Consider the following 230,686-nt stretch of genomic DNA (forward strand, 5'->3'; position numbering starts at 1 on the left):
GCTTTTTGCTCAATCTCTTGTTGTACCTTGTCTGCTTGTATGAACTCCATTTGTTCCCGTTGCCAAAACCTAATAAAAATCTATAAAGTTTGTTTATTTCCCTGTTCCTCGTGCCCGATTTTGCCGAAGCTACTTTCGTTTGATATAACACTCCGAGGGCGTAAATTCGGATACAACGAATCCTACATATTAGCAAGTAACGTTTTGGTGTTAATTTGCTAATTGATAATGTGATAAGTTGATAGAAGCGTTCAAATCCCTATCCACTATAAGACCACAATCACATTGATATACTCGGTCAGATAGCTTTAGATTCTTTTTAACCGTTCCACAACATGAACACATTTTAGAAGATGGATACCATTTATCAGCCTCCACAAATTCAATCCCATGCTTCTCACACTTATACTGGATTTGCCGTTTGAATTCGTATAATCCTTGTTTGGCAATCGCTTCTGACAAATGCTTATTCTTCATCATTCCTTTGATGTTTAAGGTTTCCATTACAATTCGATATGGTTTGGTTTTCACAATATCGTTTGTCGTTTGATGAAGATAATTGGTTCTGATATTCGATAATCTTCTATATAGGTTCCGCACTTTCCTTTCGATTTTTATAATGTTGCTGGTTTTGACAAAACGGTCTCCCTCCTTATTCATCTCATATTTCCGAGAAACTTGACGCTGCAACCTGCGAAGGCGTTTCACTGCCTTTTTTACTGCTTTTGTTTTGTTCATGTTTTTAAACTTTCTACCATCTGAACATACTGCTAGTTCTTTCACGCCAACATCAATTCCAAGCGAAACATCTGTTAATTCCGTTGATTGTACTCCTTCTTCCATTCCAACAGACAAATACCAGTACTTACCATCAAAACTGATTCTTGGATTGAAGTACTTTACACCCATTGGCAAAAGTTCAAATGTTTTAATCAAGCCAACTTTTTCAATTAATACTTTATTCTTTTTGACTTTTAACTTGATAGGGTCATTATAAAAAGATGGTTTTGATTTCTTCCTGCTTTTGAAACGTGGTTTATTTGCTTGATTATTAAAGAATTTCTTATACGCATCACAAGCATCTTTAATTGCTTGTTTTGTAATATTATTTGATACATCATACAACCAAGAATATTCTTCCGTTTGTTTTAAAACAGTCAATTCTTTACGCAGGAATTCATCAGATATAAATTTACCACCGTTCTTATAATTTTCTTCTTGTTTCCCTAATGTCCAGTTATATGCCCAGCGAGCTGTTCCTACTGATTTCCAAAGCTGATGTTCCTGCTTTTTAGTTGGTTTTATCCTTATTTTCTTTGCAAGGATCACTTTCCATCAACTTCTTTTTTTGAACTAATTGTACAATCCCCTTCAATTACATGATGTGGTTTAAAAGTATTTTGTTTATCCCCTTTACTTAATGTTTGTGTTGTTTTTCCTATCCATTTAGTAAATCTATCTATTGAATAGTATCTCATTTATATCACCTCTTAGTTTTATTATAAAAATAAAGATTATAATAAAATAAGAAGTTTTTATGAACTTTTACAAAATATTTTTAACTGTTATTAACCTCCGTCTATTCTAGTATATTCCATTATTTATTTAATGGTTTCTTAGTTTGCACTGATCGTTTCTTTTTGTTCAAAGATAAGAAAGAATAGGTTCTTTAAAGTTAGACTGGTGTCTAGCTCCAGCGCCTATCGCCTATCGTACTTCAGGTCTTCTCCCTACGATAAGTCAACATCGAATCGCTAACGCTCTTCGTGTTTCCTTTATCTCAGTCGAAGCCCCTTCAGTCCGTACGGCGATTAACAAGGCGCTTCCGCTTTTCTTAATTTTCGATATGCACCATGCATCGTTGGTCCAACATATTCATTTAGTTTAAAGCCGTTGCTGATGGCTGCTGTGATGAAATCCTTTGCTATTTGTATCGCTTCTAATACTGTTTTACCTTTTGCTAATTCTGCCGTAATCGCAGCAGAGTAAGTGCAGCCTGCTCCATGTGTATACGTAGTATCTACAATGTCACTTTCATAAAAAGTAAAGTCTTTTCCATCGTAAAGAAGGTCGATTGCCTTTTCGTGCTTTAATTTGCTGCCGCCTTTAATAAGTACGTATTTAGGACCTAAAGCATGAATTTTAACAGCAGCTTCTTTTAAATCATCCACTGTTTTAATTGGTTTATCTGTTTTTGAAAGCTGCCATGCTTCAAATAAATTAGGTGTGACAACCGTTGCTTTTGGTACAAGCAATTCCCTTAGTGCATCAGCAGTTTCAGGATGCAATACTTCATCCTCCCCCTTGCAAACCATAACAGGGTCGATAACAACATTATCTAGTTTATTTTCAACGATTAACTTGCTTGCCAGTTCAATAATTTCCACAGAACCTAACATGCCTGTTTTCATCGCATCAATACCTACAGAAAGAACGGTTTCTAATTGTGACTCAACTGTTTTTATATCTTGAGGAAAGACATTATGATGCCAACCGTTTTTAGGATCCATTGTTACAATCGTTGTTAGTGCAGTCATTCCATATACGCCTAATTCTTGAAATGTTTTTAAATCTGCTTGAATACCAGCACCGCCGCTTGTATCCGAACCAGCTAATGTTAAAACTTTTTTCATTATGCATGCCTCCTATAGTTGTTTACAAAATGTGAAACTCCATCATTGGAAAAGTATTTTAAACTAATCATACAACTATTCAAGCTTTTTTTCATTAGTTAACCAACGAAATCAACATTCTTCATTTATATGTACATACTTTAATGGTTGTTAACGAACAATAGTTTCCACTAAAAACGCCAAATCTATTCTTTTCCTTCCAATAGACAGCAATCCTAGTAAAATTAACACGATAAACGATGAAAATAACAATTTTATTAAGTTCGTTGATAGATTGAAGGAGGAAGCAGCCAGAATATACGAAGACTCCTATGGGGGTTGCGGGAAAGGAAAAGCCCCACAATGCAGCGAGGAGGCTCGTAGCCCGCCCACAGGAAAGCGAAGTGTATGCAAGGTTGCCAAATCCCCTTTTCATGGTGGCCTTTTAATAAATAGGATACTTCTATCCTATAACATGGATTTTTAGTAGAATAGTAGTATAAGTTTGAGGTAAAAGAGATGCAACCCACTTTATAAGCTGAAGGAGTTTAAAATGAATATTGAAATTACAAATAAGCCAATTTCTGTACAAGAAGTAATCGATAAAGTGGTAAGAAGAGATGCAGGAGCAATTACTACCTTTATTGGTACAGTTAGGGAATTGACACATGGAAGAAAAACGCTACACTTAATATATGAAGCATATGAGTCGATGGCATTAAAAAAATTACAACAAATCGGGGAAGAAATAACTGAAAAATGGAAACATTCAGAAGTATCCATTTCCCATAGAATTGGCAGGCTGGAAATAACAGATATTGCGGTTGTCATTGCTGTTTCCACCCCCCATCGAAACGATGCGTACGAAGCAAATAGGTATGCAATTGAACGAATAAAAGAAATAGTCCCTATTTGGAAAAAAGAGTATTGGGAAGATGGTGAAGAATGGATAGGAAATCAACAAGGAACTAATTCTTATCCATCGGGAAAGCCAAAAAAGGAGGATAAATAATGAATAAAGTACTTTTTTTTGCAGCACTGAAAGATATTGTCGGACAAGAATCACTTCTAGTAGAAGCAAGTGGAAAAACGGTAAGCGAAATAAAAAATTTGTTAAAGAACGACTATCCTGCATTGCCATTGGATGTCGCGATGACCGCGATCAATGAGGAGTTTGCATTAGATGGAGATGTTATTTCAAAAGAAGATATTATTGCGTTTATTCCTCCTGTAAGTGGAGGATGATAATTATTTACGGGGGGAATAAAAGATGAATAATGACCGGTATTCCCGTCAAATACTTTTCCCACCAATAGGAAAAACAGGTCAAAAAAAACTAGCGGAAAAGCATGTATTGCTTATTGGAGCAGGTGCGTTAGGATCAAGTATTGGAGAAATGTTGACAAGAGCGGGAATAGGGAAGTTAACCATTATTGATAGGGATTATATTGAATTAAGTAATTTGCAGCGACAGACATTGTATACAGAAGAAGATGTATGTAATAAAATGCCAAAAGCTGTTGCTGCCCAAAAACGATTACAAGCAGTCAATTCAATGTGTGATATTCAAGGGATTGTTAGTGAAGCAACCATTGATTTACTGGAACAGAAGATTTCAAGTGTCGATGTGATCATGGATGCAACGGATAATTTTGAAACACGAATGCTTCTCAATGATTTAGCCCAAAAATATAACAAGCCTTGGATATATGGTGCATGTGTAGGAAGTGTCGGCATGAGCTATACAATCATTCCTGGTGTAACGCCTTGCTTACATTGCCTATTACAGAAAATTCCACTTCAAGGAATGACATGTGATACTGGTGGAATCATAGCGCCGGCTGTACAAATGGTGGTAACACATCAAGTGACAGAGGCCATGAAGTTATTAGTAGAAGATAATGAAGCGTTAAGAGGGACGTTTTTAAGCTTTGATTTATGGAACAATCATTATCAGTCGATAAAAGTAAATCGTATAAAAAAATCAACCTGTACTTCTTGTGGGACAGAACCGACATATCCATTTTTAGATAAAAAAAACCAAACCAAAACAGCGATTTTATGTGGAAGAGATACGGTGCAAATTCGCCCATCAAAAGAAAAGCAGGTATCTTTGAACAGCTTAGCAAAAAGTTTGCAAAACAATGGATATGCTGTAAAATCAAATCCTTTTTTATTATCGGTGCAAATGGAAAAAGCGAGAGTTGTATTATTTTCGGATGGAAGAGCACTTATTCATAATACAAAGGATCCTGTTTACGCAAAATCTGTTTATGATAAATTACTAGGCTAGTAAAACAAGACTGCAGGAATGGGTGGAATAAGATTCTACCCTTCATACAGTCTTGCACTTTATAGAGATTGTTCAAAAAGTCTGGTAAGATGGACACATCGAATTTCTGCAAGGGCTTACTTTTCTACTTTCCAAAGTGAAGCCGCCTCGAACTTCTTGGTCCTTTTTATCCCCCTTCTTGAACATACTCTTATATGATAATTGTGAGAGAAGAGAAATTGATGTGAACGAATAAGATGGTGTTATTCAATATATTTTAGTAATGATTATTGATGGGATCCGACAATAACAAGTTTCCCTGTATCTAATACTTCTTCATATTTTTCTGCTTCCAGTTCTGTTAAACCGACAGATTGCATTTTAGAACGCAGCTCGTCTCCTCTTTTTTTGAAAACATTGCTGAGAGAATCAAATAATCCTTGTTCCTGCAAGCTAACTTCAGCAGTATCTGTCGCCTCCGTTAAATCATCAGAGCGATCTTTGTCATGAGCAAAAATATAAATATGATCTTTTTCATACCCTTGGTTTTCCAACGCATTAATTACATTGCTTGCTTGAACTCCGTTTTCTACTACTTCTACTTTATACATCATGTATTCCTCCTTTAGATTTAAGAAGAGCTGATTGTCTGCTCTGTATATGCTTTATTTATCCGTTTTCAAAAAGAATAAACATAAAAGCTATTGGTAAAATATTCTTATTTTCGAAACAACCTTGTAAAATAGTCATTTTTTTGCTAGAAACGATATAGGAAGAAACGATATTGATAGAGAAATATCATGATAGATAGAACTATTTTTGATAAGATGCGTATAGTAATTAGTTAAGCTGAAGGGTAATGCATACTAATCTCGAGATTATGGAGAAAAACGAGAACTGATTTCGTTTATCTATTTAGTAAATAAGTGTGTAAAAGGAGAGAAGAAATGGTCAGTAAAAAAGAAAAAGAGAGCATTAAAAAAGAGCTAGATGCAGCAAAAAAAGAGCAAGCATCCGCTTCATTAGATATGAGTACATCAAGGGAATTTCGTTTTCCTAAATTCCGCTTATATAGTAAAAAAAAGCGGCAATTTAAATTATTATTTTTTCTAGTTGTTTTTATTATGGTATTGCTTGCAGTCATTGCAGGACTATTAAAAATGTCCTTTACAGATAAAGCTTCTGTAAGAACGAGCAGTTATTTAGAACAAATGAAGGACTTATCTTCGTTGGCGACTTCTCAGGCTTTTGTAAAAGTAATTCTCGAAAAAGAGGATAATGAATTGTTTGGGAAAGAGATTGAAACAAATATACCTGGAACAAAAAGAAAGCTATTACTAGTCGTTCCAGGTGCTGTTACAGCAGGTGTTAATCTAGAAAACCTAACTTCTGATCAGCTAAAGATAGATGAAGATAAAAAACAAATAACGTTAAATTTGCCCCATGCGCAACTATTACAGGATCCCTCTATTGATTTTGAAAAGGTTGAGACATATTCATTAGCAGGTATATTCAGAGGAGAAGTAGATTGGAACGAGGGATATTCTTTAGCGAATGAGGCAAAAGAAGAAATACAAAAGGAAGCAATAAATCAAGGGGTATTAACTGTTGCTGAAACAAATGCCAAAAAAACATTAAAACAGTTCTATGAACAATTAGGGTATTCTGTACAAGTAACATTTATTGAAAACTAAGGGAGCGGCATATATATGGCAGATATAGTAGTACAGAGTGACTGGGAGTCTCTTTTAAATAGAGAAAAAAACAAAGACTATTTTATAGAGCTGGAGGAATTTTTACTGCAAGAATACCAACAGTATACAATCTATCCAGCCAAAAAGGACTTATTTAATAGTTTGCTATTTACTTCCTATTATCAAGTGAAAGTAGTAATACTAGGACAAGATCCTTATCACGGTCCCAATCAGGCACATGGACTAAGTTTTTCCGTTAAACCATCTGTTCGTATTCCTCCTTCTTTAAAAAACATTTATAAGGAATTAAAGGAAGATATTGGCTGTACTATTCCGGATCATGGCTATTTAAAAAGCTGGGCAGATCAAGGAGTCCTTTTATTAAACACTGTTTTGTCTGTAAGAGCAGGACAGGCTCATTCTCATCAAGGGAAAGGGTGGGAGATTTTCACGAACGAGATAATAAAAGAGCTTAACAGGAGGGAAGATCCAGTTATATTTGTATTATGGGGAAAACCAGCACAGGGGAAGTTAGCATTAATTGATACAGATAAACATGAAGTGATTCTGTCCAGTCATCCAAGTCCGTTGTCTGCTTATCGAGGTTTCTTTGGAAGTAAACCTTTTTCGAAAATAAATACAATTTTAGCAAAATGGAAAAAACGGCCAATCGATTGGTGTGTAGATGATTTTTTGGATAAGGAATAATATAATAAAAGTACGTGTTCAAAAAGGAGGATAAAAAGGACCGAGAAGTTCGAGGCGGCTTGCTCCTGAGCATCGCCCTTTCACAGGATGTGATGACTTCCACGTTGCTCATAGGACGTGAGCGTTTTTAGTGGAAGATCCTCTAGTTGATACGTGAGAAGCGGAAAAGTGAAGCCAACGAAGAAATTCGATGTGTCATTTTTACCGGACTTTTTGAACAACCTCTAAAAGAATGAACTAATGGCGGTTTGCATCGATTACAACGTTGCTACACTTTAAATCGAAGTTGAAGCCTGTCATGGACTCAGTCCAGTGAACGATAAGAAAAGGAGAGAGAAATGAACATATCTGTCCAACAATTATTAACAAAAATGGAAGATCAATTAAAAGAAGCAAAGACAAGTGAATCGGAGTCTCGAATAAGAGAATGTGTACATGCAATGAAATCTTTATGTGAATTGATTTTGGAGAAAGATGAAAAAGGGGCAAACTTGGGTTATCAAGTAATACAGCCATCTGCAAATATCCCGCAAGCATCATTTAGTCCTAGTCCTACAACACAAACAGTGCAAACAAAAAAGATACATACAGAAGAGGGAAATGGCGATTCTTTATTTGATTTTTAAGAGAAGGTAGGAGGAAATGATGAAGGCTTTTATTATAATTGGAGCAATTAATGCCTTTTTAGCAGTGGCGCTAGGAGCATTTGGTGCGCATGGGTTAGAAGGAAAAATAAGCGCAAAATACTTAGAAATTTGGAAAACGGCAGTTACGTATCAAATGTTTCACAGCACCGGTATTTTAATTATCGGAGCATTAATGATGAAATTTCCACAAAGCAACTTATTAAGCTGGTCAGGCTGGCTAATGCTAGCTGGCATTATTCTATTTGCAGGAAGTTTATATGTATTGGCTGTTACGCAAATCAGCGTTTTAGGCGCAATCACGCCTCTTGGCGGAGTTGCCTTTTTAACAGCATGGCTATTATTAATTATTGCAGCCGTAAAGTATTTATAAGAGGAGACTTCCATTAGAAGGGAAGTTACTGCCCGTTAAGAGTCGGGTAAAAAGGAAAAAATCTATCCGCAAATGTGGGATAGATTTTTTTAAAAGGCTGGTGATGAAGTAAAGAAACAACGGTATCGTTGTAAACCTTGTACTGCCACTTTCACTGGTTTAACAAACACTGCATTTTTAGAACCCGCTACCTGAATAAATGGCTTTTTTTAACGGCGTGGCAACGAAATATCTTGATAAGTATCTCGTTTGGTTCCAAGTGCTTGAAAGCCTCCAACATCAATTAAATGAAGCCACAATAAACGATATAAAAGGGAATTTAATACCAATTATTAAAACATATGATAAACTAAGATTTGATGTATTATTGTCTAATAAAAAAGTAATGCAAAAAATTGAAATGATGCACATTAGTATTATTACACGACATAAATAAGAATATATGGAGGTAAGTTATGTGGATAATATTTGGGGTTATTGCAATAGTAGCAACTTTTATAAATCTTTATATGTATATAGCAGGCAAGGATTATAAGCTTACTATGGCGATAGGATTATCATTTACAGCCTTAACACTTTGTTCAGAATACAGTCTTGTATCTGGGTGGGTAAAAGCAGAAGATTGGGCAGCTTTATCAGATGTGGTACCTGGTATGAAAAGGGCATTATGGTTTTTGACCATTGTTTCTATCTTACTAAATATAGCACCTATACTTTTAGAACGAAAAGGTAAAAAGTAATTTCTTATTCTTTAGATAATATGCAATTATTGTGTAAGTCTTTATATATATCTAACGGGGCGTTAGTTCAATAAGACAATAAATTAAACAGAACTCCTAATTTTATAGAAGTTCTGTTTTTTCTATAAACATTAACATGAAATTTTAACAGAGCCTTTTATAAAAAAGAGGACTGGCATCTATAATGTGCCGAGTCCCAGTAAATATTACCTTGGTGGGTAAGTAGAAAGATTTGGTGCTGCTGCTCCATATGGATATTCATATTCAATTTCTTCATCAAATGTAATGTAATCGAGATAAACCATTGGAATTAAGTAGCGTACACCTGATTGAGGGTCGCTTAAAATCAGATGATCTCGGCCAGCTGCTTCAATAATCCCCTTAAAGATCTTTGCATTCCATTCCTTATTGTTCTCAAATGTTGTATAAACAGTTGCTAGTTTTCCTTTATTTAGTCGTAAAATATTTTCGATATACGAGGCTTCAATAGGCAGTTGCCCAGGTAAAGAAGGACTGCTTGCTGGTGGCGTGCTTTGTTGAACAGGTGGTGCTTGCTGTGGTACATATTGCTGTCCAGTACTATAACCAGGAGCAGCTCCATAACCTTGTTGATAACCGTAATTAGAATAATTGCGGAATTCAGGATTTTGATTGTAATTCTGACTCATTTTCATCCCTCCATTTAATCAAAAAGAAAGTAAACTCTTGTACATTCATGTGAAAAAAAGGTGTGATTTAAGGAGCTGTTCAACAAATGTTGAAGTTGCCCTTGCTTATTTCTTTTATGGTAAATCTCACTATTTTATTCTATGAGCCCACTGCTTCACTTATGCCTATGTTAATTAAATGTTCGTAAAACAAATCATTGGTCAGATTATAGGGATTGTGATTATCTTGTAAACTTTCTTTTGTGCTAAAAGGAAAAAACGGAGGAACGCGGAATTAACAAGAGAAACGCGGAATTAACGGGAGAAACGCGGAATTAACGAGAGGAACGCGGAATAAACGGAAGAAACGCGGAATTAACGAGAGGAACGCGGAATTAACGAGAGGAACGCGGAATAAACGAGAGAAACGCGGAATAAACGGGAGAAACGCGGAATTATCAGGAGGAAAGCGGAATAAACGAGAGAAACGCGGAATAATCGGGAGAAGCGCGGAATTATCAGGAGAAACGCGGAATAAACGAGAGAAACGCGGAATAATCGGGAGGAACGCGGAATTAACAAGAGAAACCCGGAATTAACGGGAGAAACGCGGAATTAACGAGAGGAACGCGGAATAATCGGGAGGAACGCGGAATTAACAAGAGAAACGCGGAATTAACGGGAGAAACGCGGAATTAACGAGAGGAACGCGGAATAAACGAGAGAAACGCGGAATAATCGGGAGAAGCGCGGAATAAACGAGAGAAACGCGGAATTATCAGGAGGAACGCGGAATTAATGGGAGGAAAGCGGAATTAATGAGAGAAGCGCGGAATAAACGAGAGAAACGCGGAATTATCAGGAGGAACGCGGAATTATCATGAGAAATGCATAAAAAAGGGGACAATGAAATTAGAATAATCCATTTCATTGTTCCCACAGAAGAATCTTTAGCTAGTTTACATGTAAAAAGGATGGTACGGATTCAGCTTGTAAGATATTTCCTACGAAGAAGGATCCGAATTCTCCATATCGGGCACTAACTTCATCAAAACGCATTTCATATACTAGTTTTTTAAACTGAAGAACATCATCTGAAAAGAGGGTAACTCCCCACTCGTAATCATCAAAGCCGACTGATCCTGTAATAATTTGTTTCACTTTTCCTGCATATTGGCGACCAATCATGCCGTGGCTGCGCATCAGATTTTTTCGATCATCCATCGGCAGCATATACCAATTATCGTTTCCTTGACGGCGCTTGTCCATCGGATAGAAGCAAACATATTTTGCTGTTGGAAGAATTGGGTATAGTCTTGCTTTAATATGTGGATTTTCGTATGGATCCTCATCTGAATCAGATGGGAGATAGTTGCTTAATTCTACTACTGAAACGTATGAATGAGCAGGTAATGTAAACTCTGCTAATTTTGTTTTATTAAATTCTGTTTCTATTTCGTTTAGTTCTTCCATTGTCGGACGTAATATCATCATCATAAAATCTGCTTTTTGTCCAACAACCGTATATAATGCATGGCTTCCTTTGTGATTGTTTTGCACTGTATTCCATTTTTCTAATAAACCGAGGAATTCATGTATAGCTTCTTGTCGTTCTTCATTTGGTAGCATTTTCCACGTTGTCCAATCCATGGTTCGGAAATCATGTAGGCAATACCAACCATCCAATGTTTTTGCTGCTTCGCTCATTCTATCACTCCTAAACGTTAAACATATAATCCTACTATATCATAGTTTGCCCGTAAATCTGCTATATAACACTTGGCAGAATGGAAAGACAGTCTTCCTAATTTATGCAGGCAAATAAGCATAAATATCCAAAATACGGGTAATATTATGTCAGACATATTAATAATGAAAGAGATTACAGAATTATGACTATATATTCTTTGATATTTTATCATGGTAGAGTATTCTATAAAAAGGCACCAAATAGATTAGCGTTGAATCTCTTCGTTGGCTTGGCTTTTTACGCTGTTCAAAGCAAACTGCCTTGACCATCTTACTTCTAATTTGTTGTCTTAATGAACATAGATTATTATAAATGTATAAGAAAAAGGAGGAATATAAAAAAGTATGAGTGATTTATTTGCAGGTTTGAAAGAGAGAGTAGCCAATCAGAATTTAAGAATAGTTTTTCCAGAGGGGTTAGACGAAAGAATTCTAAAAGCAGCTGGACGTTTAGCAGAAGAAAATGTGTTAACACCTATTCTTATTGGGGATATTGCAGAAATCCAAGGAAAAGCAAAAAATTTAGGTATTTCTTTAGAAAAAGCAGAAATCTATGATCCTAAAAAATATGCTCAATTTGATGCACTTGTAGCTGCTTTTGTAGAAAGACGCAAAGGCAAAGTTACGGAAGAAGATGCTAGAAGCATTCTATTAGATGAGAACTATTTCGGAACAATGCTTGTTTATGCAAACGAAGCTGAGGGCTTGGTAAGCGGTGCAATTCATTCTACGGCAGATACGGTGCGACCTGCTTTACAAATCATTAAAACAAAACAAGGTGTGAAAAAAACATCCGGTGTATTTATTATGGTACGTGAAGAGGAGAAATACGTATTTGCAGACTGTGCCATCAATATTGCTCCAGACAGTTTAGATCTTGCTGAAATTGCAGTAGAAAGTGCAAAAACAGCAAGAATGTTTGATGTAGACCCACGTGTTGCATTATTAAGCTTCTCTACAAAAGGCTCTGCCAAGTCTCCTGAAACAGAAAAAGTAGAAGCAGCTCTTGCAGAAGCAAAATTAAGAGATCCATTATTAGTTATTGATGGAGAATTTCAATTTGATGCAGCGTTTGTTCCATCTGTTGCAAAACAAAAAGCTCCAGATTCTCCACTTCAAGGTGATGCAAACGTATTCGTATTCCCAAGCTTAGAGGCTGGAAATATCGGCTATAAAATTGCTCAAAGATTAGGGAACTTCGAAGCTGTGGGACCAATTTTACAAGGTTTAAACCGCCCGGTAAATGATCTTTCTCGTGGCTGTAATGATGAAGATGTATATAAATTAGCATTAATTACGGCAGCTCAAAGCTTAAGCAACTAAAATTAGTACATGACACTACTTTGGCTGAAGCTCCTGTAATACTTAGTGTTTGAGATCTGCTGCTATCAGCAGGTCTTTTTATATGTTTTTTTTCCGTTATAATAGGATATTATTTGTTCCCTCAAAAAGGAGAAGATAATAGTGAATAAAAACATAAACAAAAGTGATGATATGTAATAAAATATACACATGAAACAATTTAAACCTAAAGATTTCGCAGAATTATTGAATGTATCCGTAAAAACATTACAAAGATGGGATAATCAAGGTGTATTAACAGCTTACCGAAACTCAAAAGGAAGAAGATATTATACGGAAAATCAGTATAAAGAATAGATGGGAATCCAAGAGGATAATAAAGTAGGTAAAATAGTTATATACACTAGAGTCTTCAATCAAGGACAGAGGGATGACCTTGAAAACCAAATAGAGTTTCTAAAAACATTCGCGAATGCAAGAGGAATGATTGTAAATAATATTGTCACAGATATTGCAAGCGGTCTTAATTACAAAAGGAAGAATTGGAATAAACTAATAGACGATTGTGTTAGTGGTGAGATTTCTACGATTATTATTGCACACAAAGATAGGTTTGTTCGATTTGGTTATGATTGGTTTGAAGGATTTCTTCAAAAAAGAGGGGTAGAAATGATTGTTGTAAATAATGAAAAACTATCTCCACAGGAAGAAATGATTCAAGATTTAATCTCTATTATTCATGTTTTTAGCTGGAGGATAAATGGATTAAGAAAATATAAGAAAAAAATATCAGAGGAAGACACAGAATGAAGGAGGCTTATTTGGTTGAAATCAAACCTACAGCCGAACAAATAGAGAAAATACATCAGACCATTGGCGTATGCAGATACGTTTATAACTTATACCTTAGCAAAAACAAAGAAATGTACGAAAAAGAAGGTGAATTTATAAGTGGGTATGACTTTTCTAAATGGTTGAATAATACTTATACAAAAGAACAAGACCAATGGATAAAGGAAGTTTCCAGTAAGGCAGTGAAGCAAGCCATTATGAATGGAGATAAAGCTTTTAAGAGATTTTTCAAAGGTTTATCTAAGTTTCCTAGATTCAAAAAGAAAAAGAACCAAGATGTAAAATGTTACTTTCCTAAAAATAATAAAACAGACTGGGCAATAGAAAGACATAAAATTAAGGTTCCTACGATTGGTTGGATGAGGCTAAAAGAATTTGATTATATATCAAAGGATGCTGTTGTTAAGAGTGGAACGATATCTCGTAAAGCAGGAAGGTATTATATTTCTGTTTTATGTGAAGTGCCAGAAAAAATACAATCACAGTCAATGAATCAAGGTGGTATAGGCATTGATTTGGGAATAAAAGAATTTGCTATATGTAGTAATGGCAATATTCACAAAAATATCAACAAAACAATAAAAGTAAAAAAGATACAAAAGAAACTAAGACGTGAGCAACGCTCTTTATCACGTAAATATGAAAATATAAAAAAGAAAAGAGGTGAATCTGCTACTAAAAGGAGAGCGAATATAAACAAGAATATCCTTAGAGTGCAAAAGCTACATGTTCGATTAGCTAATATAAGAATTGAACATGTAAAATCTATTGTGAACGATGTGGTGAAAACCAAACCGCAATATATTACAGTAGAAGATTTGAATGTAAAGGGAATGATGAAAAATAGACATCTATCTAAAGCAGTGGCTAGTCAGTGTTTCCATGTCTTTCAAACATGGTTAAAGGCTAAATGCAACGAACAGGGCATTGAATTACGTCAAGTAGACAGATTTTATCCTTCTTCTAAGTTATGTTCCTGTTGTGGGCATAAGAAAATGGATTTAAAATTATCTGACCGAGTATATGAATGTAACTGTGGTCATGTAATGGAAAGAGATTTAAATGCATCCATCAACCTTTTACAAGCAAAACAATATACAATATTAACTTAACTAATATGTATATATGTACGGTGGGCTACATCGGAATTTACGCTTGTGGAGAGCGATACAAACCAGAGTAGCGAGCAATTGGCTAAATGGCGTTCGTAGAAGCAGGAATACTCTAAAGATGTGCGTTTGGTTATATTTTTAGTAGCAGATTTAGCATGAAAGAGAATGATTTATTATACCAAGATAAATGGAGAATTATTGATCAGTCCGTTACTGGATTGCATGTATCAGCTCTTCACTCGTTTGGCATGGATGATACATTATGTGCTTCGGTAGGCAGCGGTAGTACACCTGCAACCGTAAGAACATGGGTGCATGACCGTACCGTTGTGCTAGGTATTCAAGATACTAGGCTGCCCAAGCTTAAGGAGGCACTTGCGTTTTTAGAAGAGCAAGGCTATCGATATATCGTGCGGAATTCAGGTGGATTAGCAGTAGTATTAGATCAAGATGTATTAAATATTTCGATTATTTTGCCAGAGCAGGAAAAAGGAATTGATATAAATAGCGGATATGATGTGATGTGGGCATTAATTAAGAGGATGTTTGCTGAATTTCAGCAAGAGATTGAGGCAAAGGAAATTGTTGGATCCTATTGTCCAGGCAGCTATGATCTCAGTATCAACGGGAAAAAATTTGCAGGCATATCACAAAGAAGAATTCGAAATGGTGTAGCTGTACAAATTTATCTCTGTGTAAATGGAAGCGGTAAAAAACGTGGGAAACTAATTAAGGACTTCTATTCCTTAGGAGTTGGTGAAGAACAAACAAAATTTGTTTATCCTGTTATTCAGCCGGAAGTAATGGCATCTTTGGCTGAATTGTTTGGTGTAGAGTTAACGGTAGATCAAGTGATGACAAGGTTGTTGTTGACGTTAAAGGATGAGGCGGGCTTTCTTTACGCTGATCAACTGCAGGGAGAAGAAATCGCTTTATTTGAGGGATATTATCAGCGTGTCACAGAAAGAAATGAGAGGTTTTTGCAGGAATTTATTTAACTAAAAAGGCTATCCTGAAAAAATGAGTCCGTAGCCAGTATACATCGCTTGCCTGATTGTTAACATGGTAAGCTCATCAAAAAGAGGATTTACCCTAAAGTTCTTTACCATTAAAAAGCTTGGTAGAGTAGTTCTTTAGGGGAAATCCTCTTTGTTAAATCGAGAATGGCTGCCAAATCCTCCTATTTATTTCTATATCTATTTTATAGAGCCTGTTCAAAAAGCCCGATAAAATGGGCACGTCGAATTCTTTCGTTGGCATATCTTTCGCTTCTTACATATTCAATAGATGATCTTCAACTAAAAACGCTCATGTTCTTTGAGCAACGTTGAAGTCACCACACCCTGTGGAAGGCAGGTGCTAAAAGGTAAGCTGCCTCGAAGTTCTTGGTCCTTTTTATCCCCTTTTTGAATCGCACTAATATACTCATTATGCTCGGTGCGCCTTTCAATGATTATTCGGCTACTTTTTCTAAATTACCGTTTCTATCCATTTTGAACTTGGTGGCAGAACGATCATCTTCATCCAATAAAACTAGCTTTCTTGCCCTATTCATGATTTTCATTAATGTTTCATAGTCCTCTTGAATCGTTTCTGAATTGCTCTCTAAATTATTTAACTTACCATCTAACTCTTTGTTTTTGCTTCTTAGTGCACTGATTTCTCTTTTTAATCTTTCATTCTCACTTTTTAAAATTTCGACTTGTATTTGTGAGTTTTTAAAGTTCTGTAAATAAGATATAACAGTATCAAAGTCTAAGTTATTTGTATTGTAAGAAAGGGTGGAGCTTATACTAGGCTCTGGTTGTTCGTACATATTATTTTGCATGGAATTACTTGGTTGGTAGCTTGCTATAACTTCTTCTTCTGGACTGATAGTATCTTCTTCAAAGGAACTCATTTCCACATTGGTAGATACAGATATTGCTTCAAAATCATCTACAGTCGGAACAGGTGGCGAGTATAATAGCTTTTTCTTTCCACTTTGATCTTTTCCTAAAATTCTTTGTCGCTGTTTCCGTTGCTTTTTAGCGAGCTGCAGCGCTTTCTCATATTGATGGCGTACAACAGCATTCCATCTAAATCCACAAGCTGCAGAAGTCCGATTTAACTTATCTCCAACTTCTTCAAATGCATTTAATTGTGTACTGCCTTCGCGTACATGACGTAATACGGTTTCCGCTAATAATAAATCATTTTCCTCTGACCAAGCATCTTGGCGTAATTTCATATTCTCAACTCCCAAATCTGACGATAAATAAATAGTTCTAGTTACATCATTTCCAACTATTTTTTTATTTATACAAGGAATTGCAAGGATAGTAGAGTTTTATGCGTAAAAAAAGAGCTTATCCATCATTTGGTGGACAAGCTTCCTTAAAAGAATTAATTATTTTCTAGTGAACTTTCATTCTGAATGAAAAAGGCAGAAAGAAAGGCGAAGATACTGATAATAAAGCCAAACATAAACAGATGATGAATACCATCCATATTTGTTGCACCGCGTGTGAGAAGAGCGCCCATAATCGTAACCCCAATAGCAGTTCCCATATTTCTGCAAAACATAAAGAAAGAAGTAGAGATGCCTTTTTCCTGTGCGCCGACCAGCTGTTGTGAACCAATAACACCAACTGTGCTAAGTAGTCCGAAAGCTAATCCTTGAATGAACATAATAATGAAAGTATAGACAAAACCATGAGAATCATTTAAGCAGGCTAATAATATTCCAGAGATAACTAATAATGTATTTCCGATTATTAATAGAATACGATAGCCGTATTTTACTATCCATTTGCCCGCTGGTACTGACACAAGCATCCATCCCATTGCAACACCTAATAAAGCAATTCCGCTTATAAAAGTGGATAATCCAGCGACATCTTGCAGAAACAAAGGAATAAAGCTTGCAGTTCCAAACAATGCTAATGTGCCAATAAAGCCATTAATAAATATCCAAGTGATTGTTTTATTCTTAAAAATAGAAAATGGAACAATTGGTGAAGTTTGTTTTTTTTCAAAGAAATAGAAAATAATTAATAATGCAATTCCAATCATGGCGTAAAAAATAATATTTTCTTCTACTATTGTCACTAGAAGAAGGAAGGTGATGCCGAAAGCAAATAAGATGGCTCCAACATAATCAACAGTTGCTTTTTTAGACTGATAGTCTTCCTTATAAGGAAGAAGTGTAAGAAATGCTAAAAGACAAACAGGCAAATTAATAAAGAATATCCATCTCCAGGAAAGAAGTTCTACAAACAAAGAACCAAGCGATGGTGCAAGAATAGCAGATAATCCCCACATCGCTGTAAAAAATGCCTGTATTTTTCCACGTTTTTCGATTGGGAATAAATCACCAGCGATAATAGCTGGGAATGGCATCATAAATCCTGCTCCCAGTCCTTGAATACCACGAAAAATAATAAGCTGTACCATGTCTTTGGATAATCCGCATAATAAGCTGCCAAATAAAAATAGAATAATTCCAAAACCAAATATCTTTTTTCGGCCAAATAAATCAGATAATCTTCCGGCAACAGGAGAAAGAATGGTGCTCATTATCATATAAGTTGCAAAGGACCAGGCGTATAAATCCATCCTTCCTAATTCTTCCGCAATGATAGGCATCGTAGTATTCATGATCGTTGAATCAATGGATGCAACAAGCATGGCAAGTACGATACTAATCATCACGAGTAATCTACTATTTTTCATTTATAAATCCTCCTTCAATTCAGAAGAAATTATACAATAATAATAGCCATTAGGATAGAAAGACAACTTAGGGATAAATTGGTGTTAAGTAAGTTTATCCTACTTAACACAGTCTCATAGAAAAAAGACTGTGTTAAAGGTAATTGTTGATAATCTTCAATGATTGATTAGAGCCGATAAACGAGACTCCTGCTTAAAGAGCAAAAAAGACACCAAGATAGCAGGAGCATACTCCGAGGAGGCGCAGCACCCTTCCCACGGAAAACGAAGTGTATACCGACTGCGGACCCTAAAAAAATATGTTGAATATTAGGTGAAAAGTGAAGAAAAAGGGCAATTATCCCTTCTTTTCAACCAATTTTGACAAAAGTTTGCATCTTGCATTGAAATGGAAGAAGGGGTAAAATACCTTATAATGCGAGTTCAAAAGAAAACGATAAAAGAGAGAGTTTAGCTTTTTTTGCGAAGATTTTGAACAAGCTTTAACTAGACAAAAGTATACTTTATAAAAGAATGTTTGATATAGAAAGGATTGTCCCGATGGCAAACGAATTCCGCGTTTGTGACGATTGTCAGGCAGTTAATTTAAAAACATTGATTCCACGCCTTAAGCAAATAGATCCTGATGCTAAAATTGAAGTGGGTTGTCAATCTTATTGCGGTCCAGGCCGAAAAAAATCATTTGCCTTTGTTAATAATCGTCCACTTGCAGCATTATCTGAAGATGAACTGATGGTTAAAATAAATAACAAGCTAAAGAAATAACCTGCTCTCTTAAAATGAGGAAAAGAGCCAAGAACTTGTTATATGCATAAATAAAAACTCATGAAATAGAGGAGTTTCCGCAGGAAGTGTTAGTATTCGTAAGGAGAGAATGTACAAGTATTCTTATGAGTGTTAATCCTTTTCAGTTGGAATCACCTCTTTTTATATTTAGACACTGTTATATTTATATAGATTGTTATTTAGAAATTATTTGATATTTTCGAAAATCATAACAATCCTGTGAAAAAACTTAGCGAAGTGTATTCCACTTACGGAACCCTTACGCAGGGAATACATCAATCTAATAAAATTGGCATATAAAACATTTTTTATGGTCTAAGTTTGAAGCAGGGAGCAGCAGGAATACACGAAGACTCCTATGGGATTAGCGGAACAGGCGAGACCCCGCAGGAGCAAAGCTCCGAGGAGGCTCGGCGCCCGCCCCATGGAAAGCGAAGTGTATTCCGGCTGCGGACTAATAGAGCGCACATTCCTCTTTTCAGGGTAGTTCTATATTTATATAGCATTTGAAAAAATACGTTCTTGATGTTTAATGCTTCTGATAGAGGCAGGAACCGGAGAACTTAAGAGATGTAAGCTAATAGAAAGAAGGTAAAACAATGCCCTATTCTACGGATGTGTTAAGCGAAGAGAAGGTATTTAAAGATCCCGTGCATCGCTACATTCATGTACGAGACCGAGTAATATGGGATTTAATTGGAACAAAAGAGTTTCAGCGCTTGCGAAGAATTAAGCAGCTTGGAACAACCTATTTAACATTTCATGGAGCAGAACATAGCAGATTTAATCATTCTCTAGGCGTATATGAAATTGTCAGGCGAATTATTGATGATGTTTTTAAAGAAAGAAAAGAATGGAATAATAATCAAAGGCTACTTTCTCTCTGTGCTGCTTTGCTGCATGATCTTGGCCATGGTCCATTCTCTCACTCCTTTGAAAAAGTATTTGATTTAGATCATGAACACTTTACTCAAAAGATTATTTTAGGAAATACAGAAGTAAATCATATATTGAAGAAAGTAGAAAAGGACTTTCCGAAAAAGGTTGCAGAAGTTATAGGAAAAACCTCCAATGAAAAGCTGGTAGTAAGTTTAATTTCCAGTCAAATTGATGCAGACAGGATGGATTATTTATTACGAGATGCTTATTTTACTGGGGTTAGTTACGGAAACTTTGATATGGAACGAATAATGCGTGTCATGCTTCCGCGAGAAGACCAGGCAGTAATCAAACAAAGTGGCATGCATGCAGTCGAAGATTATATTATGAGCCGCTATCAAATGTACTGGCAAGTGTATTTTCATCCTGTAACGAGAAGTGCAGAAGTAATACTGACCAAAATATTACATAGAGCAAAACACTTACATGAGCAGTTCTACTCCTTCAAACATCTGCCTATTCATTTTTTCTCACTTTTTGAAGAAGAAACAACATTAGAAGACTACTTAAAATTGGATGAAGCGATTATTCTTTATTATTTTCAAATGTGGCAAGAGGAAGAAGATGCAGTATTAAGTGATCTTTGTCGCAGGTTTATGAATAGAAATTTATTTAAATACGTAGAGTTTGATCCAGCGAAAGAATATAAAAAGCTTGCCGAGTTATCTGTACTATTTCAAAAGGCGGGAATCAATCCAGACTATTATCTTGTTGTTGATTCTTCGTCAGACCTGCCATATGATTTTTACCGCCCTGGTGAAGAGGAAGAACGATTGCCTATTCATTTATTGATGAAAAATAACGAGATAAGGGAACTTTCTAGAGAATCAGAAATTGTTGATAGTATTTCTGGGAAAAGAAGAACCGACCACAAACTATACTTTCCTAAAGATATCTTAAAAGATGACAGTACAAAAGAGAGAATAAAAAAACAAATTCGTCAATTGTTAGACATAAAGTAAAGCAATTATTCTGAAAAAAGTGATGCTTTTTTAGGATTAAACGGAGTAGGAGATGACAAGTTTTGTTAAAAGACCATGCTAAAATAATAAAAGCTATTGCTACTTCAGGTGAGATTATTGGAAGAAAAAAACTGCAAAAAATGATTTATATTGCGAAAAAGCTGGATTTTCCTTTTCAAGAGAAATATCAGTTTCATTTCTTTGGACCCTATTCAGAAGAGTTAACTTTAAGAGTAGAAGAGTTGTGCAATATGGGGTTTTTAAATGAGGTAAAGGAAAAAAAGGGCGGTTATTTTCAGTATCGTTATACATTGACAGATGATGGAAAAGAATTTTTGGAACTAAATGAAGTGGATATGCCGTCTTTGCCATCTTGTCTTACAGATATGAATGAACAAAACTCTAGATTTCTTGAGCTAGTTTCCACCGTGCTGTATTTTGATAATTTAGCAAAAGAAGAAGTGAAAGAAAAAGTATTTACAATAAAAAGTAAACAAAAATACACCGATGAAGAAGTAGAGAAAGCTTATGTATATATTGAAAGTCTTAAAGAGAAAACGAAGCATTGATTTTTAGAAAAAGCCAGCCGTTTAATAAAACGACTGGCTTTTTCTAAAATCAAGATTCATTACAACTTACTTATTGATCACTTACACGCTTACCAGCGATGCCGTAATTATTTTTAGTCATTTCTTCTATAAATACGACTACTTTTTCTTTTGGAGCTCCTGTTGTTTCAGATACAGCATCTGTTACTTTTTCTACAAGATTCTTTTTTTGATCCTCTGTACGGCCTTCTAGCATTTTTACAGTAATGTATGGCATGTAGTTTCCCTCCTAAAGATAAATTTAGGCTTTATACTCAGCCTGAAAAGTTTTCAATTAGTAAACTGTGTCTACACTCAGCTCGTAAGTAGTTTTTCATATTTTCAGAAAAATTGCAAGTCCAAAAAAGGTACAAATAAAAGGATTTTTTCTTCAACATAGGCAGGGAACGAATGGCAGGACATGATTACAGGTATTCTACTATTAGTGCGTGTTTAAATAAGGAGGATAAAAAGGACCAAAAAATTTGAAGCGGCTTCACTTTGGCATCTGCCTTCCACAGGATGTGGTGACTTCACAGGACGTGGCATATTTAGCTAACCAGCGCTTTTCTTAACATAAAATACATGTTTTTATGGAGTAGAAACGATTTGTCGATAGTCTGTAATAGAAAATTTTCCTTTCTAATTTATAATCATGTATAATTTTATTGGAGATAAAAATTCCAGAACTACTTGATTAAACAATACATAAAGATATCAGAGGGGAGTTTACCATTTGCTATTTTCACAATCATGGGCAGATTTGCCGTATATTATTATTACCGTTATTATAGGATTCACTCTGCATGAATTTGCACATGCGTATGTTGCTTATAAATTTGGAGATCCAACAGCAGAAAAACAAGGTCGGTTAACCTTAAATCCTATTGCACATATTGATCCACTTGGCGCCATTTTTATTATATTGGTTGGATTTGGCTGGGCACGTCCAGTACCTGTGAATCGTTATTATTTTAAACGTCCTAAATTGGCAGGAGTGCTCGTTTCCTTTGCAGGTCCATTCAGTAATTTAGTATTGGCATTTGTCGGGTTTGCTTTATATTCTATGTTGATTAAAACGGGAATAACGGATGGAATGCCGTTTGATTTTTATCCTTTTTTAACTATTTTTGTGTATATGAATTTATTGCTATTTGCTTTTAATCTAATTCCTTTGCCTCCCTTGGATGGCTACCGAATAATCGAGGATTTAGTATCATCGCGGATAAGAGCAAAAATGTCCCAATATGAAGTGTATGGCTCCATCTTATTTATTGTGCTAGTAGTGACAGGATTATCTGATAGTACAATTTTTCCTTATATAAGAATGGTGCAAGGATTTTTTATTCATCTATTTAACAGTATATTATAATATGAATTGCGGAAGGCGCTGGTTTAGCGCCGTATCTCTGCTGCTGAAAATTGGTTTAGGTTAGTCTATTTAAAAACTTTTTATATATTCATTTTTTAGAAAAGGAGCGTTTAATAGTGGAGGGAAAAAAGAAAAAAACGATTGGGTTTAATATTATTAAAAATGATCCTACAGATGGGCATGGCGGTTTTGGCGTCGGCAGTTTAAGTCTGGAAAATGTATCACCTGTTATTATTGATGTAGAAGCAGGGGAAGCGACAGTAGATGTCGGAGCGATGCATGCAAGAAGTGTCGTGGAAAAAGGAATAAAATTTTTAAAAGAAAAAGAAGAAGTTCCAAATGGGAAGCCGTACTGGTTAATATGGGTAACGATAGACCGTAAATTGGATGGACCTTACTATGCGGGTGTAACAGCTTGTGAAATGACAGTAGATCGTTCGATTCGCAGAGGGTATAAATCATTGCCAGATCATGTTAATAAAATGGATAAGTCGATGAAACGCCATATTATGGTGGACCATATGGATAATAAATCAAAACAAATCTTGGCTGCGTTTTTGCAAAATCATGATCAGACTTTATGGGAGAATTCCAACGAAAAATTAAAAGAAGATTTAATAGGATAAGAAAAAAGGAACACATACCATTCACAGGTTTGTGTTCCTTTTTTGTATTGCCTTAGTTTTTGTTAGTATTGCCCCCTGCCTCTAAAAGTAAAAAACACTTTTTGAGTCAGGAGAACATATTTCTTCGGGGCTAAACAAGGCGCATGCGCTTTTCTAGTTACCACTGAAAGATTTTTTTATACCATGGTATTCTTTCTTCTGCTTTCTCTCCGTTTTTATTGGAAGAGGAAGAGTCTTCTTTTGTTAGGTCGGAACAATATTCGGTTGGCACTGTTTCTTTTGTGAAATACATAAGCCTTTTAGTAGAACAGCTATTAGTGGCCAGTTTGCCGCTTTTTGGATCAATATAAACTCCTACTGTTCCTTTAGTAGGTTGAAATCCTTTAATTGGCTCTTTTTTTAAGCTTTCTTCCATAAACTGAATCCACACTTTTTTAGCATACGTTTTATCAGCAGTTAAAGTGATAGGCTCTCCTTGATCATACCCAGTCCATACGGCAGAGACAAGCTGCGGCGTATAGCCAATCATCCAGCTGTCTGACTCGGTAGACCCAGATTTACCTGCATAAATTCTATGAATATCTTTGCTGATGGTTGTACCTGTTACGCTTGCATAACCATCTAAGTTTTTATCAAACATACCTGTCATCAATTCGTTCATAACAAAGGTCAAATCTTTATCTAACATTCGTTCTTGAACCTGTTTATGCTGATATAATACTTTGCCATCGGCTGTTTCAATTTTTGTGATAAACACTGGGTCTACCTTTTTTCCACCATTTGCAAAGATGCTATAGGCATTTGCCATTTCTAGTACTTTCACATTCGACGTGCCTAATGCTAACGATGGTACTTGATGTAATGGAGTAGAAATACCGAATCTTTTTGCGGTATCAACCAATACATTTTGGCCAAGAAATAGATGCGTTTTCACCGCATACACATTATCTGATACAGCAAGTGCTTGAGCTAATGTAATATTTCCCTCGGCATATCTATTATTAAAATTATGTGGTGTATAAGCATCACTACCGTCATCAAAACGAAAGGTCGTTTTTTCACTGCTCATCATGGTTGTGGGAGTAAACCCATGCTCCAGGGCGGCATAATACAGTAATGGCTTCATAGTGGATCCGGGTTGTCTGTTCGCTTGGATAGCACGATTAAACGAACTTTTGTCATAATCCCTGCCGCCGACCATTGCTTTAATATAACCTGTTTCAGGTTCCATAGAGACAAAGCCAACCTGGATATTGCTTGTTGGATTGATGGTAGATTGAATCGTTTTTTCTGCTATTTTCTGCTGATTAGTATTTAACGTTGTAAACACTCGCAATCCTCCAAGTGCAATTGTCCGATCATCTATATGGAGTTGGTTTTTTAGAATGTTTTTAACAGCATCTTGGAAATAAGGAGCTGTCTTTACATTTGAAATAGGGAATTTACCAATATAAGTTAAGTGTTCATTTAGAGCAAGTTTATATTGGTTTTTACTTATATATCCATTTTTAATTAAGGATTGTAAAATAATTTGTTGTCTTTTTTTTGCATTTTCTAATGAAACGAATGGAGAATAAGAGCTTGGTCCTTTTGGAATTCCTGCAAGCATCGTTGCTTCTCCTAGAGTAAGTTCAGATGCGTCTTTTCCAAAATAGTATTGACTGGCGGCTTCTGCACCATAAGCACCATTTCCATAATAAATGGTATTTAAGTATCCTTCTAAAATTTCTTCTTTGCTATAAAACATTTCTAGGCGAACTGTATAAAAGGCTTCGGAAATCTTTCTTTTCCATGTTTTATCATGCTCTAAAAATAAGTTGCGTGCATATTGTTGCGTAATAGTGCTTGCTCCCTGTACTTTTGCCATTGCTTTTATATCAGCAAGAATTGCTCCTGCCATTCGTTTATAATCAAATCCATGATGGTCAAAAAAGTTTTTATCTTCAATAGAGACCGTTGCATCTACAAGGGATGGATTGATTTGTTCAATGGGCACCCAATATCGCTTTTGACCATTATTGCTTTCTCCAATAATGCTGCCATCATCCGAGTAATAAAAAGTAGATTGTGAAACGGCAAGTGGTGGTGGTCCTAAAATTTTTGCATAAATAAGAATAGCAGCAACGGCTATGCTGATAGCAAGCATGGATAATAATCCTAAAATAACAAATAAGCGAAAATATTTTGATGAATTTTTCAGACGGTTTTTCGCAATGACCTCCATGTACCTGCACCTCCATTACCAAAAGTTCTTTGTAAATTGCTATTAATAAATCATTATTTATATACAGTTAAAGGCTGTGAAAATTGTTAGCAGCAATCCTTATTTTAAGCGGCAAATAAATAGATACGTATAGTATGGAGTTATGATGTGAGTTTTAAACGTTTTTATACCAATACCACCAAATTTTTCTTGTGTTTTTTTAAAACGGCTCCATACTTGTTTGTTATTTTGTTGTTTGGGAACTATAAAGAATAAGCATGTTCGAATTTACCACTATAAGAGGTTGTTCAAAAAGTCCGGTAAAAATGACACATCGAATTTCTTCGTTGTCTTCCTTTTCCGCTTCTCACGTATTAATACCATACGTTCCGATGCTCAAAGTGAAGACGCCTCGAACTTCTCGGTCCTTTTTATCCTCCTTTTTGAACACGCACTATAAAGAAATGGAGGATATAAAATGGGATTATGGTTCACAGAAAAGCAGACAGATCACTTTGGCATAACAATGAAAATCAAACAAACTTTACATACAGAACAAACAGAATTTCAAAAGCTTGATATGGTAGAAACAGAAGAATGGGGCAATATGCTGCTGCTGGACGATATGGTCATGACGTCTGTTAAGGACGAATTTGTTTATCATGAAATGGTTGCACATATTCCTTTATTTACACACCCAAATCCAGAAAAAGTCTTGGTCGTTGGTGGTGGAGACGGCGGTGTTATTAGAGAAATCTTAAAACATCCGAGTGTAAAAAGAGCTACTTTAGTAGATATCGATGGCAAGGTTATCGAATACAGTAAAAAATATCTTCCGGAGATTGCTGGCATGCTTGATGATCCTAGAGTGGACGTAAAAGTAGACGATGGATTTATGCATATAGCTGAAAGCGACAACGAATATGATGTTATTATGGTGGACTCAACAGAGCCGGTTGGTCCGGCGGTAAACTTATTTACGAAGGGGTTTTATGCAGGAATAGCAAAGGCGCTGAAAGAAGATGGCTTATTTGTTGCTCAATCAGACAATCCTTGGTTTAAAGCGGATTTAATACGTTCGGTACAAAAAGATGTAAAAGAAATATTTGCCATTACTAGATTATATGTGGCAAACATTCCAACATATCCAAGCGGAATATGGGCATTTACTATCGGATCGAAAAAATTTGATCCAATAGAGGTGCCAGAAAGCCGTTTTCACGATATTGAAACAAAATACTATACAAAAGAATTGCATAAAGCAGCATTTGTACTGCCGAAATTTGTGAAAGATCTATTGTGATTACCATTCATAGAAGGCAGGTTTTAAGGTGGCATAAATGAAATATATCTGATCGGAATAGAAAAAGTAATGAACAAATAAGAAAGTGCGAAAAAGGCACTTTCTTGTTTGTTTATCTATTTTTTAGCTGGCATTTTCAATAGAATTTAAATCCACATGGCAAACCATGCTACATAATAGGCAGCAGGAATTAATAATATTTGTGCAAGAACCGTACCAATAAACTTGGAGCTGACCATTGTTAAAGAATAGCTTTTTAAGTAAATATAAGCACCATTATCTTTTACAACCCGATCGGCAAGAACGGAAGCCTTTGGATCAATAAATAATGTCAATAAAATGGTGGCAACACCATTTATAATTCCGGAAGACATGGCTGCTGCAGATACATATTTAGGCGGAACAAGCATGGAAGCATAAATAACAGAAAGCACCCCCACTGTAAAGACAGCTGAAACAATAATATTTATAATAAAAATTCGTTTCGGAATCGTTTTCAGAGTAATTCCTTTAAAGTAAGAAAGTTTTGGTGTTCGGAAACAGCCAAGAATTTTTTTAGCTCCAGCCCGATTGCAATTTTTAAAAAAAAGAGCAGCAACGGATCCTTTTTCATTATTTAATTGAACAATTGCACGTGAAAATAGATTAATAAAAGTAGGAAAAAGCAATATGCCTATTACAACCCCTACGGAAGTAATCGTAAGTAGAATACGCAATTGTCCTTCTATAAAGGCAAGCTTGTCCGTATCTGGCGCTTCTGCAATAAGCTTAGCCGTGAGGGGCTGTTGAAAAAGCGTGGAAAATCGAGAAATAATCACTAACGTACTGAATAAGGAAATGGCGGTGGCGACTAGTTTGACTCTAGCTCCTGAAATTCTAGTAGCGTAGGCAAGTGTTTCGATCGTTGTAATAATTAAAAGAAAAATAGAAATCTCTATAACTTTCATTGTTATCAAGTGCATAAAAGAAAATCTCCTTTAAAATATAGTTCTTTAAGTATAAACGATGATGAAAATAATGGTATTTTTTAAAGAAAAAGTTAGAAAAAATTCATTTCTATAACCTCTTGTATATTGATCCCACTATCTTGCACTTCCCTATTAAAAAATTTATACTTATAAAGTTATAAAGAAAAATGTTCTGATATTATATAGAAAAGGATGTGTTGCCGTTGTCAGCTCGTCCGGCGGAACAGGTGCCTATAAAAATAAATGTGACAACCCATATTTATAATGGGAAAAATAAAGAAAGTATTGAGTGGATTGGATTAGGACAATACTTAGAAAAAGATAATAGCAAATATATCAAGTACGAAGAAACAATAGAAGAAGGCACCATTAAAACAATTATTAAAGTTTCAGAGAAGGAAGGATTAATCCTTCGCAGTGGCGCAGTAAAAATGAGGCTTTCTTTTTTAATAAATAAGCTGCGTATTGGAAGCTATAAGAGTCCATATGGAGTTTTTCAGCTTGTAACTGATACAAAAAGAATGGTGATGGAGAAGTCTTTTGATTCTGCATCTGGCACCTTTGATTTATTATATGATTTGAAAATGCAAGGCAATCATAATGGAACATACCATATGTCTATAACTTTTAAGGAGGAGTAAAAAAGCGAATGAACATAGTTGAACAAATACAAGAAAAATTAAAACAAGAAATAAAAGCAAGTGTATTAAAAGCAGGGTTAGCAAGTGAAGAGCAAATTCCAGAAGTTATTTTAGAAATCCCAAAAGAAAAAGCACATGGTGATTATTCCACAAATATGGCGATGCAATTAGCAAGAGTAGCAAAAAAAGCGCCTCGTATGATTGCAGATGCAATTATTGAAAACTTTGATGTCAGCAAAGCATCAATTGAAAAATTAGAAATTGCTGGTCCTGGATTTATCAATTTTTATATGAACAATAGCTATTTAACAGACCTAATCCCAACCATTTTAAAAGCAGACGAAGGATATGGTCAAACAAATGTAGGAAATAACGAAAAGGTACAAGTAGAGTTTGTTTCTGCAAACCCAACTGGTGATCTTCATTTAGGACATGCACGCGGTGCAGCAGTTGGTGATTCGTTATGCAATATTTTAGATAAAGCAGGCTATGATGTATCTAGAGAATATTATATTAATGATGCTGGCAACCAGATTAATAACCTGGCATTATCGGTGGAAGCACGTTATTTTCAAGCATTAGGCCTTGAAAAAGAAATGCCGGAAGACGGTTACCGTGGAGAAGATATTATTGGAATCGGCAAAAAACTGGCTGAAGAATTTGGGGATAAATTTGTAAATGTTTCAGAGCAAGAACGCTTTGATTTTTTCCGTTCGTATGGTCTGAAATATGAGATGGCAAAATTAAAACAAGATTTAGAAGACTTCCGAGTTCCATTTGATGTTTGGTATTCAGAAACTTCTTTATATGAGAATGGAAAAATTGATGTTGCGTTAAACTCGCTTAAAGAAAACGGTTATATTTTTGAGCAAGATGGTGCAACTTGGCTGCGTTCAACAGATTTTGGCGATGATAAAGATCGTGTATTAATTAAAAATGATGGTTCTTATACGTATTTAACTCCAGATATCGCCTACCATAAAGACAAGCTGGAAAGAGGTTTTGAAAAGTTGATCAATATTTGGGGAGCAGACCATCATGGCTATATCCCACGTATGAAGGCAGCTATTCAAGCTCTTGGCTATAATAAAGAGGCATTAGAAGTTGAAATTATTCAACTTGTTCATCTATATAAAGATGGCGAAAAAATGAAAATGAGTAAGCGTACAGGGAAAGCAGTGACAATGAGAGACCTAGTGGAAGAGGTTGGTCTTGATGCAACACGTTATTTCTTTGCGATGAGAAGTGCGGATACACATTTAGATTTTGACCTAGATTTAGCGGTATCACAATCAAATGAAAATCCTGTTTATTATGCACAATATGCTCATGCCCGTATCTCTAGTATTTTAAGACAAGGAAAAGAGCAAGGCATTGAGTTATCCGACAACTTAGATGCTGCACAAATCACTGCTGAAAAGGAATTTGATTTATTGAAAAAAATAGGAGAATTCCCGCAAGCAGTTGGAGAAGCCGCAGTCAAAAGAATGCCGCATAGAATCACTAATTACATTTATGATGTAGCAGCAACATTCCACAGTTTCTACAATGCGGAAAAAGTATTAGATGCAGACAATTTAGAAAGAACAAAAGCAAGATTAGCATTAATTAAAGCAACACAAATTACGTTGAAAAATGCATTGCGTTTAATTGGAGTTTCAGCACCAGAGAAAATGTAATTTCATCATAAGGTTGAAAAAGCAATAGTGCAGAATGTTTACACTAACCAGTTTGATTTAGAAGATTTATCAATAAACAAGTAGATGCCCAAGGGATTTCTGAATGGAACTCCCTTGGGCATTTTTTAATAGCAGAAGGTATTTTTATATTACGCAAATAAGTTTATGTAAAACAGAACAGTACTAGGAGAAAAAAGTCTATTAAATCAAGTATTGCTTCCTGAATTTTTCTTAACTTTATTTCCACTCAAGTGCTGCTCCGCCTACCCGTTTCACCCCGCGAATTTTGCTTAAGTCATCCACTAGCTGTAAACAGGCGAGGTCTTTCTTTTTGGCCTCAATCATAAAATCGATATCTGTCTGTAGTGGACGCAGCATGTCAAATAACGGTTTTACGTAGTCGGCATCTACAAAATCAGCATGAGAACGATATGCCTTTTCTGATTTTGGAGAAGACAAGTGGATTTTAGGTTTTATCCCTCTTGCTTTCCATGTCTCCATAATTGCATGTAGCATGTCTTCTAAAGGCATGTTGCTTTGATTAGCTTTATGATGATGATAATCAAAAACAAGGGGGATTTTTTCTTTTTGACAAACGATTAACGTCTCTTCTGCTGTATATGTTTTATCATCATTTTCTAGTGTCATAATCTCTTTTACATGGGAAGGAAGAGTTTTTAAATTTTCATAAAAACGAATAAGTGTTTGTTCTTTATCCCCATAGGAACCGCCTATATGAATATTAATTAAACTCGTTTCTGCTATTCCCATTGCTTCTAGCGTTTTATAGTGGTATTCCATATCAATAACAGCGCTTTTTGTTACCTCTTCTCTAGGCGATGTAAAAAGTGTAAATTGATTAGGGTGAAAGCTGACCCGTAGCTTATGCTTTTTGACTAGTGCCCCTATTTCCGCAAATGTTTCTTGAAATGGGGAAACAAAATCCCACATCACATCAGGATGGGTGGCTAATGGAACAATAGAGCTTGACATTCGATAAAGCTCTATATGATGGCCGATATTATAATGAAGTGTTCTTAATGTGTGATTCAGGTTAGCTGCTGTAATCTCAATTAGCTTTTCAAGCCGTTCTGCTGGCTGCATATCTTTGTAACGGGCATATGTTAATGTTTTGGCAGGGGATGCATCCCATAAGCTTAATGCATGGGAAACAAATCCGAATCGGTATAGCATTTTTTTATCTCCTACTCCTGATTGTTCTAGCAACTTTATAAAAGAGGGGAAATGAATTGTGCTAGTTTCTCTTTTATGAATTGCCAAAATGTTCTTTTTGCAATATCTTCATAATATATTTCGTTTGAAGCATCCATATCGCTTGCTACAATTTCCTGCATGCGGTTAATAAAATCTTGGTCGTAAATGCTGCAGTTTATTTCATGATTAAGAAAAATGCTTCGTTTATCAAAGTTGGAAGAACCAATGAAGCAAATTTCCCCATCTACCAATATGAATTTACCATGAAAAAAACCATGCTTATACTGGAAAACACGTGCATCATGAGAAAGTAAAATTCTTAAATCTGGAAAGGAAGCTTCTTTAACAAGGATATGATCAGCGTTATTAGGCAAAAGAAACGTAATAGAAACATTGCGTTTTAAAGCAAAAAGCAGTTCATTCAATAACCGTTTGCTGGGAATAAAATAAGGAGTTCCGATAATTAAACTGCTTTTTGCATTACGTATTAAATCTGATAAAACTTCTTCTAAATATTTTCCATGGGAAGGAATGGTTTGATGTCTTGATTTCCCTCTTTTTTGGTTTGGAAAATAGAGGTTATTTTGAAGTAAATTGATTTTGGATGCTTCTAACCAGTCCATAAGGAATTCTCTTTGTAAATCTTCTATCCCTTCTCCGGCCATTTTCATATGATAATCTCTCCATGGGCTTAAATTCAGATTAGCATGAATATAGTCTTTTCCTATATTAAATCCTCCCATAAATCCTATGTTCCCGTCAATTATCGCTATTTTTCGATGATTTCGTACCTGCAGAGAATAAAAGAAAAATGGAAATTTAGGGATCTGACAGAAATAAAATTGAACACCAGCAGCTTTGAGTTCTTTGACTGTTTTTTTTCTTACTTTAAAACTGCCAAGCCGATCAAGCAGGAGACGAACTTCTACCCCTTCTTTTGCTTTATCCATTAAAAGATTTAAAAATTCATTGCTGATGCTATCTGCTTTAACTGTATAAAATAGAATATGGATATGCTTTTTTGCTCTTTTAATTGTAGAAAATAGATCAGGAAATAGCTCTGTACCATCTTTGTATATATGAAAGTCAGTAAAACGAAATGAGTGATTTTGTCTTTGCATAGATTTTTGCTGAAATTTTCTTCCTAAGTAAAAATCAAGAATGAATAATACTATCAGTGCTATTATAATAACGATAATAAGAAATAGTGGTTTCATGTTGGTCCCCCTTAAGTTTTTAGTATGACCAAAAATGAAAATTCTATCAGCTAAAATCACAGTGGGAATTAAGAGATGATATATAAAAAGTTTTGCCTGTATGTAGACATCCGATATAATAAAAAGATGTCTTGAAGCTGGAGGGGATGACAAAATGCAGAATCTACTAGTATTATCTGGAATTATTGTCCTTACTATTATATTGTATAAATATCAACTAGGTGCCATTGGCTTTTTTCTGCTATCTATTTATTTTTTCACCCTTGCTAAAAGACAAAATAAAAGGCTCGAATCCTATCGGGAAAAAATTATTAGAAGAAAAGTCAAATAATCCTTAACTGAAGCTAGCATATTCACCAAGATTTTGTTTATAATGGAGAATATGTATTTTTGCTCTTTACTGTAAACCTTTACTTGTATAAAGGTGAAACCCGCTGTATGTTTATTGATGCAGAGGATAGTTAGGGATTTTATAGGTTTAAGTTATTCTCCTTCACTTCTACATAGGTTTTAAAATCGAGTGAAGGTTTACTGATTGATGCTGGTAGAAGAGTCTAGATAGAGAAAGGAAGTGCAAGAAATGAGTGTAGAAAAATATACAAAACAAGAATTACGAGAAATGTCTTTAATCGAAGTTGCATATGAAGTATTAAATGGTGCAAAAACACCTTATTCCTTTAATGAAATTATGAGTGAAGTGACGAAATTATTAGATTTAACGGAAGAGGAAGTAAATACAAAAATTGCACAATTTTATACAGATATAAATATTGATGGACGTTTTCTTTCTTTAGGAGATAATCGTTGGGGACTAAGAACATGGTACCCTGTAGAGAAGTCAGAAGAAGAGATTGTAACTGTAACGAAACCGAAAAAGAAAAAATCGAAAAAAGCAGTGGAAGAAGATTTTGACGATTTTGATGTTCTTGAAGAAGAATACGATGACTTTGAAGAAGACGTCGAGGATGATGAACTATTAGACGAAGATGATGATGAAGACGAAGATGATGATGATTTATTAGATGATGATCTTGTCGAAGAAGAAGACTTTGAAGAGGATATAGACGAAGACTTTGAAAGCGATGACGATGAAGAGGACGAAGATGAGTTTGAGGAAGAAGAAGACAAGGACAATAAATAAGTCCCTTGACTTTTTAAGTCTATGCTTGTAAAATCATTTTTGGGCTCCTTTAAAAAGGAACGATCTTATATTCGCTAAATAGCGCTCCCTTACTTTTTTTAAAGTAAGTGGGGCTTTTTTGTTTTTATAAAGGGAAGAAAGTATAAATTTTTTGAAATGTGAAGGCTGTCTAGCTCCGGCTCCTAGCCCCAGTGAGTATTGCCTCTTGCCTCTAAAAGTAAAAAACACTTTTTGAGTCAAGAGAACATTTTTTTTCGGGGCTGAGCAAGGCGCCAGCGCTTTTTCTGTGAAAATAAAACGGGCGAGTGGCTATTCTGGGTATCTGTATAATACAGTAACGTGTTCTATTTGATAGGGCGGGTACAGGATTTTGGTGTAAAGAAAATCTTGAAGCGTGGACTTCTAGAAAAAAGACAATAGTAAAGAAAGGGTGTGACCTCAATTTTTTAAAAAAATCACAACCTTAATAGAGTATTGTAATGGAAGGTCGTCTAACCAGCTAGACGTGGTTCAGAGAAGTGTTGCTTATTAATAAATAGGGTATATATAATTCTTAAAACTTTATGTGCAATAGCCTGTAAAGCTTTTTTCTTTCCTCTTCTTGCAGATAGAGACCAAAAAACATTTGACATTGAGGTATTTTTCGACCTTGATATAGCCCAAGCAACCTCACAAAGAGCAGCTTTTATATGTGGGTTTCCTTGAACGCTTTTGGAACTTTTCTTTTTACCAGCACTTTCATTATTGCCAGGTGATACACCAGCCCAAGAAGCTAAATGTCTTGATGAAGGGAATTGGCTCATATCTGTTCCGATTTCCGCAATAATAACAGCAGCTGTGTGTTCCTTTATACCTGGGATAGATAAAAGTATTTCTTTTTCTTCTTGATAGGAATGAAGCAGGGTATCTATCCTATTTTCAAGTTCTTGAATGGAAGTTTCCAAATACATGATATGATTCCAAGAGCTTTTAATCATAAACATTTGATGTTCATTTAATGTTCCGAAAAGAGAATCGGAAATGGTATCAGCCTTCTTGCGGAGAGAATGATGGATATTGGCATCAACATCAGCCTTATCAAGGTATCCATTATCGACTAACTGTTTCAAAAGTTTACGTCCAGAAACCCCAAAGATATCAGAAATAACTGAACCAAGCTTTATGTTTGAACATTCGAGGACCTTTGAAATTCTATTTTTTTCAGCTGTTAAGTTACCAACCCATTTCTTGCGTAAACGGTTCAAATCTCTTAATTCCCGAAGATCTTGGGAAGGGACAAAGCTTTTTTCAATCAATCCATGACGAAGAAGCTTGGCAATCCATTCTGCATCTGAAACATCGGTCTTACGACCAGGAACGTTTTTAATACGTTGGGCATTGGCCACAGTAATATCGAAATATCCTTCAAGGATGTTGTATACCGGCTTCCAATAGATTCCGGTACTTTCCAGAGCAATGTGTGTAATTTGTTTTTCTTCTAACCACTTTAATAAATCAAATAAACTTTTGGTTAAAGTGGAAAAAGTCTTGGTTTCTTTTTGAATGGATTCATTATTAGTGCCAGTTAGGGCACAAACTACAATCTCTTTTTGATGAACATCCATTCCGGCACAATGGGTTAATAAAATGTCCAAATAAAACAACCTCCAAAGTAGTGTCTATGGAAAGTGGAATAAGCTTGGTCAAACAGCATTTTTCTGTACGTGATCATCCTCAAAAATTGAAGAGTCAACAAAGGGGTGTACACAAGGCAAATTCCAAACAGTTTCTTATACAGGGTCGAACCACCACAAAAGCGCACGTAAAGATTACTTCCCATAGCATTAATCAGTATGGAAAAATGGACAAAAAAGTAAAACCCCGGCTTAGAAAAAATTTTCATGCCGGGGTGTGAGTGTGAAATCATGTGTGTTTCTTATAATAGTGTATAACTATTTTATCACGTGTTAATAAAGCAGTAAGGCTCCTTCCATTATGCTTGGCAATGGCAAGAAAGTGAAGGCAGGGGAGACAACTGCTTAGGAAAACCTGATTGGTCCAACTAATCAACAGGAGGAAGGAAAAGCCTCCTGCTGGAGTTTCGTTTTATAAATGCGTGTTGTGCCAGTCGTTTCGCTCCCCTGTGAAAAATATAGGGTTATTCGTCTTTAAAAAAGAAGAATATGTACAAACTGATAAATAAGGGGGATTTTATAATGACAAAATATATTTTTGTAACAGGTGGTGTTGTATCATCACTTGGAAAAGGGATTACAGCAGCATGTTTAGGCCGTTTATTAAAAAATCGTGGAGTGAGCGTTACGATTCAAAAGTTTGATCCATATATAAATGTGGATCCAGGAACAATGAGTCCATATCAGCATGGGGAAGTTTTTGTTACAGATGACGGTGCAGAAACTGATCTTGATTTAGGACATTATGAACGTTTTATCGACATTAACTTAACAAAGTACAACAATGTAACGACAGGGAAAATTTATTCTACCGTTTTAAAGAAAGAGCGCCGCGGGGATTATCTTGGCGGAACAGTTCAAGTTATTCCTCATATTACAAATGAAATTAAAGAGAGAGTTTTCAGAGCTGGCCGCGAAACAAACGCAGATGTTGTAATAACAGAGATTGGCGGAACAGTTGGAGACATAGAATCATTGCCATTCTTAGAAGCAATTCGTCAAATCAAAAATGATATTGGCAGAGAGAATGTTATGTACATTCACTGTACTTTAGTACCATATATTAAAGCAGCAGGAGAAATGAAGACAAAACCAACACAGCATAGTGTAAAAGAACTTCGCAGTTTAGGGATACAACCAAATGTTATTGTGGTAAGAACGGAAAAACCAATTTCACAAGATATGAAAGACAAAATTGCTTTATTCTGTGATATTGATACAGATGCAGTCATTGAATGTCGTGATGCAGATACACTATATACCATTCCATTAGCATTGCAAGACCAAAAGCTAGATCAAATTGTCTGTGATCATTTAAAGCTTAGCTGTGATGAAGCAGATATGAATGAATGGATTAAATTAGTAGATGTAGTCCGCAATTTATCGAAAACAACAAAAATTGCTTTGGTTGGTAAGTATGTAGAATTGCAGGATGCATATATTTCTGTTGTAGAGGCGTTAAAGCATGCAGGATACGCTTTTGATTCAGATATTGATATAGATTGGATTAATGCAGAAGAAGTAACAGCTGAAAACGCAGCAGAACTATTAAAAGACGCTGATGGAATTTTAGTTCCTGGCGGATTTGGTGATCGTGGAATTGAAGGGAAAGTTTTTGCTGCACAATATGCACGTGAACAACAAGTTCCATTCTTTGGGATATGTTTAGGCATGCAAGTAGCTTCCATTGAATTTGCACGAAATGTATTAGGTTGGGAAGGGGCACACTCTTCTGAAATAGATGAAGAAACACCGTATCCAATTATTGATTTACTTCCAGAACAAAAAGATATAGAAGATTTAGGCGGAACACTTCGTTTAGGATTATATCCTTGTAAATTAAAGGAAAATACGAAAGCTTACGAAGCATATCAAGATGAAGTTATTTATGAAAGACATCGTCACCGTTATGAATTTAATAATCAATACCGTCAAGAAATGGAAAAATCAGGATTTATCTTCTCTGGGACGAGCCCTGATGGCCGTTTAGTAGAGATAGTAGAATTAAAAGATCATCCATGGTTTTTAGCATCACAGTTCCATCCTGAATTTATCTCAAGACCAACAAAACCACAGCCGTTATTCCGCGAATTTATCGGCGCAAGCATAAAAAAAGCAGAGAAGTAAGAAAAGCGGAGACGTCTTGTTTATTGCCGAAATGCAAATGTTCTGTCCGATAAAAAGTGTATTTTACTTTTAATCGGGCAGGTTATTTGACACGAGGCAATAGACGTCGCAGCTAGACAGAAGAAAAGCGGAAGCGCCTTGTTCAGACCTGAAGGAAAATGTTCCATTGACTCAGAAAGTGCTTTTCAACTTTCAGAGTCAAAGGGTTATTTTACACAAGGTCTAGGCGCTGTAGCTGGACAGAAGAAAAGCGGAGACGTCTTGTTTATTGCCGAAATGCAAATGTTCTGTCCGATAAAAAGTGTATTTTACTTTTAATCGGGCAGGTTATTTGACACGAGGCAATAGACGTCGCAGCTAGACAGAAGAAAAGCGGAAGCGCCTTGTTCAGACCTGAAGGAAAATGTTCCATTGACTCAGAAAGTGCTTTTCAACTTTCAGAGTCAAAGGGTTATTTTACACAAGGTCTAGGCGCTGTAGCTGGACAGTAGAAAAGCGGAGACGTCTTGTTTATTGCCGAAATGCAAATGTTCTGTCCGATAAAAAGTGTATTTTACTTTTAATCGGGCAGGTTATTTGACACGAGGCAATAGACGTCGGAGCTGGACAGTAGAAAAGCGGAAGCGCCTTGAGCGTCGCTGGCAATTAAAGTGAAAAATCCGCATAAAAGAAGCTAACGTGAATGAGTAGTGTAAACATTCATTCAACGTTAGCTTTTTTACATTAAAACAAATCAATCATATTCACTTAGTATTTCATCTATTGTGAATTTAATACCATAATAAGCATACAGAGCGCCCATTAACGCGGGGTATCCGTATCGATTGCCATTATCATCAGGAAGTAGTGCTTTTTTTAAAGCAAGGTCAATATGCACGTCTGCTAAATCTTGTATCCCTTTTTCTTCCGCTGATAGAATCGTGGAAATTGAGATAAAAGGAATTTGGCGATCATGAAGCTGTTTGGCAAAATCAACTATATTAGCGTCATCAGAAGTTCTCGAAATCAGTAAGAAACGATCATTAGGTGCGATATTATGCAGCCCCTGTTCTTTCCATTCCTTAGCATGCTGTAAAGGTTCCGTGCTCTTAATAGCTTCGTCAATGACTCCGGCCATTTCATCCGTTGCAAATAAATAAATATTCCCTTCGCCTACTATTGCCTGGGCTAGTAGACGTGCACTATCTTCTATCGATTCTTCCTTTTCTTGAATTCTTTTAAATAACCCGCTTAACTGGGTTGAGAACATTTTAAGCAATTTTTAACCCTCCGTATTTTAAGTTTTATAAAATAAATTATAAATAAGGTTTAGTGAGCATTATTTAGTAATTTTTGAAAGCGGTGGTCCGCTATGGATTTAAGAAGCGGTATAAAATATAGTTGCATTTACGAAAAAAAAGCAGAAAAATTACATTTATACAACTTTTATTATAAAGAACGGAATAGAAAAGGTAAAATTTATTGAAAATGGCAGGAAAATATGACCTATAGGTAGAAAGGTATCTAAATGAAAATAAAAAAGGTTGAAAAATAATGGGGAATGTTAGATAAGAGAGGTAGGTTCATTATGAAAGGTAAAATTTTGATTGTAGATGATCAGTTTGGAATTCGTATACTTCTCAATGAAGTTTTTCAAAAAGAAGGATACAATACATTTCAGGCTGCAAATGGTGTACAAGCATTAGAGATTTTAACTAAAGAAACACCAGATTTAGTATTGTTAGATATGAAAATACCTGGAATGGATGGTATTGAGATATTAAAGAGAATGAAAAAACTAAATCAAGAAATCCGCGTCATCATTATGACAGCCTATGGTGAACTTGATATGATTCAAGAGGCAAAAGATTTAGGAGCTTTAACCCATTTTGCTAAACCTTTTGATATTGATGATCTTAGAGATGCCGTGAAAAAATATATTCAACAATAAAGAAAGAGTTCATACGATTAACAAATACATATTCCTATATAAAAGTAAAATTATGGTAATAATTACATACTTATTTGTGACAATTTAGAAAAAGTTGAAGGATTCATAGCATTTCTTCGCTTATTTTGGTATGATACAAATGAATTTAAAAGGATATGATTCGTTTTAGTTTACTTTGGGTAATAAGTACATATTCCACTTCTCTTTGGGAAATTTAATAAAGATTACCTTGTAAATAAGGACGATCATAAATAAGGAGGAAACAAAAATGGCTTTAGTTTCAATGACAGAAATGTTGAAAAAAGCAAAAGCAGAAGGATATGCTGTTGGACAATTTAACTTAAACAACCTTGAGTTTACTCAAGCAATCCTTCAAGCTGCACAAGAAGAAAAATCTCCGGTGATTTTAGGGGTTTCTGAAGGCGCAGCACGTTATATGGGTGGTTTCAAAACAGTTGTAAAAATGGTAGAAGGATTAATCGAAGACTATAGTGTAACTGTACCAGTTGCAATTCACTTAGATCATGGTTCAAGCTTTGATAATTGTAAAGCAGCAATTGATGCAGGATTCACTTCTGTTATGATCGATGCTTCTCATCATCCGTTTGAAGAAAATATTGAAACTACTTCAAAAGTAGTGGATTATGCTCATTCAAAAGGAGTTTCAGTTGAAGCTGAATTAGGTACTGTAGGCGGACAAGAAGATGACGTTATTGCAGAAGGTGTTATTTATGCTGACCCACAAGAATGTGCTGAGTTAGTAAAACGCACTGGCATTGACTGTTTAGCTCCAGCTCTTGGTTCTGTTCACGGTCCTTACAAAGGTGAACCAAACCTAGGTTTCAAAGAAATGGAAGAAATCGGAAATGCTACTGGCATGCCGTTAGTATTACATGGTGGAACTGGAATTCCAACTAAAGATATTCAACAATCTATCTCTTTAGGAACTGCTAAAATTAACGTTAATACAGAAAACCAAATCTCTTCTGCTAAAGCAGTTCGTGAAGCTCTAGCTGCAAAACCTGAAGAATACGATCCACGTAAATATTTAGGCCCAGCTCGTGAAGCAATTAAAACTACTGTTGTTGGTAAAATCAAAGAATTTGGTTCTTCTAACAAAGCATAATTTTAAAAGAAACCGCCTGTTTAGGCGGTTTCTTTAAAGATAAGAAAGAAAAAATTATAAAAATTAAACTATCAATTGAAATTTCCTTCCATAAGAAAGTATTTAAGAAGTCGTGAAGGGAAATAATAATCACTATAACTAAGTTGGGTAAATGGATAGTTGTTTTTTTCTGTTTCTGTGTTTAACTTAGGAAGGTAATACAAAAGATGTTAAAATAATAATAATTTCTAAAAAAGTTCCTCAACTATTTTTTCGTTGCGAAAAATATTACTACGTACTCTTCAACTTTTGTCACGGTTCATGTTCTTTTATGCTTTTTCAAAGATTAGAAAAGTAAACCTTTATCATGTTAGGCAATAAATAGCAGGCTTTATGGTCTAGTCATTTTTGTTAAAGGTGAAAGAATCCCCCTTTAACACATGTTAGCAAATACATATTATTTGCTCTTTTCCTATCAAGATTACTTTTTGGTATAATAATTGGATTAGTATAAAACAAAGATTTTACGTCCAAGCCTTGATTCAATTTTTATATTTTATGTTCGTACAACTGCTATATATTTATTTTTGAATAGATCACTCATCAATCGCATTATTCAGAGTTGGTGATGTACACTTATTCTCTGCTGTCATAAGACTTTGTCAGCAGTCATAATTAATTATATGTATAGTTTGTACGTGTTTTGCATGGCTTAGAAGGGAGTTAGAAATGGAAAAACTTATGATTGCAGGTGGGTCTCCATTAAAAGGAACTGTTCGAATAAGCGGAGCAAAAAATAGTGCTGTTGCTCTTATACCAGCAACCATTTTAGCTGATTCTCCAGTTACAATTGAGGGATTGCCTGACATTTCTGATGTACAAATTTTAAAGGAAATCATGGAAGAGCTTGGTGGGTCTGTTGTGCTTTCTGATTCTGACATGACGGTCGATCCAACCTCTATGATTTCAATGCCTATGCCGAATGGGAAAGTTAAAAAATTACGTGCTTCTTATTATTTAATGGGAGCGATGTTAGGCAGGTTTAAAAAGGCGGTTATAGGGCTGCCTGGTGGATGCCATCTTGGGCCACGTCCAATTGATCAGCATATTAAAGGGTTTGAAGCACTTGGCGCACAAGTAACAAATGAGCAAGGAGCTATCTATCTTCGTGCAGATGAATTAAGAGGTGCTCGAATTTATTTAGATGTTGTAAGTGTGGGAGCTACCATAAACATTATGCTCGCAGCAGTACGGGCAAAAGGGCGAACCATTATTGAAAATGCAGCAAAAGAACCTGAAATTATTGATGTTGCTACACTATTAACGAATATGGGAGCAAAAATTAAAGGTGCAGGCACAGATGTTATTCGTATTGAGGGTGTAGATCAGCTGCATGGATGCCGTCATACGATTATACCTGATCGTATTGAAGCCGGAACGTATATTATTATTGGCGCTGCTGTTGGAGAAGGGATTTTAGTTGATAATGTTATCCCCCAACATTTAGAATCGTTAATTGCGAAACTTAGAGAAATGAATGTACATATTGAATCAAGTGATGATCAGATATATGTAAGTTCTAATCCGGATTTGAAAGCAGTAGATATCAAAACGTTGGTCTATCCAGGTTTTCCAACAGACTTACAGCAGCCATTTACATCTCTTTTAACAAAAACAACAGGGACAAGCATGGTTACAGATACAATTTATGGTGCTAGATTTAAACATATTGATGAATTGCGGAGAATGAATGCTACAATCAAAGTAGAAGGGCGCTCAGCCATTATCAATGGACCTGTTCATTTGCAGGGGGCAAAGGTGAAAGCTAGTGATTTGCGTGCAGGAGCGGCACTAGTAATTGCAGGCCTTATAGCGGAAGGTGTTACTGAAGTTACTGGTCTTGAACATATAGATAGAGGGTACAGTAATTTAGTTGAAAAACTTAATGGCCTTGGTGCAACTATTTGGAGAGAAAATATGTCTAAAGAAGAATATGAACAAATAAAAAATGTATGAATTCACTACTAATGCTTGAAACAAATGGACAATCAAGAGGAATATATGCCTTCGATACGGAGGCATATTAGCATAAACTCTGATGAATTTGAGAAAATGTTTTGTTAGGGATTTCTGACAGTGAAATAGGAAAGAAAACTATTGCTGCTAAAAGGCAATGAACAAAGATATTATTTAATGGCATTAGTAGTAATAGAATTCTTTACTTAAAAGGAAAAATCAAAAATGATGATGCCATTAATAATAAAGTTTGATGATAGAATTCTATAGAAGAGCAAAAGGGATGTTATTTATTTGCTCATTCTGTAGTAATGATAGCGATTTCTAAATGAATTATTCTTCTTTTAACTAATAGTGAATTTCTGGTTTATTTGCAGTCTTTTTGCCTGGTTGACCATTATCTTTGCTAATTAACATATTACTTTTGGTTTTTCAAAGCGGTTTATTCATTAAATAAAGGGGATAAATTTGAGAATGCCCCAACCCCCTTCCTAGAAACATTTATTCCCTAAATATGTAAGAAGTGTAATGGAAGAAAAGCAGTTGTTTCTGATATGGATTTGATGTTTTTTATGTTTTGGTAAAAAAATTATAGTTGCGCATTTTTTATGGGAAGAGTTAAAATAGAAATTGCTTTTGATAGATTTTTCTAGCCTGAATAAAGGTAACAGAAATCATTCTCTTAGTATGTATACTTGTTTTTGTATCATAAGGTATAAAGAAATGTAAGTGGGTAAAGTGAAAGAACATTTCTTCTATATTATTACTTCAACTTATTTATTCTCGCATCAATATGGAATTTCTTCACACAGTCAATTGCCTCAAAAATGATTTAAACATTCCTTTCCAAATTATTATATATTGCTTGAAGCATGGTAGGAATAACTGAAAACTTAAAAGAGTGGTGTCATTATGGGATTAAACATATCTAGTTTAGAAAATATGAAATTAAAAGAGTTATATGAATTAGCACGGGAATATAAGGTGTCATATTATAGTAAGTTAACGAAAAAAGAATTAATTTTTTCCATTTTAAAAGCAAGAGCAGAGCAAGAAGGTTATTTCTTTATGGAAGGTGTTCTTGAAATTATCCAGTCAGAGGGTTTTGGTTTTTTACGACCAATAAACTATTCTCCAAGTTCTCAAGATATCTATATATCTGCCTCGCAAATTAGAAAATTTGATTTAAGAAATGGTGATAAAGTTTCTGGTAAAGTACGACCTCCAAAAGAGAATGAACGTTATTTTGGATTGCTGCAAGTAGAGGCAGTAAATGGCGATGATCCGATTGCTGCCAAAGAAAGAGTGCACTTTCCAGGATTAACTCCATTGTATCCAGATCGCCAAATGAAATTGGAGACAACTCAAAAATATGTTTCTACTCGAATAATGGACGTATTAGCGCCTGTTGGGTTTGGGCAAAGGGGTCTTATTGTTGCACCACCTAAAGCAGGGAAGACCATGTTGATTAAGGAAATTGCCAACAGTATCACTACCAATCATCCAGATGCAGAATTAATTGTGCTATTAATCGATGAGCGTCCAGAAGAAGTAACAGATATTGAAAGATCTGTTATGGGGGATGTTGTAAGTTCAACATTTGATGAAGTTCCTGAAAACCATATCAAAGTGGCAGAGCTTGTGTTAGAAAGAGCGATGCGTTTGGTAGAGCATAAAAGGGATGTTGTCATCTTGATGGATAGTATTACAAGACTAGCACGGGCATACAACTTGGTGATTCCTCCAAGCGGAAGAACACTATCTGGTGGTATTGATCCAGCGGCTTTTCACCGTCCAAAACGTTTCTTTGGAGCTGCGCGAAATATAGAAGAAGGCGGTTCTTTGACTATTTTAGCAACTGCTTTAGTTGATACTGGTTCACGCATGGACGATGTTATCTATGAAGAGTTTAAAGGAACGGGTAATATGGAGCTTCATTTAGACCGTTCTCTTGCAGAAAGAAGAATATTCCCAGCAATTGATATTCGTCGCTCTGGAACAAGAAAAGAAGAACTTCTTATTCCGAAAGAACATTTAGATAAATTATGGGCTATTCGTAAATCTATGTCTGATTCTGCTGATTTCTCAGAGCGCTTCTTGCGTAAATTAAAACAAACGAAATCAAACGAAGAATTTTTTGCTGTATTATCAGACCAAATGAAGGCTGGGACTGCTAAACGTTCTTAAGCGTTATATGTATAATTATATGGTAAATAGTGGATGGTAGTATGAGTTGTATAGGAAATAATGAATTAATTATTCCTACTTAAAGCTTTAAATAAAGGGAAATCAGGCGTGATAGCTATTTTTCTTTTTAGAAAAATTATTTAACATTCTAAATGTGGGTGAAGGAATCAAGTTGCAAAATAGAAATGACCTTGCTATAATGAACACAGTATGTTTTTAATAATTAACAATGTTAAAGCATTGTTTTATAACTCTGTTTCGAAAGTTGCAGGGCGGAAGGAGATGAAAAGGAATGAAAGCAGGAATTCATCCTAATTACAATCAAATTACGGTGAAATGTGCATGTGGAAATGAGTTCACAACAGGTTCTATCAAAAAAGAATTAAAAGTTGAAACTTGTTCTGAGTGCCACCCGTTCTATACTGGACGTCAAAAATTCGCTGAAGCTGGCGGACGTGTTGATCGTTTCAACAAAAAATACGGTCTTAAGTAATATGAAATGTCAAGAACAGGCAAGAAGTTATTATTCCTTGCCTGTTCTTTCTTTTATGAAAAAAAGGCTGCTATACCTATTGGAGGCCGAATTTCTCCTGGTTTAATGCAGGAACTTTAGTAAGAGATTGCTGATTTTGGTGAGCGAAGAGTTACTGTTAATAAACATTAGCTTCTTTTTCTAAGTGATAAGCTGTTTAAGAATGGAAGGAATTTCTCTATTTTTGCTTTCTATTCTTAAGCGTCTTATGCTTATGTTGATGTTGTTGCAACCTTTGAGGAGCATGATAGGTGTATATGCTGAATTGGAGCTTTTCAGTTCTTCATTTTTTTGCACATTTTATATTTGGTATATGTTAAGTAGAAGAGTTAAATTGTTGGGAAGAAAGGGGCGGTTTCATGTATGTAATGAAACAGCATGGATGGGTAGAGGTTATTTGTGGAAGTATGTTTTCTGGTAAATCAGAGGAACTTATCCGTCGTGTAAGAAGGGCAGAATTCGCCAAACAAAAGATTATCGTGTTTAAACCGAAAATAGATAATCGCTATAGTGAAGAAGCGGTTGTTTCTCATAATGGTACGTCAACGCTTGCTGTTCCTATCAGCAAATCTACAGACATTTTTGAATATGTTCCAGCGGATATGGAAGTTGTAGCTATTGATGAGGTGCAGTTTTTTGATGAGGAAATAGTGAGTGTTGTCCAACATTTAGCAAATAGTGGTTATCAAGTGATCTGTGCGGGTCTTGATCAAGATTTTCGCGGTGAGCCATTTGGGAAAATGCCAGAGTTGATGGCTGTTGCTGAAATGGTTACAAAACTTCAGGCGGTTTGTGCTGTTTGTGGTTCCCCTGCAAGTCGTACGCAGCGTTTAATTAATGGGGCTCCAGCGTCTTATGATGATCCCATAATTTTAGTTGGCGCATCAGAATCATATGAACCACGCTGTCGTCATCATCATGAAGTGCCTAAATCACCTCCAGCGCTAAAAAAGCAGGACAGCACTACTTCGCTATTATAAATCCTTTATTTTCAATATAAGCCCCTTCCAACGAGATGGAAGGGGCTTATTTTATTATTTAATGATTATCCAACTCTTCAAGACCAGTAAGTCCTGGGAAACCTAACACTTATTTTGCTTTTAATCGATTTCCGATATTTTATATAGTTACGCTTAATGACTATGGATGATTTATGCTTTTAAAAAATCCATTTATAAAATATGGTCATTTATTTCTAAGTTTACTTTAGAGAAAGCTTGTCTTAGTGTTGCATAGGTGGTAACTTCACCCAAATTGATTCCTAGTCGCTCCACCATTTGTGCCACTTCTGGACGCATGCCAGATAAAGTCGGTTTTATTCCGATAAAACGAAGGACTTTTATCAGTTTTATTAATTCATGCAATACACTTGTATCAATAACTGTTATACCGGATAAATCAATGAATAAGTGACTGATTTGCTCTTGTAAGCAGCGCTCAGGTACTTTCTCCAAAATTAATTTCGCCCGGGTTGTATCAATATCTCCGATTAATGGCATTACACCGATATAATCAATAATTGGAATGACCGGAATACTAAGCACATTTATCAGTTTTTGCTGAGCAGAAAAACGACTTCGAGTAAAGTCGTGATACATACTGCCAAATTGGTTGTTTAATTGATCAAAAGTACTGTGAAAAATAGAACTCCAATTCAAAATAGTTTTAGTGGAAATCTTGGTATCATCCTTAATGAATTGTTCTATTTGATCCCAGATGACTTGGCGAGTAATGCTTAATGCTTGCAAAACCTCATGCGCAGGGGTTCCTAAATCTACTCTGCTTTGTGCAACATTTTTAGCCCAGTTTGATAGATTGATAGTAAATACTTGCGGATCTTCTAAAAATGCGCTCATAACAGTTTTAATGGTGGATGCATGCTGTTTCTCCAATAAACCTTTAACAGAGGAAGAAGATTTTTTTGAATAAATGGATCCAATTTCTCCGTCTTTTAAAGTAAACCACTTTTCCGTAATTTTGGCAGAGTTTTTAACAATATAATCGTATAGAGATTTATTCGTTAAAGACATGGACATATATCCTCACTTTCCATTAATACTTCTATTATAAAGGAAAAAATAAAAGAGAGGGAAAAAAACGGACCCGTTTCCCTGTTTCATTCAAGAAGAGACGCTTAATTTGGTTTTGACGATGGTTATCGCCTATAATATAATGAATACGTTATGGAAAAAAATGAGGTGAAGTTCATGTTTGATCGTCTACAAGCTGTAGAGGATCGCTATGATAAGCTTAATGAGTTATTGAGTGATCCTGAAATTGTTAATGATACAAAGAAATTACGTGATTATTCGAAAGAGCAATCAGATATCCAAGAAACGGTCGAGGCATACCGGGAATATAAAGAAGTGAAAGAACAGCATAAAGAAGCAAAATCAATGTTAGAAGAAAAATTAGATTCCGAAATGCGTGAAATGGTAAAAGAAGAATTAGATGAAACGTCAGAACGCATTGAGGAACTAGAAGCTCGTTTGAAAATTCTATTGATCCCTAAAGACCCAAATGATGAGAAGAACGTTATTATGGAAGTCCGTGGGGCTGCAGGTGGAGATGAAGCAGCTTTATTTGCTGGTGACTTATACCGTATGTACAGCCGATTTGCAGAAGCACAAGGATGGAAAATTGAAATTATCGATGCAAGCACAACAGGAGTCGGTGGCTATAAAGAAATTATCTTTATGATCAATGGGAAAGGTGCTTATTCCAAAATGAAATTTGAGAATGGAGCACATCGCGTGCAGCGTGTTCCGGAAACAGAATCAGGCGGTCGTATTCATACGTCAACAGCAACAGTCGCTTGTTTGCCTGAAGCAGAAGAGGTAGAGATTGAAATTCATGATAAAGATGTTCGGGTTGATACATTTACGTCAAGCGGCCCAGGAGGACAAAGTGTTAACACGACTATGTCTGCGGTGCGTTTAACTCACTTGCCAACTGGTACAGTAGTATCTTGTCAAGATGAAAAGTCTCAGATTAAAAACAAAGAAAAAGCAATGAAAGTATTACGTGCTCGTGTTTATGATAAATTCCAACAGGAAGCGCAGGCAGAATACGATCAACAGCGTAAATCTGCAGTTGGCACGGGTGATCGTTCGGAGCGTATCAGAACATATAACTTCCCGCAAAATCGTGTAACAGATCATCGTATTGGTCTGACTATTCAAAAATTGGATCAGATCCTGCAAGGGAAAATGGACGACATTATTGATTCATTGATTTTTGAGGAACAATCAAGCCGTCTAGAAAGTGCATCTGATGTGTAAAGATAATCAAATGAAAGTTTTTGAGGCCCTGAAATGGGCTTCTTCTTATTTATCTAAGCAAAATCGGGAAGAATACGCAGCAGAATTATTGTTAAGGCATGTACTTCAAATTAGTCGTTCCGAACTGTTAATGAAGTTCAGAGAGGATATGCCCCAAGAGGAAATGACTATTTTCCAAAAATACGTGTATCTCCATGCAGACGGAAAACCGATTCAATATATTGTTGGTTTTGAAGAATTTTATGGGAGAAAATTCAAAGTAAATGAAGAAGTTCTAATCCCTAGACCCGAAACAGAAGAATTGGTAGAAGGTACATTAAAAAGGGTTGGGAAGCTGTTCGAAGGAAAAACCGATGTAAAGCTGGCTGACATAGGAACTGGCAGTGGGGCAATCGCTATTACGATGCAACTGGAAGCTCCTTCTCTTGAAGTAACTGCTACGGATCTTTTTCCTGCTTCTTTGCGTATAGCAAAAGAAAATGCAGATAATTTAGGAGCACATCAAATTAACTTTGTAGTAGGAGATTTGCTTGCTCCTTTTATAGAAAAAAACCAAACATATGATATTGTTCTATCCAATCCGCCATATATACCGGAAAAAGATCAGGCAAGTATGTCGGATATAGTAACAGAGCATGAGCCGCATCGTGCTTTATTTGCAGGAGATGATGGACTAATAATCTACAGAAGGTTATGTAAGGAACTCCCTTTTGTATTAAAAAAACAAGGATTGGTCGGTTTTGAGGTCGGTGCAGGTCAAAGTAAAGCAGTATCTGCCTTATTGCAGGAAATATTTCCAGAGGCAAATGTCGATGTGGTTTTTGATATAAACGGAAAAGATCGAATGGTTTTTGCAGAAATAGGATTTTAAAGTGTATATAAAAAATGTCGTTGACTTATCAAGTCAGCGGCATTTTTTTTAAATTTTGCTAGTTTAAGATTCTTGCAGTTTGTCCACACTATTGATAGTGAAGGGGCGGTGCTTAATATGAGAAAAAAACCGATGGCAACCATGTATTTATTTGTACTTATTCTATCTACTGTTTTTAGTTTATATATACCAAAAAATGAAGTGACTGCTAATGATGAAGTTGTTATACCTAGTGATGCGATTCGTTTAAGAATATTAGCGAATAGTGACAGTGAAGAAGATCAAGCCTTAAAAAGAAAAGTCAGAGATGCTGTAAATAAAGAAATAACCACTTGGGTGTCCGAATTAACTTCTAAAGAAGAAGCAAAAAAATTATTACAATCAAAATTGCCAGAAATTCAGAAAATAGCAGAAAAAGTAGTGGAAGAAGAAAGTGAAAATCAAACGGTAAAAGTTAAATTTGGAAAAGTAGACTTTCCTACAAAGTTATATGGAGAATTTCTTTATCCAGCAGGAGAATATGAAGCGATACTTATCACGTTAGGCAATGGCGAAGGAGCGAATTGGTGGTGTGTGTTATTTCCTCCATTATGTTTTCTTGATTTCTCTAATGGGGTCGCCGTAAGTGATGGATTTGATGATAAAGATGGGAAAAAACAAGAGGTGAAAAAAGAAGCAAAAGAAGTGAAGCAGGATAAGCAAGAAAAGCAAGAGAAGAAGAAAGAAAGCCCAGCAAAAGCAGAAAAAGAGAATACAAAGAAGGTAAAAGAGAAAAAAGATCCTGTATATGTGGAGGAAACAAAAGAAGATAAAGTGAAAGTGAAATTTTTTATCGTAGAAGTATGGGATAAAATATTTGGATAAATTTTAAGAGGCTGCTTTTTATCAGAATCACTGATGAAAAGCAGTTTTAATTTTGTTGTTCTGGCTGCTGGCTTATCGAAAATTTAGCTAAAACGATTTTTTAAAAAAATATGTCAGAATTTTTAACAAATTGCTATATTTTTCATGAAGCATTGTTGTATAATTTGATTAATAAATAAACATTTGTGTTTAAAATATAAAGATTGAACAAAAGTGTTTAACATCATATTGGTAATGCGAATGTTAATAAGGGGAGGATATCATTGGAAGTTGTGATGAGAAATATGTTTCAATCACTGGCAAAAAATACTTCTGCAAATAAATTGGCAAAAAAATATGGGCTGCGCTTTGGTGCAGGAAGATTTGTGGCAGGTGATTCTATTGCAAAAGCAATCGAAAGTGTCAATAAATTAAATCAAGAAGGAAAACTAGCTACACTTGATCATCTAGGTGAATTTGTTTTTACAGAAGCTGAGGCCAATGAAGCAGCTGAAATGTGCCTGCAAACATTGGACGCCATTCACGCATCTAGAGCCAAATCCAATTTATCCCTTAAAATGACCTCGCTTGGATTAGATATTAATAAAGACCTATGTATGAAAAACATGAAAAAAATTCTGGAAAGAGCAAAAGAATACGGGAATTTTGTGCGAATTGATATGGAAGATTTTTCGCATTGTCAGATAACAATCGATATATTTGAAGAGCTGCGCAGAGATTATGACAATGTTGGTATAGTTATTCAAGCATATTTATATCGGACAGAAGAAGATTTAAGACTTTTAAACACCTTAAATGCAAATCTTCGCTTAGTGAAGGGTGCTTATAAGGAATCTCCGAATGTAGCATTTCCAGATAAAAAAGATGTGGATGAAAATTTCAAAAAAAGCATTAAAGCACATCTATTAAATGGCAATTATACGGCTGTGGCAAGTCACGATGAAAAGATAATTGATTTCACTAAAAAATTCGTGGCAGAACATCAAGTGGATAGCAGTCAGTTTGAATTCCAAATGTTATATGGCATATGTGTAGATTTGCAAAATAAGCTAATGAAAGAAGGATATAAAGTAAGAGTCTATGTACCATATGGCGTCGATTGGTTTGGCTACTTTATGCGAAGATTGGCCGAAAGACCAGCGAATGTGTGGTTTGTCCTGAAAAACTTTTTTAAATAGCAAGACGTGTCCTTTTTATCAGCCTTTTTGAACAGCCTATAAGTTTTCAATAAAAATAGTATATAAGAATAGGAGAATGATAATGACAAATTTAACGACAATCCCAGCTTATAAAAATGAAGCTTTAACAGACTTTACAAAAACAGAAAATAAAGTTGCATTTGAACAGGCATTAGCGAAAGTAAAAGGCGAATTAGGAAAAACTTTTCCGTTAGTAATTGGCAAAAATAAAATAATTACAGAAGAAAAAACGGTTTCTATTAATCCTGGAAATATAGACGAAGTAATTGGAGAAGTCAGTAAAGGATCAAAAGAATATGCAGAAAAGGCAATGCAAGAAGCATTGCTTGCATTTGAGACGTGGAAAAAAGTAGAACCTGTGCAGCGTGCGGAATATTTATTAAAAGCCTCCGCATTAATGCGTCAACGAAAACATGAGTTTTCTGCTTATTTAGTATATGAAGCAGGGAAAAACTGGGTGGAAGCGGATGCTGATACGGCAGAAGCAATTGATTTCTTAGAATTTTACGCTAGAGAAATGATTCGTCTAAGTGAAACAACCACTAATCAGCCATTAATCCCCACTGAAGGTGAGGTAGATAATAAAATTACGTATATTCCATTAGGGGTGGGAATTGTTATTTCTCCTTTTAATTTTCCATTAGCTATTATGGCAGGAACAACAGTAGCAGCAGTAGTTTCAGGGAATACAGTTATCCTAAAACCATCTGATACAACGCCAGTAGTTGCAGCGAAGTTTGTGGAGTTAATGGAAGAAGTAGGACTTCCAGCAGGAGTTATTAATTTTGTTCCTGGAGACGGAATAGATGTCGGAGAATATTTAGTGGAGCATCCAAAAACAAGATTTATTTCGTTTACTGGCTCAAGAGCGGTTGGCTGTAGAATTTATGAACGTGCATCGGTTGTTCAGTCTGGACAAATTTGGCTAAAACGTGTGATTGCAGAAATGGGAGGAAAAGATGGAATTGTAGTGGACGAAACGGCAGATATCGATGCAGCTGCCCAAGCAATTGTTGCATCCGCTTTTGGTTTCCAAGGGCAAAAATGTTCGGCAGGGTCCCGAGCGATTATTGTCGATGCGGTTTATGATCAGGTAGTAGAAAAAGTCGCTGCACTAACAAAAAAACTAAGAGTGGGATTACCAGAAGAGAATGTTCCTGTAGGGCCAGTAATTGATCAAAAAGCATTCGATAAAATTCTTGGTTATATAGAAGTTGGTAAAAAAGAAGGAAAGCTATTGTCAGGAGGATTCCGGGCAGAAGGAAATGGTTATTATATAGAGCCTACTGTTTTTGCTGATGTGGAGCCGGACGCAAGGATTATGCAAGAGGAAATATTTGGCCCAGTACTAGCGATTTCAAAAGTATCGGACTGGAAAAAAGGAATAGATGTGTACAATAATACAGACTATGGATTAACAGGTTCTTTCTTTTCCGCAAGAGAAGAACGTGTGGATTATGCACTAAATAATATGCACTGTGGGAATCTTTATATTAATAAAAAATGCACCGGTGCGTTAGTAGGTGTTCATCCATTTGGAGGCTTTAATATGTCGGGAACAGATTCTAAAGCAGGCGGTTTTGATTATTTATTATTATTTACACAAGCAAAGCTAAGTTCTAGAAAGATTTAACAAAGAAAAATAAAAACATAAAAGTGCGTGTTCAAAAATGGAAGAACCTCTATTGAATACGTGAGAAGCGGAAAAGCAAACCAACGAAGAAATTCGACGTGTCCTTTTTACCGGACTTTTTGAACAACCTCTAAAAAAATAAAAATAAGCTGATAATCAATTTTACTCTAAATACAGTCTAGACAAAAAGGGAAGCTAATTATTTCAACCTGTTAACGATCATTTGTTAGGATAGGAGCGGGGTGGATAGTAATGGTTTTGTCTTAGTATAGTCTGAATTTAGGAGGAAAGAATGAATTATCGGCTTATTTTTTGATTGTGGAAAAAAATAAGCCATTACTAGGCAATACCTTTCTCTGTAGCGAAGACTAACAAACATATGGTAAATTAATAAATATTATTGTATGAAAGGAATTTGTTATGTTCACCCATTCACATGTTGAATTAGAGAAATCTTTTTTTATGGTTTCTATTCATGACGACAAACACTCTCTTTTAGATAAATTTGCTACCTATGATTATATTGTTACAAAAGCAGATCGTTGGTATTGTATGGAAAAGAAAGATGTGCTTCTATTGCAGGTAGGAAAGGAGCAGCAAACAGTTGAAGAGTGGTTAAATTTCCTCCAGTTAAAGCCCTCCTCTGTTACCACAATCAATGCTATCCATCAAAGTGATATAGATTGGGAACGTCCTGTGTTAATTATGGATGAAAGGAAGCAGGAAGTCACCTCCGTTATTACTGCCTCTGATCAAGTTCAGTATTTAAAACAAGAAAACAACCAGTTATCTACATTTTTTACAACACTGGCAGAGACGATTAATGATGCTGTAACAGCGGTAGATAAAGGAGGAACGGTTGTTTATTGGAATAACGTTGCAGAAATTGTTTATAACATAAAAAAAGAAGAAATTATTGGAAAGAAAATTGGAGAACATTTTGATGCGGATTCGATCATTTTACATGAAATTTTAAAAGAGGGAAATCCGGTTCGGGGAACCTATCATCGTCCCAATGAACATACGCATGTGCTAATAAATGCATCACCAATTGTTGAAAATAATCAAATTATTGGTGGTGTGGCAACAGAGCGTGATATAACAAAAATGATTCATTTAAATCAAGAATTAGACTCTAACCTACCATTACACGTCCAAAAGGATGCACCGTTTTCATCAATCGTTACAGAGAGCGAAGAAGTAAATGAAGCTGTAGAGATTGCACAAAAAATGACCCATGCCGACATACCTATATTAATAACTGGAGAAAGAGGAACAGGAAAAGAGTTGTTGGCTCAAGCGATTCATTATGGAGGGGCAAAAAATAACCAGCCGTTTATTTCGTTAAATTGTGCTGTTATTCCAGCAGAGGTATTAGAAATAGAGTTGTTTGGCTATCAAAAAATGTCCTTTCAATCTGGTGAAGAGGATGAAAAGATTGGGAAAATAGAACAAGCAAAAGACGGATCCCTATTTATTGAAGATGTGGATAAGATGCCATTAGCCGCTCAACAAAAACTAGTAGAGTATATGACAAATGGAACTTTTACCCGTGTTGGTGGCAAAAAAGAGATTGAAATAAAAACAAGAGTTATTATTTCTTCCGCGCAAAGTTTAATAAAGCTGGTAAAAAGCGGGGAATTTAATGAGAAGCTCTATTTTCAATTAAGTGTCATGCATATTGAGATTCCAGCCCTTCGTAATAGAAAAGAAGATATTCCAGGCTTAATCAATCAATTTATAAAGGAATATGGAAAAAAACATCAAAAAAATGAAATGACAATCGGAGAAGAAGCATTAAGTAAGCTAATACATTATCAGTGGCCAGGAAATGTAAAGGAGTTAAGAAATGTGATAGAACGGTGTGTCCTTCTAACGGAAAGTAATAAATCGGAAGTGTTAGTAGAGCATTTACCAGCTGAAATAAAAGAAATATCCTCATCAAATAGGGAAAAAAGGGGGGAGGCAGAGGGGGAAGCAACAAGAATTGAAGAAGCCCTTCGCAAAACATACGGAAATAAAAGTGCAGCAGCTAATCTGTTAGGAATATCAAGAGGAACGCTGTATAACAAAATAAAAGAATATGAACTATAATCTTTAGGCTGCTGCGATAAGTGCTGTTCTTTTTACCGGACTTTTTGACCAATCTCTAGAACGGATAAAAAGAGAATATAAAGTGGCAAGGTTTGTCAACAGCCTGAAAAAAATCTAGTATTTTTTCCAATCCCTCTTCATATTAATAGACTAACGCATGTGGACAAAGAGTAATCTATTAATTTAGGAGGAGAATGTATGGAGAAAACGATTCGATTAGCAGAAGGAAAAGATTTAGATAAAATTCAAGCTTTTTTAGGAGATTTAGATAAGAGTGGCATCGAAAAGGGGGTAGAGTATTATCTTATAGTTGAAGATAACAAAGGAGAGATCATTGGAACCAGTGGTATTCAGACGTTTGAAAAAATCGGTCTTCTCCGCTCCCTTGTTTTAACGAATGCCAGTGCGGAGGAAATTCTCTATTTGCTGCAACAAACGATACAATTAGCAAAAGACAAGGAGCTTGAACGATTGTATTGTATGATAAATAACAAAAATGCTATTCAGCTATTTACGCTATTAGGATTTAAAGAAATTGTTAAAGCAGAGTTGCCTGTTGTGCTGAAAACGTCGGATGTGGTAAAAAACATATCAACTGTTAATAACCCAATATTTATGTATTATTCGATAGGAAACGTGGATAACTAAATATACTTATCCACATTATAAGGTCTTTTATACACAATTTGGGGATAAGTGGTATGTTTATCCACGTTATGAACTGTTTTTTAAAATATTTTAAGCATGGGCTTCTGTCGAATAATGTGGAAATTAAGCCATTTTGTTAAAAATAAAATAGATATTTGTAAAGGTGGATAAAAATGAAGACAATTTATTGGTCAGTGGATAAATATGTGGATAATAGAGTTGGTTATCCACATATCCAACAAGCTGCTGATCTTTTAAAACAAAATGAGGTAGTTGCTTTTCCTACAGAAACGGTTTATGGGCTAGGAGGGAATGCAAAAGATGATGAGGCGATAAAGAAGATTTTTGCTGCAAAAGGAAGGCCGTCCGATAATCCGCTTATTATCCATATTGCGAAACAAGAGCAATTAACGGAAATAGTGGAAGAGATACCGGAACTTGCAAAAAAACTAATGACGTCCTTTTGGCCAGGAGCTTTGACGATTATTTTCCGTGCAAAAAAAGGTGCTTTATCAACCTATGCAACAGCTGGTCTAAAAACAGTTGCGGTACGCATGCCTAATCATCCTGTCGCTCTAAAGCTATTAGAAGAATCTAACTTGCCAATAGCCGCTCCAAGCGCTAATCGATCTGGCAGACCAAGTCCTACTACTGCGTTGCATGTTAAAGAGGATTTGGATGGCATGATTGCTGGGATTGTCGATGGAGGAGCTACTGGTGTAGGTGTTGAGTCAACTGTAATTGATTGCACCGAAGCGAGACCAGTGATCCTTCGTCCTGGAGGGGTCACAAAGGAACAAATTGAACAAGTTATAGGGGAAGTAGGAATGGATCCTGCACTTGTTAACAAAGAATCCACACCGAAGGCACCTGGTATGAAATATAGCCATTATGCTCCAAATGCTCCAATGATTTTAGTGAAAGGGTCAAAAGAAAAGATCCAGATGCTAATTAAGGGAGAACAATCAAAAGGAAAAAAAGTAGGCGTGTTAACAACGGAAGAAAATGCAGGTTTCTTTCATGCAGATTACATTTTTGTTTGTGGAAAAAGAGAAGAATTACAAACGGTTGCTTCTTCTTTATATGAAGGATTAAGAAGTTTTAACCATGAGAATGTGGATATTATTTTTAGTGAAATGTTTCCTCTTGAAGGAGTAGGACAAGCCATTATGAATCGATTAATGAAAGCAGCTGGCCATCAAGTCATTGAATAAGGCTGTTTTCCTATTAATTGATGCTTTTTAACTCCAAATATTTAACTAAACTCTTCTGAAAAAAACTTCTAAAAGAACTTGGACGTGCATAATCTCTAATTAGCAAGTCCAAGGAGGCGGAGAAATGGCTGCATTTAGAGGAGAGATAGTTACACTAATATTAATGGCATTTGCATTAGGAATGGATGCCTTTTCTGTTGCATTAGGAATGGGAATGTATAAGCTCCGACTAAAACAAATAGCTAAAATCGGTATTACAATTGGTGTTTTTCATGTAATTATGCCTCTAATTGGCATTGTTGCTGGCAGATTTTTATCAGAAAACTTTGGCGCTATTGCCGTGTACATAGGTGGAGGACTGCTTGTAATTTTGGGGATTCAAATGATTTGGTCGGTTTTTAAGGAAGAAGAGACTTATCGAATAACCCCGGTTGGTTTTGGTTTATTCCTATTTTCCCTTAGCGTTAGCTTGGATAGTTTTTCCGTCGGTTTAAGCTTAGGTATTTATCAGGCAAGAACGGTTGTTGTGCTAGCTTGTTTTGGTATAGCAGCTACCATTTTAACATGGGCTGGATTAATTATTGGCAGAAAAGTTCAAGGTTGGTTAGGAATATATGGAGAAGTGCTTGGCGGCGGGATACTGTTAACCTTCGGGATAAAATTATTGCTTAACTTTTAATGGTTAGTTAGTGTATAATGAGCAATTGATCGAGAGCTAAAGAAATCTGGTTCGTTTCCAGATTTTTTTAGCTCTTTTTTTTAGATAAGGTAAGAAAGTATAACCCCATGCCACTAAAAATAAAAAGCACTTTTTGAGTCATGTGAACATTTTTCTTCAGAACTGTTCAAGGCGCTTGCGCTTTTCTATTGTCTAGCTTCAGCGCCTAGTTCTTGTGAAAAATAACCCCATGCCACTAAAAGTAAAAAGCACTTTTTGAGTCATGTGAACATTTTTCTTCAGAACTGTTCAAGGTGCTTGCGCTTTTCTAATAAAAGGTTTGACTGAAGAAAAGAAATAGGATTTTTAGGAAATTTGGTCTATAATTAAAGGGGATTATTAGAAGGAGGCTGGAAAATGTATCGTGTTTTATTTGTGTGTACCGGAAATACTTGTAGAAGTCCGATGGCAGAGGCGATTTTAAAACATAAAAAAATGGAAAATGTCGAAGTTAAATCAGCAGGGGTATATGCAATAGATGGTGAAGAAGCATCTTATCAGGCTCAAGAGGTTCTAGCTGAAAAAGGAATGAATCATAACCATACATCTTCCGCGCTTACAAAGGAATTATTAGATTGGGCAACACATATCGTTACGATGACATCAGGGCATAAAAACGCCATCATAACGCAATTTCCAGCTTCTATCGAGAAAGCGTTTACTTTAAAAGAATTTGCGATAGAAGAAAAATATGGCGATGTAATCGACCCTTTTGGCGGTTCAGTCGAGCATTATCGGAAAACATTTCAAGAATTAGATTATTTAATCGAAAGTATGATGAATAAATTAGATTAATGGTTAGTGGGGGAAAGGCATGGAGAATACGCACTATAAATTTAGTTTAAGGAAAAAAATGGTGCTGTTTATTACGGTACTGGCAATAATTACTTATTCGACAAGTGCATTTTTTATATATGGTTTATATCCAATACTCCAAGATAAAATGGAAATCAGTTCATTTAATTTCACTCTTGCTACATTGCTATTGGGGATTTTTTGGTCAGGAATCTTAGCATTTACAGCAGCTGGTGTTATTATTAAACCACTGCAAAAATTGGAAAAAACCGCAATGAAAGCTGCCCATGGAAATATGAAAGAAGAGGCGGAAATCTCTAAATCAGATGATGAAATTAAATCGTTGGGAATAGCCTTTAATCATATGCTTTTTAACTTGCGTGAAATGGTAAAAAGCATCGAATGTAACTTTCATCAAACCAATGCTAAAGTAAACGCATTATCTTTAGAAGCAGAGCAAGCTTCTGAGCAAACGGTCGCAATTTCTTTGGCTGTTGGTGAGATAGCAGCGGGTGCTGAGGTTTCAGCGAAATCTGTACAGGATACTGCCATTTCCGTGGATGAAGCGATGGAAATAGCAAAAAAAGTTCAAGAAAAATCATCAGCATCTTTGTTAATATCTGATCAAATGATGGAACATTTACAGAAAACAAATGATGTAGTCTTATCCTTAATTAATGGTTTGAAATCAATAGTAAGTGATAATCACACGTCCATGCAATCTGTTCAGAAATTAGAAACAAATGCAGAGAAAGTAGAAGGCATTATTAAATTGGTAGGCAATATCGCCTCCCAAACAAATTTACTCGCATTAAATGCCACTATAGAAGCGGCTCGAGCAGGAGAACACGGAGCTGGATTTGCAGTAGTCGCAGAAGAAGTTAGACATTTGGCGGATGAAAGTGGAAAGGCAGTAGAAGGAATTGCCTATCTTATTAAAAATATGCAAGAAGAAGTAAAAAATGTTGTGAAACAAATGGAAAAACAAGCAAATAATGCAGAAAAAGAAGCGGAGAGAGGCGAACAGGCTACTATAATTTTTAAAGATATGAACCAAACGATAAAAGAGATGGCAAATGGGGTAGCGTGTATAACAGAACTTGTTCGCCGACAAATGGAACAAATTTATCAGACTTCACAACAATCTCAAGAAGTTGCAGCAATAGCAGAGGAAACATCTGCGGGTGCCCAGCAAGTTACGTCTATTACAGAAAAGCAAACGAAAATAATGAGTAAAGTAGATCAATTAGCATTAGAATTACAAGCTCATGCAGAAGAGTTAAAAACAACTATTTTTCGATTTAAAATATAGTCATGTCAGCATTTTTGTGAAAAATGAGGTTTGTGTAATTGCAGGTTCTTCTCTTTTGAGTGGATAGAATTAGGAGTAAAAAGGAAATTAAGACTAGCAGTCGTTTATCCCAAATCTATAAAAAATGTTTTTCTGAGTCTTTTTATTTCGACTTTTTTATGTGAGAATATAGTTTGTGAAAACGGGGAGGATGGTAATGATGAAAGTTGCGATAGCATCAGATCATGGCGGGTTAATCATGCGTGGTGAAGTGATAAAGTTAATAGAACAATTAGGAATAGAATATGTTGATTTCGGTTGTGACTGTGAAGTATCTGTAGATTATCCTGATTATGCATTGCCAGTTGCTGAAAAGGTAGCAAATGGGGAATTTGATCGAGGGATACTGATTTGCGGAACTGGAATTGGAATGAGTATAGCTGCTAATAAAGTAAAGGGAGCTCGCTGCGCTCTAGTTCATGATGTTTATAGTGCGAAATTAACCCGTGAACATAATGATAGTAATATAATAGCAATGGGGGAGCGAGTGATTGGACCCGGTTTAGCATGTGAAATTGTAAAGGCATGGATTCAGACTGAATTTAGTGGTCAAAGGCATGAAGTTAGATTAAAGAAAATCGCTCAATATGAAAAGAGTCATTCAAGTAAATAATATCGTTCGAAAGGCCGTGTTTTTATGGAAAATGAAAAAGTAGCTTTAGAACAACAACTAGAAATGATTATTTCAGAATATCAAGCACAGGCAAAGTTAATGAATCGGCATTTGTTTGTAATTGGATGCAGTACAAGTGAAGTCATTGGGCAAAAAATTGGAACGTCTGGAACGATTGATGTGGCAGGGATTATTTTTGAAAAGTTTCAAAACTTTAAAAAGCAAACAGGAATATCCTTAGCTTTTCAATGCTGTGAACATTTAAATAGAGCACTAGTAGTGGAACGGAATGTGTTGGAAGAAAGAGGATTAACAGAGGTTTCTGTAATACCTGTCCGCCATGCTGGTGGTGCGATGGCAACATTCGCCTATCAGCATATGGATGATCCAGTTGTCGTTGAATTTATAGAAGCAGACGGTGGTATTGATATAGGAGATACCTTTATTGGTATGCATATGAAGCATGTAGCAGTACCAATAAGAGTTTCCCTCAGTCAATTAGGAGAAGCACATGTGACAATGGCCAAATCACGACCAAAATTAATTGGAGGTCAAAGGGCTGTTTACGAAAATACAAAAGCGAATGAGTCCTGTTCCTAGAATCGGCTTGCTTATTTTAGAGTCAATAAGCAATAAAAATTCATGAAACAAAGACTATATTTAAACAAATCCCTACATTTTATAAAAAGAAAAAACCAAAAGGGGAAAATAGACTCCATTCCTCAGACTATATAAAGGATATGTATAACAATGGACATTATGCCCCCAGTTATACATATCCTTTTTTGCTCTTGTCCTATAGATAGTTGATATGCATTGCACTATGAAGAATGAAAATAGGCGAGTGTGATGGAGTTTCTTGTTATGTTGAAGCAGAGCAGGTGTATTCCACCTGCGGAACCCTTTTTTCAGAGCATCCTAAATTACTTTTTAAAAAAGACCTCTTCAGCAAACACAAAAATAATCAAAAAATAGATACCCTATTTCTGTATAATGTTCTCCTGCCTATCAAATGCCGAATAATTATATTTCTCCTGCCTCTACTAACCAAATATCCAGAAAAATATTTTTTGAATATAACAGATATTAGCAAAAAACCAGAAAAATAGTATAATACTTCGTAATTCTTTTTAGAAAAACATTAAAATACGAACGATAAAATAAAAAATAAAATTTATAATTCGTGTTTTTCTGTCTTTCTTTTTAAAATACATACATGTTAGAATATAAACTAGGGTTTACGGTTAAATAGAGAAAAATATATGAACATGTTATAGGGAGGATTACAAATGAAGCATTTAGCACAACAAGATGAGCAAGTATATAAAGCGATTCAACAAGAATTAGGTCGTCAAAGATCCAAAATTGAATTAATTGCATCTGAGAACTTTGTCAGTGAAGCAGTGATGGAAGCACAAGGTTCTGTGTTGACAAATAAATATGCAGAAGGCTACCCTGGCAAACGTTATTATGGGGGCTGTGAATACGTAGACATCGTAGAAGATATTGCTAGAGATCGAGCGAAAGAAATTTTCGGTGGAGAATATGTAAATGTTCAGCCACATTCAGGGGCACAAGCAAACATGGCTGTTTATTTTACTGTGCTAGAACCAGGAGATACGGTGTTGGGAATGAATCTATCTCATGGTGGACATTTAACACATGGAAGTCCTGTTAATTTCAGCGGTGTTCTTTATAATTTTGTGGAATATGGTGTAGATAAAGAAACCCAATATATTAATTATGAAGATGTAAGAGAAAAAGCTTTAGCTCATAAACCCAAACTAATCGTTGCTGGTGCAAGTGCTTATCCTCGTGAAATAGATTTTAAAAAATTCCGCGAGATTGCTGATGAAGTTGGGGCTCTATTAATGGTGGACATGGCTCATATTGCTGGACTTGTTGCTGCAGGACTGCATCAAAGCCCAGTTCCATATGCTGATTTTGTAACGACTACAACTCATAAAACATTACGCGGACCACGTGGTGGAATGATTATTTGTAAAGAAGAATATGGTAAAAAAATCGATAAATCTATTTTCCCTGGAATCCAAGGCGGCCCGCTAATGCATGTTATTTCCGCTAAAGCTATCTCATTTGGCGAAGCATTACAAGATGACTTTAAAGTATATGCACAAAATGTTATCGATAATGCGAAAAGACTAGCAGAAGGCTTGCAAAAGGAAGGGTTAAACCTAGTATCTGGTGGCACAGACAATCATTTATTATTAGTAGATCTTCAATCCCTTGGCTTGACAGGAAAAGTGGCAGAGCATGTGCTAGATGAAGTAGGGATAACAGTAAATAAAAATGCTATACCGTTTGATCCGGCAAGTCCATTTGTAACAAGTGGGATCCGTATCGGTACAGCAGCCGTATCATCACGCGGTTTTGGTTTAGAAGATATGGATGAAATTGCTTCTATCATCGGTTTTACACTTAAAAACCATGATAACGAAGAAAAGTTAGCTGAGGCAGCAAAACGAGTAGAAGCTTTAACAAGTAAATTCGTTTTATATAAAGAGTTATAAGAAGTAAAAACAAACCTTGAGATTATACTTAAGGTTTGTTTTTTTTATGCTAGTAATATTGTAAGCGAACACATAAAAAAGAAGATTGTTATTTGTAGGTTAGGATATTATATAGAAGTAGATGATAATATGAATAAAAGGAAAGTATTATCAGTTGCTTCACTAGTATTTTTTCTGTAAAATAAGAAGAAGTGTGTTTTGGAAAAAAAGAAGGAAACGGAGTGAATGTTGTGGCTAAAGTATATGTATTTGATCACCCACTTATTCAGCATAAACTTACATACATTAGAGAAGTTCAAACAGGTACAAAGGAATTTAGAGAACTAGTAGATGAAGTGGCTACATTAATGGCTTTTGAAATCACTCGTGATATGCCTTTAGAAGAAATAGAAATTGAAACACCTGTAAGTATAACAAAATCGAAAGTCCTATCTGGAAAAAAATTAGGAATTATCCCTATTTTACGTGCGGGTATTGGAATGGTTGATGGTATTTTGAAATTAATCCCAGCGGCTAAAGTTGGCCATATCGGTTTATATCGTGATCCTAAAACGCTAAAACCAGTAGAGTATTATGTTAAACTTCCATCTGATGTGGAAGAAAGAGACTTTATCGTAGTAGACCCAATGCTTGCGACTGGAGGATCTGCTATAGAAGCAATTAACTCTTTAAAAAACCGCGGTGGAAAAAATATTAAATTTATGTGTTTAATCGCTGCTCCAGAGGGAGTAGAAGCTCTAAAAGAGGCACATCCAGATGTGGATATTTATATTGCAGCACTAGATGAAAAATTGAACGAAAAAGGTTATATTGTTCCAGGTCTTGGAGATGCAGGAGACCGTTTGTTTGGTACAAAATAATTAATAGCAACATTTTAAGCCAGTCACTTATCTAAAGTGACGGCTTTTTTTTCGTTTTAGGAAATTATAAACGAAAACATCTTTTTTCATCCCATGAATACTTCTTTCTAGAAAGAGAAATACTCGCAAATCTTTTCTTCCGTTTAAATTTTCTCCTCACACATAATTTTCTCTCGAAGTGAAACGATAAGCAATACTATACCTATTTAACAATATATTCTTCCATTTATTTCATAATCCAAAAGGAGTCGCATCATGAAAAAACTTATCATACTACTAATAGCTTTATCGATTCTCCCTTGGACCAATGATATACATGCTGTCTCAATAAATCTCCCTTCTATTCCGAAAGAAAGCCTTAATGAACGGACAATTGCGATCATCCAAACAGGTGATAATCTCACTAGTAAAGAAATAGACCATCTGTTATCTACATTTAAAACGATAAAAAAACGAAATATGTTTCATGAGGTTTTTAATGGATTTTCAGTAGAAGGATCGAAAGAGGAATTAAACAAATTAGCTCAAAACCATGCAGTTGAGTGGGTTGCTCCTATACAAACTTATACTGTTGAAAATGAAAATCCAGTGCAGTTGATTGGAGCAGAAGCAATTACAGAGAAAATCAATCAATCATTCAAACATTTAACGGGAAAAGGTATTAAAGTAGGGGTAATAGATACTGGTATAGATTATACGCATCCTGATTTACGAAGAAACTATAAAAAAGGCTGGGATTTTGTAGATCAAGATCGAGATCCGATGGAAACAAAAGGGAAAGGGCAAAGGAATACATTGCATGGAACCCATGTTGCCGGCATTATTGCTGCGGATGGAAAAATAAAAGGAGTTGCTCCGAAAGCAGAAATTATCGCATATCGAGCACTTGGCCCAGGAGGATCTGGAACAACAGAACAGATTTTGGCCGCAATTGAACAAGCAATAAAAGATCATGTCGATATAGTAAATCTCTCATTAGGAAGTGAAATAAATGGTCCTGATCTTCCTATTAGCCTTGCTTTAAATAAAGTTGTTGAAAAAGGAATTATTGCAGTTGCAGCAGCGGGAAATTCAGGACCATCAGAATGGACAGTAGGTTCTCCTGGAACAGCTAGTAAAGCTATATCCGTTGGAGCTTCCACTCCTAATATGCAAATTTCCTTTTTCAAAATAAATAATAAACCATTCCTTTTAAATAGCATGAAAAAAAGCGAAGGATGGAAAAAATCAACACAGTTGAATATAGTAAATGGTGGACTAGGGGAAAAAGAAAATTTACACAATGTAAAGGGCAAGATAGTTTTATTAGAAAGAGGGAAATTGACGTTTACAGAAAAGGTGATAAACGCTTATCAGGCAGGAGCAAAAGCAGTATTAATTTCTAATAATATAGAAGGACCTCTTATCGGAAGCTTAGAAAGGGAAATGCCTATTCCTGTTGCAGGAATAACAAAAATAGAAGGAACCATGATAAAAGAAAAAATGAAAAGTGGTCCTCTGTACATCCGTGTTGAAACAAGATGGGAAAAAGATGTATTAGCAGATTTCAGTTCAAGAGGCCCTGTTACGAGTACCTGGGATATAAAACCAGATGTACTTGCCCCTGGTGTTGTGATAAATAGCACAGTGCCAGGCGGATACATGCCACTCCAAGGAACAAGTATGGCAGCGCCCCATGTAGCGGGAGCATGTGCATTAATAGTAGAGGCGCACCCTAATTGGACACCGGAAGAAGTAAAGGCAGCGCTGATGAATACTGCAATGCCTATGATGGATCGAGAAGAAAATGTATATAAAGTATATGAACAAGGGGCGGGAAGAATTCAAGTGGACGAAGCGATTCAGGCAAATGTCCTTTTGATGCCAGGTTCAATTCGTTTTGGCAAGTTTCAGCTGGTGGACCACCTTCATGAGCATACTGCTTATATAAAGGTGAAAAATGTTAGTAAGACAGCTGAGCGCATTTCCTTTTCTATACCAAAAAAGAAAGAAGGAATAAGCTGGGTTCTTCCCTTTTCCTTCAATTTACAGCCAGGTGAAACAAAAAAATTGCCCATTAGGATGATGGTAAACAGCGAAGTTTTTAAAGGAAAGCTTCATGATGGCACAATAGAGGTAAGAGCAGGAAAACAACAAATGCATATTCCGTATTTATATGTGTTAGAAGAACCTGACTACCCGAGAATAATGGGGTTTGAACTCATTAAAGACAAAAAGAAAAATAAGTATGAGTATGAAGTTTATCTTCCAGGCGGAGCGGAAGAATTTGGCATTGCATTATTTGAGAAAGAAAATCTGCAGTTTATACAATTTCTCGATTGGAAAAAGGATGTTAGAAGAGGGATGCTGAAATCGCAAATAAAGGAATCGAACATACCGAAGGATGGGGCATATATCGTAAAAATATTTGCAAAAAAATCAGGAAAAGAGGATGTAATCACTTCTGATTTGTCTATTGAACAGAAAAAGTAAAATAATTTGTATTATATTATAGAAGAAACACAGTTTTATAAAGCTGAAAAAAGCAAAGTTGAACCGTTAAGGAAAAGTAACGAAGCATACTTTATCATAATCAATAGAACGTTACAATATAAAGAAGAAACACACACTCTTTAAGAACTGTTTCTTCTTTATATCGATTAAATTAAGTGGAAATCTTAAAAGTGTGTGAATTAATTCTTGAACTTATAGAAAAAAAGTTATTTCATGTTAAAATAAAAAAGGTAGAAAGCTTGAACGGATTTTTTTTCAATATCCACCTATTTGTAACATTTAGTGTGTTTTTTTGATAGAATCCGTTTACAATAATAGTATCATGAATATATTGTGAAATATATGATTGTAGCGTTTTCACGTTGTTAATACTAATTGACATTGACTTTAGCTTATTGTATGCTTACAAAAGGGAGAATGACAGGGTTTTCAGCGTGTTTTCGCATCTGGATTCAGGCGTTTTTTTAAAGAAATTGCCTTATTTTCTTGATTCGTCTACTAGTTTCTAGCGTGTTTATTTTCTAGTAATTCGTGCTGCATACATACTGATATTCAACTGAAGATTTTTCAGAAAGAAAGTAGTGATCAGGAAATTGGCTAATATGCTTGAAATTAGGCTGATGCTATCAAGACAAAAGAAATACATATCCGTTTTATTGTCTTTATATTTAATAGGGTGGGCTTTGACTCCGTTCCAGCCGGTGTTTCTAGGGCTAATTATTGGAACTGGTTTAAGCTTTTTTAACATGTTTTTGCTAGTAAGAAGAATGGGGAAATTTAGTAAAGCTATTGATGAAGGAAAAAAATCAGCTTCATTAGGCATGTTGTCAAGAATGGCAACAGCGATACTTGGAGTGGCGATAGCTATGGAGTACCCTGAACATGTTCATCTTATTAGTGTGGTTATTGGATTAATGACTTCCTATGTAGTCATTATGATAGATTTCTTATTAAATACTATTCAAATAGGTAGTAACAAAAAAGAGAGGTGAACATGATTGGAACATAAAGAACCGATGATATACCATTTGTTTGGCATCGATTTTTTGCAGTTTAATTTAGCGAATGTATTGATGATTACTATCGCAAGTGCAATTGTATTTTTGATAGCTGTTCTTGCGACACGTAAACTGGCGCTAAAGCCTACAGGCCTACAGAACTTTATGGAGTGGGTAATGGACTTCGTAAAAAACATCATCAACAGTACAATGGACTGGAAAGATGGTGGTAAATTCCATGTTTTGGGCATTACCGTTATATTTTATATTTTTGTATCAAATATGTTAGGACTTCCTTTTTCAATTGTTATACATGGAGAGCTTTGGTGGAAATCACCGACTGCTGATCCTACCATCACATTAACGCTAGCGGTAATGATTATTGCGCTAACTCATTATTATGGTATTAAACAAAAAGGATTTAAAGAATATTCTAAAGGTTTTATAAGTCCAATGAAGTTTTTATTTCCTTTGAAAATCATAGAAGAGTTTGCAAATACTCTTACTCTTGGTTTGCGTCTCTACGGTAACATATACGCAGGTGAATTGTTACTATCCCTTTTAGTAGGATCGTTAGCCGGTACAGGCATAGCAGGATTTATTGCGGCGATTCCTTTAACATTTGTATGGCAAGGCTTCTCAATCTTTGTCGGTACAATCCAGGCTTATATCTTTACAATGTTAACAATGGTTTACATGTCTCATAAAGTTAGTCATGACCATTAATATATACCCTTTTGCAATAAAAGGAGAAAATAAAAAATACAGGATTTTTATAAATTAGGAGGAAGTAAAATGAATCTTATAGCAGCAGCAATAGCAATCGGTTTAGCAGCAGTAGGTGCAGGGATTGGTAACGGATTAATCGTAGGTCGTACAGTAGAAGGAATTGCTCGTCAACCAGAAGCACGCGGCTTACTTCAAACAACAATGTTCATCGGTGTTGCATTAGTAGAAGCACTTCCAATTATCGGTGTAGTAATCGCATTTATGGTATTAAACCGTTAATTAATAATCTTATCTGAATGTGGCGAAGACAATCTTCTATAAGAACTTCGCCTTTCCTTTATGTCTTAAAAGTAGTAATGGTTGAGTTTTGAAGGGAGTGAACCAAGTGTTAACTAACAGTTTAGTTTTGGGAGCTGCAGAGGCTGCAACTCATAAATTAATAAATGGTGGAGATATTTTATTTCAGCTAGTTATTTTTATCGTTCTTCTCGCTTTATTGAAAAAATTTGCTTGGGGTCCATTAATGGGAATCATGAAGCAACGGGAAGAATTTGTTACGAATGAAATCGAAGCAGCAGAAAAAAGCCGTAAAGACGCGGCTGCCGTTTTAGAAGAACAACGAGCATTATTAAAAGAAGCGCGAGTAGATGCACAAAACTTAATGGAAAAAGCAAAAGCTCAAGGTGATGCACAAAGAGAAATCATTATTGCAGATGCAAAAAAAGACGCAGAACGTTTAAAGAATTCTGCCTTGCTTGAAATTGATCAGCAAAAAGAAAAGGCTGTTGCAGCTATTCGTGATCAAGTAGCTTCATTATCTGTATTAATCGCTTCTAAAGTAATGGAAAAAGAATTAAACGAACAAGATCAAGAGAAGCTTATTAATGATTACATACAAGAGGTAGGCGAAAAACGATGATGGATATAGGAGTTTCAAAGCGTTATGCTTTAGCCCTTTTCCAAATCGCAAAAGAGGTCGGCAGCGTCGATCAATTGGAAGAGGAAGTTCGTGTTGTAAAAACATTATTTACTACTTCATCTGAGCTGCATCTTGTCTTTAAATCTCCTAATATTTCATTAGAGAAAAAGAAAGAGTTAGTAAAGAATGCTTTTGCTTCTACAAGCAGTCATTTACAAAACTTATTGATGTTGTTGATAGATCGTCATCGTGAAGACTATATTGCAGAAATATGTGATCAATTTTTATATTTAATAAATGAAGAAAAAGGGATTGCAGATGCAAAAGTCTATTCTGTGCGACCATTATCAGATGATGAAAAGAGAGCAATATCTGCTACTTTTGCAGCAAAAGTAGGCAAAGTATCGCTTAATATAGAAAATATAGTAGAGTCCAACCTTTTAGGTGGAATAATTGTTCGAATTGGGAACCAGATTTTTGACGGAAGTCTACAAGGCAAATTAGATCGTCTACAACGAAAATTACTAGGATAGTATTACTAGATAGGGGTGAAACGCATGAGCATCAAAGCGGAAGAAATTAGTGCTCTTATAAAAAAGCAAATTGAAAATTATCAATCAGAAGTTCAAGTGAGTGAAGTCGGTACGGTTATTAGTATTGGTGATGGTATCGCACGTGTTCATGGGCTGGACAATTGTATGGCTGGTGAACTGGTTGAGTTTTCAAATGGCGTAATGGGCTTAGCGCAAAACTTAGAAGAAAGCAATGTTGGTATCATTATTCTTGGACCCTTCACAGATATTCGTGAAGGAGATGAAGTTCGTCGTACAGGAAGAATTATGGAAGTTCCTGTGGGAGATGAATTAGTTGGTCGTGTTGTAAATCCACTTGGTCAACCAGTTGATGGACTTGGTCCTATTAGCTCAAGCAAAACAAGACCAATCGAATTCTTAGCACCTGGTGTTATGGATCGTAAATCTGTTAGTGAACCGCTTCAAACAGGTATTAAAGCGATTGACGCACTTGTTCCAATTGGTCGTGGACAGCGTGAACTTATAATCGGTGACCGCCAAACAGGTAAAACTTCTGTAGCAATCGATACAATCTTAAATCAAAAAGACCAAGACATGATTTGTATTTACGTTGCAATCGGTCAAAAAGAGTCAACAGTTCGTAATGCGGTAGAAACGCTTCGCAAGCATGGTGCACTAGATTATTCAATCGTAGTAACAGCATCTGCGTCTCAACCAGCACCATTATTATACTTAGCTCCATATGCAGGTGTAGCAATGGGAGAAGAATTTATGTACAATGGCAAACACGTTTTAATTGTGTATGATGACTTGTCAAAACAAGCTTCTGCATATCGTGAACTGTCGTTGCTGTTGCGTCGTCCTCCAGGTCGTGAAGCATATCCAGGGGATGTATTCTATTTGCATTCTCGTTTACTAGAACGTGCTGCGAAGTTAAGTGATGCAAAAGGTGGAGGATCTATTACAGCACTTCCATTTATTGAAACACAAGCAGGAGACGTATCTGCATATATTCCAACAAACGTTATTTCCATCACAGATGGGCAGATTTTCTTGCAGTCTGATTTGTTCTTCTCTGGTGTTCGTCCAGCTATTAACGCAGGTTTATCTGTATCTCGTGTAGGTGGCTCAGCACAGATTAAAGCGATGAAAAAGGTTGCAGGTACTTTGCGTCTTGATCTTGCATCATATCGTGAGTTAGAGTCATTTGCTCAGTTTGGATCTGACTTAGATAAAGCGACACAAGCTAAATTAAATCGTGGTGCACGTACAGTAGAAGTATTAAAGCAGGATTTAAATAAACCATTAAAAGTCGAAAAACAAGTTGCTATTCTTTATGCATTAACACGTGGATTCCTTGATGATATTCCAGTTCATGATATTAGTCGTTTTGAAGAGGAGTATTTTAATTGGTTAGATCACAACCGCAAAGATTTGTTAGACACAATCGTATCAACAAAGGAACTTCCAGCTGACGATGATATGGGTGCAGCTATTAACGAGTTTAAAAAATCATTTGTAGTTTCTGAATAAGAAGACAAATTCAGAGTGTAGACAAAGTTAATTTTGCAATCCTTCAGGCTGATCGAAAACATTTGTTGAAAGCCTGAAACTTATGAATGGTGGTGAGAATAATTGGCATCATTACGTGATATAAAATCTCGTATTAATTCTACAAAAAAAACGAGCCAAATAACAAAAGCCATGCAAATGGTATATTCAGCTAAAATGAACCGGGCCGTATTAAATGTAAAATCATTTGCCCCATATATGACAAAGATGGAAGAAGTAACCCATTCTGTTGCATTAGGAAGTTCTTCGGCAGCACATCCTATGCTTCAGAATCGTCCAGTTAAAAAAACAGGATACATTATTATTTCTTCAGAACGTGGACTTGCGGGTGCTTATAATAGTAATGTTTTGAGAAAACTTAGCCAAACAATTAGGGAACGTCATCAGTCAAAAGATGAATATGCCATTATTGTTATAGGAAGATTAGGTCGGGATTTCTTAGTTAAACAGGGATTTAACGTAGTATTAGACGTTATTGGTATTCCAGATTTGCCTGATTTTTTAGATATCAAAGATGTAGCTAGTAAATCTGTGGGAATGTTTGCGGATGGGACATACGACGAACTAAATATTTATTACAGTCATTATGTGAGTGCCATACAACAAGATGTTGTCGAGAAGAAAATTCTTCCACTAACAGATTTGGATAGTACGGCAACTACCCTTACTTCCTATGAGTTTGAGCCATCAGCAGAAGAAATATTGGATGCACTGCTGCCTCAGTATGCCGAGAGTTTAATCTATGGCGCATTGCTTGATAGTAAGGCAAGTGAGCATTCTGCAAGGATGACGGCAATGAAAAATTCAACAGATAACGCAAAAGAAATTATCGATAACTTAAGTTTAGTCTATAACCGTGCACGACAAGCAGCGATTACACAAGAAATTACCGAAATTGTCGGTGGAGCTGCAGCTTTAGAATAGTTCCTATTTAGGAAAAAGGTTGTATCATCATAAAGACTTTGTATCCCATTATTTATTTGAACCAAAAGTATATAATGGGAGGCAAGTCATTTGTTTGGACACCTTTGTTTTAAGAGAAGGTTTAGGAGGGAATATAATGAGCTTAGGACGAGTTCTTCAAGTAATGGGACCAGTTGTTGACGTTAAGTTCGACGGAGGATATTTACCGGATATTAACAACTCATTAAAAGTAATTCAAAATGCTGGTAATGATGCTACTGTCGAATTAACACTTGAAGTGGCCCTTCATTTAGGCGATAACACAGTTCGGACTATTGCAATGTCTTCAACAGATGGAATTACCAGAGGTACGCAAGTGGAGGATTCTGGTAAACCAATTTCAGTTCCAGTCGGGGATGTTACACTAGGACGTGTATTTAATGTTTTAGGAGAAACAATTGATTTAGATCCAGCGATTCCTGCAGAAGCAAGACGTGATTCTATTCATAGAGAAGCTCCTAAGTTTGAACAGCTTTCTACACAAGTTGAAATTTTAGAAACTGGTATTAAAGTTGTCGATTTACTTGCCCCTTATATTAAAGGTGGGAAAATTGGATTGTTCGGTGGAGCAGGAGTTGGTAAAACGGTCCTAATCCAAGAATTGATCAACAACATCGCACAAGAACACGGTGGTATCTCTGTGTTTGCTGGGGTTGGAGAACGTACTCGTGAAGGTAATGACCTTTACTTTGAAATGACTGATTCAGGAGTTATCAAAAAAACAGCGATGGTATTTGGACAAATGAATGAACCACCTGGTGCACGTATGCGCGTTGCATTAACAGGATTGACGATGGCGGAATATTTCCGTGATGAACAAGGTCAGGACGTTCTATTCTTTATCGATAATATTTTCCGTTTCACTCAAGCGGGTTCTGAAGTATCAGCACTTCTTGGCCGTATGCCTTCAGCGGTTGGTTACCAGCCAACACTTGCTACTGAAATGGGTAGATTGCAAGAACGTATCACATCAACAAGTGTTGGTTCTGTAACATCTATCCAGGCAATTTATGTGCCAGCGGATGACTACACAGATCCAGCGCCAGCTACAACATTTGCTCACTTGGATGCAACAACAAACCTTGAGCGTAAGCTAACAGAAATGGGTATTTATCCTGCTGTTGATCCGTTGGCTTCTACTTCTCGTGCGTTATCTGCAGAAATTGTAGGGGAAGAGCATTATAATATCGCACGTCAAGTACAGTCAACATTACAACGTTATAAAGAACTACAAGATATCATCAGTATCCTAGGTATGGATGAGTTAAGTGATGAAGATAAACTTATTGTACACCGTGCAAGAAGAGTTCAATTCTTCTTATCACAAAACTTCCATGTTGCTGAACAGTTTACAGGCCAACCAGGATCTTATGTACCTGTAAAAGAGACAGTAAAAGGATTTAAAGATATCTTAGAGGGTAAATATGACCATCTTCCAGAAGATGCATTCCGTCTTGTAGGACGTATCGAGGAAGCTGTTGAGAGTGCAAAAAAAATGGGTGTTGAAGTTTAAACATAATCAGGAGGGGTAGAAATGAAGACGATTAAAGTCAATGTAGTAACTCCTGATGGCCCGGTGCATGAATCAGACGTTGAGATGGTTATCGCAAAAGCAGAAAGTGGAGAATTAGGGATATTGGCAGGCCATATTCCAATGGTTGCTCCTTTAAAAATTGGAGCGATTCACTTGAAAAATGGTAAGTCTTCTGAATATATTGCTGTAAACGGTGGTATATTGGAAGTGCGTCCAGAACAAGTAACCGTTCTTGCTCAATCTGCTGAAAGTGCGGAAAAAATTGATTATGATCGTGCCGTGCGGGCTAAGGAGCGTGCCGAAAGCAGAATACATGAACAGAAACAAGAACATGTAGATTTCAATCGTGCAGAACTTGCTCTTAAACGTGCAATGAATCGTATATCCATTGTTGAAAAAAAATATTAATTGCTATAAAAACCTCTCCATTGTTCAAAGTAACAATGGAGAGGTTTTTTGTCTTCATAAAATATAATCATGCTTTTTTAATGAATGTATTTTTAATACAAGGTTTATTCATCCTCAGTATACGTCCAATTTTTTAGCTAGCAGGGAGTATTCTGAATAGACAAAGATTCCTATGGGAATTGCGGGACAGGTGAGGCCACGCAGGAGCAAAGCTCCGAGGAGGGTCAGGCGTAGCCCCATGGAAAGCGAAGTGTATTCTGACTGCGGACCCCATTGAGAGAACCAAAGCCTATATTCAGGGTAGCCAAGAAATAAAAAAAATGAAACCTTTTTGGAGGCAAACTCGTCAAATAAGAGTTAGTGATTTTAGGAAGAGTTTTGGATTGGAGGAAGAGTCTATTTGATTTCAAATTTCGGACAACAAGCATTACTTAGCATCACCTCCCATGTTATCTTTATTGCATTAGCATGGTGGGCATTACAATCCTTAAATTTTGATAAATTCCTTCGGGCAAACAAAGTTTTTCAAGCAAGAGTATTATATGTTTTATTGTCCATCATTATTGGTTCACTTGTAAGCAATTTCTTTTTAGATTATTTAACATGGTCGCAACAACTTCCATTAATTATGCAGTGAAAATCAATTATGAATAATTTACCAATAAATATAGGTCTTCGTACATGTTTTCTTTTATGATTTTTTTCAGTACAATTCAAATTGCGTGTGCACAAAAAAACAATCAGAAGAGACTTCTTTTCATCACCATTTAGTTCGGGAGTCCTCTGTCCTAATAGATAGTATGTTTCATGATAGAAAATATATTCTTGTCAAAAAGTGACGACAATTCCTCTGTATGCAATCCCTCACCATGGACAGAATGGTAGTATGGGGGAGGAATTAATAATGAAGCATAATATATTTTATATCACTTTAACTATCTTAATGGGTTTTGCTGTTTGGACATTTGGGAATAACACCATTAGTGCGCAAAAACAGCTTGATTTGTTTACTATAAATGATTTACTGAAAAACGAAAAGAATATTACCATCAATGAATGGTCTCTAAATGCAAGAGAAAAATTGGAGAATGTTAAATCATTCGAAGATGCAAAAAAATATCAAACATTAATAAGCAAAAAATTCCCGAAAGCAAAATGGGTGGAAGTAAAGAATCGACAAAGCTGGCAAATGAAAGCTTTTTTACATGCTAATCAAAACATGGAAGAAACTTTTACCATTACTATGTCTTTAACAACCGAAACCCCGCAATCATATATTATGTATGAGGCAAAAGGGAAGGAGTTAAATGACAAAATAGATAAAAAGCTTCAGTTGGAAATGAAAGAAAATATTTCTGCCATATTTCGGGGTAAACCAACAATTTTCTCTTGTATAAAAGGCGAATTCAATGATAAGATTAATGAGACTTTGCCTTATTATGTAAACCATTTGCTAAGTGTTTTTCAAGCAAAACAAATGGAGGCGTTAAAAGAGGCTGAATTTATTTCAACTTCTGCATATACACCAATATTTGATGAGACAATTCAAAACAAAGAAAAGGCAATGAATTTACAATTAGGAATAAGAACACAAGGAATGGGCGGCAAAACTACCATTGTAGTTGGCACACCCATCATAACGATTGAATATTAATATAGAGATATTGGACGCGGAGGGGAATACACTTTGGATAAAATCATCGTCCGCGGCGGAAAAAGGTTAAATGGAACGGTTAAAGTAGAAGGCGCAAAGAATGCCGTTTTGCCTGTAATCGCCGCTACATTATTAGCAAGTGATGGAAAAAGTATTATTAAATCAGTTCCAACTCTTTCTGATGTATATACAATTAATGAAGTACTTCGCTTTTTAAATGCGGAAGTACAATTTAATAATAATGAAGTTGTTGTAGATGCATCAAAAGAATTAAAAGTGGAAGCACCTTTTGAATATGTTCGTAAAATGCGTGCTTCAGTTTTGGTTATGGGTTCACTGCTTGCTAGAAACGGAAGAGCAAGAGTGGCATTGCCAGGTGGCTGTGCAATTGGTTCAAGACCAATTGATCAGCATCTTAAAGGCTTTGAGGCAATGGGAGCAAAAGTGCAGGTTGGTAATGGCTTTATCGAAGCATCTGTTGAAGATCGCCTGCAAGGTGCAAAAATTTATTTAGATTTCCCAAGTGTTGGTGCTACAGAAAATATTATGATGGCAGCAACTTTGGCAAAAGGAACAACTATCATTGAAAATGTTGCAAAAGAACCTGAGATTGTAGACTTAGCTAATTTCTTAAATAAGATGGGAGCTAAAGTTAGAGGAGCAGGTACTGGTACGATTCGTATTGAAGGAGTGGATGTTTTATTCGGTGCAGAACATGCAATAATTCCGGATAGAATTGAGGCAGGAACATTTTTAGTTGCCGCTGCTATTACAGGCGGAGATGTCCTTGTTCAAGGTGCTGTTCCTGAACATTTATCTTCCTTAATTGCTAAGATGGAAGAGATGGGTGTTGTGTTTAAGGAAGAAGAAGACGGCATCCGTGTGATTAGTGCAAATAATTTAAAGGCAGTAGATATTAAAACAATGCCGCACCCTGGATTTCCAACAGATATGCAGTCACAAATGATGGCGTTGTTACTACGAGCTAAAGGAACAAGCATGATTACTGAAACTGTTTTTGAAAACCGTTTTATGCATGTGGAAGAATTTAGACGTATGAATGGTGATGTGAAAATTGAAGGCCGTTCTGTCATTATGAATGGACCTACAAACCTGCAAGGTGCTGAAGTAGCAGCAACGGATCTTCGTGCTGCGGCTGCATTAATTTTATCTGGCCTTGTGGCAGAAGGAATTACTCGTGTAACAGAACTTAAGCATCTAGACCGTGGATATGTTAATTTTCATCAAAAACTGGCTGCAATAGGCGCTGATATTGAAAGGGTAACAGAAGAAGAGGAAGTAACATTAACAGCATCATTTGTTGCTGATTTAAATGCATAATAGTTTTTAACTGCAAATCCTATTTATCCGAACTTGTGATAAATAAGATTTGCAGTTTTTTTGTTGCTTTACTTTATATCGAAGTTGGATTAATGGATTGTTTTGCCTGCATTAATACGGCTGAATGGTTTAGAGGGCTTCTTCCTGCTTCTAAATAGAAATTACTCAACCCCAAGTACTCCAATCTTTAAAAATAGTGGCAGCATGGCTGTAATGCGTTTAAGAAGGGATTGTACGAGGGAGCTTGCATAAATAGTAAGAAGGAAAAGGGTATTAATGAAATAATATGCAAAAATAATAGGGATAGAACCATTCCTTACTTTTTGAAAAAGCGATATTAATCCTATTTTCCTGTCATAAAAGCATGTCCCATTCCATATGAATGTTTAAGAAGACACAGTTTTAAATTTCATATGGAGGCTTACACATGATTAAAATCAAACCTTTCATCGTACTAGGGGTAATTCTTTTTGCCATCACATTATTAATTCCTTCCATATTAGTTCTTCCATTTATGGAGGCGAAGATAAGTGGAAAGTTAGGAGAAAATGTGCAAGAAGCAGATAATAGCAAAAAAACATCAGAGCCTGCTGTAGAAGTAGCAGTTTATAGGGAAGAGAAAAAAACAATAGAACAATTAGATTTGGATGAATATGTTCTTGGTGTTGTTGCGAGTGAAATGCCTGCAGATTTTAAGCCAGAGGCATTAAAGGCACAAGCGTTGACGGCGAGAACGTATATTGTAAAAAAGATGGAAAACGGAGGCTCAATTGACCTCCCAGATGGAGCAGTAGTTGGAGATTCTATAAAGTATCAAGTATATAAAAACAGAAATGAATTAAAAAAAATATGGAAAGCATCAGATTATAACTGGAAGATTAGAAAAATTGAAGAAGCTGTGGCAGCTACATCTGGGAAAATACTTACATATGATGGGCAGCCAATTGATGCTACTTTCTTTTCCACAAGCAATGGCTATACAGAAAACTCCAGTGCCATTTGGTCAAATGATATTCCTTATTTAACTAGTGTAGAGAGCCCTTGGGATACAAAGTCCCCAAAATATGAAGGAAAAGAAGTGCTTTCTGTTCCAGCATTTGAACAAAAGTTGGGAGTTAATCTAACAAACAGCCAAGAAGTTGGGCAAATTATAGAACGGACAGCAGGAAAACGAGTTGCAAAAGTAAAAATAAATGGAAAAGTGTTAACTGGTATAGAGATAAGAGAAAAGCTGAATCTAAAGTCTACTGATTTTGAATGGGTTAGGAAAGGCGACAGTATAATTATTACGACGCAAGGTTATGGTCATGGTGTTGGCATGAGTCAATATGGAGCAAATGGAATGGCTTTAGAAGGAAAGACGTATAAAGATATTGTGAAGCATTATTACAAAGGGGTTCAGGTGACAGATGCCAATAAATTATTAACTAAATATACGGCAAAAAAATAAGTTAGGCTACGCTGAAAAGAGGCTTCCTTACGCTCTCAATAAGTCCGCAGTCAGAATACACTTCGCTTTCCATAGGGCTCATCTACGAGCCTCCTTGGAGCTTCTGAGGGGTCTCGTCTTTCCCGCAAATCCCATAGGAGTCTTCGTGTATTCTGCCTGCTCCCTGTCCAACCTATCAACGAACTTAATCAAACGGTATATTTTTCATCGTTTAGGGTGTAAATTTATTTGTTGGATGTTTATTAAAAATATATGGTTAGAAAGAAGCTGACTTCAAAAATCGTTAAATTGATTTTTAAAGTCAGCTTTTGTTTTGTGGAAAAAATAAAAATAGTAAAAGGTGAATAACATAATCAATTTTGTCGAATAATAACTTTTTTAAATTTTTTTAGAAAAATGTATATTATTCTCATTATCTGTTCAGAATGATTGCTGAGGTGATGATAATGAGAGAGGAAGAAAACAAACGTACTTCTCCAAATTCAAAAGTAAAACGTTTCTTTAAAAAGCGTTGGGCATTCCCAGCCGTTTATATTGCTAGTGCAGCCATTATTTTAACAGGGGTTCTTTGGTATCAAAACAGTGCATCTAACAGTGATGATTTTAAATATGATGCAGGTGAATCGCCAACGAAACAATTTAATGATCCTGGGTTGCCGGTGAGTAAAAACTTAGAAAATTTTTCATGGCCAGTTGCTGATCAAGATGCTGTCGTGACACAGAAAGAATTTTATGATAATGCAGAAAACAAAGAAAAACAAGTAAATGCATTAGTATTCTACGATAATATGTATCAGCCGAATACAGGCATTGATTTAAAAATGAAAGATGATAGTGAATTTGATGTAGTCGCATCCTTAAGTGGAACCGTTACAAACGTAACTACTGATCCTGTTCTAGGTAATACTATTGAATTGGATCACGGCAATGGCATTAAAACAGTCTATCAATCAGTAAAAGATTTTAAAGTGGAAAAGGGAGATCAAGTAGAGAAGGGACAATCACTTGCAACAGCAGGTAAAAGTTCTTTTAATAAAGAAGCTGGTGTTCATGTCCATTTTGAAATTCGTAAAAATAATGTTGCTGTAAATCCAATTGATTTTTTTGATAAATCATTAAGCGCTTTAGAAAAAGATGAGACAATTGGTGCAAGCACTGCTGCAGAAGAGAATGCGTCATTAGAAAAAAAGGCAAGTGATGATGAGTCTACATTAGATGAGAGCGGCACAGTTCCAGAAGGTGCGTCATTAGAAGATAGTGACTCTAAATCTAGTGATGAAGATGCTTTGCAAGAAGACAACTCTAGTGATTCTACTAAATCAACAACAGATGATTCGGAAAGCAGTGTAACAACAGATCCAAACGCATAAAAAACATAAGTCCAGTAATCTCATTTGCCAAAAAGAGCAAATAAGCTTGCTGGACTATATTTTTTGTATAATTATTTCCCGAGAAATTTGTCATTTTTTATCTATAATTGAGGTTATAACAAAAAAGATAGATTGTAGAAAACAGAATGAATGCAAATATTTTCCTCTTTATATACGTAGACGTATCCATTCAATTCCTTTTTATTATTCCTGTTAAACAGAATAAACCAACAGTGAAAAATCTGCGACTATTAGAGTTTTTAACTTGGTCGATTCACAGGTCAGCCTTTTCTTATTTAATGAGCAAGTATGTCCGAGCTATTTCTATTGATGGTTGCTTTCTACGACAACTTTCTTTTTTCGTGATTGATATTCATAAATTACTCGGAAAATGGTTAGCAACGTTACTGTACAGCCTGTGAAAACATACATAAAAACCATAACCGAATTCTTGCTATCGGAGCCTATTAAAATTCCATGCAGTAAAGCAGAGAAAAAGGCGGGGAATGAAACAAAATGAATAAGTCTCCATAGCTTTTTCCCGATTTTTTTGAGGAAATCTGTAGATACGATCAGTAATAACATGCCGTAAAAGGAAAAAATCCCTAAACTAAGTGCCAACGCATCGTGCTTTACAGTAAATGGAACAAGAATATTTAGTAAAGTATAGGAGGTATACTCTTTTTCTAATAAAAGCACCAACCCATGCACCATGCCGAACAATAAAGCAAACCAGCCAGTAGTTTCATGGGTAGAGCGCGTGATTGTTTGGTAACGTTTTGGAACAATTGGAAGGTTAAATGTTATGCCAGTGACCATTGATATAAAAAGCAGCAGATAAGCAGTTATGGCAGCAGCACGTGTTACATTCCAAATGCTGAAAAATTCGCTTAATTCATTCATACAATAATACCTCCTCTTAAATAAGTAGTTAAATCTCCATCATATAATAATTCTCCAGTAGTGGTTATGCCGATCGATATAATCGGTTTATGGAATGAATGTAGCAATGCTAGCCCATCTTTCCAGCCTAGTACAAGCAAACATTTAGCAAAAACCTCCGCGTCTGTTAGCGTTGGAGCAATTACAGATGCTTGCATAAGATCTGAATCGCTTGGAAGGGATGTCCTAGGATCGAGAATATGATGCAAAACATCTCCAGAAGATGCTAGCCATTTTCTTTTTTTTATAGAACTTGTCGCAATACCTGCATCATTTTGTAAAACAAAAGAGCAAACAGGTGAGTGTTCATAAACAGGATGTTCGATCCGTATCGTTTTTTCTTGTTTTTTTGCTCCCCAGACAGTGATATCTCCACCTGCAACAAGAACTCCGTTAGAATATCCCTCTTCTTGCAATAGTTCGGAAATACATTGCGCTGTCCAGCCTTTTGCTATGCCGCCTAAATCTATCTGTACTCTTTTTTGCAGTGTTATACTTCTCATTCCATTATTTATGCTGATAGAATCATCTATCTTTGTGTTCAGTCTCTGAATGGGAAGAACAATTTCAGTTTGTTGGATATTTTCGAAACTACAGTGATACCCAAGTTCTGTTATTTGCTTCCCTAGGTAAGGATTAAAGATCCCTTTCGTACATCTATAATATTTTTCAGCTGTTTTTATTGCTGCAAAAAGAATAGAACTGCAGAGAAAAGGGATATGAAAAGACCTGTTAAGCTGTGAAAGTTCGCTACTTGAATCAAATCTTGATAATGTCTGTTCAGATTTTTTAAAAAGAGCTTGTACTTTATGTCTTGTTTTCTCAGGAACATCAAATGCTTTAATACTTGTATTCATACATGGAAATTCATACATAACACATAACTCCTTGGCAATGAAATTCTAGGAAGTACTGTAATGTCTTAAATACGTTAAGAGGCATGGCCGTTGACTTCATTATTATTATTGTATTGTCCATTTCCTCTGTTATAGAAGCCATCACTAGGAGCTTCACTGGAGTAATTGCTGTCTTCTGTCTTCTGAAGCATCCCCATCGTAGTCACCACTCCAAGTGTTGGAAGAGCCATTATTTTGATTATCCTCTGAAAAAGGATTTTGATTATTTGGCATTATTTGAGTTGATTCGTTTTCATAGGCAGCAGCATTATTGCTGCTAGCAGAATCTGTTTTGTTTAATAAACCAACAAAGCCAGTAAAAGCAGCGACACTTGATAATCCAATTATCCATTTCGTTCTTTTTTTCTTAGCCATTTATATTCCTCCATTCTGTTCCTTATCGTTAACGGCGTTTTCTTATTTTTCATGTTAATAAAGAATTCTTAAAAAAGCCTTAATTTAAGAACGGAGGAAGGAGAGAAAAGTTGGCTTTTGAGGGAAGAAATTTAAGGAAAATGAAAAAAAATAGACAAAACCTTGTCCCTATTCACGGTTTTCTGCATAAAGTCCCGCCCAAGCTAATAAAATGTTACAAACCTTACAAAGATGAAGTTTGGAGTGAGGAGTCGTTTATAAATATGGATATACAGCTGAGGACATGTTTAATCATAATAAGTTCAGAAAGCGCTATATGCTTTCTGCCGCATGAGAAACAAGGATATTTTACCTGAAAGGAAACGTGCGGGATGAAGAATTTCTATGAAGCGAAAAGCGAGTCTCATTTCACACTTCTCACATCCAATTTAAGGAGGGCGAGTGGTGTGCACGATTACATCAAAGAGAGAACTATCAAGATTGGAAAGTATATCGTGGAGACGAGAAAAACAGTTCGCGTTATTGCGAAAGAGTTTGGCGTATCCAAAAGTACAGTCCATAAGGATTTAACAGAAAGGCTTCCTGAAATTAATCCAGACCTTGCAAATGAAGTGAAAGAAATTCTAGATTACCATAAATCAATAAGACATCTGCGTGGTGGGGAAGCAACAAAAATGAAGTATAAAAAAGAAGAAGAGCTTGAAGGGGAGACAGTGTAATTATTAGCGGAAAAAAAGAGATTAGAAAAAGAAATAATTTGTCCAAAAAAACCTCTATCGATGGGGATATCTCCGTCGATAGAACAAAAAATTATACATAAAATGATCTTAATTCATCTTTTTTAAATAGAAAAAATTACTTAATCTCTATTTATGTAAACGGATAAAAGGAATGGGTGTAGTTCCGTTCTCTTTTTTTAAATAGATAGAAACTATTTACGAACATTTTTCGTTATTAATTAGGTAATAGTATATAAACTAGAAAAAAACTGCTGAAATACCGCTAATTTTTTACAAAAAGTTATTTCTTTTAGCACGGTTATGATAAAATAGAAAATTAGAGTGGGATAATATTCATACCATAAAATAAGCAGTAGGAACGCATGTTCACAACTTGAATAATACGAGAAAAAATGAGAAAAAACGATACGTTGTATTTTATATAGAACGATTGTGATTATTTAAAAAATATTTTTTCATGTTACAAATGAATGGAATACAAATAATAGGTGAATGAGAAATGAATGAAGGTTGTAAAAATAATGTTTCATTGTTGTTCAATACATAAATAAACTTCCATTTATTCGTTTTCTTTTATCATTAGAAAGAAATTATTTTATCTATTCTAAAAGTGTCGAATGATGTCAGGGAATATTTCCAATACAAGGATGTTTTTCTAGTTCAAAAAAACAGGAAGCAGTGGAAGAGTCGTTTAATCAGAAAAAATAATGACAGGAGGAAAACTAATGTTTGCTAGAGATATCGGCATTGATTTAGGAACAGCAAATGTATTAATTCATGTAAAAGGTCGAGGGATTGTATTAAATGAGCCTTCAGTAGTAGCGCTTGATAAAAACACAGGAAGAGTACTTGCTGTAGGAGAAGAAGCGCGCCGCATGGTAGGACGAACACCAGGCAATATTGTAGCTATTCGTCCATTAAAAGATGGTGTTATAGCTGATTTTGATGTCACAGAAGCAATGTTAAAACATTTCATCAATAAACTAAATGTAAAAGGGTTCTTATCTAAGCCTAAAATTCTTATTTGCTGTCCTACAAATATCACAAGTGTGGAACAGAAAGCAATTAAAGAAGCAGCAGAAAAAAGCGGTGGGAAAAAAATCTACTTGGAAGAAGAACCAAAAGTTGCAGCAATTGGTGCAGGAATGGATATTTTCCAGCCAAGTGGAAATATGGTCGTAGATATAGGCGGCGGAACGACAGATGTTGCCGTTTTATCAATGGGAGACATTGTAACGTCCTCTAGCATTAAAATGGCAGGGGATAAGTTTGACAATGAGATTCTGCAGTATATTAAAAGACATTATAAGCTTTTGATCGGAGAACGTACAGCAGAAAATATTAAAATTAATATCGGCACCGTTTTCCCTGGTGCAAGAAAAGAAGAGATGGATATTCGCGGCCGTGATATGGTTTCAGGTCTTCCAAGAACGATTAAAGTATACTCAGAAGAAATTGAGCGGGCATTAAAAGAGTCTGTAGCAGTTATTGTACAAGCTGCAAAAAGCGTATTGGAGAGAACTCCTCCAGAACTGTCAGCAGATATTATTGACAGAGGGGTTATTTTAACAGGCGGCGGTGCGCTGCTTCACGGCATTGATCAATTATTAGCAGAAGAATTAAAAGTGCCTGTATTAGTTGCAGAAAATCCAATGGACTGCGTAGCGATAGGAACAGGGATTATGCTGGATAACATTGACCGTTTACCGAAGAAAAAACTAGGCTAATAATGGTTTAGCAGGGTTCATTCTATCTAATGAAGAGAAACCATTTGAAAAGCACTATTTAATGGATTGTTTTGTTTTTTATCTACCCTTAACTTAAATAGTTTAATCATAAAAATCGGCTATTTAGGAATTTTTCCGAATAGCCGATTTTTTATCGTTTTTCTTCAGAGCTGTTCAATGCGCTTGCGCTTTTCTTACTAAATATGCCATTTATGAATGCCAGGTGAAATTAATTGGCATTTTTGCTTACTTTCTGCAAATTACTGCTGTTTTCTCTATCTTTTTTTTTTATAATAGAAAGTATATAGATAAGTTCGACATATTTCGAAATGAATAATATCAATAAAAAGAATGGAGATCATTATGTTTAAAGGTTTTTATACCGCAGCATCTGGAATGTTAACACAACAGAGAAAAACTGAAATGTTAACAAATAATATGGCGAACAGCAATACTCCAGGCTATAAATCAGATTCTTCAAGCATTCGTACCTTTCCAGAACTTTTGCAACAAAGTGTAGAAGCGAATTCTTTTACCGGTAATACAAAGAAAACACCTATAGGCTCATTGGCGACAGGAGTATATATGCAAGAGGCTATACCGAATTTTGTGCAAGGAGATTTGCAGCAAACAGATATGAATACAGACTTGGCACTTGTGAATAATATTGTTCCTGGTGATGAGAAGAATAAAAACGGATCTATTTTCTTTACTATTCAAAATGCAGATGGGGAAGTCCGTTATTCGAGAAATGGTAATTTTACAGTGGATGGACAAGGTAACTTAACAACCTCTAATGGTTATTATGTATTGGATGAAAATAATAACCCTATTCAGCTGGCAAATGATGATTTTACGGTTTCAAATGAAGGGGTAGTCCAAGGCAGCAACGGGGAAGCGTATCGATTAGGTATAAATTATACGGATAATCCGCAAGCTCTTGTAAAAGAAGGAGATGGCCTCTACCGACAACAAGATGGTGAAAATCTTGAAAATGCCTATACAGCTGATGGTGTTTCTTTTCAGTTGAAACAAGGTTTCTTAGAAAATTCAAATGTAGATACATCAAAAACAATGACGGAAATGATGGCAGCTTACAGATCTTTTGAAGCAAATCAGAAGATATTACAAGCTTATGATAAAAGTATGGACAAGGCAGCAAATGAAATTGGGAAAGTATAACACCAAATTTACTGCTTATTATACCCAGCTAGGGGGCATTTATGAATAGAACGATGATAACAGCAACCAACACACTAACACAATTACAAAAGCAAATGGATACAATAAGTAATAATATGGCAAATGTAGATACAACTGGTTATAAAAAGAAAAATGCAACATTTACTGATTTGCTTTTTCAACAGTTCAATAACCAAAAAAATACAAACTTAGAAGAAAATCGTTTAACTGCCAACGGAATTCGTCAAGGTGTTGGTGCGAAATTAGCGCAGACTCAAACGGTTATGACACAGGGATCTTTAAAAAATACGGAGCGCCAATTGGATACAGCATTTACAAAAGAAGGGCAGCTATACCGTGTTCTCGTAAATAATGGACAAGACTCTGAAGTACAATATACAAGAGATGGATCCTTTTATTTAACACCAGCTTCTGAAAATGAAAATATGCTTGTAACAAAACAGGGGTACTCCGTTTTAGATGAAAATAATAATCCCATTTTATTAAATAATAATGTAACAGAATATAAAGTATCTGCGACTGGAACGATTACGGCGGTATTACCGGACGGAAGCGAGCAAAATGTAGATATAGGTGTATCTTATGTTAATTACTCCCAATTTTTAGAGAAAAAAGGAGATAATTTATATGGATTGCCAGAAAATGTTGAAAATAATGAGGCGCTGACAGATTTAGACGGAGCGCAAAGAGAGCAAATTGCCGTTCAGCAAAAAGCACTAGAAAATTCAAATGTTGATATGAGCAAAGAGATGGTAAATCTTCTCTCCACACAACGTGCTTACCAATTTCAGTCAAAATCTATAACAATGGCAGATCAAATGATGGGATTAGTAAATGGAATACGCTAAAGTGTGTATAAAAAGGGGATAACTAGGGCGGAGAAGGTCGACGCATGGAAATCATGAAGTTCGAAGCATAAATTTGCTTTGTAAACTAAAGAGACGACATAACGAAGAGATCCTAGCAATGGATACTGGATTTACCTTTAAAGGAGAGAAGAAGAATGCCAGCAAACAGCAGCCAAGCACTAACGAGAGAACAACATCAACAACAACAAGACGAAAGCAATACTGCCTCTACAAGAAAAAAAATCAGAGTACGTCTTATTCCCATTTGGCTACGAATCCTTTTAATTGTTGTTTTAATGGCTTGCAGCGTAAGTGCAGGGACAGTAATAGGTTATAGCGTGATGGGGAATGGCAAAGCAAGTGAGACATTTCATAAAGAAACTTGGACGCATATTAATGATTTAATAAATAAAAAATAAAAAACATAACTGCAGCTCAAGCATAGTCCTATAGAAAGCGAAGCGTATTCTGACTGCGGACTTATTGAGAGCATAAGGAAACCTATTTTCAGGGTAGCCTTTAGGGAGGATATCCCTTCTTTTTTATGCCTTATTCAAGTACAATGAAATAGAACCACATATTAGTAGGAGGTCTTAATATGTTAGATATAAACCAGATAAAGGATATTATTCCACATCGATATCCATTTTTATTAGTAGATAGAATTTTGGAAGTAGAAGAAGGAAAACGTGCAGTAGGAATCAAAAATGTTTCCGCAAACGAAGAATACTTCAATGGACATTTTCCAGATTTTCCTGTTATGCCAGGAGTTCTTATTGTTGAAGCACTTGCACAGGTTGGGGCAGTAGCAATGCTGATAAAAGAAGAAAATAAAGGAAGACTTGCATTTTTTGCCGGAGTAGACAATTGCCGCTTTAAGAAACAAGTATATCCTGGTGATCAGCTACGTTTAGAAGTAGAAATGACACGTGTTCGCGGAAGCTTTGGAAAAGGAAAATGTGTAGCTACAGTAGACGGAGAAATTGCATGTGAAGCAGAGATTATTTTCGCATTAGGAGATAAAAAAGAAGAAGCTGGGACATAAGTATTTCAGCCGAAGATAAACCCGAACCATGATACGACGATGTAAAAAATATTTCGTATTATTGTTTGGGTTTTTATTCATGTAAAAAAGAAGTTTGTGGTAATCACCCGCAGCCTGCATACACTTCGCTTACCGTGGGGCTCTGCTTTAGCCGCTTCGGCCCTTGGCCTGCAGGGTCTCAGCTGTCTCGCTAATCCCACAGGAGTCTACGTGTATTCAGGACCGCTTCATTTTCTTATCTATTTTATTTTTTTCTTTTCATGGTAAAAGAATTAGGTTTTAGAAAATATCCTTTAAAAACGAAGTGGAATGGAGCGGAAGACACTCGACTCCTGCGGGAAGTAGAGGAAAGGCTGAGACCCCGCAAGTGCAACGAGGAGGCTCAGCTTCCTCCCCGCGGAAAGCGAGTGTCTGTAGCGCAATGGAACAACCTAGTTATACTGACTGCGGATTATACGAGACAGCCAGCCAGCTCCTTCTTAGGAGGTTGTTGGAAAAAAAGTATTCCATGCAACTCCTTCTTTTCTTTGGACATGATAGTAGAGACCAATCACAACAGGTCCATAAATATCACACAAGAAAAGGGGTTTAACAATGAGTAATAAATGGCTAAAAGTCCTTGGATGTTCATTGTTATCTGCAATGTTTCTAACTGGCTGTGGGAATAATGATAACGATCAAAGCCCTGCTCCAGAAGATGATACAACCATTGAAGATAAAAATATAGACGATAATGAGGTAGTGCCTGATACAGATTTAAATAATGACAATGTACCAGACACACAAGATCAAAACACAGATAACGATGGGGACGTTACAACAGATGATAACAATCCTGGGGAAGATATGATAGAAGATAAAAATGATATGAATGATAAAGATGATGTAGACGAATAACAAACAAAAAAACATTCGATCAGTGCCTTAAAAGGCATTGGTAGAATGTTTTTTTAATAAAATCCACTTTTATTTAAGTTTTTTATCTAAAAAAGCTTGTGGCTTACTTTGCATTAATTCTTTAAATTTAGCAGACAATTCCGTTCCTGTGAAACCATTTTCTAACAAATAATCAAGGAGCATTTCTGCATAATCTTTGCGATTGCGCTTTAATGTTCCTTCTAAAAGAATACTTGCCATTTGATCAAAAATTTGAATTGTACGAACCTCTACTTCAAAGGGGGCTGGATCATTTTCTTTTTTGGTGATTACGGCATGAACCAATAACTCCTTTTTCTCCTCTTGCACCCTTTGAAATAAATTAATATGGGTGTGATTAGTATACATATCAAGAAGCCAGTGATTATGTTCATCCTCTTTATTTATAATAAGCCCATCGGCTAATTCAATGGGGATAATTTTATCATCGATTAACACTTGAATGGAAATTAGTTTAAATGTTTTCACAAAAGTCCTCCCAGTTTATTGCTGACGAATACCACCAATTATACAGCAAAAAATAATAAACAAAAACAGAAGTAATCTGGGGGAAAGTTATTTTCTTATATAAAAGTAATCTACAGCCTGAAGCCACTTAAACTACCCTCAGCATGTGATAATCACTCCTGCTTGTTCTAGACTGTCTCACAAAAATATAGTCAGGATAAAAGAGGAATTGCCTTTCATATGTGCTGTATTTTATCCAATAATTATTATTTTCCACAATCATTTCTTTTTAAATTTAAATAACAGAGTTTATAAAAATGTTTTTTAAATTATTATATTAATAAACTTACTGAGACAAATGTTATTGAAATAATCCAACATACTTAACGACAAAAATTCTGCGGCTGTTGTCAGAAAAAATCTAATTATATCGAAAAGTGTCGGAATTTGATTCGTTTTGCGAAATAACTAGACTAAATTACTAGAATACTAATAATAGGAAGAGGTCTTTCTCCCCTTAATAAATAGAAAACTATTATGGTACTTTTAAATGGTGCAGTATATTCAGAAAATATTGAACTATTTGAGGGGAGCTTTGTGATGAACAAGGGGAAAGTTTTTATTTTAGTAGTAATGCTATTTATGTTATTTTCCAATAGTGTTTCGGCAGTAACATTGCCAACCAAAGCGGAAAATACAAAAGAACAAAGAAACCAACCATCCTTAACTTCTATTAAAGGAAGTGACGTAAAAGCGAGATATAAAGACTCAGATACTGTTCGTGTTGTGGTAGAAATGGCAGCGGAACCAACTGTATCTTATGCGCAAAGGATGGATAAGCAGGTAAAAGAATTGCCAAAAGCAACAAAAGAGAAATTAAAGAAGGAAAAATTGGCGGAGCAAAAGCAAGTGAAAGAAAAAGTAAAGAATCAAAAAGTGAAATTTAAGGAATTAGAGAATTTCACTACTATATTTAATGGATTCAGTGGAGAAATGAAATACGGGGACATAGTAAAAATAGAAAAACTTGCTGAAGTATCAAAAGTACATATTGTAAATAAGTACGATAGACCAGCAGAGAAACCAGAAATGATTTATAGTAAAGAACTTGTACAAGCCCAAGAGGCATGGCGTGATTATGGATATAAAGGGGAAGGAATGATAGTTGGGGTAATTGATACAGGGATTGATCCAAAACATAAGGATATGATTCTATCGGATGATACAGAAGGAGAATTAACAGAAGAAGAAGTAAATCAATTTACAGACGGGAATATTCTTCCGGGTAAATACTATACAGAAAAGGTACCTTATGGATACAACTATATGGATGAAAATACTATCATCCAAGATAATGCGGAAGGCGCGAGTATGCATGGAATGCACGTTTCTGGAACGATTGGTGCAAATGGAAATGAGGAAGCGGCGGGAATAAAAGGGATTGCTCCAGAGGCACAATTATTAGCATTAAAGGTATTTGGAAACGATCCGAATATGCAATCCACTTGGGGAGATATTTATATTAAAGCAATTGATGATGCGATTATATTGGGAGCAGATGTTATCAACATGAGCTTAGGATCTACAGCTGGATTTGTTTCGGAAGATTCACCAGAGCAGCAAGCTGTTACAAGAGCGGTTGATAATGGCATCTTAATGTCTATTTCTGCTGGGAATTCTGCTCATTTTGGAAATGGATTTGCTAATCCTTTAAGCTCTAACCCAGATATTGGTGTTTCAGGGGCGCCTGGTGTCGCATACGATAGCATGCAGGTAGCATCAGTTGAAAATAGTTTTATGAATTTAGATGCATTCACTTATCGATTTGGCTCTGAAAATGGCCAAGCACCGTTTCTGTCTGCAAGTGCTGTTCATCCAAAAGATGTTGCTGAAAAAACATATGATATTGCATTTGCTGGACTTGGAACACCGGAAGAGTTAGCAAAAGCAGATGTCAAAGGAAAATATACACTAATTCAAAGAGGATCTATTGCCTTTGTAGATAAAGCGCTAAATGCTCAAAATGCAGGTGCAGCAGGGGTAATTATTTTTAATAATACAGATGGATTTATTAGTATGGCAACAGATGCAAAGATTGTGATCCCGCAGTTGTTTTTACAAAAAGCGGATGGGGACAAGCTAGCAGCAGCGATAAACAAAGGAGAAAAGGTTTCTTTAACTTTTGACGGGTCAAGTCTAAAAGCAGCAAATCCAGAGGCTGGGAAAATGAGTAGCTTTTCTTCATGGGGATTAACACCTAACCTTGACTTTAAGCCAGAAATTACTGCTCCAGGCGGACAGATTTATTCTACATTAGAAAATAATGAATATGGAATGATGAGCGGAACCTCAATGGCGGCTCCACATGTATCCGGTGGATCTGCACTTGTGTTAGAAAGGGTAAATAATGAATTTGGTGCAACAGGTTTTGAGCGCGTTAATATTGCCAAAAATTTATTAATGAATACTGCAAAACCAGTAACAGATCTTGGTACAGTTAATAGTGCTTTTGAATGGAATATTCCTTATTCTCCCCGTAGACAGGGTGCAGGGCTTATGCAGCTACATTCAGCTCTTCAAACACCTGTTATCGTGACAGAAAATAAAACAAATGAAGGCAAAGTTGCATTAAGAGAAGTTGGCAATACATTCAGTTTTACGTTAAAAGCACAAAATTATAGCGATAAAGAAGTAAGCTACAATCTCGCTGCCAATATACAAACAGACTTCTCTATTAGTGGGCAGTTAGGTTATACGGCAAATGAGTTAGAAGCTCAAAAAATTCTGGACGCAAGTTTATTAGTAAATGGAAAAGAAACATCATCCGTTACTATTCCTGCGAAAAAGAGCAAAAAAATAAAAGTGACAGTTGATGTGAGTAAAGCAAAAGTAGTTGATCCGTCGAAAACAAACAGCTGGGAAACACCAGTTGTAATTGATCAAGTATTTCCAAATGGATACTTTGTAGAAGGCTATGTAACGTTAACAGATCCTGCAGAAACAAATGCGACATTAAGTGTTCCATATGTTGGCTTTAAAGGGGATTGGAATAAAGCGCCTATTATAGATGGAATGAACTATGAGGATGTTTCTTTCTACGGAATGAGTGGTGCGTTAGCAAAAGATGGAGAAGATTATGCCTATTTAGGATATAACCCAGTAAAAGATGTGTTTACCAAAGATACCATTTCCATCTCTCCAAATAATGATGGAGTACAAGATGAGATTATTCCGATTCTTTCCTTTTTAAGAAACGCGAAAAAGGTAGGTTTTTCGATTGTAAATGAAAAAGGAAAAGTGGTCAGAAAATTACTGGAGGAAGAAGAAGTCACAAAAGATTATTATGATGGAGGAACAGGAACTACTTATAAACTAGATGATAATTGGGCATGGGACGGTAAGGTAAATGATCAATTAAAAGACGGTCAGTATTATTATCGTATTAGTTCTACAATTGATTATCCAGGAGCGAAAGCGCAAAAGGTGGAAATACCAGTAAAAGTAGACACGGTATCTCCAACTTTGGCAATAAAATTAACAAATGATAATAAAGTGTTGCAGTTAACCGCAACTGATAATTTTAAAGGATCTGGGATCTCTTATTTTGATGTATTAGTAGATGATCAATCCATTCTGGAGAAACCATTAAACGGAGATGCGACAGCTTATACGCTTTCAAAAGAAGTAGAGGTTGGAAAAGATGTTACTGTAGTAGCGTACGATTATGCGGGAAATGCAACAGAATCAACGGTAACGGCAGAAGAAATTTCTAAAGATAAAAAAATTCCAACTGTTTCTTTAGTAAATCCAGAGGCATTAGCTGTATTCAATAAAAAAAATATACCCATCTCTGGAACCATTATTGAAGAATCAGCCATAAAAGAGTTCAGCATTGCTGGAAAAACGATTCCTTTTACTTATAATCAAGCTAAAAAGCAATATGAATTTAACACAGCACTTCCTTTTGAAAATGGAGTTCATTCATTTGAAGTAAAAGCAGTAGATGCTGCCAATAATACAGCACAATTTAAAAGAACGATTATAGTGGATGCGGCAGTGCCAACCCTTGAGTTAAGTGGTTTATCCACCAATCGTGTAATAGGGTATAAAGACAAAAATCCAACTGTAAATATAAAGGTGAAAGATAATTTTGATGAAATGAAACTAACTTTAAATGGCAGTCAACTTTACTATCATAAATTTAAAGAACCATACGCAATGAGAAGTTTAAGTGCATCCGTGAAAAAAGTATCATTAAAATTAAAACCAGGATTAAATAAATTTGTATTTTCAGCAGTTGATCTAGGTGGCAATAAAACAAGCAAAACGATTTATTATTATAAATTAAATAAAAAGGAAAAAACATTAAAAAATAAATCCATCATCCCAGCAGATAAAAAATAAGCTGAAAAAAACTTGGATTAAGAAAAAGAATCTGCAAAACACCTATCATGGCACTTGAAAAGAAGCAGGATTTCTTAGATTTATAAGCAGGGAGCATTCAGAATACACGAAGACTCCTATGGGAATTGCGGGACAGGCGAGATCCCGCAGGAGTTTACTCCGAGGAGGCTTGCCGCCCGCCCCATGGAAAGCGAAGTGTATTCTGACTGCGGACTCATTGAGAGTGCGTTGTCTTTTTTAGGAAAGCCAAAATAAATCCACCCTCCAAGAAAATAATAGTTATTCTTGGAGTTTTTTTGCGCATATAGGAATAAGCGATAAATACCAATTATAAAAATCAACAGCCAGTAGCAAAAGCACAATTCAATCATAAATATCCCCCTCTTGGTTATATTAAGAAAACAAAACTAGGAGGGGTGAACTATGCCGACAAACCAAGCACCAATTACATCATCAGAATTGGCCAATTTATGGATGGCATATCAAGAAAAAACAATGATCCAAAGAATACTGGAACATTTTATAGAGCATGCTGATGGAAAAGAAAAGCAACTGCTACATGCACATTATAATGGTGCAGCAAAGAACATTGTTATGATTACAAAAATTTTACAAAAAGAAGGAGCAGTCATCCCGCTTGGTTTTACAGAAAGTGATGTGCATAAAGGGATTCCAAAGCTGTATGATTTTATGTACGATATCATGTATTTACATATGATGACAAAAGTAGAAATGAATCTTTATGCACTGTTTACAGGGATGTCCTACCGAAAAGATATTGAGGACTTATTTATAGAGATCACAGCAGACGCTCAGAAGATGAACAGTCAGTCAACCCAGCTGTTATTAGAAAAAGGAGTGCTTGTTCGTCCTCCTTTTGTATCAATGCCAGAAGAAATTCGTTTTGTAAAAGATAACAAGTATATGGGTGGACTTAATGTGTTTAGTGAAACAAGATCCCTGAACACAGTGGAAGTGTCCCTTATTCACCATGCCATTGAAACAAATCTTATTGGGATGCAGCTCATGACAGGGTTTGCTCAATCTACTACAAATAAAGAAGTGCAGACTTATTTTGCTAAAGGCATGCGATTATCAAAAAAAATTGAGATAGAATTAGGTGAATTTTTACGACAAAGTTATATTGAACCGCCAGCTACACATGCGGGGAAAGCAACTACTTCTAAAACAGCACCATTTTCTGATAAGCTGATGATGTACAACACCAGTTTATTAACTTCATTTGGACTTGGAAGTAACGCACTAGGTGGGGCATTCAGCTTGCGAAGCGATCTACCTGCAAAAATGTCCTTGCTTGCAAAAGATATTTTCACATTCGCTCAGGATGGCGGAAAGATTATGATTAAAAATGGCTGGATGGAAGAACCACCTCAAATGGAGGATCGAAACCAATTGACGAAATAACACCCTCCGATCTTGTAGAAAACAAAAGCGAGTGCCAAAGCGGTTACTTGCCTTTTCAGATTTAATACGAAAAAGAGGCAATGGTTAGAAATAGAAGAAGAGAGCGGAATCCTATTTCCAAGGTAGATCTCTGCTAATAAAATTCGTATCATGGGACATGAAAAGAAGCAGTATTCTTAAATTTATTGTTGTAGTTGAAGTAGGGAGCAGTCAGAATACACGAAGAATCCCGCGGGAATGCGAGAAAGACGAGACTCCGCAGTGCAGCGAGGACCGCTCGACGCTCGTCAGCAGGAAAGCGAAGTGTATTCTGACTGCGGGCTATTCGAGCGTGTGCATTACCTATTTTCATGCTAGTTTACCTCTATTATCACCACTGTCTATATCTATCCGAATTAAATTACAATAGCCCCAGCACTCACTTAGCAGATAGCGAGGGCTGGGGCCTATACAACAGCAACCAATATGCGAAGAAACTTTGCTCTATTAAGACAAAGAAACTAAATCTTTTAAATCATCTGTTGATAATTCTGTTACCCAGTTCTCATTCTGAATAATTTGCTCATTTAAAGATTGTTTCTTTTCAAGCATCGCATCAATTTTCTCTTCTAATGTGCCAGTACAAATCATTTTATGTACATGCACAAATTTAGTTTGGCCGATGCGGTATGCACGATCAGTAGCTTGGTTTTCTACAGCCGGATTCCACCAGCGGTCATAATGAATAACATGATTGGCAGCCGTTAAATTCAAACCAGTTCCTCCTGCTTTTAAGGAAAGAAGAAAGATAGGAAATTCATTGTCCTGAAATTGCTGTATAAGCTTATCTCTTGTTTGTTTAGGCACACTGCCATTTAAAAACGGGACATCAATGTGGAATTTTTTCTTCATCATTTGCTGTATCATGGCACCCATATCAATATATTGGGTGAAGATTAGGCAGCTTTCTTTTCGCTCCATAATGGCTTCCATTAATTCAGCTAGTTTTTCCATTTTAACAGAGCGTTCTAACAGATTGGTTGGCTTTTCCTCTTTTAGATAGAGAGCCGGATGGTTGCATAATTGCTTTAATCGAGTCAGCATTTGCAAGACAAGCCCTTTTCTTTCAAAGCCGCTTAATTGCTCAATCTTGGCGAAGGTGTCATGAATTAATTGTTCATACAAAGCCGCTTGCTCAGCAGTTAAAGGACAGTACTCCTTTTGTTCCAATTTGTCCGGCAGATTTAAAGCTACCTCTTCATCTTTTTTTGTTCTTCTTAATAAAAATGGACGAATCATATTTTGCAGATGCTGGATTTGTTCCACTTTATCATCTTTTTCGATAGGAATAACAAAACGTTTTTGAAACTGGCCAAGACTCCCTAAGTAACCGTGATTCGTAAAGTCAAAAATAGACCAAAGTTCATTTAAACGATTCTCCATAGGTGTCCCAGATAATGCAATATAATGGTTTCCCTTCAGCTTACGAACGGCACGGGATTGTTTTGTTTGCGAATTTTTAATATTTTGAGCTTCATCGATAGAAACAGAACTCCAATTGATTTGTGAAAATTGCTCTAAATCAATATGGGTTAAACCATAGGAAGTCAGAACGATATCACTATTCATTGTCTTTTGCACAAACTCTTCATTTTTTAACCTACTGGAGCCGTAATGTAGATAAAGAGACAAGTTAGGAGCAAATCGTTCTATTTCTTTTTGCCAGTTGCCTAAAACAGATGTTGGACAAATAATAAGAGCTGGAGTTTGCTTGTTTTTTTCTCCTTCTTTTACCTTTAGCAAATAAGAAATCAGCTGAACGGTTTTGCCAAGTCCCATATCATCAGCAAGCACTGCACCAAAACCGTACTTTCTCAAAAATAACAGCCAGCTCATGCCAAGCGCTTGATAAGGTCTTAGTTCCCCTAAAAAGCTTTTTGGTACTTCTTCTAATGGCAGATTTTTTATTTCTTTTAATTGGTGAATCATCGTTCGCCACTGTCTGTTTAGTTCTATTTGAATTTTCGCAAATGTTTTTGGATTTTCTAAATCATCTTCCTGCTGTTCCTTTGTTTGCAAAAGTTCTTGCTCAATTAAATCTCGGACATGAAGTCCTTCTTTTTCCGCTTTTTTCATTAAATCTTGAATCTGGCGGATAAAGGAAGGATCTAATTTAATCCAGCGTCCCCTAATATATACAAGACGTCGTTTTTCCTCGACCATTTTATTAAATTCATCTTCTGATAAATTTATTCCATTCATAGAAAACCGCCAATTATAATCCAACATAGCCTGGAGGCCGACGAAGGAAGGGCGGTGGTTCGTATTGGAAACTTTCGCTTTTACTTTCATGCTTGCCGTTTTCATTGCCTGCCACCAAGAAGGAAGCAGGATATCGACACCAAGTGCTAGTAATATTTCACTTGCGTCCGTTAAAAACATCCATGCCTCTTCTTCTGTCAGCTGATTTGTTATCCCGTTTTTTCCTTGCAGCCAAGGGAAAAGTTCTATCCAACGAGCTTGCTCTTCTGCGATGGATGGCTCAAATGCTTGCCATTTTTTTGGAAGGTTGCCAGGATCATGTGTATCTATCACAAAATCAGGATTATCCTTTCCTTTTAGAAAAAGATCAAGATTCCATGTTGTATCCATTTCTATAGGCTCTTCCAGCTTGATGCCAAGTGTAAAAGGGCAAGGATTTTCTGTTAAGCCCATCCATTCTTGCCATGTTGATTCTGTAAAATAGGCAGTTAGTTTAGATGAAGGAATATTTGTATTGCGCAAATCAGTGATTTTTTTCTGAAACTGTTGTTTGGCCTCTTCATTCTCGTCTAGATAATAATCTAATGATTGATGAAACCATTCTTCAATAAAGTCTTGATTACTTGTATTTTCTAGTTCATCCTGTAGCATTTCTTTCCAAAAAGATGAATTAAATTCCTCTGTTACTCTTTTGGGCAAAGCCCAACGGAATCGGTCTTTTTCCCATTCTTTAAAATCTGGAATCCATTCTTTTTTTACGATTGCTTCATAAAGGGTAGGAGCAGCCGCCAAACAAACTTGTGCCGTTTCATTCCAATCCCATTCTATATAACGATTAAATCGTTCATTTGCAAATAATGTAGCAAGCTGCCAACCGTTTAAAAGAATCCCTTCTATTTCATTAATAGAAGTCTCTTGTAAAATCGTTCCGTAATAACTTTCTTGATGATATTGAAATAATATGTTTTTCCAATAATTCGGATATAAATAAACATTATCCACCATAGCAGTTAGAAAAAACCCTTTTTCTTCATAATAATGGACATTTATTTTTAAATAATTAGTTTTCAGCATGTATCAACTTACCTTTCCTACATTCTTCATGAAAGGCTCTTAATCGTTTTGTCCGTTCAAGTGTAAGTGTTAAGAAACGATCAAATTCTTTTTGCATTTTTCTTTTTTTATATAAAGTGCGCAGTTTTTTTATTTGGCGAACTGCGATGCGGTAATGTTCCCTTGATTTTAAATTAATATGTTCTTGAATAGAGCGGTGATAAAGGGATAAAAGCAGGCTTTGATCGTATTGCTGAATCGTTTTAATTTGAAATTTATCAAGCATATCAATGCCAATTCCCATATACGTAAAAAGGTCAATCCATTTGTCTAAATAGCCGTTTTCATATAAATAACTTTCGTAGTGTTGAAAACTAAATGGAAGTGTCTGCATAAATATTCTTTCTAATAAATCATTTCGATTTTTCGTTTCGCAAAATGGTGTGATAGACTTAATTGCCATAATGCTAAATTCATGACAATAATCAAAATCGTCATTCTCAGATGATAAATATGGTTTTAATAGCTGAATATATGCATGAATATATGGTTCCAAACGATTCCATGCTTTACGGCTGTTAAAGTAATCAATCCAATAGATCATATAGGGGACAATTTCTATTTGTAATAATCGAATCGTTTCAAGTGCTTGTTTATCTTCCCGCAATATAATCTGCAAATGGATGGATGCAACCTTTTCGGTAAAGAATGTCGTTTTTTTAGTCATTAACCTAGCTAGTTCTTCTTGGTGCCATTGCTTTTTAGTAAAAATGTTTGTCCACAGCATCCGGAATAGATGAATGGATTCAAATTTAATGTTTGCATTGATGGTAAGGATATCTACCACTTCATCTTTTAAGCTTTCTAAAAAAGCATCAAAAGCAAACGGCAAGGTAAAGTTAGCCAATTTATTTATATTTTCTTCGACATGGTTTAATAAATCATGATAAATATGACGATAGTAGCGGTTTATCGTTTCGGACGAATGCTCTAATGTTCTGCTTAATAACAGCATTTTTTTAAATGTATAAACATGGCCAATCAATAAGTACAACAGTTTCCATTCATTTTGGAAGGGAGTCCCACTTTTTAGCTTGCGGATATAGATATAGTACATTTCTGTAATTGTATAGGTTTTATGACTGTTTTCACCAATCAGTACATCAAAGCTTTCATTGAAACCTTTCACCCAATCTTTATACTCAGGTTCTTTTGCGTCAGAATCTTGCAATAAATCACTTGCCTTCATTAGTTGAAGATTCTTCAAATCCATTGGTTTTTTAATGGGTTCACGCCATTCTGTCATCCAGGTTGATACTTTTCCGGTCTGGCCAAGTAAAAAGAAAAAAAGAGCCAGCTGATGACGGCAGAATCCATTGGCGAAACAAGTGCATGAGCTCATTTGGATAAAGGTGAGATCAAGGGAAACCTTTGCAGGTGTAACATCTTGAACAATACCAGTTATTGCGTTATTATCTATTTTTACTTGTGATACAAATCCTTGTCTATAAAGAAGCAGGCCTTTTTCTACTATTTTTTGAATAGTAGGATTTTCTGCATCAAGTAGTATTTTGAAGTTTTCTGCACAAGTATTTAATGGCTCTAAATATTTTTCTAGAAACATCGTTCTTATCCCTCCTGAAAATCACCAGAACCTTTTACAGAGGTACTACTGATCCAAATTAAAGTACAGAGCAGCTTCGAAAGATCGATTTAAATAGTACAGAAAATAAAGTCTAGAGTATCAGTTATTACCTAATAACTAATGAATAGACATTATATTATAACGTGTAAAAAAAACCATTCTTTAATTATAACGTTTTTTTTATTGGGATGGTAGGGTCAGAAGGAATAAGGAAATGGTGAGCAAAAATATATTAGGTGAAAATTCTATCAGTGGGGAGATATTATCTGAAAATGGAAATGGATATTTCTTCACTCAGGGTGTAGGTCCGCAGCCGAAATACACTTCGCTTTCCGTGGGGCTCATCTACGAGCCTCCACGGAGCATGCTCCTGCGGGATCTCACCTGTCCCGCAAATCCCACAGGAGTCTTCGTGTATGCCGTCTGCTCCCTGCTTTAACATAACAACAAACTTAATCAAACTGCTGCCTATTTTCATCTTTTATGGTGTAAATTTGTTGTATGGTGGCCTACCATAAAAAATGGCTTTGGTTCTCTTAATTAGTCCGCAGCCGGTATATACTCCACTTTCCTATGGCAACGTCAATTTGGCTTTGCATCCTTTAATCCTGAGAGTTTGCAGTCTTACTTTTTCGACGCTCTGGAATTGTTTGTTTTTTCCTTATAGTAAGGGAGTATCTATTTGGTTATTAATATAATCTTTTAAAGCTTTCGAAATGATTTTTATAATATGTATTATCTAAACTTGTAATACGGACGCCCGATGAATCGGCATGAATGAAGGAGTTGTTTCCAACATAGATGCCCAAATGGGAAATGCCTTCCTTATAAGTATTGCTAAAAAATACAAGGTCGCCAACTTGAGGGAAATCAACATAATAGCTGCGATCATAAAAACCTGAAGCAGATAAACGATTAAGAGGGTGCCCAGCTTTATTAAACACATAATAAATAAAGCCACTGCAATCAAACCCATCAGGAGTTGTGCCGGACCAGCTATATGGTGTCCCAATCAATTTTTGTGCTTCTGTAACAACTGCTACTTCAGAAGAGACCGCAGGAGCATTGTTTGCTGGATTGGAAATAAAGGTAGGTTCATTTTCTTTTTCCGGTTCTTTACTCTCTACGTTTTCTGTTGGGGTACTGCCTGACGCTGTTACTTTCAATTGTTGACCAGGAAAAATCAAATCCGATTTAAGATTATTTAATTGTTTTAATTGAGTTACGGTAGTCTGAAAGGCTGCTGCAATTTTCCCTAAAGTATCGCCGCTTTTAATTTTATAAGTGGATACACTCGCTTGTGAAATAGAAGGATGTGTAGTTTCGCTTGCACTTGTTTGATGAGAAGACTCCGTATTTTCACTAGAAGAGTTTGCAGCAGAATGAGAAACTATTAACTCTTTTCCAGGAAAAATAAGATCAGAATGTAAGTTATTCCACTGTTTTAATTCTGCTAATGAGATAGAAAATTTATTGGCAATCTTAAGCAGTGTATCTCCAGACACAATTTTATATGTTTTTGTTGACGAAGAGGTGCTACTAGAATTATTAGCTGCTATAGAAGATTGTTTAATTGTTTTGTTAGAGTTTTTCCCAATTGTTAATTTTTGATTAATAAAAATAGTATCAGATGATAGTTTATTATTGGATTTTAAAATAGGGACAGTAGTGTTATATTTTTTTGCAATATGACTTAAGGTATCTCCCTTTTTTACGACATAAGTACTAGCAGATGCAGTTGAAGTGAAAGCGGTTGAAATAAGAGCCGCAGTCGCCAAGGTTGTGACTTTTTTCTTCATGTTTAACACTCACTCCCAATAATTAGTATTCTATGAAACTATACTATCATATAGGGAAAGTCTATAGCACTGGTTTATAGAATAAAAAAGAGCGGAAACAACAAAAATAGGACTATAATCACACTTTTGGTAGTTTTTTACCTTAAAATAAAAAATGTGTTGGATAGTAGAAAAGATAGAGGAGGTAAATAGGTATTTAGCTATAATAAGGCGAAACTACCATTAATGGGGAAGTTTCACCTTATCGGTCAGAACATTTGTATTCAGGCGATGGTAAAGGGAGCACAACGCATTTATTTTTATACATTCCAACGATTAATTTTATCTTGGATATAATCTTTGTATCGATTATCTTTCACTAGTTGAAAAATAAGAAGTGCCTCTTTCATATATGTTGTTGCAAGCTGAAACTTCTCTTGAAGCTCATAGTTGTAACCTATATGGTAGTGAAAATGTGCAAGAAGATAGAGATTATCTTTCTTGATTGCCCAATTAATAGCTTCCTTGCAATAAGTAATAGAAGTATCATATTGCTTTAAGTCGGTAAGTGATTTAGCAATATTAAAATAAAGCCTGCTTTTTATCGTATCGTCCTGTAAATGAGGAATATGACTTAAATGATCAAATGCCTTATAATAAATTTGCAAACTTTCCTCTATTAAACCTTCTTCATAATGAAAAATTCCTTTACTAATGAATATCTCAATTTCTTTTTCAGAATATACTTTATCAAAAGTCAGCTGGATAGCTTCATCAATAAGCTGCAAGGCTTTTTGAAATTCACGGTCTACTTCATATTCATAAATTGCTTTATGCCAAAGTAAAATTTGAAAATGTTTTTTGTTGCGAGTGAAAAGCGGATTCTTTTCTTCGGCTTCGACAATTTGTTTAATTGTGTTATAATCAGTACTTCTACGGGCAGCCTTTAATTGTCTGCTTGTTTCCAACACATAATCAAGCCTAGGGGTTAAACCTATATCAAAAAAATAATTAACATCTATTCCTAAACGTTGGGAAATTAAATATAAAGTAGAGGATAGTGGCAAGACTTCTCCTTTTTCAATTTTACTTATTTGTGCCTGGGTACAAATATTATGAGCTAAGTCCTTCTGAGATAATCCCATTTCTTTACGCAATTCTTTTATTTTTTCACCAACAGCTGAAAAATCCAATGTATCACTTCCTATAAAATATTCCTAAAGTTATAATTTTAAGTATTTTCAAGAAAAAAAGGGAGATTAATAAGTAAAACCGGCTGAAAATTCGTTGAAACCACGAATACATCTATTTATATAATATGGTTTAATAGATTTTACCGCAATATATTAAGAATATTTTTGCTATTTCTATACTTGTTTAAAGAAGAGCCCACCTACGCCTTCTTTTTATGGATAGCATCATAAAACTTAATTGAGCAATTTAATAGAAATAATTATTTCTATTAAGCCCCATTTTATCTGTTTTACGAGTAGTCCTTTTATCTCCAATTTTCTGCCGTTTTCTCAAGAAGAGAGCGGTCTTTTTTTTATTATCAGAAATTATTACCCAAGGTAGATAAGCACCTATCCTCAGTGAATATGGCTTAAAGTAAAAGTGTAAAAAGGGCTGCCATTTAAAAGTAAAAATCCATACGAAAATAACTTGAGATAATATTATTCAAAGATGTTTTACTTATTGATATAGATTAGGTTACTATTTCAATAGAAGAGTAGTCTTATAATCGCGGCTTTTGATAACAACAATTGAAAAAAATTCCTTTTTTTATAAAAAAAGTAGAATCTTAAAGGGATAAGCGTACAGGATAGCGAATAGTTAAGTATACCTATACAGTATGCAATATTTTAGACTATTAGATGAATTCAATAGGAGTGCAAGATTTCATTATGATACGTGTATTCAGCCGAAAATGGTCAAAAAGAAAAAAGAAAATCAAAGAGAAAGCAAATTCGACATATATTCCAGAACATCAACAGTTATCTAGTGACAAATTTGACTCAGAAATAGGAAAGATGGCGGCTTTTTTTGCTCATGAAATTAGAAATCCTCTCACTACTATTATTGGTTTCACTCAATATTTAGAAAAGGAAGCTAAGGCAAAATCAGAAACAAATATCGCCCATTATTCTTCTATTATTCGTGAGGAAGCAAATAGAATTGAATTGCTTATACAAGAGTTGCTTACATTATCCAAATCTCATTTACATTATGATAATTTAACTATTATTGATGTGAAGCACAGTATTGAAAAAATTGTTACTATTTATTCTCTTCAATTCGAAAAGAAAAATATTACAATTCATACAAACGTTGGTAGTTCCCTTTATATATCAGGGAATGCAAACCGTTTTGAACGATTATTAATTAATTTAATAAAAAATGCTGGAGAAGCTATTGAAGAAAATGGAACCATTTCAATTGAAGCGGCTAAAGAGAATAAAAAAATAGTCATTTCCATTAAAGATAATGGTCCAGGCATTTCTCCAAAGCAACTGGAAGATATTTTCTATCCCTTTTATACAACAAAAGATGAAGGGACCGGTTTAGGCCTGCCAATATGTAAAACCATTGTAGAAACATTAAATGGCCAATTGGAAATCAGCAGTGAATTAAACGAAGGAGTAAATATAACGATATCTATTCCTGAAAGTCGGCATACTTCTTTCGACACATAAAACTTCATGTCCACCTCACTTAGTTGCCATCATACAAAATGGAAAATCTGCATTTTAAACCTAATGATGCTAGTGCAGTTTCCATATAAAAGTAATTGTTTTAAAGCAGTTAGGAGATCGATTGTTTATGAGCTATATAATAACTTTTGTAGTATCTCTAATAGAATGGGCTGGATTAATTTCTTTTCCCCTTATTCTCCTAGGTTATAAATATAAAAATTATATGAAAAATATAATAATTCAATCTGCATTAATGAGCATTATTTCTATCGTACTACATGCTACTTCTTTTCCAGTTCCAGTAATAGTAGGTCTGCAAATAATCATTTTAATTGTTCTAATTAAATTTGGAATGAAAACCAGAAATCTAGAAGCTATTGCATTAACAAGTATCGGATACGGCTTTTATCTATTCCTGCAGCTGCTCATTATAGAACTGTTTACCAGTATTCTGCAAGGAAGTTATTTACGGCTTTTTCAGATGACTAATTTCGCAGTAATTATTCCGATGATTACAATTTCTTTATTATTGTTCTTTTGTTATCTCTTATATCACAATAAGCTGCAAATCTCAGAATTGAGGTATCAATTAAAGGCAGATAATCTTGACAAAAAGATAAAAAGAATTATCCAACTATTGTTTATTCTAACTTATTTATTCATATGTATTGGTGCAGCAGTACTAATGGTGGATGAACAAGTGAAGTATTCATTTGTGTTGCTGAGTATCATTGTTTTATTTGGAATGATGCTATGCTATCTAATTTTGCATTCCCGACTTCAAATGAATCAAATACTAACTGCAAAGAAGTTCTACTTGGATCAAGAACAACAAGTAGCCACCTTTGTGGAAAAATTAAAGCAGGAATATGTGATGCATTTTAGAGCAATTGAAAAATTAAACAAATCGGGCTCTGCTTCTATTATTACAGAGTATATTGATACACATCAGCTGCAGCAGATAAATATTAATTGGAAGAAGAAGGATTTCAGAGAAGGAATGGAAGGACTTGATCCACTTTTATTTTCTTTTTTGATTAATAAAAGAAAACTAGCAGATTTATTAGGGATAGAGCTGTTGATTGATACAAAAATAAGCTCAGAAGAGTTCACTAGTCTAAGCCATATCAGAAACTTAAGTTTAATAATAGATGATTTAATTATCTCGTTATTTCATTCCCAATTTGATGAACAGAAGTTAATTAAATTCAACTTAGAAATAACAGAAAAAAAATTCGTTTATTCCATCTCAGCAAATCTTTCTATTGATCCAAGTAATAATGAGCTAGGTCTATTCGATGCCATTATAAAATTAAAACAAAATAAAGCAACTGTAAATATTGTTTTAGAGCCAGTTAGTGTTAAGATTCTAATTCCTATCCTATAAGGGGTTGAAACAATGATAGAGCGGTATGCGGTAGTTCTTGCGGGTAAAATAAAAAAATGGAATCCTGAAGAAACAGCACCACAGGATGTGTTGATTTTTGGCTTCACGATTATGCTTAATTTATTTAGTACGATGCTATTACTATTTGTTGCTGGTTTTATCATAGGAAAACCATTTGAAGTAGTTGCTATTGCTGTTTCTTTTATGGTTATGCGATTGCTTACAGGCGGACCACATTTCAATAATGCAATTGTCTGCTCATTATGTAGTACACTGTTAATGATAGTTGGCGATTATTTGCCTATTACCTATAAAACCCTTATTTTTTATACAATAGCTGCTGTTTTTTTATTCGTAAGATATGCGCCATTTTACGAACCAGATCAAGTAGTTCATACAAAAAGTTGGGAGCGGAAGAAAAAAAATCTTGCTTTCTGTTTATTAGGTTTTAGTAGTTTGCTTGCGTTTGTTTTTCATTTCCATGTCTTTTTAATCGGAGTGTTTTTACAAAGCGTTACAATCATTCCTTTTGTGATTAAATGTATTCACCGCTTAAACGATGGATTGAAAGGGGGTGAGAAGTATGAAAAAAGCGACTGCTAAATATGTATCGAATCTAACATCTTCTATGTCAAAAATGTTTGTTCAAGCATCAAGCCCATTGATTCATTTGCCGAAGATTCCAACTAGTTTAAAAAAAGTGAAATAAAAGGAAAAGAGAATATGAATAATATGTAATAGACGAACCTTTATTAAGAAAGAGGGTTCGTTTTTTTTTGCAAGAGGATGCTCTCGAATAGTCCGCAGCCAAAATACACTTCGCTTTCCGCGGGGCGGGCGGCGAGCCTCCTCGGAGTAAACTCCTGCGGGGTCTCGCCTGTCCCGCAAATCCCGCAGGAGTCTTCGTGTATTCTGGCTACTCCCTGCTTATAAATTTAAGGAATCTGCTTCTTTTCATGTAACATGGTACAAATTTGTTTTTAGGGGTGTCTATTCTGAAAATGGTTTTGGTTCTCTCGAATAGTCCGCAGCCAAAATACACTTCGCTTTCCATGGGGCGAGCGGTGAGCCTACTCGGAGTAAACTCCTGCGGGGTCTCGCCTGTCCCGCAAATCCCATAGGAGTCTTCGTGTATTCTGGCTACTCCCTGCTTATAAATTTTAGAAATCTGCTTCTTTTCATGTTCTGTGGTTGGCTACCCTGAAAAAAGCAATGCCTTTTTAGAATAGAATATGGATTTATGCATAGAAATAGCACTTATAAAAAAGCTTTCTCAGCTAGATATTTTATTTTGCTAGAGAAAGCGTTTTTTATTTTCTTTTGTGGGAAGCATACAGCTATCTTTTTTTCCAAACCATTTGTAGCGGTTACGAGCAATATAATCGTAGATAGGATCACGAAAATAACAAGGAATGAAGTGAAACAAATAGAAGAGTTTCCACCCTCCTTTTAGATGCCGGCAGATTCGGAGTGCAGCTTCTGATTTTTTATAACATGTTCCGTCTTCTATTAATAAAATGCTGTCTAAATGCTCGGTTATTTTATATTCTTTTAACAGTTTTTGTCCTTTTTCGCCCTGAAGAGATGAAAAGACAAAAACTCCAGCAGGGTCGCGTTTTATAATAAATCGAACAGACCCATTACATAAATTACAAACTCCATCAAAAAGAATAATCTTTTTCAACATAATCACCTGTTACAAGTGTAGCAAAAAAGCAGCCAGCAAAACAAATGAAGATGTAATGCTGGCTGCTTTTATTTTCAAAAAAATAGGAGAATAGTTCAATAAAAGAACATGAATCTACTATTATTGATATAATATTAGTGGGAAGAAAAGTCGGGGAAAACTAATATTAATTATATTGTATCAGTTTGCCACTGCCTGAATAGCCCATGTTTTCTATAGGGCTAGAACCCGTCTGGAGTTTAATAGTTAGACCGGTCATGTTGCCAGTACCAATTAAATCAATACTAAAGGAACCGTTCCCTGATCTAGTTGCAGCACTCCAAACAGTATCACCGTACCAATGTTTCTGAACTACTTGATAGGTAATTTTAACAGCTAGATCTTGTGAAACATACTTATGTGTTTGTGTGCCCGTTAAAGTTGCATTTTTACCGGTAATATTAAATATATTTCCTAAATAGAAAGTAGTATCACTTGCTTTATTTGAAAAGCTCCAAGTGGTTAAGGTAGTGCTTGGAACTCCGCGTGTACCTTTTAGCGGTGCTTTGGATGTAGGTGGAGCAATAGGAGTACCTTCTTCTATCAATTCATAGTCTTCTTGTTTTTTTAAGGAATCCAAAGGAATATGTACTTTCCAAACATTATTATAACGAACCATGGTGAAGGAGACTTTTGAAATCTCTCCATTATCAAAAGTTAATAAAACGTCATATTGCTTATTAGAAGCGTCTATGAATTGTGATTGTACAATTTCATAATTAACTAATTGTTGCATATGGACTTTTTCTGAATACTCCGTTAATTGGGGATCTTTACTTTCCGTATAGCGTTCATCTTGTACATAATCAATCATTTTTTCAGCATCTTGATTTTTAACAGCTTGAAGATAGTCTGTAAGGATGAATGAAGCATCTGTTTCCATTATACTTGCTGATGATAGAGAAGGGAAAATAATCACTCCAATTAAAAACACAAAGCCTAAAAAAATACGTTTCATACTTGTTTCCTCCTTAAATTCCTATTATTGGTATTTGTATTACAATATAACTATACCAAATTTACTAATAAATTAATAATTATTTCCATGGATTTTTCTGTATTTTTTACTATTATATTTTTATAGATTGTGAGGAGTGTATCAAATGGATTTTGAAGAAGAAATTTTACGAGGATATATGGATGTGATTTTATTATCATTGCTTGATCAACAATCCATGTATATAGTGGAAATATCAAAGGAAATACAAAATTATAGTGATGGAAAGTTTGATATAAAAGAATCGACGTTATTTAGTTCACTTAAAGGTCTTGGGAAAAAAGAGTATATTCGCTCTTTTTGGATAGAGAATAAAGAAGTAGGCCGAAGAAAAATATATGAAATTACTGATCTAGGAATTATGTACTATCAAAATAAGAAAAAAGAATGGGGAGTTTTTAAAATAATAATAGATCGATTTTTGGGAGGAAAACTCCATGACAAGAAATATTTATAGAGCAGATAAAAAAATCCGCCATTTTTGCAAACAAGTAAAAAATAATTTAAAAGAGCCATATAGTGTAAAATTAGAGGTGGAAGAAGAGTTATATGAAAGTATAAAAGACAAAATGAATGTATATATAGAAAAAGATTTTTCACCGGAAATTGCAGTCGAGCTGGCAATTAGGGAATATGAGTCTCCGCAAAGTGTTTTAACGGAATTAGCAAATGAATACAAGATAAAAAAATATACGAAAAACACTTTTTTAACAATAAGTATTTTACTATTTTTGATTGGAAGCTTCATTCTTGGAAGTGTATATTGTTGGAATAAAGTTGTTGCAGAAAAGGAAATAAATAGGATTACGCAAGCTATGGATATACTTGCATTAAAAGGAATGAAGAATCAATCTATTATTCCGACTATCGTAGATGAAAATCAAACGATAGAAGCTATCTGGATATCGATTAAAAGCAGCGAAAAACAAAGTAGCCTTACGTATGTGTATCCAGAATACCTACCACTGGAATATAAACATTTTAAAAGGGAAAATAATATTTTCTATCAAACCACTTTAAAAAAATATTCCTATGATAATAAAAGTGGGAAACTTTTGATAAAAGTAACTGTAGCACAATTGCATGCAAATCCATCCTTTTCCATTATCGGAATAACACTAATCCTTTTATCTCTAAGTTTAGCAATTTTATGGGTAGGAGAAAACTATCGTTATCGAAATCCACGAGTTCAGAAAACGAAAAAAGAAGGACGTCCAGAAAATAGAGTGATGTAAACAAAAAGCTTTTTCAGAAGCTAGTAGAAAAAAACTTTCTAAGATCCTGAAGGTAGACACCCAGTGGACAAAATGCATCATGAAAGATGAAAATAAGCCGTTAGATAAGTTGGTAATTATTTGAAGAAAAAGAGCAGTCAGAATACACGAAGACGCCAATAGGAACTGCGGGACAGACGAAATCCCGCGGAGCAAAACTCTGAGGAGGCTCGCTGCCCGCCCCATGGAAAGAGAAGTGTATACTGACTGCGGACCAAATTAAGAGCACAACTTTTCAGGGTAGCCTTACAGAAAGGATCTGTTTTTTGAAGTTTAGCTTGATAAACAGTGGATGCTACACTGCGCCCTTTGATATACAGAAAAATATGCACACCAGAAGTTCCGTTTAATAGTCAATTAATCATACCCTATAAATTAGGAGGGAAAGGTAATGAAAAAACTTGTAGTGTTTTTACTTATATTTTTACTAATAGGAGTGGTTGGCTGCAGTAAAAATGAACCAACTCCTGATGAACGGCTTTCACAATATATCAAGTTATGGAATGATCAAAAGTTTGAGGATATGTATGGATTTCTATCAAAAGAAGCAAAAAAATCCATTTCGAAAAAAGATTTTGTTTCTCGTTATGAAAAATTATACAGCGATTTAGAAATAAAGGATGTAAACACAACCTACACAAAACCTTCAAAAGACGAAGATTTTGATAAAGCAGAGACTGCCTCTATTCCTTTTTCCGTGAAAATGAATAGCGCAGCCGGCGAGATTAGCTTTGACCAAGATGCTACGCTAGTAAAAGAGGAAAAAGAGAAAGAAGAAAACTGGTATATTGATTGGGATACGACCTATATATTTGCCGATTTAGGTGCAGATGATAAAGTATCATTACAAACAATGGAAGCAGAACGCGGCTCTATTGTCGATAAAAACGAGAATCCTTTGGCAATGAATGGTGTAATTTATGAAGTGGGACTTGTCCCAGAGCAGATTGGTGACAATAAAGATATGGTCATTGAACAACTTGCAAAATTGCTCGATATTAAAAAGGAGACGATTGAAAAGGCGTTAAATGCTAATTGGGTTCAGCCAAGTTATTTTGTACCAATTAAAAAGGTCGCAACTGGTGATCAAGCCTATTTAGAGAAGCTCTTCGCATTGCCTGGTGTACAAAAACAAAATTCAAAAGGCAGAATATATCCTTATGGCGAAGCTGCCGCTCATCTGATTGGATATATTGGTAATATAACAGCAGAAGAATTAGAGAAACAAAAGGAAAAAGGGTATGCCAGTACGGATGTTATTGGAAAAAGAGGCTTAGAGCAAGTGTTTGAAGAGCAGTTAAAAGGGACAAATGGACTCAAAATATCCATTAACAAGGCAGATGGATCGAATGTGGTTTTAGCCGAAAAAGAAGTAAAAAATGGTGAAAGTGTAAAATTAACAATAGATGCAGATTTGCAAAAAAAAATATACGATGAAATGGATGGTGACGCTGGAGCTGCTGCAGCGATTAATCCGACAACTGGAGAAACTTTAGCGTTAGTAAGCAGTCCAGCATATGATCCAAACAAAATGGTTGTTGGATTAACTTCTACAGATCGAGAAAAGTATAACAACAATAAATTAGATCCATTTACGAATCGTTTTAAATTAACATATGCACCTGGTTCTGTATTAAAACCAATTGTGGCTGCAGCTGCATTAACCGAGAAAGTTATCACCCCAGAACAGCAGCGGAAGATTACAACAAAACAATGGCAGAAAAATAAATCATGGGGTAGCTATTATGTAACAAGAGTACATAGCAGTACAGCACCTGTTAATCTAGCAAACGCTTTGTTATATAGCGATAATATTTACTTTGCACAAACAGCACTTGATTTAGGAAAAGATAAGTATACAGCTGAATTAAAAAAATTCGGATTTGAAGAAGATTTTTCCTATCCATATCCAATAGAAAAACCAACAATAGGCAAGCTGGATACAGAAATTCAATTGGCGGATTCTGGATATGGTCAAGGACAAGTAGAAACAAGTGTCCTTCATTTAGCAACAGCTTATTCTTCTTTTGTAAATAGTGGAAATGTTATAAAACCGATATTGCTTTCAAGTGAAAAAGCAGGACAGATCGGGAAAGAAAATAGTATGAGCAGTAAAACGGCTGATATTATTTCAAATGATCTTCAACAAGTGATTGACAGTCCGAGTGGAACAGCTCATTCTGGAAAAATTAATGGCTTAACATTGGCAGGGAAAACAGGAACGGCAGAATTAAAAGCAAAACAAGGTGAAAAAGGTACGGAGAATGGCTGGTATGTTGCTTATAACAAAAAAGACAAAGATCTTCTGATTTCCATGATGATAGAAGGTGTGCAAGGAAGAGGCGGCTCCTCACTTGTTGTTAAAAAAGTGAAAAACATTTTGGAATAAAACTATTGTGATTAAATGAGGATTGTTGAGATAAACAGATAATCTCTTTGCCTGATAACTGAGAAGCTAGAGGTGGTTCCTTTCTATTAGACTTCGTCCTAAAATAAAATAGGATTTAATTCATCATTCTTGTTTTTCCTTCATACATTAATTTAAGACGGTGAAGGGAGAGAAAGGAATGAATGCAGTAGAACAAAAAGAACTTCAAAAAGCTATCTCAGAAATTACAGAAATCGCCACAGGTTTTGGGCTGGATTTTTATCCGATGAGATATGAAATTTGTCCTGCCGATATCATTTATACATTCGGTGCATACGGAATGCCGACTCGCTTTTCCCATTGGAGTTTCGGAAAACAATTCCACAAAATGAAGCTGCACTACGATTTAGGATTATCCAAAATATATGAACTAGTTATTAACTCTAATCCTTGTTATGCCTTTTTATTAGACAGTAATTCTCTTATAAATAATAAACTAATCGTGGCCCATGTTTTGGCACACTGTGACTTTTTTAAAAACAACACTCGCTTTGGAAATACAAAGCGGGAAATGGTGGAAAGCATGGCAGCGACTGCTGATCGTATACGTCAATATGAAATACAATATGGAAAACACGAAGTCGAAACATTTTTAGATGCTGTACTTGCGATTGAAGAGCATATTGATCCATCTTTAATGCGGCCAAAACTTGCCTGGAGCATGTCCGATGTAGAATATGAAGAAGTAGAAGAGACATCAAGTTCTCCCTATGATGATTTATGGGGTTTAGATGATCGCAATAAACCGAAAAAATCAAAAACAAGGGTAGTCAAAAAATTTCCGCCGCAACCTGAAAAGGACATTATGCTTTTTATTGAAAGCTTTAGTAGAGAGCTGACAGAGTGGCAAAGGGATATTCTAACGATGATGCGCGAAGAAATGCTCTATTTTTGGCCGCAGCTAGAAACAAAAATTATGAATGAAGGCTGGGCATCCTACTGGCATCAAAGAATAATACGGGAGTTAGATTTAACAAGCGGAGAAGCAATTGAATTTGCAAAATTAAATGCTGGAGTGGTACAGCCCTCGAAAACAGGCATTAACCCTTACTATCTAGGATTGAAAGTATTTGAAGATATTGAGGATCGTTATAATAATCCAACAGAAGAAATGAAGCGAAGAGGCGTACAACCTAATTCAGGCAGAGAAAAGATCTTTGAAGTACGTGAAATCGAATCAGATATATCCTTTTTACGCAATTATTTAACGAAAGATTTAGTGATGCGGGAAGATATGTACCTTTTCCAAAAACAGGGAAGAGATTACAAAATAGTTGATAAAGGCTGGGAGCAAGTGAGAGATCAGCTTGTCAGCATGAGGGTAAATGGAGGTTTCCCATATATCACAGTAAATGATGGAGATTATATGAAAAACGGTGAACTTTATTTAAAACATGGCTTTGAAGGGATAGAGCTTGATTTAAAATATTTAGAAAAAGTACTTCCATATATTCATCAATTATGGGGACGAAATGTCCATATGGAAACAATTGTGGAAGATAAAAATATGCTGTACACGTATGACGGGAAAGCACTGCACCGCAAGTATTTATAAGAAAAAAGGAACGATAGCATATTCTGTTTGTCGAAATATATAGAAAACAGATATAGTTATTTGTCCGTTGAAAAAGGTCTTCTAAATAGGAGGCCTTTTTTCTGTTGCCAGACACTCGCCTTTTCTGTTTATTTTTCACGGTAGTGTTTTCCTTGTAAAGCCCTTTTTTCCAAACATAATTTATACTAGGAAAAAATTTTTATTTACATTAAGAAAAAGAGGGAAAGGAAAATAGGCTAGTGATACAGAATTAGTATAATAGCAGATAAACGATAACATAATGGAAGAAAGGATAGACAAATGCATAAAGATATAGTCGAAAAAAAAGTGATCATTACCGGGTATGGTACGGTTGCAAGAGAATTAGTAAACTTACTTGAACAACAAAAAGACCGATTAGTAAAAGAATATCAAACGTATTATAACGTAGTCGGAATAGTTGGTCTAAATGGCATGATTTATGAGGAGCAAGGCATTGATTTAGCCCTTTTGCTGACTCTTGGAAAAGGATCAGAGGCAGTAGAACAATACGCCAAACGTAAAAGTATCTTAATTCAACAGCCTGTTTACAAAGGGGATGTTTTGATTGAATGCACTCCAACAGACTTAGAAACGGGAGAACCGGCACTTTCTTATATAACCAATGCATTATCAGCAAAAATGCATATTGTGTCTGTCAGTAAAGGTGCACTTATACATGCTTTGCCGCTATTTAAAAAAATGGCAAAAAAGAATAATTGTGAAATAAAATATAGCGGAGCAACTGCAGCCGCTCTTCCAACAATGGATATTGGCGATTTCAGTTTAGCTGGCTGTCAGATTACTAGTATTGAAGGAATATTAAATGGCACATCCAATTTTATATTAACAAGTATGTCAGAAGAAAACTTATCTTTTGAACATGCCCTAAAGATGGCACAAGAACGGGGGATAGCCGAAGCGAATCCAGCACTTGATATACAAGGATTGGATAGTGCCTGCAAAATCTTATTGCTCGCAAATGGACTTCTTCATACCCAATTAACGTTACAGGATATTTCAATCGAAGGAATAGAAAAGGTGACAAAAGCTGATATGCAGTACGCAAAAATCAAAGGAAATGAAATAAAATTGATTGCAAGCGCAGTGGTCAAAAATGATGAAGTAGTAGTGAAAGTGGCACCAAAAGTAATACAACCAGAAAATCCACTGATCCATGTCAAAGGAACAAATAAAGGGATTCTATTTCATACAGAGGAAATGGGAACGATTTGCTGCTTAGGTGGTGCATCCCATCCTAAGGGCGCGGCTGCTGCAGCATTAAAGGATATGATTAACTTGTTTCGTTAACAAAAGTGCTTAGTGTAGTGATAGGTAGATATTATAAATGCAAAGTGAAACGTATATAGCAAATTGCAAGTGTTAACAATTTGCAAACCGGAGGCGAGAAATTTGTCACCTTGTAACAATCAATTCAAAAGAATGGATGTATGATTAACAGGTGACGAAAGGCTTACTTAGTATAATGATTTCTTAGTAATTGGATTTCTTGGAGACTAATTTCTGATACCTAATAATATAGATATCCAGCTGTTCACTTATTTGCAAAGTTTGAGGATCGTTCAACCCTTTAGTGATACCTGACTTCATTAACTTTGTTTTTAAGTTTTCTATGATCTGTAGTAGTTCGCTTACTTTTTCCTCGCTTTTCCTATTAAGTATCATAATATTGGCTCCTAGGTATCAATCTTAATACTTATTTTACCAAAAGATTATGGAAAAAATAAGCTTTTTTACAATAATTTTGGTATAAAAGTTGCACAAAAATCTTGGCGGATCATCGATTTAAACAGAGAACAGTGCGAAAATGATACGAAGGAAGGAGGAAAAGATGCATCTTGAGGATGTAAGCGTTTTATCGTATAATGAAATTATGAGTCAGTGAAAAAATAAAGTGTATTTTTTATACAACAAAATGTAAGCGCTACCTTTTTTGTGAATGCCTCTAACTAAGGTAAATAGAAAGGCTGATAATAATGGTAGAAATGGAAGAAGTAATTTATCATATTATATTGCATGGGGGAAACGGAAAAAGCTGTGCGATGGAAGCAATTTCTGCTGCGAAAGATGGAGATTTTACTTTAGCTGAACAAAAGATGAAAGAAGCAGGCGAGGCTTTAAAGGAAGCACATCATCTTCAAACAGCCCTTATTCAAAACGAAGTAAGAGGTAATCAGATGGATCTATCTTTATTAATGGTGCATGCACAGGATCATCTGATGAATGCTATTATGCTTAAAGATATGGCACAAGAAATTATTGATTTATTTCAATTGGTAAAAATCCGTGAAGGAGAAGAAAATTAATGAGTGGGATGGCTAAAAAAGGGAGGGGAATATCCAAAAAATGACTCCCTTGGTGTGGAAAAAGAGATCAGGCTGTTGAGAGATGTCTACTTTCCGATTTTTAATGCTCGTTACCCAAAGTCGGCAACTCTTTTCCTACGAGGGAGTTCGTTTTTTGATAGATAAATGTATTCATTCAGCATGCATATTTTTAACCGTTAATTTTTCTGTATGTAATAATAAATAAGTAAGATAAGAATGAAGTTCAAAATGTTCCTTGTTAAAAAAATCTTTAATATTTTTATTTGTTGATATGTTCATTAGTTATTCCTCCTTTTAAAAAAAGTATTTCCAATCTACTAATCTTTTATACCTTTATTTTAGAAAAATAAAACTATATTAATAAAATTTATAATGAAATTTTAATGGAGTTACAGTAAAGATGATAAAAATACCGCAAGCAAATAGCAGACAGGCACCGTGAATCTAACAAAAAAAGGCACCCAATTAATGGATGCCGATTTATTATTTTTGCACTGCTTCATTCTTTAATAGTTTTAAAAACGTTTCTTCCTGCACAATTTCAATATCGAGTCCTTTTTGTTTTAATTCGTAAGCTTTTTTCTCCTTGGAACTGATTCCTGTTGATCCGACAAGTTTTGGGTCTTGTTTGCCGACGACCAGATAATTGGTTTTACTGCTGACACCACTTTTCATAATCCCGCCAATATCTACTACTTTTTGCATGGCTTCTTTGCGGTCCATTGACAAAAGATCACCTGTAAAAACAATATTTTTTCCATAAAGCAAGTGATTTTCATTAAAAGAATCAGTTGTTGCGGCAATTTCTGAAATCGCAACACGATTAAAGGTGGGTTTACGGATGCTTTTGCTTTTTTTTCCAAAAGTAGTTTGCGGTTTCAAATCAGCAAATTGTTTAATCGGAATGGTGCTGAATGTTTGGCAATAGGTTTGAAGAGATTTTCTGTTCTTGGCATTTACACAAGCAATCACTAGCTCAGCACATGCTCGTGCATCTGCTCCTGCATGGTGATGATCCTCGATGGAAATTCCAAAACGGGCTGTTCTTTCCTTTAAGGATTGACCAACCTTTTCTCCCCTGCACGCTCTTGTACTAACAGGAATACTGCAAACATATTCAAAATTTGGAGCCTTAATGCCATACGTCTTTAAACTGCAGTATAGTACACTCATATCAAATTGAGCATTATGTGCAACAATAAGAGAAGAGGAAAAATCCTCTTTGATTTGCTCCCATACCTCTTCAAAGTTTTTCTTCCCAATCACATCTTCTTGCTTTATTCCATGTACAGCAGTAAATCTAGCATCAAACTTCAAATTGGGAGGTTTAATAAGAAAATACTGTTCTTTTACTACTTCATTGTTTTCAACATATGCAAGTCCAATGGAACAGGCACTGTCCATATTTTCGTTGGCTATTTCAAAATCAATTGCAATAAAATCCACTCTTTTTATTCCTCCAATCTAGTTTCGTCCAGTCTTTATTGTTTATTATAGTATACTATTTATTTCAATTTCATAGAAAGGGAATTATTTTAAATGATAGAAGAGATGAAAGGATATTTTGAGAGGATAAGGAAAAAAATAATAACTATTATTGGATAGTATTGTAATCTAGCTGTAATAAAAATAGAACAACCCTGTAACCCATTTAATAGAAAATTATGAGAAACTATCTCTAGATGATAGATGTGAGCCACGGAAACGTATTACTAAATTAAGAAAACGTATACTTTCTTAATCTTTACAAAAAGGAAACGCAACGGAGGTTACTTGCATGAAAAAGGTTTTTATCATGAGCATATTGTCATTTGGGCTATTATTTACTGGAATATTTGGGGGACATGAAGCAAGCGCAGCATCCTCTAAATCGATTACAAGCATTGCAACGAAATACATAGGAACACCATATAAATTTGGTGGAACAACACCAAAAGGATTCGACTGTTCCGGTTTTGTAGGATACAGTTATAAAAAGACAGGAAAAAAACTTCCGCGTACCGCAGCAGATATGTATAAAAAAGGAAAAAAAGTGACGAAAAAGAAATTGAAAAAAGGTGATTTGGTTTTCTTTTCCACTTATAAAAAAGGTGCATCACATGTAGGAATATATATGGGTGATAATAAATTTATACATAGCTCTTCACAAGGTGTTAAAATAGACAAGTTGTCTAATACATATTGGAAAGCAAATTATTATGGTGCAAAAAGATTGTAAGAGGTTGTTCTAAAAAGTACGGTAAAAATGACATGTTAAACCTTTTTATCTTCCTTTTTGGACAAGCAATGTAAGAATTTATTTAAAACTAATGTTATCTATAATTATATATACCCTATAGAATAATCTGTTAAACAGATTTTCTATAGGGTTTTTTATGTGGAAAAAGGTAATTAACTTAGACTATTGTTTCTTCTAAAAGTCTCTCAATATCTTGCTCCAAATCAATCGGATCTGTTGTACATTCAAAACGTTTAGTAACATTGCCATTAGCGTCTATTAAAAATTTCGTAAAGTTCCACTTGATAGAATAGTCATCTGTTAAATATTCTGGATGCTTCTTTTCGATTAACGGCAGTAAAATTTTAGAAGCAGGATGAAATTTATTAAATCCTTTAAAAGGCATTGCTTCAGAAAGATAGGTAAACAAGGGATGTGCTTGTTCATCACGGACATTAACTTTTCGGAATAACGGGAAATTCACTCCATAATTAATCATACAGCTCGCTTGAATTTGTTCATTGCTATCAGGCTCTTGGTGATCAAATTGATTACAAGGAAATCCTAGTAGAACGAAATTCTTATGCTTATAGCGATCATATAATTTTTGTAAATCCTTGTACTGATACGTGAACCCACATCTTCCTGCCGTATTAACAATAAGAACTACTTTCCCTTTGTATTCAGCTAGTGATCTGTCTTGTCCGTTCATAGCAGTAGCAGAGAAATTGTAAATGCTCATCATGTTCCTCCAAATGATAAATTTTAATTAGAACTATTCAGAGTGTCTAAAAAGTTGGATAGTGGAGTAAAGTCGCTTGTCAATCAACGAAAAATATAAAGTTATGGCATATTTAGTTGATTTTCCATATTTTCACTTACGTCGATGTCTTCTGGATGTTCCTCTCTTTTTAGATGATAAACATCGAGAGCGAACACTTTTTAATGACCTGAATAGTTAATTAGAACTATTTCTTTTTTAATGAATAGTATACTGCTTCAATAGAGATTAGAAAAATGATTTGTTTTAAAAACAAAGGATGATAATGGATATTTTTTGGAAAGTAGCTAATAATACAATAAAATACTTTCTGTTGAGGTAGAATTTTATGGCAACTAACAAAACTGTTCGCAGACCAATTGCAAATGTTAGTATATGGGGAACTACTTTTATTCATAAAAGAGATCCTACTATTATTGCATGTTGGTCGCTCGCATTTCCTGGATTTGGACATATCTTATTACATAAGTATACTCGTGGTTTTGCACTTATCATATGGGAAGTATTTATTAATCAATCGACACGATTAAATGAAGCGATGGTATATTCCTTTTTAGGAAATATTGAAATGGCAAAAGCGGTTCTAAACCCAAATACTGTTTTTATGTATATTCCTATTTATTTCTTTTCCATATGGGACAGTCATAGAACAACGATTGGAATGAATAATCTGCAAATCTTAGCAGAGGCAGAAAAAGGAAATCCGGAAATCCCTGCATTAATCATTAAACCGTTTGAAATTAATTACTTAGATAAAAGGAGACCATTAGTTGCGCTTGCATGGTCCATGGCTTTACCAAGTTTAGGGCAATTATATCTTCACCAAATTTTTTCCGCTATTTTTACACTTGTCATGATTATCGTCTTTAATTATTATTCTCATTTTGTTGAAGGCATTTATTATTTATTTCAAGGGAATATCGATAAATCTACAGAAGTATTGGATAAACAGTGGCTAATGTATATGCCATCATTATATCTTTTTAGCATGTTTGAATCCTACATGAATACCGTTGAATACAATAAACTGCATCAAGTGGAGCAGCGTCACTTTTTAATAGAGAATTTCCAGCCAAAGCGTTTTAAAGTGAAGAAAGGTATTAAGGTGAAATGAATGCAAATATATGCCACATTTGACCATTCTATTCATGTAGAACTTGTAATAACAAAACTGCAAAAAATAGGTGTATCCAATCTTTTTGCTGTACCATTGGATAATTCACCACAAGAACTGAAGCTCTTTGATACGATTCATCGTTCGGATGGAGATTCGTTAATAAATAAAGGTATGATTCTTGCTGTTATTTTTTCTGTTATTACGGCAAGTCGTGGATTTAACTTGAAATGGGGACCAATTTATTGGGGATTAATTGGTGCGATTGCTGGTTTTATCTTTGGGGTGTTGATTGATGTTTTTCTGCATCGTAGAAAAAATAAAACCAGAAGGAAGCGGAAGAACAAGCAGGCGGAGGTTATTTTAATTATAGAATGTAAAGAAGAGGAAGCGAAACAAGTAGAAAAAATTATTTGGGAACATTTTGCTTTCGGATTTGCCAAGATTAAAACCTTTGAATAATCCCATAGTATATGAAAAGAGAAAAGCTTGTAGGAAGCAGAGACTTCATACAGGCTTTTTTCTGGTTATTATAAATTAGGATAATGAAAACCGTATTTCGGATCGGTGTAGTATGGTGGTCTTTGTGCTATTTTGGGCATTTGCCATTTATGCTGCAAATACCTCATGTCTACTTTTTTATTAGATTGTTTTTTTATTAAAAGATTTACTTTTGGATTGTATTCAAATCGCATTATTGAACCCCCTTTAAATGTTTCCTCTATAGCGTATTCATTATTGTATAGGAGAGAGCAAGTACGAGTTTTTTCATACAGGCACTCGCATCTTTTTTTTACATAGAATGTGTCATTATGATTATTAAAAGGGCGGAGGAATTATTATGTATTATTATCAAAGAAACCCTCAGCATTATCCTTATCATCCCCAGATGCAGGAACAGCAACGAGTGCAGATGCAGCGTAATCAACAGTCTGAGCTATTAAAGCAAATAAAAGAGGCGCAGCAAATGTTTGAGGCAAATAAGAAGGAACATCCATACCCTTTGTATGCAAACTATGGGAAAATAACGAAATATGAAGAAATCCCCATCAATTTTCCGGAAAATCGTCAATTACAGCAGCCGGGTTTAGAAAGTTTAATGGTGCCACGCCCCATTATTGAGAACAAAAATTACAAAGGAAGTGAGAAGCTAAAAGGAAAGGTCGCACTTATTACGGGTGGTGACAGCGGAATTGGAGCGGCAGTAGCGATTGCTTTTGCAAAAGAAGGGGCAGATGTGGCAATTGCTTATTTAGATGAGCATGAAGATGCCAATCGCACGAAACAGCGAATTGAACAGTTAGGACAGCGCTGTTTATTAATGCCGGGAGATTTGCGCAAGAAAAAACAATGTGTTGCTATTGTAGAAAAAACGATGCAAACATTCGGACGTTTGGATATTCTATGTAATCATGTAGGCATTCAATTTCAGCAGGCGAATTTAACAGATATAACGGATGAGCAGTTTGATGATACCTTTAAAGTAAATATTTATTCTCATTTTTATACTACAAGAGCAGCACTTCCGTATATGAAGCCAAGCAGCTCCATTATCAATACCTCTTCAGTTGTGACCTATGCAGGGGAACCACAACTGATTGATTATACAGCAACAAAAGCTGCTAATGTTGGTTTTACAAGAGCACTAGCCAATAATGTGGTAAAGCAAGGGATCCGCGTAAATGCCGTCGCTCCAGGAAGAATTTGGACACCGCTTATTCCCGCAAGTTTTTCATCCGATCAAGTCGCTGTCTATGGATCATCCAATCCAATGCAGCGGGCAGCACAACCATTTGAGCTCGCTCCAACTTACGTATACTTAGCCTCAGACGATTCTCGCTTCGTAACAGGGCAAGTACTACATGTAAATGGTGGAGAAACAACAAGTTCATAATCCTAATTAGATGAAGCGTTTTCAAATGGGGGGAGCGCGGAATAACAGAAATGCTTGCGGGAAAATCTCCTTTTTCGCAGGCATTTTTTTGATAATGGTGGATGGCTGACTGAAAATAATGAAATAGTTGATTGGGGTGGAAGGGAGTTTGTTAAGCGTGAGGAAGTGGGTGAATTGTCTCTGATGTCTTTTTGCTTGGGAGATGGGATCAAGAAAGTTCCTCCTGATTGTTAATAAGACGGCGATGTAAAGAAGTGTCAAAGGTTAAAATGCATAGGTAATTTTTGCACCCGAGGATTCATACGAAGGTTGGAGTTAAGATCAAATAGTCTATTTAATAATACTTCCGTCTTACAAAGTCTAGTATCTTTGACAATTTCATTTAAAACCAACTAAAATCACATCCTTTCTTACATAAACCTTTTCTACATATTTTTAAAATTTCCTTTAATAAACTATTAATATAGATTCTTTTGCGCAGAAAGGCATAAATAATAAAGATAAAAATAGGGGATAAAAGCAGATTCTCGCTGCTTTTATCCCCTATTTCACAAGGTTACGAATACTTTGCCAAATAATGTTCAAGGAAAAAATCAATTTGATCTTCTGCAGGGATAGGATTCCAAACGATTGCAATGTTTTTTTTGCAGCTCATTAAGGTTGGGAGAAAGGTGGCTGCAGTCATTTGCAATATCATCATTGTAAGCATATCTGAATTCTTCTCCCCAGTAATCTCTTCTAAAGTCGCTTTAATTTTATTTAATCCCATTGTTTTCATATAATTTTTATATTCATATTGTGAATCAAAGGAGATGTTGCCTTTTCCAAGTAACTCTTTCATCAATTCAGGGTAACTTTTGATGGAGTTCATATATTGGATTAAAAAGGTCTTTAAACGTTCTTTCGGAGATATAGAAAAATTATCTAAAATGATAAAGGCTTCTTGAAAGGAAGCGAGCATTACTTTCAAAGCTTCATTAATCAATTTATCCTTTGATCCAAAATAATAATTAATAAGTGCAAGATTTACATCTGCAGCAGCGGCGATTCTGCGCAATGTTACTGTTTCGAGTCCGTCCATTTTAATTAATTGTACTGTGGCATTTAGGATGTTGTCTTTTGTTGTTCTATCTTTTTCGGAGCTTTTATTCATCTTATGACTCCCCTATCAACTAGTTCATGTATGGTAAAAAGCAACAGAAGCTGCAATGCAAATGTTTATGAAAGAAAGTATTATCCACTAAACGATAATACTTTTCGATATAATGTGTCAAGATGGTGGTCTGTTATTTCCATTCTATTATCAGTAAGAAAAAAATATTGACAGTTGGGAAGAAAAAGGATAAATTTTATTTAAACATTGTTTTAAACGTTGTTTAATTCTATGAGGAAGAAACTTTTTTCTTATAATATAAACACGTATATTCGGAAAGAATGAGATTAAGAATATAGAAAACAGAAAGTTGGTTAGGAAAATATGTCTAATTCAAAAGTGGAGAATGTCTCCAGCAGTTCAGAGGAATTCTCCATTAAAGCAATTATCGCGCCACTCCTTGCTGTTATTGTTGGAATGATTATGGTTATTTTAGACAGTACAGTTGTGAATGTTGCGATTCCAAAATTAGTTGATTTTTTCAAAACAGATCTTAAACTAATTCAGTGGACAGTTACGGGTTATACATTAGCTCTATCTGCCGTTATTCCTCTTGCTGGATGGATGACAGATAAATTTGGTGCAAAGAAAATCTTTCTTTTTACGATTACTTTTTTTACACTAGGTTCTGTATTATGTGCGTTTGCACAATCACCGATGCAGTTGATTGTTTTCCGAGTGATTCAAGGACTGGGCGGCGGTATGGTTGCTCCAATTGGAATGGCTATGGTGTTTAAGCTTGCTCCACCTGAAAAAAGAGGAGCAATTATGGGGGTTCTTGGAGTCCCGATGCTGTTAGCTCCAGCACTAGGTCCTGTATTATCCGGTTGGTTAGTAGAGTATGTTAGCTGGCATTGGATATTCTTAATTAACCTGCCTATTGGAATTGTTGCGTTAATCGTGGGAATTAAATTTCTTCCACCTTCAGAAAAACAGGAAACACCGCATCTTGATATTATTGGCATGATTATTGCTCCAATCGCTTTTTCCATGCTTGCTTATGGTGTAAGTGAAGGTGGGTCAGACTGGACTTCAACTTCTGCGATAACAGGTTTAACGGTTGGTGGAATAGCATTGATCGCCTTTATATTTGTTGAACTGCGCCAAAAACAGCCACTTCTTGAGCTGAGAGTATTCCGTTCAACGGACTTTACTCGTGGAATCATTCTTGCATGGCTGGCACAAGTAGCATTATTCGGTTCGATGATACTTGTTCCATTGTATTTGCAGCAGCTTAGAGGTTATACAGCACTTGAAACGGGTATTATCCTGCTTCCACAGGCACTCGCATCGGGTATTTTTATGCCGATTAGCGGACGATTATTTGACAAAGTTGGAGCACGTCCTCTTGCGTTTACAGGACTTGGTGTGATTTCAGCAGGATTATTTCTACTGTCACGAGTGGATGTTGATACGAGTCTTGCTATGATTATTGTTTGTTTATTTATGATGGGGGCTGGAATGGGTCTAACGATGATGCCTGTAAACACGCATGTGCTAAATGCAGCACCGCGTCAATTAGTTAGCAGGGTCACACCGTTGACAACAGCAGCACAGCAAGTAGTCGTATCCTTTGCTGTAGCAGGATTAACAGGATATTTGACATCCCATATTAATACACATATGAAAGACGTTGCACATGGAACGAGTCAAATTGCAGCTGCGAACGCTGGATTTAACGATACATTCTTTTTAGCTGCATGTTTGGCAATAGCTGGATTTGTTTTCAGTATGTTCCTTCGCAAGCCGAAAGTACAACCGAGAGAAGAAACTGGTTCAGAAGAAAAACGTACTGTCAGTTTTGATGTTCATTAATAGATGGGAGCCGCCTTTACCATATAGGCGGCTCTTTTTAATAGAGATATGCCAAAATCTTTTTTTGAAGAGGTTGTTCAAAAAGCCTGGTAAAAAGGATACGTCGAATTTCTTCTTTCGCTTCTTCCGTATTACGTTGCTCAAAGTTAAGTCTCCTCAAGCTTTGTGTTCCATTTTATCCATCTTTTTGAACTTGCACTTATATGGTTATTTTTACAAATTTTCGTTTTCCAACTTGAATAATAAGACCAGCTGTGATGGCAACCTGTAATGAAATATCCTCGATTTTCTCTCCGTTTATTCGAACACCGCCATTTTGAATCATTCGTTTTGCCTCACTTTTTGATGGTTGCAATTGTAAGGAGACAAGCAGATTTACAATACTTTCTTCCTTTTTTCCTGCCCATTCTACAACAGGAATATTGTCAGGGAGTGCCTTTTGCTGAAAAACTTTTTTAAAATGTTGTTCTGCCAATTCGGCTGCAGCATTTCCATGAAATATACGGACAATTGTTTTCCCTAGGAGCATTTTTGCATCTCTTGGGTGCAAGCATCCTGACTGTAAATTTGTGTGGATTTCGGCAACTTTTTCTGGAGGTAAATCGGTAGCCAGTTCAAAATATTTTTCCATTAAAGAATCCGGAATGGACATTGCTTTACCAAACATATCATTTGGTTTGTCATCTACACCAATATAGTTATGTTTTGATTTCGACATTTTTTCCACACCATCTAATCCTTCTAATAAAGGCATTAGCATAGCAATTTGTTTTTCTTTTCCAAATTTCTCTTGGAAATGTCGTCCCATTAAAATGTTAAAATACTGATCCGTGCCTCCAAGCTCTATATCAGAATCTAATGCAACAGAATCATAGCCTTGCATTAATGGGTAGAAAAACTCATGAAGAGAAATGGGTCTGCCCGCTGCAAGTCTTGCTTCGAAATCATCCCGTTCTAAAAGTCTGGCAACCGTAATTTTCCCAGCGAGCTGAATGACATCTTCAAAATGAAGAGAAGATAACCATTTTGAATTGTAATGAAGCTCTACTTGTTTCATATCCAAAATTTTGCCGAATTGATCAAAATAAGTTTGTGCATTATGCTTTACTTCTTCATCTGTTAATTGTTTTCTAGCAGCAGATTTTCCAGTTGGGTCTCCGATTTTTCCTGTGAAATCACCAATAATTAGTTGAATAATATGTCCATTTTCCTGAAATTGCTTTAGTTTATTCAGAACAACAGTATGACCAAGATGTACATCAGGAGCAGAAGGATCAAGCCCTAATTTAATTTTAAGAGGATAACCGGAAAGAACCGACTTTGCAATTTTTTCCGCTAACTCATCTGCTGGAACGATTTCTTGAACGCCTTGGCGATAAAGAGTTAATTGCCTATTTACTTCTTGTAATTGTGTTTCCGTTAATTGTTCCATAAAGGTACTCATTCATTTCTCCTCCTGTTGTTTTTTTGGGTAAGGGCACAAATAGGTGTTCATAGGTGCTTAGTCTACTTTTAGACCTGGGTCCGCTCCACTTAATGGCATAAAAAAACCACGCCCCTATAAAAAGGGACGTGGTTGCATAATGCACGTGGTACCACCCTAATTGAAGAATAAACATCATTCTTCCACTCATTAAAGATAACGGTTTTTTCCGTTCTTTGCTACTAAAATTTAAGGAGTTTTGTACTCAAATTAGGTGAGTGTCTAGCTCCAGCGCCTAGCCCTTGTGTGTCTTGTCGCTTGCCTCCAAAAGTAGAAGGAAGCGAACATTTTTCTTAGGGGCACTTACACTTTTTTATAAATAGTTCACAAAGAAAGCTCTAGAAGGTAATTCATCTTTATCTTTGTGTCGATTTGCACCGTTCATCGACTCTCTATAAACAGGGAGATATAGACTACTGTGTTTCTGTCATCGCTTTATATAATTTTATATGATGGTATCAGAATTCACTATATTATGCAATGTTATTTTAATTGATTGATGAAAAAAATAGTGTTCTTAGAAAGAATAGTTTTAGCTATATAAGTGGCTGCCTTTTTCTACGAATTCTTTTGCTTTTTCCTTTAAACCTTCTTCAATAATATCTGTTTTACACAAAGTATTTTCTTTTGCCCGGTTGCGGATATCTTGAGAAATCCTCATGCTGCAGAATTTAGGTCCGCACATGGAACAGAAGTGGGCTGTTTTTGCGCCTTCTGCTGGCAGTGTTTCATCATGGTAAGCCAATGCTTTTTCTGGATCAAGTGAAAGATTAAACTGGTCTCTCCAGCGGAACTCAAAGCGTGCTTTTGATAAGGCGTCATCGCGCTTTTGTGCTCCAGGGTGGCCTTTTGCAAGGTCGGCAGCATGCGCAGCAATTTTATAGGTAATAACCCCTTCGCGAACGTCGTCTCGATTTGGTAATCCTAAATGCTCTTTCGGTGTTACATAGCAAAGCATCGCTGTTCCAAACCAGCCAATCATCGCAGCACCGATAGCGGACGTAATATGGTCATAGCCAGGTGCGATATCGGTTGTGAGCGGGCCAAGTGTATAAAATGGCGCTTCTTGGCAAATTTTTTGCTGAAGATCAACATTTTCTTTGATTTTATGCATTGGAACATGTCCTGGACCTTCAATCATCACTTGTACATCATGTTGCCAAGCGATTTTTGTCAATTCACCAAGTGTTTCAAGCTCTGCAAACTGTGCTTCATCATTCGCATCGGCAATGGAACCGGGACGAAGCCCATCTCCAAGGGAAAAGGCAATATCATATTTTTTCATAATTTCACAAATATCTTCAAAATGAGTGTAAAGGAAACTTTCTTTGTGGTGGGCTAAGCACCATTGTGCCATAATAGAACCACCTCGTGACACAATCCCTGTAACGCGTTTTGCTGTTAATGGAATATAACGAAGCAGTACACCAGCATGAATGGTAAAGTAATCAACTCCCTGTTCAGCTTGTTCAATTAATGTATCGCGATAAACCTCCCAAGTTAGATCTTCTGCAACGCCATTAACTTTTTCTAACGCTTGATATATCGGTACCGTACCAAGAGGAACTGGACAATTGCGAATAATCCATTCTCGTGTTGTGTGAATATCTTTTCCAGTAGATAAATCCATTAAGTTATCGGCACCCCAGCGAATGGCCCAAGTCATTTTTTCCACTTCTTGCTCTATGGAAGATGTAACAGAAGAATTTCCAATATTTGCATTAATCTTCACATGAAAGTTTTTTCCGATAATCATTGGTTCGCTTTCAGGATGGTTAATATTGCTTGGAATGATTGCTCGGCCTCTTGCTACTTCTTGTCGAACGAATTCTGGATCAACCTGTTCTCTTATAGCAATAAATTCCATTTCGGAAGTGATGATCCCTTGACGTGCATAGTACAGCTGTGTAACATTTTTTCCTTCTTTAGCACGTTTTGGTTTCCTGGATAAATGAAAGGTTTCTTCTGTTGTATGCTGTGTTCTATGACCATCATCTTCTGGTTTAATGGCACGACCTTCATAACCTTCGACATCCTGTCTTTCATCAATCCACGTTGATCGAATGGCGGGCAATCCTTCACGGATATTTACCGTGGCATTTTGGTCTGTATAAAGACCGCTTGTATCATATACTCGAACTGGTGTATTTTCCTCTGCACCAAAGGAGCCAGTTGTTGGGCTTAGTTCGATTTCTCTCATTGGTACTTGGATATCGCTTCTGGAACCCTTCACATAAACCTTTTTGCTTCCAGAAAAACTAGACATAATGGAAATGTTTTCTTGTTGAATCGTTTTGTTCTTCACTTTTTATTCTCTCTCCCTTGTTAAGTAATGGGACAAGATCAATAAACAAGCCAACACAAAAAAACTAGATTCATAATATGAACCTAGTTGGAAGTTAACACAAAGAATTTCATTTATATCATGCATAGCAAAATGAGTGTACATTCTTTACTTCCCCACGCTGGTACGAGCCAGATCAGGTCCAAAGGGTTAGAAACATAGTCGAATGTTTCCTCTCAGCCTAACTTGGCACCCCTAGTATAAATATTCTTTTCATAAGAATGGTAGCATATGTAAATAAAAAAAGAAAGAAGATTTAGATTATAATTTTGCTAGTCTTTATGAAAAATTATTTAGTAATAGTTTTGGAGTGTGGAAATCTGTTGGCAGCTGTTCCGAGTCGGAAAAGCTGAAAATATGTATAGATATCAGTTGAAGGCTTGAATTGGGCTAACGTGAAAAGAGGTGATCCCTCTTAATGAGTCCGTAGTCAGAATACACTTCGCTTTCCATGGTGCGAGAGGTGAGCCTCCTCGGAGCTCAGCTCTGAGGGGGCTCACTTATCTCGCAAATCCCAGAGGAGTCTTTGTGTATTCTGACTGCTTCCTGCTTAAAAATTAGACCATGAAAATGGAATACTGCTTCTTTTCATGCAGATTGGTGCGAATTTTGTTGAGTGGATGTCTATGCAATCTAAAAAAATATGGGAATAATAGGTTATTGTACAAGCGTTCAGCGGAACATTTAATATACTTTATTGTAACTAACTATAAGGAGGTTCATACCGTTGAAAAAAGCAATAATTACAGGGGTTAATGGACAAGATGGTTCTTATCTTGCTGAATTTTTACTAAAGAAGGGCTATGAGGTTCATGGAATAGTAAGACGAAGCAGCATCGTAAATACAGAAAGAATCGATAATCTTATGGAACAACAAAAGAAAGATGCACCGCAAACACTTTTTTTACATTATGGAGATTTAAATGACGGAGGAAGCTTCCATTCCTTAATAAGAAAAATTCAACCAGATGAAATATATAATTTAGGCGCACAAAGTCATGTACAAGTTTCTTTTGATATTCCGGAATTTACATCGGATGTAAATGCGATAGGAACTTTGCGGATTTTAGAAGCAATTCGTGAGGTAAATCCAAAAATTAAATTTTATCAAGCATCCTCAAGTGAACTTTATGGAAGGGTTCAAGAAGTTCCCCAAAGTGAAAAAACACCTTTTTATCCACGAAGTCCATATGCTGTAGCAAAACTTTATGCTTATTGGATCACGGTGAATTATCGAGAAGCATATGGATTATTTGCATGTAATGGAATTTTATTTAATCATGAGTCACCACGAAGAGGAAGAAATTTCGTAACAAGAAAAATTACAACTGGAATTGCAGATATCTTAAAGGGAAAACAGGAAAAACTTGTTTTAGGAAATCTAAATGCGAAAAGAGACTGGGGATTTGCCGGTGATTATGTAGAGGCAATGTGGTTGATGCTTCAGCAGGATAAAGCGGAGGACTATGTGATTGCAACAGGTGAAACCCATACGGTTAGAGAGTTTTGTGAAATTGCTTTTCAGAAGGCAGGCATCTCCATTACTTGGATAGGTGAAGGGTTAGATGAGAAAGGCATTGATCAAAAAACCGGGAAAGAATTGATTGTTGTTAGCAAAAAGTATTTCCGGCCAAGTGAGGTTGATTTGCTTTTAGGAGATCCAACTAAAGCGAAAAAAAATCTCGGCTGGGCTCAAAAAGTCAGCTTCGAGCAGCTAGTTGAAATGATGGTGGAGAGCGATAAAAAATAACGATCTATGACAATCAGTTAGAAAGGAGTGTATGAGTAATGGAGAAGGGCAGCAAGATTTATGTTGCAGGGCATAGGGGGCTTGTCGGCTCAGCTATTGTAAGAAATCTTAAAAATAAAGGCTACAAAAATATTGTCGGAAAAACACATCAAGAACTTGATTTAACCAATCAAGCAGCAGTCGAACAATTTTTTAAAAACGAGAAGATTGATTATGTGTTTATGGCAGCTGCCAAGGTTGGTGGAATTGGTTCAAACAATGCATATCCGGCAGATTATATAATAGAAAATTTAATTATGGAATGTAATGTGATTAAAAGTGCTTATCAATATAAAGTGAAAAAGCTTATGTTTTTAGGGAGCTCATGTATTTATCCCAAGTTTTGTCCGCAGCCAATAAAGGAAGACTATTTATTAACAGGACCATTAGAACCGACGAATGAAGCGTATGCATTAGCAAAAATAGCTGGTTTAAAGATGTGTCAGTTTTTTAACAGTCAATATGGAACAAAATTTATAAGCGTCATGCCTACAAACTTATATGGACCTCATGACCGTTTTGATCCTATCCACTCCCATGTTATTCCCGCGATAATGACAAAAATGAACACCGCGAAGGATTTAAATAAACCCGTTGTAAATCTATGGGGGACAGGCACTCCGCGCAGAGAATTTTTATTTGTGGATGATATGGCAGAAGCTTGTGTCTTTTTAATGAAGAATTATAATGGCAATGAACATATTAATATCGGCACAGGTACGGATATTGAAATTAAAGAGCTAGCAGAGTTACTAAAGAAAGTGATTGATTATAAAGGCGAAATTATATTTGATCCGACGAAACCGGACGGTACACCAAAGAAGCTATTGGATGTAACGAAATTAACCAGTCTTGGCTGGAAACCTAAAGTGGAACTAGAAGAAGGATTAAGGTTAACCTACGAATTTTATAAAAAAGAGCATAAAAGCTAATGAAGAGAAATGGAGGAAGTGATGGGATAGACAAAAAAGAGGGAGTCTGACTATATGGAAAGATATGCAGTCATTATGGCAGGTGGAGCGGGTACAAGATTATGGCCACTGTCAAAAGAAGATAAGCCGAAGCAGTTTATTAATATGGATGGCACAGAACCATTGCTTATTCAAACAGTGAAACGAATAGGTACACTTATACCACCAGAGAATTGCTTTGTGATTACAAATGAAAGATATCTAGAGCTAACTCGAGAAACATTAAAAAATGTTATACCAGAAAATAATATTATCTATGAACCATTAAGAAAAAATACAGCTGCATGTATCTCTTATGCCTCCTTGTATTTAGAAGGGAAATTAGGAAATGGAATAGTATGCTTCCTTCCTGCTGACAGCTATGTGAAGAACCATGTCGAGTATCTCCAGGCAATACAAAATGCATACGATGCTGCAGAACGTAATCAGAAATTGGTTATTATCGGTGTAGAACCTTCCTATCCAGCAACAGGCTTTGGATATATCCAAATAAATCCTGAGGAATTTAGGGATGGAAAAGGAGTATCAAAAGTTGTGCAGTTTAAGGAAAAGCCAGACGTAGAGACAGCAGCAAAATATTTGAAATCGGAAAGTTATTTATGGAATAGCGGAATGGTAGTTGGTGAATTAACTGCCTTAAAGTTGGGGATAAAGAATTTTTTGCCTATCCATTTCCAAAGTCTCTCCTCTGTACTTGTGCATAGTAAAGAAAAGGATTTTCAAACTCTTTTAGAAAAAGCGTATACAAAATTGCAAGATACTTCCTTTGACTATGGGGTTCTTGAGAAGACAAAAGATCTTCTTGCTGTAAAAGGTACTTTTGATTGGTATGATATTGGAAGTTTGGACAGCCTTTCTATTGCAATAGATAAAGATGAAAATAATAATGCTGTATATGGAAAACATGTGGGCATTGATACAACAAACTCCATCATATACAGTTTGGATAATCTTGTTACAACAATTGGGCTTACAGATATTATTATCATTGATGTTGGCGATTCTATTATTGTGTGTCCAAAAGAAAGAGCGCAAGATGTGAAAAAATTGGTAGAGCTAATGAAAAAAAAGGGATTTGAAAAAAATAGTTAATTTGCCAAATGAAAAGTTGAAGAGGGGAGTTTATATAAAAGCCCTTATAAAAACTTAATGCTTATTAAAAAAAGGAGAGGAAAATGAAAAAATGTCCATTATAAGGCTTTTAGATAAAGCTGTTGCGGGAGTAGTGAGAGAAGTTCTAAGAATTGTATTAGAACTGCATAGACATTGGGAATCAAATAAGGAAAGTGAGAATCATCAGCTTAATATTTCTATCAGTACACCGTTATTTAAAAAGCAGATTAGTCTGCCAACACCCATTCCAAACAGAATTTTTTCGGTTAATCGTAACACAAGAACAATACGCAAAAGAATCGTACCAGCAGTAGCTGCTAATAACACAACTATCCCTCAAACTAAACCATCTATTGCCGCAACAACACCCTCAATCCAAAATTCGCGGCCAATCCCGAAAGCGGTAAGACCAGTATCCGCACCAAAACCAGCAGCCAAAGCAGTAAAGGCAACTCCAGTACTGAAAGCGAAAGCGGCCGCAAAAGCAGTAAAGACAACGCCAGTACCGAAAGCGGCTGCCAAAGTAGTGAAGGCAACGCCAGTACCGAAAGCGGCTGCCAAAGTAGTAAAGGCAACGCCAGCAGCGAAACCAGTAGCCAAAGCAGTAAAGGCAACGCCAGCAGCGAAACCAGTAGCCAAAGCAGTAAAGGCAACGCCAGCAGCGAAACCAGTAGCCAAAGCAGTAAAGGCAACGCCAGCAGCGAAACCAGTAGCCAAAGCAGTAAAGGCAACGCCAGCAGCGAAACCAGTAGCCAAAGCAGTGAAGTCAACGCCAGCAGCGAAACCAGCAGCTAAAGCAGTGAAGGCAACGCCAGTATCGGAACCAGCAGTCCAAGCAGTGAAGGCAACGCCAGCAGCGAAACCAGTAATACCAACAAATAATAATGCTGCTGAGACATTGAATAAAAAGAAAACAAACGAAGTTATTATTACAACATCGATTGGTCCAGGTAAAGTGGAAGTTCAACAAAATGCAATAAAAACATGGGTAGACGCAGGATTTAGAGTAGTTTCTCTTAATTCAGCAGAAGAAATTAATACACTGAAACCATATTTTCCTACGATAGAATTTCAAGAAATCAGCAGAAATGCACAAGAAAAATTCGGAAAGCCATATATCTATATTTATGATTTTATGCAGTATTTAAGCAGCACGGATTATAAAGTATGTGGTATTGTGAACTCAGATATCCACTTCTTAGAAATTAAAGACAATTTTATGGATTTTATCTATAAAGAATCAATTGGCAGTCTAGTTTACGGTCATAGAATGGATGTAGATAACTTAAACAATCTAAATGGAAGAGTAAGCAATGGAGTCGATTATTTCTTTTTTGACAGAGATTTAATCACCATTTATGAAGATGATGGTCTTTGTATGGGACAGCCAGCATGGGATTGGTGGATGGTATGTGTGGCAGCAGCGGCACATAAACCAAATAAACGAGTATTAAACACAGTTGCTTATCATATAGATCACCCTCAAACTTGGATGGAATCACTTAATCTTTATTTGATTGAAAGTGTTGTGATTGATAAATATTTGAGAAAACTATATCCAGAAGCACTTTACTATGAATTAAACTTAAAAATGTGGGATATTGTTATTTCTAAAGACGGTATTACCTATCAAGGGTGAATGAAATAGTACAGGCGCATTACTTCTATAAGAGGTAATGCGTGTTTTGTTTAGGAGAAAGAAATTACCTTCTTAACTTGAATATGAAATATGTGTAAATGTAGATGGAAGACTAATGAAAAATAGTTGTTGTAATATTATAGAAGGAAAGACTCGAATTTCCTTTGAAAACTTTCTCTTATTTATAGTGAAGCGGAGCCGCTTCTCGAATAGCACATCTCTCAAATGTTTTTCACACTCGATTTTTTATAAAAAGAATCAAGATAATTCTATTCTTACATACGATCCGTTTTTTAAAGTGACATCTACAAGCGGATCAGTCCATTTGTCTTTTTTTATTTCTTTAACCAAGTTTTTTAGCATTTCTTTTATAATAGGTGTATGTGTATAAATGGCATGAACTGTTTTATCTTTTGCCTGACTATTAATAAGCTTCCAAATAAGATTAGAAAAAGCAATATTGATTAGTGTTTCAAGTAAAAAAGCAGGAATTGGGATAGTATAATGTTTCTTTTTGTCTGTACATAGATACACTTTTACCATAATTAATTCTCCTCATTATTCTACATATACTTGAACAGTATCACCATTAGTTAATTTAACATCCACAATTTGTCCCACCAATTCGTTATCTATTGCGCTAATAAGCAAATCGATATCGATATTTTCTGCATACTGCTGTGCCTGAGGGATTTTTGATGCAACGCTGTGACCCGTTTAATAATGCTTTTACTAAACGCAATGGCACATTTGTTTCTAAATTAACACGAACACGAAAAAAACGTATACCAAGGATTCATAAGACAACGTTTTTGAGATAGGTGAATAAAAACTAGAAGGAGTGTTGGATTCAATTTGGAATTTCACTTGAAGAAGATGGATAGAAAATGTGCAGAACATGTTCTTAACTGGAAATATGAATATCCTTATGACTTTTATAATGATGAAGACAAAAAGGAATCCATTGCAGAGCTGCTTGGAAATCCATACTTTGTTGTCTTAAATACGACAAGAGAAATAATTGGATTTTTTTGTATAGGGTATGCTGCGCAAGTGCCAAATGGGTATTTATTTGGAGCATACGAGGATGGCTACATTGATATTGGATTCGGTCTGAAGCCTGAATTAACAGGAAGAGGAAATGGTTTTTTCTACTTATCTTTTATTCTTCAATATATAGAAGAAAAGTATAAAGGGATGCCAATCAGATTAACGGTTGCGAAATTTAATAGAAGAGCAATCCATCTTTATGAGAAAGTTGGATTTGTAAAAAGGATAGAGTTTGATAATCTTATAACAGAGTTTCAAACAATGGTAAAAGAGCAGTGTGGACTCCCAGTCTAATTAAATTTGCACCAAAAGAAGTAATTTTTTTAAAGTTTTATAAGCAGGGAGCAGTCAGAATACACGAAGACTCCTATGGGAAGACCCCACAGAAAAGCGAAGTGTATAACAGTAGTGGAAGGGAGAGTGATAAAATGAAAAGAATATTTATTGCTAGTATTGGAACAGTTTTTTTGGCGGGTATTATTTGTTTTAATTTTTTTGGTCCGTATAATGTGTTAACTGCTTTGACTGCAAATAACCTTGCTGAATACGAAGAAATTCAGCAGCAATTAGAAGGACGAATTTTACATATAAAATATATTGGAAATAAAACATATCAAATAAAAACAGATAAGAAGAATTATATCCTTGTGGAAAATGAAGATTATTCACATGTGAGATTTGAAGTATTTGAAATGAAGAGAAAGATAGAGATTTTTAAGAACTCAATGTGAGTAAGTTGTTGATTTTGAATGAGGTGGTGCTTTAAAAACAACTTGCTGTTCAAATATTTCTGTTGCTAGGTTGAACCTTTATTCGATTTTCATTAAAAGAAAAATAAATGTTTAAGAAGTCAGATGAAAGACCAATCGTTAAAATGAACAATTTCCATTTCTCTTCTATATTGGTGGTTCAGAGACAACATCAATACGAATACATGTTGTATGCTGGAGCATCTAAATTCAAATTATGTATGTTCCTTCTATTAGATTGTTTTGTTGGAAAGTTAATTATCTTCAGCTTTTAAAAATACGTTTTGTTTACACTTTGAGGTAGAGTTTTCTCTTATTAATAAAATCATTATTTTTTTTATAAAAAGGTATTGACCAATCTATTTATCCTTGTTATTATATAAAAGTTGCTTCTGACAGCAACGAAAAATAAAAAAATAGCTTCATTTACTTTTTCATAATAAGTGAAAAAAACGTTGAAAACTTTTTAAAAAAAGTTGTTGACGAAGTGAAAGAAGATATGGTATATTAGTTGAGTCGCTTCTGAAGCGGATGAAACAAATTGCTCTTTGAAAACTGAACAAACAAAACGTCAACAATAAACGTTTATAACTAAGTTATAAACTAAAACAAGCAACAAAAAAGCTAGAGTTTAGCAATGAGCTAATCTTACTCTTATATGGAGAGTTTGATCCTGGCTCAGGACGAACGCTGGCGGCGTGCCTAATACATGCAAGTCGAGCGGACTTAAAAAGCTTGCTTTTTAAGTTAGCGGCGGACGGGTGAGTAACACGTGGGCAACCTGCCTGTAAGACTGGGATAACTTCGGGAAACCGGAGCTAATACCGGATAATCCTTTTCTACTCATGTAGGAAAGCTGAAAGACGGTTTACGCTGTCACTTACAGATGGGCCCGCGGCGCATTAGCTAGTTGGTGAGGTAACGGCTCACCAAGGCAACGATGCGTAGCCGACCTGAGAGGGTGATCGGCCACACTGGGACTGAGACACGGCCCAGACTCCTACGGGAGGCAGCAGTAGGGAATCTTCCGCAATGGACGAAAGTCTGACGGAGCAACGCCGCGTGAGTGATGAAGGTTTTCGGATCGTAAAACTCTGTTGTTAGGGAAGAACAAGTACGAGAGTAACTGCTCGTACCTTGACGGTACCTAACCAGAAAGCCACGGCTAACTACGTGCCAGCAGCCGCGGTAATACGTAGGTGGCAAGCGTTGTCCGGAATTATTGGGCGTAAAGCGCGCGCAGGCGGTCCTTTAAGTCTGATGTGAAAGCCCACGGCTCAACCGTGGAGGGTCATTGGAAACTGGGGGACTTGAGTGCAGAAGAGAAGAGTGGAATTCCACGTGTAGCGGTGAAATGCGTAGAGATGTGGAGGAACACCAGTGGCGAAGGCGACTCTTTGGTCTGTAACTGACGCTGAGGCGCGAAAGCGTGGGGAGCAAACAGGATTAGATACCCTGGTAGTCCACGCCGTAAACGATGAGTGCTAAGTGTTAGAGGGTTTCCGCCCTTTAGTGCTGCAGCAAACGCATTAAGCACTCCGCCTGGGGAGTACGGCCGCAAGGCTGAAACTCAAAGGAATTGACGGGGGCCCGCACAAGCGGTGGAGCATGTGGTTTAATTCGAAGCAACGCGAAGAACCTTACCAGGTCTTGACATCCTCTGACACTCCTAGAGATAGGACGTTCCCCTTCGGGGGACAGAGTGACAGGTGGTGCATGGTTGTCGTCAGCTCGTGTCGTGAGATGTTGGGTTAAGTCCCGCAACGAGCGCAACCCTTGATCTTAGTTGCCAGCATTTAGTTGGGCACTCTAAGGTGACTGCCGGTGACAAACCGGAGGAAGGTGGGGATGACGTCAAATCATCATGCCCCTTATGACCTGGGCTACACACGTGCTACAATGGATGGTACAAAGGGCAGCAAAACCGCGAGGTCAAGCCAATCCCATAAAACCATTCTCAGTTCGGATTGTAGGCTGCAACTCGCCTACATGAAGCTGGAATCGCTAGTAATCGCGGATCAGCATGCCGCGGTGAATACGTTCCCGGGCCTTGTACACACCGCCCGTCACACCACGAGAGTTTGTAACACCCGAAGTCGGTGGGGTAACACTTTATGTGAGCCAGCCGCCTAAGGTGGGATAGATGATTGGGGTGAAGTCGTAACAAGGTAGCCGTATCGGAAGGTGCGGCTGGATCACCTCCTTTCTAAGGAAAATGGAATTTACATTCCATCACAGATTGTTGACGCGTTTGTTGTTCAGTTTTGAGGGAGCAATTCCTCAAGAATAAAGAAAAAACTTCTTTATTCACTATATTAGGGTAAAAAGAAACGAACAGATTGAGGAAGCGCCAGAGCGAGCACCGGAACGTACTTTGTACGTGAGGAGCAGAGCAAAGAAGCTGACGAAGAGATGTGAAGTTTATTTTTAGCCGTAAATTGTTCCTTGAAAACTAGATTATGTATAGTAAGAACCAAGAAAGAAACCGAGTAATCGCCATCTTAGATTCTCTATTTATAGAGTATCAAATTGAGATATAGTGAATCTGTTAAAAGTGAAACTATTATCAAAAACTTGAGGGTAAAGAGAAACGAACAGGTCAAGGAAGCGCCAGAGCGAGCACCGGAACGTACTTTGTACGTGAGGAGCAGAGCGAAGAAGCTGACGAAGAGATGTGAAGTTTATCTTTAGCCGAAATCAAAGTTAAGTTAGAAAGGGCGCACGGTGAATGCCTTGGCACTAGGAGCCGATGAAGGACGGGACTAACACCGATATGCTTCGGGGAGCTGTAAGTAAGCTTTGATCCGGAGATTTCCGAATGGGGAAACCCTCTATCCGTAATGGGATAGAATCTTTACCTGAATACATAGGGTACTGAAGGCAGACCCGGGGAACTGAAACATCTAAGTACCCGGAGGAAGAGAAAGCAAACGCGATTCCCTGAGTAGCGGCGAGCGAAACGGGATTAGCCCAAACCAAGAGGCTTGCCTCTTGGGGTTGTAGGACACTCAACATGGAGTTACAAAGGAACGGGGTAGATGAATAGGTCTGGAAAGGCCAGTCATAGAAGGTAAAAACCCTGTAGTTGAAACTTCGTTCCCTCCTGAGTGGATCCTGAGTACGGCGGGACACGAGAAATCCCGTCGGAAGCAGGGAGGACCATCTCCCAAGGCTAAATACTCCCTAGTGACCGATAGTGAACCAGTACCGTGAGGGAAAGGTGAAAAGCACCCCGGAAGGGGAGTGAAATAGATCCTGAAACCGTGTGCCTACAAGTAGTTAGAGCCCATTAATGGGTGATAGCGTGCCTTTTGTAGAATGAACCGGCGAGTTACGATTACATGCGAGGTTAAGTTGAGAAGACGGAGCCGCAGCGAAAGCGAGTCTGAATAGGGCGAATAAGTATGTGGTCGTAGACCCGAAACCAGGTGATCTACCCATGTCCAGGGTGAAGTCCAGGTAACACTGGATGGAGGCCCGAACCCACGCACGTTGAAAAGTGCGGGGATGAGGTGTGGGTAGCGGAGAAATTCCAATCGAACTTGGAGATAGCTGGTTCTCTCCGAAATAGCTTTAGGGCTAGCCTCAAGGTAAGAGTATTGGAGGTAGAGCACTGTTTGGACTAGGGGCCCCCATCGGGTTACCGAATTCAGACAAACTCCGAATGCCAAATACTTATCCTTGGGAGTCAGACTGCGAGTGATAAGATCCGTAGTCAAGAGGGAAACAGCCCAGACCACCAGCTAAGGTCCCAAAGTATACGTTAAGTGGAAAAGGATGTGGAGTTGCTTAGACAACCAGGATGTTGGCTTAGAAGCAGCCACCATTTAAAGAGTGCGTAATAGCTCACTGGTCGAGTGACTCTGCGCCGAAAATGTACCGGGGCTAAACGTATCACCGAAGCTGTGGATTGACATCAATAGATGTCAGTGGTAGGAGAGCGTTCTAAGGGCGTTGAAGCTAGACCGTAAGGACTGGTGGAGCGCTTAGAAGTGAGAATGCCGGTATGAGTAGCGAAAGATGAGTGAGAATCTCATCCACCGAATGCCTAAGGTTTCCTGAGGAAGGCTCGTCCACTCAGGGTTAGTCGGGACCTAAGCCGAGGCTGAAGAGCGTAGGCGATGGACAACAGGTTGATATTCCTGTACCACCTTATGAACCGTTTGAGTAATGGGGGGACGCAGGAGGATAGGGTAAGCGTGCTGTTGGATTAGCACGTCCAAGCAGTTAGGCTGGTAATGAGGAAAATCCCGTTACCATAAAGGCTGAGCTGTGACGGCGAGGGAAATATAGTACCGAAGTTCCTGATTCCACACTGCCAAGAAAAGCCTCTAGCGAGGTTCAAGGTGCCCGTACCGCAAACCGACACAGGTAGGCGAGGAGAGAATCCTAAGGTGAGCGAGAGAACTCTCGTTAAGGAACTCGGCAAAATGACCCCGTAACTTCGGGAGAAGGGGTGCTCTTTTGGGTGTTAAAGCCCGAGAGAGCCGCAGTGAATAGGCCCAGGCGACTGTTTAGCAAAAACACAGGTCTCTGCGAAGCCGTAAGGCGAAGTATAGGGGCTGACACCTGCCCGGTGCTGGAAGGTTAAGAGGAGGGGTTAGCAGCAATGCGAAGCTCTGAATTGAAGCCCCAGTAAACGGCGGCCGTAACTATAACGGTCCTAAGGTAGCGAAATTCCTTGTCGGGTAAGTTCCGACCCGCACGAAAGGTGTAACGATCTGGGCACTGTCTCAACGAGAGACTCGGTGAAATTATAGTACCTGTGAAGATGCAGGTTACCCGCGACAGGACGGAAAGACCCCGTGGAGCTTTACTGTAGCCTGATATTGAATTTTGGTACAGCTTGTACAGGATAGGTAGGAGCCTTGGAAGCCGGAGCGCTAGCTTCGGTGGAGGCATTGGTGGGATACTACCCTGGCTGTATTGACATTCTAACCCGCACCCCTTATCGGGGTGGGAGACAGTGTCAGGTGGGCAGTTTGACTGGGGCGGTCGCCTCCTAAAAAGTAACGGAGGCGCCCAAAGGTTCCCTCAGAATGGTTGGAAATCATTCGTAGAGTGTAAAGGCACAAGGGAGCTTGACTGCGAGACCTACAAGTCGAGCAGGGACGAAAGTCGGGCTTAGTGATCCGGTGGTTCCGCATGGAAGGGCCATCGCTCAACGGATAAAAGCTACCCCGGGGATAACAGGCTTATCTCCCCCAAGAGTCCACATCGACGGGGAGGTTTGGCACCTCGATGTCGGCTCATCGCATCCTGGGGCTGTAGTCGGTCCCAAGGGTTGGGCTGTTCGCCCATTAAAGCGGTACGCGAGCTGGGTTCAGAACGTCGTGAGACAGTTCGGTCCCTATCCGTCGTGGGCGTAGGAAATTTGAGAGGAGCTGTCCTTAGTACGAGAGGACCGGGATGGACGCACCGCTGGTGTACCAGTTGTCTTGCCAAAGGCATAGCTGGGTAGCTATGTGCGGAAGGGATAAGTGCTGAAAGCATCTAAGCATGAAGCCCCCCTCGAGATGAGATTTCCCATAGCGCAAGCTAGTAAGATCCCTGAAAGATGATCAGGTTGATAGGTTTGAGGTGGAAGCATGGCGACATGTGGAGCTGACAAATACTAATAGATCGAGGACTTAACTAAAAATGAAAAGCGAAAAACGCCTGTTTATCGGTGTTGTAGCTGGACAAAAACGATTAATTCGGTTCTTTTTTCTTACACATAATCTAGTTTTGAGGGAACAACTCTCAAAAACAAAATAGTCTGGTGGCGATAGCGAGAAGGTCACACCCGTTCCCATACCGAACACGGAAGTTAAGCTTCTCAGCGCCGATGGTAGTTGGGGGCTCTCCCCCTGTGAGAGTAGGACGTCGCCAGGCATTAAAAAGAACTATTCCTTTTAGGATTAGTTCTTTTTTTGTTGTACTATTTATCTATTCAGGACAGCTAATAGGAAGTGATGAATGCACCATTGAAAAGTTAGAGCAGAGATACCATTATTAATTTGTTCTTAGTCGCCAGTATAGTGGCTAGAGTTGAAAATAGCTGGTCAAACTTCTTCCCAAATGAAGCATTAATATCCTTGAACTTCTTAGTCTTCCGCACGACGCCGATGTTTTACTTGCGTCAATCTCTTCATGCCCTGATTTCACCATAGGTAACCCAAAACACTGTAAACAAATCCATAAATGCAATTGTTCCCCATGCTCCAATTGGAATGTTTGGTAAAGAAATAGGGGTGAAAGTAAATAAGTAAATAAGTAAATAAGTAAATAAGTAAACTACTATTAAACTAACAGCACCGATAACCATCGTATAAGTTGTTATAGATAGCGGAGTGCCATCCTTTATAAACCGACGTCCAAGCACACCATAAAGTGCCCAACAAACATTACCTGCAAAGATAGTTATATCTCCACCTGAAATTGATAGGAAACTCTGTATCCGTATAAAAAGGCCTTCCATTATTTTGATGTTTTGGTGGGGGAAGTAATTCGATTTTTCGTAATACCTTAAATGTATACATACTAATACCAGACTTCTCAGCACCTTTATTAATGGAATACATCAACATCATTCCTCTCTTTTGATTAGAGGTAGTTTACAACTTAGAGTTAACTCTAAGTCAAGTAAATAAAAAACTGTTACCACATGGTTACGCATCACAGGTTATAAAAATCGAATCTAAAAGGTAAACGGTTAGTTACATATAAATAGCATAATAGAGTTGAATTGCTTTTTTTTATTCTTTTAATAGAGTGTCTACACGGTACTCCACATTCCAAAAATTTAGAAACGGATTACTTTTTCATAAATAACTATAACCGTTTGGTATTACCTTTTCGTTAAATTATTTAGTTAGTAATTAAATACTGTAAAAATAAATGTAAAATTGGTTGACAAATTATCATTAGGTTTTATATAATATATCTTGTCGCCAAATTAGTAAATGCTAGTATGAAATGCATTTGGCGTAAGGATTATAAATATAAACTTTATAATTGGCCCATTGGTCAAGCGGTTAAGACACCGCCCTTTCACGGCGGTAACACGGGTTCGAATCCCGTATGGGTCACCAAATGGAGGATTAGCTCAGCTGGGAGAGCATCTGCCTTACAAGCAGAGGGTCGGCGGTTCGATCCCGTCATCCTCCACCATATTTTAATTGTCAAAAAGACAATCTATTTTACGCTGCCGGGGTAGCTCAATTGGTAGAGCAACTGACTTGTAATCAGTAGGTTGGGGGTTCAAGTCCTCTCGCCGGCACCATTCTATGTTGAGCCATTAGCTCAGTTGGTAGAGCATCTGACTTTTAATCAGAGGGTCGGAGGTTCGAATCCTCCATGGCTCATCATGTTAAAATTTTAATAAATGCGGAAGTAGTTCAGTGGTAGAACATCACCTTGCCAAGGTGGGGGTCGCGGGTTCGAATCCCGTCTTCCGCTCCAAAAGACAATGCCGGGGTGGCGGAACTGGCAGACGCACAGGACTTAAAATCCTGCGGTAGGTGACTACCGTACCGGTTCGATTCCGGTCCTCGGCACCATTGTTTTTTAAAAATATGCGCCCGTAGCTCAATTGGATAGAGCGTCTGACTACGGATCAGAAGGTTATGGGTTCGACTCCTTTCGGGCGCGCCATATTTACGGGAAGTAGCTCAGCTTGGTAGAGCACTTGGTTTGGGACCAAGGGGTCGCAGGTTCGAATCCTGTCTTCCCGATCATTATAATGGGGCCTTAGCTCAGCTGGGAGAGCGCCTGCCTTGCACGCAGGAGGTCAGCGGTTCGATCCCGCTAGGCTCCACCAATAATCAAATATTTATTATGGCGGCGTAGCTCAGCTGGCTAGAGCGTACGGTTCATACCCGTGAGGTCGGGGGTTCGATCCCCTCTGCCGCTACTAATGTAAATAAAGTTTTCTCGGTCCTTTAGCTTAGTTGGTTAGAGCAATGAGGAAGTACATCCTGAGTATTCTGTGAGCTGTACTTATCGAGTAGCTTCTTGAACCATCTTACTGAGATGAGGATAGACGTTTTTAGTTAAATTTTGTTAAAGCTATTACTATATTTGGACCTTTAGCTCAGTTGGTTAGAGCAGACGGCTCATAACCGTCCGGTCGTAGGTTCGAGTCCTACAAGGTCCACGTGTATATAATCATGGAGGAATACCCAAGTCCGGCTGAAGGGATCGGTCTTGAAAACCGACAGGCGGGTCAAACCGCGCGGGGGTTCGAATCCCCCTTCCTCCTCCATTTACATTTAATACTATTATCGTCGCGGGGTGGAGCAGTCTGGTAGCTCGTCGGGCTCATAACCCGAAGGTCGCAGGTTCAAATCCTGTCCCCGCAATCTGGTCCGGTAGTTCAGTTGGTTAGAATGCCTGCCTGTCACGCAGGAGGTCGCGGGTTCGAGTCCCGTCCGGACCGCCATAAAAATAATAGTATGGCTAATTGGATATAATAAGATACCAATGTATGTAAAATACAGGGGTATAGTTTAAAGGTAGAACAGAGGTCTCCAAAACCTCCGGTGTGGGTTCAATTCCTACTACCCCTGCCAAGAACAATAACAATATGGCGGTTGTGGCGAAGTGGTTAACGCATCGGATTGTGGCTCCGACACTCGTGGGTTCGATTCCCATCAGTCGCCCCATTATATTTTTCATTGGGCTATAGCCAAGTGGTAAGGCAACGGACTTTGACTCCGTCATTCGTTGGTTCGAATCCAGCTAGCCCAGTCTTTAGCTAAGGATAGTTGAGGGGTGTATAAACTTCTTGATTGTCATTTATCAATCTATAATAACGCATGCGGGTGTAGTTTAATGGTAAAACCTCAGCCTTCCAAGCTGATGTCGTGGGTTCGATTCCCATCACCCGCTCCATCGTTCCGCAGTAGCTCAGTGGTAGAGCATTCGGCTGTTAACCGAACGGTCGTAGGTTCGAGTCCTACCTGCGGAGCCATTTTTATAACATGCGCCTTTAGCTCAGCTGGATAGAGCAACGGCCTTCTAAGCCGTGTGTCAGAGGTTCGAATCCTCTAAGGCGCGTAGATTAATGTGAACTAGAAAGCAGTGTTGCTTAAACAAAGCGATACTGTTTTTTTTTATTCTATTAAACGAGAATGTTGATAAATGATAGATGGATCTATTCTCGTCCTTTTTAAACTTCCTCTTTAACTCGTTATTATAGCGAGAATTCTCGTCTTATTAACGTATTCATTATAATACTCTTTTTTTAGAGTGCCCGCATAGTACATACAAACTTTCAATGCTACTTCTATTTCAGTATAAACTTGCTTTAATCTCATAATATATTAATTCTATTATTTACTCCGATTCAGGAAATGGTTTTAAAAAACGAAAATCATATTTCTTTCCTGGTGGCAATTCACTTATGTTTGAAGGTCGCAATAAAATAGAGAGAGCAGTTATAATTTTGTAAGAGAGGTGGGAAAATATTGAAAAATAATTTTACGGTACTGTTTTTATTTTTATTTATAGCAGCGATTGTCGGCGGATTAGCTTTAAAAAATACTTTTGAAAATTTAATGATTGTTGCTGTTGGTGTAGGAACTATTTTCTTATTGTGCTCCGCCTTTTTTGCAGGACAAGGACAAAAGAATACAAAGGTACAGTGAGTTATATTGCTGTACCTTTTATTTTTGAAGGGATATACTTTGAAAATTTTGATTAGTAGTGAATTCTATTTTTATATGCTGAGTGTTTATAAAATATTGATCTTTTAAGTTAATAGAATAAAAATAGAAAAGAATACAATCTAAGCGTTTTGAAGGTGCTTGGAAGGACAGCATCAAGTGGAGCTACTACTGGAGTTGTTTTTGGTGTAGCAGGTTGGATAGGTTGAATAGGGTGTATTTATAAAAAAATTGACAATAACACGTCATGCTGCTTAAAGTAGTGCAAATCCTACTAGGAAGTCAACTAGGTTCAAAGCGACATAGTGTCATATATAGGATACTTCTCTACAAGGCAAGGAAAAGCACCCAAGCGTTGAAAACGACAGATTGCATTTTCAAGAAAGCACCTATTAAAATGCCGAATTCTATTTTTACAATTTAACAAACCTTATTAAAAATATAATTAGGATGTTGAATTTATGGTGTTTGTATCTTCCTTCAATCTTGTTACTTAACTTCGTTTAAATAAAAGAAACTATTTTTAAAAAAAGTGTTGACGGTATTATACTAATGATGCTATTATATAAAAGTTGCTTCTAACAGCAACGGAAAATAAAAAATAGCTTCATTTACTTTTTCATAATAAGTGAAAAAAACGTTGAAAACTTTTTAAAAAAAGTTGTTGACGAAGTAAAAGAAGATATGGTATATTAGTTGAGTCGCTTCTGAAGCGGATGAAACAAATTGCTCTTTGAAAACTGAACAAACAAAACGTCAACAATAAACGTTTATAACTAAGTTATAAACACAACAAGTAACAAAAAGCTAGAGTTTAGCTTCGGAGCTAATCTTACTCTTATATGGAGAGTTTGATCCTGGCTCAGGACGAACGCTGGCGGCGTGCCTAATACATGCAAGTCGAGCGGACTTAAAAAGCTTGCTTTTTAAGTTAGCGGCGGACGGGTGAGTAACACGTGGGCAACCTGCCTGTAAGACTGGGATAACTTCGGGAAACCGGAGCTAATACCGGATAATCCTTTTCTACTCATGTAGGAAAGCTGAAAGACGGTTTACGCTGTCACTTACAGATGGGCCCGCGGCGCATTAGCTAGTTGGTGAGGTAACGGCTCACCAAGGCAACGATGCGTAGCCGACCTGAGAGGGTGATCGGCCACACTGGGACTGAGACACGGCCCAGACTCCTACGGGAGGCAGCAGTAGGGAATCTTCCGCAATGGACGAAAGTCTGACGGAGCAACGCCGCGTGAGTGATGAAGGTTTTCGGATCGTAAAACTCTGTTGTTAGGGAAGAACAAGTACGAGAGTAACTGCTCGTACCTTGACGGTACCTAACCAGAAAGCCACGGCTAACTACGTGCCAGCAGCCGCGGTAATACGTAGGTGGCAAGCGTTGTCCGGAATTATTGGGCGTAAAGCGCGCGCAGGCGGTCCTTTAAGTCTGATGTGAAAGCCCACGGCTCAACCGTGGAGGGTCATTGGAAACTGGGGGACTTGAGTGCAGAAGAGAAGAGTGGAATTCCACGTGTAGCGGTGAAATGCGTAGAGATGTGGAGGAACACCAGTGGCGAAGGCGACTCTTTGGTCTGTAACTGACGCTGAGGCGCGAAAGCGTGGGGAGCAAACAGGATTAGATACCCTGGTAGTCCACGCCGTAAACGATGAGTGCTAAGTGTTAGAGGGTTTCCGCCCTTTAGTGCTGCAGCAAACGCATTAAGCACTCCGCCTGGGGAGTACGGCCGCAAGGCTGAAACTCAAAGGAATTGACGGGGGCCCGCACAAGCGGTGGAGCATGTGGTTTAATTCGAAGCAACGCGAAGAACCTTACCAGGTCTTGACATCCTCTGACACTCCTAGAGATAGGACGTTCCCCTTCGGGGGACAGAGTGACAGGTGGTGCATGGTTGTCGTCAGCTCGTGTCGTGAGATGTTGGGTTAAGTCCCGCAACGAGCGCAACCCTTGATCTTAGTTGCCAGCATTTAGTTGGGCACTCTAAGGTGACTGCCGGTGACAAACCGGAGGAAGGTGGGGATGACGTCAAATCATCATGCCCCTTATGACCTGGGCTACACACGTGCTACAATGGATGGTACAAAGGGCAGCAAAACCGCGAGGTCAAGCCAATCCCATAAAACCATTCTCAGTTCGGATTGTAGGCTGCAACTCGCCTACATGAAGCTGGAATCGCTAGTAATCGCGGATCAGCATGCCGCGGTGAATACGTTCCCGGGCCTTGTACACACCGCCCGTCACACCACGAGAGTTTGTAACACCCGAAGTCGGTGGGGTAACACTTTATGTGAGCCAGCCGCCTAAGGTGGGATAGATGATTGGGGTGAAGTCGTAACAAGGTAGCCGTATCGGAAGGTGCGGCTGGATCACCTCCTTTCTAAGGAAAATGGAATTTACATTCCATCACAGATTGTTGACGCGTTTGTTGTTCAGTTTTGAGGGAGCAATTCCTCAAGAATAAAGAAAAAACTTCTTTATTCACTATATTAGGGTAAAAAGAAACGAACAGATTGAGGAAGCGCCAGAGCGAGCACCGGAACGTACTTTGTACGTGAGGAGCAGAGCAAAGAAGCTGACGAAGAGATGTGAAGTTTATTTTTAGCCGTAAATTGTTCCTTGAAAACTAGATTATGTATAGTAAGAACCAAGAAAGAAACCGAGTAATCGCCATCTTAGATTCTCTATTTATAGAGTATCAAATTGAGATATAGTGAATCTGTTAAAAGTGAAACTATTATCAAAAACTTGAGGGTAAAGAGAAACGAACAGGTCAAGGAAGCGCCAGAGCGAGCACCGGAACGTACTTTGTACGTGAGGAGCAGAGCGAAGAAGCTGACGAAGAGATGTGAAGTTTATCTTTAGCCGAAATCAAAGTTAAGTTAGAAAGGGCGCACGGTGAATGCCTTGGCACTAGGAGCCGATGAAGGACGGGACTAACACCGATATGCTTCGGGGAGCTGTAAGTAAGCTTTGATCCGGAGATTTCCGAATGGGGAAACCCTCTATCCGTAATGGGATAGAATCTTTACCTGAATACATAGGGTACTGAAGGCAGACCCGGGGAACTGAAACATCTAAGTACCCGGAGGAAGAGAAAGCAAACGCGATTCCCTGAGTAGCGGCGAGCGAAACGGGATTAGCCCAAACCAAGAGGCTTGCCTCTTGGGGTTGTAGGACACTCAACATGGAGTTACAAAGGAACGGGGTAGATGAATAGGTCTGGAAAGGCCAGTCATAGAAGGTAAAAACCCTGTAGTTGAAACTTCGTTCCCTCCTGAGTGGATCCTGAGTACGGCGGGACACGAGAAATCCCGTCGGAAGCAGGGAGGACCATCTCCCAAGGCTAAATACTCCCTAGTGACCGATAGTGAACCAGTACCGTGAGGGAAAGGTGAAAAGCACCCCGGAAGGGGAGTGAAATAGATCCTGAAACCGTGTGCCTACAAGTAGTTAGAGCCCATTAATGGGTGATAGCGTGCCTTTTGTAGAATGAACCGGCGAGTTACGATTACATGCGAGGTTAAGTTGAGAAGACGGAGCCGCAGCGAAAGCGAGTCTGAATAGGGCGAATAAGTATGTGGTCGTAGACCCGAAACCAGGTGATCTACCCATGTCCAGGGTGAAGTCCAGGTAACACTGGATGGAGGCCCGAACCCACGCACGTTGAAAAGTGCGGGGATGAGGTGTGGGTAGCGGAGAAATTCCAATCGAACTTGGAGATAGCTGGTTCTCTCCGAAATAGCTTTAGGGCTAGCCTCAAGGTAAGAGTATTGGAGGTAGAGCACTGTTTGGACTAGGGGCCCCCATCGGGTTACCGAATTCAGACAAACTCCGAATGCCAAATACTTATCCTTGGGAGTCAGACTGCGAGTGATAAGATCCGTAGTCAAGAGGGAAACAGCCCAGACCACCAGCTAAGGTCCCAAAGTATACGTTAAGTGGAAAAGGATGTGGAGTTGCTTAGACAACCAGGATGTTGGCTTAGAAGCAGCCACCATTTAAAGAGTGCGTAATAGCTCACTGGTCGAGTGACTCTGCGCCGAAAATGTACCGGGGCTAAACGTATCACCGAAGCTGTGGATTGACATCAATAGATGTCAGTGGTAGGAGAGCGTTCTAAGGGCGTTGAAGCTAGACCGTAAGGACTGGTGGAGCGCTTAGAAGTGAGAATGCCGGTATGAGTAGCGAAAGATGAGTGAGAATCTCATCCACCGAATGCCTAAGGTTTCCTGAGGAAGGCTCGTCCACTCAGGGTTAGTCGGGACCTAAGCCGAGGCTGAAGAGCGTAGGCGATGGACAACAGGTTGATATTCCTGTACCACCTTATGAACCGTTTGAGTAATGGGGGGACGCAGGAGGATAGGGTAAGCGTGCTGTTGGATTAGCACGTCCAAGCAGTTAGGCTGGTAATGAGGAAAATCCCGTTACCATAAAGGCTGAGCTGTGACGGCGAGGGAAATATAGTACCGAAGTTCCTGATTCCACACTGCCAAGAAAAGCCTCTAGCGAGGTTCAAGGTGCCCGTACCGCAAACCGACACAGGTAGGCGAGGAGAGAATCCTAAGGTGAGCGAGAGAACTCTCGTTAAGGAACTCGGCAAAATGACCCCGTAACTTCGGGAGAAGGGGTGCTCTTTTGGGTGTTAAAGCCCGAGAGAGCCGCAGTGAATAGGCCCAGGCGACTGTTTAGCAAAAACACAGGTCTCTGCGAAGCCGTAAGGCGAAGTATAGGGGCTGACACCTGCCCGGTGCTGGAAGGTTAAGAGGAGGGGTTAGCAGCAATGCGAAGCTCTGAATTGAAGCCCCAGTAAACGGCGGCCGTAACTATAACGGTCCTAAGGTAGCGAAATTCCTTGTCGGGTAAGTTCCGACCCGCACGAAAGGTGTAACGATCTGGGCACTGTCTCAACGAGAGACTCGGTGAAATTATAGTACCTGTGAAGATGCAGGTTACCCGCGACAGGACGGAAAGACCCCGTGGAGCTTTACTGTAGCCTGATATTGAATTTTGGTACAGCTTGTACAGGATAGGTAGGAGCCTTGGAAGCCGGAGCGCTAGCTTCGGTGGAGGCATTGGTGGGATACTACCCTGGCTGTATTGACATTCTAACCCGCACCCCTTATCGGGGTGGGAGACAGTGTCAGGTGGGCAGTTTGACTGGGGCGGTCGCCTCCTAAAAAGTAACGGAGGCGCCCAAAGGTTCCCTCAGAATGGTTGGAAATCATTCGTAGAGTGTAAAGGCACAAGGGAGCTTGACTGCGAGACCTACAAGTCGAGCAGGGACGAAAGTCGGGCTTAGTGATCCGGTGGTTCCGCATGGAAGGGCCATCGCTCAACGGATAAAAGCTACCCCGGGGATAACAGGCTTATCTCCCCCAAGAGTCCACATCGACGGGGAGGTTTGGCACCTCGATGTCGGCTCATCGCATCCTGGGGCTGTAGTCGGTCCCAAGGGTTGGGCTGTTCGCCCATTAAAGCGGTACGCGAGCTGGGTTCAGAACGTCGTGAGACAGTTCGGTCCCTATCCGTCGTGGGCGTAGGAAATTTGAGAGGAGCTGTCCTTAGTACGAGAGGACCGGGATGGACGCACCGCTGGTGTACCAGTTGTCTTGCCAAAGGCATAGCTGGGTAGCTATGTGCGGAAGGGATAAGTGCTGAAAGCATCTAAGCATGAAGCCCCCCTCGAGATGAGATTTCCCATAGCGCAAGCTAGTAAGATCCCTGAAAGATGATCAGGTTGATAGGTTTGAGGTGGAAGCATGGCGACATGTGGAGCTGACAAATACTAATAGATCGAGGACTTAACTAAAATAAAATGATTAATTCGGTTCTTTTTTCTTACACATAATCTAGTTTTGAGGGAACAACTCTCAAAAACAAAATAGTCTGGTGGCGATAGCGAGAAGGTCACACCCGTTCCCATACCGAACACGGAAGTTAAGCTTCTCAGCGCCGATGGTAGTTGGGGGCTCTCCCCCTGTGAGAGTAGGACGTCGCCAGGCGAACCAAAAAGATACATATTATATGTATCTTTTTTTTATTTGATAAGAAAATATAAAATTTTTGAACTTAGATTAGTGTCTAGCTTCAGCGCCTAGCCCCTGTGAAAGATAACCTCCAGACTCTAAAAGTAAAAAGCACTTTTAGAGTCATGTGCACATTTTTCTTCTGAGCTGTTCAATTTCCTGCGCTTTTGTTGCGTAAAAAATATATAATGAATGAAATATAGTATTCTTTAAGTCCCTTTTGAAATATGAAGAATTTCATAAATAGAAGCATCATTATTATTTTCAAATTCTTGCGGATAATTTTCGAAAAAATAAAAAATACTGTACCCCCATTTGTCGGGATTATATATAGTGACTTTGCTAGTTGAGTTTTCCAAAATGTCTAGGTTATTTAGAGATTGTTTTACATTTATCAAAGTAGGTTTCTCTTCAATTATTCCCGTGCATTCCAATACATAATTGCTGTTAGAGAAGTTAGATGTCAAATCTATTTCTAGTGGTATGCCTATATTAACAGTCTGCCATCCAAAAGAATCTATTATATTATCGTAAAAGCCTTCAAAAAGAAAATGATTCAAGCCTTCTGATTGATTCCAAATATAAAGAGGAGCATAAGCATTATAGTGATTTCCGTGCTTATCTTTTTCTGAAATAAGATAGACTTTAAAATGAAGTCCCTCGAATCCATCCATTTTATCGCCATTATTTTTTACTCGGTCTCGAATAGTTGTCATAGTATAATCTGAAGGTAACTTTACCTTATACTGCATTCCTATCATCATATTCACTCTCTTTCCTTATTAGATAATATAAGTATACAAATATCCTAGCTTGTCGTAAAAAAGGTATTACTTATGTTTGTTATCACTTAAAATGATAAGAAGGAGGCTTCGGTATGGAAATTAATGATTTAATTATTTTTCAAAGGGCAGCTGAATTAGGTTCATTATCAAAAGCAGCTGAATCACTTGGATATGTGCAGCCAAATGTATCCGAAAGAATAAAGAAATTAGAAATGGAATTAGGTGCTCCGCTATTTCAGCGAACCAATAAAGGGGTCGCCCTTCTATCTGCAGGAGAGACACTCTTACGTTATACGAGCGAAATTATTGGACTTATGGAAGAAGCAAAATCAGCAATAAAACAACAGAGTTCGTCCTATAAATTAGGAGCGACACAGACCATAGTGAAAAATTATTTGGAGACATTGTTAATTGAAAGCGATTATCCTTATACATTGTATACGAAATCAAATTTGGAATTAGAATATTTGTTGAAATCTTCGCAAATAGATATGATCCTAACAAATAAAAAGATAGATGACAGCAATTTTAAACTTAATTTTTCATTTCCAGAAACTCTTTTCCTATTAAAATCAAAGGAAAAGGTAGTAAAAGAACTCCATCAGGAAAAATTTTTCGTTAGTAGAGATAAAAGTTGTCCATACAGACAACTTACGATTCAGTTTGCCCATCTAAATAATTTTCACTGCGAATTAGTAGAATTAGATTCTTATGATTTTATTATTTCCATGGTTTCAGCTGGAAAGGGATTATCATTTTTGCCGTATAATCGAAAGCTGAAAAACATGGAACGCTATAATTTCGAGGAAAATACTACTCATACAATAGAAATCTATTCCTATTCTTTAAAGAGATGTGTTAAACCTATTCCCGCTTTCCTGTATAATGCTTTTTGTGAAGAGAAATACGATTCTTCTCAAAATAATACATAAAAAAAATGCCTTGCTCTGTACAGAAGCTAGGCATTTTTTTGCCAAACCTTTAAACTCATCATAATGTTTATATTAATTATCTCGCCTGATTAGATTTGCTTTCTAAACAAGTGAAGCTAATGGTGTTGGAGAGTAAGAATCGTTTTAAAAAAATCTTGGAATTTTTCATAAAACAGCAGAAAGCTTTATGATTTTTGGAACTAGTATAGTCTATTTTACGTTAGTATTTAAAAGAAAGGTTTATAAGGTAGATAGAAAGAGGGGCAGCATGAAATTTTTGAAAAAGAAGAAGTGGATGGTTTGTATTGCAGTTATTTTTATAATGGCTTTCTTTTCTTATTATCAAAATAATTCGATTACAACGACAAAAATAACAATAAAATCTATTAACATTCCGGCTAGCTTTCATTTATTTAAAATCGTGCAATTATCTGATTTGCATAGTAAGGAGTTTGGTGATAATTAGAGTCGTCTTGTGGAAAAAGTGCGACAATTAAAGCCAGATATCATTGTTTTTACAGGAGATTTAGTCGATTCAGAAAAATATAATGAAAAAACGAGTCTAGCATTAATGAAGGAGCTTCTGTCTATTGCTTCAGTATATTATGTAACGGGTAATCATGAATGGTGGTCAGGAAACTTTGAAACGCTAGAGAAAAAGCTGCAAGATACAGGAGTAGTAGTGATGAGAAATTTACATGCTGTGATTCAAAAGGGGGATGACAAGATTCAACTACTTGGGGTGGATGATCCGGCGATTGCTGATGGAGATTCAAAAGAGGAATTGGTTGAGCGCGAAATCCAATCGGCTATGAAAGGGGTGGAGAAAAAAGAAAAGTTCACTGTCTTATTATCTCATCGACCTGAATTATTATCTTTATACGAAAGATATAAGATGGACCTTGTTCTCTCTGGACATGCACACGGTGGACAAGTCAGATTTCCTTTTATAGGCGGATTAGTGGCGCCGGACCAAGGCTTTTTGCCAAAATATACAGCAGGAAAATATAAAAAAGGCGATACTACTATGATTGTCAATAGAGGATTAGGCAACAGCATCATCCCGCAACGACTATTTGATCGACCAGAGATAGTGGAAGTTACATTGGCGGCAGGAGAGTAAGGATGTTTTAGAGGAATGAAGTGGTTAATTTCATCCTCTAAAACATTAGAATAATTGGACTGACACCTAGGGAGAGCACTTAATAAAAAAGCTGGGACTTGTCCAGAATCATGTTATAGAAAACGGTCTAGTGATTAAGAAATATTTCTTCCAAGAAGACTAGATTTATTCGAAATGTTCTTGTTGCAAGCTACAATAAATTTTTAACTTCATAATAAAAGAATGGAGAAAGATGAAACTATAAAAATGAATTGAACATTTTATTTTACTTGTCTAAAGTCCTTATTTTTTTAAATAATTGATCCTCTTTATTCCCTAGTAGCTTTTTATGAAAAGTTGCTTATAAGATTGCTAACCTCTTTATAAATAATCCCCATTCGTTATAACCTTCTTTGTCTCTTTTCAATCCAGAAGAAAACTAATTTATCATTTTGAATGACCATTTCTATGATAGCTTTAAAGCGCTGTTCGGAAAATATGCTTCGTGAAGACACTGGTTTATTTTACTATTTAAGGAAGTTAAAGAAATGATTCCGCAAATATGAATGAAGTCTCCAGAAAATAACTTGATTTTTTAAAGAAATATAAAACAAAATGAAACGCTCGTGCGTCTATTCTTTGTAAAGCTTAAGTGATACGGAATTATATAATTAAAGGAGCTTCTTTATGTTTAGGAACAAATCGTTAGAGGGAGAATTAACTACACTTATTATGCAGAATAAGGACAGCTTTTACCGCTTAGCTTATTCTTATGTTCGAAATCAGGAGGATGCATTGGATATCGTGCAGGATTCCATTCATAAAGCATTAAAAAAACAGCATCAATTAAAGGATGCCTACACAATCAAGAGCTGGTTTTATCGAATCGTTGTGACCACTTCCTTAGATTTTTTGAGAAAAAGGAAAAGATGGAGTGTGACAGATGATCAGAATTTGGAGCTGCTTCTTGAAGGCTCGGAGGATCAGTATAAAGATTTGGATTTAGAGCAGGCAATGGAAAAGCTGCCATTACCATATAAAACGATTATCATTTTACGCTTTTTTGAAGATTTAAAGCTGGATGAAATCGCCTCTGTTTTAGATGAGAATATTAATACTGTAAAAACAAAGCTGTATAAAGCATTAAAGCTATTGCGAATTGAAATGGATGAATAAGAGAAAGTTGGAGGAATAACCATGGTAAAGAAATTAGAAAAATTAAAGAAAAATTATATGAATACATCGATACCTTCAGAACTGGAAGAAAAAATGATGGACACGTTTGGAAAATATAAAAAGAAAAAACGAATTTCTTACAGTATGCTATCATTTGCTGCAGCATTATTGTTATTCGCTGCAACAGTTAATGTCAGTCCAGCAGCGGCCAGCGCATTAGCAGATATCCCAGTTGTTGGGAAAGTGGTGCAAGTAATCACAATAAAAGAGTGGAATGAACAAGATGGGAATGCGAATATAGCCATCAAAACACCAGGAGTAAAAGATTTAGAAAATCAATCATTGGCAAACAGCTTAAATGAGAAATATTTAGAAGAAAATGAAGCATTATATAAAAAGTTTAAAGAAGAAACAGCAAAAGACAACGGGCATTATTCAGTGGAAAGCGGCTATGAAGTGAAAACAGATGATGCGCAGCTATTATCTCTTGGCCGCTATACAGTAGAAACGCAAGCATCTGCTGCGGAAAGCATTAAATATGACACGATTGATAAAAAAAATGAAACATTCATTACCTTGCCAAGCCTCTTTAAAAATAATGCTTATGTGGATGTGATTAGCACCTATATTACAAGTGAAATGAAAGAAAAAATGAAAGACGAATCGGTTAGCTATTTTATAAAAGATCAAGAAAACCCAGATGGATTTGAAAAAATAAATGCCAGTCAAAATTTCTATATTAATAAAGAACACAAGCTCGTTATTTCCTTTAATGAATACGAAGTAGCAGCAGGTTATATGGGAGTAGTTGAATTCGAAATCCCAACCGCTGTCATTAAAGACCAATTAGTAAGTGATGCGTATATTAAATAATGTGCAAAGAGAATGCTTTTAAAGGGCATTCTCTTTTCTTAAGATTGATGGATAGTTTCCTTTTTGAACATGCGCTTATATGATAATTCGTGCTAGTAGATTTTCATTTCTAAAATGCAGGTTTTCATTATCAGCTAACGTGTAGCTTGGCCGAATTGATTTTGTAGTTTGCCAGTTATCATAGGCTTTCCTACGAATTTCTTCGTTATAATGAGGGCAAAATGCCCCTTTTAAGAAACCTAATCCTTCAAATTCTTCAAATGCTCCATCATGACGTTCACTGAAACAAGTTTCAAACCAACACATTGCACCTGCACTTATGCCGGCCAATAGCGTTCCTTTTTCATAGGCTTCCTTTAAAACCTTATCAAAATTTGTCTCACGCCATTTAGATAGCATAAATTGGGTATTTCCACCTCCTACATAAATAACATCTTGTTGTGTTGCGAAGTCCTTAGCATTCTCTTTTAGAAAATCCCTTTGAGTTAAGTGACTTGCCTTAGAATGAGAAAAGCGCAAGTGCCTTGAACAGCTCTGAAGAAAAATGTTCACATGCCTCAAAAAGTGCTTTTTACTTTTAGAGACATGGGGTTATTTTTCACAAGAGCTAGGCGCTAGAGCTAGACAATGAGAAAAAGCTTGATAAAAATTATGAATGTAATCTCGAGAATCGTTACTTGCTGTCGCAATAAAACATATTTTTAATAAGCTGGCAGATTTTATTTGATTAACGATATATTCATCAATAAAGGATGGTATTATGTTAGAAAATCCACCTCCAGAGATAGCAATTATATTACGTTGCATCTAGCAATCACCTCTCCTGACATGATAGTCGCTTTATATTCCAACAGATAACAATAGAACTAATGAAAAACCGCACCAATTACATATCCAAGATAAGCAAGGAGAATCCCGAGACTATACGTGATTATAGTATAAAATAGGAATTTTCTTTGCTCCTTATTTATATAAAATTTTGTCATCTCTAGCTTCAAAGTAGAGAAGGTGGTGAAGGCTCCCATAAATCCAGTTCCAATTAAAAGAATGATCATGGGATCTGCTTTTGCTCCATTAATAATTCCTAAAAGAAAAGCCCCTGCCAAATTGACGGTTAATGTTCCCCATGGGGTTGCCGACGGGGATTTCTTATTTAGTTTTTTGCTAATAGAATAACGGGCAATTGACCCAAAAAATCCACCAATTCCAACGAGGAAAATATGCCATATACTTATCATGGTTGCTTCCCCCCTGCAACTCTAGCAAATCCTAATTTGCTCATAAATAATCCTCCACAAATGCTCACAAAAACATAAATAAGTCCTAATAGTAGGTGCCCATTTTGAAATAACCTAATCGTTTCAATACTCAATGTCGAGAACGTAGTAAAAGCGCCAATAAATCCGGTTCCAATTGCAGTTGCAAACTCTGGTGAAAAAGAAGTTCTCTTAAACAAGCCATTTGTTAACCAAGACAATAAAAAGCTGCCAATGAGATTAATACATAAAGTAGCAAAAGGGAACGCACTATCGGTAAAAAAGGTGACGCCAATTACATATCTTAAAATGGCTCCAAGTGTTCCTGCAATGCCGACAAAAAAATAAATCATATTATTTTTCCTCCTGTGAAAACGAAAATGACTCCTCTCAGATACATACCTGCAAAGAGTCGATAAAGATGAACTCCTATTTTAGTATGCAGCGAATAATGTCATATAGTTGGTTGTTCAAGCATTTCCTGCTAACGTTTATCCTGTTACCCAAACATCGTACATCCTATCAAAATAACAAATGGAAGACAGAAGGCGAAACCTGTTTGTGACCATTTATAGTCCTTTTTTCGAGATAGTAAAATACGATCTGTTATAAAAAATAAAAGAGCTGCACCAAGACTGAGAAAGAATAATACGAAACCAAAAGTAAGATGCAACAGACCGGAGATAATAATCCCGACCATTCTGTTATCTGTTTTCCGTGCTAGAAATTCTCCAATCTTATCACTAATAATCGATGTAATAATACCATATGTAAAAATGGCAGGAATAGTATACAACATATAAAGAGATATGGCTGTGATAATTTCAAAAAAATAATTTCTTTGCTCCGTTCCAAATGAATTAGGAAAAATGCAGCTGAATAAAATCGTAAATAATGTAGTAGAAATAGAGGCGCTAATTAGTTTTCTTTGTAGAATAAGAACCCCTCCTCCTTACGTCTTATTTTAATTATAGCAAAAAAACACACTTTATTGATATTAAACAAATTTTTATAATGTTTATGAAGATACCGACAAAAAGTAAAAATGTTTGGTTATTCATTGACCATGACGCATAAATAGAATAGTATATACTGTGTGGAACGACATTAATTGAAAACGTTTGTTTATATATAAACGAAAGCTTGGAGTGTTTAGGAAATGGAACTTTCGGAATTTTTTTGGAATGCGACAATCGATGAATTAAAACGAGGTTATATAGAACAAGAACATCAATACGTTTGCCTGCTTTGTGGAAAAACGGTGGAGAAAGGAATTATCTATCCACATAATAATGTGCTGTATGAAGCAGAACGATATATGCAGATTTATATACAAGAAACACATCATTCTGTTTTTGCCTATTTAATTGGTTTAGATAAAAAGCTTACTGGTTTAACGGAGCACCAGAATAATCTGCTTCAGCTTTTTTATCAAGGGAAAAGTGATGCGGAGGTAAAACAGGAGCTGAATATAGGAAGTGCCTCGACCATTCGCCATCATCGATTTGTGTTAAAAGAAAAAGAGCGGCAGGCAAAAACTTTTTTAGCATTAATGGAACTGTTAAAAGAAAAGGATCAGCATGCACCTGCATTTATCCCTGTTCATAAACAGGCAAAAATGGTCGATGAGCGGTACAACATAACAGAAGAAGAACAGCAAAAGGCTGCGGATAAATATTTTTCAAAAGGAAAGCTGACGAAATTTCCATTAAAGGAAAAACAAAAGCTCATCGTGCTTCGAGAAATAACGAACCGGTTGAAATCGGATAAAGAATATACGGAAAACGAACTAAATGAAGTATTAAATGCCATTTATGTTGATCATGTATTAATCCGAAGATATTTAATTGAATATGGATTTGTAGATCGCAAAGCAGATGGCAGCAGCTATTGGCTAAAAAAATAACAGAAGCAGGTGAGGAAAAATGGATCGTAAAAAAGAACTGAAACAGCTTTATAAGGAAACACCGATTGAAGCAGGGATATACAAAATTCAAAACCAAAAAAACGGGAAAATTTTTATTGGAAGCACAAGAAATACGAAAACATTAAATGGCGTCAAATTTATGCTGAATAATGGTGGTCATACAAATAGAGAACTTGCCAACGAATGGAAACAATTTGGAGAACAAGCCTTTACAATAGAAATAATCGAAATCCTGAAGAAGAAAAATGACCCATATTTTAACGAAAAAGAAGAACTGCAGAAATTAGAAGAAAAGTGGCTAGAAGAATTTCAACCATTTGGGGATAAAGGGTATAACTGAAGCATTCATAGCAAAAACAGCGTTGTAACTTTCTTTCGCTTTGTTTTGAAATATAAATAAAAGAAAGCTGTTTGCTGGTTAGACATCAAACAGCTTTTTTTAATAGATAGTAGCATCTATTACATATCTTGTTTCTTTCTGCCTTTTTTTCTCTTGTTCTATTCAACTAATTTCGTCAGTTCAAAGTAATCAGTATGGAGTTCTAAATAGATTTGATTTTCATTTTTTTGAAAAACAATTGCTTTCCCTTCAAATTTCTTTTCTTCCTTCCATCCTTCCTCTGCGATTTTCTCAAAATAGGCAGTAGGATGAATTTCTCCATTATCTGTAGTTTCCTTTCCGATTCCAATAAGTTCGTATTTTTGATAGACGGACTTATCTTTTTTGGCATCTCCTCGTTGTTCCTTCGCATTGGCAGGAATAGGGAAGTCTGATTGGAGACGGGAATAAGTGAAATCTTCTTTTTCATTATATGTATTCGCACAGCCAACGAGTAAAAGGAATAAAACAACTAGACAAACAAACTTTTTCTTCAAATCTCAACCTCCATTTATGTTAATAGAGATAATATTGGATACTTACGAGTAGAATACCTTTGTTTTGGGTATAAAAGGAATTTTTGTGGGGAGGAGCGGTGTCGATTTCTGTAGAAAAATCGATAAACTAGTTAAAAAAGAAGATAAATCTCAAAAAAAGAAGATAAACTGATAGAAAAAGAAGAAAAGCCAAGTAATATGTTATTTTCTCTACTATTTTACTAACTAATCAATCCAAAGCAGGATAGCACGAAGAAATGGAGAATAGATTTAGTAGAGAATAGAGGAAAAAGGGGAGATATACATGTTTACAACACCAAAAAAAGAAGAATACCCAGTTTATTATGAAAACTATATAAATCTAGTAAAAGAGGGCTGTGTGATGGATCAGCTTGTGAAGCAGATGGACGAAACGGCTTCTCTTTTTCTAAATATAACGGATGCACAAGCCGATTATCGATATGCTGAAGGAAAATGGTCGGTAAAAGAAGTGATTGGGCATATTACCGAAACAGAGCGGGTTATGCAATACCGGGCATTACGAATAGCAAGGGGCGATCAAACCTCGCTTGCTGGGTACGATGATGAAGAATACGTAAAGGAAGCCATATTTTCCGCTCGCTCGATGGAAGATTTAATAGAGGAATATAAAGCTGTCAGACTATCGACGATCGCTCTCCTAAAAGGGTTGCCAGAAGGGACTCCAGCACGAATAGGCTACGCCAATAACGGCGAAGTATCTGCAAACGCTATTGCCTATATTATTGCAGGACATGAATTGCATCATTTGAAAATTTTGAAAGAACGTTATTTTCTTTTACAATAATAGAGGTGTTCTCTTATGAAAATCGAAGAAATCTACGGTGATTTGCCTACTTTAGAAACAGAGCGGCTTATTCTCCGCAAATTAACACCAGCCGATTTAGAAGATATGTATGTATATGGCTCCAATCCAGATGTAACCAAATATGTTACATGGGATACCCACCAAACAGTATCCGATACCAATGGATTTTTGCAATTCATCTTAAGTCAATACGAAAAAAAGCAGATCGCTCCATGGGGAATGGAGTATAAAGAGAACAGCCGAATAATTGGCACCATCGACTTTGTTTGGTGGCATCCGGACCAGTATAGAGCAGAAATCGGCTATGCCCTTTCTCAAGAATACTGGGGAAAAGGCATTATGACCGAAGCGGCAAAAGAAGTAGTGCAATTCGGCTTCGAAAAAATGGGTTTAACCCGTATTCAAGCGAAGTGTTTTACAGAAAATACCGGTTCAGCGCGAGTGATGGAAAAGGCAGGAATGACATTCGAAGGAATCATGCGAAAAGGCATATTTGTAAAAGGGGAGTCTCTTGATTTAAAAGTGTATTCTGTTTTGAAGGAAGAATTTTTAGCAAAATAGGTGAGAGCTTAGGTGAACAATAATGATTAAAGAAGTCTGTGTAGAGAATTTTACAGTGGTTCCTGAAGCGATTGCACGAGGGGCAGACCGTATTGAGCTTTGTGATAACCTTTTGTTAGGTGGTACAACCGTGAGCCATGGGGTCGCTTTGAAAACAATCAACTATTGTAAAATCAAACAAGTAAAGATCATGACGATAATTAGGCCAAGAGGTGGAAATTTTATCTATACGCAGGATGAGTTGGAAATTATGCAGCATGATATTATCCATTTCAAAAAGCTGGGGACAGACGGAGTGGTGCTTGGCTGCTTAACAGAGGAAGGGTGGATAGATGAAGATGCTATGCTTTTTCTTCTAGAGGCAGGAAAAGGATTGGATTTTACATTCCATATGGCATTTGATGAAATTCATCCTAACGATCAGTTAAAAGCGATTGATTGGCTGGTCCAGCATGGGGTGAAGCGAATCTTAACACATGGAGGGCAGATGCATTCTCTTATTGAAGACAACTTGATACGGCTGCAGGAATATATCGATTATGCGGCAGACAGAATCATCATTCTCCCTGGCGGTGGAATCACAGATAAGAATGTGAATAAAATAGCAGCGGAATTAGCGGTTAGCGAAGCTCATGGCACAAAAATAGTAGGGGATCTCTAGAGATGTCCTACTATTTTTTTAAAATGTTTATTCATCCAACTCTCGAAATGTCTTCCTGCTAAGTTCAATAAAGAATTGCAAGTGAGGAGAAATCTTTTTATCTTTATGCCAGGAAATACTCGTATAAATAGAAGACAGGGTATCCTCCCAGTTTAATTCTTTTAAAAGGCCAAGCTGCATTTCTTTTTCTACGGTCATCGAAGGGAGGATGGCAATCCCAAGTCCCGCTATCACACATTGCTTAATCGCCTCAATGCTGACAAACTCCAATTTAGCTGGTGGGAAGCAGCCTGAGCGAAGGAGGGTATCTTCAAATACAGTCCGATAAGAACAGCCAGATTCGGTAAGCAGCAATGTTTCCATTTTTAGGTCCTTGGAGGAAACACTGGCTTGAGCAACTAATGGATGATCAGCAGAAGCAACAAGCTTCATTTTTTCCTGAATAAGTATGTCCGTATGTATCTGTATGTTTGGTTTTAAGCTATCCGTAATAAAAGCGATATCCAATTCCCCTTTGGTCAACTGCTCCCTTGCTGTCGCATCGGAATTGGCTGGTTTGAAAATAAGTTTTATGTGAGGATACTCTTGTTTAAATGCTTTTAAAATAGCAGGCAGTCGATATGTGCATTGGCTTTCCTGTGCACCAATAATAAGTGTTCCTGTTTCTTCGTTGTTGCCGGCAATTTGGCTATGTGCTGCCTCTGTTAACCGCAGCATTTCATCTACATATTTTTTATATTGACGGCCGGCTTCAGTTAACGCCAAACGTTTGCCAAGGCGCTCAAATAAAGGCATCCCTAATTCTGTTTCAAGATTTTTAATTTGTGCAGTTACACTTGATTGAGCAAAGTTTAGCTGCTTGGCAGTAATCGTGAAATTTAATGTTTCCGCCGCTATTTTAAACGTTTTTAATTGTTTAATTTCCATTCAGTTCAGCTCCTAAATCGCCTATATCGATTGATTCGATAGAAATATTCATCTTTTTTGATCGATAAAATGATTATATGATAAAAAGGTGAAAAGAATAGAGGCTAGTTTTATAGGGGAATTATGGGGTGGACGGACGATGAACGGATGAGGAAATTTTTATAAGAAAGTTTGGAGAAACGCGGAAATACCGGGGAGGAACGTGGAATTAAAGGGAGGAACGCGGAATTATCAGGAGAAGCGCGGAATTATTGGGAGAAGCGCGGAATTATTGGGAGGAGCGCGGAATTATCAGGAGGAACGCGGAATTAAAGGGAGGAACGCGGAATTATTGGGAGAAGCGCGGAATTACCGGGAGGAACGCGGAATTATGTGGAGGAACGCGGAATTACCGGGAGGAACGCGGAATTACCGGGAGAAACGCGGAATTACCGGGAGGAACGCGGAATTACCGGGAGAAGCGCGGAATTATGTGGAGGAACGCGGAATTACCGGGAGGAACGCGGAATTATGTGGAGGAACGCGGAATTACCGGGAGAAACGCGGAATTATTGTGAGGAACGCGGAATTACCGGGAGAAGCGCGGAATTACCGGGAGAAACGCGGAAATACCGGGGAGGAACGCGGAATTACCGGGAGGAACGCGGAATTATCGAGAGAAGCGCGGAATTACCGGGAGGAGCGCGGAATTATCGAGAGAAGCGCGGAATTATCGGGAGGAACGCGGAATTATGTGGAGGAACGCGGAATTACGGGGAGAAGCGCGGAATTATCAGGAGGAACGCGGAATTATCGGGAGAAGCGCGGAATTACCGGGAGGAACGCGGAATTACCGGGATTTGAGAACATAAAATGACAAAAGCAAAGGAGCATCTGCAATGAAGGCACTTGTATTTGATGAATTTGGCAGTAAAGATGTTTTATATAGTAAAGAAGTGGCAGATCCGGTATTAAAACCGGATGTAATACTTCTGCGCATGAAAGCAATCGGTCTTAATTTTGCTGATATTTATAGGAGAAATGGAAACTATCATTTAGAAGGGAATCCGCCGTTTATTTTAGGATATGAAGGGGCTGGTATCGTAGAAAAGGTCGGTGAAAAGGTGATCGGCATAAAAGTAGGTGACAGAATAGCATTTGCTGATGTGCCATATGCCAATGCCGAACTGGTGGCGGTGCCCAGTGAAAAATCTATTCCGATTCCAAATGAACTATCATATGAACAGGCCGCCTCCCTTTTGCTGCAGGGATTAACCGCACAGTATCTTGCAGCAGACAGCTATTCCATTAAACCAGGAGATACCGTTCTTGTTCATTCTGCTGCAGGAGGCGTCGGTCAACTGCTTATACAAATCGCTAAGCTAAAAGGAGCGGAAGTGATCGCCATTACTTCAACAGATGAAAAGGCGCAAGCAGCAAAAAAGGCAGGAGCAGATACCGTTCTTTTTTATAAAAATAATTGGGTAGAACAAGTCAAAGAAGCAACAGATGGCATGGGGGCAGATGTTGCCTATGATGCTGTTGGAAGTACGTTAAATCAAAGTTTTGCCTCAGTTAAAACGGGGGGAAGCGTCGTATTTTACGGGATGGCAGGAGGAGAACCACCGCTAATCGACCCACGGATGTTAATGGATACGTCCAAAACATTAACAGGAGGAGATCTTTGGAATGTGCTGCAAACGAAAGAGGATCGCTTAGAACGATCGAAACAATTATTCGATTGGGTAAAACAAGGACAGCTTCGGATCCAAGCACCGACAATCTTCCCTTTAAGCAAAGGGGCAGATGCTCACGAATTATTGGAGAGCAGAAAAAGCATGGGGAAAATCCTGTTGATTCCTTGAAACGATGTATACGCTGCAATCCAAACACCGGATTGCAGCATTTTTCACTATATTAACATTCCACATAAAATGGCTGAAATTTCTCTTCCAAGCAATATTCAATGCGCTGCCGGAAATTTTTCCATGTTACCATTTTAAGCGCCTTGTCTAATGGAAAGTAGCCAACTTCGAGGCTTTCTGAACTTGTTGTTGGTGTTCCTCCAATCGGTTTTCCAAAAAATAAAGTATTGCATACAGACTTCTCCACGTTTTGAAACACACCGCAAAAGCGAATAACTTCAATATCTATGCCCGATTCTTCTTTTGTTTCTCTAATGGCGGCGTCCCTTAATGATTCGCCTTCTTCCACCTGACCACCAGGCATTTCCCATCCCCGCCTCGGTCCTTTAATTAATAATAATTCCTTCTTCTCATTTAAAATAATCGTTGCTGCTGAGATAATATGTTTTGGCGGCTGCATATTCCTTCTCCTTTTTCTAATTTGTCTTTATATAAACTATTCACTTGTAAAAGGAAAAATCCTTCCAATATGAAGGGGCTGCAAACTTATTTGAAAAAATGGATTTTTTATGAGAAAAAGGCTGATTTCTTCATGTAAAATAGAATATGAAAGAATCTTTTTCCATTATTACACGTATGAATAAACAGCAGATAAGGGAGGTGAGAAATTTGGGGAAAACAACAAAAGTGATGACAGGAATTATTTCGACTGCATTTATGATTAATTTGGCAGCCTGCAATTCCAATTCAGATGATGAGTATACAAGCAGCCAATCACAAAATATTCCCGATCCACCAAAAGATTCTAATTGTTCACAATGGGAATGGGATGAAGATGATGGCGGCTGGGAGTGTGAGGATCGCTCTTCTCATTATTATGGACATTATTTTTATGGAGGACGTTATTATAATTCTAAATCAGCACTGTATAAAAGCAGCAATTATACAAAGCCTTCCTCTTCTAATAAAAATTCTTCCGTAAATTCGGGAAGTTCAAGCGAACCGAATAAATCAGTAAAAAGAAGCTCCGGTTTTGGCAGCGGCTCAAAAAGTTATGGAGGATAATCCCTCTTAATTATAGAAAGGAAAGGGAGAATAAACATGAACTTATATATAAATTTTGCATCCTATTTAGGTGTAGCGTTGCTGTTGCTGATTGTTGGCATACTGTTATTTATGTTTAGCACACCAAAATTGAAAGAAATGAAACTGATTGCCGAAAAAAATGTCAGTGCCGCATTAGTGCTTGGCGGAAAAGTAATCGGACTTGCGATTGTGCTCGGTTCGGCAGCAGAATATTCCGTATCCTTATTGGATATGGCCATATGGGGATTCATTGGCATTATCGCTCAAATCATTGTGTTTATTTTAGCAGAATTGATTACGATTCGTTTTAGCATTCATCAAGCAATTGAAGAAGATAATCGGGCAGTTGGCACGATCCTATTATCACTTTCACTTGCGATTGGTTTAATAGTAGCAAAATGTTTATCATATTAGTAAGCGCATGGCGTCTTGCCATCGACGTACGGACTTTAAGGGCTTCGACTGAAATAATGAGTAATAGCGAAATTGATGTTAACTTATCGCAGGGAGAAGACCCAGAGCCAGACACTCAACTAAGTTGAAAATGTTATCTTTCTTATTTTATTAAAAGGGGAGAATAATGAAAAAACTAACCTATTTTATCGATAAAGGAAATGAAGATTATCAGCCGTTTTACGAATATGAAATCCCGGCAGTAGGCATTGATGAATTGTATGCCCGCCAGCTTTGCACCTATTTTATTATGAGAGGCCAGCAGTATGAATTGATTTCCAATGAAATGGCAGAAGACGAAGATATTCTTGTGCTGAAGGATATCGGCAGAAATTCAGCTGTATTAGATGAAAAGAACTATCGTGGCAAAGGATTAAATATAGAAATTCGCAGGCATAGTGAAGCGGAGAATTACCGGCTTGTTTCAGTTATTCCATGCCATGCCCATTTTGATATTATCCGTTACCTGCTTAAAGACATTGTTGATATCCCGAAAATGGGGCAAAAAGTGGTCATGTCTTCTGAAATCGATGAAGATCGAAGTGTATATGTCCTGTATGTGAAGGATATTGGGGAGGATGCATAGTGTTGTCTAATTATCATCATAAAAGAAAAGCATTCTACAGCCAATTTGATTCATTCTGGGCAGATCTTTATAACGAAGAATACGCCCTTTATGACACGGCATTAATAAATAAGCAGAACTTACAAAAACTGCAGATTGCCAGCACAAGAATTGGCAGTATTTTTTTCAAGGTAAGCAAGCTGCTGCGGGAGGTACCTGATCAGACGTTGGTGGAAATGGGATTCCCGAAAGAAACAATCGCTTTTCTTCGTTTAAAAAAGATGGCTACTGAAAGTGTTATTTCCCGCCTTGATTTGATTCCTGCCGGCACTGGGTATAAATGCATTGAAATAAACAGCGATACGCCAACATTTATTAAAGAACTTTTTTATATGAATGGCAAGGTGTGCAAAGCGTTTGCAGTTAAAAATCCGAATGAAAATAGTGATCTATTATTAAGCAGAGAAATTCGCATGGTGATGAATGAGCTTAGCCAAAAACACGCCAATCAAGATCCTTATATTGTTTTTACCGCTCATGAAGATAATATCGAGGACAGGGAAACAGTCCTTTATTTGCAAAAATTAGCTGGCGGAAATTCGAAGTTTATTCCCCTTCACAAGCTGCAAATCGAAAAAGGGGTCGGTCTTTTTGATGAAGAGGGAGAACGAATACATATTTTGTACCGACAAACCTTTCCAATTGAAAATTTAATAAGCGATGAAGACGGAGCTGGCAATAAAATTGGCTTATGGCTTTTAGAATTAGTAGAAAAGGGAAAACTGGATATCATCAATCCCCCATCTGCTTTTTTATTGCAGAACAAAGCGGTACAGGCAGTAATTTGGGGATTGCATATCGAAAATCATGCTTTTTTTACAAAAGAAGAGCATGAATGGATTGAAGCCTACTTCCTGCCAACCTTTTTAGAACCGGATTATTTTCTTCAATTAGGCTTGCCATTTGTGAAAAAACCGGCATTCGGCAGAGAAGGAGATACCGTGGAAATTTATAATAAGCACGGAAAGCTGGCATATGCGGACAAGGAAAAATCATATACGAACTACCTTCCCGTATATCAGTTATATATGAAGCATCCTCATGCGACCTTTTCCAGTGAAAAAGGAACACAAGAAGGCAAGCTGCTGATTGGGAGTTTTCTTGTGAATGGAAAAGCGGCTGCTGTAGGCTATCGCATTGGCGGCACGATAACGAATAATCTTTCCTATTATTTGCCGATGGGGTTGGAAGAATAAATGAATGGAGGAATATTGCGATGGAACTTGCAGAATTAACGAGTCCGACTGTTGCTTGGCAAGAACGAATGGAAGAAGGCGATGATCTTTTCACAGAGGAGAATGTGGAAGCAGCCACTGAAGTGCTGGATGCATTTATCCAAGATCTGCAACAAGCAGGAGAAAATGCAACAGATAAAAGCATTATAGCTTGTGTAAAAAAAGTAGTGCTTCGGTTAAATGAAATTAATGAAACATTTGAATACTTCATCGAAACAATGGAAAGAGAAGAATTATGTGAGTTTATTATCGAAGCCGCAAGCATTATGGGGTTGGAGTGGGAAGAAGATATAACCGAAGAATGGCGCGAATGGTAAAGCTTGACCATCGCGGCTTTTTTTTGTAAAAAGATGCGCGTAAAAAAACGAGCAATATTTGTAGGGAAAGCCTTATCATAAGAGAGTCAAACGCTAATTGTTCTAAATGAAAAGGCTACCAATTTCGTATTCGCTTATTTTGAAGGGTATATCCCTTATTTTTCTATGGTTATCTTCTTTTTTTTCGATTTATCTTTTATTTTCCCATGTTTATCTTCTTTTTTTCCTAGTTTCTCGATTATTCGACAAAAATCGATCTTTTTCCCCCGTAAAATCTTATGTATGCTTCAAACGCTCAATCAGTTCTGCAAGCTTCACTAATCCAATTTCCAGCTGCTTTTCTGTTGCATAAGAATAAGAGATTCGCAGATGCTGTTTGCTGTTTCGATTATACATATGACCAGGATTCAGCAAAATGCCCTCTTGTCTTGCCACTTCGAATAAGGCACTCATGGAAATAGTGGGGAGAATGGAAAGCCAGATATAAAAACCTCCCTTTGGAATGGTCCAAATTGCCTTTTCTTTAAAATGCTTCTCCAATAAATCTAAGGTTATATCTCTTCGTCTTTTTAACTCTCGTCGTAAATTTTCGGTGTATTTTTCATAAAAACCATTGGACAACCATTCCGCCACGATAAATTGAGATAAGGTACTCGAACCATAATCTGTTTGCATTTTAATATCGGCAAGTCTTTCGATGACAGATTCGGGACCTGTAATAAAACCGATTCGTAATCCTGGTCCAAGTACTTTGGACATGCTGCCAATGTATAAAACCGTGCCGCATTTATCCAGTTCCTTTAAAGTTGGCGGAGGAGGTGCATCAAACCATAAATCGCCATATACATCATCTTCTATGATTGGAATTCCCTCTTTTGCAGCAATCGCCAACAACTCATGCCGCCGCTCCAAAGGTAGAATAGAGCCAGTTGGATTTTGAAAAGTAGGATTTGTATATAATAAGTCGGTCTGATGAAGTCTCTTTAAACGAGTAATGGAGTCAATCAGCATTCCATCCTTATCCATTGGAATATCTAATAGATTTATGCCAGCAGATTGAAAAACCTGAATTGAATGCAAATACGAAGCTGTATCATGCAATACAGTCGATCCTGTCGGCAATAATCCTATCGAAATAAGCTGCAATGCTTGGATTCCGCCTGAAACAACAAGAATGGAAGAAGGCGAAACGCGAATCCCCTTCTTTTCTAAATAGTGGCACAAGACTTTTCTTAAGCGTAGATCTCCTTTTGGTTCAGGGTAGCTTAAAGAAAGTCTAGCTTCTGTTTGCTGCTGAAAAGTAGTCTGTACCATTTTAGAAGGAAGCAATTCTGATGCTAGCTCTCCAGTGCCAAGACGAATAATATTTGGTATAAATTCGTCTCTATTAATCTCTTGAATAGTTGGGAGATTAGGCTGATGGATCCCTGACTGTACATATGTTTTCCAATCAGGGGGCTGCTCGGCAGATAGTAGACTCCATGAGTTATTAAGCACAATTGTGCCCCTCCCCACCTTTGATTGAAGAAAACCGTCTGCTGTCAATTCATCCAATGCAGAAACAATCGTGCTTCTGTTCACTTGAAACATGGCTGCCAGTTTCCTTTGTGCCGGTAATTTAAAGCCAACTGTCCATTCGCCATAAATAATTTTATTTTTTATATAATTATAGATTTGTTGATAAAGGGGAGTGGAAGATTGTTTATCCAGCATCCATTCTTCTGTATGCTTCATCTTGTTTTTCCCTCCGCTTTTTTTTCATTATAACGTATTGGTTGGGAAGGATGCCATCCAATTGGCTGGAGACAAAAAGCTTCCTTATCTTTACACTGTTTTTAGAAGAGGAGGACAAAGGATGCTGCAAACAGGCATTCATGCATTTATTCTAGCGTTAGGGCTGATTTTGCCCTTAGGTGTACAGAACTTATTTATCTTTAATCAAGGAGTAACACAGCATAAATTTAAACGAGCATTGCCTGCTATCATTACCGCGTCCATTTGCGATACAATCTTAATCACGTTGGCTGTGCTTGGGGTATCTGTTTTTTTAGTAAAAATAGTTTGGGTGAAAACGATATTACTGTTGCTTGGCATTTGTTTTTTACTGTATATGGGGTATGGAATATGGAATAGTAAGCCAACAATCAGTAAAGAAAGAGCAGAAACTGCTACGCCGAAAAAACAGATAGTATTTGCTATATCCGTTTCCTTGTTAAATCCACACGCCATTTTGGATACGATTGGTGTAATCGGAACAAGCTCCTTGCTTTATGAAGGGATGGAAAAATACATATTTACAGCAGTCTGTATTTTCGTATCATGGCTTTGGTTCCTTAGCCTTGCTATTATGGGAAAAATAACAGGAATCGCAGATAAAAGCGGGAAACTGCTCGTAATTTTGAATAAAGCCTCCGCAATCATGATGTGGGGAATGGCGATAATGATGGCCAAATCTCTTTAAAAAGAAGAACCTGCTCACTTCTCCTTTTCCCCCTAATGTACCAATTTTTCGACAAATTTGACTCTCTTTCCCTATGTTTAAACTTCACCCATTTGTGATAAAACGATAAATAGAGGAAAAAGGAGGACGTAGATGAAAAAATTAACAGCGGTTATTATTTTCATTCTTTTATTTGTGGGCATAACAGCTTGCACTACAACGAATAAAACCAAATCAGACTCTTCAAAAGAGCATATTCATACAAGTACAGAGGATGTTCCAGATGGTTTAATGGAAGCGGCAAATCCAAAGTATATGGATGGCAGTAGTGTCAGCATTAAAGCAAATCATATGAAAGGCATGAAGGGAGCCAAAGGAACCGTCTTGAGCTCATACAATACGACCGTATATATGGTATCCTATACTCCAACAACTGGTGGAGAAAAGGTTAGAAACCATAAATGGGTTGTCCAAGAGGAAATGAAAAATGCTGGAAAGACCGAACTGGCATCTGGAACAAAAGTAACGCTTGAAGCGGATCATATGGCAGGCATGAAAGGTGCAACTGCAAAAATAGAATCAGCGGAAAAGGCGACGGTTTATATGGTTGATTACACACCAACAACTGGCGGGAAAAAAGTCACCAATCATAAATGGCTGACAGAAAACGAATTAAAAGCAGAATAAGCGTGGGAAAATGCTGCAAAAGCGGTGACAACTTAAGGTCTAAATTTGTCACCGTTTTGCAGTTATTTTTATAAAACGACTAGTCTATTTTTCAAAATAAGGACATATAGATAAAAATAATGATGGTCTGTTTAGAGCAAGGCTAAGGAGATAAACTTCTTTTTATTTCCTTTTATAAATCGTAATTGTTACAATTTAGATAAAGCTGTAACGATTTTTTTTGAAAGATAAGAAAGTATAAAATTTTTCAACTTAGATTAATGTCTAGCTCCAGCGCCTAGCCCCTGTGAAAGATAACCTCCTGCCTCTAAAAGTAAAAAGCACTTTTGGAGTCAGGAGAACATTTTTCTTCGGGGCTTACCAAGGCGCTTGCGCTTTTCTTATTAGAAATATACCATTCGAAACAGTTATTAGAAGGGAGAGTATTATTGTATGAAAGTTCCAGTATATGTTATCAGCGGTTTTTTAGGAAGTGGAAAAACAACGATTCTATTAAATTTATTAAAAGAATGCGAAAAAAATAACCAGCGCCCAGGTATTATTTTAAATGAATTAGGGGAAATAAATGTCGAGAGTCATATGTTTAAAGACCAAAATATTCAAGAACTGTTAAATGGCTGTATCTGCTGCTCTATTCAAGATGATTTGAAGGAGACATTAGATTATTTCGCCAATGAAGCGAAAGAAAATAACATAGATGTATTATTTATTGAAGGCACTGGTGTGGCAAACCCTATTGAAATAGAAGAAGTATTATTAAACAACAAATACTTAGAGATTTTTCAATTACAATCGATGATCAGCTTAGTGGATGCGAGTAATTACTTAGAATATCAAAGCATCTTTTCCAGTACAGCAGAGGTAAGGAAACTGCTGCAAGAGCAAATTTCAAGTGCTACCTTTGTGCTATTAAATAAAGCGGATCTAGTAAAAGAAAAAACATTGAGTAAAATAGAAAATAAAGTAAAAGACCAGGTAAGACCATTAGTACCAGTTATTCAGACAACATTCGGCGAAGTTTCGATGCAGGAGCTTCTCAAAAAAAGGTATACGGTCGTCCAGCTTGAAACCGCAGAAAATTCTACTGATGGGAAAGGCAATGGGCATTCGCATGACCACCATCACGAACATAAGCATAACCATAACCATTCTACTATTAATGCACTAAAAATAGACAATCCGCCCGAAGTTAATCGGGGAAAACTAGAAAAATGGCTAAAAAAAATGCCAGCAAATGTACTATTAAGAGGAAAGGGGATTATTTCATTAGAGAATAACAAAGGACTATACACCTTTCAATTTTCATCAGGAAAATTAGCGATGAAAAAACTGTTGGAAGAAGAAGCTAGTAATCAGCCAACTATTATCTTAATTGGTAATTCTCTGAATAGGGATGAAATTCTGGAAAGCTTTAATCGCAACTTTGTGAAAACAAAACGATTATTAAATAGAAGATAGGCTTCTAAGAACAGGGGGAAACTTCCTCCTGTTCTTTTTTATAGAGATAGATTTCTCCATTGGTGAATAATCCTCCCTCCTTAAGGGAATAGAACAGCAAAACATTAAAAAGGGGGGACTACTAATTTGGTATATGGAATGATTATTTTAAAGCTTGTTATTGGATTGATTGCGCTTATCATTGTAATGCGTTTGCTTGGAAAGAAGGAAATGTCAGAAGTTACACCATTTGATTTTATTTATACGTTAATACTAGGCGGCATTTTAGAAGAATCTCTCTATGATGAAAAAATATCGATTTTACATATTTTATGTGCCATCGCAGTGTGGGGACTGCTAATTTATATAGTAGAAATTCTTGTCCAAAAAATAGATACAGTGAAAAAACCGTTAAAAGGGGAACCAGCAGAGCTTGTTGAGAATGGAAAGCCGAATATCAATGAATTAAAGAAAAATCATATTGAAATGGAACAGCTCCGATCCATGCTTCGAGAAAAAGATATTTTTTCCCTAAAGGATGCTAACTATGTGCTATTGGAAACAAACGGCATGATCAGTGCCATAAAAAATCCAGACACAGACTCACCAACTCCATCGATTATGGTAATGGATGAAGGATTAATGAAAGAACATGGACTGAAAAAAATAGGCAAATCAAAAGCATGGCTGCAAGAACAGCTTATGAAACGAAATGTGAAAGCAAAAGAAGTATTCTATGCAGAATGGTCAGAGCAACACGGTTTTTATTTGATTTGTTATTAATGATTTTGAGAGAGGAAGAGGATTTTCCTCTTTTTCGTGTTAGTGGAAGGGGGATAATATTCTGCTAGACGCAGCTCTTATTGTATTTAGTTTAGGAAATCGAACTTATTATAAATAGAAATTATATCCCTTTTTCATGTTATAATGGAAAAAGGAGGGAATGTATGTTTGTTAAATTTTTATTATTCTTCGCAATACTATTAGTCATTTCATTTGTAATGGAAAAATATTTGAAAAAGAAATTCTCTATTCCAAAGAGAGATACCTTTATTTATCATCGCTTAAATAACATACAACGCTGGGGAGAAAGAATTATCTTTATTTTGTTTGTTATTACTTTATGGGTATTTATCGACCATAGCCTTATTGTTCTTATCATTTACGTTCTGCTATTTCATCTTTATCGAGGTTTTATGGAATGGAAGTATAATCGAGAAGGAAAACAATATATTTTGACTATCGCATTTATTGTTTTATATCTAATAATGATAAGTCTATTATTTTTTGTTTATCAAACATAGGGAAATACCGATGGGTTTTCTCTCGCAAATAAATGATAACGCTTTATCTATCGTGTGCAACGATACACTGTTAACCTGAATGGTCAGCATAAAATAGCTGCTTTTAAATAGGAATATCTCTACCCAGTTATAAAAGGATGCTATTTACGTTTCCATACTAATTATTCTCGATTATTTGACAGAAATCGACAATAACTGCCCCCTCTCTCTTTTTACAAAATGATATAATAGAAGCAGGATGCAAATGCCTCCTTAACAATATCTGTTATTAAATAACTATGTTGTAAAAATACGTTAAAGTATCTAACAATTTATTACCAAATCACGAAAAAAGATGATAGAATAGATGTACGTTATATAGAACAACTGCATGAAGTATGACTAAAGTAGCCTTCATAGCTTGTTCTTAAAACGCACTTCACCAATCTATTTATCTAGCGATCGGAGGATTCACATTGAAAAAAGTCAAAAAAGCGATTATACCTGCAGCAGGGTTAGGAACTAGATTCTTGCCAGCAACGAAAGCGATGCCAAAGGAAATGCTGCCGATTGTTGATAAGCCAACGATTCAATACATAGTGGAGGAAGCGGTTGCTTCAGGGATTGAAGATATTATCATTGTCACAGGAAAAGGAAAACGAGCAATTGAGGATCATTTTGATTATGCACATGAATTAGAGCATAATCTATTAGAAAAAGAGAAATTTGATCTTCTTGAAAAAGTTCAATATTCCTCTAATTTAGCAGATATTCACTATATTCGTCAGAAAGAGCCCAAAGGATTAGGACATGCAGTTTGGTGTGCAAAAAGCTTTATTGGGGACGAACCATTTGCTGTTCTTTTAGGGGATGATATCGTGCAAAGTGATACACCTTGCTTAAAGCAGCTTATGGATCAATATGAAGAAACACACTCGTCTGTCATTGGTGTTCAAACGGTGCCAGATCATGAAACAAACCGCTACGGCATTGTTGATCCAAGCATTCAAGAAGGAAGACGCTATCAAGTAAACAGCTTTGTAGAAAAGCCAGCGCTAGGAACAGCTCCTTCCAATTTAGCGATCATGGGTCGATACGTACTAACACCAGAAATCTTTTTATTTTTGGAAAAACAGCAAAAAGGTGCAGGCGGAGAAATCCAGCTCACAGATGCGATTCAGCAGCTAAACGAAATTCAACGCGTATTTGCTTATAACTTCGAAGGCAATCGTTACGATGTCGGCGAAAAATTAGGCTTTGTGAAAACAACACTAGAATTCGGACTACAGCAAAACGACTTACAAGAAGAGCTTCTTACATATATGAAAGAGATGCTTTCTAAGTACGAAGTGAAAATCTAAGAACCTTCTTAGATAATAAACATCATAAAAAGAACGATACTTATTAAAAGACAAGTATCGTTCTTTTTTATGGAGAAAATAGGAGAAGTGTGGGGGAAGGAGATCAGAGAAATAGGGTGGAGAAGCGCGGAATTAAGTGGAGGAACGCGGAATTATCGGGAGAAACGCGGAATTATTGGGAGAAGCGCGGGATTATGTGGAGAAGCGCGGAATTATCGGGAGGAACGCGGAATTATGTGGAGAAGCGCGGAATTACGAGGAGGAACGCGGAATTATCGGGAGGAGCGCGGGATTATTGAGAGAAACGCGGAGTTATCGGGAGAAGCGCGGAATTATGTGGAGAAGCGCGGAATTATTGGGAGAAACGCGGAATTATGTGGAGAAGCGCGGAATTATGTGGAGAAGCGCGGAATTATTGGGAGAAACGCGGAATTAACGGGAGAAGCGCGGAATTATGGAGAGGAACGCGGAATTACGTGGAGGAACGCGGAATTAACGGGAGAAGCGCGGAATTATGGAGAGGAACGCGGAATTACGTGGAGGAACGCGGAATTATCGAGAGAAGCGCGGAATTATCGTGAGGAACGCGGGATTATGAGGAGAAGCGCGGAATTATCGAGAGAAACGCGAAATTATCGGAAGAAACGCAGGATTACCGGGGAAAAAACGTGAAAAAGCTAAGCAAGTTTGCCGGAAATTGTACGAAAGAACAGCAGGAAGTGTAAAATGAATAGTATATAAACATCTATTAGAGTGCAGGGACAAAGGAAAGTCCATTTTAAAGGGAGAATGCATGGAGTGAACTATTATTTCGGTTTTTCATGGATGGGTCTTATCATCTTTTTATTGCCAATGTTGCCAAATTTAATTTATTTTTTTATTCCCCCCTCAGATGAATCAGGAAATAAAGCAAATAGTCATTCGTTTTTGGACTTTTTGGAGCATGGAAGTCAGGGGATATTTATCTTTTTGCTTATATTTAATAAAAGCACTCAAGTTTCTGAAATAATAAGTACTTATACAATAGCTATAGTGATCCTATTAATTTTTTACTATATGCTTTGGATCTTCTATTTTACTGGCAATAAAAATTTGGTTGTACTTTTGGGGATGGCCATTATTCCAGTCGTTTATTTTGTATTGGCAGAGATATGGCTTCATCAGTATATGGCCATTATTCCAACGTTGTTCTTTGGCAGTATACATCTCATTATTACGTGTAAAGATTATTAAATAAGAAGGTGTCCATCTTCTTTTCATCAGCGCACCCTCTTATCTTAGTTATTTTAAACGTTAAATTTCTGTATTAAACTGTTCAGGTCATCTGCTAATGTGGAGAGAGATTCTGCTGACGCTGACACTTCTTCCATGGATGCGAGCTGCTCTTCTGAAGCATTATATATTTCTTGTGTACTAGTAAAGGAAAGGGTGATGAAATCTTTGACATCGGAAACCGATTGAATGACATTTCCTGTATCCTTTTCTATAGTATAGGTTCTGTTGGAAACAGTCTTAATTTCTTTTTCTAATAGCTTAATAGATGATTGAATGGATTCAAATGTACGGCTGATGGTAGATACCTTTTGGATACCAGATGATACCTCAGTCGAGGAAGCATCCATCGATTGTAATACTGCTTTTGTTTCTAGCTGCATCGCTTTGATTAATTCTTGAATTTTCTCTGATGAGGAGGAGGATTCTTCCGCTAGTTTTCGCACTTCATCCGCAACGACAGCAAATCCTTTTCCATGTTCCCCGGCTCTCGCTGCTTCAATTGCAGCATTTAATGCCAACAAATTCGTTTGGTTGGTAATTCCTGTAATAACGCCGATGATATTTCCAATTTGATTAGAATGTTCGCCAAGCTTCTGAATGGTTCGAGATAAACCGGCAACAGATTCATTGATAGAACTTAATTGCTGCAAGGAACTAGTGATTTCCCTAATTCCCGTTGTTGCCTTTTGAGAAGCAGAATCGGTTAGCTCTTCTACAACTTTTGTACTTTCGGCAATCGCTTTCATACTATTCCCTAATTCATCTACTGATTTTTTACTTTCATCCACTCGTTGTACTTGGTTTTTCACTAAGTCTAATTGTTTCGTCATAGTAAGAGAAATCTGCTCGCTTACTCTTGTACTTTCTTCTGAAGTTGCCGATAGCTGTTGAGATGTCGAAGCCACCATATTACTGGTGTCCTGTGTTTCTTGTAATATTGTTTGCAAGTTTAGAGCTAAGCGATTCAATACTTGTCCCAATTCCTCGAATTGATCGTTGCAAGTTAACTCTACCCGTTTTGTGAAATCATTTTTTTCATATAATTCTGCAACGTCCATTAGCTTTCTCATTGGTTTATTCACAAGAAATTTTATAATAAAATAAATAATGACGGCACCAATAATAATAATGCTAATACTGGAACTAATTTCAATAACTAGAGGTCGATTAAATAGTATAGTTGCGACCTCCACTATAGTTGTTTTAATCATCATGAGAAAAAATAAAAGAACTGATAGACTTACTGTCAATTTCATCTGTAAATTACCCTTTAACTTACTCTTCACTAAACTTCTTCCCTTCCTCCAAAGCGTATTATTTACTCACTTGTTTCTATATCGGAATAATTTTGGAAAAATGAACAAATTTTCGACAATTTCTAACAAAAATTTAGTAAATAAGACAAAATTATATAATATTTCCATTCTTTATTTTTTGCCCACAGAGGAATAGTAGAATATATATGCTGACAAAATAACGATATTGATACTCTATACTTGTTATGATAGGTTAAGTATAACGAAACTGGAGGAGGGAAGAAGAGCAGCGGTATTCAAGTGTAGCAATTAGGGTCGTTTTCTCTTCGAATAAGATGGCAAATGATTTACCATTAACAAAAGAAGCAATTTTAGACATGGCAGAACAAGCATTGCGGCGTTATGGTCCAGAGAAAACATCTGTTGTGGATGTTGCTCGTGCTCTAAAGGTTAGTCATGGAACAATCTATCGGCATTTTCCCAGCAAAGCAGCATTAAGAGAAGCCGCAACAGAACGATGGCTGCAGCAACAAATTTCGGACCCTTTAGAACAAATATTGACACAACAAACAGTGGAAAATGCTAGTGAGCAGCTGCGAATATGGTTCGAGGCATTAATTCATTATAAAAGAAAGTTTGCGAAAGAAGATCCAGAAATGTTTGCAATGTATACGAGTGTAACACTAGAAGCGGTTGATATAATTACAATCCACCTAAACAAGCTGTTTAAACAAATAGCCAAGATGATAGAAAAAGGAATACAGCAAGGGGAATTCAGAGCGGGTCAGCCAGACAAAATAGCTAGAGCCTTGTTTTCTGCAACTACTCGTTTTCACCATCCTGCACATGCATACGAATGGTCGACTTCTTCCATTGAGGAAGAATTTGATTCAGTATGGGAGCTGCTATTGTCAGGCATAAAGAAACAATAGTTTCCCGTTCGGTTACGGATGAAAGAGGCTGAGACATAACGAAATAGATAATAGGTAAAGACGAACATTCTCTAATTTAGCATTTAAATGGTTACTTCCCTATACTGTGGTTATTTATGTTTTTTAATATAGTTAACTCAAACTTCGCGCCTTCAAATTCGTTTGCAAGTCTTGATATTACTCGGTTTAAGAACAATAAAATGGGAGGCTTGTTTTTTAAAAGGTGAGAAAGTATATATTTTTTGGAATGTGAAGGCTGTCTAGCTCCAGCGCCTAGCCCCTGTGAAAGATAACTTCCTGTGGGATTAGCGGGTTTTAGATGAGACCTAAGCAGACGCAAGCGCCGAGGAGGCTCATCGCACGCCCCACGGAAAGCGAGCATCCTGAAACGGAAAGAAAGCCCCTATTTATAAGAAATAATGTTTGCAAAAAAACACCCAAAAAGACGAATCAATCATTCTTTTCTAATTGCTCTAAACCAAGTTATGGCAATACATGAAGAGGAGTTTATAACTGCGAAGTTTGAGTAGTTAAGTATAAAACTAGGTTGTTCCATTGCGCTACAGCACTCGCTTTCCGCGGGGTCTCAGCCTTTCCTTTACTTCCCGCAGGAGTCGAGTGTCTTCCGCTCCATTCCACTTCGTTTTTAAAGGCTGTTTTCTAAAATCTAATTCTTTTACGAAGAAAAAAATGAAATAGATTGGAAAATGGAGTTGCCTGCATACACGTAGACTCCGGTGGGATTAGCGAGACAGCTGAGACCCTGCAGGCCAAGGGCCGAAGCGGCTAAAGCCGAGCCCCACGGAAAGCGAAGTGTATGCAGGCTGCGGGTAATTACCACAGACCTTCTTTTAAAACTATACTTGCTTATTGATTCATTATCCGAAAATTAACGATTATGTTGAGTACACATGAAAGGAAAAGAATAGTAAAAATGAACATAGAATAAAGAGCAAAAAAAGGTTCTAATGAAAAAATAAATTTCCGTTCCTTCCAAAATCAATATTCCCCCTCCTAGTTACTGTTCAAAAAAGATAAGAACTGTTCAACATATAATTACAAAGATAAAAAATTTAACTCAATTATTTATTACGAGACTATTAAAAATAGTATTCTATAAAAATGAAATATTATTAGACTTTTTTATAGAATGACAAAAATTAAAAAATGTCATTTGAAATTTGTTTGTTGAAAGTGTACAATCAATATAACAAACTCAATAAAGGAGGATGACGAATGAATCATAAATTAACTGGTAAAGTGGCAATTGTGACAGGTGCTTCTAGAGGGATAGGCCGTGAACTAGCAGAGGTTCTTGCAGAAGAGGGTGCAAAAGTAGTCATCAACTATGTGAGCAGTCCAGCAAAAGCAGAGGAAGTAGTCGCTGGAATTCATCAAAACGGCGGTGAAGCAATCGCCATCCAAGCAGATATTAGCATCGTATCTGAAGTGGAGAAATTATTTCAGGACACATTAAAAGCATTTGGAAAAGTTGATATTCTGGTCAATAATGCGGGGGTTATGATAACAAAACCGATAGCCAGCATCACCGAAGAGGAATTTGATAAGCAATTTGCTATTAATGTAAAAGGAACCTTCTTTGCTTGTCAGAAAGCGGAAAAATATATGGAAGAAAACGGACGCATCATCAATTTCTCCACTTCTGTTGCTGGGCAGATGTTCCCAGCTTATAGTGTGTATGCAGGAACAAAAGGAGCAGTGGAACAGTTTACCCGCCAGTTGGCGAAAGAGTTTGGACCAAAAGGAATTACAATTAATGCAATTGCGCCAGGACCAATTAATACGGAACTATTTACAGTAGGAAAATCAGAAGAGCAAATCGAGGGAATTCGCCGTATGAACGCATTCGGACGTTTAGGAGAACCAGAAGATATTGCAGGCGCTGTTTTATTTTTAGCCAGCAAAGAGTCCCAGTGGGTAACAGGTCAAACAATTCGTGTTAATGGTGGATTTATTTAATGGCTTGACTCCTTCATTAAATGAAGATGTAATATAGGATAAACAGGAAAAGGAGATAAACAGTTAATCCTGTTTATTTCCTTTATTTAAATTTTAAATTTTGCAATGATTGTTTGAAGATCTTCTGCCAAAATTGCTAAATATTGGGAATTTGATGATATTTCTTCCATGGATGCAAGTTGTTCTTGTGTTGCTGCCGAGACATTTTGGGTACTGGAAGCAGAAATTTCAGCCACTTCGCTCACTAAATGAATGGATTCATCTACAAGTTCTGTTCCATTTGCCAATTGCTTTAAGGTTTCTGAAATTTCTTCAATGTGCGAAACGACTTTATTGACCGCAATCTCAATTTTTTGGAAAGTTTCTTCTGCTGAATCAACTACTTTTAGTCCTGTGTCAACCTCACTTGATGCAGTTTCCATCGATTTAAGCGTATTATTAGTATCTGCTTGAATCAGTTGGATTAGCTTTGATATCTGTTCGGTGGAATGAGTAGATTCCTCTGCAAGCTTCCTCACTTCATCTGCCACGACAGCAAAGCCTTTCCCATGTTCTCCTGCACGTGCTGCTTCAATTGCTGCATTTAATACTAATAAATTTGTTTGTGAGGAGATTCTTGTTATAACATCCGTGATTTTGCCAATTTGACTAGAACGTTCATCCAATCCTTGCACCGTTTTAGATAAGCTGTTTACATGGGCGTTGATAGAATTCATTTGTTTGTTTACTTCACCGAGTGCTTGACTTCCTTCTAATGACATTTGAGATGCATGACGTGCACCTTGAATAATAGTTTCCGTGTTATGTTCAATTGTTTTGGTATGCTGTGTTATATCATGAATAATCCGTGAACTATCTTCAACTGTTTGAACCTGTTTATCTGAACCAGAAGCAAGTTCTTGGATGGTTAATTTGAGACTCCCACGACTAAAGTCGCAAGCCCTAAAACTTACGGTTTAACGGGTGGGATTCTTGAATGACTAAACGTTCTCAGTCCATTTCTGTTTTGAACAGCCTTCAAGATGAGGGTATCTCATTACCCCTCATAGGGCAGAACATATAGTTCCCTATGCTGATTGACTATTACCATCAATCACAGGTGCATATCGAATATTCATAGCACCGACTAAATCACGATGTTTTTCAAATCCACATTTACACTTGTATTTGCGGTCTTGTGCTTTATTCTTTTCAGAACATTTCGGGCATGTTTGACTTGTGTATGCAGGATTTACGTATTCAACTTTAATGCCTTCTAAATTCGCTTTGTATTCAATGAACTGAGATAGACGATAGAATGACCAGTTGTGCAGATTCTTTTCGTTTTTACGGCTCGTTCTTGCCGTCTGTCTGATGTTCGCTAACTGTTCTAAGCGAATGACAGAAACCTTATTTTCTTTTGCAAAATTGACGATTGCACGACTAACCTTATGGTCTTGGTCTTTCATCCAGCGTTGTTCCTTGTCTTTTGAATGGCGAATAGCATTTAACTTTTTCTTTTTGCCTAATACTTTGCGTTCAGAACGGAATTTTCGCTTCACGTATTTATTTTGTCTGCCGTTGCCAAAGAAACGTACCTTTTCATCATCTGTTACAGCAACAGCAGGTACTTTTAAGCCTAAGTCTATACCCATGACTTTTAATCCTGTTCCTTGAACGGTGGGTATAGTTACAGAAATTTGAGCAATCCATTTATTCACTTTCTTTGTGATACGAAGTGTACCTAATTTGTGTTTCAACAAATCAAAATTGCGGTTGTCTTTATCGACTAACAAGGCACGAATTGGTGTTTTAGTTGCTTTCCCATTAATCATAATCGGCATTGAAATGTGCGTGAAATCAAAAGAATAGTTTTGATTGTTCCAAATACACACAGGTTTTTTGAGTACAGGAATAACTTTGTACTTATTCTTTTTCACTTTTTTAAACACGCTTTTAGCGTCTTTAATCGCTTGGTTTTTAACGGCACTTGGCAATAGGGCAGAAATATCTTTGCTTGATTTTTTCGTGCTTTTCTTCTCGACCGCCATTTCAGACACAAGGGTATTGATAGTAGAAATATACGATTTACTCATTTCTGACAAAATAGAAGCCTGTTCTTTTGTTGGAAGTAGTTTCACTTTAACCGTTATTATTTGCGACATTGTTTCACCGCCAAATCACGAATTTCTTTCGCTCTCTTAATTCTTCTGTACTCATCTAAAGTAGCGTCTCGGATAATAGACCAAGAACCCAACCATAGCGTTTCCCTTATGTAACCATTTGGGATATTGATATTGGATTTATCACAATCGTTTCTTCCGCATAAAACCATTATTGCTTTTTCATAGCTATCCCTATAATCTCTGTTAAATTTGGCATCTTTTACAAATTGTTCAAAACCACAACTATGACATTTTACTCACAACGATTCACCCCCTTGTTTTTTGTTGTTCAACATAACGTTTAATGGTTTCACTCGATACATTTCCTGCGGTAGATACAAAGTAGGAACGTGTCCAAAGGCTTGGCAAGTGTTTTAGATGAGGAAATTCTTCTCTCAACTTTTTAGAAGTCACGCCTTTGATTTTTGCCATAATATCAGCAGGACTAAATGTTGGTAGTGCGTTCAAGAACATGTGGGTATGGTCTTTGTCACATTCCAAAGCGACAATAACAATTTTTAATTCTTCACCTATTTCTTGGACTAATTGTTTGAATCGTTCCTCTACATCAGTACGAAGGAATATTTTCCTTCTATATCGAGGACAAAAAACGAAATGATAGTTAATTAATGATACGGTTGTGTTTGTTCTTCTGTATTCATTCATATACACATTGTATCAATTTTATTTGCAAACTACAACAAATATACATAAATATAGAGTGGAATTTTCAGATACTTGAAGCACCACAAACCTTTCGGTTTTAGTGGCACTCCGTATCTGACCTCACTCTCATCCCACCCCTAAAGAGGGTGCTATCGCACCGTAATGGGCTTTCCCGTTCGGAAAGTCTGTAATATGCTCGCTCGCTTTGCTGCTTTGCTCAGCACTTGCACTTAATTCTTCAGAAGCAGCCGCTACCTGCTGCGAGGAATCACTTACAATAGTAAGGGTAGACTGAAGCTGTGCGGTCATATTATTAAAAGAAGTCATTAATTCTCCGACCTCGTCAGTAGACTCATAGTTTCCTTTTACAGTCAGATCTCCAGTTTCAGCTTTTCCTAGCAAATTTTAATCTGTTTAATAGGATTAACAATCATTTTTCCAATGAAATAGCCAAGTGATAATAAAAGAATAAGAGCAGAGATGATTACAAGAGATACAATAATATTTGCTCGTTTCAAGCTTTCCTGGTTTTCATGGTTAATTCGCTAAGCGGTAGATATATTTGTTTTTTGTAATTCTCTAAGGATGGTATTAACAGCTAATCGTTTCGTTTCCATTTCTTCTGAATAGGTAGAATATGCTTCTGTATTTTGATTATTTATTGCTAATTTTAATACCTTATCTCTGGTAGTCTCTAGAATCTTTGCTTGTTCCGTAAGGTCACGAATTAATTTTGCTTCGTCTTTTCCCATCTTTCCGCTTTGCAGCGATTGGACAATTTCCTCATTTTCCTCTAAATTTGTGTTTATTTCACTATAAAGTTCATTATTTCTTGTTGGATCTTTTGTAATCATTAATTCAAACTTCGCACCTTCAAATTCGTTTGCAAGTCTTGATATTACTCGGTTTAAGAACAATAAAATGGGAGGCTTGTTTTTTAAAAGGTGAGAAAGTATATATTTTTTGAAATGTGAAGGCTGTCTAGCTTCGCCGTACAGGATGTACAAGTGCCGGCGAAGACATAAGGACGTGGCGTATTTAGCCGGTCAGCGCCTAGCCCCAGTGAGTATTGCCTCCAGCCTCTAAAAGTAAAAAACACTTTTTGAGTCTGGAGAACATTTTTCTTCGGGGCTAAACAAGGCGCTTGCGCTTTTCGTATGGGGTTGCTTTCCACTACGGGTTGCTTCGCTTTCCGCGGGGCTACGCTTGAGCCTCCTCGGCGTTGCCTTGCGGGGTCTTTAGCCTTCCCACATTTCCCGCAGGAGTCTTCGCACCCTCCGTTACAAGCAACCTGTTTTAGAATAAGTTCTTGTCTTCGAATTTCATTACAAGGTATGATGACTAAACACTAGTAGCGTTGATTTTTATGTTTATTATTCAACGTTGTTCTCCCAAAATGTGCACTTTTAGTCTATTTCTATAAAATGGATGTTTTCACCAGTTCAACGACAGCAACTAATGAATCAAAACGGCTTGATTGGAGTGTAAGGTGCGAGACTCCTGTGGGATTAGCGGGTTAGATGAGACCTAAGCAGGCGCTTGCGCCGAGGAGGCTCATCGCACGCCCCACGGAAAGCGAGCATCCTGAAACGAGAATCTTGCCCCTATTTATAAGGAATAATGTTTGCAAAAAACACCATAAAAGATTAATCAATCATCCTTTTCTAATTGCTCTAAACCAAGTTAAGTCAATACATGAAGAAGGATTTATAACTGCGAAGTTTGAGTCATTAATTCAAGTGTATAGGCATCATTTGCTCTAGTGTTCAGCCGAAATTGCATCAACTGGCTAATGGGCAATAAATTTTCCTTATAGAGGTTGTTCAAAAAGTCCGGTAAAAATGACACGTCGAATTTCTTCGTTGGTTTGCTTTTCCGCTTCTCACGTATTAACACCATACGCTCCGATGCTCAAAGCTAAACCGCCTCGAACTTCTTGGTCCTTTTTATCCTCCTTTTTGAACACGCACTTATACATTTTTTCCGAATCCTTTGCCATCGCTTTTATATAATTCAATCCAACTATTCCGACAATACTTAGTGCCAATGCACACACACGAATAATAACAAATAGTTTTTTGTAAACGTAATATTCCTAAGAAGCTTCATTATGTTTTCTCTTTTAATTAGCATGCAAACATATCTTTCATTCTCTAGATATATCGAACTTGAAAGGAAATCTATAATAGCAAAAATGGATAGGTAGAAAATATTTTTTCATAAAATAAGTTATTGCATACACCATGTGAAAGCGGAAATGATAAAATGAATAATTTTCTCCATTTATGACATCTTAAATAGAAAAATTTGAGGCTTATAAAATTGGAAAATAAACAACATGTTGAAAGTTGATATTTGGAAAGAGGATGTTGTATTTTCTGAAGTATAGTTGGGTGTAGCATTATTTAGAACAGAAAAGGAAGCGATAAGAAATGGTACACCCTATAGAACGATTCTTTGTAAAAAAAAGTTTGTTCTTTTTTGTGAAACCAAATCTACTTATTGGGAGTCTATATAAGAATAAACAGTAAGGAGTGATTTGGAAGTGAAATGGAGGGCAGCTTGTAACTTATCAGATTTATTGTTTACCCATTGTGCGAAATTTGTTCTATTTTGTCTAGTTGGAGTTATAGAAAAATATTAGTAGAAAGTGAGAATAGTATGAAGAAAAAAATTATTGTTACTTTTTCCAGTCTTCTAGGTGTGATGGTGATTGGTTTAGGTATATACATTGCATTTTTATATAATCATGTAGAAAAAACGGCTGATAAAATCTATGAACCAGTAAAAGGAGATACGAATCAACAAGGGCAAGAAGAGATTAATAGTAAAAAGCCCATCTCTATTTTGTTAATGGGAGTTGATGAGAGAAAAAATGATGTTGGAAGATCGGATGCTTTAATTGTTATGACGTTAAATCCTATTAAGGAAAAATTACAAATGGTAAGTATACCAAGGGATACAAGAACAGAAATGGTGGGAAATGGAACAACAGACAGAATAAATTCTGCCTACGCACTAGGCGGAGTGAAAATGGCGATTGATACAGTGGAGGAATTTACTGGAGAAGAAATGGATTATTATATAAGAGTGAATATGGAAGCGCTAAGTGGAATAGTGGACGCCTTAGGAGGGATAAACCTTTATAACGAGATAGAATGGTATGATGAAGGATATTATAAAAAAGGCTATCATTATCAACTTGGAAATATAGAAATGGATGGTCCCCAAGCACTAGGATATGCGCGAATGAGAAAACTAGATCCCAATGGTGATTTTGGAAGAAATGAGCGACAAAGAAAAGTCATCACCGCAATCATTGATAAAGGTATGAATATTTCGTCTGTTGCTAAAATGGATGATATATTAGCTGCTCTAGGAGAGAATGTAAAAACAAATATTACATTAAAAGAAATGGGAAGCATAGAAAAATATTATCGGAATACAAGAAAAAATGTAGAGCAATATGAAGTAAAAGGTGAAGATACCAAAATAGATGGAAAATACTTTTTCCTTGTATCCGACGAAGAAAAGGAAACAGTCCATAATCTAATAGCAGACAGCCCAGCAGAATAATAAACTGACAGAAAAAATGGTGGAAGAACAATGCAGATAGAAGCACTCGAAATAATGAGTGCTTCTATCTGCATTTTGGGGTGAGCATGTGAGGAATGCGGAAAAAACGTGAGGAACGCGGAATTATCGGGAGGAACGCGGAATTATGTGGAGAAACGCGGAATTACCGGGAGAAACGCGGAATTACCGGGAGAAACGCGGAATTATCGGGAGAAACGCGGAATTATCGGGAGAAACGCGGAATTACCGTGAGGAACGCGGAATTACGTGGAGGAGCGCGGAATTATGTGGAGAAACGCGGAATTATGTGGAGAAACGCGGAATTATGTGGAGAAACGCGGAATTACCGTGAGGAACGCGGAATTATCGAGAGAAGCGCGGAAAAACCCGTAGAAGCACAAAAAAACGTACAACGTTCACCAAAAAAAGAGGAAAGCACTCGAGTCTTCCTCTCAAACTGGCATAATCCATCTGATTAAACCGACTATTAAACCTTAAATCTCTCTATAATTTGCTTCAACTCTCGTGCCATTTGATTTAAATCATCTATGGTTTGTTGGACTTGGTGCAGGGCTTGCTGCTGAGTTGTTGTGCTTGTTGACACCTGACTAACTGAGGTCGCATTTTCTTTTGCAATTCTAGCCAGTTGTTCGATAGAAGCTGTTGTTTCTTCCATACTTGCGGAAATATCTTCCGATGACGAAGAAACCTCTTGAATTTGAGCAGTAATTTTCTGAATAGCACCTTGAATATTTTTAAAGGCAAGTCCGGCATTGTTGGATGCATGAAGACTGACTTCCATTTCTTCCTTTGCTTTAGCGGTTGATGAAATGGCTGTATTTGAATCCTCTTTAATAGTAGAAATCAGTGCAACGATTTCTCCGGCCGACTGCTTGGAACGTTCCGCTAACTGACTTACTTCCTTTGCCACAACAGCAAATCCCTTTCCGTTTTCGCCTGCACGTGCTGCTTCAATGGCTGCATTTAGTGCCAGCAAATTCGTTTGCTCGGCAATATCATTAATAAGAGTAGAAATTTCGCCAATCTTATCTGAGCCTTTACCGAGTCGCATCATAGCGGTAGAAGTCTCGTTGACTGCTGCATCTAACATGTTCAGTTCGAGAATAGCCCCTTGGATAATTTCATTTCCTTCTGAAGCATACTCGTTTACACGTTGGGAATAGTTGGACATTTCAGAAGAAGAATGAGCAATGGATTCCATTCTGTTAGAAACAATGTCCATCGCCTTCGAAGTTTCAGCAGCGCTTTCCATTTGTATGTAGGAACCTTGGGAGACAGCTTCTATTCCTGATTGAACCTCTTCTGCTTTTTCCTTTAAGTCATTCTGATTATCTACTAACTGAGAAGAAGTAGCTGAAAGACTTCCCTCCGCTTTCCTAATACTCAACGTTATGTTCCGCAAGTTGTTAATCATATTATTCACAGCGTTTGCCAATACTTGAAATTCATCCTTTCGTTTAAAAGAAAGCGGGTCTCCTGATAAATCATTATTAGAAATTTTCGACAAGCGCTTCACAACCATACCTATTGGTCCGATAATAGATCTTGCCATCCAAATAGCCACAAGGAGAGAAACAGCGGTAGAAAGAAAAGCGATTCCTATAAACCATTTTTTCTGTACTTGATTATCTGTGAGTATCGCATCACTTGTGTGGGTTAATTGATTATCTGCCTTGAGTTCTACATTCCCCCATGCCTCTCTTGCATCCGTTGACCACGTTTGGCAAAACTCTTTCATTATAGGAATTGCTGCATCACTCCCACCTTTTTCATAAGCAGGAATAACTTGGTCGACTATTAATTTCTCCCATTTTAAACTTTTAGCAACAGCATCATTAAAGGCATCAGAAGGACCCATTAACTTCTTAAGCTCTGCTTGTATGGCTACAGCATTTTCCGTTTCTTCCAAGAATTTTTCTTTATATGCATCATCTCCATATAATACATAGCCGCGAGCAAGAATAACACGATTGGTGATATTCTCCGCCATTTCAGAAGCTTTCCAAATCAAAGCGTATTCATCTTCCATTATTTTTGCTAATTTAGCATCATGCTGTTCATTGCCTATATAACTAAAAACAACAATTGCCATAATAAATAGCAAAATAGAACCAAATCCAAGAAGAAATTTTTGTTTAATATTCATCGAAATATCCTCCTTTTAAGATTGTTTTCTTTTTTGTAGAAAAGTATTTATTTGAAAGGAACCGGTTCCGTATGTAAGTAAGCGTATAATATAATACCACTATTTGGATTTATTTTCACGAAAACCTATATATATTTCGGTAGAATTTCACAAATATGAAGAGAAAGTGAGAAATGGGGAGAGTTTCACCAAAAACAAAAAAACATTATTATACAAAATTAAAAGAAAAACTCATCTCATCATTCAAACACACAAAAAGCAAGAACAAATGAAAGGAAAGGTTCCATGTAAACGCAATTTGCACCATGGCGCATGAAAAGAAGCAGTTTTCTATTTTGTTTTATAAACTAAGTTTAAAGTAGGTGCACATCAAACATCCACCAGCACTAAATTTTTAAATAATTCAACAAAGTAGATACCTAATACAAGAGATATGCATAGAATAACTCGGATGGGTATAAAATAGTTTTACATCATGATAAAACAAAAAACGCAGCTCACCTGATTACAGGTGGGCTGTTTTTACCTGAAAAGGCTATTTATTACCATCATTTGTTGAATATATACATGTAGGATGAAGAAGTACAGTAAAGCTAAAGAAACCGAGCAATGATTTACGACATACTAGAAGGATATTCCATTACCCTAGATATAGAAGGATGACGCTGTAGGTAGGATTTTCTACATAAACCTTTCTCAAATAGGAGGTACTTTATTGAGCTGCAATTTATCTCTCTTTATCTGAAGAGAAAAAAATCAGCTTTCCTTCATAAAATAAAACAATAATACCTTCTCCGTTGTGCTTTTTAAGTTGGCATTATCGTAACGATGCGTTTCATGCCAATCATGATAATAAAAGGTATATGGAGTGCAGATACCATCGTTTGCACCCTTTAGAAGCTTCATCTGTTTGACGCGCATTTTGTTCTGAATGAGTTTTAAGTCTTTCTGTACCTTGATCACTGTATGTTCAATTAGATTTAGATACACTTGCTTCATTTTAAAGGAGGAGTTTTCTGTCGCTTTTCTGTCATATTCCAAAACAGCCAATACGAGGGGTAAATAGATCGCTTGTTCATAGACACGTCTATCTTCATAAAGTATCTTCATCATACATTTGCTCCTTGAATCAAACTTTTTCAACATGTTGTAAGTAAATAGTAACAGAACTTATGTTCGTATTCAAGGTGTTAGAAAGTCCAATTTTAGGAAAAATAAAAGGCTGCTTTATAAAAAAGTTTTCTTTCTAATGAAGAAACTACCGGATTTATTTGTTAGATAGCGATGACACGATAGGAGTTTTTCTTAGTAAAAAGAGGGTTCAGATTAACGGATTAACTAAATCAAGTACTTCCTTACAGATTCAGAACTAAAAGCGGCATTCCTAAACCGATTATCCATAACAGAGGAATCGAATTAATAATAACGGCAACGCGCTTACTCCGTCCGCGAAGAAACCAGGAAAAAATGGAACAAAAGATGACGGCAATCGGGTATAAGCCAACACCAACAACAAAAGCAACATTAAAAAAGTTAACCCCATTGTCAAAGCTCATAAACGATAATCCAAAAATTAAAAACCAGGGCAGCGTACAAAGCACATAAAAGATTTGGCTAATCACGAAATAACTTTTCATCCATTTTCCTCCTCCTGCCAATTGGTTATATAGATAATTCTATTCACTCTATTCATTATAAATGATTGAGTAGACATCCATACAAACAATTTAGCATCATGAAGGAAGAAATTAAGAATTTATCGCAAAAAAACAGCCAAAATACAGGAAGATTCTTACGGGATTAGCGGGACAAACGAGATCCCGCGGAAGCTGTGTTCCGAGAATCTCTGTAGATGAACCCGCAGGAAAGCGAAGTGTATGCAGGCTGCGGACTAATTGAGAGTGCATTACCTCTTTTTTAGGCTAGCCTAGAATATCCTTTTCCTGAGACCTTCTAAATACCTTGCGCAACCATGGCATCAGCCACTTTAATAAAGCCTGCGATATTTGCTCCGACAACAAGATTGCCAGATGCACCGTATTCTTCAGATGCTTGTTTGCTTTTGCGGTAAATATCTTTCATAATAGCATGGAGCTTCCCGTCGACTTCTTCTAATGTCCAGGATTGTCTTGCACTGTTTTGTGCCATTTCTAATGCGGAAACAGAAACGCCGCCAGCATTTGCTGCTTTGGCAGGGGCAAACAACACCTTATTATCTAAAAAGATATCAATTGCTTCTAAAGTAGATGGCATATTGGCACCTTCACCAACTGCCTTCACACCATTTTTCACTAAAAGAACGGCAGTCTCCTCATTTATTTCATTTTGAGTAGCGCAAGGCAGAGCGATATCGCAAGGAACAGACCAAACCCCTGTGCAGCCTTCCATATAAATCGCTTCAGGATGTTCTTTTACATACTCACTAATTCGTTTATGATCCACTTCTTTTAAGCGTTTGACTGTATCAAGGTTGATGCCGTTTTTATCATAAATATAACCATTCGAATCACTGCATGCTACCACACTTGCTCCTAGCTGCATCGCTTTTTCCATCGCATAGATGGATACATTTCCAGATCCAGATACAACAACCGTGCTGCCGTTAAAGCGTAACCCTTGATCTTGCATCATTTCTTCTACAAAATAAACCGTACCATATCCAGTAGCTTCTGTGCGTCCGAGACTTCCGCCATAGCCAATTCCTTTGCCTGTTAACACGCCAGCTTCATAGGCGCCGCGCAGTTTTTTATACTGACCGAACAGATAGCCAATTTCACGTGCACCTACCCCAATATCACCTGCTGGAACATCGATGTCTGGACCAATATATTTATGAAGCTCTGTCATAAATGCTTGACAAAAGCGCATAATTTCAGCATCTGATTTCCCTTTAGGGTCAAAGTCAGAACCGCCTTTTCCTCCACCGATGGGCTGGCCGGTTAAGGAGTTTTTGAAAATTTGCTCGAACCCTAAAAATTTAATAATGCTTGCATTAACCGATGGATGGAAGCGTAATCCTCCTTTGTATGGACCAATATGGTTGCTGAATTGAACGCGGAATCCACGGTTTACTTTCACATTTCCATAATCATTAACCCATGCCACTTTAAAAGAAATAATTCGATCGGGTTCGACGATTCTTTCTAATATAGCTTGTTGCATATAATGGGGGTTTTTCTCCAAAACAGGCACTAAGGAGTAAAGTACTTCTTTAACTGCCTGCTGGAATTCTACTTCATTTGGGTTTCTTTTCTTTACGGTTTCAAATAGTTGATCAACATATTTATAAATATACTCTGTTTCTGGCAACTGCTGTTTCGTTAATGTTTTCATCCTGAATCAATCTCCATCCCATTTTTTATTAAAAAGAGTCAAGGTATCTTTGGAAAAACTTAATTTTACAAATATTTTTAAAATTTTATTTTCTTATAATTTCATTTTATACTTTAGTTAATAATCGCTTCAATATTAAGAAACGATATAGTTGATGCGTTTTACGCATGAAGGAAGGGCGTGTAGCTCAGTGGAAATGAGACAGATTCGTTATTTTATGGAGGTTGCAAAAAGAGAGCATGTGACAAAAGCGGCAGATGCACTTCATGTTGCTCAATCTTCCGTCAGCAGACAAATCTTTCATTTAGAAAGTGAATTAGGAGTCGATTTGTTTATCCGAGATGGCAGAAGAGTGAGATTAACGCCAATAGGTAAGATATTTTTCGAGCGCATTAAACATGGCATCAATTTAATTGATGAAGCTGCTCGAGAAGTGAAAGAATATTTAGTGCCAGAAAAAGGCATGATTCGCATCGCGTTTCAAATAAGCTTGGCAGCACATACATTGCCTGCGGCGATCTTTGCCTTTCGCAAGCGCTACCCAGAGGTTAAGTTTCAAATGGTACAAGCCCTTAATCGCGATTTAATAGAGGGGGTTATTAAAGGAGAATATAATTTAGCGATGATTGCCCCCATTCCATCTGAACAGAAAAAACTCAACTGCAGTATATTGTTCACAGAACAGATTGTAGCACTGCTGCCAATCCATCATCCTTTAGCAAACAAACCATGTATTCGTCTACGTGAATTAATGGATGATCCCTTTGTTGTACTTCCAAAAGGTTTTGTTTTCCGAGATATCGTGGATCAAGCATGTGAAGAAGAAGGTTTTTCACCCGAAATCTCCTTTGAAGGACAAGATATTGATGCATTAAAAGGATTAGTATCAGCAGGACTCGGTGTGGCATTAATGCCAGAAGTAACCTTAGTCGATACAATCCCCCGTTCCACAGTGAAAGTACCATTAATCGAGCCGCAAATAACCCGAACAGTTGGCGTTATCTCACCAACACAAAGAGAACTACTTCCCACAGAGAAACTATTTTATGACTTTTTGACAGAATTCCGGTGGTGGTCACAGTGACACCCAAAATTAGAATTGTCACAGTGACACCCCGAAGATCCCCGAAATCTGTCGAAGATTCGCCCCCCGTACTACCCTCGCTTCAGTCCAAACGATGTTCAACAATTGGTACATAGATTGTATCCAACAGGTAAGAAAACGATTACAATTTTGCAGTATAATAAAACCGAGGAGGATAATAACATGTTTGATCATAAGTCGATGAAGCTACTTACTAAAATGATTAACTATCCGAAGCTGTCAATTCCGGAGTTGAGACTTCAGATGGATTTATCGCCTCGACAATTTGTATATAGTCTTGAAAAGTTAAATGATGGATTAATACAAATGAACCTTCCAGCAATTGAAACAAATGAAACTACTTTTAAAGTGGATAAAACCATTAGAACGTATTGGCAAAAGGAAAATATCATCTTGAATCGTCAGCAGCTAGTTTTTCAAGAAAATGAGCGCCTTTATTTAATTTACTTATACACATATGTAAGGCAAGAGCCCATTTCAGCCGTCCATTACCAATCATTGCTGCAAGTAAGCAGAAACACCGTATTGGCAGATGTGAATAAGCTGCGAACCATTTGTGAAAAAGCCGGTGTATCACTGTCTTATAATCGTACAAAAGGCTTTCATTTAGAAGGAAGTGAGTGGCATAAACGCCGCTTGGCCTCGATCATTATCGGCACACTCCTTTCCTTGCCGATGGGGGTAGCGGGAATAAAGCTTGTTTTAGACAGTTGGCATTATATCGATACACGAGAGGCAATAAGGAAAAATCTAATGAACTTAGCTAGTGAATATAAGATTGAATTTGTTGGAAATAGATTAGATCAACTTGTATATGAGCTGCTGTTTTTAGAATATCGATACGGGCGCAACAAGTTAATCCTGCCAGCAAAACAGATAGAATTAATCGAAAAGCAACCGTTATATCAAATGGGTGTTTCCTTATCAACCTACCTATTTAAAGAAACGTTAAAACAAGAGGTTGTTTTCCAGACAACACAATTGCTGTCAGTTGCACAAGGAGTTGCCCATCATCTTCCAGAAGAAGAACTGAATAAAGTAGCTGCCTCCATTATTGCCGAAGTGGAACGATTAACCCTTGTCCCATTTATGGAGAAAGACAAACTTTTAGATATTTTAACGACACATTTAGTTCCTGCCTATTTTCGAATTATATGTGATGTTCCATTATCAAATCCGTTAATCAATCAGATTAAAGAAGAGCATGATGTTCTTTTTAAAATAGTAAAAAGAGCATTAAAACCATTGGCTGTCTACACCGACAGTGAGATTTCTGATGAAGAGATTGGATATTTTACCATTCTGTTTGGCGGGCATGTTCGGCAAATGGAAGTAAAACCAAAAGTATATCGAGCAGCGATTGTTTGTCCAAATGGCATTAGTTCATCCATGATGCTTCGAACTCAATTAAGACAAATATTCCCACAGCTGCAATTTACAGAATCTTATTCTGTAGCGGAAATAGAGAAACTGTCTCCAGATAGTTTTGACATGATTTTTTCAACTGTTTATTTAGAGTCAACAAAGCCTGTTTATTTAACAAGACCGTTGTTGACTACTTTAGAAGAAAATTATTTACAGCAGGCTGTTGCTTCTGATTTCGATATTCCTAATCAAAATGCCGTACAAATAGACGAGGTAATGGCGATTATTCGGAAACACACCGTTGTGAAAAATGAAAAAGCGTTATATGAGGAGTTAACCCAAACATTACGACGAAATCAATCCATAGAAAGGAAGTATGCGCCGATGCTTTCTGAACTTTTAACAATAGATAAAATTCACTTTACAGATGCTTCCCTTACTTGGGAAGAAGCCATTGAATTAGCAGCAAAACCACTTGAAGAGCAAAAGTATATCACTTCTGGTTATACAAAAGCGATGATCGACCGAGTGAAAGAATTAGGAGCATTTATCCATATAGGAAAGGGAATTGCCATCCCCCATGCCCGTCCAGAAGACGGTGTTCAAGAGCTGGGAATGTCGCTTCTTCGGGTAAAAAAACCCGTCTTGCTATTAGACAAAGAAGAGCATGCCATTGAAATCTTCATTTGTTTGGCAGCAATCGATAACCACTTGCATTTAAAAGCTTTATCGGAATTAACGGCATTTTTAGTAAATGAAGAATCGCTGGCACGCTTTAAAGGAGCGACAACGCCGGAAGAAATTATTGCATTGATGAAGAAAAAAGGAGACGATGAAAAATGAAAATTTTAACAGTATGTGGTTCAGGACTAGGAACAAGTTTTATGGTGGAAATGAATATTCAACAGCTTTTAAGTGAAATGAATGTAACAGGAGTGGAAGTAAATCACTCCGATCTAGGGTCAGCAACACCAGATAGCGCAGATGTATTTTTTCTAGCAAAGGATATTGCAGAAGGAGGAGCAAGCTTAGGCAATGTCATAGTATTGGAAAGTATTATTGATATGGATGAATTACGCACGAAATTAACAACTGTTTTAAAAGAAAATAATCTGTTGTAATTGAGGGTGATGGAAGATGGACAAAATTTTAACTGTATTGACAAATGTTTTGAGTGAACCTTCTATTCTTGTTGCTTTAATTGCGTTAATTGGCTTAATTGCACAAAGAAAGAGCCTTTCCGACACACTGAAAGGAACGACAAAAACCTTTGTTGGCTTTCTGGTTATTACGGCAGGAGCTGGTATTTTAAGTCAGGCATTGGCTCCGTTTGGCGCGATGTTTGAAGCGGCTTTTAACGTAAATGGAGTCGTTCCTAATAATGAAGCGATTGTTGCTTTAGCTTTAAATGAATATGGTTCAGCAACGGCGCTGATTATGTTCTTCGGTATGATTGTCAATGTATTCATAGCAAGATTTACTCGATTTAAATATATTTTTTTAACAGGTCATATCACTTTATATATGTCCTGCATGATTGCCATTATTTTAGCCGTTAGCGGTTTTACATCCTTTATGCTGATCTTAGTCGGTGCTCTGACAGTGGGAATATTTATGTCTCTATCTCCAGCAGTCGTGCAGCCATTTGTTCGCAAAATAACTAAAAATGATCATGTAGCCCTTGGTCATTCTGGTGCAGTCGGCTATGCCATTGGTGGACTTGTCGGCATGGCGGTAAAAGGAAAAAAAGAAGTGAAATCAACGGAAAATATCAACTTTCCTAAAGGGCTTGGTTTCTTAAGAGACAGTACCGTTAGTATCGCTTTAACAATGGCCATTATTTATATCGTTGTGGCGTTATTTGCAGGTCCAAGTTTTGTAGAAAAGGAATTAAGTGATGGGAAAAACTATATTTTGTTCGCAGTATTGCAAGCAGGATTATTCTCAGCAGGCGTTTTCGTAATCTTATCAGGAGTGCGTTTAGTGTTAGCGGAAATTGTGCCAGCATTTAAAGGGATTTCCACGAAACTTGTACCAAATTCAAAACCAGCACTAGATGTTCCAATTATTTATACGTATGCACCAAACGCTGTTTTAATTGGCTTCTTCTCAAGCTTTGTCGGTGGCATTGTCAGCATGATTATCCTGATTTTATCAGGTGGAATTATTATTTTGCCAGGCGTTGTTCCACATTTCTTCACTGGTGCAGCAGCTGGTGTATTTGGAAATTCAACGGGAGGAATACGAGGAGCGATTTTAGGTTCTTTTGTAAACGGTGTCTTAATTAGTTTTATGCCGATCCTATTGATCCCTGTCTTAGGAGATCTTGGATTATCTAATGCAACATTCTCTGATTCCGACTTTGGAGTTGTTGGCCTATTCTTGAGCGGTCTTCACCATCTTGGCGGACAAATCGCCATTTTAAGTGGAATTGTAATCGTCCTTCTTATTATGGTACTTGTCAGCAGACGAAAACAATCGAATTAATAATGGTGTAAATAAAGACATTAGATCCCTATTGCGTTAAAGATGGGCAGAAAACGTTTAGATGAAAACGAAAAGAGTGTAAATAAAGACATTAGATCCCTATTGCGTTAAAGGTTTAATGCAGTGGGGGTCTGGTAGCATCTACACAGAAAAGAGGTTAAAAAAATGAAATTCTCAGAACAAGATCTTCAAGCAGTAACAGCCATTCGTACGCTTTCCCTTGATGCAATTGATAAAGCAAATTCTGGTCATCCAGGCTTGCCGTTAGGAGCAGCGCCAATGGCTTATGCTTTATGGTCGAAACTACTAACCGTTAATCCGAAAAATCCTAAGTGGGAAAATCGCGACCGATTTGTGTTATCGGCTGGACATGGGTCCATGCTTTTATATAGCTTGCTTCATTTAGCAGGATTTGATGTAACCATCGATGATTTAAAGAATTTTCGCCAACTAGGATCACGGACACCAGGACACCCTGAATTTGGTCATACAGATGGAGTGGAAGCAACAACAGGGCCATTAGGACAAGGCGTGGCGATGGCTGTTGGAATGGCAATGGCCGAGCGACATTTAGCTGCATTATATAATAAGGAATCTTTTCCGATTGTTGATCATTACACATATTGTCTATGTGGCGATGGCGATTTGATGGAAGGGGTCGCAAATGAAGCGATTTCTCATGCTGGCCATGAACAATTAGATAAATTAATTATCTTATACGATTCGAATAATATTTCATTAGATGGAGAACTGCATCACTCTTTCTCAGAAAATACGAAACAACGATTTGAAGCATGCGGCTGGCAGCATATTCTCGTAACAGACGGAAATGATTTAGCAGAAATAACCGCAGCCCTTGAATTGGCCAGGGAAAATCGAACCCAGCCGACCATGATAGAAGTGAAAACAGTGATTGGATATGGATCTCCTCATGCCGGCACACATAAAGTGCATGGATCGCCATTAGGGGAAGAGGGATCAACGGCAGCTAAATTGCATTATCAGTGGGAACTGCCGCCATTCACCGTTCCGGATGAAGTATATACGCAGTTTGCCAATACTTTAGGAACAAGAGGGGAAAAGGCTGAAGCAGAATGGCAGGAATTAATGCAAAGCTACAAAAGCAAGTACCCAGAGTTAGCTCAACAATTTCATGATAGTCACCACAATCAGTTGCCAGCAGGCTGGGAAGAAGCATTAGCAGGTTATGAACCGAGCTCCGAAAAGGCGAGCCGAGACACAAGCAGCGATATTTTAAATCTGCTTGCAGGAAAAATTCCATACTTATTTGGAGGATCTGCTGACTTAGCAAGCTCTAATAAAACCTTTATTATTGGCGATTCCCGCTTTTCAAAAGAAAGCCCTGCTTCCCGTAATATTTGGTTTGGCGTCCGCGAATTTGCAATGGGAGCAGAAATGAATGGGATTGCTTTGCATGGTGGGTTAAAAATATACGGAGGCACATTCTTTGTTTTCTCCGATTATTTGAAAGCATCCATACGCTTAGCGGCATTGCAACAGCTTCCGGTTATCTATGTGTTAACACATGATTCTATTATCGTTGGCGAAGACGGTCCAACACATGAACCGATTGAACAATTGGCTGGTCTACGCTCCATGCCGAACGTAAATGTGATCCGACCAGCAGACGGAAATGAAGTAGCAGCTGCCTGGCAAGTGGCCATGACCTCTACAAAAACGCCAACAGCACTTATTTTAACTCGTCAAGCATTGCCAGTGATTAATGGCACTTCCGATAAAGCAATAGAAGGAGTGAAAAGAGGCGGCTATGTCGTATCACCAGCGAACAAAGAAGTACCGGATCTTATCTTGATCGCAAGTGGTTCAGAAGTGAATTTAGCCGTTCAAGCACAAGAAATACTGCAACAATCCAATATCGCAGCATCGGTTGTAAGCTTGCCAAATACAGCAGCATTTGATCGACAAGATAAAGCCTATAAAGAAAGTGTCCTGCCAGATGCAGTTCGAGCAAGAGTTGGAATCGAAATGGGATCCAGTTTTGGCTGGGAACGATATGTAGGCCTTGATGGAAAAACACTAACAATCGATACATTCGGCGCTTCCGGTAAAGGACCCGAAGTAGTAGAATCATTTGGGTTTACTGTAGAAAAAGTAGTTTCATTAGGATTAGAGCTGAGTTAGAACTGTTTTTGGTGGTCACAGTGACGCCCCGAATAATCCCGAAATTTGTCGAGGGAGCGCAAGAGTTATCGGACAAAACAGAGGGATATAATTCGACATGTCACAGTGACGCCCCGAAAATTGTCGAAATGAAGCACAACAAACAAAACTGCAGAACGCTTAATAAGAAACATGAAGTTATCAGACTGAATAAACCAAAATAATTAAGAAATAAAAAGGCGGTGAGTGTGTATGAAACGTATTCTTTTCCCAATGATCGATCATTTCGTATCCAACAGCGCATTTTTAGGAAGCCCCGCGCTGCATTATGATTTACCAGGAGATGTTGTGGATTTACTTGTAACACATGATTCTAACAGTTCTTTGTAGCAGTAAAGCCCCGGAATTTGTCAGAGGAGAACACAGGGGTTAATGGACAAAACGGAGGGATATTCTTTATATTTGGTTCTGAAGCAAGGGTTATCGGACAAAATAGAGTGATTCTTCGTAAATTATGGTCCTGAAGCAAGAGTTATCGGACAAACCAGAGTGATTCTTCGTAAATTATGGTCCTGAAGCAAGGGTTATCGGACAAACCAGAGTGATTCTTCGTAATTTTTTGTCCTGAAGCAAGGATTATAGAACAAACCAAAGGAATCCCCCTAATTTTGGTCCAAAAGCAAGATGCGAGAGTAGGCGTCTTGCTTTTTTTGGTGGTGTTCAAATTTCTATTAAACTATTAAAATAATTTTTGAACACTGATGGCGAATTCATACAGAAAATATGCTCCAAAACCAATTAAAACAACACCGGCACTAACAGTTACCAATTTAATGGCAGTTCGATTCATTGCTTTACGAGTCATGGATACAATCGTCATCAAACCTAAATCATGAAGGAGAATACCAATCAAAATGCCTAATCCAATAATAAGAAAGCTGCTAGGATTAAACTGATCGAAGGAATCAGCCAATACGGTACCGAATACACTAACCCAAAATACTAAATTTCCTGGCGAAACAGCTACAAGTAGTCCATTTTTATAAGAGGTGAAAAGGGATTTTTTTGTTTTTTCTCCTGCAAGTGTAATGTCATGATCGGCATTCTTGATGCTGTCGTAGCCAACATAGCATAAAAAAATTGCCCCAACTAGCCACATAACCACTTGTACAACAGGTAAGGATAAAACAGAGGCCAATCCCAAATACAAGCTAATAATTAATAAAAGATCAACGGTCATTCCACCAAGGCCAACAATCCATCCGTGTAAAAAACCATTCTTTAATCCTTGTTTTGTCATTTCTACAGTAATAGTCCCTACAGGCAGAGCGATTGAAAAATCAAGCAGTACGTATGTAAAAAATATTGCCATTTGAAACCTTCTTCCTAATAATTATGTAAAGAAATTTTTTTTATACGATAAATGGAAAAAGTCAACATTTTTGCTATGTTCTTGATAATTGATAAGAACTATTCTTTTATATAGTTTGGAAGTTGTATCCTTTTCTACAGATATATATGTTTTGAATATTTTGATAAAAATAAATTTTTCGACAAACTATCCTATGTATTCTAGTTTCAACTGTTGTTATAATGGACATAGTAGCATTCTATAAAACGAACAGTTCATTCGGAAAAATAATGATTGAGAGGGTGTTTTGTAGTGATAGATATAAGTTGTCATATATTACCCAACAGTGCCTATAGTGATGACCAGTATAAACGCAGCATTTCTATGGCAAAAAAGGCTATGAAACAAGGAGTTCGATCTATTATTGCAACATCAGAATTGACTATATACGATGCTAAAGAAGAAGTGTTATGCCAGGTGAAGGAACTGAATGAGCGATTAGAGGAAGAAGGAATCGATATTAAAGTTCTTCCAGGTGCAGAAGCAACATTTAGCCATTCATTTTTCCGCCAAGTGAAAGAAAAGAAATTTATTCCTCTCAACAAAGAAAGCCCTTATTTACTTATTAATATGCCATCAGAAGAAATATCCCATCATTATTTTACAGAAACTATTTTTGAATTGCATATTCTTGGATATCAAGTAATTTTATCAAATCCAGAGCTCCATCCTAATTTTATAAAAAATCCAATGGAGTTATATCATTTAGTCAGATCCGGAGTATTAACGCAAATATCTGCGGCAAGCATTATCGGCAAAAACGGCTGGAGAGTTCAAAAAATAACCGAACAATGGATAAAAAGCCAATTAACTCATTTTATTGCCAGCAGTGCACAAAGCGAAGAAGGCTTATGGTTGGAAAAAGCATACAGCTACATAAAAAAACATTACGGCACCGACCAGGTTTTTGCATACATGGAAAACGCAGAAGCAATCATAGAGAACAAAAGAATCTTCGCAGAACAGCCGGTCAAACCGAATAAGCGCAGCCTTTTTTCATTATTTTAACCGGAGCATTAGCAGAGATGATTCATCTAGATTTTGCAACTTTTTTTTTGGTGGATTGTTCTTTATAAAGTACGTTCTGTCACAGTGACGCCCCGGAATTTGTCGAAGGGAGTAGAGGGGCGGTTTTCAGCAACCTTTGATTTGGTTCAGAAGCGAGAGAAAGAGGGGGGTTATCCAAGGGAAGTGTAATTGTTTTTTCATCGCTAAGAACTCTGATACCCAAAGGAAGATCGCCACATAAATGGCGATCTTCCTTTGGGTTCGTCAACTCAGAATGGGTGCATGATTAGTATCGGAAGTTCAAGAACTATCTCCAGATCCCCCGAAAAAAATCTTCTCCTTCCCTGTAACCTTTTCCAAACTCATCCGTGTTATTAACAAGAGGGGGAAAAGATGAAAGATAATATTGATGCTATTTATAATTCATATTTTCAAGATGTTTATTATTTTCTTCTTTCACTCTGCCATAATCATCATACTGCCGAGGATCTTGTGCAAGAAACCTTTTTCCGTGCCCACCTTTTTTTAGAAAGCTATCGGGGCGAAAATGTGAAAACATGGTTGTTTACTGTAGCTTACAATGCATTCATTGATCATTATCGAAAACATAAAAAAACGGTGATACAAGAACAAGATTTTTTCACTGGGTATGTGGATAAGAAAAAATCAGTTGTGGAGGAAATTTTAGTTCGAGAAGAAGTAGAAGAAATTATAGCTAGTTTAAAAGATTTGCCGGAAAAACACAAAATAGCGGTGCTTTTATCTGATTTTCACGGTTTGACGACAAGTGAAGCAGCAAAAGTCATGAACGTAAAGCAGTCGTATTTTAAGGTGCTATTGTTTCGAGGCAGACAGGCGATTAGACAGAGAAGGGAGAGTCAACATGAGTGACGAGTTTAAAAGAAAACTAGAGGCGTATGAAAAGGGAGAACTTCCTGCAAAAGAGGCAGAGGAAATAGAAAAGGATTTAGAAAAACTAGAGCAGTATTTAGAAGTGATGGAGGAGCCGATAACAGAAGTATCAAAAAAACCGAGTCTTTCAGAAAAGAAGCAAAAGAAAATAATGAAATACAGCAAATGGAAGGCTAGATGGTTAACGGCTTTTTCAGTTTTTGGGATATTTATCGTATTTACCATCGTTTCGTCTATTATCACCAATGTTTTTTACGCTTGGGGAAATCCGGATCGTTCCGAAGTATATCGAAATATAATTGACTATACGTTAACAGTGACTGACCCTTATGGCCAATATGGTGGAGGAGGATCAAACACAACTGCTTATTTTGGAATGGAAGCGACAAGAGATTTAAATAAACAAGTAGGATCCAACATGAAAAAAGTCGGAGAAATAAAAACAAAATTTCTATTCGCACTTATGGGAAATCCAGTAAAAACAGATTATGGAACGGTTTCACAAAATGTTCCTTCTTTCTCCTACCCAGGTGTTGGAGATGAAAATCCACAAGGGTGGGAACGATTAGAGAAATTACCAGAAGAAACGGTCGTCTCTGCGTATCTATCTTTTTCCAAGCTGATGGATACAAAAGAGGTATTGAAACAATTTGAAGGGAAAAACATGGAGCTTATTTGGCTTGCTGTCGATACTGGGAAAGAAGGAAAAGAAGAGAATTTCACTGATCCTATTGGTTTTCCAGGCTCTCCTATCTGGTTCGAGGATGATATGATTTTAGATTCAAGAGTAGAGGAAAAGGGGAAATTCGGAAGCGGCACGATATCAGAATCCTATTCTTCCCCTGATTATGAAGAAGGAGATCCGCAAATCCTTCATCAGCAATTTATGAAAACACTAACCTTTTTGGAAAAATACGAAGGAAAAGCCAATAAATTATACTTTGGCAACTTAGAACTTTCACAACGTATTAAGTATTTAGAAAAAAATGGCTTCCAGCATTACGGTGTCGTCATTACGGGGCCAACAAAAGAAGTGCTGAAATTACAAAAAGAAAAATGGGCAAGAGATATCGCGATAGATGAAGTGGATTTATGGAATTGGGATCGATGAGATACAAAAAAAGGGAGAAGCAGTCAATGGAAAGGAGGCTTCTCCTTCGTTTTGAGGTTTAATGGATTAGTAATAACAGCAGCATTCCCTAGAGTTGGTACTATTTTTATCCATGAAATCGTTATCAAATAGATAGCTGAGCACATTTATGCAGCCCTTGTTTCAATTTTGGTCAGTATTGTTTCAATTTCAGTGAGTATTGTTTCAATTTTTATAAGGATTGTTTCAATTTCAGTCAATATTGTTTCATTTTTTAATCTTACCTTTTAAAAAGAAGTCCATTTTGAAAAACGGACTTCTTTTCCCAAAAATGGCCATTCGATTCTACAATGGTCCCCTATTAATCCCTTTTTTTGATTTTATATCCTATATATAGAATCAAAAACCATATAGGTGCTACAACTAATGCGATTCGCATATCTTTAATAAATCCCATTAAGATAATGACAAGCGCTAAAAATGCTAATGCAAAATAAGTAGAAACTGGATATAAGGGCATAATAAATACTAGTTTTTCTGTTTCTTTTTTTGTTTTTGATTGTCTGAACTTTAATTGTGTAATCAGAATAATCGTCCAGCTCGTTATAACGGCAACCGTGGCAACAGAAGAAATATACAGAAACACTTTTTCTGGAACAAAATAATTCAAAACTACTGCGGCTAACAAAAACAATGAAGAGAAAAGGATTCCTCGTCTCGGACTGCCACTCTTGCTAAGTTTTGAGAAAAATTTCGGAGCGTTATTTTGCAGTGATAAATTGTATAGCATTCTTCCCGAAGCGAATAACCCACTATTAAAAGCAGATAATGCTGCTGTTATGACAACAAAGTTAATTATATGCGCAGCACCTGGAATTCCAACTTTATCAAAAATCAACACAAACGGGCTACCATTCATGCCTACCTTATTCCAAGGATATAAAATCATCATGACTCCTAATGCACCAATATAAAAAATTAAGATCCGCCAGATGACATTGTTGATAGCTAATGAAATCGATTTTTGAGGATTTTTTGCTTCTCCTGCTGTAATTCCAACTAATTCTACCCCACCAAATGAAAACATCACGAGGACCAATGACATAATTATACCGCTGATTCCGTTTGGCATGAATCCTCCATGGATCCAAAGATTGTCAAAACCGATTGGATCGCCTCCGTTCCCGATTCCAAAGAAGATAATTCCTAATCCAAGGACAATCATTCCAATTATGGCTACAACTTTAATCAATGCAAACCAGAATTCAAACTCTCCAAATGCTTTTACATTAGCAAGGTTTATCATGGTAATTACGATAAGGACAGCCAGTGCTGTTAACCAATGTGGAATATCAGGAAACCAGTAATTCACATAAACACCAACCACCGTTATTTCGGCCATCCCAACGACAACCCACATAAACCAATAGGTCCAACCAGTTAAATAACCTGCAAACGGCCCTAAATATCGGTGTGCATATGAACTAAAAGAACCAGAAACAGGTTCCTCCACTGCCATTTCTCCAAGTGCTCTCATAATAGTAAAAATAACTAATCCTCCGACTAAATAGGATAACAAAATTGCTGGACCAGCCATTTGAATGGTCGCACTTGAGCCATAGAACAATCCAACTCCAATTGCACCCCCGAGTGCAATTAACTGGATATGTCTATTGTTTAAATCCCGTTGAAGTTTCTTGTGTTGCGTATCTTTATTCAATCATTATTCCTCCTTAAATTTTTATTTTTAATATTGCAAGTTTTATAAGAAACAAAAGATAAAAAAAAATCGTCCTTTTGGATTAACCAAAAGGACGATTCAACTCGTGTTACCACCTTTAATTCATAAGCAACTCGTATTACTTATCTTTGTAAGTACAGTCTTCTGACGATACTTTAGCACATGATTACGGGTGCTAAGCCGGTGTAGCCTACTAAGGGACCTTTCAGTACACAGCTCCAAGATGAATTTACAATCGTTCAACATGCACCTCTCATCAACCGGTAACTTTCTTTTTGTTTGCGTGATTGCTACTATTTCTTATCATAGCTTTTGTTCTTATATTCGAAAATGTTTTAAACAAATCTTCGTTATGCATATATTAATTGTGTATATATTTTATCAATTAATTTAAGTTTGTCAATGACTAGCAAGCAGAGAATCAACCCTTTTCTTTCTAGCTTTTTAATAAAATACCAATTAATACCATCTATGCTGAGCCGGCGCTTTGCCTTCTTTGTTTGGGTTCTGCTCCGACTCTAGGTTGATTATATGCTACATAGGAAACAGAAGACTTTCTTAATTTCTGAAACCTTCCTTGTTTAGATACGTATAAGGTACTAAGGATAGAAAAGGCGGTGGAAGTGATGAGTTTCGCAGCATGGTTTCCTATAGCTATTGCGGTAGCTGTTGCAATGGGTTTATTTGATAGTAAATCAAAAAAAAAGAAAAGATAAAAGATAAAATTTAAGGAGTCCTTCTATAAGGGCTTTTTTGGGTCAGAGGCAGTCACGTGGAGTCAATGGTCTTTTTTTATCTAACAGAGATGTCATCTTGGTGAAGGGACTGGTTGACATACCAGAAATCCCAAGAACTACTTCTTCCTGGAGGAGCTACTATTGCAGTTGTGCGATAGCAATTAAATTTATCCTATAATAATGCAGAGAGAAATGGGGCTAAAATTAGAATTCTAATTTTAGCCCCATTTCGAAAAAATTTTGGGTTAGCCCTCAGTATGGAAAGAAGTGATGGTAATGAAGGTATTGAGATACTTATTGGTTTTAATTGGAATAGTATGTATAGTGAATAGTGTGTACTCTTATGTTAACCCGTTGCAATCATCTGCATTAAATTCATTACTAATCATGAATTTAATTTTGTTAATAATTTTACTAATGATTTTTATGAAACAACGTAATAAAACTAAATGAAATAGGCGCCGGAAGTTGATTTCTGTTCCAGTATGCACAGGCTCCGCGGGGATATACGGGCATTATTAGCGTTAGGCATCTTGAAAAGTGATAAAAAAGAATAGTTTAAGTACTGCCTAAAAAAATTATCCCAACTCGTTGCGATTTTAAATAGAATATTTGGGTTGAAACCGTAATCACTCATGCAATTAAACCCATTCATGCGATCATTGTTTCAATTTTACTCATTATTGTTTCAGTTTTAGCCGTTATTGTTTCATTTTTTGCATGTTTTGTTTCAGTTTTCACTCATATTGTTGCTTTTCTGCAGAATCCGACAAAACCCGCATGCCCCTCGGCAAAAAAATACCTGCCCCTCATTTTGCCAGGCCGGGGACAGGTACTTTAGTAAAGAGCAGAGACCTTTTCTCTACTCCTTAAACCTGAAATTTCTCCATAATTTGTTTCAATTCTCGTGACATTTTATTTAAATCGTCAATGGTGAGTCCAACTTTTTCCATTGCTTGCTGTTGACTTGTTGTGCTTGTGGATACAAGGTCAATTGCTGTGACATTTTCTTGGGCGATGCTTGCCAATTGTTCAATCGAAGCAGTCGTTTCCTCCACGCTTGCAGAAACATCCTCTGATGAGGACGAAACCTCTTGAATTTGGGCAGTGATATTTTGAATGGCAGATTGAATATTTTTAAAAGCCAGACCGGCATTATTTGCGGCATGTAAACTAACTGCCATTTCTTCTTTGCTTTTTACAGTTGTTGTAATGGCTGTATCTGTATCCTCTTTAATAGCACTAATCAGTGCAACAATTTCCCCAGCAGATTGTTTGGAACGCTCCGCCAGTTTTCTTACTTCATTTGCTACAACGGAAAAGCCTTTCCCATGCTCGCCTGCACGTGCTGCTTCAATAGCTGCATTTAATGCGAGTAAGTTTGTTTGCTCGGCAATATCATTAATAAGAGACGAAATTTTCCCGATTTGCTCCGTTTCGTCACCTAGTCGCTTCATAAGGTTAGATGATTTATCCACTGTTTGGTCCAATTCTTTTAGCTCGCGAATCGTTTCTTGAATAATGTCATTTCCTTCTGAAGCAAACTCGGTTACTCGCAAGGAATAAGTAGACATGCTAGCAGAAGATTGAGCAATTTCTTCCATTCTTCTGGAAACAACATCCATTGCTTTAGCCGTTTCTGTTGCACTTTCCATTTGTATAGTCGATCCCTTAGATACATCAGCCACGGCGATTTGAGTGCCTTTCGCTATATCCTCTAGACCATCTTGATTGTCTATTAATACGGAAGAAGTAGCAGAAAGCTCTTTTTCCATCTCCCTTATGCTAGCAATCATTTCTCGTAAGTTGCCGACCATATGGTTGACTGCATTTGCCAATACTTGAAATTCATCCTTCCTTTTAAAAGAAAGGGGAGCACCTGATAAATCATTAGTTGCAATTCGAGATAATCGCTTCACTACCGCTTCAATTGGCCAAATAATCGACCTTGACATCCAGGCAGCTACAGCAATTGCCACTAGGGTAGTAATCATCGCAATGCTCACAAACCATTTCTTTTGTACTTGATTATCAGCAAGGATAGAATCACTTGTCTTCATTAATTGTGCATCTGCATCTACTTGAATAGTACTCCAAGCATCCTTTGCATCTGTAGACCAGATTTGACAGAACTCTTCCATTAATGGAATGGCCGCATCAAACCCGCCTTCATCATAAGCAGGAATCACTTGTTTTACGATTAAATTTTCCCATTTTAAGCTTTTTGCAACGGCATCATTAAATGCATCCTTGTCTTTGATTAACGGCTCAAGCTTTTTTTGTAGAGCAGCTGCTTTTTCTGTTTCCGCTAAAAATCGTTCTTTATAGGTAACATCCCCATATAATACATATCCCCGTGCCAAAATAACACGATCAGCAACATTTTCTTCCATTTCAGAAGCCAATCGAATTAATGCATAGTCATCATCCATGATTTTATCTAATTTTTGATCCGCTCGTTCATTACCGACATATCCAACAACCGCAATCGTCAAGATAAATAATAAAATGAATCCGAATCCAAGATAAAATTTTTGTTTTATACTCATTTTTTTATATATTCTCCTTTATAGATTTTCTTATTTCGTGTTTCTTCTATTTATTAGTAAAAACCGGTTCCTTATATAAAGGCTATATCAAACCACCATTTGTGATTTTCTCACTTAAAGAAAAGAAAGGGAAGAAAATTGCTCGTTTTCCTAGTAATATATACATAATTGTCACAATTAAAAAAGAAGAATCGTTTATAGTCCCACTCTTAATAAAAAAAAAGACCTACTATGGTCTCAATGTCATCTAATATATTGGAAATAAAACGAGGGTATGCGCTAGGCTTTCCGCTCGCTTTCCATGAGTCTCACCTGTCTCGCAATTCCCATAGAAGTCGAGCAGACGCCCTTCCAAACAAGTCATCATGATACTTAGTTGCCGACATTGCCTATGGTCCCCATTATCGTCTCTTCTTGCGGATATATTTGGCTATTATTTCGCTTAGGAAAAAAACGAATAATCCCGACAACAATAAAGAAAGAGAATCTATCTCGATCTCCTTATTCCATAATTCAAGAAAGCTATTGATGAGGAGAAATCCTGACCAATAGAAAAAGGCACAATAAAAAGCGATATTAACACTTGTTTTGTCTATATTTTTGTTTGATTTAAAAAACAATGATGGCTCTCCTTTCTTTGTTTTGATATCTATAATTTAGATGCCTAATTTAGGGGAGCGTTACATAGAAGATAGAACGAAAAAGGCAGCTTCTTTTAATAACTTAGCAGATTATTGGAAAGAGGGAAAGAGGATAGATGAAGGAATATGCAGAGGGCAAAATAGGTAGAGAATAGCATCCATGTTTACAGATTTTCGCTTAGAAAAGAATATTGGAACTGGTTCTATTTACATAAAAAAGTAAGGACGTACTGCTGTCCTTAAATAGGGGGATATTTATTCACATCTACACCTAAGAGGATCTTGGAGGTAGTCTCTGATTACATCCATAGGTATGCCGATTGTGAGTGCTTCTTGAATCAATTCGACCCATTCTTTGTCTAAATCGCTTTCATGGACAAAAAGATGCAACATTTTGTAAAACCTCCCTAAAATAATTTAATATTTCAGGCAGCACAGCCATCTTAGTTAGGAACCTTAGATCTGTTGCTTTGCGTCCTACTCTTTCGAGGAGTTTGCCTTTTACTGTAATAATGTATTTTAAATATACGTTAATTTAGGATAATAATAAATAAAATTTATCTGACTTTTTCCGACAAAATAGGGGGGGAATGAGATTCTGTTTTCATTTAGGCTACCTTGAAAAAGGGTTCCGCAGGTGGAATACACTTCGCTTTCCATGGGGCGGGCGTCGAGCCTCCTCGTTTCACTGAGGGGTCTCGTCTGTCCCGCTATTCCTGCTGCTCCCTCCTTATAAATTTAAGAGTTTCACTTTCATGTGCCATGGTGCAAAATGGGGTGAATGGCTGTCTACTCTGAAAAGAGGCTTTGGCTCTCTTGAATAGTCCGCAGTCAGAATATACTTCGCTTTCCTGTGGGCGAGCGCCGAGCCTCCTCGCTGCGCTGCGGGGTCTCGCCTTTCTCGCATTCCCACGGGAGTCTTCGTATATTCTGACTGCTCTCTGCTTATAAATTTAAGAGTTTCACTTCTTTTCATGTGTCATGGAACAAATTTGTTTGCATGGGTGTCTACCTTGAAAAAGGATTCTCTCAAATGGTCCGCAGTTTGCATCATTTTCCTTTCTGTGATTGAACGGTTTCGTTGCTATATTTCTATTTTTTCTCGTCTTTCACGCAGGTATTCGCTCCTTCATGATTTAATAAGGGGAATGAGCTATCGGTGGGGTGTTTTATTTTATGTTGAGTGATAGGATCTCCTGCATGTGTTCTAAGGAATTTCTAAAATCTTCTCAAAAATGCTGGGGGTTTTGCAAAATTCTTTTCTTTTTATCACTCCCTAGATATCTCTTTTCACAATCTAGATAAATAACACTATCCAGAAGATAGTGCCAAAACGTTTATGTCATGCGTAAATCTCTTTTCATTTCTCCATATTCGCGTTTAGAATTATTACCATCTATATGGTGAATATGGTTTTCTAATTTTTCTAGTTTTGAAACGAAAGCAGGATGAAGCTCTGTTGTATTCGCTTTTCCATACATACAGTTTGTGTAAAAAATTAATTGAGAAGCGATAAAATCATCATTTGTTTCAAGTATGGCATCTAGCATATGAGGGATATACTCAAATGCTAGAATGCTGCTTTTTTCATCTATTAATCTATCAAAAGAGTGGGCCAGATAAAATGCATCTTCATTTATTTTTTCAACCCAGTTCTCCAAAATATTTTCAATTTCTTTATGCATAATTAAAACTCCTTGTATCTATTATTTAAACTTAAAATCGTCAAACTTTTTGTTATATACAAAATGGATTACAAAGTTGTGACCTTCTTTATTTTTTAATTTTCTCTTACTATGAAACCTACTAAAAACAGCTACGACTGGAACAATAGATGCTTGTAATTCAGTTGAATCTCCATTAATAAGTGTAGCATTAAAGTCTTCCTCTACTCTAATACGCTGTTAAGTAATACTTTATACGTTTGTTGAAATAATTCACCATTTTCATCCTCTCTAGAAAAGTCGAAAGACATCTCGTTTGTCTCATTGTTAATTGAAAGAGCATCATCAGCTGATGGTTCTTCTGAGTCTATTTGAGTTACTACAACAGTCTCTGTTTTGTCCACTTTTACTGATATTTCTACAACATCTGATACATTACCTTCAATGGTTTCGATAGCGGTAGCAATAGCATCCGAGTCTATCACTATACCTTCTGCCATTGGTAGCGAACCATATATTTTTCTTGAATGATTAAGAGGAAAGAGGTTAGAGATGAAGCGAACTTTGGTCAATTGGTCAATGATAAAAAAAGCTGATGCAGGTCATTTGAAAGAAGTTGAGAAGATACATGGGGAAAAGCAGGGTGATGATTCCATGCTTCGAAGGAATTTCTTCCAGCATCAAATAGAACTTTTAATAGGAGGGAAAAATTGATACAGTAAGGTTAGAAGAATGGCAATCTATTTTATGGAATAATTTTAAGTATGTAAATAAAGAGAGCAGATAATAGACTAGTAGTTATGAGGGAGGGGTTTTTATAATGATTGATATTCATTGTCATATATTGCCCGGAATTGATGATGGCGCAAAAACAATGGAGGATAGTTTAGAGATGGCGAAGGTTGCAGCGGGGGAAGGCATCAAAACGATTATCGCGACACCTCATCATCGGAACAATCAGTTTACTAATAAAAAAGCAGATATTTTGCAAAATGTAGAGGACTTAAATAAGGTGCTTGTACAAGAAAAATTGCCGATTACGATTCTGCCAGGGCAAGAAGTGCGCATTTTTGGAGAAGTATTGGAAGACTATGAAAAAGGGGAAATACTGACGCTAAATCATACAAAGTACCTTTTTATTGAGTTTCCATCCTCGTCTGTACCGAGATATGCAGAAAGATTGTTATACGATATCCAAACACAAGGCATTATTCCAATTATCGTCCATCCAGAACGTAATAAAGAACTGCAAGAAAAACCAGAATTAATGTACAAACTTGTGAAAAATGGAACGTTAACACAAGTAACAGCAGCAAGTGTGTGCGGCTATTTTGGCAAAAAGGTAAAGCAATTTTCCGAACAGCTAATAGAGTCAAACTTAACCCATTTTATCGCATCAGATGCCCATAATATTACAAGCCGGACCTTTAAAATGAATGAGGCATTCGATGAAATAGAATCAAAATTTGGTACCGATTATGTCTACTTATTTACAGAGAATGCCGAACTGCTTATAGAAGATAAAAATATCTATAAAGAAATCCCAGAACCAATTAGAAGAAAGAAATTTTTGGGGATATTTTAGAAAAAAGATTCTGTGCTGTATTTCCCATTTAATCCTCCTGATAAATTCAGGAGGATTTATGGTTATTAAGTGGTTTAGAAAACCCCTGGCTATGCTGGGTGTTCTAAAGAGCTTCTAGCGTGACCTCACTGCATGGTAGGATAAAGTTCCCCCTAGAAGGAGGCAGGCCTTGTGAAGGACATGAATAGTTTAGTGCATATATACAACATGGAATTGTAAGCCTCACATCGTTTTTTCCAAAAGTATAGAAGATAAAATGAAAAGGCTACCAATTATTATTCGCTTATTTTTTAGGGTTTATCTTCTTTTTTTTTCGATTTATCTTCTTTTTTTCCCAGTTTATCGATTTTTCGACAAAATTCGCTTTCTCCCCCTATGTTTAAACCTCCCCAATTGTGAAAAAAGTCAAGTGAACATTTTACTTCAGAGCTATACAAGGGCGCTTGCGCTTCTCTTATTAGGCATGCTTCTGAAAGGTTAAGAAGTGAACCATATGCTGGATAAATAAAATAAGAAATAATACCAAAAGGGGAAAAGTAGTAAATTGCTCTTTTATAAATGGGTACAACAGGATTAGAAGCACTGCTCCAATTGCAATGGAATATTGAACAGCAATATAGGAGGCACGGCATGCTTTGGCATTAATCATTTTTTCCCGTTCATCTTGTTCATCGAATTCGATTGGGTAGAACAATGCCTTGTTGGAAAATACTTTCATGCCTCTTTTTTTACAATATAGCACGTAAATCAATGGCATCAGAACAAGACCAACGATTGTTATAATTGAGGGGATTGCTGGTAATTGCATCACAAACTCCATTTGCCCTCCTTTCTTCATTTGAGCAACCCCTTCATAAATTTTATATCCAGCAACACATAAAAAATAACTGATTAAAACGAGGTATAAATTGATGGCTAATCTTAATTTTTGATTCATTTTTCATCCACTCCTATCCAGAATACTTCTTCCATATGCAAATCGAATTCTTTGCAAATTTTCAACCCTAACAAAAGGGAGGGGCTATAATCACCTTTTTCAATAGCTGCCACTGTTTGCCGCGTAACGCCAATCGCAGTAGCTAATTTTTCCTGGGAATAGCCGTAGCGTGCCCGAAGCTCTTTTACCTTATTATGAACGTTCATAGCGGCTCCTTTTTATTTATTTGATATTAATAATGTATAGTTTATTTAACATTTTGTCAACTATACTTTACCAATTGTTAAGTTTTTTATATGTTCGAATTCTAGAGCATGACCGCGAATGCGAAATCGCCTTTCTGAACCAATTCGTGATCGATTTGATCTCACTATCTGCTTGTAAAGAGTGCCGTTTGAACAAAATGAAATGAAAAGTCAAACATCAGTAGAAATAAGAAAGCAAGTTATCTTAGCACGTAAATGGTTCGTGCGAGACGCAGCAGCAATGTCCCTAAGCAAATCGCTGGATGAACCAGTAATCAATTGGAAGAAAATGAGAGAGAGAAAGGTGATTCATTCTGTATGACCTTTCTAGTCACTGTGACCGAGTCTTTATTTGTCACTGTAAATCCAAATGTAAAGGAAAAAGAGACAGCACGTGTTATACTAAGGAAAAAGGGAAAAGGAATAATGAAGGAGGCTGTTATGACCAAGCGATTAGATTTACGTGTCGATTTTGCCTTTAAATCTCTTTTCGGGACGCATGGAAATGAATCTATTTTAGCTGCTTTTTTAAATGCCGCTCTACGTTTACCAGAGGAAAAGAAAATAATAACCGTTCACCTATTAGATCCGCACTTTAATAAAGAAAACCAAGACGATAAACAATCCATCCTAGATGTACATGCCCAATTAGAAGATGGAACACGCATAAATATTGAAATTCAACTAAATAATAAGCATGACATGGAAAAAAGAACCCTTTACTATTGGTCTAAAATGTACAGCAGCCAAATGAAGGAAGGCATGGACTACAGCGAGCTGTGCCAAACGATTACGATTAACATTGTCAACTTCCGTTATTTATCCCACATTCATCATTATCATTCTGTTTTCCAATTATATGAACGAGAAGAAAAATTATTGTTAACCGACATGCTAGAAATTCATTTTATGGAACTTCCTAAACTTCTTATCAAATGGCGGAAAAAAGAAGTCGACCCAAGGGAAGATCAATTAGTGCGATGGTTATTGTTACTCGAAGCATCTGAAGACGAAGAAATTACGCAAGTACTGGAGGAGATTGCGATGCAAGAAGATCAAGTATTAAAAAAAGCCATACACGAATGGGAACGTGTCAGTCAAGATCCTGATGTATTGCTTGCATACGAAGCAAGAAGGAAAGCTCTATTGGACGAAAAATCCGCATTAAAACGAGCGGAAAGTAGAGGATTACAAGAAGGGTTACTAAAGGGCGAACAAGAAGGGTTACAAAAAGGAAGGCAAGAAGGAAGGCAAGAAGGAAGGCAAGAGGCCATGAAGGAATTGGCACTTGGCATGATTCAAAAAGGGATAGACACTCAAACGATATGTGAACTTACTGGCCTTACAAAAGAGGAAGTTAATACTCTTCACCATCAATAATGAAGTCTCTTTAAATCAAAATAAAATGTTCTCATAATTATACAAAGGTATGAAGAGGTAAATGCATGGCAGTGCGATGGTTATTGTTACTCGAAGCATTTGAATGCACTGGGGGACAGGTGCAATGTCGTGGATTAAATGTCATTACGCTCTATCTAAATGCCCTGATTCTCCTATCTATAAAAAAAAAACCGTCAACCAGCACACTAGGTTAACAGTCATTCATTGTTTCGCGTAATTTATCTCTTTTATTACGGCTGCACAACCTCTTGTGCTTCCATTTCTCTTATTGTCTCTGCGATTTTTACCATCATCGAGCATTCTACTCGTTTTCGGAAAATGTCGCAGCTGAAATCATCTTTTCCGTTTAAAGAGCCAGTTGCATGCAAGGTATTGGCAGGACAGCCGCCGCTGCAGTACATTTTCGCCCAGCAGTCTTGGCATTGTGGTTTGGAATAGCAGTTGCTTTCTTTAAATTGGCTTTGAAGCGGTTCATTTTTAATACCTGCCCAAATATTTCCCATGCTATAATCCTCATCGCCGACAAACTGGTGGCATGGAAATAGCTCTCCCCAAGGTGTCACAGCAAGATATTCTGTACCAGAACCGCAGCCTGATATTCTTTTTTGCACACATGGACCTTCTGATAAATCAAGCATGTAATGGTAGAAGGTAAATGCCTCGTCATTTTCCCCGCGTTTGATCATTTCTTCTGCCAGAATTTCATACTGACGATAAATTTCAGGAAGATCTTCTTCGGTCAGGGCATAAGGTTCTTTTGGATTACAAATAACAGGCTCCATGGAAAGCTTATCAAAGCCAAGGTCGGCTGCATGAAAGATATCATTCGTGAAATCGACGTTATTATGCGTGTACGTTCCACGAATATAATATTCTTTATCGCCACGCTGTTGTACAAAGCGCTGGAATTTCGGCACAATATAATCATAACTTCCTTTATCATTAACCGTTCTGCGAAGATGATCATGGACTTCTTTTCTTCCATCTAAGCTTAATACAACATTATGCATTTCTTTATTTAAAAACGCAGTTACCTCGTCATTAAGCAGCATGCCGTTTGTTGTGAAAGTAAAGCGAAAGTTTTTTTGATAAGCTTCTTCCTGACTTCTAGCGTATGCAACGATTCTTTTTACAACCTTCCATGCCATTAAAGGCTCTCCGCCAAAAAAGTCGATATCCAGGTTTCGATGGGATCCTGAGTTTTCCAGCAGAAAGTCGATCGCTTTTTTGCCAACTTCATAGCTCATAATTGCTCTGTCGCCGTTGTATTTCCCTTGACTGGCAAAACAATAATCACAGGATAAATTACAAGTATGGGCTACATTTAGACAAAGAGCTTTCACATATGTTTTTCGTTTCGTTAAATCAAAAGAGATTTCCTTATATTGATCTTCGGTAAAAAGCTGTCCGGATTGTTTAAGTGCTTCGATATCCTGTATCGTTTCACGGATGCTTTTTTCCGTAATCGCAGGGTCGTGTTTATATTTTTCTAGCATTGTATGAATCAAGCTATTTTCAGTAGTATCTTCATAGAGTGCAATCATGTCATAAGCAAGGTCATCGACAACATGCACGGATCCACTGTACGTATCAAGGACAATATTGTAGTCGTTTAGTTTATATTGATGAATCATTCTAGCATAACTCCTCTTGATATATAATAAAGGCTGTTTTCGTATAGATGGTTGTTTATAAAATTGGCGATCTCACTGAGTCCGCAGCCGGAATACACTTCGCTTTCCTGCGTGCTACGTCTGAGCCGCTTCGTAGTACTGATAATAGTAGGGTTGACGGAGGCTTACTGCTCGCTTTCCATGGGACGAGCGGGGAGCCTCCTCGTTTCACTGCGGGGTCGCACCTGTCTCGCAATTCCCATAGGAGTCGAGCAGACGCCTCTCCAAACCAATAATTTATAAGATATTACGATTTTATAGAATCTTAATTTGATGACAATGGAATCCCGAAAGTGTAACGATAGATTCAAGTAAACCCCCGCGGAAAGCGGACATCTTGAAGTCGAAAGTAATTAACTCGTTTCATAACAACAAAATGTACGAAAACAACTTAGTCTTAACTTCAAAATAAGGGATAGAAGGAGAAAACGAGTAACCTTAAAATTGATTAATGATTACTCGTCTCTTCGTCTTCTTATCTGTTCATTGCGTTTTCACATTTTTGATTGGCAACTCCACATGATGTTTTGCAAGCTGATTGGCAGGAAGTTTGACATTCGCCGCAGCCACCGTGTTTTACTGTATCCATTAGTGTACGAGTGCTTAGAGTAATGATTCTTTTCATTATTCGTGCCTTCTTTCTAATATAATTATGTTGCAAACGTTGAGAAAGTGAATGTTTTCACAAACTTTCCCGTGCTCATTTTATCAATAGGTTGCTTTTACGTCAATTCGTCTTTTTTTTCTTTTATGTGTAGAGCTAATAAAGTATCGAAAAGTAGAAGAGTTGCTTCATAAGAAGGAAGGACTGGGGATTATTGAACATGGAGGAAAAATAAAAAGGAAGCAAAGGGATTTTCCCTTGCTTCCTATAGAGACCGGTTCCTATCAAATTTCAAACTTTGCCATAATCGCTCTTAATTCTTGTGCCATTTCGTTTAATTGATTAATGGTCGCAGCGACTTTATCCATGGAGTGCAGCTGCTGTTCTGTTGAGGATTGCATTTGGTTGGTGCTGACTACATTTTGCTCTGCTATACCTGCAAGCTCTTGAACAGAAGCGGATACTTCTTCTGCGTTGGCAGATATTTCTTCAGAGGAAGCAGATACTTCTTGCAATTGAGAGGTTATATTCTGAATCGATTCCAGAATGTTATGGAATGCTTCCCCTGCATTTTGAACAGCCGTTAAGCCATTGGAAATTTCCGTTCTGCTCTCATTATTCGATGAAATAATATTCGTCATATCCAGTAGGATTGCCGAAATCAACTCGATAATATGCTGAGAAGAATCTTTAGATTGTTCTGCCAGCTTTCTTACTTCTTCTGCCACTACGGTAAAACCTTTTCCATTTTCCCCTGCTCTTGCAGCTTCAATTGCCGCATTTAATGCAAGCAGATTTGTTTGGTCGGCGATGTCTGTGATTGCTCCAGTTAATTGACCGATTTTATTTGTTCTTTTCTCAAGAGAATCAATAATAGAAGATGTTTGGCTTGAAACAGAATCAATTTTTTTCATTTGCATAATGGTCTGCTGAATCATTTCGTTTCCTTTGGAAGCATACTTATTCACACCGACCGTGTATTCAGAAACGGAAGCAGAAGAGTTGGCAATCGCTGTCACATTCCCTGTCACATATTCCATTGAATTAGCTGTTTCCGTGGCGCCCTCTAGCTGTGCACCAGAACCTTTAGCAACATGAGAAACAGCTTCCTGAACATCCCCTGCTTCTTTTGTTAACACTTCCTTATTATGAAAAAGCTCCTTAGAGGTCACACTCAGATTTTCTTCTGCAGCGGTAATTTTTGATATCATATCCCGTAAATTCGTTGTCACACTATTCGTAGCGGAAGCAAGCTGGTGAAATTCATCTTTTCGGTTAAAAGAAAGAGCGGTTCCAGTTAAATTATTGCTCGCAATTTCTGCTAGCCTTTTTACAACGGCTCCTATTGGATTAATAATGCTGCGAGAAAGTAAAACAGAGATCACAACAGCACATACAATTCCAATACTCGCTATAACTAAAAAGAGATTCATCTGGGTTTGACTAGAAGAAAGCATACTGTTGCCTTCGGTTAGCATTTTTTCATGAAAATCATCATTAATGCTAAGGAGGGAGTTGAGAGCCTCTTTCGATATTGGTGCCAATTCTTCCATCTGTGTAATGGCCGCCTCCGCTCCTTCTTGTTCATAGGTAGGAAAAATCTGCTCTGTTAAGGATTGCTCCCATTCAGTCATCCGTTCTATAGCACGCTGACAATCTTCTCGATCTCCGACTAATGAAGTAAGCTGTCTCTCTAGTTCATCTGATTCTTTTGTTTTTTGGAGAAAATCATCTTTATAGCTGCTTTTCTCAAATAAAAGATAACCTCTAGCCGCGGTAATTCGTTGTCTTAAATTATCAATTAACTGGCTAGAAACACTAACCCTTTCATAATTCTGATAAAGAAGACTTTCCAGTTTTTCATCCGCTTTCTTATTTCCCACATATCCAATAGATGAAATCCCAACCATTAATAATAAAATAATCGAGAAACTAATAATAATTTTTTGTTTGATACTTTTCATTTACTTATCCCCCAATAGACCTAATTCATTTGACTACTTTACATGGAAAAAATATGTATGTAAAGAGAAAAATATACAATCTTTAAAATGAAAATAGGTAACTAAAACAAAGGAAATAAATGGTTTAAATTCTATTTTTGTTTATTGGATTTAGTTGATATACTCGAATAATGATTCAGTAGAATTTGTATGGAAATTGGTGTAGAAAAGTGTTGCTAGAATGAAATGAAATGGTTGTATTCAATTGGGATTTTGGAGCGTATTTTTAAGAAGATAGAGGGGGATACATAATAATGTAAAGGAATTATTCCTATATGTTTAAAACTTTAAATGAATAAATTTGCGTGGTACCCGAGGAGTTAGCTTTTTTGGTAATATAGCCCGAAAATTTTCCCATGTGTTTGTCCGTTTGAAAGGAGATACATTGTTTCTAAAATCCTTTCCATAATAGCATGAAAGTTTATAGACAATATATATGGTTATTTTGTAAATAGGGAGATTTAAGAAGAGAGAATTTGAAAGAAATCACCTGTCCTTATTGCCGAAAGAGGTAGGAACAGGTGGATTTTCCCTGGCAACTCACAAAGTTTCTCCTAGCCTTTGAGAAGAAACCGGTTCCTATTACACGTCAAACTTCTCCATGATTCCTCGCAGCTCTTGTGCCATTTCATTTAATTGATCAATCGTTTCTGTAACATTTTCCATGTAACGAAGCTGCTGGTGGGTGGAGGATTGCATTTGATTGCTGCTTTTGGCATTTTGTTCGGCGATATCTGCAAGCTCTTGTACAGATGCCGTGACTTCTTCCGTGTTTGTCGATATTTCCTCTGACGAAGCAGATACTTCCTGTAATTGAGAGGTAATATGTCGAATCGATTCCAAGATATTTTGGAAAGCGGACCCTGCATACTGAACCGCTGCTAAGCCTTCTTCTATTTCTTTTTTGCTTTCATTATTAGATTCAATAATATTAACTGTGTCTGTCTGAATATCAGAAATTAATGTGACAATATGTTTGGAAAAATTCTTTGCCTGCTCTGCTAATTTTCGTACCTCATCGGCAACAACTGTAAATCCTTTTCCATTTTCGCCTGCTCTTGCTGCTTCTACTGCAGCGTTTAATGCAAGTAAACTCGTCTGATCGGCAATTTCAGTGATGCTGTCCGTTAATTGACCAATTTTATTTGTTCTTGTCTCCAGCAAATCGATAATAGAAGTAGTCTGATTGGATGCAGAATCAATTCTCTCCATTTGCGCTAACGTCCGCTGAATAACGCCCTCTCCTTCAGAAGCATGTGAATTAACACCAATCGTATATTTAGAAACAGAGGCAGTGGAATTTGCAATGGTGGTGATACTGTTTGAGACAAAATCCATCGAATTGGCTGTCTCTGTTGCTCCTTCCAATTGGGTGTGTGAACCCTTCGTAACAGAGGTAACGATACCTAACAAATCATTCGCTTTATTTGTTATCGTCTCTCTGTTTTCTACTAATTCTTTCGAAGTGGCAATAAGGTGCTTCTCTGTATTCGTAATCTTTGTGACCATATCCCGTAAGTTATTCGTTACACTATTTGTAGCATTAGCAAGCTGTTGAAATTCATCTTTTCGGTTAAAAGAAAGAGGATCTCCTGTTAAGTTATTATGTGCAATTTCTGTTAGTCGTTTTACTACATCACGAATTGGTTTAATAATGTTAAGAGACAATAAAATAGAAAGGATAATCGCCAAAACAGCTGCGATACACGCAAGCAATAGATACAGATTTAATTGTGTTTGACTTGCATCTATCATATCCTTGCCATCATTTTTCATCTTGTGATCAAAATCGTTTTTGATTCCGTTCCATGAGTTGATCGCATCTGCAGACACTGGTTGACAGATTTCCCTCATTAAAGCAATTGCTGGAACCATTCCCTCCTGCTCATAGAGAGGAAATACCTTATCAAGTACTAGCTTCACCCATTGATTGGTCCGTTCTAAAGCATGCTGAAATGCCTCTGTCTCTCCCATAACAGAAGCTAGTCGCTGCTCTAATTCAACTGCTTTTTCATTTTCCTTCATAAAATTTTCTTTATAAATAGAATCATGATATAAAATATAGTCTCTAGCCAAAATAATTCGCTGCTTAAAACTCTCGTTTATATCATTTGTAAGAGAAGCCTGCTCGTAATTTTCGGAAAGCATCTTCTGTAAACTTTTTTCCGCCTTTTTATTCCCAATAAACCCGACACTCGAAATACCAATAATTAATAATAAAATAATAGAAAAACATACAATGATTTTTTGCTTGATACTTTTCATTAACATATCCCCCAATAGACCTAATTCATTTGATACTCTACATGGAAAAATTATGTATGTAAAGGGAGTGGAGCCAAATTTTTGAAATGAAAACGGTAACTAGTGAAAGGGAGGGAAGAAGGAGCTGAAAAATGTATGGATGATAAAAAAATTAGTTGGTAAAAAGTATAAAAGGGTAGGTACTTGCTATTCATTAAACATATGGATGAGGGGTATAGTATGGAAGATTGAGGTTGGATGGGGTTGTGAAATAAAGAGTAACAAGCGGAATGAAGAATCTAGAATATGTATGTTGGAGAAGCATTTATTGGGAAGAAGAGAAACCTCCCTGGGGTTCCGAAGCGGAACCGGTTGTTATTAAATGGAAAAGTCAGCACATAATGCTGTCTTTTACTCTTGAAAAGGGTCAGAAACAATAAATGAATACATTGGTTTTAAAAAAATAAGAGATGGAAAGGATGATAGCTATTCAGGGATATTGGTTTGTGCCGTTCTAGGTGATTGGTGAAGAAAGTCTCTAATTACATCAATAGGAATGCCAATCGTTTGTGCCTCTTGAATCAACTCGACCCATTCTTTGTCTAAATCCTTTTTATTAACGAAAGGATGTAACATTTTCCTAAACCTCCCTAAAATACCCTAATATTACAGGCAGCACAGCCATCATAGTTTTAAAACCTTAGATCTGTTGCTTTGCGTCCAACTCTTTCGAGAAGTTTGCCTTTAACTGTATTCATATTTAATATACTTTAATTTTCTGAAATATCAAATAGTAAGCGTCTATCGTTTTCCGATAAATTCAATAAGAAAAGTTAAAAAAATAAAATCGTCAATGAACGCATCATTAATGTTAATAGGATAATGTTTCTTTCGTTATTAACTTCATTTTTTTCTATGGTGATTACTTTATAAAGGATTTTGTTTTTGTTAGATTATCTCTTTTGAATAATAATAAATAACTTCCATTTGGTGCTATTTATAGTAAGTTTAAAAGAAAAGCATTTCTGATATGCCCTCATAGAAGGGGAAGAAAATCTAATTGAGTCCAGTTTTTCTTAAAAGATTGTTATTTTTCCTCCCCAATAAATTCACTATCCACTACTTCTACTTGCGTGCTCACTTTTTTATGATAAAATTTTGAAGATTTTACGGTAACTGTTCCTCCAATTGGCAAGTCTGTATTATAGATAGCAAGATTGCTATAGCCCATGTCTGACTCATAAAAGATTGAGTTCAAAACGGTTACTTTAGCATTTGATAAAACGGCTATATCAGCTTCGGGGTCTCCTGGATAATCATGGACACCGCTGTTTTTAAAACTGGAGTTAATAATAGTAGCTTCAGCAAAATCCTCAACATGGACGCTTTGGCCAGCTATTTTATTAAAGGAGCAATTTTTTATCGTGATGTTCTTCGCCTTAATGGCAATGCCAACTGCAAATCCCGCATTTGGGGACTTACTGATATTATTTTCGAAAACCGAGTTCTCAATAAGCCAATTTTCACTTGGAGCATTAATTTCAATATCATCCGATGTATTATTTTTAAAACGGCAATTAATAATTTTTACATTGTAGCTTGGATTTAGATTGGATAATATCCCATATCCCGAGCCTTCAAATAAACTATTAATGATAGATAAATTATGAACAGTTATTGAATTTTGAATTCCTTGAGTAGTGTTTGTGAATTTACAATCGAGTATGGTTATATTGTCACCAGCTGGTAACACTCCAAGGTTACTTTTGAAGCCAATGTCTTGTAATGTTTGGTCGCCTGCCAGAGATAATATACTTTCTTGTTTCTTATCGGTTCTGTTAAAAGTAGTATTTGTTTTTCCTTCGCCTAATAAGGAGATATTTTTAGGTACAGATATAGTGGATGTGACGAAGTAAGTTCCTTTTTTAAAAAAGACGGTACCTCCTCCTGCTTTGCTAGCAGTATTAAACGCTTTTTTTATTGCCTCACTATCGTCTGTTTTTCCGTCTCCTTTGGCTCCAAAGTCTTGAACTTTAAATACTGCTCCGTGAACATGATTTTCCTGTTTAAGATCTGTTGCTGCTGTTTCCTCTTTACTATTAATATTCCAAATCCAAAGACCGATTGCAATAACAACAAGAAATGAAATGATAACTAGGAAATCTTTTTTTCGAATGAAAATAACCTCCTTTATTATTGCTATTTAATAGTAACTAGCATTTACAGTATTTAATTTAATCAAAAATGGAGGCTGTTTTCGTAGGAAGTGTTATTGGAAATATAAGCAAATTAGGTTTTTTATTAGTATAATATGTTCTTTATAAAGAATCAATAAAAAGAATTATCCTGTTATCTTGTTCTTTATTTAGAAATAAATATGAAAGCGATACCAATAAAATAGTAAATAAAATTTAATTTTAATTAGAGTATAAAAATCTCCTGTTAGAAAAAAAGAGAAATAAAAGAAATCAATATTCTATAAAGTTGATAATAAAGGGATAATGAAAAATTTTTCTTCTTTTTTGGAAAAATTTAAAAAAACTATTTCCAAAAGCAAGAAGAAGATGCTATTATAAATGTACGTTATAAAGAACGGATAAGAAAGTTATTAAGAATTTTTTTAAATTCAACTTCCGAAACAAATCAATTGACTATTAGGAGGATAACATGGACGAAACAATTAGTATAAAAGATTTCTTTCAAACAATCAAAAAAAGAGTGCTATTAATTATTAGTATCATGTTGATTTGTGCTTTAGCAACTGGCTTCATATCATATAAGTATCTAACACCGAAATATCAAGCTTCTACTCAACTTCTAATAAATGATTCTACCGGAAAAAAAGCTATAACAACTAAGAAAAAGAAAGACGATCAGGAAGAGGTAAATAATTACACTTCTTCTCAGCTGCAAACCAACCTTCAATTAGTTAACACATACATAGCAATAATGAAGAGTCCAGCAATATTAGAAAAAGTGATAAGTGAATTAAACCTGCAGAAATCAGTAGGAGAATTAAATGGAATGTTCGAAGTGGAAAGTGAAGAAGAATCTCAAGTAATTGATATAACAGTTACAGATAAGAATCAGGAAAATGCTGTAATCATAGCTAATGAAATAGCAAAAGTATTTAAAAAAGAAGTTCTGAAAATTATGAAAATAGATAATGTTGAGATATTGGCAAAAGCTAAATACCTTCCTAACCAAGCACCTATTAATTCACAGCCAATTCAAAATATAATAATATCCTTGCTTGTAGGGATGGTGATAGGAATAGGACTGACACTAATACTTGATTATTTTGACGGTACTGTCCATACGAAGCAGGATATAGAAGCTTCGTTGCAAATCCCTATACTTGGGGTAGTGCCACCAATAAAATCGAGAAAAAAAATCTTTAAAGAAAATAAAATAAAAACAGAATATAGAGGTGAGACGCTTGGTTCATAAAAAAATAAGTGGAAGAAAAATACGGAATTTTCAAAAAAAACTAATCGCTAAGTATGAACCAAAATCTATTGCTTCTGAACACTATCGAAAAATTAGGACAAATATAGAGTATTGGATGAAGGAAAATGGAAGAATTCTTATGATAACATCCGCCATGCCTAATGAAGGAAAAACAACGACCGTGTCTAACCTAGCTGTAGTATTTGCACAAAAGGGTAAAAAAGTTTTGCTAATTGATGCTGACTTAAGAAAACCAGCTGTACATTATACTTTTGATATAAATAATCAAATTGGTTTATCAAGTGTACTTCTTGATCAATGTAATTTGGCAAATGCAATAAAGATGGACAATGAATATACTAATTTATTTATCCTGCCTAGTGGAAAAATTCCACAAAACCCTTCTGAATTGTTAGGATCATCAGAGTTAGCAATTCTTTTAAAAGATGCGTTAGAAAACTTTGATTTAATCTTAATAGATACACCGCCTATACTAGCAGTTGCAGATACACAGATATTGTCTAATCAATGTGATGGAACAATTTTAGTAACAAGAAGTGGAAAAAGTGAAATAGAACAATTAATACATGCAAAGGAACTAGTAGCAGCATCTACTACGAAGTTACTAGGAGTTATTTTAAACAATAATATAGATAAGAAGAGTATAGTGAAGCAAAAAGAGTATTATTATATCTAGTAAAAATAGTACCAATATAAAACGGAATTTATTTTTTTAACTTAATGTTCTTAATAAAGAATATATTGTTATTAATAAAATGTATATAGTTGGTTTTTAGTATTTAAACAATAAACTGTATAAAAATGGGAATGTCGTCTAACCCGTTATCATTTGAGGCACTCGGCCATGCTGTGGGATATAAGAACGCCTTAGACGCTAGTCGTCAATAGCATGATGTGAGGAGGGGTTCAATGCCCTATTAGCATTGTGAAAATATATATCAAGGCATAAGGCAAACCACCCCTAATACAGGTGGGGAAGCTCTGTGGTTTAAAAATTCGTAACAAGGAGGACGAACATTGAAAAAGGTGAAAAAAGCAATCATTCCTGCTGCCGGACTCGGAACAAGATTTTTACCAGCCACAAAAGCAATGCCGAAAGAAATGCTGCCTATAGTAGATAAACCTACCATTCAATACATTGTGGAAGAGGCAATTGCGTCGGGAATCGAAGACATTATTATAGTAACAGGAAAAGGAAAAAGAGCCATTGAAGATCACTTTGATTACGCTCATGAACTAGAACATAATCTACTAGAAAAAGAGAAGTATGATTTATTGGAAAAAGTTAAGTATTCTACTAATTTAGCTGATATTCATTATATTCGTCAGAAAGAGCCCAAAGGATTAGGACACGCAGTTTGGTGTGCAAAAAACTTTATTGGCGATGAACCATTCGCTGTCCTCCTAGGAGACGATATTGTCCAAAGTGATACACCCTGTTTAAAACAGTTAATAGACCAATATGACGAAACACTTTCTTCTGTGATTGGAGTGCAAAAAGTAAAAGAGAATGAAACGGATCGTTATGGAATTGTAGATCCAGAAGCTGCAGAAGGAAGACTTTATCAAGTATCTAATTTAGTAGAAAAACCAAAGCTGGGAACTGCACCCTCCAATTTAGCGATTATGGGACGATATGTTTTAACACCTGAGATTTTTAAGTTTTTAGGAACTCAAGAAAAAGGCGCAGGTGGGGAAATCCAATTGACAGATGCCATTCAACAATTAAATAAAATACAAAGAGTATTTGCTTATGATTTTGAAGGAAATCGGTTTGATGTTGGGGAGAAATTAGGCTTTGTCAAAACGACTGTAGAATTTGCACTACAACATGAAGATTTAAAAGCAGAAATGCTGCGTTATTTACAGGAGTTGCTATCTACAAATCTAGTTGATCATGTGAATAATGGGTAGGTGCTTACATGTCTAATTTAAGTAAAGATGAATATTTATATGTAAATCAAAAAAGTCACATTTTTGTTAATGAAAAAAAAGGTTATTTGTATCAAAAAAGACTGCTGGATATATGCTTCGCCCTTATGGGAATCATTTGCTTAGGACTTATTTTTCTCATTGTCTCTCTTCTTATAAAAATAGAAGATCCAAAAGGAAAAATCTTTTTCAAGCAAACGAGGATTGGAAAAGACGGAAAAGAGTTTAATATGTATAAATTCCGATCCATGGTTTATAACGCCGAAGAACTTTTGAAAGACTTATTAGAAAAAAATGAAATAAGCGGGGCTATGTTCAAAATGAAAGAGGATCCGCGAGTCACAAATGTTGGGAAATTTATTAGGAAAACAAGCATTGATGAGCTTCCTCAATTATGGAATGTTCTAAAAGGGGATATGAGCTTGGTCGGTCCTAGACCACCTTTGCCTCGGGAAGTAAAGGAATATACAGAATACGATAAACAAAGATTACTTGTTACTCCAGGATGTACAGGGTTATGGCAGATTAGCGGAAGAAATAGTATCGGTTTTCAAGAAATGGTCGAATTAGATTTAGAATATATGGTGAATAGAAATATTTCAATGGATATCCAAATAATTGTAAAAACAGTATTTGTTCTATTTGGGTCTAAACATGCATTTTAGAAAGGGGGAAATAGAGCACTGATGGAGAAGGATGCAAAGATTTACGTTGCCGGTCATAAAGGCTTAGTTGGTTCTGCTATTTTCAGAAAATTAGAAAAAGAAGGGTTCGCTAATCTAGTTTTTAAAAATAGTAGTGAATTAGACTTAAGAGATTCATTTCAGGTAAATGATTTTTTTTCACAAGAACAGATTAAGTATGTTTTTCTAGCAGCTGCCAAAGTAGGTGGCATTGTTGCTAACAATGAATATCGTGCAGATTTTATTCGTGACAATATGATGATTCAAACAAATGTTATTGATGCTGCTCACCGATTTGGAGTGGAAAAGCTGCTTTTTCTGGGAAGCACATGCATTTATCCCAAATTAGCAGCACAGCCATTAAAAGAAGAATATTTGTTAACAGGACCATTAGAAGAAACGAATGAACCTTATGCTATTGCAAAAATTGCTGGAATCAAAATGTGTGAATCGTATAACAGACAATATGGTACTAGGTTTATTTCAGCTATGCCAACAAATATGTATGGAGAAAATGATAATTTTGATCTCCAAACGTCTCATGTATTGCCAGCGCTTATAAGAAAATTTCATGAAGCGAAAGAATCAAACGCTGAATATGTGGAAGTTTGGGGTACAGGAACTCCTAAACGAGAATTTCTTTATTCCGATGATTTAGCCGAAGCGTGTATTTTCTTAATGGATCATTATGAAGGAAATGAAATTGTCAATGTTGGAGTAGGAGAGGACCTTCCGATTAAAGAACTTGCAAAACTAATAAGTCAGGTAGTTGGTTTTACAGGAGAAATTAAGTTTGATACGTCAAAGCCAGATGGAACGCCAAGAAAATTGGTTGATGTGAC

General features: G+C 36.7%; 208 protein-coding genes, 20 tRNA genes, 6 rRNA genes, 4 pseudogenes, 3 riboswitches and 2 other annotated features (2 of these 243 cut by a window edge). Of the genes and pseudogenes, 165 read left to right on the top strand and 73 right to left on the bottom strand.

Annotated elements, in window-relative coordinates; translation table 11 throughout:
- The 4 genes from AC5LWL_RS01915 to pdxK form a co-directional block, all read right to left on the bottom strand.
- Positions 1-50: the start of a YojF family protein gene (locus AC5LWL_RS01915; RefSeq protein WP_493432766.1), read on the bottom strand. Its footprint begins 298 nt before the window's first position; the window shows 50 of its 348 coding nt (coding positions 1-50); the start codon lies at positions 48-50; its stop codon lies beyond the left edge, outside the window.
- 160 nt (positions 51-210) lie between these two features.
- Complete coding sequence (locus AC5LWL_RS01920) at positions 211-1,329, bottom strand: RNA-guided endonuclease InsQ/TnpB family protein (RefSeq protein WP_493432767.1); 1,119 nt, start codon at positions 1,327-1,329, stop codon at positions 211-213.
- Positions 1,326-1,478, bottom strand: a complete 153-nt coding sequence (locus AC5LWL_RS01925; protein ID WP_493432768.1) for a hypothetical protein — start codon at positions 1,476-1,478, stop codon at positions 1,326-1,328. Before AC5LWL_RS01925 ends, AC5LWL_RS01920 begins: the two co-directional genes overlap by 4 nt.
- Positions 1,479-1,811: 333 nt before the next feature.
- Complete coding sequence (pdxK, locus tag AC5LWL_RS01930; protein ID WP_493432769.1) at positions 1,812-2,633, bottom strand: pyridoxine/pyridoxal/pyridoxamine kinase; 822 nt, start codon at positions 2,631-2,633, stop codon at positions 1,812-1,814.
- A gap of 532 nt (positions 2,634-3,165) precedes the next feature.
- Between pdxK and AC5LWL_RS01935 the strand changes: the two genes are divergently transcribed.
- From AC5LWL_RS01935 to AC5LWL_RS01945, 3 genes are read left to right on the top strand one after another with little or no spacing between them, the layout of a single operon-like run.
- Positions 3,166-3,624: a molybdenum cofactor biosynthesis protein MoaE gene (locus AC5LWL_RS01935; protein ID WP_493432770.1), complete on the top strand. Its 459-nt coding sequence runs from the start codon at positions 3,166-3,168 to the stop codon at positions 3,622-3,624.
- Entirely contained in the window at positions 3,624-3,857 is a 234-nt protein-coding gene (locus AC5LWL_RS01940) for a MoaD/ThiS family protein (RefSeq protein WP_493432771.1), read from the top strand. Before AC5LWL_RS01935 ends, AC5LWL_RS01940 begins: the two co-directional genes overlap by 1 nt.
- Positions 3,858-3,882: 25 nt before the next feature.
- On the top strand, positions 3,883-4,905 hold the full coding sequence (locus AC5LWL_RS01945) for a MoeB/ThiF family adenylyltransferase (RefSeq protein WP_493432772.1): 1,023 nt from the start codon (positions 3,883-3,885) through the stop codon (positions 4,903-4,905).
- Between the two features lie 266 nt (positions 4,906-5,171).
- Here the strand turns inward: AC5LWL_RS01945 and AC5LWL_RS01950 are convergent, their stop codons facing one another.
- Complete coding sequence (locus AC5LWL_RS01950) at positions 5,172-5,495, bottom strand: YflT domain-containing protein (RefSeq protein ID WP_493436513.1); 324 nt, start codon at positions 5,493-5,495, stop codon at positions 5,172-5,174.
- Between the two features lie 336 nt (positions 5,496-5,831).
- On the opposite strand from AC5LWL_RS01950, the gene AC5LWL_RS01955 reads away from it, so the two are divergent.
- From AC5LWL_RS01955 to AC5LWL_RS01985, 7 genes and pseudogenes are all read left to right on the top strand, one after another.
- Positions 5,832-6,578, top strand: coding sequence for a DUF4230 domain-containing protein (locus AC5LWL_RS01955; RefSeq protein ID WP_493432773.1), 747 nt, complete (start codon positions 5,832-5,834; stop codon positions 6,576-6,578).
- Between the two features lie 15 nt (positions 6,579-6,593).
- Positions 6,594-7,286 carry a uracil-DNA glycosylase gene (locus AC5LWL_RS01960; protein ID WP_493432774.1) on the top strand — a complete coding sequence of 231 codons (693 nt, stop codon included), beginning with the start codon at positions 6,594-6,596 and terminating at the stop codon, positions 7,284-7,286.
- Between the two features lie 338 nt (positions 7,287-7,624).
- Entirely contained in the window at positions 7,625-7,912 is a 288-nt protein-coding gene (locus AC5LWL_RS01965; RefSeq protein ID WP_493432775.1) for a YwdI family protein, read from the top strand.
- A 19-nt stretch (positions 7,913-7,931) separates the two neighbouring features.
- Positions 7,932-8,303, top strand: coding sequence for a DUF423 domain-containing protein (locus AC5LWL_RS01970; RefSeq protein ID WP_493432776.1), 372 nt, complete (start codon positions 7,932-7,934; stop codon positions 8,301-8,303).
- A gap of 99 nt (positions 8,304-8,402) precedes the next feature.
- Positions 8,403-8,509: pseudogene (locus tag AC5LWL_RS01975) on the top strand (IS1595 family transposase); the annotation flags it as partial.
- Between the two features lie 2 nt (positions 8,510-8,511).
- Positions 8,512-8,658: pseudogene (locus AC5LWL_RS01980) on the top strand (IS1595 family transposase); the annotation flags it as partial.
- 100 nt (positions 8,659-8,758) lie between these two features.
- On the top strand, positions 8,759-9,043 hold the full coding sequence (locus AC5LWL_RS01985) for a hypothetical protein (protein WP_493432777.1): 285 nt from the start codon (positions 8,759-8,761) through the stop codon (positions 9,041-9,043).
- A gap of 206 nt (positions 9,044-9,249) precedes the next feature.
- Here the strand turns inward: AC5LWL_RS01985 and gerQ are convergent, their stop codons facing one another.
- Together gerQ and hemQ are read right to left on the bottom strand one after the other, a co-directional pair.
- Positions 9,250-9,711, bottom strand: a complete 462-nt coding sequence (gerQ, locus tag AC5LWL_RS01990) for a spore coat protein GerQ (RefSeq protein ID WP_493432778.1) — start codon at positions 9,709-9,711, stop codon at positions 9,250-9,252.
- Positions 9,712-10,644: 933 nt separating this feature from the next.
- Entirely contained in the window at positions 10,645-11,397 is a 753-nt protein-coding gene (gene hemQ, locus AC5LWL_RS01995; protein ID WP_493432779.1) for a hydrogen peroxide-dependent heme synthase, read from the bottom strand.
- Between the two features lie 387 nt (positions 11,398-11,784).
- Between hemQ and pta the strand changes: the two genes are divergently transcribed.
- The 4 genes and pseudogenes from pta (at position 11,785) to lipL (ending at position 15,703) form a co-directional block, all read left to right on the top strand.
- Complete coding sequence (gene pta, locus AC5LWL_RS02000; RefSeq protein ID WP_493432780.1) at positions 11,785-12,762, top strand: phosphate acetyltransferase; 978 nt, start codon at positions 11,785-11,787, stop codon at positions 12,760-12,762.
- Positions 12,763-12,951: 189 nt separating this feature from the next.
- A pseudogene (locus tag AC5LWL_RS02005) lies at positions 12,952-13,551 on the top strand (IS607 family transposase).
- Entirely contained in the window at positions 13,548-14,705 is a 1,158-nt protein-coding gene (locus tag AC5LWL_RS02010) for an RNA-guided endonuclease InsQ/TnpB family protein (protein WP_493432781.1), read from the top strand. Before AC5LWL_RS02005 ends, AC5LWL_RS02010 begins: the two are co-directional and overlap by 4 nt.
- A 155-nt stretch (positions 14,706-14,860) precedes the next feature.
- Positions 14,861-15,703 carry an octanoyl-[GcvH]:protein N-octanoyltransferase gene (gene lipL, locus AC5LWL_RS02015; protein WP_493432782.1) on the top strand — a complete coding sequence of 281 codons (843 nt, stop codon included), beginning with the start codon at positions 14,861-14,863 and terminating at the stop codon, positions 15,701-15,703.
- A gap of 455 nt (positions 15,704-16,158) precedes the next feature.
- Here lipL and AC5LWL_RS02020 read toward each other — a convergent pair whose 3' ends face one another.
- On the bottom strand, positions 16,159-16,935 hold the full coding sequence (locus tag AC5LWL_RS02020) for an RsfA family transcriptional regulator (RefSeq protein ID WP_493432783.1): 777 nt from the start codon (positions 16,933-16,935) through the stop codon (positions 16,159-16,161).
- 155 nt (positions 16,936-17,090) lie between these two features.
- The gene (locus AC5LWL_RS02025) at positions 17,091-18,419 is read right to left on the bottom strand and encodes an MFS transporter (protein ID WP_493432784.1); all 1,329 of its coding nucleotides are present in this window, start codon (positions 18,417-18,419) and stop codon (positions 17,091-17,093) included.
- 540 nt (positions 18,420-18,959) lie between these two features.
- Between AC5LWL_RS02025 and AC5LWL_RS02030 the strand changes: the two genes are divergently transcribed.
- From AC5LWL_RS02030 to AC5LWL_RS02040, 3 genes are all read left to right on the top strand, one after another.
- Complete coding sequence (locus tag AC5LWL_RS02030) at positions 18,960-19,184, top strand: YuzB family protein (RefSeq protein WP_493432785.1); 225 nt, start codon at positions 18,960-18,962, stop codon at positions 19,182-19,184.
- Positions 19,185-19,804: 620 nt separating this feature from the next.
- The gene (locus AC5LWL_RS02035) at positions 19,805-21,106 is read left to right on the top strand and encodes an HD domain-containing protein (protein WP_493432786.1); all 1,302 of its coding nucleotides are present in this window, start codon (positions 19,805-19,807) and stop codon (positions 21,104-21,106) included.
- Positions 21,107-21,168: 62 nt separating this feature from the next.
- The gene (locus AC5LWL_RS02040) at positions 21,169-21,675 is read left to right on the top strand and encodes a YwgA family protein (RefSeq protein WP_493432787.1); all 507 of its coding nucleotides are present in this window, start codon (positions 21,169-21,171) and stop codon (positions 21,673-21,675) included.
- Between the two features lie 70 nt (positions 21,676-21,745).
- Here AC5LWL_RS02040 and thmT read toward each other — a convergent pair whose 3' ends face one another.
- A complete protein-coding gene (thmT, locus tag AC5LWL_RS02045; protein WP_493432788.1) occupies positions 21,746-21,931 on the bottom strand; it encodes a 2-hydroxymuconate tautomerase in 186 nt (61 codons plus the stop codon).
- A gap of 498 nt (positions 21,932-22,429) precedes the next feature.
- On the opposite strand from thmT, the gene AC5LWL_RS02050 reads away from it, so the two are divergent.
- Both AC5LWL_RS02050 and AC5LWL_RS02055 read left to right on the top strand, forming a co-directional pair.
- Entirely contained in the window at positions 22,430-23,065 is a 636-nt protein-coding gene (locus AC5LWL_RS02050; RefSeq protein ID WP_493432789.1) for a site-2 protease family protein, read from the top strand.
- A 116-nt stretch (positions 23,066-23,181) separates the two neighbouring features.
- On the top strand, positions 23,182-23,691 hold the full coding sequence (locus tag AC5LWL_RS02055) for a YwhD family protein (protein WP_493432790.1): 510 nt from the start codon (positions 23,182-23,184) through the stop codon (positions 23,689-23,691).
- A 157-nt stretch (positions 23,692-23,848) separates the two neighbouring features.
- Here AC5LWL_RS02055 and AC5LWL_RS02060 read toward each other — a convergent pair whose 3' ends face one another.
- Entirely contained in the window at positions 23,849-25,915 is a 2,067-nt protein-coding gene (locus tag AC5LWL_RS02060) for a transglycosylase domain-containing protein (protein WP_493432791.1), read from the bottom strand.
- Positions 25,916-26,372: 457 nt separating this feature from the next.
- On the opposite strand from AC5LWL_RS02060, the gene speE reads away from it, so the two are divergent.
- Positions 26,373-27,197, top strand: coding sequence for a spermidine synthase (gene speE, locus AC5LWL_RS02065; protein ID WP_493432792.1), 825 nt, complete (start codon positions 26,373-26,375; stop codon positions 27,195-27,197).
- A 146-nt stretch (positions 27,198-27,343) separates the two neighbouring features.
- Here the strand turns inward: speE and AC5LWL_RS02070 are convergent, their stop codons facing one another.
- Positions 27,344-28,159 (bottom strand): lipid II flippase Amj family protein, encoded by an 816-nt coding sequence (locus tag AC5LWL_RS02070; RefSeq protein WP_493432793.1) that lies wholly within the window; start codon positions 28,157-28,159, stop codon positions 27,344-27,346.
- Positions 28,160-28,368: 209 nt separating this feature from the next.
- Between AC5LWL_RS02070 and AC5LWL_RS02075 the strand changes: the two genes are divergently transcribed.
- Positions 28,369-28,806, top strand: a complete 438-nt coding sequence (locus tag AC5LWL_RS02075) for a YwiB family protein (protein WP_493432794.1) — start codon at positions 28,369-28,371, stop codon at positions 28,804-28,806.
- A gap of 8 nt (positions 28,807-28,814) precedes the next feature.
- The gene (gene argS / locus AC5LWL_RS02080) at positions 28,815-30,485 is read left to right on the top strand and encodes an arginine--tRNA ligase (RefSeq protein ID WP_493432795.1); all 1,671 of its coding nucleotides are present in this window, start codon (positions 28,815-28,817) and stop codon (positions 30,483-30,485) included.
- A gap of 237 nt (positions 30,486-30,722) precedes the next feature.
- On the opposite strand, the gene uvsE is transcribed toward argS, so the two are convergent.
- Positions 30,723-31,679 (bottom strand): UV DNA damage repair endonuclease UvsE, encoded by a 957-nt coding sequence (gene uvsE / locus AC5LWL_RS02085; protein WP_493432796.1) that lies wholly within the window; start codon positions 31,677-31,679, stop codon positions 30,723-30,725.
- Between the two features lie 35 nt (positions 31,680-31,714).
- Positions 31,715-32,917 (bottom strand): cardiolipin synthase, encoded by a 1,203-nt coding sequence (gene cls / locus AC5LWL_RS02090; RefSeq protein ID WP_493432797.1) that lies wholly within the window; start codon positions 32,915-32,917, stop codon positions 31,715-31,717.
- Positions 32,918-33,071: 154 nt separating this feature from the next.
- Here cls and AC5LWL_RS02095 point away from each other — a divergent pair, with 154 nt between their 5' ends.
- Both AC5LWL_RS02095 and rpoE read left to right on the top strand, forming a co-directional pair.
- Positions 33,072-33,248, top strand: coding sequence for a hypothetical protein (locus AC5LWL_RS02095; protein ID WP_493432798.1), 177 nt, complete (start codon positions 33,072-33,074; stop codon positions 33,246-33,248).
- 249 nt (positions 33,249-33,497) lie between these two features.
- A complete protein-coding gene (rpoE, locus tag AC5LWL_RS02100; protein WP_493432799.1) occupies positions 33,498-34,058 on the top strand; it encodes a DNA-directed RNA polymerase subunit delta in 561 nt (186 codons plus the stop codon).
- A 491-nt stretch (positions 34,059-34,549) separates the two neighbouring features.
- Here rpoE and AC5LWL_RS02105 read toward each other — a convergent pair whose 3' ends face one another.
- Positions 34,550-35,692: an IS110 family RNA-guided transposase gene (locus AC5LWL_RS02105; RefSeq protein WP_493432573.1), complete on the bottom strand. Its 1,143-nt coding sequence runs from the start codon at positions 35,690-35,692 to the stop codon at positions 34,550-34,552.
- 561 nt (positions 35,693-36,253) lie between these two features.
- Here AC5LWL_RS02105 and pyrG point away from each other — a divergent pair.
- Positions 36,254-37,858: a CTP synthase gene (pyrG, locus tag AC5LWL_RS02110; protein WP_493432800.1), complete on the top strand. Its 1,605-nt coding sequence runs from the start codon at positions 36,254-36,256 to the stop codon at positions 37,856-37,858.
- Positions 37,859-38,591: 733 nt separating this feature from the next.
- Here the strand turns inward: pyrG and AC5LWL_RS02115 are convergent.
- Positions 38,592-39,116, bottom strand: a complete 525-nt coding sequence (locus AC5LWL_RS02115; protein WP_493432801.1) for a DUF2529 domain-containing protein — start codon at positions 39,114-39,116, stop codon at positions 38,592-38,594.
- 306 nt (positions 39,117-39,422) lie between these two features.
- Here AC5LWL_RS02115 and AC5LWL_RS02120 point away from each other — a divergent pair, with 306 nt between their 5' ends.
- The 6 genes from AC5LWL_RS02120 to AC5LWL_RS02145 all read left to right on the top strand — a co-directional run bounded on the left by AC5LWL_RS02120 (position 39,423) and on the right by AC5LWL_RS02145 (position 46,608).
- Positions 39,423-39,788 carry a response regulator gene (locus AC5LWL_RS02120; RefSeq protein WP_493436514.1) on the top strand — a complete coding sequence of 122 codons (366 nt, stop codon included), beginning with the start codon at positions 39,423-39,425 and terminating at the stop codon, positions 39,786-39,788.
- A gap of 268 nt (positions 39,789-40,056) precedes the next feature.
- Positions 40,057-40,914 (top strand): class II fructose-bisphosphate aldolase, encoded by an 858-nt coding sequence (locus AC5LWL_RS02125; RefSeq protein WP_493432802.1) that lies wholly within the window; start codon positions 40,057-40,059, stop codon positions 40,912-40,914.
- Positions 40,915-41,622: 708 nt separating this feature from the next.
- A complete protein-coding gene (murA, locus tag AC5LWL_RS02130) occupies positions 41,623-42,909 on the top strand; it encodes a UDP-N-acetylglucosamine 1-carboxyvinyltransferase (protein ID WP_493432803.1) in 1,287 nt (428 codons plus the stop codon).
- Between the two features lie 912 nt (positions 42,910-43,821).
- On the top strand, positions 43,822-45,096 hold the full coding sequence (gene rho / locus AC5LWL_RS02135; RefSeq protein ID WP_493432804.1) for a transcription termination factor Rho: 1,275 nt from the start codon (positions 43,822-43,824) through the stop codon (positions 45,094-45,096).
- 292 nt (positions 45,097-45,388) lie between these two features.
- Positions 45,389-45,589 (top strand): 50S ribosomal protein L31, encoded by a 201-nt coding sequence (rpmE, locus tag AC5LWL_RS02140; protein ID WP_493432805.1) that lies wholly within the window; start codon positions 45,389-45,391, stop codon positions 45,587-45,589.
- A gap of 398 nt (positions 45,590-45,987) precedes the next feature.
- Positions 45,988-46,608, top strand: coding sequence for a thymidine kinase (locus AC5LWL_RS02145; RefSeq protein WP_493432806.1), 621 nt, complete (start codon positions 45,988-45,990; stop codon positions 46,606-46,608).
- Positions 46,609-46,800: 192 nt separating this feature from the next.
- Here AC5LWL_RS02145 and AC5LWL_RS02150 read toward each other — a convergent pair whose 3' ends face one another.
- The gene (locus AC5LWL_RS02150; protein WP_493432807.1) at positions 46,801-47,658 is read right to left on the bottom strand and encodes an STAS domain-containing protein; all 858 of its coding nucleotides are present in this window, start codon (positions 47,656-47,658) and stop codon (positions 46,801-46,803) included.
- 177 nt (positions 47,659-47,835) lie between these two features.
- On the opposite strand from AC5LWL_RS02150, the gene prfA reads away from it, so the two are divergent.
- From prfA to spoIIQ, 30 genes are all read left to right on the top strand, one after another.
- Positions 47,836-48,909, top strand: coding sequence for a peptide chain release factor 1 (prfA, locus tag AC5LWL_RS02155; protein ID WP_493432808.1), 1,074 nt, complete (start codon positions 47,836-47,838; stop codon positions 48,907-48,909).
- A gap of 10 nt (positions 48,910-48,919) precedes the next feature.
- The gene (gene prmC, locus AC5LWL_RS02160; RefSeq protein ID WP_493432809.1) at positions 48,920-49,780 is read left to right on the top strand and encodes a peptide chain release factor N(5)-glutamine methyltransferase; all 861 of its coding nucleotides are present in this window, start codon (positions 48,920-48,922) and stop codon (positions 49,778-49,780) included.
- A gap of 117 nt (positions 49,781-49,897) precedes the next feature.
- A complete protein-coding gene (gene spoIIR / locus AC5LWL_RS02165; RefSeq protein ID WP_493432810.1) occupies positions 49,898-50,644 on the top strand; it encodes a stage II sporulation protein R in 747 nt (248 codons plus the stop codon).
- 263 nt (positions 50,645-50,907) lie between these two features.
- Positions 50,908-51,822, top strand: coding sequence for a proline dehydrogenase family protein (locus AC5LWL_RS02170; protein ID WP_493432811.1), 915 nt, complete (start codon positions 50,908-50,910; stop codon positions 51,820-51,822).
- Between the two features lie 82 nt (positions 51,823-51,904).
- On the top strand, positions 51,905-53,476 hold the full coding sequence (gene pruA, locus AC5LWL_RS02175) for an L-glutamate gamma-semialdehyde dehydrogenase (protein WP_493432812.1): 1,572 nt from the start codon (positions 51,905-51,907) through the stop codon (positions 53,474-53,476).
- Between the two features lie 420 nt (positions 53,477-53,896).
- Positions 53,897-55,570, top strand: coding sequence for a sigma-54 interaction domain-containing protein (locus tag AC5LWL_RS02180; protein WP_493432813.1), 1,674 nt, complete (start codon positions 53,897-53,899; stop codon positions 55,568-55,570).
- 198 nt (positions 55,571-55,768) lie between these two features.
- Complete coding sequence (locus AC5LWL_RS02185) at positions 55,769-56,218, top strand: GNAT family N-acetyltransferase (RefSeq protein ID WP_493432814.1); 450 nt, start codon at positions 55,769-55,771, stop codon at positions 56,216-56,218.
- 173 nt (positions 56,219-56,391) lie between these two features.
- Positions 56,392-57,432 (top strand): L-threonylcarbamoyladenylate synthase, encoded by a 1,041-nt coding sequence (locus AC5LWL_RS02190; protein WP_493432815.1) that lies wholly within the window; start codon positions 56,392-56,394, stop codon positions 57,430-57,432.
- Positions 57,433-57,556: 124 nt separating this feature from the next.
- The gene (locus tag AC5LWL_RS02195) at positions 57,557-58,111 is read left to right on the top strand and encodes a manganese efflux pump MntP (protein WP_493432816.1); all 555 of its coding nucleotides are present in this window, start codon (positions 57,557-57,559) and stop codon (positions 58,109-58,111) included.
- Between the two features lie 396 nt (positions 58,112-58,507).
- Positions 58,508-58,945 carry a low molecular weight protein arginine phosphatase gene (locus AC5LWL_RS02200; RefSeq protein WP_493432817.1) on the top strand — a complete coding sequence of 146 codons (438 nt, stop codon included), beginning with the start codon at positions 58,508-58,510 and terminating at the stop codon, positions 58,943-58,945.
- 19 nt (positions 58,946-58,964) lie between these two features.
- A complete protein-coding gene (locus tag AC5LWL_RS02205; protein ID WP_493432818.1) occupies positions 58,965-60,257 on the top strand; it encodes a methyl-accepting chemotaxis protein in 1,293 nt (430 codons plus the stop codon).
- Positions 60,258-60,456: 199 nt separating this feature from the next.
- Positions 60,457-60,909 (top strand): ribose 5-phosphate isomerase B, encoded by a 453-nt coding sequence (rpiB, locus tag AC5LWL_RS02210; protein ID WP_493436515.1) that lies wholly within the window; start codon positions 60,457-60,459, stop codon positions 60,907-60,909.
- A gap of 24 nt (positions 60,910-60,933) precedes the next feature.
- Positions 60,934-61,509, top strand: coding sequence for a TIGR01440 family protein (locus AC5LWL_RS02215; protein ID WP_493432819.1), 576 nt, complete (start codon positions 60,934-60,936; stop codon positions 61,507-61,509).
- A gap of 689 nt (positions 61,510-62,198) precedes the next feature.
- Positions 62,199-63,440 carry a serine hydroxymethyltransferase gene (gene glyA / locus AC5LWL_RS02220; RefSeq protein WP_493432820.1) on the top strand — a complete coding sequence of 414 codons (1,242 nt, stop codon included), beginning with the start codon at positions 62,199-62,201 and terminating at the stop codon, positions 63,438-63,440.
- A 230-nt stretch (positions 63,441-63,670) separates the two neighbouring features.
- Positions 63,671-64,300 carry a uracil phosphoribosyltransferase gene (gene upp, locus AC5LWL_RS02225; protein WP_493432821.1) on the top strand — a complete coding sequence of 210 codons (630 nt, stop codon included), beginning with the start codon at positions 63,671-63,673 and terminating at the stop codon, positions 64,298-64,300.
- 255 nt (positions 64,301-64,555) lie between these two features.
- On the top strand, positions 64,556-66,772 hold the full coding sequence (locus tag AC5LWL_RS02230) for a S8 family serine peptidase (protein WP_493432822.1): 2,217 nt from the start codon (positions 64,556-64,558) through the stop codon (positions 66,770-66,772).
- Between the two features lie 623 nt (positions 66,773-67,395).
- Positions 67,396-67,785 carry an ATP synthase subunit I gene (locus AC5LWL_RS02235; RefSeq protein WP_493432823.1) on the top strand — a complete coding sequence of 130 codons (390 nt, stop codon included), beginning with the start codon at positions 67,396-67,398 and terminating at the stop codon, positions 67,783-67,785.
- Between the two features lie 24 nt (positions 67,786-67,809).
- Entirely contained in the window at positions 67,810-68,517 is a 708-nt protein-coding gene (gene atpB / locus AC5LWL_RS02240; protein WP_493436516.1) for a F0F1 ATP synthase subunit A, read from the top strand.
- Positions 68,518-68,586: 69 nt separating this feature from the next.
- The gene (gene atpE, locus AC5LWL_RS02245) at positions 68,587-68,799 is read left to right on the top strand and encodes a F0F1 ATP synthase subunit C (protein ID WP_027323467.1); all 213 of its coding nucleotides are present in this window, start codon (positions 68,587-68,589) and stop codon (positions 68,797-68,799) included.
- A 106-nt stretch (positions 68,800-68,905) separates the two neighbouring features.
- Positions 68,906-69,439 carry a F0F1 ATP synthase subunit B gene (gene atpF / locus AC5LWL_RS02250; RefSeq protein WP_493432824.1) on the top strand — a complete coding sequence of 178 codons (534 nt, stop codon included), beginning with the start codon at positions 68,906-68,908 and terminating at the stop codon, positions 69,437-69,439.
- Entirely contained in the window at positions 69,436-69,972 is a 537-nt protein-coding gene (locus AC5LWL_RS02255; protein WP_493432825.1) for a F0F1 ATP synthase subunit delta, read from the top strand. The genes atpF and AC5LWL_RS02255 overlap by 4 nt, the downstream gene beginning before the upstream one ends.
- A 24-nt stretch (positions 69,973-69,996) precedes the next feature.
- Entirely contained in the window at positions 69,997-71,505 is a 1,509-nt protein-coding gene (atpA, locus tag AC5LWL_RS02260; RefSeq protein ID WP_493432826.1) for a F0F1 ATP synthase subunit alpha, read from the top strand.
- Positions 71,506-71,607: 102 nt separating this feature from the next.
- Positions 71,608-72,468: an ATP synthase F1 subunit gamma gene (atpG, locus tag AC5LWL_RS02265; protein WP_493432827.1), complete on the top strand. Its 861-nt coding sequence runs from the start codon at positions 71,608-71,610 to the stop codon at positions 72,466-72,468.
- 136 nt (positions 72,469-72,604) lie between these two features.
- A complete protein-coding gene (atpD, locus tag AC5LWL_RS02270) occupies positions 72,605-74,020 on the top strand; it encodes a F0F1 ATP synthase subunit beta (RefSeq protein ID WP_493432828.1) in 1,416 nt (471 codons plus the stop codon).
- Between the two features lie 21 nt (positions 74,021-74,041).
- The gene (locus AC5LWL_RS02275) at positions 74,042-74,449 is read left to right on the top strand and encodes a F0F1 ATP synthase subunit epsilon (protein WP_493432829.1); all 408 of its coding nucleotides are present in this window, start codon (positions 74,042-74,044) and stop codon (positions 74,447-74,449) included.
- 400 nt (positions 74,450-74,849) lie between these two features.
- A complete protein-coding gene (locus tag AC5LWL_RS02280) occupies positions 74,850-75,086 on the top strand; it encodes a DUF1146 family protein (protein ID WP_493432830.1) in 237 nt (78 codons plus the stop codon).
- A gap of 267 nt (positions 75,087-75,353) precedes the next feature.
- Positions 75,354-76,103: a YwmB family TATA-box binding protein gene (locus AC5LWL_RS02285; protein WP_493432831.1), complete on the top strand. Its 750-nt coding sequence runs from the start codon at positions 75,354-75,356 to the stop codon at positions 76,101-76,103.
- Between the two features lie 33 nt (positions 76,104-76,136).
- Complete coding sequence (murA, locus tag AC5LWL_RS02290) at positions 76,137-77,444, top strand: UDP-N-acetylglucosamine 1-carboxyvinyltransferase (RefSeq protein ID WP_493432832.1); 1,308 nt, start codon at positions 76,137-76,139, stop codon at positions 77,442-77,444.
- Positions 77,445-77,871: 427 nt separating this feature from the next.
- Positions 77,872-78,894, top strand: coding sequence for a stage II sporulation protein D (gene spoIID, locus AC5LWL_RS02295; protein ID WP_493432833.1), 1,023 nt, complete (start codon positions 77,872-77,874; stop codon positions 78,892-78,894).
- A 446-nt stretch (positions 78,895-79,340) separates the two neighbouring features.
- Positions 79,341-80,264: a stage II sporulation protein SpoIIQ gene (gene spoIIQ, locus AC5LWL_RS02300; RefSeq protein WP_493432834.1), complete on the top strand. Its 924-nt coding sequence runs from the start codon at positions 79,341-79,343 to the stop codon at positions 80,262-80,264.
- 324 nt (positions 80,265-80,588) lie between these two features.
- On the opposite strand, the gene AC5LWL_RS02305 is transcribed toward spoIIQ, so the two are convergent.
- From AC5LWL_RS02305 to AC5LWL_RS02315, 3 genes are all read right to left on the bottom strand, one after another.
- Positions 80,589-81,167, bottom strand: a complete 579-nt coding sequence (locus AC5LWL_RS02305; RefSeq protein WP_493432835.1) for a ferric reductase-like transmembrane domain-containing protein — start codon at positions 81,165-81,167, stop codon at positions 80,589-80,591.
- Positions 81,164-82,081, bottom strand: coding sequence for an FAD:protein FMN transferase (locus AC5LWL_RS02310; protein ID WP_493432836.1), 918 nt, complete (start codon positions 82,079-82,081; stop codon positions 81,164-81,166). The genes AC5LWL_RS02305 and AC5LWL_RS02310 overlap by 4 nt, the downstream gene beginning before the upstream one ends.
- Positions 82,082-82,216: 135 nt before the next feature.
- Positions 82,217-82,477: a hypothetical protein gene (locus tag AC5LWL_RS02315; protein WP_493432837.1), complete on the bottom strand. Its 261-nt coding sequence runs from the start codon at positions 82,475-82,477 to the stop codon at positions 82,217-82,219.
- Positions 82,478-82,923: 446 nt separating this feature from the next.
- Here AC5LWL_RS02315 and spoIIID point away from each other — a divergent pair, with 446 nt between their 5' ends.
- From spoIIID to AC5LWL_RS02350, 7 genes are all read left to right on the top strand, one after another.
- Positions 82,924-83,196 (top strand): sporulation transcriptional regulator SpoIIID, encoded by a 273-nt coding sequence (spoIIID, locus tag AC5LWL_RS02320; protein WP_445488851.1) that lies wholly within the window; start codon positions 82,924-82,926, stop codon positions 83,194-83,196.
- Between the two features lie 746 nt (positions 83,197-83,942).
- A complete protein-coding gene (locus tag AC5LWL_RS02325; RefSeq protein ID WP_493432838.1) occupies positions 83,943-84,944 on the top strand; it encodes a rod shape-determining protein in 1,002 nt (333 codons plus the stop codon).
- 363 nt (positions 84,945-85,307) lie between these two features.
- Positions 85,308-86,126 (top strand): flagellar hook-basal body protein, encoded by an 819-nt coding sequence (locus AC5LWL_RS02330; protein WP_493432839.1) that lies wholly within the window; start codon positions 85,308-85,310, stop codon positions 86,124-86,126.
- A gap of 41 nt (positions 86,127-86,167) precedes the next feature.
- A complete protein-coding gene (locus AC5LWL_RS02335; protein ID WP_493432840.1) occupies positions 86,168-86,995 on the top strand; it encodes a flagellar hook-basal body protein in 828 nt (275 codons plus the stop codon).
- 155 nt (positions 86,996-87,150) lie between these two features.
- Positions 87,151-87,414 carry a DNA-directed RNA polymerase subunit beta gene (locus AC5LWL_RS02340; RefSeq protein WP_493432841.1) on the top strand — a complete coding sequence of 88 codons (264 nt, stop codon included), beginning with the start codon at positions 87,151-87,153 and terminating at the stop codon, positions 87,412-87,414.
- Between the two features lie 179 nt (positions 87,415-87,593).
- Positions 87,594-88,040 (top strand): 3-hydroxyacyl-ACP dehydratase FabZ, encoded by a 447-nt coding sequence (gene fabZ / locus AC5LWL_RS02345; protein WP_493432842.1) that lies wholly within the window; start codon positions 87,594-87,596, stop codon positions 88,038-88,040.
- 594 nt (positions 88,041-88,634) lie between these two features.
- A complete protein-coding gene (locus AC5LWL_RS02350) occupies positions 88,635-88,937 on the top strand; it encodes a hypothetical protein (RefSeq protein WP_493432843.1) in 303 nt (100 codons plus the stop codon).
- Positions 88,938-89,006: 69 nt separating this feature from the next.
- On the opposite strand, the gene AC5LWL_RS02355 is transcribed toward AC5LWL_RS02350, so the two are convergent.
- A complete protein-coding gene (locus AC5LWL_RS02355) occupies positions 89,007-89,444 on the bottom strand; it encodes a YwpF family protein (protein WP_493432844.1) in 438 nt (145 codons plus the stop codon).
- A 579-nt stretch (positions 89,445-90,023) separates the two neighbouring features.
- Between AC5LWL_RS02355 and AC5LWL_RS02360 the strand changes: the two genes are divergently transcribed.
- The gene (locus AC5LWL_RS02360; RefSeq protein ID WP_493432845.1) at positions 90,024-93,827 is read left to right on the top strand and encodes a S8 family serine peptidase; all 3,804 of its coding nucleotides are present in this window, start codon (positions 90,024-90,026) and stop codon (positions 93,825-93,827) included.
- Between the two features lie 116 nt (positions 93,828-93,943).
- On the opposite strand, the gene AC5LWL_RS02365 is transcribed toward AC5LWL_RS02360, so the two are convergent.
- Positions 93,944-94,198: a hypothetical protein gene (locus AC5LWL_RS02365; protein ID WP_493432846.1), complete on the bottom strand. Its 255-nt coding sequence runs from the start codon at positions 94,196-94,198 to the stop codon at positions 93,944-93,946.
- A 52-nt stretch (positions 94,199-94,250) separates the two neighbouring features.
- Here AC5LWL_RS02365 and AC5LWL_RS02370 point away from each other — a divergent pair, with 52 nt between their 5' ends.
- A complete protein-coding gene (locus AC5LWL_RS02370) occupies positions 94,251-95,252 on the top strand; it encodes a DUF3231 family protein (RefSeq protein WP_493432847.1) in 1,002 nt (333 codons plus the stop codon).
- A gap of 486 nt (positions 95,253-95,738) precedes the next feature.
- Here AC5LWL_RS02370 and AC5LWL_RS02375 read toward each other — a convergent pair whose 3' ends face one another.
- The 4 genes from AC5LWL_RS02375 to AC5LWL_RS02390 form a co-directional block, all read right to left on the bottom strand.
- The gene (locus AC5LWL_RS02375) at positions 95,739-98,567 is read right to left on the bottom strand and encodes a DEAD/DEAH box helicase (protein ID WP_493432848.1); all 2,829 of its coding nucleotides are present in this window, start codon (positions 98,565-98,567) and stop codon (positions 95,739-95,741) included.
- Positions 98,554-100,170 carry an SWIM zinc finger family protein gene (locus tag AC5LWL_RS02380; RefSeq protein WP_493432849.1) on the bottom strand — a complete coding sequence of 539 codons (1,617 nt, stop codon included), beginning with the start codon at positions 100,168-100,170 and terminating at the stop codon, positions 98,554-98,556. Before AC5LWL_RS02380 ends, AC5LWL_RS02375 begins: the two co-directional genes overlap by 14 nt.
- A gap of 710 nt (positions 100,171-100,880) precedes the next feature.
- Positions 100,881-101,990 (bottom strand): C40 family peptidase, encoded by a 1,110-nt coding sequence (locus tag AC5LWL_RS02385; RefSeq protein WP_493432850.1) that lies wholly within the window; start codon positions 101,988-101,990, stop codon positions 100,881-100,883.
- Between the two features lie 299 nt (positions 101,991-102,289).
- Positions 102,290-103,162, bottom strand: coding sequence for a helix-turn-helix domain-containing protein (locus tag AC5LWL_RS02390; protein WP_493432851.1), 873 nt, complete (start codon positions 103,160-103,162; stop codon positions 102,290-102,292).
- A 711-nt stretch (positions 103,163-103,873) separates the two neighbouring features.
- Between AC5LWL_RS02390 and AC5LWL_RS02395 the strand changes: the two genes are divergently transcribed.
- The 4 genes from AC5LWL_RS02395 (at position 103,874) to AC5LWL_RS02410 (ending at position 106,758) form a co-directional block, all read left to right on the top strand.
- Positions 103,874-104,662, top strand: a complete 789-nt coding sequence (locus AC5LWL_RS02395) for a two-component system sensor histidine kinase NtrB (RefSeq protein ID WP_493432852.1) — start codon at positions 103,874-103,876, stop codon at positions 104,660-104,662.
- Between the two features lie 127 nt (positions 104,663-104,789).
- Entirely contained in the window at positions 104,790-106,049 is a 1,260-nt protein-coding gene (locus AC5LWL_RS02400) for a hypothetical protein (RefSeq protein WP_493432853.1), read from the top strand.
- 12 nt (positions 106,050-106,061) lie between these two features.
- Positions 106,062-106,652, top strand: coding sequence for an accessory gene regulator ArgB-like protein (locus tag AC5LWL_RS02405; RefSeq protein WP_493432854.1), 591 nt, complete (start codon positions 106,062-106,064; stop codon positions 106,650-106,652).
- Positions 106,633-106,758, top strand: a complete 126-nt coding sequence (locus AC5LWL_RS02410) for an AgrD family cyclic lactone autoinducer peptide (protein ID WP_493432855.1) — start codon at positions 106,633-106,635, stop codon at positions 106,756-106,758. The genes AC5LWL_RS02405 and AC5LWL_RS02410 overlap by 20 nt, the downstream gene beginning before the upstream one ends.
- A gap of 585 nt (positions 106,759-107,343) precedes the next feature.
- Here AC5LWL_RS02410 and AC5LWL_RS02415 read toward each other — a convergent pair.
- Positions 107,344-107,733, bottom strand: a complete 390-nt coding sequence (locus AC5LWL_RS02415; protein ID WP_493432856.1) for a thiol-disulfide oxidoreductase DCC family protein — start codon at positions 107,731-107,733, stop codon at positions 107,344-107,346.
- Positions 107,734-107,902: 169 nt separating this feature from the next.
- Positions 107,903-108,733, bottom strand: a complete 831-nt coding sequence (locus AC5LWL_RS02420; protein ID WP_493432857.1) for a hypothetical protein — start codon at positions 108,731-108,733, stop codon at positions 107,903-107,905.
- A gap of 145 nt (positions 108,734-108,878) precedes the next feature.
- Between AC5LWL_RS02420 and AC5LWL_RS02425 the strand changes: the two genes are divergently transcribed.
- From AC5LWL_RS02425 to AC5LWL_RS02445, 5 genes are all read left to right on the top strand, one after another.
- Positions 108,879-109,229, top strand: coding sequence for a PadR family transcriptional regulator (locus tag AC5LWL_RS02425; RefSeq protein ID WP_493432858.1), 351 nt, complete (start codon positions 108,879-108,881; stop codon positions 109,227-109,229).
- Positions 109,210-110,007, top strand: coding sequence for a hypothetical protein (locus AC5LWL_RS02430; protein WP_493432859.1), 798 nt, complete (start codon positions 109,210-109,212; stop codon positions 110,005-110,007). The genes AC5LWL_RS02425 and AC5LWL_RS02430 overlap by 20 nt, the downstream gene beginning before the upstream one ends.
- Positions 110,008-110,437: 430 nt before the next feature.
- A complete protein-coding gene (locus AC5LWL_RS02435; protein WP_493432860.1) occupies positions 110,438-112,435 on the top strand; it encodes a penicillin-binding transpeptidase domain-containing protein in 1,998 nt (665 codons plus the stop codon).
- Positions 112,436-112,613: 178 nt separating this feature from the next.
- On the top strand, positions 112,614-114,029 hold the full coding sequence (locus AC5LWL_RS02440; protein WP_493432861.1) for a SpoVR family protein: 1,416 nt from the start codon (positions 112,614-112,616) through the stop codon (positions 114,027-114,029).
- A 300-nt stretch (positions 114,030-114,329) separates the two neighbouring features.
- Positions 114,330-115,358 carry a homoserine dehydrogenase gene (locus tag AC5LWL_RS02445; RefSeq protein ID WP_493432862.1) on the top strand — a complete coding sequence of 343 codons (1,029 nt, stop codon included), beginning with the start codon at positions 114,330-114,332 and terminating at the stop codon, positions 115,356-115,358.
- A gap of 183 nt (positions 115,359-115,541) precedes the next feature.
- Here AC5LWL_RS02445 and AC5LWL_RS02450 read toward each other — a convergent pair whose 3' ends face one another.
- Positions 115,542-115,733 carry an aspartyl-phosphate phosphatase Spo0E family protein gene (locus AC5LWL_RS02450; protein ID WP_493432863.1) on the bottom strand — a complete coding sequence of 64 codons (192 nt, stop codon included), beginning with the start codon at positions 115,731-115,733 and terminating at the stop codon, positions 115,542-115,544.
- A gap of 311 nt (positions 115,734-116,044) precedes the next feature.
- Between AC5LWL_RS02450 and AC5LWL_RS02455 the strand changes: the two genes are divergently transcribed.
- Positions 116,045-116,374, top strand: coding sequence for a PTS lactose/cellobiose transporter subunit IIA (locus AC5LWL_RS02455; RefSeq protein WP_493432864.1), 330 nt, complete (start codon positions 116,045-116,047; stop codon positions 116,372-116,374).
- A gap of 171 nt (positions 116,375-116,545) precedes the next feature.
- On the opposite strand, the gene AC5LWL_RS02460 is transcribed toward AC5LWL_RS02455, so the two are convergent.
- Positions 116,546-116,674 (bottom strand): hypothetical protein, encoded by a 129-nt coding sequence (locus AC5LWL_RS02460; RefSeq protein WP_493432865.1) that lies wholly within the window; start codon positions 116,672-116,674, stop codon positions 116,546-116,548.
- A gap of 204 nt (positions 116,675-116,878) precedes the next feature.
- On the bottom strand, positions 116,879-117,841 hold the full coding sequence (locus AC5LWL_RS02465; protein WP_493432866.1) for an exonuclease domain-containing protein: 963 nt from the start codon (positions 117,839-117,841) through the stop codon (positions 116,879-116,881).
- A gap of 331 nt (positions 117,842-118,172) precedes the next feature.
- Here AC5LWL_RS02465 and AC5LWL_RS02470 point away from each other — a divergent pair, with 331 nt between their 5' ends.
- Positions 118,173-118,613: a C40 family peptidase gene (locus AC5LWL_RS02470; protein WP_493432867.1), complete on the top strand. Its 441-nt coding sequence runs from the start codon at positions 118,173-118,175 to the stop codon at positions 118,611-118,613.
- 178 nt (positions 118,614-118,791) lie between these two features.
- On the opposite strand, the gene AC5LWL_RS02475 is transcribed toward AC5LWL_RS02470, so the two are convergent.
- Entirely contained in the window at positions 118,792-119,355 is a 564-nt protein-coding gene (locus AC5LWL_RS02475) for a glutathione peroxidase (RefSeq protein ID WP_493432868.1), read from the bottom strand.
- 367 nt (positions 119,356-119,722) lie between these two features.
- Here AC5LWL_RS02475 and AC5LWL_RS02480 point away from each other — a divergent pair, with 367 nt between their 5' ends.
- The gene (locus AC5LWL_RS02480) at positions 119,723-120,508 is read left to right on the top strand and encodes a hypothetical protein (RefSeq protein WP_493432869.1); all 786 of its coding nucleotides are present in this window, start codon (positions 119,723-119,725) and stop codon (positions 120,506-120,508) included.
- Entirely contained in the window at positions 120,509-120,970 is a 462-nt protein-coding gene (locus AC5LWL_RS02485; protein ID WP_493432870.1) for a hypothetical protein, read from the top strand.
- A 68-nt stretch (positions 120,971-121,038) separates the two neighbouring features.
- On the opposite strand, the gene AC5LWL_RS02490 is transcribed toward AC5LWL_RS02485, so the two are convergent.
- Entirely contained in the window at positions 121,039-121,203 is a 165-nt protein-coding gene (locus AC5LWL_RS02490; RefSeq protein ID WP_493432871.1) for a hypothetical protein, read from the bottom strand.
- A gap of 218 nt (positions 121,204-121,421) precedes the next feature.
- Between AC5LWL_RS02490 and AC5LWL_RS02495 the strand changes: the two genes are divergently transcribed.
- The gene (locus AC5LWL_RS02495) at positions 121,422-122,402 is read left to right on the top strand and encodes an SDR family oxidoreductase (protein ID WP_493436517.1); all 981 of its coding nucleotides are present in this window, start codon (positions 121,422-121,424) and stop codon (positions 122,400-122,402) included.
- Between the two features lie 556 nt (positions 122,403-122,958).
- Here the strand turns inward: AC5LWL_RS02495 and AC5LWL_RS02500 are convergent.
- Positions 122,959-123,555, bottom strand: a complete 597-nt coding sequence (locus AC5LWL_RS02500) for a TetR/AcrR family transcriptional regulator (RefSeq protein WP_493432872.1) — start codon at positions 123,553-123,555, stop codon at positions 122,959-122,961.
- Positions 123,556-123,879: 324 nt separating this feature from the next.
- On the opposite strand from AC5LWL_RS02500, the gene AC5LWL_RS02505 reads away from it, so the two are divergent.
- Positions 123,880-125,370 carry an MDR family MFS transporter gene (locus AC5LWL_RS02505; RefSeq protein WP_493432873.1) on the top strand — a complete coding sequence of 497 codons (1,491 nt, stop codon included), beginning with the start codon at positions 123,880-123,882 and terminating at the stop codon, positions 125,368-125,370.
- Positions 125,371-125,569: 199 nt separating this feature from the next.
- On the opposite strand, the gene tyrS is transcribed toward AC5LWL_RS02505, so the two are convergent.
- A complete protein-coding gene (gene tyrS / locus AC5LWL_RS02510) occupies positions 125,570-126,814 on the bottom strand; it encodes a tyrosine--tRNA ligase (RefSeq protein WP_493432874.1) in 1,245 nt (414 codons plus the stop codon).
- A gap of 119 nt (positions 126,815-126,933) precedes the next feature.
- Positions 126,934-127,293: a binding site (T-box leader), on the bottom strand.
- A 92-nt stretch (positions 127,294-127,385) separates the two neighbouring features.
- Positions 127,386-129,119: a phosphomethylpyrimidine synthase ThiC gene (thiC, locus tag AC5LWL_RS02515; protein ID WP_493436518.1), complete on the bottom strand. Its 1,734-nt coding sequence runs from the start codon at positions 129,117-129,119 to the stop codon at positions 127,386-127,388.
- A gap of 174 nt (positions 129,120-129,293) precedes the next feature.
- A riboswitch (TPP riboswitch) is annotated at positions 129,294-129,404 on the bottom strand.
- Positions 129,405-129,924: 520 nt separating this feature from the next.
- On the opposite strand from thiC, the gene gmd reads away from it, so the two are divergent.
- The 4 genes from gmd to AC5LWL_RS02535 all read left to right on the top strand — a co-directional run bounded on the left by gmd (position 129,925) and on the right by AC5LWL_RS02535 (position 134,709).
- Entirely contained in the window at positions 129,925-130,947 is a 1,023-nt protein-coding gene (gene gmd, locus AC5LWL_RS02520; RefSeq protein ID WP_493432875.1) for a GDP-mannose 4,6-dehydratase, read from the top strand.
- A 38-nt stretch (positions 130,948-130,985) separates the two neighbouring features.
- Positions 130,986-131,918, top strand: coding sequence for a GDP-L-fucose synthase family protein (locus AC5LWL_RS02525; RefSeq protein WP_493432876.1), 933 nt, complete (start codon positions 130,986-130,988; stop codon positions 131,916-131,918).
- 54 nt (positions 131,919-131,972) lie between these two features.
- Positions 131,973-133,049, top strand: a complete 1,077-nt coding sequence (locus tag AC5LWL_RS02530) for a mannose-1-phosphate guanylyltransferase (protein WP_493432877.1) — start codon at positions 131,973-131,975, stop codon at positions 133,047-133,049.
- 91 nt (positions 133,050-133,140) lie between these two features.
- Entirely contained in the window at positions 133,141-134,709 is a 1,569-nt protein-coding gene (locus tag AC5LWL_RS02535; RefSeq protein ID WP_493432878.1) for a hypothetical protein, read from the top strand.
- A gap of 258 nt (positions 134,710-134,967) precedes the next feature.
- Here AC5LWL_RS02535 and AC5LWL_RS02540 read toward each other — a convergent pair whose 3' ends face one another.
- Together AC5LWL_RS02540 and AC5LWL_RS02545 are read right to left on the bottom strand one after the other, a co-directional pair.
- On the bottom strand, positions 134,968-135,252 hold the full coding sequence (locus tag AC5LWL_RS02540) for a hypothetical protein (protein ID WP_493432879.1): 285 nt from the start codon (positions 135,250-135,252) through the stop codon (positions 134,968-134,970).
- Positions 135,253-135,267: 15 nt separating this feature from the next.
- Positions 135,268-135,360, bottom strand: coding sequence for a hypothetical protein (locus tag AC5LWL_RS02545; RefSeq protein WP_493432880.1), 93 nt, complete (start codon positions 135,358-135,360; stop codon positions 135,268-135,270).
- A gap of 204 nt (positions 135,361-135,564) precedes the next feature.
- Between AC5LWL_RS02545 and AC5LWL_RS02550 the strand changes: the two genes are divergently transcribed.
- The 5 genes from AC5LWL_RS02550 (at position 135,565) to rrf (AC5LWL_RS02570) (ending at position 142,382) form a co-directional block, all read left to right on the top strand.
- On the top strand, positions 135,565-136,053 hold the full coding sequence (locus AC5LWL_RS02550; protein ID WP_493432881.1) for a GNAT family N-acetyltransferase: 489 nt from the start codon (positions 135,565-135,567) through the stop codon (positions 136,051-136,053).
- Positions 136,054-136,187: 134 nt separating this feature from the next.
- Complete coding sequence (locus tag AC5LWL_RS02555; RefSeq protein ID WP_493432882.1) at positions 136,188-136,490, top strand: hypothetical protein; 303 nt, start codon at positions 136,188-136,190, stop codon at positions 136,488-136,490.
- Between the two features lie 673 nt (positions 136,491-137,163).
- Positions 137,164-138,714: ribosomal RNA gene (locus AC5LWL_RS02560) — 16S ribosomal RNA — on the top strand.
- A 495-nt stretch (positions 138,715-139,209) separates the two neighbouring features.
- A 23S ribosomal RNA gene (locus AC5LWL_RS02565) occupies positions 139,210-142,146 on the top strand.
- Positions 142,147-142,265: 119 nt separating this feature from the next.
- Positions 142,266-142,382 (top strand): 5S ribosomal RNA (gene rrf / locus AC5LWL_RS02570).
- The 16S, 23S and 5S rRNA genes sit together here, the layout of an rRNA operon.
- Positions 142,383-142,613: 231 nt before the next feature.
- Here the strand turns inward: rrf (AC5LWL_RS02570) and AC5LWL_RS02575 are convergent.
- Positions 142,614-142,935: pseudogene (locus tag AC5LWL_RS02575) on the bottom strand (EamA family transporter); the annotation flags it as partial.
- A gap of 571 nt (positions 142,936-143,506) precedes the next feature.
- Here AC5LWL_RS02575 and AC5LWL_RS02580 point away from each other — a divergent pair.
- The 24 genes from AC5LWL_RS02580 (at position 143,507) to rrf (AC5LWL_RS02695) (ending at position 152,170) form a co-directional block, all read left to right on the top strand.
- Positions 143,507-143,581: transfer RNA gene (locus tag AC5LWL_RS02580), tRNA-Glu, on the top strand.
- A 3-nt stretch (positions 143,582-143,584) separates the two neighbouring features.
- Positions 143,585-143,660: transfer RNA gene (locus AC5LWL_RS02585), tRNA-Val, on the top strand.
- A 36-nt stretch (positions 143,661-143,696) separates the two neighbouring features.
- Positions 143,697-143,772: transfer RNA gene (locus tag AC5LWL_RS02590), tRNA-Thr, on the top strand.
- A 9-nt stretch (positions 143,773-143,781) separates the two neighbouring features.
- Positions 143,782-143,854: transfer RNA gene (locus tag AC5LWL_RS02595), tRNA-Lys, on the top strand.
- A gap of 22 nt (positions 143,855-143,876) precedes the next feature.
- Positions 143,877-143,951 (top strand) — tRNA-Gly (locus AC5LWL_RS02600).
- Between the two features lie 9 nt (positions 143,952-143,960).
- Positions 143,961-144,049 (top strand) — tRNA-Leu (locus AC5LWL_RS02605).
- A 17-nt stretch (positions 144,050-144,066) separates the two neighbouring features.
- Positions 144,067-144,143 (top strand) — tRNA-Arg (locus AC5LWL_RS02610).
- A gap of 6 nt (positions 144,144-144,149) precedes the next feature.
- Positions 144,150-144,223 (top strand) — tRNA-Pro (locus AC5LWL_RS02615).
- 10 nt (positions 144,224-144,233) lie between these two features.
- Positions 144,234-144,309: transfer RNA gene (locus AC5LWL_RS02620), tRNA-Ala, on the top strand.
- Between the two features lie 19 nt (positions 144,310-144,328).
- A tRNA-Met gene (locus tag AC5LWL_RS02625) sits at positions 144,329-144,402 on the top strand.
- Between the two features lie 169 nt (positions 144,403-144,571).
- A tRNA-Ile gene (locus AC5LWL_RS02630) sits at positions 144,572-144,645 on the top strand.
- Between the two features lie 15 nt (positions 144,646-144,660).
- Positions 144,661-144,753, top strand: a tRNA-Ser gene (locus tag AC5LWL_RS02635).
- 23 nt (positions 144,754-144,776) lie between these two features.
- Positions 144,777-144,850, top strand: a tRNA-Met gene (locus AC5LWL_RS02640).
- A 3-nt stretch (positions 144,851-144,853) separates the two neighbouring features.
- A tRNA-Asp gene (locus AC5LWL_RS02645) sits at positions 144,854-144,930 on the top strand.
- Between the two features lie 56 nt (positions 144,931-144,986).
- Positions 144,987-145,060: transfer RNA gene (locus tag AC5LWL_RS02650), tRNA-Trp, on the top strand.
- 17 nt (positions 145,061-145,077) lie between these two features.
- A tRNA-His gene (locus AC5LWL_RS02655) sits at positions 145,078-145,153 on the top strand.
- Between the two features lie 13 nt (positions 145,154-145,166).
- Positions 145,167-145,238, top strand: a tRNA-Gln gene (locus AC5LWL_RS02660).
- Between the two features lie 70 nt (positions 145,239-145,308).
- Positions 145,309-145,382: transfer RNA gene (locus AC5LWL_RS02665), tRNA-Gly, on the top strand.
- Positions 145,383-145,386: 4 nt separating this feature from the next.
- A tRNA-Asn gene (locus tag AC5LWL_RS02670) sits at positions 145,387-145,461 on the top strand.
- Between the two features lie 12 nt (positions 145,462-145,473).
- A tRNA-Arg gene (locus AC5LWL_RS02675) sits at positions 145,474-145,547 on the top strand.
- 410 nt (positions 145,548-145,957) lie between these two features.
- Positions 145,958-146,137 (top strand): hypothetical protein, encoded by a 180-nt coding sequence (locus tag AC5LWL_RS02680; protein WP_493432883.1) that lies wholly within the window; start codon positions 145,958-145,960, stop codon positions 146,135-146,137.
- Between the two features lie 857 nt (positions 146,138-146,994).
- A 16S ribosomal RNA gene (locus AC5LWL_RS02685) occupies positions 146,995-148,545 on the top strand.
- A gap of 495 nt (positions 148,546-149,040) precedes the next feature.
- A 23S ribosomal RNA gene (locus AC5LWL_RS02690) occupies positions 149,041-151,977 on the top strand.
- A 76-nt stretch (positions 151,978-152,053) separates the two neighbouring features.
- Positions 152,054-152,170, top strand: a 5S ribosomal RNA gene (gene rrf / locus AC5LWL_RS02695).
- A 233-nt stretch (positions 152,171-152,403) separates the two neighbouring features.
- Here the strand turns inward: rrf (AC5LWL_RS02695) and AC5LWL_RS02700 are convergent.
- The gene (locus tag AC5LWL_RS02700; protein WP_493436519.1) at positions 152,404-152,955 is read right to left on the bottom strand and encodes a DUF4865 family protein; all 552 of its coding nucleotides are present in this window, start codon (positions 152,953-152,955) and stop codon (positions 152,404-152,406) included.
- 116 nt (positions 152,956-153,071) lie between these two features.
- Here AC5LWL_RS02700 and AC5LWL_RS02705 point away from each other — a divergent pair, with 116 nt between their 5' ends.
- The 5 genes from AC5LWL_RS02705 to rsiV all read left to right on the top strand — a co-directional run bounded on the left by AC5LWL_RS02705 (position 153,072) and on the right by rsiV (position 157,062).
- Positions 153,072-153,911: a LysR family transcriptional regulator gene (locus AC5LWL_RS02705; RefSeq protein ID WP_493432884.1), complete on the top strand. Its 840-nt coding sequence runs from the start codon at positions 153,072-153,074 to the stop codon at positions 153,909-153,911.
- Between the two features lie 268 nt (positions 153,912-154,179).
- On the top strand, positions 154,180-154,377 hold the full coding sequence (locus AC5LWL_RS02710; protein WP_493432885.1) for a hypothetical protein: 198 nt from the start codon (positions 154,180-154,182) through the stop codon (positions 154,375-154,377).
- Positions 154,378-154,386: 9 nt separating this feature from the next.
- Positions 154,387-155,034, top strand: coding sequence for a metallophosphoesterase (locus AC5LWL_RS02715; protein ID WP_493432886.1), 648 nt, complete (start codon positions 154,387-154,389; stop codon positions 155,032-155,034).
- A 666-nt stretch (positions 155,035-155,700) separates the two neighbouring features.
- The gene (gene sigV / locus AC5LWL_RS02720; protein WP_493432887.1) at positions 155,701-156,189 is read left to right on the top strand and encodes an RNA polymerase sigma factor SigV; all 489 of its coding nucleotides are present in this window, start codon (positions 155,701-155,703) and stop codon (positions 156,187-156,189) included.
- 21 nt (positions 156,190-156,210) lie between these two features.
- The gene (gene rsiV / locus AC5LWL_RS02725; RefSeq protein WP_493432888.1) at positions 156,211-157,062 is read left to right on the top strand and encodes an anti-sigma-V factor RsiV; all 852 of its coding nucleotides are present in this window, start codon (positions 156,211-156,213) and stop codon (positions 157,060-157,062) included.
- 75 nt (positions 157,063-157,137) lie between these two features.
- Here rsiV and AC5LWL_RS02730 read toward each other — a convergent pair whose 3' ends face one another.
- From AC5LWL_RS02730 to AC5LWL_RS02750, 5 genes are all read right to left on the bottom strand, one after another.
- Complete coding sequence (locus AC5LWL_RS02730; RefSeq protein WP_493432889.1) at positions 157,138-157,614, bottom strand: Type 1 glutamine amidotransferase-like domain-containing protein; 477 nt, start codon at positions 157,612-157,614, stop codon at positions 157,138-157,140.
- Positions 157,615-157,653: 39 nt separating this feature from the next.
- Complete coding sequence (locus AC5LWL_RS02735; protein WP_493432890.1) at positions 157,654-157,869, bottom strand: hypothetical protein; 216 nt, start codon at positions 157,867-157,869, stop codon at positions 157,654-157,656.
- A gap of 59 nt (positions 157,870-157,928) precedes the next feature.
- A complete protein-coding gene (gene crcB / locus AC5LWL_RS02740; protein ID WP_493432891.1) occupies positions 157,929-158,300 on the bottom strand; it encodes a fluoride efflux transporter CrcB in 372 nt (123 codons plus the stop codon).
- The gene (crcB, locus tag AC5LWL_RS02745) at positions 158,297-158,671 is read right to left on the bottom strand and encodes a fluoride efflux transporter CrcB (protein ID WP_493432892.1); all 375 of its coding nucleotides are present in this window, start codon (positions 158,669-158,671) and stop codon (positions 158,297-158,299) included. Before crcB (AC5LWL_RS02745) ends, crcB (AC5LWL_RS02740) begins: the two co-directional genes overlap by 4 nt.
- Positions 158,672-158,817: 146 nt before the next feature.
- A complete protein-coding gene (locus AC5LWL_RS02750; RefSeq protein ID WP_493432893.1) occupies positions 158,818-159,117 on the bottom strand; it encodes a hypothetical protein in 300 nt (99 codons plus the stop codon).
- A 360-nt stretch (positions 159,118-159,477) separates the two neighbouring features.
- Between AC5LWL_RS02750 and AC5LWL_RS02755 the strand changes: the two genes are divergently transcribed.
- Both AC5LWL_RS02755 and AC5LWL_RS02760 read left to right on the top strand, forming a co-directional pair.
- Positions 159,478-160,224, top strand: coding sequence for a DUF2087 domain-containing protein (locus AC5LWL_RS02755; protein ID WP_493432894.1), 747 nt, complete (start codon positions 159,478-159,480; stop codon positions 160,222-160,224).
- A gap of 19 nt (positions 160,225-160,243) precedes the next feature.
- The gene (locus tag AC5LWL_RS02760) at positions 160,244-160,585 is read left to right on the top strand and encodes a GIY-YIG nuclease family protein (protein WP_493432895.1); all 342 of its coding nucleotides are present in this window, start codon (positions 160,244-160,246) and stop codon (positions 160,583-160,585) included.
- Positions 160,586-160,743: 158 nt separating this feature from the next.
- Here the strand turns inward: AC5LWL_RS02760 and AC5LWL_RS02765 are convergent, their stop codons facing one another.
- Positions 160,744-161,121: a hypothetical protein gene (locus AC5LWL_RS02765; protein WP_493432896.1), complete on the bottom strand. Its 378-nt coding sequence runs from the start codon at positions 161,119-161,121 to the stop codon at positions 160,744-160,746.
- 304 nt (positions 161,122-161,425) lie between these two features.
- On the opposite strand from AC5LWL_RS02765, the gene AC5LWL_RS02770 reads away from it, so the two are divergent.
- The 3 genes from AC5LWL_RS02770 to AC5LWL_RS02780 are packed head-to-tail and all read left to right on the top strand — an operon-like array spanning position 161,426 to position 163,190.
- Positions 161,426-161,947 (top strand): DinB family protein, encoded by a 522-nt coding sequence (locus AC5LWL_RS02770; protein ID WP_493432897.1) that lies wholly within the window; start codon positions 161,426-161,428, stop codon positions 161,945-161,947.
- A 15-nt stretch (positions 161,948-161,962) separates the two neighbouring features.
- Complete coding sequence (locus AC5LWL_RS02775; protein ID WP_493432898.1) at positions 161,963-162,529, top strand: GNAT family N-acetyltransferase; 567 nt, start codon at positions 161,963-161,965, stop codon at positions 162,527-162,529.
- A gap of 19 nt (positions 162,530-162,548) precedes the next feature.
- Positions 162,549-163,190 (top strand): copper homeostasis protein CutC, encoded by a 642-nt coding sequence (locus AC5LWL_RS02780; protein WP_493436520.1) that lies wholly within the window; start codon positions 162,549-162,551, stop codon positions 163,188-163,190.
- A gap of 27 nt (positions 163,191-163,217) precedes the next feature.
- On the opposite strand, the gene AC5LWL_RS02785 is transcribed toward AC5LWL_RS02780, so the two are convergent.
- Positions 163,218-164,117, bottom strand: a complete 900-nt coding sequence (locus AC5LWL_RS02785; RefSeq protein ID WP_493432899.1) for a LysR family transcriptional regulator — start codon at positions 164,115-164,117, stop codon at positions 163,218-163,220.
- Between the two features lie 202 nt (positions 164,118-164,319).
- Here AC5LWL_RS02785 and AC5LWL_RS02790 point away from each other — a divergent pair, with 202 nt between their 5' ends.
- Both AC5LWL_RS02790 and AC5LWL_RS02795 read left to right on the top strand, forming a co-directional pair.
- Entirely contained in the window at positions 164,320-164,973 is a 654-nt protein-coding gene (locus AC5LWL_RS02790) for a hypothetical protein (protein WP_493432900.1), read from the top strand.
- Positions 164,974-164,995: 22 nt separating this feature from the next.
- The gene (locus AC5LWL_RS02795) at positions 164,996-165,961 is read left to right on the top strand and encodes a quinone oxidoreductase family protein (protein WP_493432901.1); all 966 of its coding nucleotides are present in this window, start codon (positions 164,996-164,998) and stop codon (positions 165,959-165,961) included.
- 52 nt (positions 165,962-166,013) lie between these two features.
- Here the strand turns inward: AC5LWL_RS02795 and AC5LWL_RS02800 are convergent, their stop codons facing one another.
- Positions 166,014-166,421: an NUDIX hydrolase gene (locus tag AC5LWL_RS02800; protein WP_493432902.1), complete on the bottom strand. Its 408-nt coding sequence runs from the start codon at positions 166,419-166,421 to the stop codon at positions 166,014-166,016.
- Positions 166,422-166,621: 200 nt separating this feature from the next.
- Here AC5LWL_RS02800 and AC5LWL_RS02805 point away from each other — a divergent pair, with 200 nt between their 5' ends.
- From AC5LWL_RS02805 to AC5LWL_RS02825, 5 genes are all read left to right on the top strand, one after another.
- Positions 166,622-167,026, top strand: a complete 405-nt coding sequence (locus tag AC5LWL_RS02805) for an aminotransferase yhxA (RefSeq protein WP_493436521.1) — start codon at positions 166,622-166,624, stop codon at positions 167,024-167,026.
- A 36-nt stretch (positions 167,027-167,062) separates the two neighbouring features.
- Positions 167,063-167,461, top strand: a complete 399-nt coding sequence (locus AC5LWL_RS02810) for a DUF350 domain-containing protein (protein ID WP_493432903.1) — start codon at positions 167,063-167,065, stop codon at positions 167,459-167,461.
- A 166-nt stretch (positions 167,462-167,627) separates the two neighbouring features.
- Positions 167,628-168,086: an RNA helicase gene (locus AC5LWL_RS02815; RefSeq protein WP_493432904.1), complete on the top strand. Its 459-nt coding sequence runs from the start codon at positions 167,628-167,630 to the stop codon at positions 168,084-168,086.
- Positions 168,086-169,321 (top strand): glutathionylspermidine synthase family protein, encoded by a 1,236-nt coding sequence (locus tag AC5LWL_RS02820; RefSeq protein ID WP_493432905.1) that lies wholly within the window; start codon positions 168,086-168,088, stop codon positions 169,319-169,321. The genes AC5LWL_RS02815 and AC5LWL_RS02820 overlap by 1 nt, the downstream gene beginning before the upstream one ends.
- A 20-nt stretch (positions 169,322-169,341) precedes the next feature.
- A complete protein-coding gene (locus AC5LWL_RS02825) occupies positions 169,342-169,677 on the top strand; it encodes a hypothetical protein (protein WP_493432906.1) in 336 nt (111 codons plus the stop codon).
- Positions 169,678-169,953: 276 nt separating this feature from the next.
- Here the strand turns inward: AC5LWL_RS02825 and pdxR are convergent, their stop codons facing one another.
- Positions 169,954-171,411, bottom strand: coding sequence for a MocR-like pyridoxine biosynthesis transcription factor PdxR (pdxR, locus tag AC5LWL_RS02830; protein ID WP_493432907.1), 1,458 nt, complete (start codon positions 171,409-171,411; stop codon positions 169,954-169,956).
- Positions 171,412-171,532: 121 nt separating this feature from the next.
- Here pdxR and AC5LWL_RS02835 point away from each other — a divergent pair, with 121 nt between their 5' ends.
- The 8 genes from AC5LWL_RS02835 to AC5LWL_RS02870 all read left to right on the top strand — a co-directional run bounded on the left by AC5LWL_RS02835 (position 171,533) and on the right by AC5LWL_RS02870 (position 178,118).
- The gene (locus AC5LWL_RS02835) at positions 171,533-172,138 is read left to right on the top strand and encodes a LysE/ArgO family amino acid transporter (RefSeq protein WP_493436522.1); all 606 of its coding nucleotides are present in this window, start codon (positions 171,533-171,535) and stop codon (positions 172,136-172,138) included.
- Positions 172,139-172,270: 132 nt separating this feature from the next.
- The gene (locus AC5LWL_RS02840) at positions 172,271-172,804 is read left to right on the top strand and encodes a YdhK family protein (protein WP_493432908.1); all 534 of its coding nucleotides are present in this window, start codon (positions 172,271-172,273) and stop codon (positions 172,802-172,804) included.
- A 432-nt stretch (positions 172,805-173,236) separates the two neighbouring features.
- Complete coding sequence (locus AC5LWL_RS02845; protein ID WP_493432909.1) at positions 173,237-174,262, top strand: CobW family GTP-binding protein; 1,026 nt, start codon at positions 173,237-173,239, stop codon at positions 174,260-174,262.
- A gap of 126 nt (positions 174,263-174,388) precedes the next feature.
- Positions 174,389-175,024, top strand: coding sequence for a DUF421 domain-containing protein (locus AC5LWL_RS02850; RefSeq protein ID WP_493432910.1), 636 nt, complete (start codon positions 174,389-174,391; stop codon positions 175,022-175,024).
- 164 nt (positions 175,025-175,188) lie between these two features.
- On the top strand, positions 175,189-175,545 hold the full coding sequence (locus AC5LWL_RS02855; protein ID WP_493432911.1) for a DUF4181 domain-containing protein: 357 nt from the start codon (positions 175,189-175,191) through the stop codon (positions 175,543-175,545).
- A 455-nt stretch (positions 175,546-176,000) separates the two neighbouring features.
- A complete protein-coding gene (gene galU / locus AC5LWL_RS02860; protein WP_493432912.1) occupies positions 176,001-176,885 on the top strand; it encodes a UTP--glucose-1-phosphate uridylyltransferase GalU in 885 nt (294 codons plus the stop codon).
- 87 nt (positions 176,886-176,972) lie between these two features.
- Positions 176,973-177,557 (top strand): hypothetical protein, encoded by a 585-nt coding sequence (locus AC5LWL_RS02865; RefSeq protein ID WP_493432913.1) that lies wholly within the window; start codon positions 176,973-176,975, stop codon positions 177,555-177,557.
- A gap of 126 nt (positions 177,558-177,683) precedes the next feature.
- Positions 177,684-178,118 carry a hypothetical protein gene (locus AC5LWL_RS02870; RefSeq protein ID WP_493432914.1) on the top strand — a complete coding sequence of 145 codons (435 nt, stop codon included), beginning with the start codon at positions 177,684-177,686 and terminating at the stop codon, positions 178,116-178,118.
- Between the two features lie 53 nt (positions 178,119-178,171).
- Here AC5LWL_RS02870 and AC5LWL_RS02875 read toward each other — a convergent pair whose 3' ends face one another.
- A complete protein-coding gene (locus tag AC5LWL_RS02875) occupies positions 178,172-179,446 on the bottom strand; it encodes a methyl-accepting chemotaxis protein (RefSeq protein WP_493432915.1) in 1,275 nt (424 codons plus the stop codon).
- 305 nt (positions 179,447-179,751) lie between these two features.
- Here AC5LWL_RS02875 and AC5LWL_RS02880 point away from each other — a divergent pair, with 305 nt between their 5' ends.
- Positions 179,752-180,348: a TetR/AcrR family transcriptional regulator gene (locus AC5LWL_RS02880; RefSeq protein ID WP_493432916.1), complete on the top strand. Its 597-nt coding sequence runs from the start codon at positions 179,752-179,754 to the stop codon at positions 180,346-180,348.
- A 1,236-nt stretch (positions 180,349-181,584) separates the two neighbouring features.
- Positions 181,585-182,328 carry an SDR family oxidoreductase gene (locus AC5LWL_RS02885; RefSeq protein WP_493432917.1) on the top strand — a complete coding sequence of 248 codons (744 nt, stop codon included), beginning with the start codon at positions 181,585-181,587 and terminating at the stop codon, positions 182,326-182,328.
- A gap of 86 nt (positions 182,329-182,414) precedes the next feature.
- On the opposite strand, the gene AC5LWL_RS02890 is transcribed toward AC5LWL_RS02885, so the two are convergent.
- The 5 genes from AC5LWL_RS02890 to AC5LWL_RS02910 all read right to left on the bottom strand — a co-directional run bounded on the left by AC5LWL_RS02890 (position 182,415) and on the right by AC5LWL_RS02910 (position 186,145).
- Entirely contained in the window at positions 182,415-183,233 is an 819-nt protein-coding gene (locus AC5LWL_RS02890; RefSeq protein WP_493436523.1) for a methyl-accepting chemotaxis protein, read from the bottom strand.
- 162 nt (positions 183,234-183,395) lie between these two features.
- Complete coding sequence (locus AC5LWL_RS02895; RefSeq protein ID WP_493432918.1) at positions 183,396-184,472, bottom strand: RNA-guided endonuclease TnpB family protein; 1,077 nt, start codon at positions 184,470-184,472, stop codon at positions 183,396-183,398.
- Positions 184,473-184,739: 267 nt separating this feature from the next.
- Entirely contained in the window at positions 184,740-185,138 is a 399-nt protein-coding gene (gene tnpA / locus AC5LWL_RS02900) for an IS200/IS605 family transposase (protein ID WP_493432919.1), read from the bottom strand.
- 126 nt (positions 185,139-185,264) lie between these two features.
- Positions 185,265-185,540, bottom strand: coding sequence for a HAMP domain-containing protein (locus AC5LWL_RS02905; RefSeq protein ID WP_493432920.1), 276 nt, complete (start codon positions 185,538-185,540; stop codon positions 185,265-185,267).
- 143 nt (positions 185,541-185,683) lie between these two features.
- Entirely contained in the window at positions 185,684-186,145 is a 462-nt protein-coding gene (locus tag AC5LWL_RS02910) for an MCP four helix bundle domain-containing protein (protein WP_493432921.1), read from the bottom strand.
- Positions 186,146-187,799: 1,654 nt separating this feature from the next.
- Here AC5LWL_RS02910 and AC5LWL_RS02915 point away from each other — a divergent pair.
- Both AC5LWL_RS02915 and AC5LWL_RS02920 read left to right on the top strand, forming a co-directional pair.
- On the top strand, positions 187,800-188,714 hold the full coding sequence (locus AC5LWL_RS02915; RefSeq protein WP_493432922.1) for an LCP family glycopolymer transferase: 915 nt from the start codon (positions 187,800-187,802) through the stop codon (positions 188,712-188,714).
- Between the two features lie 95 nt (positions 188,715-188,809).
- Positions 188,810-189,193: a hypothetical protein gene (locus AC5LWL_RS02920; protein WP_493432923.1), complete on the top strand. Its 384-nt coding sequence runs from the start codon at positions 188,810-188,812 to the stop codon at positions 189,191-189,193.
- Positions 189,194-189,201: 8 nt separating this feature from the next.
- Here the strand turns inward: AC5LWL_RS02920 and AC5LWL_RS02925 are convergent, their stop codons facing one another.
- The 4 genes from AC5LWL_RS02925 to gdhA form a co-directional block, all read right to left on the bottom strand.
- Positions 189,202-190,881, bottom strand: a complete 1,680-nt coding sequence (locus AC5LWL_RS02925; RefSeq protein ID WP_493432924.1) for a methyl-accepting chemotaxis protein — start codon at positions 190,879-190,881, stop codon at positions 189,202-189,204.
- Positions 190,882-191,637: 756 nt separating this feature from the next.
- Positions 191,638-191,994: a YhjD family protein gene (locus tag AC5LWL_RS02930; RefSeq protein WP_493432925.1), complete on the bottom strand. Its 357-nt coding sequence runs from the start codon at positions 191,992-191,994 to the stop codon at positions 191,638-191,640.
- A 242-nt stretch (positions 191,995-192,236) separates the two neighbouring features.
- Positions 192,237-192,518 (bottom strand): hypothetical protein, encoded by a 282-nt coding sequence (locus AC5LWL_RS02935; RefSeq protein WP_493432926.1) that lies wholly within the window; start codon positions 192,516-192,518, stop codon positions 192,237-192,239.
- A 316-nt stretch (positions 192,519-192,834) separates the two neighbouring features.
- Positions 192,835-194,214, bottom strand: coding sequence for an NADP-specific glutamate dehydrogenase (gene gdhA / locus AC5LWL_RS02940; RefSeq protein ID WP_493432927.1), 1,380 nt, complete (start codon positions 194,212-194,214; stop codon positions 192,835-192,837).
- 190 nt (positions 194,215-194,404) lie between these two features.
- On the opposite strand from gdhA, the gene gltC reads away from it, so the two are divergent.
- The 6 genes from gltC to AC5LWL_RS02970 all read left to right on the top strand — a co-directional run bounded on the left by gltC (position 194,405) and on the right by AC5LWL_RS02970 (position 201,703).
- Positions 194,405-195,298, top strand: coding sequence for a glutamate biosynthesis transcriptional regulator GltC (gene gltC, locus AC5LWL_RS02945; RefSeq protein WP_493432928.1), 894 nt, complete (start codon positions 194,405-194,407; stop codon positions 195,296-195,298).
- A gap of 183 nt (positions 195,299-195,481) precedes the next feature.
- Positions 195,482-197,527, top strand: a complete 2,046-nt coding sequence (locus AC5LWL_RS02950; protein ID WP_493432929.1) for a BglG family transcription antiterminator — start codon at positions 195,482-195,484, stop codon at positions 197,525-197,527.
- The gene (locus AC5LWL_RS02955; RefSeq protein ID WP_493432930.1) at positions 197,524-197,805 is read left to right on the top strand and encodes a PTS sugar transporter subunit IIB; all 282 of its coding nucleotides are present in this window, start codon (positions 197,524-197,526) and stop codon (positions 197,803-197,805) included. Before AC5LWL_RS02950 ends, AC5LWL_RS02955 begins: the two co-directional genes overlap by 4 nt.
- A gap of 16 nt (positions 197,806-197,821) precedes the next feature.
- Positions 197,822-199,171, top strand: coding sequence for a PTS ascorbate transporter subunit IIC (gene ulaA / locus AC5LWL_RS02960; protein WP_493432931.1), 1,350 nt, complete (start codon positions 197,822-197,824; stop codon positions 199,169-199,171).
- A gap of 165 nt (positions 199,172-199,336) precedes the next feature.
- On the top strand, positions 199,337-201,334 hold the full coding sequence (tkt, locus tag AC5LWL_RS02965) for a transketolase (RefSeq protein WP_493432932.1): 1,998 nt from the start codon (positions 199,337-199,339) through the stop codon (positions 201,332-201,334).
- A gap of 231 nt (positions 201,335-201,565) precedes the next feature.
- The gene (locus AC5LWL_RS02970) at positions 201,566-201,703 is read left to right on the top strand and encodes a hypothetical protein (protein WP_493432933.1); all 138 of its coding nucleotides are present in this window, start codon (positions 201,566-201,568) and stop codon (positions 201,701-201,703) included.
- Between the two features lie 349 nt (positions 201,704-202,052).
- Here the strand turns inward: AC5LWL_RS02970 and AC5LWL_RS02975 are convergent, their stop codons facing one another.
- A complete protein-coding gene (locus AC5LWL_RS02975) occupies positions 202,053-202,685 on the bottom strand; it encodes a LysE family translocator (protein WP_493432934.1) in 633 nt (210 codons plus the stop codon).
- A 291-nt stretch (positions 202,686-202,976) separates the two neighbouring features.
- Between AC5LWL_RS02975 and AC5LWL_RS02980 the strand changes: the two genes are divergently transcribed.
- The 3 genes from AC5LWL_RS02980 to AC5LWL_RS02990 all read left to right on the top strand — a co-directional run bounded on the left by AC5LWL_RS02980 (position 202,977) and on the right by AC5LWL_RS02990 (position 205,755).
- A complete protein-coding gene (locus AC5LWL_RS02980; RefSeq protein WP_493432935.1) occupies positions 202,977-203,732 on the top strand; it encodes a tyrosine-protein phosphatase in 756 nt (251 codons plus the stop codon).
- Between the two features lie 393 nt (positions 203,733-204,125).
- Positions 204,126-204,623, top strand: a complete 498-nt coding sequence (locus AC5LWL_RS02985; protein WP_493432936.1) for a sigma-70 family RNA polymerase sigma factor — start codon at positions 204,126-204,128, stop codon at positions 204,621-204,623.
- Positions 204,616-205,755 (top strand): anti-sigma factor, encoded by a 1,140-nt coding sequence (locus AC5LWL_RS02990; protein WP_493432937.1) that lies wholly within the window; start codon positions 204,616-204,618, stop codon positions 205,753-205,755. The genes AC5LWL_RS02985 and AC5LWL_RS02990 overlap by 8 nt, the downstream gene beginning before the upstream one ends.
- 340 nt (positions 205,756-206,095) lie before the next feature.
- Here AC5LWL_RS02990 and AC5LWL_RS02995 read toward each other — a convergent pair whose 3' ends face one another.
- The 5 genes from AC5LWL_RS02995 to AC5LWL_RS03015 all read right to left on the bottom strand — a co-directional run bounded on the left by AC5LWL_RS02995 (position 206,096) and on the right by AC5LWL_RS03015 (position 213,551).
- A complete protein-coding gene (locus AC5LWL_RS02995; RefSeq protein WP_493432938.1) occupies positions 206,096-207,454 on the bottom strand; it encodes an amino acid permease in 1,359 nt (452 codons plus the stop codon).
- Between the two features lie 87 nt (positions 207,455-207,541).
- Positions 207,542-207,791 (bottom strand) — a binding site (T-box leader).
- Positions 207,792-209,081: 1,290 nt separating this feature from the next.
- Complete coding sequence (locus AC5LWL_RS03000; protein WP_493432939.1) at positions 209,082-210,761, bottom strand: methyl-accepting chemotaxis protein; 1,680 nt, start codon at positions 210,759-210,761, stop codon at positions 209,082-209,084.
- A gap of 896 nt (positions 210,762-211,657) precedes the next feature.
- A complete protein-coding gene (locus AC5LWL_RS03005) occupies positions 211,658-211,795 on the bottom strand; it encodes an anti-repressor SinI family protein (protein WP_493432940.1) in 138 nt (45 codons plus the stop codon).
- A 32-nt stretch (positions 211,796-211,827) separates the two neighbouring features.
- Positions 211,828-211,911, bottom strand: a riboswitch (cyclic di-GMP riboswitch).
- A gap of 828 nt (positions 211,912-212,739) precedes the next feature.
- Positions 212,740-213,087 carry a hypothetical protein gene (locus AC5LWL_RS03010; RefSeq protein WP_493432941.1) on the bottom strand — a complete coding sequence of 116 codons (348 nt, stop codon included), beginning with the start codon at positions 213,085-213,087 and terminating at the stop codon, positions 212,740-212,742.
- A gap of 203 nt (positions 213,088-213,290) precedes the next feature.
- Entirely contained in the window at positions 213,291-213,551 is a 261-nt protein-coding gene (locus AC5LWL_RS03015; protein ID WP_493432942.1) for a hypothetical protein, read from the bottom strand.
- Positions 213,552-213,618: 67 nt separating this feature from the next.
- Here AC5LWL_RS03015 and AC5LWL_RS03020 point away from each other — a divergent pair, with 67 nt between their 5' ends.
- Together AC5LWL_RS03020 and AC5LWL_RS03025 are read left to right on the top strand one after the other, a co-directional pair.
- Positions 213,619-213,780 (top strand): hypothetical protein, encoded by a 162-nt coding sequence (locus AC5LWL_RS03020; protein WP_493432943.1) that lies wholly within the window; start codon positions 213,619-213,621, stop codon positions 213,778-213,780.
- A gap of 106 nt (positions 213,781-213,886) precedes the next feature.
- Positions 213,887-214,651, top strand: coding sequence for a tyrosine-protein phosphatase (locus tag AC5LWL_RS03025; RefSeq protein WP_493432944.1), 765 nt, complete (start codon positions 213,887-213,889; stop codon positions 214,649-214,651).
- A gap of 457 nt (positions 214,652-215,108) precedes the next feature.
- Here AC5LWL_RS03025 and AC5LWL_RS03030 read toward each other — a convergent pair whose 3' ends face one another.
- Together AC5LWL_RS03030 and AC5LWL_RS03035 are read right to left on the bottom strand one after the other, a co-directional pair.
- On the bottom strand, positions 215,109-215,588 hold the full coding sequence (locus tag AC5LWL_RS03030; protein ID WP_493432945.1) for a hypothetical protein: 480 nt from the start codon (positions 215,586-215,588) through the stop codon (positions 215,109-215,111).
- Positions 215,585-215,794, bottom strand: coding sequence for a helix-turn-helix transcriptional regulator (locus AC5LWL_RS03035; RefSeq protein ID WP_493432946.1), 210 nt, complete (start codon positions 215,792-215,794; stop codon positions 215,585-215,587). Before AC5LWL_RS03035 ends, AC5LWL_RS03030 begins: the two co-directional genes overlap by 4 nt.
- 202 nt (positions 215,795-215,996) lie before the next feature.
- Between AC5LWL_RS03035 and AC5LWL_RS03040 the strand changes: the two genes are divergently transcribed.
- Together AC5LWL_RS03040 and AC5LWL_RS03045 are read left to right on the top strand one after the other, a co-directional pair.
- Positions 215,997-216,155 (top strand): hypothetical protein, encoded by a 159-nt coding sequence (locus AC5LWL_RS03040; RefSeq protein WP_493432947.1) that lies wholly within the window; start codon positions 215,997-215,999, stop codon positions 216,153-216,155.
- 119 nt (positions 216,156-216,274) lie between these two features.
- On the top strand, positions 216,275-217,213 hold the full coding sequence (locus tag AC5LWL_RS03045) for an Rpn family recombination-promoting nuclease/putative transposase (protein ID WP_493432948.1): 939 nt from the start codon (positions 216,275-216,277) through the stop codon (positions 217,211-217,213).
- A gap of 251 nt (positions 217,214-217,464) precedes the next feature.
- Here the strand turns inward: AC5LWL_RS03045 and scfB are convergent, their stop codons facing one another.
- From scfB to AC5LWL_RS03075, 6 genes are all read right to left on the bottom strand, one after another.
- A complete protein-coding gene (gene scfB, locus AC5LWL_RS03050) occupies positions 217,465-218,868 on the bottom strand; it encodes a thioether cross-link-forming SCIFF peptide maturase (RefSeq protein ID WP_493432949.1) in 1,404 nt (467 codons plus the stop codon).
- 514 nt (positions 218,869-219,382) lie between these two features.
- Positions 219,383-219,532 carry a six-cysteine ranthipeptide SCIFF gene (gene scfA, locus AC5LWL_RS03055; protein ID WP_493432950.1) on the bottom strand — a complete coding sequence of 50 codons (150 nt, stop codon included), beginning with the start codon at positions 219,530-219,532 and terminating at the stop codon, positions 219,383-219,385.
- A 263-nt stretch (positions 219,533-219,795) separates the two neighbouring features.
- Positions 219,796-221,475, bottom strand: coding sequence for a methyl-accepting chemotaxis protein (locus tag AC5LWL_RS03060; RefSeq protein WP_493432951.1), 1,680 nt, complete (start codon positions 221,473-221,475; stop codon positions 219,796-219,798).
- A 621-nt stretch (positions 221,476-222,096) separates the two neighbouring features.
- Positions 222,097-223,779: a methyl-accepting chemotaxis protein gene (locus AC5LWL_RS03065; RefSeq protein ID WP_493432952.1), complete on the bottom strand. Its 1,683-nt coding sequence runs from the start codon at positions 223,777-223,779 to the stop codon at positions 222,097-222,099.
- Positions 223,780-224,244: 465 nt separating this feature from the next.
- A complete protein-coding gene (locus tag AC5LWL_RS03070; protein WP_493432953.1) occupies positions 224,245-224,394 on the bottom strand; it encodes an anti-repressor SinI family protein in 150 nt (49 codons plus the stop codon).
- 32 nt (positions 224,395-224,426) lie between these two features.
- Positions 224,427-224,511, bottom strand: a riboswitch (cyclic di-GMP riboswitch).
- A gap of 334 nt (positions 224,512-224,845) precedes the next feature.
- Complete coding sequence (locus AC5LWL_RS03075) at positions 224,846-225,961, bottom strand: glycosyl hydrolase family 28-related protein (protein ID WP_493436524.1); 1,116 nt, start codon at positions 225,959-225,961, stop codon at positions 224,846-224,848.
- A 464-nt stretch (positions 225,962-226,425) separates the two neighbouring features.
- On the opposite strand from AC5LWL_RS03075, the gene AC5LWL_RS03080 reads away from it, so the two are divergent.
- From AC5LWL_RS03080 to fcl, 5 genes are all read left to right on the top strand, one after another.
- Entirely contained in the window at positions 226,426-227,208 is a 783-nt protein-coding gene (locus AC5LWL_RS03080) for a YveK family protein (RefSeq protein WP_493432954.1), read from the top strand.
- Entirely contained in the window at positions 227,198-227,905 is a 708-nt protein-coding gene (locus tag AC5LWL_RS03085) for a CpsD/CapB family tyrosine-protein kinase (protein WP_493432955.1), read from the top strand. Before AC5LWL_RS03080 ends, AC5LWL_RS03085 begins: the two co-directional genes overlap by 11 nt.
- A gap of 341 nt (positions 227,906-228,246) precedes the next feature.
- Positions 228,247-229,143 (top strand): UTP--glucose-1-phosphate uridylyltransferase GalU, encoded by an 897-nt coding sequence (galU, locus tag AC5LWL_RS03090; RefSeq protein ID WP_493432956.1) that lies wholly within the window; start codon positions 228,247-228,249, stop codon positions 229,141-229,143.
- Between the two features lie 8 nt (positions 229,144-229,151).
- Positions 229,152-229,826: a sugar transferase gene (locus tag AC5LWL_RS03095; protein WP_493432957.1), complete on the top strand. Its 675-nt coding sequence runs from the start codon at positions 229,152-229,154 to the stop codon at positions 229,824-229,826.
- Between the two features lie 21 nt (positions 229,827-229,847).
- Positions 229,848-230,686: the 5' portion of a GDP-L-fucose synthase gene (fcl, locus tag AC5LWL_RS03100; RefSeq protein ID WP_493432958.1), read on the top strand. It continues 103 nt past the right edge of the window; 839 of the gene's 942 nt are visible here — the first part of the coding sequence; it begins with the start codon at positions 229,848-229,850; its stop codon lies beyond the right edge, outside the window.

The organism is Niallia sp. WK069_GA_01, assembly GCF_983173855.1.

What these genes read in the sequence shown, in the direction of transcription:
- AC5LWL_RS01925 (WP_493432768.1), bottom strand. Translation starts at nt 1,478, where the DNA reads ATGAGATACTATTCAATAGATAGATTTACTAAATGGATAGGAAAAACA.
- pdxK (WP_493432769.1), bottom strand. Translation starts at nt 2,633, where the DNA reads ATGAAAAAAGTTTTAACATTAGCTGGTTCGGATACAAGCGGCGGTGCT.
- AC5LWL_RS01935 (WP_493432770.1), top strand. Translation starts at nt 3,166, where the DNA reads ATGAATATTGAAATTACAAATAAGCCAATTTCTGTACAAGAAGTAATC.
- AC5LWL_RS01940 (WP_493432771.1), top strand. Translation starts at nt 3,624, where the DNA reads ATGAATAAAGTACTTTTTTTTGCAGCACTGAAAGATATTGTCGGACAA.
- AC5LWL_RS01945 (WP_493432772.1), top strand. Translation starts at nt 3,883, where the DNA reads ATGAATAATGACCGGTATTCCCGTCAAATACTTTTCCCACCAATAGGA.
- AC5LWL_RS01950 (WP_493436513.1), bottom strand. Translation starts at nt 5,495, where the DNA reads ATGTATAAAGTAGAAGTAGTAGAAAACGGAGTTCAAGCAAGCAATGTA.
- AC5LWL_RS01955 (WP_493432773.1), top strand. Translation starts at nt 5,832, where the DNA reads ATGGTCAGTAAAAAAGAAAAAGAGAGCATTAAAAAAGAGCTAGATGCA.
- AC5LWL_RS01960 (WP_493432774.1), top strand. Translation starts at nt 6,594, where the DNA reads ATGGCAGATATAGTAGTACAGAGTGACTGGGAGTCTCTTTTAAATAGA.
- AC5LWL_RS01965 (WP_493432775.1), top strand. Translation starts at nt 7,625, where the DNA reads ATGAACATATCTGTCCAACAATTATTAACAAAAATGGAAGATCAATTA.
- AC5LWL_RS01970 (WP_493432776.1), top strand. Translation starts at nt 7,932, where the DNA reads ATGAAGGCTTTTATTATAATTGGAGCAATTAATGCCTTTTTAGCAGTG.
- AC5LWL_RS01985 (WP_493432777.1), top strand. Translation starts at nt 8,759, where the DNA reads ATGTGGATAATATTTGGGGTTATTGCAATAGTAGCAACTTTTATAAAT.
- gerQ (WP_493432778.1), bottom strand. Translation starts at nt 9,711, where the DNA reads ATGAGTCAGAATTACAATCAAAATCCTGAATTCCGCAATTATTCTAAT.
- hemQ (WP_493432779.1), bottom strand. Translation starts at nt 11,397, where the DNA reads ATGAGCGAAGCAGCAAAAACATTGGATGGTTGGTATTGCCTACATGAT.
- pta (WP_493432780.1), top strand. Translation starts at nt 11,785, where the DNA reads ATGAGTGATTTATTTGCAGGTTTGAAAGAGAGAGTAGCCAATCAGAAT.
- AC5LWL_RS02010 (WP_493432781.1), top strand. Translation starts at nt 13,548, where the DNA reads ATGAAGGAGGCTTATTTGGTTGAAATCAAACCTACAGCCGAACAAATA.
- lipL (WP_493432782.1), top strand. Translation starts at nt 14,861, where the DNA reads ATGAAAGAGAATGATTTATTATACCAAGATAAATGGAGAATTATTGAT.
- AC5LWL_RS02020 (WP_493432783.1), bottom strand. Translation starts at nt 16,935, where the DNA reads ATGAAATTACGCCAAGATGCTTGGTCAGAGGAAAATGATTTATTATTA.
- AC5LWL_RS02025 (WP_493432784.1), bottom strand. Translation starts at nt 18,419, where the DNA reads ATGAAAAATAGTAGATTACTCGTGATGATTAGTATCGTACTTGCCATG.
- AC5LWL_RS02030 (WP_493432785.1), top strand. Translation starts at nt 18,960, where the DNA reads ATGGCAAACGAATTCCGCGTTTGTGACGATTGTCAGGCAGTTAATTTA.
- AC5LWL_RS02035 (WP_493432786.1), top strand. Translation starts at nt 19,805, where the DNA reads ATGCCCTATTCTACGGATGTGTTAAGCGAAGAGAAGGTATTTAAAGAT.
- thmT (WP_493432788.1), bottom strand. Translation starts at nt 21,931, where the DNA reads ATGCCATACATTACTGTAAAAATGCTAGAAGGCCGTACAGAGGATCAA.
- AC5LWL_RS02060 (WP_493432791.1), bottom strand. Translation starts at nt 25,915, where the DNA reads ATGGAGGTCATTGCGAAAAACCGTCTGAAAAATTCATCAAAATATTTT.
- speE (WP_493432792.1), top strand. Translation starts at nt 26,373, where the DNA reads ATGGGATTATGGTTCACAGAAAAGCAGACAGATCACTTTGGCATAACA.
- AC5LWL_RS02070 (WP_493432793.1), bottom strand. Translation starts at nt 28,159, where the DNA reads ATGCACTTGATAACAATGAAAGTTATAGAGATTTCTATTTTTCTTTTA.
- argS (WP_493432795.1), top strand. Translation starts at nt 28,815, where the DNA reads ATGAACATAGTTGAACAAATACAAGAAAAATTAAAACAAGAAATAAAA.
- uvsE (WP_493432796.1), bottom strand. Translation starts at nt 31,679, where the DNA reads ATGCTATACCGATTCGGATTTGTTTCCCATGCATTAAGCTTATGGGAT.
- cls (WP_493432797.1), bottom strand. Translation starts at nt 32,917, where the DNA reads ATGAAACCACTATTTCTTATTATCGTTATTATAATAGCACTGATAGTA.
- AC5LWL_RS02095 (WP_493432798.1), top strand. Translation starts at nt 33,072, where the DNA reads ATGCAGAATCTACTAGTATTATCTGGAATTATTGTCCTTACTATTATA.
- rpoE (WP_493432799.1), top strand. Translation starts at nt 33,498, where the DNA reads ATGAGTGTAGAAAAATATACAAAACAAGAATTACGAGAAATGTCTTTA.
- pyrG (WP_493432800.1), top strand. Translation starts at nt 36,254, where the DNA reads ATGACAAAATATATTTTTGTAACAGGTGGTGTTGTATCATCACTTGGA.
- AC5LWL_RS02125 (WP_493432802.1), top strand. Translation starts at nt 40,057, where the DNA reads ATGGCTTTAGTTTCAATGACAGAAATGTTGAAAAAAGCAAAAGCAGAA.
- murA (WP_493432803.1), top strand. Translation starts at nt 41,623, where the DNA reads ATGGAAAAACTTATGATTGCAGGTGGGTCTCCATTAAAAGGAACTGTT.
- rho (WP_493432804.1), top strand. Translation starts at nt 43,822, where the DNA reads ATGGGATTAAACATATCTAGTTTAGAAAATATGAAATTAAAAGAGTTA.
- rpmE (WP_493432805.1), top strand. Translation starts at nt 45,389, where the DNA reads ATGAAAGCAGGAATTCATCCTAATTACAATCAAATTACGGTGAAATGT.
- AC5LWL_RS02145 (WP_493432806.1), top strand. Translation starts at nt 45,988, where the DNA reads ATGTATGTAATGAAACAGCATGGATGGGTAGAGGTTATTTGTGGAAGT.
- AC5LWL_RS02150 (WP_493432807.1), bottom strand. Translation starts at nt 47,658, where the DNA reads ATGTCTTTAACGAATAAATCTCTATACGATTATATTGTTAAAAACTCT.
- prfA (WP_493432808.1), top strand. Translation starts at nt 47,836, where the DNA reads ATGTTTGATCGTCTACAAGCTGTAGAGGATCGCTATGATAAGCTTAAT.
- prmC (WP_493432809.1), top strand. Translation starts at nt 48,920, where the DNA reads ATGAAAGTTTTTGAGGCCCTGAAATGGGCTTCTTCTTATTTATCTAAG.
- spoIIR (WP_493432810.1), top strand. Translation starts at nt 49,898, where the DNA reads ATGAGAAAAAAACCGATGGCAACCATGTATTTATTTGTACTTATTCTA.
- pruA (WP_493432812.1), top strand. Translation starts at nt 51,905, where the DNA reads ATGACAAATTTAACGACAATCCCAGCTTATAAAAATGAAGCTTTAACA.
- AC5LWL_RS02180 (WP_493432813.1), top strand. Translation starts at nt 53,897, where the DNA reads ATGTTCACCCATTCACATGTTGAATTAGAGAAATCTTTTTTTATGGTT.
- AC5LWL_RS02185 (WP_493432814.1), top strand. Translation starts at nt 55,769, where the DNA reads ATGGAGAAAACGATTCGATTAGCAGAAGGAAAAGATTTAGATAAAATT.
- AC5LWL_RS02190 (WP_493432815.1), top strand. Translation starts at nt 56,392, where the DNA reads ATGAAGACAATTTATTGGTCAGTGGATAAATATGTGGATAATAGAGTT.
- AC5LWL_RS02195 (WP_493432816.1), top strand. Translation starts at nt 57,557, where the DNA reads ATGGCTGCATTTAGAGGAGAGATAGTTACACTAATATTAATGGCATTT.
- AC5LWL_RS02200 (WP_493432817.1), top strand. Translation starts at nt 58,508, where the DNA reads ATGTATCGTGTTTTATTTGTGTGTACCGGAAATACTTGTAGAAGTCCG.
- AC5LWL_RS02205 (WP_493432818.1), top strand. Translation starts at nt 58,965, where the DNA reads ATGGAGAATACGCACTATAAATTTAGTTTAAGGAAAAAAATGGTGCTG.
- rpiB (WP_493436515.1), top strand. Translation starts at nt 60,457, where the DNA reads ATGAAAGTTGCGATAGCATCAGATCATGGCGGGTTAATCATGCGTGGT.
- AC5LWL_RS02215 (WP_493432819.1), top strand. Translation starts at nt 60,934, where the DNA reads ATGGAAAATGAAAAAGTAGCTTTAGAACAACAACTAGAAATGATTATT.
- glyA (WP_493432820.1), top strand. Translation starts at nt 62,199, where the DNA reads ATGAAGCATTTAGCACAACAAGATGAGCAAGTATATAAAGCGATTCAA.
- AC5LWL_RS02230 (WP_493432822.1), top strand. Translation starts at nt 64,556, where the DNA reads ATGAAAAAACTTATCATACTACTAATAGCTTTATCGATTCTCCCTTGG.
- AC5LWL_RS02235 (WP_493432823.1), top strand. Translation starts at nt 67,396, where the DNA reads ATGCTTGAAATTAGGCTGATGCTATCAAGACAAAAGAAATACATATCC.
- atpB (WP_493436516.1), top strand. Translation starts at nt 67,810, where the DNA reads ATGATATACCATTTGTTTGGCATCGATTTTTTGCAGTTTAATTTAGCG.
- atpE (WP_027323467.1), top strand. Translation starts at nt 68,587, where the DNA reads ATGAATCTTATAGCAGCAGCAATAGCAATCGGTTTAGCAGCAGTAGGT.
- AC5LWL_RS02255 (WP_493432825.1), top strand. Translation starts at nt 69,436, where the DNA reads ATGATGGATATAGGAGTTTCAAAGCGTTATGCTTTAGCCCTTTTCCAA.
- atpA (WP_493432826.1), top strand. Translation starts at nt 69,997, where the DNA reads ATGAGCATCAAAGCGGAAGAAATTAGTGCTCTTATAAAAAAGCAAATT.
- atpD (WP_493432828.1), top strand. Translation starts at nt 72,605, where the DNA reads ATGAGCTTAGGACGAGTTCTTCAAGTAATGGGACCAGTTGTTGACGTT.
- AC5LWL_RS02275 (WP_493432829.1), top strand. Translation starts at nt 74,042, where the DNA reads ATGAAGACGATTAAAGTCAATGTAGTAACTCCTGATGGCCCGGTGCAT.
- AC5LWL_RS02285 (WP_493432831.1), top strand. Translation starts at nt 75,354, where the DNA reads ATGAAGCATAATATATTTTATATCACTTTAACTATCTTAATGGGTTTT.
- spoIID (WP_493432833.1), top strand. Translation starts at nt 77,872, where the DNA reads ATGATTAAAATCAAACCTTTCATCGTACTAGGGGTAATTCTTTTTGCC.
- spoIIQ (WP_493432834.1), top strand. Translation starts at nt 79,341, where the DNA reads ATGAGAGAGGAAGAAAACAAACGTACTTCTCCAAATTCAAAAGTAAAA.
- AC5LWL_RS02305 (WP_493432835.1), bottom strand. Translation starts at nt 81,167, where the DNA reads ATGAATGAATTAAGCGAATTTTTCAGCATTTGGAATGTAACACGTGCT.
- AC5LWL_RS02310 (WP_493432836.1), bottom strand. Translation starts at nt 82,081, where the DNA reads ATGTATGAATTTCCATGTATGAATACAAGTATTAAAGCATTTGATGTT.
- AC5LWL_RS02315 (WP_493432837.1), bottom strand. Translation starts at nt 82,477, where the DNA reads ATGGCTAAGAAAAAAAGAACGAAATGGATAATTGGATTATCAAGTGTC.
- AC5LWL_RS02325 (WP_493432838.1), top strand. Translation starts at nt 83,943, where the DNA reads ATGTTTGCTAGAGATATCGGCATTGATTTAGGAACAGCAAATGTATTA.
- AC5LWL_RS02330 (WP_493432839.1), top strand. Translation starts at nt 85,308, where the DNA reads ATGTTTAAAGGTTTTTATACCGCAGCATCTGGAATGTTAACACAACAG.
- AC5LWL_RS02335 (WP_493432840.1), top strand. Translation starts at nt 86,168, where the DNA reads ATGAATAGAACGATGATAACAGCAACCAACACACTAACACAATTACAA.
- AC5LWL_RS02340 (WP_493432841.1), top strand. Translation starts at nt 87,151, where the DNA reads ATGCCAGCAAACAGCAGCCAAGCACTAACGAGAGAACAACATCAACAA.
- fabZ (WP_493432842.1), top strand. Translation starts at nt 87,594, where the DNA reads ATGTTAGATATAAACCAGATAAAGGATATTATTCCACATCGATATCCA.
- AC5LWL_RS02350 (WP_493432843.1), top strand. Translation starts at nt 88,635, where the DNA reads ATGAGTAATAAATGGCTAAAAGTCCTTGGATGTTCATTGTTATCTGCA.
- AC5LWL_RS02360 (WP_493432845.1), top strand. Translation starts at nt 90,024, where the DNA reads ATGAACAAGGGGAAAGTTTTTATTTTAGTAGTAATGCTATTTATGTTA.
- AC5LWL_RS02365 (WP_493432846.1), bottom strand. Translation starts at nt 94,198, where the DNA reads ATGATTGAATTGTGCTTTTGCTACTGGCTGTTGATTTTTATAATTGGT.
- AC5LWL_RS02370 (WP_493432847.1), top strand. Translation starts at nt 94,251, where the DNA reads ATGCCGACAAACCAAGCACCAATTACATCATCAGAATTGGCCAATTTA.
- AC5LWL_RS02375 (WP_493432848.1), bottom strand. Translation starts at nt 98,567, where the DNA reads ATGCTGAAAACTAATTATTTAAAAATAAATGTCCATTATTATGAAGAA.
- AC5LWL_RS02380 (WP_493432849.1), bottom strand. Translation starts at nt 100,170, where the DNA reads ATGTTTCTAGAAAAATATTTAGAGCCATTAAATACTTGTGCAGAAAAC.
- AC5LWL_RS02385 (WP_493432850.1), bottom strand. Translation starts at nt 101,990, where the DNA reads ATGAAGAAAAAAGTCACAACCTTGGCGACTGCGGCTCTTATTTCAACC.
- AC5LWL_RS02395 (WP_493432852.1), top strand. Translation starts at nt 103,874, where the DNA reads ATGATACGTGTATTCAGCCGAAAATGGTCAAAAAGAAAAAAGAAAATC.
- AC5LWL_RS02400 (WP_493432853.1), top strand. Translation starts at nt 104,790, where the DNA reads ATGAGCTATATAATAACTTTTGTAGTATCTCTAATAGAATGGGCTGGA.
- AC5LWL_RS02405 (WP_493432854.1), top strand. Translation starts at nt 106,062, where the DNA reads ATGATAGAGCGGTATGCGGTAGTTCTTGCGGGTAAAATAAAAAAATGG.
- AC5LWL_RS02410 (WP_493432855.1), top strand. Translation starts at nt 106,633, where the DNA reads ATGAAAAAAGCGACTGCTAAATATGTATCGAATCTAACATCTTCTATG.
- AC5LWL_RS02420 (WP_493432857.1), bottom strand. Translation starts at nt 108,733, where the DNA reads ATGAAACGTATTTTTTTAGGCTTTGTGTTTTTAATTGGAGTGATTATT.
- AC5LWL_RS02425 (WP_493432858.1), top strand. Translation starts at nt 108,879, where the DNA reads ATGGATTTTGAAGAAGAAATTTTACGAGGATATATGGATGTGATTTTA.
- AC5LWL_RS02430 (WP_493432859.1), top strand. Translation starts at nt 109,210, where the DNA reads ATGACAAGAAATATTTATAGAGCAGATAAAAAAATCCGCCATTTTTGC.
- AC5LWL_RS02435 (WP_493432860.1), top strand. Translation starts at nt 110,438, where the DNA reads ATGAAAAAACTTGTAGTGTTTTTACTTATATTTTTACTAATAGGAGTG.
- AC5LWL_RS02440 (WP_493432861.1), top strand. Translation starts at nt 112,614, where the DNA reads ATGAATGCAGTAGAACAAAAAGAACTTCAAAAAGCTATCTCAGAAATT.
- AC5LWL_RS02445 (WP_493432862.1), top strand. Translation starts at nt 114,330, where the DNA reads ATGCATAAAGATATAGTCGAAAAAAAAGTGATCATTACCGGGTATGGT.
- AC5LWL_RS02450 (WP_493432863.1), bottom strand. Translation starts at nt 115,733, where the DNA reads ATGATACTTAATAGGAAAAGCGAGGAAAAAGTAAGCGAACTACTACAG.
- AC5LWL_RS02455 (WP_493432864.1), top strand. Translation starts at nt 116,045, where the DNA reads ATGGTAGAAATGGAAGAAGTAATTTATCATATTATATTGCATGGGGGA.
- AC5LWL_RS02460 (WP_493432865.1), bottom strand. Translation starts at nt 116,674, where the DNA reads ATGAACATATCAACAAATAAAAATATTAAAGATTTTTTTAACAAGGAA.
- AC5LWL_RS02470 (WP_493432867.1), top strand. Translation starts at nt 118,173, where the DNA reads ATGAAAAAGGTTTTTATCATGAGCATATTGTCATTTGGGCTATTATTT.
- AC5LWL_RS02475 (WP_493432868.1), bottom strand. Translation starts at nt 119,355, where the DNA reads ATGAGCATTTACAATTTCTCTGCTACTGCTATGAACGGACAAGACAGA.
- AC5LWL_RS02480 (WP_493432869.1), top strand. Translation starts at nt 119,723, where the DNA reads ATGGCAACTAACAAAACTGTTCGCAGACCAATTGCAAATGTTAGTATA.
- AC5LWL_RS02485 (WP_493432870.1), top strand. Translation starts at nt 120,509, where the DNA reads ATGCAAATATATGCCACATTTGACCATTCTATTCATGTAGAACTTGTA.
- AC5LWL_RS02490 (WP_493432871.1), bottom strand. Translation starts at nt 121,203, where the DNA reads ATGCGATTTGAATACAATCCAAAAGTAAATCTTTTAATAAAAAAACAA.
- AC5LWL_RS02495 (WP_493436517.1), top strand. Translation starts at nt 121,422, where the DNA reads ATGCAGCGTAATCAACAGTCTGAGCTATTAAAGCAAATAAAAGAGGCG.
- AC5LWL_RS02500 (WP_493432872.1), bottom strand. Translation starts at nt 123,555, where the DNA reads ATGAATAAAAGCTCCGAAAAAGATAGAACAACAAAAGACAACATCCTA.
- AC5LWL_RS02505 (WP_493432873.1), top strand. Translation starts at nt 123,880, where the DNA reads ATGTCTAATTCAAAAGTGGAGAATGTCTCCAGCAGTTCAGAGGAATTC.
- tyrS (WP_493432874.1), bottom strand. Translation starts at nt 126,814, where the DNA reads ATGAGTACCTTTATGGAACAATTAACGGAAACACAATTACAAGAAGTA.
- thiC (WP_493436518.1), bottom strand. Translation starts at nt 129,119, where the DNA reads ATGTCTAGTTTTTCTGGAAGCAAAAAGGTTTATGTGAAGGGTTCCAGA.
- AC5LWL_RS02525 (WP_493432876.1), top strand. Translation starts at nt 130,986, where the DNA reads ATGGAGAAGGGCAGCAAGATTTATGTTGCAGGGCATAGGGGGCTTGTC.
- AC5LWL_RS02530 (WP_493432877.1), top strand. Translation starts at nt 131,973, where the DNA reads ATGGAAAGATATGCAGTCATTATGGCAGGTGGAGCGGGTACAAGATTA.
- AC5LWL_RS02535 (WP_493432878.1), top strand. Translation starts at nt 133,141, where the DNA reads ATGTCCATTATAAGGCTTTTAGATAAAGCTGTTGCGGGAGTAGTGAGA.
- AC5LWL_RS02540 (WP_493432879.1), bottom strand. Translation starts at nt 135,252, where the DNA reads ATGGTAAAAGTGTATCTATGTACAGACAAAAAGAAACATTATACTATC.
- AC5LWL_RS02555 (WP_493432882.1), top strand. Translation starts at nt 136,188, where the DNA reads ATGAAAAGAATATTTATTGCTAGTATTGGAACAGTTTTTTTGGCGGGT.
- AC5LWL_RS02700 (WP_493436519.1), bottom strand. Translation starts at nt 152,955, where the DNA reads ATGATAGGAATGCAGTATAAGGTAAAGTTACCTTCAGATTATACTATG.
- AC5LWL_RS02705 (WP_493432884.1), top strand. Translation starts at nt 153,072, where the DNA reads ATGGAAATTAATGATTTAATTATTTTTCAAAGGGCAGCTGAATTAGGT.
- AC5LWL_RS02710 (WP_493432885.1), top strand. Translation starts at nt 154,180, where the DNA reads ATGAAATTTTTGAAAAAGAAGAAGTGGATGGTTTGTATTGCAGTTATT.
- sigV (WP_493432887.1), top strand. Translation starts at nt 155,701, where the DNA reads ATGTTTAGGAACAAATCGTTAGAGGGAGAATTAACTACACTTATTATG.
- rsiV (WP_493432888.1), top strand. Translation starts at nt 156,211, where the DNA reads ATGGTAAAGAAATTAGAAAAATTAAAGAAAAATTATATGAATACATCG.
- AC5LWL_RS02735 (WP_493432890.1), bottom strand. Translation starts at nt 157,869, where the DNA reads ATGCAACGTAATATAATTGCTATCTCTGGAGGTGGATTTTCTAACATA.
- crcB (WP_493432891.1), bottom strand. Translation starts at nt 158,300, where the DNA reads ATGATAAGTATATGGCATATTTTCCTCGTTGGAATTGGTGGATTTTTT.
- crcB (WP_493432892.1), bottom strand. Translation starts at nt 158,671, where the DNA reads ATGATTTATTTTTTTGTCGGCATTGCAGGAACACTTGGAGCCATTTTA.
- AC5LWL_RS02750 (WP_493432893.1), bottom strand. Translation starts at nt 159,117, where the DNA reads ATGTTGTATACTATTCCTGCCATTTTTACATATGGTATTATTACATCG.
- AC5LWL_RS02755 (WP_493432894.1), top strand. Translation starts at nt 159,478, where the DNA reads ATGGAACTTTCGGAATTTTTTTGGAATGCGACAATCGATGAATTAAAA.
- AC5LWL_RS02760 (WP_493432895.1), top strand. Translation starts at nt 160,244, where the DNA reads ATGGATCGTAAAAAAGAACTGAAACAGCTTTATAAGGAAACACCGATT.
- AC5LWL_RS02770 (WP_493432897.1), top strand. Translation starts at nt 161,426, where the DNA reads ATGTTTACAACACCAAAAAAAGAAGAATACCCAGTTTATTATGAAAAC.
- AC5LWL_RS02775 (WP_493432898.1), top strand. Translation starts at nt 161,963, where the DNA reads ATGAAAATCGAAGAAATCTACGGTGATTTGCCTACTTTAGAAACAGAG.
- AC5LWL_RS02785 (WP_493432899.1), bottom strand. Translation starts at nt 164,117, where the DNA reads ATGGAAATTAAACAATTAAAAACGTTTAAAATAGCGGCGGAAACATTA.
- AC5LWL_RS02795 (WP_493432901.1), top strand. Translation starts at nt 164,996, where the DNA reads ATGAAGGCACTTGTATTTGATGAATTTGGCAGTAAAGATGTTTTATAT.
- AC5LWL_RS02800 (WP_493432902.1), bottom strand. Translation starts at nt 166,421, where the DNA reads ATGCAGCCGCCAAAACATATTATCTCAGCAGCAACGATTATTTTAAAT.
- AC5LWL_RS02810 (WP_493432903.1), top strand. Translation starts at nt 167,063, where the DNA reads ATGAACTTATATATAAATTTTGCATCCTATTTAGGTGTAGCGTTGCTG.
- AC5LWL_RS02815 (WP_493432904.1), top strand. Translation starts at nt 167,628, where the DNA reads ATGAAAAAACTAACCTATTTTATCGATAAAGGAAATGAAGATTATCAG.
- AC5LWL_RS02825 (WP_493432906.1), top strand. Translation starts at nt 169,342, where the DNA reads ATGGAACTTGCAGAATTAACGAGTCCGACTGTTGCTTGGCAAGAACGA.
- pdxR (WP_493432907.1), bottom strand. Translation starts at nt 171,411, where the DNA reads ATGAAGCATACAGAAGAATGGATGCTGGATAAACAATCTTCCACTCCC.
- AC5LWL_RS02835 (WP_493436522.1), top strand. Translation starts at nt 171,533, where the DNA reads ATGCTGCAAACAGGCATTCATGCATTTATTCTAGCGTTAGGGCTGATT.
- AC5LWL_RS02840 (WP_493432908.1), top strand. Translation starts at nt 172,271, where the DNA reads ATGAAAAAATTAACAGCGGTTATTATTTTCATTCTTTTATTTGTGGGC.
- AC5LWL_RS02845 (WP_493432909.1), top strand. Translation starts at nt 173,237, where the DNA reads ATGAAAGTTCCAGTATATGTTATCAGCGGTTTTTTAGGAAGTGGAAAA.
- AC5LWL_RS02855 (WP_493432911.1), top strand. Translation starts at nt 175,189, where the DNA reads ATGTTTGTTAAATTTTTATTATTCTTCGCAATACTATTAGTCATTTCA.
- AC5LWL_RS02880 (WP_493432916.1), top strand. Translation starts at nt 179,752, where the DNA reads ATGGCAAATGATTTACCATTAACAAAAGAAGCAATTTTAGACATGGCA.
- AC5LWL_RS02885 (WP_493432917.1), top strand. Translation starts at nt 181,585, where the DNA reads ATGAATCATAAATTAACTGGTAAAGTGGCAATTGTGACAGGTGCTTCT.
- AC5LWL_RS02895 (WP_493432918.1), bottom strand. Translation starts at nt 184,472, where the DNA reads ATGTCGCAAATAATAACGGTTAAAGTGAAACTACTTCCAACAAAAGAA.
- tnpA (WP_493432919.1), bottom strand. Translation starts at nt 185,138, where the DNA reads ATGAATGAATACAGAAGAACAAACACAACCGTATCATTAATTAACTAT.
- AC5LWL_RS02915 (WP_493432922.1), top strand. Translation starts at nt 187,800, where the DNA reads ATGAAGAAAAAAATTATTGTTACTTTTTCCAGTCTTCTAGGTGTGATG.
- AC5LWL_RS02920 (WP_493432923.1), top strand. Translation starts at nt 188,810, where the DNA reads ATGCGGAAAAAACGTGAGGAACGCGGAATTATCGGGAGGAACGCGGAA.
- AC5LWL_RS02925 (WP_493432924.1), bottom strand. Translation starts at nt 190,881, where the DNA reads ATGAATATTAAACAAAAATTTCTTCTTGGATTTGGTTCTATTTTGCTA.
- AC5LWL_RS02930 (WP_493432925.1), bottom strand. Translation starts at nt 191,994, where the DNA reads ATGATGAAGATACTTTATGAAGATAGACGTGTCTATGAACAAGCGATC.
- AC5LWL_RS02935 (WP_493432926.1), bottom strand. Translation starts at nt 192,518, where the DNA reads ATGAAAAGTTATTTCGTGATTAGCCAAATCTTTTATGTGCTTTGTACG.
- gdhA (WP_493432927.1), bottom strand. Translation starts at nt 194,214, where the DNA reads ATGAAAACATTAACGAAACAGCAGTTGCCAGAAACAGAGTATATTTAT.
- AC5LWL_RS02950 (WP_493432929.1), top strand. Translation starts at nt 195,482, where the DNA reads ATGTTTGATCATAAGTCGATGAAGCTACTTACTAAAATGATTAACTAT.
- AC5LWL_RS02955 (WP_493432930.1), top strand. Translation starts at nt 197,524, where the DNA reads ATGAAAATTTTAACAGTATGTGGTTCAGGACTAGGAACAAGTTTTATG.
- ulaA (WP_493432931.1), top strand. Translation starts at nt 197,822, where the DNA reads ATGGACAAAATTTTAACTGTATTGACAAATGTTTTGAGTGAACCTTCT.
- tkt (WP_493432932.1), top strand. Translation starts at nt 199,337, where the DNA reads ATGAAATTCTCAGAACAAGATCTTCAAGCAGTAACAGCCATTCGTACG.
- AC5LWL_RS02970 (WP_493432933.1), top strand. Translation starts at nt 201,566, where the DNA reads ATGAAACGTATTCTTTTCCCAATGATCGATCATTTCGTATCCAACAGC.
- AC5LWL_RS02975 (WP_493432934.1), bottom strand. Translation starts at nt 202,685, where the DNA reads ATGGCAATATTTTTTACATACGTACTGCTTGATTTTTCAATCGCTCTG.
- AC5LWL_RS02985 (WP_493432936.1), top strand. Translation starts at nt 204,126, where the DNA reads ATGAAAGATAATATTGATGCTATTTATAATTCATATTTTCAAGATGTT.
- AC5LWL_RS02990 (WP_493432937.1), top strand. Translation starts at nt 204,616, where the DNA reads ATGAGTGACGAGTTTAAAAGAAAACTAGAGGCGTATGAAAAGGGAGAA.
- AC5LWL_RS03000 (WP_493432939.1), bottom strand. Translation starts at nt 210,761, where the DNA reads ATGAGTATAAAACAAAAATTTTATCTTGGATTCGGATTCATTTTATTA.
- AC5LWL_RS03005 (WP_493432940.1), bottom strand. Translation starts at nt 211,795, where the DNA reads ATGTTGCATCTTTTTGTCCATGAAAGCGATTTAGACAAAGAATGGGTC.
- AC5LWL_RS03010 (WP_493432941.1), bottom strand. Translation starts at nt 213,087, where the DNA reads ATGCATAAAGAAATTGAAAATATTTTGGAGAACTGGGTTGAAAAAATA.
- AC5LWL_RS03020 (WP_493432943.1), top strand. Translation starts at nt 213,619, where the DNA reads ATGAAGCGAACTTTGGTCAATTGGTCAATGATAAAAAAAGCTGATGCA.
- AC5LWL_RS03025 (WP_493432944.1), top strand. Translation starts at nt 213,887, where the DNA reads ATGATTGATATTCATTGTCATATATTGCCCGGAATTGATGATGGCGCA.
- AC5LWL_RS03030 (WP_493432945.1), bottom strand. Translation starts at nt 215,588, where the DNA reads ATGAATCAAAAATTAAGATTAGCCATCAATTTATACCTCGTTTTAATC.
- AC5LWL_RS03035 (WP_493432946.1), bottom strand. Translation starts at nt 215,794, where the DNA reads ATGAACGTTCATAATAAGGTAAAAGAGCTTCGGGCACGCTACGGCTAT.
- AC5LWL_RS03040 (WP_493432947.1), top strand. Translation starts at nt 215,997, where the DNA reads ATGAAAAGTCAAACATCAGTAGAAATAAGAAAGCAAGTTATCTTAGCA.
- AC5LWL_RS03045 (WP_493432948.1), top strand. Translation starts at nt 216,275, where the DNA reads ATGACCAAGCGATTAGATTTACGTGTCGATTTTGCCTTTAAATCTCTT.
- scfB (WP_493432949.1), bottom strand. Translation starts at nt 218,868, where the DNA reads ATGATTCATCAATATAAACTAAACGACTACAATATTGTCCTTGATACG.
- scfA (WP_493432950.1), bottom strand. Translation starts at nt 219,532, where the DNA reads ATGAAAAGAATCATTACTCTAAGCACTCGTACACTAATGGATACAGTA.
- AC5LWL_RS03060 (WP_493432951.1), bottom strand. Translation starts at nt 221,475, where the DNA reads ATGAAAAGTATCAAACAAAAAATTATTATTAGTTTCTCGATTATTTTA.
- AC5LWL_RS03065 (WP_493432952.1), bottom strand. Translation starts at nt 223,779, where the DNA reads ATGAAAAGTATCAAGCAAAAAATCATTGTATGTTTTTCTATTATTTTA.
- AC5LWL_RS03070 (WP_493432953.1), bottom strand. Translation starts at nt 224,394, where the DNA reads ATGTTACATCCTTTCGTTAATAAAAAGGATTTAGACAAAGAATGGGTC.
- AC5LWL_RS03080 (WP_493432954.1), top strand. Translation starts at nt 226,426, where the DNA reads ATGGACGAAACAATTAGTATAAAAGATTTCTTTCAAACAATCAAAAAA.
- AC5LWL_RS03095 (WP_493432957.1), top strand. Translation starts at nt 229,152, where the DNA reads ATGTCTAATTTAAGTAAAGATGAATATTTATATGTAAATCAAAAAAGT.